205 protein-coding genes, 1 tRNA gene, 4 pseudogenes and 2 riboswitches are annotated in these 226,407 nt (G+C 71.7%); of the genes and pseudogenes, 83 read left to right on the top strand and 127 right to left on the bottom strand.

Features of this window, described 5'->3' with window-relative positions; all coding sequences use genetic code 11:
• Positions 1-260 precede the first annotated feature (260 nt).
• On the top strand, positions 261-1,349 hold the full coding sequence (locus tag IF28_RS0133650) for a LacI family DNA-binding transcriptional regulator (protein ID WP_030228644.1): 1,089 nt from the start codon (positions 261-263) through the stop codon (positions 1,347-1,349).
• A complete protein-coding gene (locus tag IF28_RS0133645) occupies positions 1,346-2,263 on the top strand; it encodes a carbohydrate kinase family protein (RefSeq protein WP_030228640.1) in 918 nt (305 codons plus the stop codon). The genes IF28_RS0133650 and IF28_RS0133645 overlap by 4 nt, the downstream gene beginning before the upstream one ends.
• Positions 2,264-2,327: 64 nt before the next feature.
• Here the strand turns inward: IF28_RS0133645 and uvrA are convergent, their stop codons facing one another.
• Entirely contained in the window at positions 2,328-5,366 is a 3,039-nt protein-coding gene (gene uvrA / locus IF28_RS0133640) for an excinuclease ABC subunit UvrA (protein WP_030228637.1), read from the bottom strand.
• A 223-nt stretch (positions 5,367-5,589) separates the two neighbouring features.
• Between uvrA and IF28_RS0133635 the strand changes: the two genes are divergently transcribed.
• Together IF28_RS0133635 and IF28_RS0133630 are read left to right on the top strand one after the other, a co-directional pair.
• A complete protein-coding gene (locus tag IF28_RS0133635) occupies positions 5,590-6,279 on the top strand; it encodes a maleylpyruvate isomerase family mycothiol-dependent enzyme (protein ID WP_030228634.1) in 690 nt (229 codons plus the stop codon).
• A 118-nt stretch (positions 6,280-6,397) separates the two neighbouring features.
• The gene (locus IF28_RS0133630) at positions 6,398-7,054 is read left to right on the top strand and encodes an MBL fold metallo-hydrolase (protein WP_030228630.1); all 657 of its coding nucleotides are present in this window, start codon (positions 6,398-6,400) and stop codon (positions 7,052-7,054) included.
• Positions 7,055-7,061: 7 nt separating this feature from the next.
• Here the strand turns inward: IF28_RS0133630 and aroQ are convergent, their stop codons facing one another.
• Entirely contained in the window at positions 7,062-7,535 is a 474-nt protein-coding gene (aroQ, locus tag IF28_RS0133625; RefSeq protein ID WP_030228627.1) for a type II 3-dehydroquinate dehydratase, read from the bottom strand.
• Positions 7,536-7,672: 137 nt separating this feature from the next.
• On the opposite strand from aroQ, the pseudogene IF28_RS40065 reads away from it, so the two are divergent.
• Positions 7,673-7,825 (top strand): annotated as a pseudogene (locus IF28_RS40065) (LD-carboxypeptidase); the annotation flags it as partial.
• Between the two features lie 88 nt (positions 7,826-7,913).
• On the opposite strand, the gene IF28_RS0133620 reads toward IF28_RS40065, so the two are convergent.
• From IF28_RS0133620 to IF28_RS0133595, 6 genes are all read right to left on the bottom strand, one after another.
• Complete coding sequence (locus IF28_RS0133620; RefSeq protein ID WP_030228624.1) at positions 7,914-9,020, bottom strand: calcium:proton antiporter; 1,107 nt, start codon at positions 9,018-9,020, stop codon at positions 7,914-7,916.
• Positions 9,021-9,302: 282 nt separating this feature from the next.
• Positions 9,303-10,292 carry a TerC family protein gene (locus IF28_RS0133615; RefSeq protein WP_030228621.1) on the bottom strand — a complete coding sequence of 330 codons (990 nt, stop codon included), beginning with the start codon at positions 10,290-10,292 and terminating at the stop codon, positions 9,303-9,305.
• 284 nt (positions 10,293-10,576) lie between these two features.
• Positions 10,577-12,583, bottom strand: a complete 2,007-nt coding sequence (locus IF28_RS0133610; protein ID WP_030228619.1) for a TerD family protein — start codon at positions 12,581-12,583, stop codon at positions 10,577-10,579.
• A gap of 47 nt (positions 12,584-12,630) precedes the next feature.
• Positions 12,631-13,209, bottom strand: coding sequence for a TerD family protein (locus IF28_RS0133605; RefSeq protein WP_030228615.1), 579 nt, complete (start codon positions 13,207-13,209; stop codon positions 12,631-12,633).
• 134 nt (positions 13,210-13,343) lie between these two features.
• Positions 13,344-15,491, bottom strand: coding sequence for an excinuclease ABC subunit UvrB (uvrB, locus tag IF28_RS0133600; protein WP_030228613.1), 2,148 nt, complete (start codon positions 15,489-15,491; stop codon positions 13,344-13,346).
• A 39-nt stretch (positions 15,492-15,530) separates the two neighbouring features.
• Positions 15,531-16,394, bottom strand: a complete 864-nt coding sequence (locus tag IF28_RS0133595; RefSeq protein WP_030228610.1) for an MHYT domain-containing protein — start codon at positions 16,392-16,394, stop codon at positions 15,531-15,533.
• Positions 16,395-16,676: 282 nt separating this feature from the next.
• On the opposite strand from IF28_RS0133595, the gene IF28_RS0133590 reads away from it, so the two are divergent.
• Together IF28_RS0133590 and IF28_RS0133585 are read left to right on the top strand one after the other, a co-directional pair.
• Positions 16,677-17,549: a glycerophosphodiester phosphodiesterase gene (locus IF28_RS0133590; RefSeq protein ID WP_030228608.1), complete on the top strand. Its 873-nt coding sequence runs from the start codon at positions 16,677-16,679 to the stop codon at positions 17,547-17,549.
• 58 nt (positions 17,550-17,607) lie between these two features.
• The gene (locus tag IF28_RS0133585) at positions 17,608-18,162 is read left to right on the top strand and encodes a methylated-DNA--[protein]-cysteine S-methyltransferase (RefSeq protein WP_030228606.1); all 555 of its coding nucleotides are present in this window, start codon (positions 17,608-17,610) and stop codon (positions 18,160-18,162) included.
• A 60-nt stretch (positions 18,163-18,222) separates the two neighbouring features.
• Here IF28_RS0133585 and IF28_RS0133580 read toward each other — a convergent pair whose 3' ends face one another.
• Positions 18,223-18,651 carry a VOC family protein gene (locus IF28_RS0133580; RefSeq protein ID WP_030228604.1) on the bottom strand — a complete coding sequence of 143 codons (429 nt, stop codon included), beginning with the start codon at positions 18,649-18,651 and terminating at the stop codon, positions 18,223-18,225.
• 100 nt (positions 18,652-18,751) lie between these two features.
• Here IF28_RS0133580 and IF28_RS0133575 point away from each other — a divergent pair, with 100 nt between their 5' ends.
• From IF28_RS0133575 to IF28_RS0133565, 3 genes are all read left to right on the top strand, one after another.
• Positions 18,752-19,663: a pseudouridine-5'-phosphate glycosidase gene (locus IF28_RS0133575; protein WP_030228601.1), complete on the top strand. Its 912-nt coding sequence runs from the start codon at positions 18,752-18,754 to the stop codon at positions 19,661-19,663.
• Positions 19,645-20,577, top strand: coding sequence for a carbohydrate kinase family protein (locus tag IF28_RS0133570; RefSeq protein WP_030228597.1), 933 nt, complete (start codon positions 19,645-19,647; stop codon positions 20,575-20,577). Before IF28_RS0133575 ends, IF28_RS0133570 begins: the two co-directional genes overlap by 19 nt.
• A 162-nt stretch (positions 20,578-20,739) precedes the next feature.
• Positions 20,740-21,867: a magnesium and cobalt transport protein CorA gene (locus tag IF28_RS0133565; protein ID WP_030228594.1), complete on the top strand. Its 1,128-nt coding sequence runs from the start codon at positions 20,740-20,742 to the stop codon at positions 21,865-21,867.
• 20 nt (positions 21,868-21,887) lie between these two features.
• Here IF28_RS0133565 and IF28_RS0133560 read toward each other — a convergent pair whose 3' ends face one another.
• A complete protein-coding gene (locus tag IF28_RS0133560; RefSeq protein WP_030228592.1) occupies positions 21,888-22,316 on the bottom strand; it encodes a CBS domain-containing protein in 429 nt (142 codons plus the stop codon).
• A gap of 123 nt (positions 22,317-22,439) precedes the next feature.
• Positions 22,440-23,072: a uridine kinase gene (locus tag IF28_RS0133555; protein WP_030228589.1), complete on the bottom strand. Its 633-nt coding sequence runs from the start codon at positions 23,070-23,072 to the stop codon at positions 22,440-22,442.
• 71 nt (positions 23,073-23,143) lie between these two features.
• Between IF28_RS0133555 and IF28_RS0133550 the strand changes: the two genes are divergently transcribed.
• Positions 23,144-23,623: a DUF1772 domain-containing protein gene (locus tag IF28_RS0133550; RefSeq protein ID WP_030228587.1), complete on the top strand. Its 480-nt coding sequence runs from the start codon at positions 23,144-23,146 to the stop codon at positions 23,621-23,623.
• 154 nt (positions 23,624-23,777) lie between these two features.
• Positions 23,778-25,280 (top strand): glutamate synthase subunit beta, encoded by a 1,503-nt coding sequence (locus IF28_RS0133545; RefSeq protein WP_030228584.1) that lies wholly within the window; start codon positions 23,778-23,780, stop codon positions 25,278-25,280.
• Positions 25,281-25,595: 315 nt separating this feature from the next.
• On the opposite strand, the gene IF28_RS0133540 is transcribed toward IF28_RS0133545, so the two are convergent.
• The 3 genes from IF28_RS0133540 to IF28_RS0133530 form a co-directional block, all read right to left on the bottom strand.
• Complete coding sequence (locus IF28_RS0133540) at positions 25,596-26,399, bottom strand: SAM-dependent methyltransferase (protein WP_078621614.1); 804 nt, start codon at positions 26,397-26,399, stop codon at positions 25,596-25,598.
• Between the two features lie 90 nt (positions 26,400-26,489).
• Complete coding sequence (locus tag IF28_RS0133535; RefSeq protein WP_030228571.1) at positions 26,490-26,774, bottom strand: DUF397 domain-containing protein; 285 nt, start codon at positions 26,772-26,774, stop codon at positions 26,490-26,492.
• Positions 26,775-27,635, bottom strand: a complete 861-nt coding sequence (locus tag IF28_RS0133530) for a helix-turn-helix domain-containing protein (protein ID WP_030228561.1) — start codon at positions 27,633-27,635, stop codon at positions 26,775-26,777.
• Between the two features lie 232 nt (positions 27,636-27,867).
• On the opposite strand from IF28_RS0133530, the gene IF28_RS36680 reads away from it, so the two are divergent.
• The 3 genes from IF28_RS36680 (at position 27,868) to IF28_RS0133515 (ending at position 31,570) form a co-directional block, all read left to right on the top strand.
• The gene (locus IF28_RS36680) at positions 27,868-28,530 is read left to right on the top strand and encodes an ATP-binding protein (protein ID WP_030228550.1); all 663 of its coding nucleotides are present in this window, start codon (positions 27,868-27,870) and stop codon (positions 28,528-28,530) included.
• The gene (locus tag IF28_RS0133520; RefSeq protein ID WP_030228537.1) at positions 28,527-28,979 is read left to right on the top strand and encodes a hypothetical protein; all 453 of its coding nucleotides are present in this window, start codon (positions 28,527-28,529) and stop codon (positions 28,977-28,979) included. Before IF28_RS36680 ends, IF28_RS0133520 begins: the two co-directional genes overlap by 4 nt.
• A gap of 707 nt (positions 28,980-29,686) precedes the next feature.
• Positions 29,687-31,570 (top strand): ABC transporter ATP-binding protein, encoded by a 1,884-nt coding sequence (locus tag IF28_RS0133515; RefSeq protein WP_106982200.1) that lies wholly within the window; start codon positions 29,687-29,689, stop codon positions 31,568-31,570.
• 13 nt (positions 31,571-31,583) lie between these two features.
• On the opposite strand, the gene IF28_RS39325 is transcribed toward IF28_RS0133515, so the two are convergent.
• The 4 genes and pseudogenes from IF28_RS39325 to IF28_RS0133495 form a co-directional block, all read right to left on the bottom strand.
• Complete coding sequence (locus IF28_RS39325; protein WP_158713737.1) at positions 31,584-31,769, bottom strand: hypothetical protein; 186 nt, start codon at positions 31,767-31,769, stop codon at positions 31,584-31,586.
• A gap of 144 nt (positions 31,770-31,913) precedes the next feature.
• A pseudogene (locus IF28_RS36675) lies at positions 31,914-33,325 on the bottom strand (amidohydrolase).
• Positions 33,326-33,395: 70 nt separating this feature from the next.
• On the bottom strand, positions 33,396-34,430 hold the full coding sequence (locus tag IF28_RS0133500) for a hypothetical protein (RefSeq protein WP_030228533.1): 1,035 nt from the start codon (positions 34,428-34,430) through the stop codon (positions 33,396-33,398).
• The gene (locus IF28_RS0133495; RefSeq protein WP_030228530.1) at positions 34,427-34,849 is read right to left on the bottom strand and encodes a hypothetical protein; all 423 of its coding nucleotides are present in this window, start codon (positions 34,847-34,849) and stop codon (positions 34,427-34,429) included. The genes IF28_RS0133500 and IF28_RS0133495 overlap by 4 nt, the downstream gene beginning before the upstream one ends.
• A 285-nt stretch (positions 34,850-35,134) precedes the next feature.
• Between IF28_RS0133495 and IF28_RS0133490 the strand changes: the two genes are divergently transcribed.
• Positions 35,135-35,548: a RidA family protein gene (locus IF28_RS0133490; RefSeq protein WP_030228527.1), complete on the top strand. Its 414-nt coding sequence runs from the start codon at positions 35,135-35,137 to the stop codon at positions 35,546-35,548.
• Positions 35,548-36,012, top strand: coding sequence for a GNAT family N-acetyltransferase (locus tag IF28_RS0133485; RefSeq protein WP_030228525.1), 465 nt, complete (start codon positions 35,548-35,550; stop codon positions 36,010-36,012). Before IF28_RS0133490 ends, IF28_RS0133485 begins: the two co-directional genes overlap by 1 nt.
• Positions 36,013-36,015: 3 nt before the next feature.
• Here IF28_RS0133485 and IF28_RS0133480 read toward each other — a convergent pair whose 3' ends face one another.
• Positions 36,016-37,149 (bottom strand): glutathione-independent formaldehyde dehydrogenase, encoded by a 1,134-nt coding sequence (locus tag IF28_RS0133480; protein ID WP_030228522.1) that lies wholly within the window; start codon positions 37,147-37,149, stop codon positions 36,016-36,018.
• Between the two features lie 145 nt (positions 37,150-37,294).
• On the opposite strand from IF28_RS0133480, the gene IF28_RS0133475 reads away from it, so the two are divergent.
• A complete protein-coding gene (locus tag IF28_RS0133475) occupies positions 37,295-37,486 on the top strand; it encodes a hypothetical protein (RefSeq protein ID WP_030228519.1) in 192 nt (63 codons plus the stop codon).
• Between the two features lie 44 nt (positions 37,487-37,530).
• On the opposite strand, the gene glpK is transcribed toward IF28_RS0133475, so the two are convergent.
• From glpK to IF28_RS0133455, 4 genes are all read right to left on the bottom strand, one after another.
• On the bottom strand, positions 37,531-39,048 hold the full coding sequence (gene glpK / locus IF28_RS0133470; protein ID WP_030228517.1) for a glycerol kinase GlpK: 1,518 nt from the start codon (positions 39,046-39,048) through the stop codon (positions 37,531-37,533).
• Between the two features lie 18 nt (positions 39,049-39,066).
• Positions 39,067-39,903 (bottom strand): MIP/aquaporin family protein, encoded by an 837-nt coding sequence (locus IF28_RS0133465; RefSeq protein WP_199809078.1) that lies wholly within the window; start codon positions 39,901-39,903, stop codon positions 39,067-39,069.
• A gap of 179 nt (positions 39,904-40,082) precedes the next feature.
• Positions 40,083-41,054, bottom strand: a complete 972-nt coding sequence (gene pip / locus IF28_RS0133460) for a prolyl aminopeptidase (protein ID WP_030228512.1) — start codon at positions 41,052-41,054, stop codon at positions 40,083-40,085.
• Between the two features lie 37 nt (positions 41,055-41,091).
• Positions 41,092-41,808: a uracil-DNA glycosylase gene (locus IF28_RS0133455; RefSeq protein WP_030228509.1), complete on the bottom strand. Its 717-nt coding sequence runs from the start codon at positions 41,806-41,808 to the stop codon at positions 41,092-41,094.
• A 116-nt stretch (positions 41,809-41,924) separates the two neighbouring features.
• Here IF28_RS0133455 and IF28_RS0133450 point away from each other — a divergent pair, with 116 nt between their 5' ends.
• Positions 41,925-42,512: an RNA-binding S4 domain-containing protein gene (locus IF28_RS0133450; protein ID WP_030228505.1), complete on the top strand. Its 588-nt coding sequence runs from the start codon at positions 41,925-41,927 to the stop codon at positions 42,510-42,512.
• 15 nt (positions 42,513-42,527) lie between these two features.
• Here the strand turns inward: IF28_RS0133450 and IF28_RS0133445 are convergent, their stop codons facing one another.
• Both IF28_RS0133445 and IF28_RS0133440 read right to left on the bottom strand, forming a co-directional pair.
• The gene (locus tag IF28_RS0133445) at positions 42,528-42,968 is read right to left on the bottom strand and encodes a DoxX family protein (protein ID WP_030228503.1); all 441 of its coding nucleotides are present in this window, start codon (positions 42,966-42,968) and stop codon (positions 42,528-42,530) included.
• A 61-nt stretch (positions 42,969-43,029) separates the two neighbouring features.
• On the bottom strand, positions 43,030-43,728 hold the full coding sequence (locus IF28_RS0133440; protein WP_106982197.1) for a class I SAM-dependent methyltransferase: 699 nt from the start codon (positions 43,726-43,728) through the stop codon (positions 43,030-43,032).
• A gap of 154 nt (positions 43,729-43,882) precedes the next feature.
• On the opposite strand from IF28_RS0133440, the gene IF28_RS0133435 reads away from it, so the two are divergent.
• The gene (locus tag IF28_RS0133435) at positions 43,883-44,146 is read left to right on the top strand and encodes a DUF6343 family protein (RefSeq protein ID WP_030228500.1); all 264 of its coding nucleotides are present in this window, start codon (positions 43,883-43,885) and stop codon (positions 44,144-44,146) included.
• Positions 44,147-44,155: 9 nt separating this feature from the next.
• On the opposite strand, the gene IF28_RS0133430 is transcribed toward IF28_RS0133435, so the two are convergent.
• The 4 genes from IF28_RS0133430 to rpsA all read right to left on the bottom strand — a co-directional run bounded on the left by IF28_RS0133430 (position 44,156) and on the right by rpsA (position 47,980).
• Entirely contained in the window at positions 44,156-44,536 is a 381-nt protein-coding gene (locus IF28_RS0133430; protein WP_030228498.1) for a tetratricopeptide repeat protein, read from the bottom strand.
• 50 nt (positions 44,537-44,586) lie between these two features.
• On the bottom strand, positions 44,587-45,201 hold the full coding sequence (coaE, locus tag IF28_RS0133425) for a dephospho-CoA kinase (RefSeq protein ID WP_030228496.1): 615 nt from the start codon (positions 45,199-45,201) through the stop codon (positions 44,587-44,589).
• Between the two features lie 20 nt (positions 45,202-45,221).
• Positions 45,222-46,160: a PAC2 family protein gene (locus IF28_RS0133420; RefSeq protein ID WP_030228494.1), complete on the bottom strand. Its 939-nt coding sequence runs from the start codon at positions 46,158-46,160 to the stop codon at positions 45,222-45,224.
• Between the two features lie 326 nt (positions 46,161-46,486).
• Positions 46,487-47,980 (bottom strand): 30S ribosomal protein S1, encoded by a 1,494-nt coding sequence (gene rpsA / locus IF28_RS0133415; protein ID WP_030228486.1) that lies wholly within the window; start codon positions 47,978-47,980, stop codon positions 46,487-46,489.
• A gap of 371 nt (positions 47,981-48,351) precedes the next feature.
• On the opposite strand from rpsA, the gene IF28_RS0133410 reads away from it, so the two are divergent.
• Together IF28_RS0133410 and IF28_RS0133405 are read left to right on the top strand one after the other, a co-directional pair.
• On the top strand, positions 48,352-49,164 hold the full coding sequence (locus IF28_RS0133410; protein WP_106982196.1) for a class I SAM-dependent methyltransferase: 813 nt from the start codon (positions 48,352-48,354) through the stop codon (positions 49,162-49,164).
• Positions 49,165-49,168: 4 nt separating this feature from the next.
• On the top strand, positions 49,169-51,907 hold the full coding sequence (locus IF28_RS0133405) for an ATP-dependent RNA helicase (protein WP_030228481.1): 2,739 nt from the start codon (positions 49,169-49,171) through the stop codon (positions 51,905-51,907).
• Positions 51,908-51,923: 16 nt separating this feature from the next.
• Here the strand turns inward: IF28_RS0133405 and IF28_RS0133400 are convergent, their stop codons facing one another.
• The gene (locus IF28_RS0133400; RefSeq protein ID WP_030228478.1) at positions 51,924-53,729 is read right to left on the bottom strand and encodes a lytic transglycosylase domain-containing protein; all 1,806 of its coding nucleotides are present in this window, start codon (positions 53,727-53,729) and stop codon (positions 51,924-51,926) included.
• A gap of 279 nt (positions 53,730-54,008) precedes the next feature.
• On the opposite strand from IF28_RS0133400, the gene IF28_RS0133395 reads away from it, so the two are divergent.
• On the top strand, positions 54,009-54,863 hold the full coding sequence (locus tag IF28_RS0133395; protein ID WP_030228474.1) for a DUF4184 family protein: 855 nt from the start codon (positions 54,009-54,011) through the stop codon (positions 54,861-54,863).
• Here IF28_RS0133395 and IF28_RS0133390 read toward each other — a convergent pair.
• The gene (locus tag IF28_RS0133390) at positions 54,787-55,137 is read right to left on the bottom strand and encodes a hypothetical protein (RefSeq protein WP_199809076.1); all 351 of its coding nucleotides are present in this window, start codon (positions 55,135-55,137) and stop codon (positions 54,787-54,789) included. The genes IF28_RS0133395 and IF28_RS0133390 overlap by 77 nt on opposite strands.
• Positions 55,138-55,283: 146 nt before the next feature.
• Positions 55,284-58,007: a DNA polymerase I gene (polA, locus tag IF28_RS0133385; protein ID WP_030228468.1), complete on the bottom strand. Its 2,724-nt coding sequence runs from the start codon at positions 58,005-58,007 to the stop codon at positions 55,284-55,286.
• A gap of 304 nt (positions 58,008-58,311) precedes the next feature.
• Here polA and IF28_RS0133380 point away from each other — a divergent pair, with 304 nt between their 5' ends.
• The 8 genes from IF28_RS0133380 (at position 58,312) to IF28_RS0133345 (ending at position 68,019) form a co-directional block, all read left to right on the top strand.
• Positions 58,312-60,591 carry an FdhF/YdeP family oxidoreductase gene (locus IF28_RS0133380; protein WP_030228465.1) on the top strand — a complete coding sequence of 760 codons (2,280 nt, stop codon included), beginning with the start codon at positions 58,312-58,314 and terminating at the stop codon, positions 60,589-60,591.
• Between the two features lie 51 nt (positions 60,592-60,642).
• Positions 60,643-61,125 carry a PaaI family thioesterase gene (locus tag IF28_RS0133375; protein WP_030228462.1) on the top strand — a complete coding sequence of 161 codons (483 nt, stop codon included), beginning with the start codon at positions 60,643-60,645 and terminating at the stop codon, positions 61,123-61,125.
• A 75-nt stretch (positions 61,126-61,200) separates the two neighbouring features.
• Positions 61,201-61,587, top strand: a complete 387-nt coding sequence (locus tag IF28_RS0133370; protein ID WP_030228459.1) for a hypothetical protein — start codon at positions 61,201-61,203, stop codon at positions 61,585-61,587.
• Between the two features lie 626 nt (positions 61,588-62,213).
• Positions 62,214-63,449 carry a branched-chain amino acid ABC transporter substrate-binding protein gene (locus IF28_RS0133365; RefSeq protein WP_030228457.1) on the top strand — a complete coding sequence of 412 codons (1,236 nt, stop codon included), beginning with the start codon at positions 62,214-62,216 and terminating at the stop codon, positions 63,447-63,449.
• Between the two features lie 112 nt (positions 63,450-63,561).
• Positions 63,562-64,494: a branched-chain amino acid ABC transporter permease gene (locus IF28_RS0133360; RefSeq protein WP_030228453.1), complete on the top strand. Its 933-nt coding sequence runs from the start codon at positions 63,562-63,564 to the stop codon at positions 64,492-64,494.
• A 5-nt stretch (positions 64,495-64,499) separates the two neighbouring features.
• On the top strand, positions 64,500-66,326 hold the full coding sequence (locus IF28_RS0133355; protein WP_030228449.1) for a branched-chain amino acid ABC transporter permease: 1,827 nt from the start codon (positions 64,500-64,502) through the stop codon (positions 66,324-66,326).
• 5 nt (positions 66,327-66,331) lie between these two features.
• A complete protein-coding gene (locus tag IF28_RS0133350; protein ID WP_030228446.1) occupies positions 66,332-67,306 on the top strand; it encodes an ABC transporter ATP-binding protein in 975 nt (324 codons plus the stop codon).
• Positions 67,303-68,019 (top strand): ABC transporter ATP-binding protein, encoded by a 717-nt coding sequence (locus IF28_RS0133345; RefSeq protein ID WP_030228444.1) that lies wholly within the window; start codon positions 67,303-67,305, stop codon positions 68,017-68,019. The genes IF28_RS0133350 and IF28_RS0133345 overlap by 4 nt, the downstream gene beginning before the upstream one ends.
• 68 nt (positions 68,020-68,087) lie before the next feature.
• Here the strand turns inward: IF28_RS0133345 and IF28_RS0133340 are convergent, their stop codons facing one another.
• A complete protein-coding gene (locus IF28_RS0133340; protein WP_030228441.1) occupies positions 68,088-68,744 on the bottom strand; it encodes an ANTAR domain-containing response regulator in 657 nt (218 codons plus the stop codon).
• 105 nt (positions 68,745-68,849) lie between these two features.
• On the opposite strand from IF28_RS0133340, the gene IF28_RS0133335 reads away from it, so the two are divergent.
• Positions 68,850-68,922, top strand: a tRNA-Leu gene (locus IF28_RS0133335).
• Between the two features lie 95 nt (positions 68,923-69,017).
• Here the strand turns inward: IF28_RS0133335 and pyk are convergent.
• Positions 69,018-70,460: a pyruvate kinase gene (pyk, locus tag IF28_RS0133330; RefSeq protein WP_030228438.1), complete on the bottom strand. Its 1,443-nt coding sequence runs from the start codon at positions 70,458-70,460 to the stop codon at positions 69,018-69,020.
• A 252-nt stretch (positions 70,461-70,712) separates the two neighbouring features.
• Here pyk and IF28_RS0133325 point away from each other — a divergent pair, with 252 nt between their 5' ends.
• On the top strand, positions 70,713-72,527 hold the full coding sequence (locus IF28_RS0133325) for a bifunctional metallophosphatase/5'-nucleotidase (protein ID WP_030228435.1): 1,815 nt from the start codon (positions 70,713-70,715) through the stop codon (positions 72,525-72,527).
• Between the two features lie 9 nt (positions 72,528-72,536).
• Here the strand turns inward: IF28_RS0133325 and IF28_RS0133320 are convergent, their stop codons facing one another.
• The 4 genes from IF28_RS0133320 to IF28_RS0133305 form a co-directional block, all read right to left on the bottom strand.
• Positions 72,537-73,919 (bottom strand): lysine N(6)-hydroxylase/L-ornithine N(5)-oxygenase family protein, encoded by a 1,383-nt coding sequence (locus IF28_RS0133320; protein WP_030228433.1) that lies wholly within the window; start codon positions 73,917-73,919, stop codon positions 72,537-72,539.
• A 116-nt stretch (positions 73,920-74,035) separates the two neighbouring features.
• Positions 74,036-76,621, bottom strand: a complete 2,586-nt coding sequence (gene pepN / locus IF28_RS0133315) for an aminopeptidase N (protein WP_030228432.1) — start codon at positions 76,619-76,621, stop codon at positions 74,036-74,038.
• A 49-nt stretch (positions 76,622-76,670) separates the two neighbouring features.
• On the bottom strand, positions 76,671-77,213 hold the full coding sequence (locus IF28_RS0133310) for a response regulator (RefSeq protein ID WP_030228431.1): 543 nt from the start codon (positions 77,211-77,213) through the stop codon (positions 76,671-76,673).
• Between the two features lie 111 nt (positions 77,214-77,324).
• Positions 77,325-77,690 (bottom strand): chorismate mutase, encoded by a 366-nt coding sequence (locus IF28_RS0133305; protein WP_030228430.1) that lies wholly within the window; start codon positions 77,688-77,690, stop codon positions 77,325-77,327.
• Between the two features lie 60 nt (positions 77,691-77,750).
• Between IF28_RS0133305 and IF28_RS0133300 the strand changes: the two genes are divergently transcribed.
• Positions 77,751-78,644, top strand: a complete 894-nt coding sequence (locus tag IF28_RS0133300) for a hypothetical protein (protein ID WP_030228429.1) — start codon at positions 77,751-77,753, stop codon at positions 78,642-78,644.
• 103 nt (positions 78,645-78,747) lie between these two features.
• On the opposite strand, the gene IF28_RS0133295 is transcribed toward IF28_RS0133300, so the two are convergent.
• Complete coding sequence (locus IF28_RS0133295) at positions 78,748-79,467, bottom strand: vWA domain-containing protein (RefSeq protein ID WP_030228427.1); 720 nt, start codon at positions 79,465-79,467, stop codon at positions 78,748-78,750.
• 144 nt (positions 79,468-79,611) lie between these two features.
• Between IF28_RS0133295 and IF28_RS0133290 the strand changes: the two genes are divergently transcribed.
• Both IF28_RS0133290 and IF28_RS0133285 read left to right on the top strand, forming a co-directional pair.
• Positions 79,612-80,538, top strand: a complete 927-nt coding sequence (locus IF28_RS0133290) for a rhomboid family intramembrane serine protease (RefSeq protein WP_030228425.1) — start codon at positions 79,612-79,614, stop codon at positions 80,536-80,538.
• On the top strand, positions 80,535-81,449 hold the full coding sequence (locus IF28_RS0133285) for a chitosanase (RefSeq protein ID WP_030228423.1): 915 nt from the start codon (positions 80,535-80,537) through the stop codon (positions 81,447-81,449). The genes IF28_RS0133290 and IF28_RS0133285 overlap by 4 nt, the downstream gene beginning before the upstream one ends.
• A gap of 104 nt (positions 81,450-81,553) precedes the next feature.
• On the opposite strand, the gene IF28_RS0133280 is transcribed toward IF28_RS0133285, so the two are convergent.
• The 3 genes from IF28_RS0133280 to IF28_RS0133270 form a co-directional block, all read right to left on the bottom strand.
• Positions 81,554-83,017, bottom strand: a complete 1,464-nt coding sequence (locus IF28_RS0133280; protein WP_030228421.1) for a glutamate synthase subunit beta — start codon at positions 83,015-83,017, stop codon at positions 81,554-81,556.
• On the bottom strand, positions 83,010-87,608 hold the full coding sequence (gltB, locus tag IF28_RS0133275; protein ID WP_078621602.1) for a glutamate synthase large subunit: 4,599 nt from the start codon (positions 87,606-87,608) through the stop codon (positions 83,010-83,012). The genes IF28_RS0133280 and gltB overlap by 8 nt, the downstream gene beginning before the upstream one ends.
• Positions 87,609-87,979: 371 nt before the next feature.
• Positions 87,980-88,711, bottom strand: a complete 732-nt coding sequence (locus IF28_RS0133270; RefSeq protein ID WP_030228415.1) for a VIT1/CCC1 transporter family protein — start codon at positions 88,709-88,711, stop codon at positions 87,980-87,982.
• 261 nt (positions 88,712-88,972) lie between these two features.
• On the opposite strand from IF28_RS0133270, the gene IF28_RS0133265 reads away from it, so the two are divergent.
• From IF28_RS0133265 to IF28_RS0133240, 6 genes and pseudogenes are all read left to right on the top strand, one after another.
• Positions 88,973-89,977, top strand: a complete 1,005-nt coding sequence (locus IF28_RS0133265; RefSeq protein ID WP_030228413.1) for an ADP-ribosylglycohydrolase family protein — start codon at positions 88,973-88,975, stop codon at positions 89,975-89,977.
• Positions 89,974-91,494, top strand: coding sequence for an ADP-ribosylglycohydrolase family protein (locus IF28_RS0133260; protein ID WP_234325400.1), 1,521 nt, complete (start codon positions 89,974-89,976; stop codon positions 91,492-91,494). The genes IF28_RS0133265 and IF28_RS0133260 overlap by 4 nt, the downstream gene beginning before the upstream one ends.
• Positions 91,495-91,501: 7 nt before the next feature.
• On the top strand, positions 91,502-92,683 hold the full coding sequence (locus tag IF28_RS0133255) for an ADP-ribosylglycohydrolase family protein (protein WP_030228410.1): 1,182 nt from the start codon (positions 91,502-91,504) through the stop codon (positions 92,681-92,683).
• Positions 92,671-94,086: pseudogene (locus IF28_RS38345) on the top strand (ADP-ribosylglycohydrolase family protein); the annotation flags it as partial. The gene IF28_RS0133255 and the pseudogene IF28_RS38345, both read left to right, overlap by 13 nt.
• Positions 94,087-94,126: 40 nt before the next feature.
• A complete protein-coding gene (locus IF28_RS0133245; RefSeq protein WP_234325401.1) occupies positions 94,127-95,293 on the top strand; it encodes a CaiB/BaiF CoA transferase family protein in 1,167 nt (388 codons plus the stop codon).
• Positions 95,290-96,120, top strand: coding sequence for an HpcH/HpaI aldolase/citrate lyase family protein (locus tag IF28_RS0133240; protein WP_030228403.1), 831 nt, complete (start codon positions 95,290-95,292; stop codon positions 96,118-96,120). Before IF28_RS0133245 ends, IF28_RS0133240 begins: the two co-directional genes overlap by 4 nt.
• 180 nt (positions 96,121-96,300) lie before the next feature.
• Here IF28_RS0133240 and lgt read toward each other — a convergent pair whose 3' ends face one another.
• The 11 genes from lgt to hisI form a co-directional block, all read right to left on the bottom strand.
• Positions 96,301-97,317, bottom strand: a complete 1,017-nt coding sequence (gene lgt / locus IF28_RS0133235; protein ID WP_030228400.1) for a prolipoprotein diacylglyceryl transferase — start codon at positions 97,315-97,317, stop codon at positions 96,301-96,303.
• 102 nt (positions 97,318-97,419) lie between these two features.
• The gene (locus IF28_RS0133230; RefSeq protein WP_030228397.1) at positions 97,420-98,202 is read right to left on the bottom strand and encodes a DsbA family protein; all 783 of its coding nucleotides are present in this window, start codon (positions 98,200-98,202) and stop codon (positions 97,420-97,422) included.
• Positions 98,203-98,314: 112 nt separating this feature from the next.
• Positions 98,315-99,130: a tryptophan synthase subunit alpha gene (gene trpA, locus IF28_RS0133225; protein ID WP_030228394.1), complete on the bottom strand. Its 816-nt coding sequence runs from the start codon at positions 99,128-99,130 to the stop codon at positions 98,315-98,317.
• A complete protein-coding gene (gene trpB, locus IF28_RS0133220) occupies positions 99,127-100,413 on the bottom strand; it encodes a tryptophan synthase subunit beta (RefSeq protein ID WP_030228392.1) in 1,287 nt (428 codons plus the stop codon). Before trpB ends, trpA begins: the two co-directional genes overlap by 4 nt.
• A gap of 132 nt (positions 100,414-100,545) precedes the next feature.
• Positions 100,546-100,626, bottom strand: a complete 81-nt coding sequence (locus IF28_RS40435) for a hypothetical protein (protein ID WP_394818111.1) — start codon at positions 100,624-100,626, stop codon at positions 100,546-100,548.
• An 83-nt stretch (positions 100,627-100,709) separates the two neighbouring features.
• Complete coding sequence (trpC, locus tag IF28_RS0133215) at positions 100,710-101,519, bottom strand: indole-3-glycerol phosphate synthase TrpC (protein WP_030228388.1); 810 nt, start codon at positions 101,517-101,519, stop codon at positions 100,710-100,712.
• A gap of 119 nt (positions 101,520-101,638) precedes the next feature.
• Positions 101,639-102,076: a DUF2752 domain-containing protein gene (locus IF28_RS0133210; protein WP_030228385.1), complete on the bottom strand. Its 438-nt coding sequence runs from the start codon at positions 102,074-102,076 to the stop codon at positions 101,639-101,641.
• A gap of 85 nt (positions 102,077-102,161) precedes the next feature.
• Positions 102,162-102,389 (bottom strand): HGxxPAAW family protein, encoded by a 228-nt coding sequence (locus IF28_RS0133205; protein ID WP_030228383.1) that lies wholly within the window; start codon positions 102,387-102,389, stop codon positions 102,162-102,164.
• Between the two features lie 138 nt (positions 102,390-102,527).
• Complete coding sequence (locus IF28_RS0133200) at positions 102,528-103,169, bottom strand: TIGR02234 family membrane protein (RefSeq protein ID WP_030228380.1); 642 nt, start codon at positions 103,167-103,169, stop codon at positions 102,528-102,530.
• A 52-nt stretch (positions 103,170-103,221) separates the two neighbouring features.
• The gene (locus tag IF28_RS0133195; protein WP_030228378.1) at positions 103,222-104,715 is read right to left on the bottom strand and encodes an anthranilate synthase component I; all 1,494 of its coding nucleotides are present in this window, start codon (positions 104,713-104,715) and stop codon (positions 103,222-103,224) included.
• Between the two features lie 11 nt (positions 104,716-104,726).
• Complete coding sequence (gene hisI, locus IF28_RS0133190; RefSeq protein ID WP_030228375.1) at positions 104,727-105,119, bottom strand: phosphoribosyl-AMP cyclohydrolase; 393 nt, start codon at positions 105,117-105,119, stop codon at positions 104,727-104,729.
• 163 nt (positions 105,120-105,282) lie between these two features.
• Here hisI and IF28_RS0133185 point away from each other — a divergent pair, with 163 nt between their 5' ends.
• Both IF28_RS0133185 and IF28_RS0133180 read left to right on the top strand, forming a co-directional pair.
• Positions 105,283-105,918 carry a TIGR03085 family metal-binding protein gene (locus IF28_RS0133185; protein WP_030228371.1) on the top strand — a complete coding sequence of 212 codons (636 nt, stop codon included), beginning with the start codon at positions 105,283-105,285 and terminating at the stop codon, positions 105,916-105,918.
• A gap of 23 nt (positions 105,919-105,941) precedes the next feature.
• A complete protein-coding gene (locus tag IF28_RS0133180; protein ID WP_030228369.1) occupies positions 105,942-106,340 on the top strand; it encodes a VOC family protein in 399 nt (132 codons plus the stop codon).
• A 10-nt stretch (positions 106,341-106,350) separates the two neighbouring features.
• Here IF28_RS0133180 and hisF read toward each other — a convergent pair whose 3' ends face one another.
• From hisF to hisD, 8 genes are read right to left on the bottom strand one after another with little or no spacing between them, the layout of a single operon-like run.
• A complete protein-coding gene (gene hisF, locus IF28_RS0133175) occupies positions 106,351-107,106 on the bottom strand; it encodes an imidazole glycerol phosphate synthase subunit HisF (RefSeq protein ID WP_030228367.1) in 756 nt (251 codons plus the stop codon).
• The gene (locus tag IF28_RS0133170) at positions 107,103-107,507 is read right to left on the bottom strand and encodes a Rid family hydrolase (protein ID WP_030228364.1); all 405 of its coding nucleotides are present in this window, start codon (positions 107,505-107,507) and stop codon (positions 107,103-107,105) included. Before IF28_RS0133170 ends, hisF begins: the two co-directional genes overlap by 4 nt.
• Positions 107,504-108,229: a bifunctional 1-(5-phosphoribosyl)-5-((5-phosphoribosylamino)methylideneamino)imidazole-4-carboxamide isomerase/phosphoribosylanthranilate isomerase PriA gene (gene priA, locus IF28_RS0133165; RefSeq protein WP_030228363.1), complete on the bottom strand. Its 726-nt coding sequence runs from the start codon at positions 108,227-108,229 to the stop codon at positions 107,504-107,506. Before priA ends, IF28_RS0133170 begins: the two co-directional genes overlap by 4 nt.
• Positions 108,230-108,233: 4 nt before the next feature.
• Positions 108,234-108,875 (bottom strand): imidazole glycerol phosphate synthase subunit HisH, encoded by a 642-nt coding sequence (gene hisH / locus IF28_RS0133160; RefSeq protein WP_030228361.1) that lies wholly within the window; start codon positions 108,873-108,875, stop codon positions 108,234-108,236.
• Between the two features lie 4 nt (positions 108,876-108,879).
• Positions 108,880-109,038: a hypothetical protein gene (locus tag IF28_RS39585; protein ID WP_030228360.1), complete on the bottom strand. Its 159-nt coding sequence runs from the start codon at positions 109,036-109,038 to the stop codon at positions 108,880-108,882.
• Positions 109,039-109,041: 3 nt separating this feature from the next.
• Complete coding sequence (hisB, locus tag IF28_RS0133150; protein WP_030228358.1) at positions 109,042-109,635, bottom strand: imidazoleglycerol-phosphate dehydratase HisB; 594 nt, start codon at positions 109,633-109,635, stop codon at positions 109,042-109,044.
• Entirely contained in the window at positions 109,632-110,741 is a 1,110-nt protein-coding gene (locus IF28_RS0133145) for a histidinol-phosphate transaminase (protein WP_030228357.1), read from the bottom strand. The genes hisB and IF28_RS0133145 overlap by 4 nt, the downstream gene beginning before the upstream one ends.
• The gene (gene hisD, locus IF28_RS0133140) at positions 110,738-112,090 is read right to left on the bottom strand and encodes a histidinol dehydrogenase (RefSeq protein ID WP_030228355.1); all 1,353 of its coding nucleotides are present in this window, start codon (positions 112,088-112,090) and stop codon (positions 110,738-110,740) included. Before hisD ends, IF28_RS0133145 begins: the two co-directional genes overlap by 4 nt.
• A 193-nt stretch (positions 112,091-112,283) precedes the next feature.
• On the opposite strand from hisD, the gene IF28_RS0133135 reads away from it, so the two are divergent.
• From IF28_RS0133135 to ybaK, 5 genes are all read left to right on the top strand, one after another.
• Positions 112,284-113,861 carry an oxidoreductase gene (locus tag IF28_RS0133135; RefSeq protein ID WP_030228351.1) on the top strand — a complete coding sequence of 526 codons (1,578 nt, stop codon included), beginning with the start codon at positions 112,284-112,286 and terminating at the stop codon, positions 113,859-113,861.
• A gap of 177 nt (positions 113,862-114,038) precedes the next feature.
• Positions 114,039-115,022, top strand: coding sequence for a hypothetical protein (locus IF28_RS0133130; RefSeq protein ID WP_406710570.1), 984 nt, complete (start codon positions 114,039-114,041; stop codon positions 115,020-115,022).
• 92 nt (positions 115,023-115,114) lie between these two features.
• Positions 115,115-115,855 carry an LON peptidase substrate-binding domain-containing protein gene (locus tag IF28_RS0133125; RefSeq protein ID WP_030228346.1) on the top strand — a complete coding sequence of 247 codons (741 nt, stop codon included), beginning with the start codon at positions 115,115-115,117 and terminating at the stop codon, positions 115,853-115,855.
• A 94-nt stretch (positions 115,856-115,949) separates the two neighbouring features.
• Entirely contained in the window at positions 115,950-116,360 is a 411-nt protein-coding gene (locus IF28_RS0133120; protein WP_030228343.1) for a hypothetical protein, read from the top strand.
• Positions 116,361-116,465: 105 nt separating this feature from the next.
• Entirely contained in the window at positions 116,466-117,017 is a 552-nt protein-coding gene (gene ybaK, locus IF28_RS0133115) for a Cys-tRNA(Pro) deacylase (RefSeq protein WP_030228340.1), read from the top strand.
• Between the two features lie 225 nt (positions 117,018-117,242).
• On the opposite strand, the gene IF28_RS0133110 is transcribed toward ybaK, so the two are convergent.
• From IF28_RS0133110 to IF28_RS0133095, 4 genes are all read right to left on the bottom strand, one after another.
• The gene (locus IF28_RS0133110; RefSeq protein WP_051713966.1) at positions 117,243-117,914 is read right to left on the bottom strand and encodes a hypothetical protein; all 672 of its coding nucleotides are present in this window, start codon (positions 117,912-117,914) and stop codon (positions 117,243-117,245) included.
• Between the two features lie 34 nt (positions 117,915-117,948).
• Positions 117,949-118,770, bottom strand: coding sequence for an ABC transporter permease (locus IF28_RS0133105; RefSeq protein WP_030228336.1), 822 nt, complete (start codon positions 118,768-118,770; stop codon positions 117,949-117,951).
• A gap of 80 nt (positions 118,771-118,850) precedes the next feature.
• Positions 118,851-119,825 (bottom strand): ABC transporter ATP-binding protein, encoded by a 975-nt coding sequence (locus tag IF28_RS0133100; RefSeq protein ID WP_030228332.1) that lies wholly within the window; start codon positions 119,823-119,825, stop codon positions 118,851-118,853.
• Between the two features lie 109 nt (positions 119,826-119,934).
• Positions 119,935-121,131: an NYN domain-containing protein gene (locus IF28_RS0133095; RefSeq protein ID WP_030228329.1), complete on the bottom strand. Its 1,197-nt coding sequence runs from the start codon at positions 121,129-121,131 to the stop codon at positions 119,935-119,937.
• Between the two features lie 220 nt (positions 121,132-121,351).
• Here IF28_RS0133095 and IF28_RS39580 point away from each other — a divergent pair, with 220 nt between their 5' ends.
• Positions 121,352-121,519, top strand: coding sequence for a hypothetical protein (locus IF28_RS39580; RefSeq protein ID WP_199809075.1), 168 nt, complete (start codon positions 121,352-121,354; stop codon positions 121,517-121,519).
• Positions 121,520-121,601: 82 nt separating this feature from the next.
• On the opposite strand, the gene dnaE is transcribed toward IF28_RS39580, so the two are convergent.
• Positions 121,602-125,141 carry a DNA polymerase III subunit alpha gene (dnaE, locus tag IF28_RS0133085; protein ID WP_030228326.1) on the bottom strand — a complete coding sequence of 1,180 codons (3,540 nt, stop codon included), beginning with the start codon at positions 125,139-125,141 and terminating at the stop codon, positions 121,602-121,604.
• Positions 125,142-125,347: 206 nt separating this feature from the next.
• Here dnaE and IF28_RS0133080 point away from each other — a divergent pair, with 206 nt between their 5' ends.
• From IF28_RS0133080 to IF28_RS0133070, 3 genes are all read left to right on the top strand, one after another.
• A complete protein-coding gene (locus tag IF28_RS0133080) occupies positions 125,348-126,688 on the top strand; it encodes a DUF2252 domain-containing protein (RefSeq protein ID WP_030228322.1) in 1,341 nt (446 codons plus the stop codon).
• A gap of 68 nt (positions 126,689-126,756) precedes the next feature.
• Positions 126,757-127,467: a hypothetical protein gene (locus IF28_RS0133075; RefSeq protein WP_030228319.1), complete on the top strand. Its 711-nt coding sequence runs from the start codon at positions 126,757-126,759 to the stop codon at positions 127,465-127,467.
• Between the two features lie 96 nt (positions 127,468-127,563).
• Positions 127,564-128,379 (top strand): DsbA family protein, encoded by an 816-nt coding sequence (locus IF28_RS0133070; protein ID WP_030228316.1) that lies wholly within the window; start codon positions 127,564-127,566, stop codon positions 128,377-128,379.
• A gap of 34 nt (positions 128,380-128,413) precedes the next feature.
• On the opposite strand, the gene IF28_RS0133065 is transcribed toward IF28_RS0133070, so the two are convergent.
• Positions 128,414-128,989, bottom strand: a complete 576-nt coding sequence (locus tag IF28_RS0133065) for a dienelactone hydrolase family protein (protein ID WP_030228315.1) — start codon at positions 128,987-128,989, stop codon at positions 128,414-128,416.
• A 107-nt stretch (positions 128,990-129,096) separates the two neighbouring features.
• Here IF28_RS0133065 and IF28_RS0133060 point away from each other — a divergent pair, with 107 nt between their 5' ends.
• Complete coding sequence (locus tag IF28_RS0133060; RefSeq protein WP_030228314.1) at positions 129,097-130,212, top strand: mechanosensitive ion channel family protein; 1,116 nt, start codon at positions 129,097-129,099, stop codon at positions 130,210-130,212.
• An 8-nt stretch (positions 130,213-130,220) separates the two neighbouring features.
• On the opposite strand, the gene IF28_RS0133055 is transcribed toward IF28_RS0133060, so the two are convergent.
• The 6 genes from IF28_RS0133055 to IF28_RS37195 form a co-directional block, all read right to left on the bottom strand.
• Positions 130,221-130,952, bottom strand: coding sequence for an SDR family NAD(P)-dependent oxidoreductase (locus IF28_RS0133055; RefSeq protein WP_030228313.1), 732 nt, complete (start codon positions 130,950-130,952; stop codon positions 130,221-130,223).
• A gap of 109 nt (positions 130,953-131,061) precedes the next feature.
• On the bottom strand, positions 131,062-132,648 hold the full coding sequence (locus tag IF28_RS0133050) for a Na+/H+ antiporter (protein ID WP_030228312.1): 1,587 nt from the start codon (positions 132,646-132,648) through the stop codon (positions 131,062-131,064).
• An 87-nt stretch (positions 132,649-132,735) separates the two neighbouring features.
• Complete coding sequence (locus IF28_RS0133045; RefSeq protein WP_030228310.1) at positions 132,736-133,203, bottom strand: GNAT family N-acetyltransferase; 468 nt, start codon at positions 133,201-133,203, stop codon at positions 132,736-132,738.
• A complete protein-coding gene (locus IF28_RS0133040) occupies positions 133,200-134,144 on the bottom strand; it encodes an RluA family pseudouridine synthase (RefSeq protein ID WP_030228308.1) in 945 nt (314 codons plus the stop codon). Before IF28_RS0133040 ends, IF28_RS0133045 begins: the two co-directional genes overlap by 4 nt.
• A 43-nt stretch (positions 134,145-134,187) precedes the next feature.
• Positions 134,188-134,784 (bottom strand): signal peptidase II, encoded by a 597-nt coding sequence (gene lspA / locus IF28_RS0133035; RefSeq protein WP_030228305.1) that lies wholly within the window; start codon positions 134,782-134,784, stop codon positions 134,188-134,190.
• Positions 134,785-134,851: 67 nt separating this feature from the next.
• Positions 134,852-135,811, bottom strand: coding sequence for a TraR/DksA family transcriptional regulator (locus IF28_RS37195; RefSeq protein WP_030228301.1), 960 nt, complete (start codon positions 135,809-135,811; stop codon positions 134,852-134,854).
• Between the two features lie 535 nt (positions 135,812-136,346).
• On the opposite strand from IF28_RS37195, the gene ileS reads away from it, so the two are divergent.
• Positions 136,347-139,490 carry an isoleucine--tRNA ligase gene (gene ileS / locus IF28_RS0133025; protein ID WP_030228297.1) on the top strand — a complete coding sequence of 1,048 codons (3,144 nt, stop codon included), beginning with the start codon at positions 136,347-136,349 and terminating at the stop codon, positions 139,488-139,490.
• A gap of 225 nt (positions 139,491-139,715) precedes the next feature.
• Here the strand turns inward: ileS and IF28_RS0133020 are convergent, their stop codons facing one another.
• From IF28_RS0133020 to rsmH, 16 genes are all read right to left on the bottom strand, one after another.
• A complete protein-coding gene (locus IF28_RS0133020; protein WP_030228293.1) occupies positions 139,716-140,948 on the bottom strand; it encodes a DivIVA domain-containing protein in 1,233 nt (410 codons plus the stop codon).
• Positions 140,949-141,000: 52 nt separating this feature from the next.
• Positions 141,001-141,291, bottom strand: a complete 291-nt coding sequence (locus tag IF28_RS0133015; RefSeq protein ID WP_030228292.1) for a YggT family protein — start codon at positions 141,289-141,291, stop codon at positions 141,001-141,003.
• Between the two features lie 47 nt (positions 141,292-141,338).
• The gene (locus IF28_RS0133010; RefSeq protein ID WP_030228291.1) at positions 141,339-141,980 is read right to left on the bottom strand and encodes a cell division protein SepF; all 642 of its coding nucleotides are present in this window, start codon (positions 141,978-141,980) and stop codon (positions 141,339-141,341) included.
• A 129-nt stretch (positions 141,981-142,109) separates the two neighbouring features.
• Positions 142,110-142,829: a YggS family pyridoxal phosphate-dependent enzyme gene (locus tag IF28_RS0133005; protein ID WP_030228290.1), complete on the bottom strand. Its 720-nt coding sequence runs from the start codon at positions 142,827-142,829 to the stop codon at positions 142,110-142,112.
• A gap of 6 nt (positions 142,830-142,835) precedes the next feature.
• On the bottom strand, positions 142,836-143,564 hold the full coding sequence (pgeF, locus tag IF28_RS0133000; protein ID WP_030228289.1) for a peptidoglycan editing factor PgeF: 729 nt from the start codon (positions 143,562-143,564) through the stop codon (positions 142,836-142,838).
• On the bottom strand, positions 143,561-144,754 hold the full coding sequence (ftsZ, locus tag IF28_RS0132995) for a cell division protein FtsZ (protein WP_030228288.1): 1,194 nt from the start codon (positions 144,752-144,754) through the stop codon (positions 143,561-143,563). The genes pgeF and ftsZ overlap by 4 nt, the downstream gene beginning before the upstream one ends.
• A gap of 287 nt (positions 144,755-145,041) precedes the next feature.
• Positions 145,042-145,839, bottom strand: a complete 798-nt coding sequence (locus IF28_RS0132990) for a cell division protein FtsQ/DivIB (protein ID WP_030228285.1) — start codon at positions 145,837-145,839, stop codon at positions 145,042-145,044.
• A 25-nt stretch (positions 145,840-145,864) separates the two neighbouring features.
• Complete coding sequence (gene murG / locus IF28_RS0132985) at positions 145,865-146,959, bottom strand: undecaprenyldiphospho-muramoylpentapeptide beta-N-acetylglucosaminyltransferase (protein ID WP_030228282.1); 1,095 nt, start codon at positions 146,957-146,959, stop codon at positions 145,865-145,867.
• A gap of 6 nt (positions 146,960-146,965) precedes the next feature.
• Entirely contained in the window at positions 146,966-148,318 is a 1,353-nt protein-coding gene (ftsW, locus tag IF28_RS0132980) for a putative lipid II flippase FtsW (RefSeq protein WP_030228279.1), read from the bottom strand.
• Between the two features lie 73 nt (positions 148,319-148,391).
• Complete coding sequence (gene murD, locus IF28_RS0132975) at positions 148,392-149,834, bottom strand: UDP-N-acetylmuramoyl-L-alanine--D-glutamate ligase (RefSeq protein ID WP_199809074.1); 1,443 nt, start codon at positions 149,832-149,834, stop codon at positions 148,392-148,394.
• Positions 149,816-150,889: a phospho-N-acetylmuramoyl-pentapeptide-transferase gene (gene mraY / locus IF28_RS0132970; RefSeq protein ID WP_030228272.1), complete on the bottom strand. Its 1,074-nt coding sequence runs from the start codon at positions 150,887-150,889 to the stop codon at positions 149,816-149,818. Before mraY ends, murD begins: the two co-directional genes overlap by 19 nt.
• Positions 150,886-152,301, bottom strand: a complete 1,416-nt coding sequence (locus tag IF28_RS0132965; protein ID WP_030228270.1) for a UDP-N-acetylmuramoyl-tripeptide--D-alanyl-D-alanine ligase — start codon at positions 152,299-152,301, stop codon at positions 150,886-150,888. Before IF28_RS0132965 ends, mraY begins: the two co-directional genes overlap by 4 nt.
• A gap of 4 nt (positions 152,302-152,305) precedes the next feature.
• Positions 152,306-153,826 (bottom strand): UDP-N-acetylmuramoyl-L-alanyl-D-glutamate--2,6-diaminopimelate ligase, encoded by a 1,521-nt coding sequence (locus tag IF28_RS0132960; RefSeq protein ID WP_030228266.1) that lies wholly within the window; start codon positions 153,824-153,826, stop codon positions 152,306-152,308.
• 170 nt (positions 153,827-153,996) lie between these two features.
• Entirely contained in the window at positions 153,997-155,976 is a 1,980-nt protein-coding gene (locus IF28_RS0132955; protein ID WP_030228263.1) for a peptidoglycan D,D-transpeptidase FtsI family protein, read from the bottom strand.
• Between the two features lie 5 nt (positions 155,977-155,981).
• A complete protein-coding gene (locus tag IF28_RS0132950; protein WP_030228260.1) occupies positions 155,982-156,470 on the bottom strand; it encodes a membrane protein in 489 nt (162 codons plus the stop codon).
• A gap of 89 nt (positions 156,471-156,559) precedes the next feature.
• Positions 156,560-157,516, bottom strand: a complete 957-nt coding sequence (gene rsmH / locus IF28_RS0132945; RefSeq protein WP_078621596.1) for a 16S rRNA (cytosine(1402)-N(4))-methyltransferase RsmH — start codon at positions 157,514-157,516, stop codon at positions 156,560-156,562.
• 413 nt (positions 157,517-157,929) lie between these two features.
• Between rsmH and IF28_RS0132940 the strand changes: the two genes are divergently transcribed.
• The 4 genes from IF28_RS0132940 (at position 157,930) to IF28_RS0132925 (ending at position 163,524) form a co-directional block, all read left to right on the top strand.
• Positions 157,930-158,478 (top strand): beta-class carbonic anhydrase, encoded by a 549-nt coding sequence (locus tag IF28_RS0132940; RefSeq protein ID WP_030228256.1) that lies wholly within the window; start codon positions 157,930-157,932, stop codon positions 158,476-158,478.
• Positions 158,479-158,747: 269 nt separating this feature from the next.
• The gene (locus IF28_RS0132935; RefSeq protein ID WP_030228253.1) at positions 158,748-159,779 is read left to right on the top strand and encodes an AAA family ATPase; all 1,032 of its coding nucleotides are present in this window, start codon (positions 158,748-158,750) and stop codon (positions 159,777-159,779) included.
• A complete protein-coding gene (locus IF28_RS0132930; protein WP_030228250.1) occupies positions 159,779-161,140 on the top strand; it encodes a DUF58 domain-containing protein in 1,362 nt (453 codons plus the stop codon). The genes IF28_RS0132935 and IF28_RS0132930 overlap by 1 nt, the downstream gene beginning before the upstream one ends.
• Positions 161,137-163,524 carry a transglutaminase TgpA family protein gene (locus IF28_RS0132925; RefSeq protein ID WP_030228247.1) on the top strand — a complete coding sequence of 796 codons (2,388 nt, stop codon included), beginning with the start codon at positions 161,137-161,139 and terminating at the stop codon, positions 163,522-163,524. Before IF28_RS0132930 ends, IF28_RS0132925 begins: the two co-directional genes overlap by 4 nt.
• Before the next feature lie 215 nt (positions 163,525-163,739).
• Here the strand turns inward: IF28_RS0132925 and IF28_RS0132920 are convergent, their stop codons facing one another.
• The 3 genes from IF28_RS0132920 to IF28_RS0132910 form a co-directional block, all read right to left on the bottom strand.
• On the bottom strand, positions 163,740-164,141 hold the full coding sequence (locus IF28_RS0132920; RefSeq protein ID WP_030228244.1) for a DUF3040 domain-containing protein: 402 nt from the start codon (positions 164,139-164,141) through the stop codon (positions 163,740-163,742).
• Between the two features lie 291 nt (positions 164,142-164,432).
• Complete coding sequence (locus IF28_RS0132915; RefSeq protein ID WP_030228241.1) at positions 164,433-165,203, bottom strand: methyltransferase; 771 nt, start codon at positions 165,201-165,203, stop codon at positions 164,433-164,435.
• 113 nt (positions 165,204-165,316) lie between these two features.
• A complete protein-coding gene (locus IF28_RS0132910) occupies positions 165,317-165,847 on the bottom strand; it encodes an SAV_6107 family HEPN domain-containing protein (RefSeq protein WP_030228239.1) in 531 nt (176 codons plus the stop codon).
• Between the two features lie 162 nt (positions 165,848-166,009).
• Between IF28_RS0132910 and IF28_RS0132905 the strand changes: the two genes are divergently transcribed.
• The 4 genes from IF28_RS0132905 to IF28_RS0132890 all read left to right on the top strand — a co-directional run bounded on the left by IF28_RS0132905 (position 166,010) and on the right by IF28_RS0132890 (position 171,391).
• On the top strand, positions 166,010-166,723 hold the full coding sequence (locus tag IF28_RS0132905; RefSeq protein ID WP_030228235.1) for an ATP-binding cassette domain-containing protein: 714 nt from the start codon (positions 166,010-166,012) through the stop codon (positions 166,721-166,723).
• A complete protein-coding gene (locus IF28_RS0132900) occupies positions 166,695-168,779 on the top strand; it encodes a YhgE/Pip family protein (RefSeq protein ID WP_030228232.1) in 2,085 nt (694 codons plus the stop codon). Before IF28_RS0132905 ends, IF28_RS0132900 begins: the two co-directional genes overlap by 29 nt.
• 35 nt (positions 168,780-168,814) lie before the next feature.
• Complete coding sequence (locus IF28_RS0132895) at positions 168,815-169,444, top strand: TetR/AcrR family transcriptional regulator (protein WP_030228231.1); 630 nt, start codon at positions 168,815-168,817, stop codon at positions 169,442-169,444.
• A gap of 432 nt (positions 169,445-169,876) precedes the next feature.
• Positions 169,877-171,391 carry a phytoene desaturase family protein gene (locus IF28_RS0132890; protein ID WP_199809073.1) on the top strand — a complete coding sequence of 505 codons (1,515 nt, stop codon included), beginning with the start codon at positions 169,877-169,879 and terminating at the stop codon, positions 171,389-171,391.
• Positions 171,392-171,397: 6 nt separating this feature from the next.
• Here the strand turns inward: IF28_RS0132890 and IF28_RS0132885 are convergent, their stop codons facing one another.
• From IF28_RS0132885 to IF28_RS0132860, 6 genes are all read right to left on the bottom strand, one after another.
• A complete protein-coding gene (locus IF28_RS0132885; protein ID WP_030228228.1) occupies positions 171,398-172,345 on the bottom strand; it encodes a hypothetical protein in 948 nt (315 codons plus the stop codon).
• Positions 172,346-172,401: 56 nt separating this feature from the next.
• On the bottom strand, positions 172,402-173,325 hold the full coding sequence (metF, locus tag IF28_RS0132880) for a methylenetetrahydrofolate reductase [NAD(P)H] (protein WP_030228225.1): 924 nt from the start codon (positions 173,323-173,325) through the stop codon (positions 172,402-172,404).
• Between the two features lie 105 nt (positions 173,326-173,430).
• Complete coding sequence (gene thiE / locus IF28_RS0132875) at positions 173,431-174,096, bottom strand: thiamine phosphate synthase (protein WP_030228223.1); 666 nt, start codon at positions 174,094-174,096, stop codon at positions 173,431-173,433.
• A 337-nt stretch (positions 174,097-174,433) separates the two neighbouring features.
• Positions 174,434-174,799, bottom strand: coding sequence for an Rv2175c family DNA-binding protein (locus IF28_RS0132870; protein ID WP_030228219.1), 366 nt, complete (start codon positions 174,797-174,799; stop codon positions 174,434-174,436).
• A gap of 77 nt (positions 174,800-174,876) precedes the next feature.
• Positions 174,877-176,118 (bottom strand): NAD(P)/FAD-dependent oxidoreductase, encoded by a 1,242-nt coding sequence (locus IF28_RS0132865; RefSeq protein ID WP_030228216.1) that lies wholly within the window; start codon positions 176,116-176,118, stop codon positions 174,877-174,879.
• 28 nt (positions 176,119-176,146) lie between these two features.
• Complete coding sequence (locus IF28_RS0132860) at positions 176,147-176,497, bottom strand: hypothetical protein (protein WP_030228213.1); 351 nt, start codon at positions 176,495-176,497, stop codon at positions 176,147-176,149.
• A gap of 52 nt (positions 176,498-176,549) precedes the next feature.
• Positions 176,550-176,661: riboswitch (TPP riboswitch) on the top strand.
• On the opposite strand from IF28_RS0132860, the gene thiO reads away from it, so the two are divergent.
• The 5 genes and pseudogenes from thiO to IF28_RS0132835 all read left to right on the top strand — a co-directional run bounded on the left by thiO (position 176,659) and on the right by IF28_RS0132835 (position 181,879).
• Positions 176,659-177,825, top strand: a complete 1,167-nt coding sequence (thiO, locus tag IF28_RS0132855) for a glycine oxidase ThiO (RefSeq protein ID WP_030228211.1) — start codon at positions 176,659-176,661, stop codon at positions 177,823-177,825. It overlaps the preceding riboswitch by 3 nt.
• A complete protein-coding gene (gene thiS / locus IF28_RS0132850; protein ID WP_030228209.1) occupies positions 177,822-178,022 on the top strand; it encodes a sulfur carrier protein ThiS in 201 nt (66 codons plus the stop codon). The genes thiO and thiS overlap by 4 nt, the downstream gene beginning before the upstream one ends.
• 2 nt (positions 178,023-178,024) lie before the next feature.
• A pseudogene (locus IF28_RS0132845) lies at positions 178,025-178,738 on the top strand (thiazole synthase); the annotation flags it as partial.
• 302 nt (positions 178,739-179,040) lie between these two features.
• Entirely contained in the window at positions 179,041-180,966 is a 1,926-nt protein-coding gene (gene pknB / locus IF28_RS0132840; protein WP_030228204.1) for a Stk1 family PASTA domain-containing Ser/Thr kinase, read from the top strand.
• Positions 180,967-181,000: 34 nt separating this feature from the next.
• Positions 181,001-181,879 carry a deoxyribonuclease IV gene (locus tag IF28_RS0132835; protein ID WP_030228201.1) on the top strand — a complete coding sequence of 293 codons (879 nt, stop codon included), beginning with the start codon at positions 181,001-181,003 and terminating at the stop codon, positions 181,877-181,879.
• Positions 181,880-181,892: 13 nt separating this feature from the next.
• On the opposite strand, the gene IF28_RS0132830 is transcribed toward IF28_RS0132835, so the two are convergent.
• Positions 181,893-182,540: a sulfite oxidase-like oxidoreductase gene (locus IF28_RS0132830; protein ID WP_030228199.1), complete on the bottom strand. Its 648-nt coding sequence runs from the start codon at positions 182,538-182,540 to the stop codon at positions 181,893-181,895.
• 184 nt (positions 182,541-182,724) lie between these two features.
• On the opposite strand from IF28_RS0132830, the gene bfr reads away from it, so the two are divergent.
• A complete protein-coding gene (gene bfr, locus IF28_RS0132825; protein ID WP_030228197.1) occupies positions 182,725-183,243 on the top strand; it encodes a bacterioferritin in 519 nt (172 codons plus the stop codon).
• Between the two features lie 5 nt (positions 183,244-183,248).
• Here the strand turns inward: bfr and IF28_RS0132820 are convergent, their stop codons facing one another.
• A complete protein-coding gene (locus tag IF28_RS0132820; protein WP_199809072.1) occupies positions 183,249-183,485 on the bottom strand; it encodes a (2Fe-2S)-binding protein in 237 nt (78 codons plus the stop codon).
• Between the two features lie 142 nt (positions 183,486-183,627).
• A complete protein-coding gene (locus tag IF28_RS0132815) occupies positions 183,628-184,983 on the bottom strand; it encodes a class II 3-deoxy-7-phosphoheptulonate synthase (protein ID WP_030228192.1) in 1,356 nt (451 codons plus the stop codon).
• Positions 184,984-185,033: 50 nt separating this feature from the next.
• Between IF28_RS0132815 and IF28_RS40430 the strand changes: the two genes are divergently transcribed.
• Complete coding sequence (locus IF28_RS40430; protein WP_106982195.1) at positions 185,034-185,141, top strand: trp operon leader peptide; 108 nt, start codon at positions 185,034-185,036, stop codon at positions 185,139-185,141.
• 105 nt (positions 185,142-185,246) lie between these two features.
• Positions 185,247-187,127, top strand: a complete 1,881-nt coding sequence (locus tag IF28_RS0132810) for an anthranilate synthase family protein (protein WP_030228190.1) — start codon at positions 185,247-185,249, stop codon at positions 187,125-187,127.
• Here the strand turns inward: IF28_RS0132810 and IF28_RS0132805 are convergent.
• From IF28_RS0132805 to IF28_RS0132785, 5 genes are all read right to left on the bottom strand, one after another.
• Positions 187,079-188,074, bottom strand: coding sequence for a 2-hydroxyacid dehydrogenase (locus tag IF28_RS0132805; RefSeq protein WP_030228186.1), 996 nt, complete (start codon positions 188,072-188,074; stop codon positions 187,079-187,081). The two genes, IF28_RS0132810 and IF28_RS0132805, sit on opposite strands and share 49 nt — an antisense overlap.
• A gap of 323 nt (positions 188,075-188,397) precedes the next feature.
• Complete coding sequence (locus IF28_RS0132800; protein WP_030228182.1) at positions 188,398-189,426, bottom strand: 6-phosphofructokinase; 1,029 nt, start codon at positions 189,424-189,426, stop codon at positions 188,398-188,400.
• Between the two features lie 124 nt (positions 189,427-189,550).
• Positions 189,551-190,240 (bottom strand): response regulator, encoded by a 690-nt coding sequence (locus IF28_RS0132795; RefSeq protein WP_030228178.1) that lies wholly within the window; start codon positions 190,238-190,240, stop codon positions 189,551-189,553.
• On the bottom strand, positions 190,237-191,475 hold the full coding sequence (gene macS, locus IF28_RS0132790) for a MacS family sensor histidine kinase (protein ID WP_030228175.1): 1,239 nt from the start codon (positions 191,473-191,475) through the stop codon (positions 190,237-190,239). Before macS ends, IF28_RS0132795 begins: the two co-directional genes overlap by 4 nt.
• 25 nt (positions 191,476-191,500) lie before the next feature.
• The gene (locus IF28_RS0132785) at positions 191,501-192,304 is read right to left on the bottom strand and encodes a lysophospholipid acyltransferase family protein (RefSeq protein WP_037894564.1); all 804 of its coding nucleotides are present in this window, start codon (positions 192,302-192,304) and stop codon (positions 191,501-191,503) included.
• Positions 192,305-192,493: 189 nt separating this feature from the next.
• On the opposite strand from IF28_RS0132785, the gene IF28_RS0132780 reads away from it, so the two are divergent.
• Together IF28_RS0132780 and IF28_RS0132775 are read left to right on the top strand one after the other, a co-directional pair.
• Entirely contained in the window at positions 192,494-193,291 is a 798-nt protein-coding gene (locus IF28_RS0132780) for an alpha/beta hydrolase (protein WP_030228170.1), read from the top strand.
• Positions 193,284-193,889: a hypothetical protein gene (locus IF28_RS0132775; protein WP_030228169.1), complete on the top strand. Its 606-nt coding sequence runs from the start codon at positions 193,284-193,286 to the stop codon at positions 193,887-193,889. The genes IF28_RS0132780 and IF28_RS0132775 overlap by 8 nt, the downstream gene beginning before the upstream one ends.
• 6 nt (positions 193,890-193,895) lie before the next feature.
• Here IF28_RS0132775 and IF28_RS0132770 read toward each other — a convergent pair whose 3' ends face one another.
• The 6 genes from IF28_RS0132770 to IF28_RS0132745 all read right to left on the bottom strand — a co-directional run bounded on the left by IF28_RS0132770 (position 193,896) and on the right by IF28_RS0132745 (position 199,305).
• The gene (locus IF28_RS0132770) at positions 193,896-194,651 is read right to left on the bottom strand and encodes an endonuclease/exonuclease/phosphatase family protein (RefSeq protein ID WP_030228168.1); all 756 of its coding nucleotides are present in this window, start codon (positions 194,649-194,651) and stop codon (positions 193,896-193,898) included.
• A gap of 102 nt (positions 194,652-194,753) precedes the next feature.
• Positions 194,754-195,707, bottom strand: a complete 954-nt coding sequence (locus IF28_RS0132765) for an ROK family glucokinase (RefSeq protein WP_030228167.1) — start codon at positions 195,705-195,707, stop codon at positions 194,754-194,756.
• A 126-nt stretch (positions 195,708-195,833) separates the two neighbouring features.
• Positions 195,834-196,376, bottom strand: coding sequence for a DUF5304 domain-containing protein (locus IF28_RS0132760; protein ID WP_030228166.1), 543 nt, complete (start codon positions 196,374-196,376; stop codon positions 195,834-195,836).
• 57 nt (positions 196,377-196,433) lie between these two features.
• Entirely contained in the window at positions 196,434-197,612 is a 1,179-nt protein-coding gene (locus tag IF28_RS0132755; RefSeq protein ID WP_030228163.1) for an ArsA family ATPase, read from the bottom strand.
• A gap of 357 nt (positions 197,613-197,969) precedes the next feature.
• Positions 197,970-198,413, bottom strand: coding sequence for an SRPBCC family protein (locus tag IF28_RS0132750; protein WP_030228160.1), 444 nt, complete (start codon positions 198,411-198,413; stop codon positions 197,970-197,972).
• Between the two features lie 94 nt (positions 198,414-198,507).
• Complete coding sequence (locus IF28_RS0132745) at positions 198,508-199,305, bottom strand: metallophosphoesterase family protein (protein WP_030228158.1); 798 nt, start codon at positions 199,303-199,305, stop codon at positions 198,508-198,510.
• Positions 199,306-199,604: 299 nt separating this feature from the next.
• On the opposite strand from IF28_RS0132745, the gene IF28_RS0132740 reads away from it, so the two are divergent.
• Positions 199,605-201,401 carry an AMP-dependent synthetase/ligase gene (locus IF28_RS0132740; RefSeq protein WP_030228156.1) on the top strand — a complete coding sequence of 599 codons (1,797 nt, stop codon included), beginning with the start codon at positions 199,605-199,607 and terminating at the stop codon, positions 201,399-201,401.
• Between the two features lie 128 nt (positions 201,402-201,529).
• On the opposite strand, the gene IF28_RS0132735 is transcribed toward IF28_RS0132740, so the two are convergent.
• On the bottom strand, positions 201,530-202,672 hold the full coding sequence (locus IF28_RS0132735; protein ID WP_030228154.1) for a glycosyltransferase family 4 protein: 1,143 nt from the start codon (positions 202,670-202,672) through the stop codon (positions 201,530-201,532).
• A gap of 123 nt (positions 202,673-202,795) precedes the next feature.
• Between IF28_RS0132735 and IF28_RS0132730 the strand changes: the two genes are divergently transcribed.
• Positions 202,796-204,025 carry a glycosyltransferase family 87 protein gene (locus IF28_RS0132730; RefSeq protein WP_030228152.1) on the top strand — a complete coding sequence of 410 codons (1,230 nt, stop codon included), beginning with the start codon at positions 202,796-202,798 and terminating at the stop codon, positions 204,023-204,025.
• A 317-nt stretch (positions 204,026-204,342) separates the two neighbouring features.
• Here the strand turns inward: IF28_RS0132730 and IF28_RS0132725 are convergent, their stop codons facing one another.
• The 5 genes from IF28_RS0132725 to IF28_RS0132705 form a co-directional block, all read right to left on the bottom strand.
• Complete coding sequence (locus tag IF28_RS0132725) at positions 204,343-205,533, bottom strand: hypothetical protein (protein WP_030228148.1); 1,191 nt, start codon at positions 205,531-205,533, stop codon at positions 204,343-204,345.
• Positions 205,534-205,565: 32 nt separating this feature from the next.
• Positions 205,566-206,576: a C40 family peptidase gene (locus IF28_RS0132720; RefSeq protein ID WP_030228145.1), complete on the bottom strand. Its 1,011-nt coding sequence runs from the start codon at positions 206,574-206,576 to the stop codon at positions 205,566-205,568.
• Positions 206,577-206,764: 188 nt separating this feature from the next.
• Positions 206,765-207,805 (bottom strand): C40 family peptidase, encoded by a 1,041-nt coding sequence (locus tag IF28_RS0132715; RefSeq protein WP_030228143.1) that lies wholly within the window; start codon positions 207,803-207,805, stop codon positions 206,765-206,767.
• A 257-nt stretch (positions 207,806-208,062) separates the two neighbouring features.
• Positions 208,063-209,406 carry an NYN domain-containing protein gene (locus IF28_RS0132710; protein WP_030228140.1) on the bottom strand — a complete coding sequence of 448 codons (1,344 nt, stop codon included), beginning with the start codon at positions 209,404-209,406 and terminating at the stop codon, positions 208,063-208,065.
• Positions 209,407-209,473: 67 nt separating this feature from the next.
• Entirely contained in the window at positions 209,474-209,713 is a 240-nt protein-coding gene (locus IF28_RS0132705) for a hypothetical protein (protein WP_030228137.1), read from the bottom strand.
• A gap of 156 nt (positions 209,714-209,869) precedes the next feature.
• On the opposite strand from IF28_RS0132705, the gene IF28_RS0132700 reads away from it, so the two are divergent.
• The 7 genes from IF28_RS0132700 to IF28_RS0132670 all read left to right on the top strand — a co-directional run bounded on the left by IF28_RS0132700 (position 209,870) and on the right by IF28_RS0132670 (position 216,172).
• On the top strand, positions 209,870-210,619 hold the full coding sequence (locus tag IF28_RS0132700) for a rhomboid family intramembrane serine protease (protein ID WP_030228135.1): 750 nt from the start codon (positions 209,870-209,872) through the stop codon (positions 210,617-210,619).
• The gene (locus IF28_RS0132695) at positions 210,616-210,897 is read left to right on the top strand and encodes an Lrp/AsnC family transcriptional regulator (RefSeq protein WP_030228131.1); all 282 of its coding nucleotides are present in this window, start codon (positions 210,616-210,618) and stop codon (positions 210,895-210,897) included. The genes IF28_RS0132700 and IF28_RS0132695 overlap by 4 nt, the downstream gene beginning before the upstream one ends.
• Before the next feature lie 204 nt (positions 210,898-211,101).
• Complete coding sequence (locus IF28_RS0132690) at positions 211,102-211,356, top strand: hypothetical protein (protein ID WP_030228127.1); 255 nt, start codon at positions 211,102-211,104, stop codon at positions 211,354-211,356.
• Entirely contained in the window at positions 211,316-212,782 is a 1,467-nt protein-coding gene (locus IF28_RS0132685) for a sensor histidine kinase (protein WP_030228124.1), read from the top strand. Before IF28_RS0132690 ends, IF28_RS0132685 begins: the two co-directional genes overlap by 41 nt.
• On the top strand, positions 212,779-213,441 hold the full coding sequence (locus tag IF28_RS0132680) for a response regulator transcription factor (protein WP_030228121.1): 663 nt from the start codon (positions 212,779-212,781) through the stop codon (positions 213,439-213,441). The genes IF28_RS0132685 and IF28_RS0132680 overlap by 4 nt, the downstream gene beginning before the upstream one ends.
• Before the next feature lie 78 nt (positions 213,442-213,519).
• Entirely contained in the window at positions 213,520-214,935 is a 1,416-nt protein-coding gene (locus tag IF28_RS0132675) for an SLC13 family permease (RefSeq protein ID WP_030228118.1), read from the top strand.
• A 13-nt stretch (positions 214,936-214,948) separates the two neighbouring features.
• Positions 214,949-216,172 carry a glycerate kinase gene (locus tag IF28_RS0132670; protein WP_030228115.1) on the top strand — a complete coding sequence of 408 codons (1,224 nt, stop codon included), beginning with the start codon at positions 214,949-214,951 and terminating at the stop codon, positions 216,170-216,172.
• A 29-nt stretch (positions 216,173-216,201) separates the two neighbouring features.
• Here IF28_RS0132670 and IF28_RS0132665 read toward each other — a convergent pair whose 3' ends face one another.
• The 6 genes from IF28_RS0132665 to IF28_RS0132640 all read right to left on the bottom strand — a co-directional run bounded on the left by IF28_RS0132665 (position 216,202) and on the right by IF28_RS0132640 (position 223,250).
• Positions 216,202-217,485, bottom strand: coding sequence for an aminotransferase class V-fold PLP-dependent enzyme (locus IF28_RS0132665; RefSeq protein ID WP_030228112.1), 1,284 nt, complete (start codon positions 217,483-217,485; stop codon positions 216,202-216,204).
• A 160-nt stretch (positions 217,486-217,645) separates the two neighbouring features.
• Positions 217,646-217,762: riboswitch (SAM riboswitch) on the bottom strand.
• A 76-nt stretch (positions 217,763-217,838) separates the two neighbouring features.
• The gene (gene trpD / locus IF28_RS0132660) at positions 217,839-218,903 is read right to left on the bottom strand and encodes an anthranilate phosphoribosyltransferase (protein WP_030228109.1); all 1,065 of its coding nucleotides are present in this window, start codon (positions 218,901-218,903) and stop codon (positions 217,839-217,841) included.
• Positions 218,904-219,056: 153 nt separating this feature from the next.
• Entirely contained in the window at positions 219,057-220,694 is a 1,638-nt protein-coding gene (locus IF28_RS0132655; RefSeq protein ID WP_030228107.1) for a cytochrome b, read from the bottom strand.
• Positions 220,691-221,749, bottom strand: a complete 1,059-nt coding sequence (locus tag IF28_RS0132650; RefSeq protein WP_030228104.1) for a ubiquinol-cytochrome c reductase iron-sulfur subunit — start codon at positions 221,747-221,749, stop codon at positions 220,691-220,693. The genes IF28_RS0132655 and IF28_RS0132650 overlap by 4 nt, the downstream gene beginning before the upstream one ends.
• Positions 221,746-222,558, bottom strand: a complete 813-nt coding sequence (locus IF28_RS0132645; RefSeq protein ID WP_030228103.1) for a c-type cytochrome — start codon at positions 222,556-222,558, stop codon at positions 221,746-221,748. Before IF28_RS0132645 ends, IF28_RS0132650 begins: the two co-directional genes overlap by 4 nt.
• An 80-nt stretch (positions 222,559-222,638) precedes the next feature.
• A complete protein-coding gene (locus tag IF28_RS0132640; protein WP_030228102.1) occupies positions 222,639-223,250 on the bottom strand; it encodes a cytochrome c oxidase subunit 3 in 612 nt (203 codons plus the stop codon).
• Between the two features lie 227 nt (positions 223,251-223,477).
• On the opposite strand from IF28_RS0132640, the gene IF28_RS0132635 reads away from it, so the two are divergent.
• Positions 223,478-223,879: a response regulator transcription factor gene (locus IF28_RS0132635; RefSeq protein WP_030228101.1), complete on the top strand. Its 402-nt coding sequence runs from the start codon at positions 223,478-223,480 to the stop codon at positions 223,877-223,879.
• A gap of 268 nt (positions 223,880-224,147) precedes the next feature.
• On the opposite strand, the gene IF28_RS0132630 is transcribed toward IF28_RS0132635, so the two are convergent.
• From IF28_RS0132630 to IF28_RS0132620, 3 genes are all read right to left on the bottom strand, one after another.
• Positions 224,148-225,425 (bottom strand): L,D-transpeptidase, encoded by a 1,278-nt coding sequence (locus IF28_RS0132630; protein WP_030228098.1) that lies wholly within the window; start codon positions 225,423-225,425, stop codon positions 224,148-224,150.
• 121 nt (positions 225,426-225,546) lie between these two features.
• Positions 225,547-225,945 carry a cytochrome c oxidase subunit 4 gene (locus tag IF28_RS0132625; protein WP_030228094.1) on the bottom strand — a complete coding sequence of 133 codons (399 nt, stop codon included), beginning with the start codon at positions 225,943-225,945 and terminating at the stop codon, positions 225,547-225,549.
• Positions 225,942-226,407, bottom strand: a 466-nt coding sequence (locus IF28_RS0132620) for a cbb3-type cytochrome c oxidase subunit I (protein ID WP_030228092.1), incomplete at its 5' end; no start/stop codon positions are given. The genes IF28_RS0132620 and IF28_RS0132625, both read right to left, overlap by 4 nt.

Raw genomic sequence — 226,407 nt, 5'->3', positions numbered from 1 at the left:
CCGCACCCCTCCGCCCCTCCGGCCCTCCGCGCCCTCCGCCCCCCGCGCCCTCCGCCCTCCGCCCTCCGCGGGCAGGCGTGCCGCAGGGCGGCACGGGTGGGCGCGACGGCACCCCGCCAGCGCCGGGCCGCGCGAAGACCCCCCGGCCCACCCCAGCAACACGTAAACGCTTGCGCAAGCGTTTACGCGCCCCCCGAAATGGGATACGGTCCCGACCCAGCACCCCACCCGCCTCAGCGCCCGGCATCAAAGGAGACCCCATGGCAACCATGGCCGACGTCGCCCGCAGCGCCGGCGTCTCCGTAGCCACCGTCTCCCACGTCCTCAACGACACCCGCCCGGTCCTCCCCCACACCCGCCAGGCCGTCCTCGACGCCATCGACGAACTCGGCTACACCCCGAACACCCTCGCCCGCTCCCTCGTGACCTCCCGCACCCGCTCGATCGGCCTCGCGGTCTCCGCGATCAGCAACCCGTACTTCACGGAGATCCTCCAGGGCGTCGAAGCCGAAGCACTGCGGCACGGCTACAGCCTCCTGATCGCCGACCCGCACGACGACCCGGCGCATGAGCGCAAGGTCGTCCAGCTGCTGCACGAGCGCCGCGTGGAGGGCATGATCATCGCCCCCTCCGCCGAGCCGGGCGAACTGCTCGCCTACCTGGGCCGCCACCGGGTCCCGGCCGTCTTCCTGGACCGCCTGGTCGACCTGCCCCCGGACGGCGACGCACCCCGCTTCGACCAGATCTGCGCCGAGAGCACGGAACCGACCGCCCGGCTGGTCACCCACCTCGCCGGCCTCGGCCACCGCCGTATCGCCCTGGTCGCGGGCCGCCCGGGCCTCAGCACGACCGCCGAACGGATCACCGGGTACCGTCACGGCCTCGCCGCGTCCGGACTGCCGTACGACGAGCGTCTCGTGGTGCACGGCCACTCGGAGTCGGCGGGCGCCGAACGGGCCACCACGGAGCTGCTCTCCCTCGGTTCCCGCCCCACCGCACTGGTCACCGCCAACAACGCCATGACGATCGGCGCCCTGCGCGCCCTGCGGGCGCACGGCCTCTCCGTGCCCGCGGACATCGCGCTGTGCTGCTTCGACGACTTCGCGTGGGCGGACCTGTTCACCCCCCGTCTCACGGCGATCGCGCAGCCCAGCAGGGACATCGGCGCCCGCGCCGTACGCGTCCTCCTCGACCGTCTCGCCGCACCGGACCGCCCCGCGCGGACCGAACGGCTCCCGTGTGCCTTCGTGCACCGCACATCCTGCGGCTGCCCCGACACACCGCGGCGGCCGGACGGCCCGGCACAGCCCGAGAAATCCGAGAAAGCCCGGAAAGGAACCCCCTCGTGATCGTCGTAGCCGGTGAGGCACTGATCGACCTGGTACCGCGCGGCGCGGGCGCGCTCGCGGCGCTGACGCCGGCGCTCGGCGGCGGCCCCTTCAACACGGCGGTGGCACTGGGCCGCCTCGGCTCCCCCACCGCGTTCTGCTCCCGGGTGTCCCGTGACGCCTTCGGGGAGGCGTTGCTGGGCCGGCTGCGGGAGAGCGGTGTGGACGTGTCGTCGGTGCAGCGCGGCGACGAGCCGACGACGCTGGCCGTCGCCACGGTCGGCACGGACGGTTCGGCGGCGTACTCCTTCTATGTGGAGGGGACGGCGGACCGGCTGTTCACCGCCCCCGACGTCCTGCCGGCCGGTACCCGCGCGGTGTCCTTCGGCACCTGCTCGCTGGTGCTGGAGCCGGGCGCGAGCGCGTACGAGGAGCTGATGCGTGCCGCCGGCGCGAGAGGTGTGTTCACGGCGCTGGACCCCAACATCCGGGCGGTCCTCATCCCCGACCCGGACGCCTACCGGGCCCGGTTCCGGAGCTGGCTGCCGTCGGTGTCGCTGCTGAAGCTGTCGGAGGAGGACGCCGAGTGGCTGGGCGGTTCCCCGCAGGAGTGGCTGGCGGCCGGACCGGCGGCGGTGGTGGTCACCCGGGGCGGGGAGGGGCTGACCGTGTACACCCGGGAGGGCGGCGCGTACACCGTGCCGGGTGAGCGGGTCGAGGTGGTGGACACGATCGGCGCCGGCGACACGGTGAACGCGGCACTGCTGCACGGCCTCGCCGCACGGGACGCGCTCAGTGACGCCGGCCTGGCCGCGCTGGGCGCCGATGGCTGGGCGGACCTGCTCGGCTTCGCGGCACGCGCGGCGGCGATCACCTGCTCACGCGCGGGCGCGGAACCGCCGTACGCCCACGAACTGGAGCCGAAGGCGGCCTGAAACGCGCCGTGCGGCGAAGGAACCCGCGTTCCTCCGCCGCACGGCGCGTGTCGGTGCGGGCCGGTCAGTCCTTGGCCGCCCGCGTCGTCTTCTTCGCGGCCGCCTTCGTGGCGGTCTTCTTGGCGGTCGCCTTCGTGGCGGTCTTCCTGGCGGCCGTACCGCCGACCGCCTTGGTCGCCGTCTTCCTGGCGCCGGCCCCTGCGGCGACCGTCTTCTTCGCCGCCTTGCGCGGGGCCGGCGCCTGCGCGGCGTCGCTGATCCGGTCCGCCCCCAGGATCTCCTGCAGGAACTTGCCGGTGTGGCTGGCCGGAACGGCGGCGATCTGCTCCGGTGTGCCTTCCGCGACGACCAGTCCGCCGCCGGAGCCGCCTTCGGGGCCCATGTCGACGACCCAGTCCGCGGTCTTGATCACGTCGAGGTTGTGCTCGATGACGATGACCGTGTTGCCCTTGTCGACCAGGCCGGACAGGACCGTCAGCAGCTTGCTGATGTCCTCGAAGTGCAGACCGGTGGTCGGCTCGTCCAGGACGTACACCGTGCGGCCGGTGGAGCGCTTCTGCAGCTCGCTGGCGAGCTTCACGCGCTGCGCCTCACCGCCGGACAGGGTGGTCGCGGACTGGCCGAGGCGGACATAGCCGAGACCGACGTCGTTGAGCGTCCGCAGATGGCGGGCGATGGCCGGGACGGCCTCGAAGAAGTGCATGGCCTCTTCGATCGGCATGTTCAGGACGTCGGCGATGGACTTGCCCTTGTAGTGGACCTCCAGGGTCTCCCGGTTGTACCGGGCGCCGTGGCAGACCTCGCACGGGACGTACACGTCCGGGAGGAAGTTCATCTCGATCTTGATGGTGCCGTCGCCCGCGCAGTTCTCGCAGCGGCCGCCCTTGACGTTGAAGGAGAAGCGGCCCGGCAGGTAGCCGCGGACCTTCGCCTCGGTGGTCTCGGCGAACAGCTTGCGGACATGGTCGAAGACGCCGGTGTACGTCGCCGGGTTGGAGCGCGGGGTGCGGCCGATGGGCGACTGGTCGACGTGGACGACCTTGTCGACGAGGTCGTCGCCGTCCACGCGCGTGTGCCGGCCGGGGACGCTGCGCGCGCCGTTCAGCTCGCGGGCGAGGTGGGTGTACAGGATGTCGTTGACCAGCGTGGACTTGCCGGAGCCGGAGACACCGGTGACGGCGGTGAAGACGCCCAGCGGGAAGGACACGTCGATGTCCTGGAGGTTGTTCTCGCGGGCGCCGTGCACCGTGAGCCGGCGCGACGGGTCCTGGGGGCGGCGGATGTCGGGCAGCGGGATGGCCTTCTTGCCGGACAGGTACTGGCCGGTCTGCGACTCGGCGTTGGCGAGCAGCTCCTTCAGGGAGCCGCTGTGCACGACCTTGCCGCCGTGCTCACCGGCGCCGGGGCCGATGTCGACGATCCAGTCGGCGACCTTGATGGTGTCCTCGTCGTGCTCCACGACGATGAGCGTGTTGCCCATGTCGCGCAGCCGGACCAGGGTCTCGATCAGCCGGTGGTTGTCACGCTGGTGCAGACCGATGGAGGGCTCGTCGAGGACGTAGAGCACGCCGACGAGTCCGGAGCCGATCTGGGTGGCCAGGCGGATGCGCTGGGCCTCGCCGCCGGAGAGCGTGCCGGCCGCGCGGTTGAGCGAGAGGTAGTCCAGGCCGACGTCGACCAGGAACCGCAGCCGCTCGTTGACCTCCTTGAGCACGCGCTCGGCGATCTTCTTGTCGCGGGCGGTGAGCTTCAGCTGGCCCAGGAAGTCCGCGCAGTCGCTGATGGACATGCCGGAGACCTCGGCGATGGACTTGCCCATGACCGTGACCGCGAGGACGACCGGCTTCAGCCGCGTGCCCTCGCAGGCGGGGCAGGGCACCTCGCGCATATAGCCCTCGAAGCGCTCCCGGCTGGCGTCGCTCTCGGCCTCGCTGTGCCGGCGCTTGACGAACGGGACGGCGCCCTCGAAGGCGGTGGTGTAGCGGCGCTCGCGGCCGTAGCGGTTGCGGTAGCGGACCTCGACCTGGGTCTTGTGGCCGTGCAGCAGGGCCTTCTTGGCGCGCTGCGGCAGTCCCGCGAACGGGATGTCGGTACGGAAGCCCAGCGCCTCCGCGAGGGCGCCGATGAGGCGGCCGAAGTAGTCCTTGGTGTGGCCGTGCGACCACGGGTGGATGGCGCCCTCGTCGAGGCTCTTGTCCGGGTCGGGGACGATCAGCTCGGGGTCGACCTCCATGCGCGTGCCGATGCCGGTGCACTCGGGGCAGGCGCCGAAGGGCGAGTTGAAGGAGAAGGAGCGGGGTTCCAGCTCCTCGAAGGACAGGTCGTCGTACGCGCAGTACAGGTGCTCGGAGTACATGCGCTCGCGCTCGGGGTCGTCCTCGGGGAGGTCGACGAAGTCGAGCACGACCATGCCGCCGGACAGACCGAGGGCGGTCTCGACGGAGTCGGTGAGACGGCGCTTGGCGCTGTCCTTGACCGTGAGGCGGTCGACGACCACCTCGATGGTGTGCTTCTCCTGCTTCTTCAGCGTGGGCGGGGTGGAGAGCTGGATCGTCTCGCCGTCCACCCGCGCGCGGGAGTAGCCCTTGGTCTGGAGGTCGGCGAACAGGTCGACGAACTCGCCCTTGCGCTCGCGCACCAGCGGGGAGAGCACCTGGAAGCGGCTGCCCTCCGGCAGCTCCAGGACCTTGTCGACGATGGCCTGTGGCGACTGGCGGGCGATCGGACGGCCGCACTCGGGGCAGTGCGGCTTCCCGATGCGGGCGAAGAGCAGCCGCAGATAGTCGTAGACCTCGGTGATGGTGCCGACCGTGGAGCGCGGGTTGCGGGAGGTCGACTTCTGGTCGATGGAGACCGCCGGGGAGAGGCCCTCGATGAAGTCGACGTCGGGCTTGTCCATCTGGCCGAGGAACTGCCGGGCGTACGAGGAGAGCGACTCCACGTAGCGCCGCTGCCCCTCGGCGAAGATCGTGTCGAAGGCCAGCGAGGACTTGCCCGACCCCGACAGGCCCGTGAAGACGATGAGCGAGTCGCGCGGGAGATCGAGCGAGACGTTCTTGAGGTTGTGCTCGCGCGCTCCACGGACGATGAGACGGTCGGCCACGCCGGTCCGCACCTTTCTTGAGAGAAGTGACAGGGGCGGGGCCCCCGTCCTTCTCAGACTAGGGGGAGCCACTGACAACGCCGGTTCGGATTCACGGGTTGTCAACAAACCCCGGCTCTCCAGCATGCCCGACGCCGCTCACGACCTTATAGCACGTGCATTCGATTTAAGGCCGGGCTTCACCACCTTCACCCGAAGGTGTGACGGGGCTAGGGTCGGCAGCATGATTGATCACGCTGATGACCTGGCGTCTGTACAAACAGCGACCGAGCGGCTGCTCACCGCGGCGGCCGCACTGGACAACGCGGCTGTGACCCAGTCGTCACGGCTCCCCGGCTGGACCCGCGGCCATGTGCTGGCCCACCTGGCCCGTAACGCCGACGCTCTGGTGAACGTCCTGGAGGGCCGCCCCATGTACGTCTCGGGCGAGGCCCGGGACGCCGACATCGAGCGGGACGCGCCCCGCACCCTCGAAGCGCACCTCGCCGACCTGCGGGAGAGCGCAGAGCGCTTCCGCGCGGCGGGCGCCGCCCCGGCGGACTGGTCGCGCACGCTGGAACTGCGCAACGGGGTCACGGACCGTGCCGCGCGGGTGCCGTTCCGGCGCTGGGCCGAGGTGGAGCTGCACCACGTGGACCTCGGGATCGGCTACGAGCTGGAGGACCTCCCGGCCGACTTCACGGAGCGGGAGATCGACTTCCTCGCGGAGCGGTTCGCCGGCCACCCCGGCGTACCGTCGACCGCCCTCTCCACCGGGAACGGCGGGATCCGGACGACCGGCGGCGAGGAGTCCGGCGGCCCCGTCGCCGTCGAGGGGACGGCCGCGGACCTGCTCGGCTGGCTCTCCGGCCGCCGTGACGGCGCCGCCCTCACCGTGAAGGGCGGTGCCCTCCCTTCGCTTCCCCCGCTGTAGCGCGGGCCGGGGCTGTCCGGCCGTACGCACCGGACCCGGCTCACCCGGGCGGCGAGGCGCCGCCGGATTCCTCCGGACCGCACCGCCGGGCAGGCCCTGGCGCTATAGGCTGGCGGTCATGACGTACAGCGGTCGGGTGACGGTCGGCGGCCCAGCCGACGTGCACGAACTCAAGGACCTGATGATCACCAAGGTCGCGGTCGGCCCCATGGAGAACAACGCGTATCTGCTGCGTTGCCGGGCCACCGACGAGCAGTTGCTGATCGACGCGGCCAACGACGCGGGGACCCTGCTGGGGACGATCGGTGACGACGGCATCGCGTCCGTCGTCACCACCCACCGGCACGGCGACCACTGGCAGGCGCTCGCCGAGGTCGTCGCCGCGACCGGCGCCCGTACCCACGCGGGCCGCGAGGACGCCGAGGGCATCCCGGTGCCGACCGACGTCCTGGTCGACGACGGCGACACCGTCCGCGTGGGTCAGGTGGAGCTCACCGCCCGCCACCTCGTCGGGCACACCCCCGGCTCGATCGCCCTCGTCTACGACGACCCCCACGGGCATCCGCATGTGTTCACCGGGGACTGTCTGTTCCCGGGCGGTGTGGGCAACACCTTCAAGGACCCGGAGGCGTTCGCCCGTCTCATCCAGGACGTCGAGACCAAGATCTTCGACGTCCTGCCGGACGAGACCTGGGTCTATCCCGGCCACGGCAACGACACCGCCCTGGGCGCGGAGCGCCCGCACCTGCCGGAGTGGCACGCGCGGGGCTGGTGACGGGCTCCTACGCCTCGGCCAGTCCCGGTCCGGCCAGCGCCGCGATCCGCTCCACCGCGAACACGTACCCCTGCACCCCGCACCCCGCGATCACCCCGTCGGCGCGCAGGGAGACGTAGGAGTGGTGCCGGAAGGACTCGCGCCGGTGGATGTTGGAGATGTGGACCTCCATCACGGGCAGCCCGTCACAGGTGTTGAGGGCGTCCAGGATGGCGACGGAGGTGTGCGAGTAGGCGCCGGGGTTGATGACGATCCCGCAGTGGTTCAGCCGCGCCTCGTGGATCCAGTCCACCAGCTGACCCTCGTGGTTGGACTGGCGCAGATCCACCGTGCCGCCCCGCGCGGCCGCCGCCTCGGCACACATCGCCTCCACGTCGGCGAGCGTGTCGGTGCCGTAGATCTCCGGCTGGCGCTGTCCGAGCAGGTTCAGGTTGGGGCCGTTGAGGATCATGATGGGGGCGTTGGCCAGATCGCGGGGCACGGTTCCTCCGGTCCGTCGGGGTGGAGCGGTCCTCACGGGAACCGCTGTTCGGACCCGGTCTATCACGGTGCGGCGAAGCCCCGCCGGGCCCTGGCCTCCCGGCAGGACGAGCGACAACACCCGCCTTCTCGCGAGATATGCATGTGCAGACCGCCGAATCCGTGCGAGCGGCTCTGTTCATCCCGGGCACTCACGAATTGCGGCCCGCGGACCGCTGGCGGGACATGAACCGTGACTGGGCGGACCCGGCGACGTTCGACGGGGAGCCGGAGACCCCGGCCGGGCACGGTCTCCGCCGCCGGGCAGCCCGAGGCGGTGTCTGCCCCGCGGCCGCGACGCTGCGGGCTGGGGCAGACACCCCCTGGGCCGCCTGCCCCGTCAGGGGTTGATCGCCAGTTCCAGATAGGCCGCGAGCAGGACCAGGTGCACGCCTCCCTGGAGGGGTGTGGCGCGCCCGGGGACCACGGTCAGCGCACCCACCACCATGGTGAGGGCGAGCAGCACCATATGGGTGTCGCCGAGGCCGAGGACGAGCGGTCCGGGGAGCCAGAGGGAGGCCAGCGCGACGGCGGGGATGGTGAGACCGATACTGGCCATCGCCGAGCCGAGCGCGAGGTTCATGCTGGTCTGCACCTGGTTGCGGCGCGCGGCGCGTCCCGCGGCGATGGTCTCCGGAAGGAGCACCAGCAGCGCGATGATCACACCGACGACGGAGTGGGGCAGCCCGGCCGCGTCCACTCCGGACTCGATCGTGGGCGAGACCCCTTTGGCCAGCCCCACCACTCCGATCAGGGCCAGACCCAGCAGGCCGAGGCTGATCATGGCGGTGCGGGTGGAGGGCGCCTCGGCGTGCTCCTCCTCGTCGGAGGGGCGTCCCTCGCTCTGTTTGACGATCGGGAGGAAGTAGTCGCGATGTCTGACGGTCTGGGTCGCCACGAACAGTGCGTAGAGGATCAGTGAGGATACCGCCGCGAAGGTGAGCTGGACCGTGGAGAACTCCGGGCCCGGCTTGCTCGTGGTGAACGTCGGCAGGACGAGGCTGAGGGTCGCCAGTGTCGCGACCGTGGCGAGAGCCGCGCCGGTGCCTTCCGAATTGAAGACCGCCGTTCCGTGGCGCAGTGAGCCCACCAGCAGACTCAGTCCGAGGATGCCGTTGACGGTGATCATCACGGCCGCGAAGACGGTGTCCCTGGCGAGCGTCGCGCTCTTGTCCCCGCCGTCGATCATCAGGGTGACGATCAGCGCCACCTCGATGACGGTGACGGCGACCGCGAGGACCAGGGAGCCGAAGGGCTCACCGACCCGGTGCGCGACCACCTCGGCGTGGTGCACGGCCGCCAGCACGGCCCCCGCGAGGATCAGGGTCACCATCACGACGACCCAGCCGGGCAGTTCGCGTCCCCAGGTCAGGATCAGCAGAACCACGGCGAACACCGGTACCAGGACCGTCCACTGCGCCGCGAGTGACCTGAGCCGAGCGGTCATGGAGCGATCGTCGCAGACGTGAACGGGCGGCGCACTTCACCGCTGCCCTCCTGCCACCGGCCGACCCCGGGGGGCGCGGGGGGTGGCACCGTCGTACGGCCGGCCCCTTTGCTCCGCGATCCTGATCGTCTCGGGGTCATCATGGTCACGCATGGCCTCCTCGTACGAGTCTCACTGGGTCGGCGCCGACGGGCGGCGCGGGGATGGACATGCCGGGCGGGAGCGGCGGCCGGCGATGTGCCGGCCGCCGCTCCCGGTTCCGCGTGCCCGGTGTCCGACGGGTCAGGCGTTTATGTCGTCCTGCGCGGTGCTCTTGGCCGCCTCCGCCTCCGCCTGCTTGCGGGAGGCCCGCAGGCTGGTGATCGTGGTGACGATCAGGACGGAGCAGATCACTCCCAGCGAGACCGGGATGCTGATCTCGGGAACGTGTACCCCGGACTCGTGCAGTGCGTGGAACACCAGCTTCACACCGATGAAGCCGAGGATGATCGACAGCCCGTAGGACAGGTGGACGAGCTTCCTCAGCAGGCCGCCGATGAGGAAGTACAGCTGCCTGAGGCCCATCAGCGCGAACGCGTTCGCCGTGAACACGATGTACGGGTCCTGCGTCAGGCCGAAGATCGCGGGGATCGAGTCGAGCGCGAACAGGACGTCCGTGGTGCCGATGGCGAGCATGACGACGAGCATCGGGGTCATGACCCGCTTGCCGTTCTGCTCGATCCACAGCTTGGTGCCGTGGTACCGGTCGGCCACACCGAAGCGGCGCTCGGCGGCCTTGAGCAGCTTGTTCTCCTCGAACTCCTCCTCGTCCCCGTCGGCCCGGGCCTCCTGGACGAGCTTCCAGGCGGTCCAGATGAGGAAGGCGCCGAAGAGGTAGAACACCCAGGAGAAGCTGGCGAGGATCGCGGCGCCGGCGGCGATGAATATCGCGCGCAGCACCAGGGCGATGAGCACGCCGATGAGAAGCACCCGTTGCTGGTACTGCGACGGCACCGCGAACTTCGCCATGATCAGCACGAAGACGAAGAGGTTGTCGACGCTCAGGGACTTCTCGGTGATGTAGCCGGCGAAGAACTCGCCTCCGGCCTGGCCGCCGCCCCAGATCACCAGGCCGAGCCCGAAGAGCCCGGCCAGGACGACCCAGACGATGGTCCAGATTCCGGCTTCCTTGATGGATACGTCATGCGGTTTGCGGCCGATGAAGAAGTCGGCTCCGATGAGGGCGCACAGGCCCACGATCGTCAGGACCCACAGGGTCATGGAAACATCCACTGCGCCTCCGGCAGATACGTCACACGGCAAATGTCAGCGTCGTCGCTACCGGAGGTCTCTTCCACCCGGGCCACCGGCGCATGACTGAGCCGGGACGGTCCTTCGGGCCGACGCCCCGGGATCTGGCCTGATCCGTATTGACGGGGTCGCCGCACAGACAGGGAGTACTCCCCTCCGTGCGGTCAACAGTACCCAATCACCAAGGATTGGTAAAGAGGCGAGTAAAGAAAGATACAAAATCCCAGGTCCAAGCGCTTTACGCGGGCTTGGTCAAGGGCGGGAGGTCACCTGTTCCACGCACGGCGGGCCGCCGCCACCTGAGTGAGCACCTGGTGGAGGACCTGACTGCCGGCCGGTACGAGCGGCGGCTCGTACGTCCAGGCGTGCCCCACCCAGGGATCGGCCAGATGGCTGTTCGGGACGGGAGTCAGTCGCAGCAGCGAACGCCACAGCGGGTCCAGGAGCGGGCCGTAGGCCGAGGACTCCTCACGGTCGGCGACCATCATCAGATGGACCCCGACAGAGGGGCCCTCGTCGGCCAGGTAGCGCAGCTGGTTCACCGCGCGGTCGTCGAAGCCGTGCGGGAAGTCGTTGACGATCAGGAGCTGCTGGGAGGTGTCGAAGCCGGGCGGCAGCGCGTCCGGGGCGCCGCCGCGCAGCGCCATCTGCACCAGGTCGACCCGCTGGGTCAGCCTGCTCAGCACATCCGTCACCCCGGCCGCGCCCTGGGCGGGTGGGGCGGCCAGCACACCGGTCCCCGTCAGCGGTGCCAGCGGCTGCGTCCCGGATCCGGCAGGATCGATGACGTGCACGGTGAACTCGCCCGCCGGGTAGACGGCGAGCAGCCGGGCCGCGTGCGCGACCGCCGTGTCCATGGCGAGGCGGCGCATGTCGTGGGAGTCGGTGAACGACCCGTCGATCGAGTCGGCCCGTCCGCTGTCGATCCACAGACCGCGCTCCAGCGGCAGCCGGAGCAGCATCGGGATACGGATCCGGTCGGCCTCGGGCAGCCGGAGGTCGCCCAGGCGCAGCGCCATGGGTATCTCCATCGGCACCCGGTAGGCGTGCCAGGCGGGGTTGTCCCAGCGGGCGAAGGCCGGGGGCAGCGCGGGCTCGACGACGTCGGCCTCGGCGACGAGCTGGGCGATGTCCCGGTCGAGGACCTCCCGCGCCTGGTCGACGAGGTGCGCGTGCCGGGCCCGGGCCGCCTCACGGACGGCGTCGCCCTGGCCGCCGATGCGGCTGCGCGGGTCGGACAGGGCCTGCTCCAGCTCCTTGTCCATCCGGGACTCGGCGAAGTCGACGGCGCTCCGGTAGGCGGCGGTGCTACGGGCCAGGTCCTCGAACATGCCCCAGACCTGGTTGTAGAGCCGCTCCTCCATGGACCAGCCGGTCGCGTCCCCCGCGACGGGCTGCGCCGGCTGCCCGGGCTGTGCCGGCGGCGCGGTGGGCGGGGGCGGCGGCGGGGCGGAGTTCCGCCGGCCGGGGTGGCTGTAGTTGATCGGTCCGCCGGTGGTGGCGGACGGCTCCGCGGCGCCGCCTCCGCCGTAGGACGGCTGCGGTCCGCTCTGTCCGGGTCCGCCGGACGGCTGCCCGCCGTACGCCGGTGGTACGGGTCCCGGTGCGCCCTGAGGAGCGGTGCCGCCCTGGTCGGGGCCGAGGGCGGGGGCGGCCGTCTGCCGGGAGCGGTCGCCGTCGGACGGGCGGGACGGGGGTGCCTGCACGGAGCGGGCCAGCCCCCGTGCCACGGCCTCGTTGATGCTGCCCGCGAGGGGCACGGCCTCGGGCAGTCCCTGGTCGGTGAGGAGTTCGGCCAGACCGCCCGTGTAGCCCTGGCCGACGGCGCGCACCTTCCAGGCGCCCTGCCGCCGGTAGAGCTCCAGGGCGACGACGGCCGACTCGGCCTCCAGGCCCGTGATGGTGTAGCTGGCGACCTCGTCGCCGTCGAGGCCGGTGACGGCGACGAAGGGGGCCGCCACGGCACCGAACCGGGCCGGCCCCGGACCGCCGCCCGCGGCGGGCAGGGCCAGCAGCACCCCGACGCGGTGGACCGCGTCGGTCATGGCGTCCAGGTCCACCGCGAGACGGTGGTCGGCGGCCGCCTGTCGCGACACCTCCAGACCGGGCTGGGTGGGTGCGCCCGGGTGGGCCACCCACTCCACGCCGTGGATCCGGCCGTTCTCGTCGCCGAGCGCGGCCACGGCCACGACCGGCGTGCCGGCCGAGACCCGGATCTCCAGACGCGACTGGGAGAGCGGGTGATTCTGTCCCCGCACCAGCTCGGCCGTCATCGCCTTCGTCCCCCCGTGTCGCGTGCGGTGCCTGTGTCTGTCGCCTGTCAGAGAACCGGCAGGATCGCCGGCATCAGGTCCTGGAAGGTGCGGCCGTTGGCCGGGTTGCCGAGGGCCGTCATCGTCCAGCCCCCGCCCGTGCGGTGCACCTTCGCCATGAGCTGGGCCGTGTAGGCGCCGCCTCCGGCGAGCGTGTAGCGGGCGAGCTCCTGGCCGTTGGTCTCGTCGACGAGGCGGCAGAACGCGTTCTGCACCTCCTGGAAGGTCTGGCCCGTGAAGGAGTTCACGGTGAAGACGATCTGGTCGATGTGGACCGGGACGCGCGACAGGTCGACGAGGATGGCCTCGTCGTCGCCGCCCTGGCCGACACCGCCGACGAGGTTGTCACCGGTGTGGCGTACCGAGCCGTCGTCGCTCACCAGGTGGCGGAAGAAGACGACGTCGACGGGCTGCTTGTCGGCGAACAGGACGGCCGAGGCGTCCAGGTCGATCTCACGGGTCCGCGAGCCGAACAGGCCGCGACGGGGGGCCGCCTGCCAGCCGAGACCCATGCGCACCGCGGTCAGGCTGCCGCCGTCGTTCTTCTGCAGACTGATGGCCTGACCCTTGGTCATGTTGACGGTCACGCGCTGATTCCCCTCTCGGACTTCCCCTGTTACCGCGCATTCGCGGTTGACCAGAACCCTACGCAGGGGCACTGACAGTGACGTACCCAGGTCCGCACTTTGTGTCGTTCTTGCAACACATCGCGACGCGGCCGTCAGCGAAGACCCGCCTCTTGCATCTGCCGCAGTTCCTTCTTCATCTCCGACACCTCGTCGCGCAGCCGTGCCGCGATCTCGAACTGCAGGTCCGCGGCGGCGGCCCGCATCCGCGCGGTGAGGTCCTCGATCTGCTCGGCCAGTTCCGCGGCGGGACGGTCGGTCGGCACCGTCTCGGTGGCCTTGCCCCTGCCCTTGGCGCTCTTCGCGCCCTTGGCCGCCTTGGTGCCGAGGGAGGGCACGGGCGCCTTGGTGCCGCCGCCGTCCTTCTTGGCCTGGCGGTAGCCGGAGCCGAGCAGCTGCTCGGTGTCGATGTCCTCGCGGGCGATCTGGGCGACGATGTCGTTGATCTTCTTGCGCAGGGGCTGCGGGTCGATGCCGTTCGCCTGGTTGTACGCGACCTGCTTCTCGCGGCGGCGGTTGGTCTCGTCGATGGCCTTCTCCATCGCCGGGGTGATCTTGTCCGCGTACATATGGACCTGGCCGGAGACATTGCGCGCCGCGCGGCCGATGGTCTGGATCAGGGAGGTGCCCGAACGCAGGAAGCCCTCCTTGTCGGCGTCGAGGATCGCCACCAGGGACACCTCGGGCAGGTCGAGGCCCTCACGCAGCAGGTTGATGCCGACGAGGACGTCGTACTCGCCGCTGCGCAGCTCCCGCAGCAGCTCGACCCGGCGCAGGGTGTCGACGTCGCTGTGCAGATAGCGAACCTGGATGCCGAGTTCCAGGAAGTAGTCGGTGAGGTCCTCGGCCATCTTCTTGGTGAGCGTGGTGACCAGGACGCGTTCGTCCTTCTCCACGCGGGTGCGGATCTCGTGCACCAGGTCGTCGATCTGGCCCTCGGTGGGCTTGACGACGACCTCGGGGTCGACGAGGCCGGTGGGGCGGATGATCTGCTCGACGGTGCCGTCCGCCCGGGAGAGCTCGTACTGGCCGGGGGTGGCCGACAGATAGACGGCCTGGCCGATGCGCTCCTGGAACTCCTCCCACTTCAGCGGGCGGTTGTCGAGGGCGGACGGGAGCCGGAAGCCGTGGTCGACGAGGGTGCGCTTGCGGGAGGCGTCCCCCTCGTACATGGCGCCGATCTGCGGGACGGTCACGTGCGACTCGTCGATGACGAGGAGGAAGTCGTCCGGGAAGTAGTCCAGCAGGGTGTTCGGCGGGGAGCCGGGTGAGCGGCCGTCGAAGTGCATCGAGTAGTTCTCCACGCCGGAGCAGGAGCCGATCTGGCGGAGCATCTCGATGTCGTAGGTGGTGCGCATGCGCAGGCGCTGGGCCTCCAGGAGCTTGCCCTGCTTCTCCAGCTCGGTCAGGCGCTCGACGAGCTCCTTCTCGATGTCGTTGACCGCGCGCTCCAGGCGCTCGGGGCCCGCGACGTAGTGGGTGGCCGGGAAGATGTACAGCTGCTCGTCGTCGCTGATGATCTCGCCGGTGAGCGGGTGGAGCGTGGACAGCGCCTCGATCTCGTCGCCGAACATCTCGATGCGGACGGCGAGCTCCTCGTAGACCGGGAAGATCTCGATGGTGTCGCCGCGGACGCGGAAGGTGCCGCGGGAGAAGGCCATGTCGTTGCGCGTGTACTGGATGTCCACGAAACGGCGCAACAGCTCGTCGCGGTCGAACTCGTCGCCGACGCGGAGGGGGACCATGCGGTCGACGTACTCCTGCGGTGTGCCCAGGCCGTAGATGCAGGAGACGGAGGCGACCACGACGACGTCGCGGCGGGTGAGCAGCGAGTTGGTCGCGGAGTGGCGCAGCCGCTCGACCTCCTCGTTGATCGAGGAGTCCTTCTCGATGTAGGTGTCGGACTGCGGGACGTACGCCTCGGGCTGGTAGTAGTCGTAGTACGAGACGAAGTACTCGACCGCGTTGTTCGGCAGCAGTTCGCGGAACTCGTTGGCCAGCTGGGCGGCCAGGGTCTTGTTCGGCGCCATGACCAGGGTGGGCCGCTGGAGCTTCTCGATCATCCACGCGGTGGTGGCGGACTTGCCGGTGCCGGTGGCGCCGAGCAGGACGACGTCCTTCTCACCTGCTTCGATGCGCCGGGCGAGGTCGGCGATGGCCGTCGGCTGGTCGCCGCTCGGCTGGTAGGGACTGACGACCTCGAAGGGCGCCACCGTGCGTTCGATCTGGGAAACGGGCCGCATGCATCAACCGTACGACCCCCCACTGACAACGGGCCCGGTTCAGCGGCGCTGCGGGGTGCGGGAGCGGCGTTCCACCGGCCCGCGGGCCCGCAGCCGGGAGCGGACGGGGGTGTGGTGGCCCGGGGAGTGCGCGGGGACGCCGGGCTTGCGCTCGGCGGGGACCGCGGGGGTGTCGCCGGCGACCATCAGCGGGTCGAAGATCACCACGATGCCGGCGAGGACGAGGAAGGCGAGCGGGCCGACCAGCATCGGGCCGAGGAGGGCGGCCGCGGGCTCCCCCGTGGCGGGCTCGGCCGAGCCGTGGACGTGCACCTCGAGTGCGGCCATGCCGGTGTAGTGCATCCCGGTGACCGCGAGCCCCATGACGAGACTGGCGCCCACGCTCCACAGGAAGCCGCGCACCTGTCCGGCCGCCCACAGGGCGGCGCTGGCGGCGGCCATGGCGATGGCCACGGAGGCGGCGACGGTGAGGACGTTGTACTCCAGGCGTCCGTCGAGGCTCATTCCGGCCATGCCGAGATAGTGCATCGAGGCGATGCCCAGGCCGGTGATGGTGCCGCCGGTGAACAGGGCCGTGCCGGAGGCGCCCTTGTAGCCCACTATGAAGATCCCGATGCCCACCATGACGATGGCGACGGCCAGACTCGCGAACGTCATCGTCCGGTCGTAGTGGATCGGCGTGCCCTCGATGGTGAAGCCCGTCATCGCGACGAAGTGCATCGTCCATATGCCGGAGCCGATCACCGCGGCGGCCAGGGCGAGCCAGCCGGGACGCCAGGTGCGGGACACTCTGAGCGCCCTGGTGGTGCAGCGCAGGCCCAGGGCCCCGCCGAGGCATGCCATGAGAAAGGCCACCAGCGGTGTGACCAGGCCGTAGCTGAATCCGTCGACCGTGCCCTGCATGCGCGGCTGCCCTTCCCGCCCTGTGTGTGTCCCGCAATGTCCCGGTGGAGTCCCCCTCCCGGCGCCGGTGAGGGCGGCCAGGGGTGAGGCAGAGGGTATGGCCCCACCGGAATGGTCGAACGACTATCCGGCAAAGAAACACGTCCTTGCCCCAGGTGTGTGGCACCAGTGTGCGGACATCGGGCGACAGCGTTCAATCCGTGGCCATCCTGTACCCGTCTCGCGTTGACCGTCTGCTGTCACAGTTGAGCTGTCCGTGACCGTTCGACGCGAGGAGTACGCATGCACGCACGCGCTGTCGCCGCCTCGACCACCGCGCTCCTGGGCGCGGTCGCTCTCCTGCTCCCGCTCTCCCCCGCGCGGGCCGCCGAGAGCTCCGCGCGACCCCTGGTGATAGCCCATCGGGGCGCGTCCGCGTACGCGCCCGAGAACACCCTGGCGGCCGTCGACAGGGCGGCCGCGCTCGGCGTCGACTGGGTGGAGAACGACGTGCAGCGCACCAGGGACGGAGAACTCGTCGTCCTGCACGACGACAGCCTCCGGCGCACCACCGACGTCGAGGAGGTCTTTCCGGACCGGGCGCCGTGGAAGGTGAGCGACTTCACGGCGGCGGAGATCGCCCGGCTGGACGCGGGCAGCTGGTTCGACGCGGCCTACGCGGGCGCGCGCGTGCCGACGCTGGAGCAGTTCGTGCACCGCGTGGAGGAGCACCGCCAGAAGCTGCTGCTGGAGATCAAGAACCCTCAGCTGTATCCCGGCATAGAGCGCCAGATCGTCAAGGTGCTGGGCAACGAGGGCTGGCTGGACCGCGGGCACGTGAGGGGCCGGCTGGTCGTGCAGAGCTTCAGCGCGGACAGCGTGCGGACGGTCCACGATCTGCGGCCCGCGGTGAAGACGGGCTTCCTCGGGACGCCGCCGGTGTCGGACCTGCCCGCCTACGCGGCCTTCACCGACCAGATCAACCCCTCGTACGCTTCCCTGTCCGCCGGCTATGTCACCGCCGTGCACGCGTTCAAGGGCCCGCACGGCAAGCCGCTGGAGGTGTGCGCCTGGACCGTGAACGACGCGGCCGCCGCCCGGCGGGTCGCCGGGTACGGGGTCGACGGGATCATCACCAACACGCCCGACGTGGTGCGGGACGCGGTACGCGGCTGAGGCGCCCGCCGCCCGCGTTCACGGCGCGATGTCAGTGGCGGGCCGTACGGTGGGCCGCATGGACAGCCATGGGCAGTACGAGCAGCGGGTGGTGTGGGCCGTGGTCGGCACCGGAATCGGCCCGCTGCTGCTGGCCGCGACCCGTGAGGGCCTGGTCAACGTCGTCTTCCACGCCACCGGCGAGGTGCGCGACAAAGCGCTGGAGCGGCTGGCGTCGCGGCTCGGCACCCGGCCGGTCGAGGATCCCGGCTCCCCGCTGCTGGCCGAGGCGATACGTCAGGTCGAGGCGTACTTCGCGGGGGCGCGGCGGGACTTCGAGCTGCCGCTGGACTGGTCGCTGATCTCCGGCTTCCACCGCGAGGTGCTGCGGGAGCTGGCCGCCGGGGTGCCGTTCGGCTCGGTCGTCGGGTACGGCACCCTGGCCGGGCGGGTCGGCCAGCCCGGGGCGGCGCAGGCCGTCGGCATGGCAATGGGCGCCAATCCGCTGCCGGTGGTCGTCCCGTGCCACCGGGTGGTGGAGAGCGACGGCGGCATCGGCGGTTTCGGCGGCGGCCTGGAAGCCAAGCGCCACCTGCTCGCCTTGGAGGGCGTCCTGCCCGAGCCGTTGTTCTGACGGCTCGGGCGCGGTGGTTCCGCCCGCGGCGCTCCCCGGCTGCCGTGGCGGGAACCTCGGTCAGTCGTAGTGCCGTGCTTCGAACACGTTGCCGTCCGGGTCGCGGAAGTAGAAGCTGCGCCGCGCCGGTCCGCGCGCTCCGAACGAGTCGCGCGAAACGTCCGACACCGGTACCGAGCTCTCCTCCAGCCGACTGCGCAGGGCGTCGAAGTCCGAGGCCGGCAGCGACAGGCAGACATGGTTGACGGGATGCCCCGAACTCTCCGCGGCCCCGGGCAGCATCCGCATCCGTTCCGCCTTGGCCCGCGGCATGAGATCGAGGATCGTCTCCTCGTTCACCCGTACCGAGGGGAACGGCGCCTCCCCCGCGGCGTAGTCGGTGAGTCTGACGGGCTCCAGGCCCACGGCCTTCTCGTAGAACTCCGCGGCGGCGATGGGGTCCTCCACCCACAGGACGATGTGGTCGAGGCGAGTCGTGTGGTCCGTCATGCCCCCAGCCTCCGTGACACCGGCGACGGCCCGCAAGGGGTTTGGCCCGGTGCGCGAGCCGCCAGGGATGAGGGGGAACCGGCAGACAGGAGGCAGACGCGTGGTGCTCATGGTGTCCGAAGAGGTACGGGAGGCGATCGCCGCGGGCCGCCCGGTGGTGGCTTTGGAGTCCACGATCATCGCCCACGGACTGCCCCGGCCACGGAATCTCCAGGTGGCGCTGGAGCTGGAGACGGCCGTACGGCAGGAGGGCGCGGTACCCGCGACGATCGCCGTGCTGGACGGGCGGCCCCGGGTCGGCCTGGACAAGGACCAGTTGGAGCGGGTCGCCAACGAGGACGGCATCCGCAAGCTGGGTCACCGTGATCTGCCGCTCGCGGTGGCCGCCGGGGCGAGCGGGGCGACCACGGTGTCGGCCACGGCCCTGCTGGCGGCGCGTGCGGGCGTCCGGGTGTTCGCCACCGGCGGGCTGGGTGGGGTGCACCGGGAGTGGACGGTGACCCAGGACGAGTCGGCCGACCTCGGTCTGCTGGCGCGGACGCGGATCACCGTGGTGTGCGCGGGGGTGAAGTCGATCCTGGACGTGCCCGCGACCCTGCAGCGGCTGGAGACGCTGGGGGTGGCGGTCGCCGGGTACGGCACGGACCGCTTCCCCGGCTTCTACCTGTCCGACTCGGGGCACCCCGTGGACTGGCGGCTGGACACCCCGGCGCAGGTCGCGGAGGTCATGCGGGCGCAGGACGCGGTCGGCGGGCCCGAGTCGGCGCTGATCGTGGCCCAACCGGTCCCAAAGGACGAGCAGCTCGACCCCGGTCTGCACGCGCGGGTGCTCGACGAGGCGCTGCGGGCGTGCGAGGCGGAGGGGGTCACGGGCCAGGCCGTCACACCGTTCCTGCTCGATCACCTGGTACGCCGCACCGACGGGGCGTCCCTCGCCGCGAACCTGGCGGCGGTCCGGGGCAATGTACGTCTGGCGGCGCGTATCGCGGCGTGCTGGGCCGCCGGGGCGTGACGGGCGCGGTGCGCGGCGGGGCGCTGCTGGTCGCCGGCGATGTCATCACGGACGTGGTCGCCCGGCACAGCGGACCGCTCGCCCCGGGCACGGACACGGTGGCGTCGATCCGGAGGGTGCCGGGCGGTGCGGGTGCCAATGTGGCCTGCTGGGCGGCGCGCCGGGGTGGTGGCGGGGTGCGGCTGCTCGGCCGGGTGGGTTCGGACGCGGCGGCCTGGCACGAGCGGGAGCTGGCCGCCTGCGGGGTCCGGCCGCTGCTGGTCGTGGACCGGCGGGCGCCGACGGGGACGGTGATCTGCCTGGTCGACGAGGGCGCGGCGGCGGAGCGGACGTTCCTGACCGACAGCGGGGCGTCGCTGCGGCTGGATCCCGGTGACTGGTCGGACGTGTTGCTGGAGGGCGTGGCGCGGCTGCATCTGTCGGGCTATCTGCTGTTCGCGGGGCCGAGCCGTGCGTTCGTCGCGGTGGCGCTGAAGGCGGCGCGGGCCTGCGGTGTGCCGGTGAGTCTGGATCCGGCGTCGGCGGGATTCCTCGGGCGGCTGGGCACCGACCGGTTCCTGTCGCTGGTCGAGGGCGTGGACGTCCTGCTGCCCAGCCGTGACGAGGCGTGTCTGCTCACGGGGGTGTCCGATGCCGCGGACGCCGCGGCGCGGCTGAGCCGGCATGTCCCGCTGGTGGTGGCCAAGCAGGGTGCCGGAGGCGCGCTGCTCGCCCGGTCCGGCGAGGTGTACGCCCGTGTCCCGGCCGTACCGGCGGTGCCCCGGGACACCACGGGTGCCGGGGACGCGTTCACGGGCGCGTTCCTGGCGGCCCTGCTCGCGGGCGCCGACCCCGAGGAGGCGGCGAAGGAGGGCTGCCGGGCGGGCGCGCAGGCGGTGGAACACATAGGGGGCCGCCCGCCCGCGTCCGCCTGACGTACGGCGTCACCAGGGTCGAACTCCCTTTGTCCACAGGCGGGAACAAAGCGGAATGCCCGCTGTCCACAGGCTCGCACACGACTCGTCCGGGACTGGCAGACTGGCGGGCCTGAGCGCGGAAGCAGGACGGCGCGGGGGAACCACGCAAGGAGAATCCGGATGTCCATGGCAGGCAATCTGCGGAAGGTCACGAGTCTCGGCACGGTCGGCGGGCTGCGCCGGGTGGCCCGGCTGGCGCGGCGGCGGCCCCGTGTGGATCTGAGTCATCCGGCCCGCTCCCCGCTGGGTTCCTCGGTGGTCAACTGCGTGATGTACCGGGACGGTCGGCGCACCGGCGGGAGCGGGGACCTGGTGGACGCGGTGCGTCAGGTGCGCAGGAGCGGGGAGGGTTTCGTCTGGCTGGGGCTGCACGAGCCGACCGCCCGGGAGTTCGCCGGTATCGCGGAGCTGTTCGACCTGCATCCGCTGGCGGTGGAGGACGCCGTCGAGGCCCACCAGCGCCCCAAGCTGGAGCGGTACGGAGACACGCTGTTCGCCGTGTTCAAGACGGTCTGCTACGTCGAGCACGAGGAGCTCACGGCGAACAGCAAGGTGGTGGACACCGGCGAGATCATGGTGTTCCTCGGCGAGGACTTCGTGGTCACGGTGCGGCACGGCCGGCACGGCTCGCTGGGACCCCTGCGGGAGGGGCTGGAGTCCGACCCGGGGCAGCTCGCCCAGGGTCCGTCCACGGTGCTGCACGCGATCGCGGACCATGTGGTCGACGACTATCTGACCGTCATCGACTCGGTCCAGGAGGACATGGACCAGGTCGAGACGGATGTGTTCGCGGAGCACGGCGAGCGGGTCGATCCGGGCCGTATCTACCAGCTCAAGCGGGAACTCCTGGAGCTGAAGCGGGCGGTGGTGCCGCTGGGCCGGCCGCTGGAGGAGCTCGCCACCCGGCCGATCCGGGTGGTGGCCCCCGAGATACAGGCGTACTTCCGTGACGTCTCCGACCATCTGCTGCGGGCGAAGGAGCAGATAGCGGCGTTCGACGAGTTGCTGAACTCCATCCTCCAGGCGCATCTGGCGCAGGTGACGGTCGCGCAGAACGAGGACATGCGCAAGATCACCGCGTGGGCGGCGATCGTGGCGGTGCCGACGATGATCTGCGGGGTGTACGGCATGAACTTCGACCACATGCCCGAGCTGCGCTGGCGGTACGGCTACGGCATGGTCATCGGGGTGATATCCGTGGCGTGTCTGGTGCTGTACCGGGCCTTCCGGCGCAGCCGCTGGCTGTGAGACCGCGCTGCCGGGACGGCTCAGCCGGCGCCGGTCGTGGCGTAGACGCTCTCGGCCCAGGTGGCGATCTGGTCGTCCGTCAGGTGCCGGGCGAGGTCGGCCTCGCTGATCATGCCGACGAGGCGTTTGCCGTCGATGACGGGCAGCCGGCGGATGCGGTGGGTCTGCATCTCGTGCAGGACGTCGGAGACGTCGGCGTCCGCCTCGATCCAGCGGGGGGTGCCCTGGGCCATGTCTCCGGCGGTGACCCGGGCGGGGTCGTGGCCCATGGCGACACAGCCGACGACGATGTCGCGGTCGGTGAGGATGCCGCACAGACGCTCGTTCTCGTCGCTGATGGGCAGGGCCCCGACGTTCAGGTCGCGCATCAACTGGGCGGCCCGGTCGAGGGTTTCGTGGACGGGGATCCACTGGGCGCCGCGGTGCATGATGTCTCCGGCGGTGGTCATGGGGTACCTCCCGGTGCCGGACGGCCGGCGCGGCGCGGGGGCGCGCCGCAGAGTCCCGGCGCCCTTCATTCTCGTCGTGCGGCGCGGGGACGGCACCCGGAGGTCGGTTCGCGGCGGGCGGGGTCAGCCCCGCCAGGCGGGATGGCGTGGATCGTCGGCCCTGATCAGCACGTCGGCCGTGCCGGCGGGGTCGGTCTCCCGCTCGTACCGCTCGAATGCGGGCAGGGTCCAGTGGCCGGCCTCGGCGGTACGGCGGCGCAGGGCGCCCGGGGAGAGGAGGACGTGGACGGTGAGGTCGAAGGGGAACCAGTGCCGCAGAAGGAGAGGACCGTGCAGCAACAGCACGCCGCCGGGAGGGAGATGGACGTAGGGGCTGCGGGTGGCGCGGTCGGTGACGGGGTCCCACAGGTCGGGCAGGACGCGTCCGCTGCCGCCGGGTTCGAGGGGGCCGAACACCTCACGCCAGAGGGCGCCGGTGTCGTACCAGCCGCTGTAGTAGGACTCCAGGTCCTGGTGGCCGTACTCGAGCCGGATGGAGGCGGGCCGCAGGAAGCCCTCGGTGCCGACGGCCAGGGAGGGGCGGCCCCGTGTCCGGAGCGCCTCGGCGATCCGCGCGGCGAGGTCTCCGGGACGGGCGGCCGGGGCGCCGTCGAGGGCGACCCGCGGCCAGGGACCGCCGTCGGCTGTCCTCAGCTCCAGCAGGCGCTCGGCGAGGAGGTCGCCGAGCCGGTCCCAGGTGATCGCTTCAAGTCGCACACGGCCATGATGCGCCAGTGTGGGGACGGTGGAGGCCGGGAAGGAACCCGGCCCGGAACGGGGGAGACGACATGATCGACGGACCCTACTTCTTACTGACGGCGCTGGGTGTGCTCGGGACCGGGCTGGTGGCCGGGGTCTTCTGCGCCTTCTCGACGTTCGTGATGAGAGGACTGGCGGACCTGCCGCCGGCGCAGGGGGTGGCCGCGATGCAGGCGGTCAACAGGGCGGCGGTGCGTCCGGCCTTCATGCTGCTGTTCCTCGGTACGGCCATGCTGTGCGTGGTGGTCACGGTGGTGACGTTCGTCCTGTGGCCGGAGGAGGGGACGGCCGAGCTGCTGGTGGGCGGTGTCCTGTATCTGGCCGGGTCGTTCGGACTGACCGTGGTCGCGAACATACCGCGCAACGAGGCGCTGGCCCGGCTCGATCCGGACGGACCGGAGGCGGCGGCGTACTGGCCGGAGTATGTGCGCGAGTGGACGCTGTGGAACCACGTCCGGGCGCTCGCCTCGGCCGGGGCGGCGCTGGCGTACCTCGTGGCCCTCGTCTGACGGAGCCGCCGGCCGGACCGGCGTACTCCCGTGCTCTCCGGCGGAAAGCGCTGTCCCGGTGCTCTGCGGGGGCGGGTGAGCGGACGTATCGTGGCGGGAGGAGTGCCGCCCGACGACGCACGGCCTGTCACCCGCGCACGCAAGGAACACGGCCATGGCCGATCCCAAGGGTTTCCTGACCACGCCCCGCGAGGAATGGCCGCGCCGGCCGGTCGGGGAACGGGTCCGCGACTGGGACGAGGTGTACGTCCCGGGTGCGCTGCTTCCCGTCGTCAGCCGGCAGGCGGACCGCTGCATGGACTGTGGTGTGCCGTTCTGCCACCAGGCCTGCCCGTTGGGCAATCTCATCCCGGAGTGGAACGACCTGGTCTCGCGGGAGGACTGGCGGGCGGCGGCGGAGCGGCTGCACGCGACCAACAACTTCCCGGAGTTCACGGGCCGGTTGTGTCCGGCGCCCTGCGAGGCGGGCTGTGTGCTCGCCATCAATCAGCCGGCGGTCACCATCAAGAACGTCGAGTGCGCCATCGCCGACCGGGCCTGGGAGGAGGGTTTCGCGCCGCCGGCGCCGCCGGAGCAGCTCTCCGGCCGGACCGTCGCCGTCATCGGCTCGGGCCCGACCGGGCTGGCCGCGGCCCAGCAGCTGACCCGGGCGGGTCACACGGTGGCGGTGTACGAGCGGGACGACCGGATCGGCGGGCTGATGCGGTACGGCATCCCCGAGTTCAAGATGGAGAAGCGGCATCTGGAGCGGCGGATCGAGCAGATGCGGGCCGAGGGGACGAAGTTCCGGACGTCCACGACGGTCGGGCGCGATGTGGACGCGGCGGAGCTGCGCTCGCGTTACGACGCGGTGGTGATCGCCACGGGGGCGACCGCGTGGCGGGAACTCGCCGTGCCGGGCCGTGAACTCGCGGGGATCCACCAGGCGATGGAGTATCTGCCGCTGGCGAACCGGGTGTGCGAGGGCGATCTGGAGTCGTCGCCGCTGTCGGCCGCGGGACGGGATGTCGTCATCGTCGGCGGCGGTGACACGGGGGCGGACTGTCTGGGTACGGCGGTACGGGAGGGGGCCGCGTCGGTGACGCAGCTCGACATCTACGGGCGGCCGGGGGACGAGCGGGACGAGGAGGCGGATCCCTGGCCCACGTATCCGAAGCTGTACCGGATGTCGGCCGCGCATGAGGAGGCGCGGGCACTGCGGATGGGGCCGGCGGCGGATGCGGGCGGGGACGGGGACGTGCGGGTGTTCGCCGCGTCGACGCTGCGGTTCAGTGGGGACGGGGAGGGGCGGGTGTGTGCGCTGCGGCTGGTCGAGGTGGATGCGGGGCGACGGGCCGTGGCGGGGACGGAGAGGACGTTGCCGGCGGATCTCGTTCTGCTGGCGCTGGGGTTCTCCGGGCCGGATCCGGGGGACGGGCTGGTCGCTCAGCTGGGGGTCGAGCTGGAGGGGCGTGGGACGGTCGCGCGGGACGGGGGGTTCGGGACGAATGTGCGGGGGGTGTTCGCGGCGGGGGATGCCGCTCGGGGGCAGTCGTTGATCGTGTGGGCGATCGCGGAGGGGCGGGCTGTGGCGGCGGCGGTCGATCGGTATCTGGCGGGTGGGGTCAGCCGGCTGCCGGTGCCGATTGAGCCGGACGATCGTCCGATGAGGGTGTGAGTGGGCGGGCGGGGCTTTGTGGGTGGACCGGTGGTGTACGGGGTGCCGTCGCGCCCACCCGTGCGGTGCTGCGGGGGGGGGCGGGCGCCCCGGTGTTGTCAACGCGTTGATGCTCGCCGGGGGTCGGTTGCGCAGCCCGGCGCTTACGGGGTGCCGTCGCGCCCACCCGTGCCGCCCCAGCTGCACGATTGCCCGCGGAGTGCGGAGGGCGGCGGGGTGGGGGGAGGGGTGGCGGCGGCCCGTTGGTTTGGCGGGCCGCCGCCTTTGGAGTGGTGCCGGAACATAGGACCCGGGGGTCCCACCACTCCAGGTGCGTTACGGCTTGCGGGCGACCGCGCCGTAGCCGGGGATCACGCCGTCGTCCTGGCCCGGGATCGGGTCACCCAGTTCCGGGTGCCACTCCTGGGGGACCTGGACGCCCGGCTCGACGAGCTCCAGGCCGTCGAAGAAACGGGTGAACTCCTCACGGGAGCGGAGCGCCAGGGTGACGCCCGCCGCCTTGAGCTTCTCCGTGGCCGCCTTCGACTCCTCCGGAGTGAAGTCCGACGTCGCGTGGGTGACGACCAGATGGCTGCCCGAGGGCAGCGCCTCCAGCAGCCGCCCGACCAGCTCGTGCGCCCCGTCCTCGTCGGAGACGAAGTGCAGCAGCGCGATGAGCGACAGCGCGACCGGCTCGTTGAAGTCGAGGATCTTCCGCGCGCCCTCCAGGACGACGTCCGGGTCACGCACATCGGCCTGGAGGTACTCGGTCACCCCCTCATCCGTACCGCGCAGCAGAGCCGCCGCGTGGGCCAGCACGATGGGGTCGTTGTCGCAGTACACGACACGGGCGTCGGGCGTGACGCCCTGCGCCACCTGGTGCAGGTTGGGCTCGGTCGGAATGCCCGTGCCGACGTCGAGGAACTGGCGTATCCCCTGCCCGGCCAGCCAGCGGGTGGCGCGCTGCATGAACGCGCGGTTCACCCGTGCCATGACCGGGACCCGGGGGTCGAGGGCCAGCATCTGCCGGCCCATGGCCTCGTCGACCGGGTAGTTGTCCTTGCCTCCGAGGTACCAGTCGTACATCCGCGCGGGGTGCGGCCTGCTCGTGTCGATCTCCACGGGGTGCTGCCCGGTCATGACGGACTCCATAAGTATCTGCAACTGTTAGTGATCAATTCAGTGCCACGTTCAGAACGGCGGAACAAAAAGGTAGAGCGGTCAAAGGCCTCAGGACAGCAGGAAATCCGCCTCTCCCGCCTTCGCTCCCTCGATGAAGGCCGTCATCTCGGCGGAGGTGTAGATCAGCGCCGGCCCGTCCGGGTCGGTGGACTGGCGTACGGCGATCCGGCCGTCGTCGAGCTTCATCGCCTCCAGGCAGTTCCCCCCGTTGCCGCCGCTCCACGGCTTGTGCCAGCCCTCGCTGCCCAGTTCCCCCGCGGGCATGCCGTTGTAGATCCTTCCGGTGCGCACCCGCGGGTGGGACAGGGACTTCAGGGGCTTCATGAGTTCCATTCACAGCTCCTTGCGGAGATCCCGGAGAATCTCCTTCGTGCGATGTGCCGTAGCGGCCTGCGCCGCCATGCGGTCCATGACCTCGAGGTGGGTAGCCACCTCGTTGCGCGCGTCCAGATAGACGGCGCCGGTCAGGTACTCGCTGTAGACCATGTCCGGCAGTTCGGGCATGGCAAATCGGAACAGCACGAACGGCCCGTACGTGCCGGGATGCGGACCGCCGGCGAACGGCGCGACCTGCAGCGTCACATTGGGCAGCCTCGTGGCCTCGAGCAACTTGTCGATCTGCGTACGCATCACCTCCGGGCCGCCGACCGGGCGGCGGAGCGCGGTCTCGTCCATCACGACCCACATCCGGGGCGCGTCCTCACGAGTGAGCAGGTCCTGCCGTTGCATGCGCAGGTCGACGTGGCGCTCTATGTCCTCGGGCTGGGTCTGCCCGACGGCACCGGAGCGCAGCACGCCGCGCGCGTAGTCCTCGGTCTGGAGCAGTCCGGGGACGAAGTGGGGTTCGTAGCTGCGGATGAGGGAGGCAGCGCCCTCCAGGCTGACGTACATCGAGAACCAGCCAGGCAGGATGTCGTGGAAGCGCTGCCACCAGCCGGGGCGGTTGGCGTCCTCCGCCAGTTGCACGAAGGCGTCGGCCTCCTCCTCGGAGACGCCGTACGCCTTCAGCAGGAGCTGGAGGTACGGGATCTTGAGCGAGACCTCGGCCATCTCCATGCGGCGGACGGTGGCGGGGGCGACGCGGAGGATGCGGGCCGCCTCCTCGCGCTTGAGCCCCGCCCGTTCCCGGAGATCCAGCAGGCGCCGGCCGAGGACCACCTGGCCGACCGTCGGCGCGGACCGGGGTTCGCTCACACTCCACCTCCCTCGAACAAAAGCTGACAGCCCGGCGGCGCCACTCGATGACCTGTCCGAAGATCCCTTACGCCCGAACTTGGATTCGAACGGATCTTCGGCGATCCCAACTGGCGCCGCGCGAGGTGCTGTTGCGAGCAGTGTGCCACGCCTGTCCAGAACGTCACACCGCACTCTGCATTTTTCATAGTGACACTTGCCAAGTGTTCACGGCGGGGCGATAGTGGCAAGCGTGATTCCGTCCGCGCCCTTAGGAACAGACGCCGCCGCAGGTTCCATCGGCCTCGGCGCCGCCTCGGTATCCGCCCCCTCGGGGGCCGCCGCCGAGCGCCGGTTCCGTTTCGAACTGGCCGCTCATCCGGGTTCCCCGGCTCAGGCGAGACGCCTGACCAGGGCACGGCTGACCGGCTGGTCGGTGTGCGAGGACACCTGCGACACCGCGGCCCTGGTCGTCTCCGAACTGGTCACCAACGCCATCGTGCACACGGCGAGCAGCCATATCGTCTGCGAGCTGCACGACGGTGGCGATCTGGTGCGCATCGCCGTGCGCGACGAGGGCTGCGCGCCGGGCCAGCCGCGGGCGAACACCCGGCAGCAGCCGGAGGAGGAGCACGGGAGGGGACTGCTTCTCGTCGACGCGCTGTGTCGGTCGTGGGGCGCCCATGAGCAGGGCCCCGGACTGCTGGTCTGGGCCGACCTCCCCCGTACCGCGGACACCGGCGACGGTCCGGTGCGGCCCACCGACGATCTGGGCTGGGGCACCCGCCCGACGCCGGGTCCGCCCGGTGCGCCGGACGACGACAGCGCCGACGAGCCGGAGCGGTCCCGCCGGCAGGTCCACGCGCCGGCGCTTCCCCCGCAGCAGCGCACGCCGCACCTTCGGGGCCGGGCGTGACGAGCGGGGCCGGCTCGCGGGTGCTGAGCCTGGACTCGCTGGTGCGGATGGGGCGCGGGCGGCAGGTCGCCGGTGCGCCCCGGCGGCTGCTCGTTCCCGACGGGATGACCGCGCCGATGGGGTGCGACGCGGTGGCGGTGCCCGCGCGTCTGGGGCCGCTGGTGCTGCCCCGGTTGCCTCGCGTGGGGTGCGTCTACGCCGATGAGGCGCACTGGTGGTGGCTGGTTCCGTCGGACTCCGACTACGCGCTGGAGTGGCCGGCGCCGGCGCAGTACGCCACCGGCGCGGTCCTTCCCGACCCGGTGGATGTCTCCGGCGCGCCGGGGCTTCCCGGTCTGATCCACCGGCCCGACGGCACGCTTCCGTATACGCCGCCGATACCGCTCTATCTCGCTCTGTGCCGTCTGACAGGGACCACGCCCACCTGGTCCCGGCCGGTCACCGCGTAACCCGTACGCCGAGGGGGGCCGGGCGGGGGGTGTTCGCGCTGCCCGGCGCTCGCGGGGTGCCGTCGCGCCCACCCGTGCCGCCCTGCGGCACGACTGCCCGCGGAAGCGGACAGGGCAGGGGTGGGATCACCGCCCTGCGACACGACCGCCCGCGGAAGCGGACAGGGCAGGGTGGGAGCACCGCCCAGCGACACAACCGCCCGCGGAAGCGAACGGGGCAGGGGTGGGAGCACCGCCCAGCGACACAACCGCCCGCGGAAGCGAACGGAGCGGGGGTGGGAGCACCGCCCTGCGACACGACCGCCCGCGGAAGCGAACGGGGCAGGGTGGGATCACCGCACCTGCGGCCCCGCGCTCCCCCCGCTCTCAGCGCGCGCCTTCCGGCCGCGCTCCCGCTCCTGCTCCCGGCGCCCGGGCGCCCCCGGGCCGGCCGGTTTCGCGGGGTGTGCGCCCGCACGCCTCCTCCGCCCCGTGCCGCGCCCTGCACGGAGGTCCCGTGTCCCGCGATAGTGGCCGTTCGTCCGGATACGGATGCGGCGGTCGGGAGGTCAGCGGTGGGAAGCACACAGGGATCCGGTGATACGAGATCACCGTCGGCCGGCGCCCGCGGAAGATTCCGCCGTAGCGGCAAGCGGCGCCCCGACCCCGGCTCCCCGCCCCTCTCCGAGTCCGAGCGCCTGCTCTTCGGCGGCCCCCTGCGCTACGACATGGGCTGGAACCGGCACAGCGAGGCCTTCCTGGAGCTGAACTTCCGGGCCATGATCACCCGTCTGCCCGCCCTGCTCGCCTCCACCCTCCGGCTCGCCCTGCGGGCCGACCGGCGGGCCGCGCGGACCGTGCTGGTCACCCAGGTGGCGCAGGGTCTCGCCCAGGCGGTGAGCCTGCTCGCCGTCAACAGCGTGCTGGGCCGGCTGCTCGGTGACGGCACGATGGAGGAGCGGCTGCGCGGCGCCGCGCCCGCCCTCGTCACGGTGGCCGCCGTCGCCCTGGCCTCGGCGCTGCTGCGGGCGGCGAGCGTCTACGCCGCCGGGCGTCTGGAGCCCAAGGTCGAGCGGGTGGCGACCGAGCTGTACCTGGAGCGCGCGGCGGCCGTGGAGCTGGCCGCGATCGAGGACCACGCCTTCCACAAGCTGCTGGACACCGCCCGGTACGGTGCCGCCTCGGCCCGCCGCATGATCGCGTACGGCTCCCGGGTGGTGAACGCGATGATCTCGCTGGTGGCGGCGGCCGGCGTGCTCACCGTGCTGCATCCGGTGCTGCTTCCGCTGCTCATGACGATGACGCTGCCCAGCGCCTGGAGCGCGCTGACGAACGCGCGCCGCCGTTACGCCTCCTTCCACACCTGGGTGCAGCACGCCCGCGCCGGTCATCTGATCGGCGATCTGCTCACCGAGCCGGGCGCGGCGCCGGAGATCCGGGTGCACGGTGTCGGCCCCTTCCTGCTGCGTCACTTCAGGGCCATGGCGGAGACCGCGGAGACGGAGCAGGCGCGACTGGCCCGGCTGGCGGCGCGTACGGGACTGGTCGCGGCGGTGTGGACGGGGCTGGCGACGGTGACGACGTATGCCACGCTCGGCGGTCTGCTGCTGGCCGGCGCGATGGCGCTGTCGGTCGCGGGTACGGCGGTCCTGGCGATCGGCACCGGCTCCGCGAGTCTGAACACCCTCGTCCTGGAGGTCAACCAGTTGCACGAGGAGGCCCTGTTCGTGGGCGATCTGGAGCGGCTGTACGTCGAGGCGGCCGAGCGCGCGATCCCGGTCGGGGGTCTCCCGCTGCCGGACGACCCCCGGGAGATCCGCTTCGAGAACGTCACCTTCCGCTACCCGGGTGACGCGACCCGTCCCGCCCTGGACGACGTCTCGCTCACCCTCCCGCTCGGCGGGATCGTGGCGCTGGTCGGCGAGAACGGGTCCGGCAAGACGACGCTGGTCAAGCTGCTCGCCGGGCTGTACAAGCCGGAGCGGGGGCGGATCCTGTGGGACGGGGTGGACGCGGCGGCCGCGGACCGGCGGCTGCTGGCCGAGCGGATCGCGATGGTGGCACAGGACTTCAAGAGGTGGCCGTTCACCGCGCGGGTGAACGTCGTGCTGGGGCGGCCGTCCGCGCCGGTGTCCGAGGAGCGGCTGGCGGAGTCGGTCGCCGAGGCGGGGGCGGAGCCGGTGATCGCGGATCTGCCGCGGGGCCTGGACACCCTGCTGGCCCGGCACTTCAGTGGCGGCCATGAGCTGTCCGGGGGCCAGTGGCAGCGGCTGGGGATCGCGCGGGCCGCGTACCGGCGCGGGCGCATCCTGGTCGTGGACGAGCCGACGGCGGCGCTGGACGCCCGGGCGGAGGTGGAGGTCTTCGACCGGATCCGGGCCCTGGCGGACAGCGGCCAGACGGTGGTGCTGATCACGCACCGGCTGGCGTCGGTGCGGCACGCGGATCTGGTGCACGTGCTCGACCAGGGCAAACTCGTGGAGTCCGGAGCACCGGACGAGCTGCTGGCGGCGGGCGGGCTCTACGCGGAGCTGTACGCGCTCCAGGCGGACCAGTTCTCCGCGCCGCTCGCGCCGCCGGCCGGGGAGGTGCCGGCCCCGAGGCCGGGCTGACCCGTGGGGCCCCTCACGCGGAGACGTCACCCCCGCCGCCGTCCCCGCGGACGATCACCAGGAATGTGTCGGTCGCGAGGTCCATGACAACTTCGGCGGGCAGGCCCTCCTGGCGGCGCGCGTGGGCGAACTCCTCCGCCGGCCAGGACCCACGCGGTCCGCCTGCGGGAAAGCGTTCGAGCACTGTTCGCCCGTTCACCCTGCCACCTCCATGCTGCGTCGTACTCCTAGAGTTAAACGCCAACCATGGGGTGAACACCTTGTCCGGTGACGGTACTGAGACGTAGTTGACACCCGTTCACCGCCAAGTGTGACCGTGCTCTCAGCCGATCGCACCAACCGGTCACTTTCGGTCCCGGCCTCCGTACCGACCGTGCGGTCGGAGGTCGTACTCCTGGATCCGCCGCCCGTGGCTCCGGTCGACCAGCGCGGGCAGTCGCTCACCCAGTTCCGCCACCACCCCGGGCACGTCGATGGTGAGCAGTTCCCGGTCCCGCATGAGGACCCGGCCGTCCACGATCGTGGTGCGGACGTCGGCGGCGCGGGCGCTGTGCACGAGGGTCGCGGCGAGGTCGTGGACCGGCTGGGTGTGCGGGCCGGTGAGGTCGACGAGGACGAGGTCGGCGCGGCGGCCCGGCGCGATACGGCCGACGCTGTCGCCGAGGCCGACCGCGCGGGCGCTCTGCAGGGTGGCGTGGTGCAGGGCCTGCCGGGAGGTCAGCCACCGGGGGTCGCCCTCGCTGGACTTCTGGATCAGGGAGGTCAGCGCCATCGCCTCCCACACGTCGAGGGAGTTGTTGGAGGCGGCACCGTCCGTGGCGAGTCCGACCGGGACGCCGATGTCGCGCAGGGCGCGTACGGGTGTGGTGTGCGGCCAGGCGAACCTGAGGTAGCCGCGCGGCGCGGTGGCCACCGCCGTACGGCCCTCGGCGCGTTCCAGCAGCGGCAGGTCGCCGTCGACGATGCCGGTGCCGTGGGCGATGAGCACGTCGGTGTCGAGGATGCCGGTGCGGTGCAGTACCTCGACGGGGGTGACGCCGTGCCGGGCGAGGCTCGCCTCGGTCTGGTCGCGGTTCTCGGCCGCGTGCAGATGCACCGGGATCCCGTGCTCGCGGGCCAGCCGGGCGGTGGCGGCGAGGTCGGGGTCGTCGACGGTGTAGGGGGCGTGCGGGGCGAGGGCGGTGGCGATGCGGCCCCCGGCGGTGCCCCGGCGGTGCCCCGGTGGCGCAGCGCGAACGCCAGCGACCGCTCCCGCCCCTCGGGCCCCTGCGAGGAGAAGTACGCCTCCCCGAGCAGCGCCCGCATCCCGCACTCGGCGACCACGGCGGCGACGGCGTCCATGGCGAAGTAGTGGTCGGCGAAGGTGGTGACGCCGCCCCGGATCATCTCGGCGCAGGCGAGCCGCGCGCCGAGTTCGACGTCGCGCCCGGTGAGGTTGGACTCGACCGGCCAGACGACGTCGTTGAACCACTCCTCGGTCGGCAGGTCCTCGGCGAGGCCGCGCAGGGCGACCATCGGGGAGTGTGTATGGCAGTTGATCAGTCCGGGCAGCGCGACCTGTCCCCGCGCGTCGATCCGCTCCCGGGCGGCCCGCCCCGCGACCGCGCCGGCGCCGGTCACCTCCGTCACGACCCCGTCGTGTACGACGACGGCGGCGTCCCGTGTGAACCCGATCCGTTCCCGGTCGTCATGGGTGAGGACGGCGCATCCGGTGATGACGAGGTCGGCCGGGCTCTCCGTGGCAGCGGGCGTCAGGCCGTCAACGTACGACGGAATCGTGGGCCGAGGGAGCCGAAGGCGACGCGGGGGCCACGGCCGGCCGCCGCTATCCCAGCGTGGCGGACACGATGGCCCGCCCCCATCCCCCACCGGGGCCCGGCCAGTCGAGGGGTGTGAAGAAGGAGGCGCCGAAGACGGCGATGGCCACGATGGACATGCAGCCGATGGCCGTCTCACTGGGGCTTCGCTCCGAGGCCCTGTTCATCAGATGGTTGGCCAGCAATGTCACCAGGAAGAGGGCCAGTACGCACGCAAGCGCACCGAGGAGGACGGTGACGGCGGTGAACGACGCCAGCTGCCAGGAACTCGCGTCGGTGGCGTAGGCCGCGCGAATGGCCGTGACGACGAGCATCGGAATCCAGGGCGGCAGCGCGGAGGCCACGGCCACCACGCCGATGCGTGGCCCGCGGGGCGGACCGGGCGCGTGCCATACGAAATACCTGCGCGGTTCGGGCAGGTCCCGCGTCTCGGCGGGCGTCCGCTCGGTCCACTCCCCCTGGACCACCCGTGGCGCGGTGTCCCCGTCGAAGTCCTCACCGAGTTGGCGCAGCTCGTCGCGCACCGCGCCGATTTCCGCCTCGGCGCGTTCGAGGAGATCGGAGAACGGCTCGCCGTCCCGCGACGGACCGGGACGCTCGGGGAGGGGGACGGTTTCCCGTTCCCCCTGTTCCGCCTCGTCCCGCCGCAGCGCGAGTTCCTCCTGCGCCCGGGCCAGCAGTGCCTCGGCCCGGCCGCGTTCGTCCTCGGCCTGCCGCATCGTCGACTGGGCGCGCAGGACGCGCAGTTCGGCGTCCTTGAGCTTCTCGGCGAACTCGGCCTGCGCCGCGGCACGCCCCTCCGCCCTGGCCCGCCGGACCTGCCCTTCCAACTCCCTGCAGTGCGCGGTCAGTTCGCCGACGGTGCGGGTCAGCACCTGGACCACGGCATCGGCCCGCCGGCGCGCCTCGTGGGCGGTCCGGCCGCGGGACTCGGCGATGTGGATATGGGTGACGTACTGGTCCGCACCGGACTGGTACACCTGGCCGCTGTCCGAGGCGCGTCCGATCGTCGTGGCGCGCTCGCCGTCGTCGGGTTCTCTCATCGTTCGGTGATGTGCTGGTCCCGGGCCGCCTGGTAGATCCGGGCGTCGCCCTCGGCCCGTGCCTCCATGCGTACGTCGCCCCGGATCTGCTGGCCGCCGTCCGCCCGCCGCTGCCACTCCTCCACCAGGCCGCGCAACTCGTCGGCGGCCTCCGGGTGTTCGCCCAGCAGGGCGGCGAACCGGCCGATCCACTGGCCCTCGAGCCGTCCGGCGGGGTCCTGGCCGTCCCCTTCACCCGCGTCGAGCGCCGCGCTGCGGGACGCTTCGAGCTCCCGCTCGACGTCCTCGGCGGCGCCCGGCCTGAACCGGCGCCAGACGGTCACCACTCCGTCCCGTGTCTGCTGCCACCCCTCGGCGACGAGCAGTCCGACCAGGGACGTACCGGCGGTGCCGGCCAGTGTGAGCAGAACGGGATCCATCGAAGCCCCCCAACTTCCCGACCCACCGGGAGGAGTGCGTTCTCCCGGCCGCGACGACGCTCCCACCGTAACCCAACCCTCGCCCCGTGCGACGCCGTTGGTCCACTGCCCCACCCGGTCGGCGAGCAGTTCCTCCACGGCGGTGACGGCGGCGGTGAGCGACCAGGGCGCGGCCCGCGGCCCGGAGGGCCGGCGGAGGCGAGGCGACCGAAATGGGGATGCGATGGTTCGCCGTGTCACACAGGATCGGGGGGTCGTCGTCCAGCCCAGCAGATCGGAGTCCTCGTGATCCGCCGCGTCACCGTCCCCACGCTCTTCCCGCCACCCCTCTACTCCCATGTCTCCGTGGTCGAGGCGGGCACCAGACTGGCCTTCCTCGCCGGTTCGGTGCCGCTGGACGCCGACGGGAAGCTGGTCGGCGAGGGGGATCCGGTGCGGCAGGCCCGGCGGGTGATCGCCAATCTGGAGGAGCAGCTGCGGGCGGTCGGCAGCGGTCTGGATCAGGTCGTCGCGACCGATGTGTACGTGGTGAGCGGTGAGACCGCTGTGCTGTCCGCCGTGTGGGACGTCGTCGAGGAGTCCGGGCTGAGCGCGGGCCCGCACTCGTCGACCCTGCTCGGTGTGGCGTGCCTCGGGTACACCGGGCAGCTGGTGGAGATCACGGCCACGGCGGTCGTACCGGACGGCGGGGACGCGTGATGAGCGGCGGTCGTACGAACGTGGGTGTGCGCCGGGCCCTGCCCTCCGACGCCGGGGCCGCCGCCGATGTCTGGCTGCGGTCGTTCGCCGCCGCGCTGCCGGGCGTGGTCCGGCCCCGGTCCGACGCCGAGGTCCGGGACCACTTCCGTCAGGTGCTCGTACCGCTGCGTGAGACCTGGGTGGCGGAGGCGCCCGATGCCGGTGTGGTGGGGGTGATGGTGCTGGAGGGCGAGGAACTGGATCAGCTGTACCTCGCCCCCGAGTGGCGCGGACGCGGGATCGGCGACCAGTTCGTCGCCCTGGCCAAGGAGCGCAGCCCCGGCGGGCTCGCGCTGTGGACCTTCCAGGTCAACACGCCCGCACACCGCTTCTACGAGCGGCACGGTTTCACGGCCGTACGGCGGACGGACGGCGCCGGGAACGAGGAGCGGGAGCCGGACGTCCGGTACGTGTGGCGGCCGTAGCGCCTACGGGTGGAGTACGACCTTGGTGTAGCCCTCGATCCGCTTGTCGAACTTGTCGTAGGCCGACGCCGCCTGGTCCAGGGGCAGTTCGTGGGAGACCACGAAGCTGGGCTCGGCCCTGCCCTCGATGATCATGTCGCGCAGCTGCCGGTTGTAGCGCTTCACGTTGCACTGGCCCGTGCCCACCCGCAGGCCCTTCTCGAAGAGCTTGCCGATCGCGACGAGCAGCATGCCCTGCTTGGACTGCTCGTCCGGGGCTCCGGGGTCGGAGGGGACGTAGAGACCGGGAACGCCGAGCGCTCCGGTGGCGCGGACCGTGTTGACCAGCGAGTTCAGGACCGTCGCGGGCTCCTCGCGGTCCGTGCCGCCCTTCGTCGCCTGGTAGCCGACGGCGTCGACGCCCTTGTCCGTGCCCACACCGTCGGTCATGTCCTTGATCTGCTCGACCGGGTCGCCCTCGGCGAAGTTGACGGGAACCGCGCCGATCTCCTCGGCCTTCTGCAGCCGCTCGGCGACCCGGTCCACGACGAACACCTTCTTGGCGCCGCGCAGCAGGGCCGAGTAGGCGGCCATGAGGCCGACCGGCCCCGCGCCGTACACGGCGACGCTTTCGCCGGGGCGGACCTGGGCGAGTTCACAGCCGTGGTAGCCGGTGGGGAAGATGTCGGCGAGCAGGACGAAGTCGGTCTCGTGCTCCTGTCCCTGCGGCAGCTTCAGGCAGTTGAAGTCGGCGTAGGGGACGCGCAGGTACTCGGCCTGGCCGCCCTTCCAGGGGCCCATGGCGACATAGCCGTACGCGCCGCCCGGGAAGCCGGGGTTGACGGTCAGGCAGTAACCGGTGAACCCCTCCGCGCAGTTGCGGCAGAATCCGCAGGCGACGTTGAAGGGCATGACCACACGGTCGCCCTTCTTCAGCGCGGTCACGCCCTGGCCGGTCTCCTCGATGATCCCCATGTTCTCGTGGCCGAAGACGATGCCGGGCTCGGCCGCGGTGCGCCCCTCGTACATATGCAGATCGGAGCCGCAGATCGCGGTGGAGGTGACCCGTACGATCACATCGTTCGGGTGCTTGATGGCGGGCTTCTCGACGTCTTCGACCGCGACACTGAACGGTCCCTTGTACACGACGGCCTTCATGGCGGCGACCTCCGCTCGACGGCACGGGTTCGGTGACTCATCTCTCATGGTTCCGCTGTCCACCCGCTCGGGCAAACCGGGTAATGTCCGGCCCCATCGGTCAAACAGGGCCGGACGGTGCACCGAGGGTGAGATGAGGCGGGACATGACAGCACAGAGACTGGGCACGCTGCTGGTTCCGGTGCCGGGCCTTTCCGGCACCGTGTACCCGCCGGGAACGACCGTGACGGTCCGTGGCCGGGGCGCGTCGGTCGACGCCTTCGTCAACGGCGACTGGCTCGCCCTGTCGTGGTGGGAGTTCTCCGACGGGCTGCGCGAGGACATCGCCGACCGCTGACGTACGCGGTCGGCGATGCCTCGGGATCGGGCTCGGGCCCGGGTTCAGGTGACCTTGACCCAGTCCAGGGTGCGTTCCACGGCGCGTTTCCAGTCCGTGTAGCCGGCCTGACGCTTCTCCTCGCTCCACTCGGGGTTCCAGCGTTTCGACTCCTGCCAGTGGGAGCGCAGCTCGTCGGTGTCGCGCCAGAAGCCGGTCGCGAGGCCGGCCGCGTAGGCGGCGCCCAGCGCGGTGGTCTCGGCGACCACGGGGCGGCTGACCGGGACGCCCAGCACATCGGCCTGGATCTGCATGCACAGGTCGTTCGCCGTCACACCGCCGTCGACCTTGAGCACGTCCAGGTGGACGCCGGAGTCCTGCTCCATCGCCTCGACCACGTCACGGCTCTGGTAGCAGATGGCCTCCAGGGTGGCCCGGGCGATGTGCGCGCCGGTGTTGTAGCGGGCGAGCCCGACCATGGCGCCCCGGGCGTCGGAGCGCCAGTAGGGGGCGAAGAGGCCGGAGAAGGCCGGGACGAAGAACATCCCGCCGTTGTCCTCGACCTGCCGGGCCAGCTGCTCGCTGTCGGGGGCACTCCCGATGATCTTCAGCTGGTCGCGCAGCCACTGCACGGCCGCGCCGGTGACCGCCATGGAGCCCTCCAGCGCGTACACCGCGGGGCTTCCCGCGAACTGGTACGCGACCGTCGTGAGCAGCCCGTGCTCCGAGCGTACGAGTTCCGTGCCGGTGTTGAGCACCAGGAAGTTGCCGGTGCCGTAGGTGTTCTTGGCCTCGCCGGGTGAGAAACAGACCTGGCCGACGGTCGCCGCGTGCTGGTCGCCGAGCACGCCGGTGATCGGGACGGCGGCGCTCAGCGGCCGGGAGGTGCGGGCGGTGCCGTACGCCTCCGGGTCGGACGAGGCGTGGATGGTGGGGAGCATCGCGCGGGGGATGCCGAAGATGCCGAGGAGCTCCTCGTCCCAGTCGAGGGTCTCGAGGTTCATCAGCATGGTGCGGCTGGCGTTGGTGACGTCGGTGGCGTGCACTCCGCCGTTGGGGCCGCCGGTGAGGTTCCACAGCACCCAGGCGTCGGTGTTGCCGAACAGGGCGTGCCCCGCTTCGGCGGCCTCGCGCAGTCCGTCCACGTTGTCCAGCAGCCACTTGATCTTGCCGCCGGAGAAGTAGGTGGCCGGCGGCAGGCCCGCCTTGCGGCGGATGACGTCGCCGTGGCCCTCGCGTTCGAGGGCGGCGGCGATGCTGTCGGTGCGGGTGTCCTGCCAGACGATGGCGTTGTGGTACGGGCGTCCGGTGCGCGGGTCCCAGACCACCGTCGTCTCGCGCTGGTTGGTGATACCGATGGCCTGGAGGTCCTCGGCCGTGAGTCCGCCGTCCCTCAGGGCGTTCTGGATCACGGTGTTGGTGCGCTCCCAGATCTCCACCGGGTCGTGCTCCACCCACCCCGACCTCGGGAGGATCTGCTGGTGTTCGAGCTGGTGCCGGGCCACCTCGTTCCCGGCGTGGTCGAAGATCATGAAGCGCGTGCTGGTGGTCCCCTGGTCCACGGCGCCGACGAATTCGGGCATCGCTGCCTCCTCCTGGTGTTACGAGGGCTCTTCCGTGGCCGGTCCTTCTTCGCTCGCTCCCATCCTGGCCTTGAGCACCGGGCTGATGAGCAGGTCGTAGACGACGGCCCCGAGGACACCGCCGATCAGCGGGCCGACGATGGGGATCCACCAGTAGCCGCTGAACCAGCCGAACGACCCGGGCAGGGCGATCGATCCCCAGCCTTCGAAGAAGGTGAACAGCCGGGGGCCGAAATCTCGCGCGGGGTTGATGGCGTATCCGGCGTTGGTGCCGAAGGTCAGACCGATGGCCACGACGACCAGGCCGATGATGTACGGATGGAGATTCGCCATCGGGGACGTGTTGCGGGTGTCGATGATCGCGCAGATCAGCAGGAGCAGGATTCCGGTGCCCACGATCTGGTCGAGCAGGGGTCCCCACCAGGAATCCCCGAAGTATTCGGCGGGGAACGTGGCGAAGATGGAATAGGTGCCCAGCGATTCGTCGCGCGGGATGCCCGCCTTGGCGTTCGACGCGTCGATGGCCCAGTGGTAGCAGGCGTAGACGAGCGCGGCCCCGACGAAGGCGCCCAGGACCTGGGCCAGCCAGTAGGGCAGGATCTTCCGCCAGGGGAAGTCCCCTCGTACGGCGAAGGCCAGGGTCACGGCGGGATTGAGGTGGGCGCCGCTGACACCGCCGGCCACATAGACGCCGAACACGACCGCGAGGCCCCAGCCCCACGAGATGATGAGCCAGTTGGCGGGCCCGAACTCCACCACCTGCCGGCCGGAACCCGGAAGTCCGACGACGGCCACGGCGACGGATCCGATACCCAGCAGAAGCAGGACGAAGGTGCCCAGGAATTCGGCGAGCATCTCACCGCCGACGCCTTCTTTGTAGCCGCGTCTTTTTTGCGTAATGCTTTGTGCCACCGGCCCTCCTCGGCTGAAATGGCGCGATCCGTCCCTCCCCTCACCGGAAGCGTATGTGGACCGTGCGGATCATTCCTGTCGAGGAACGGAATTCCCTCCCATGGAGCAAGGAGGTACGGCGTTCATCTCCCGTCGCGCGCGTACCGGTCCGTCGCCGCGATCAGCGCGTCGTCGCCGACGTCGCCCGCGTCGTGGCCGGCGTCGTCGACGACGGTCAACTCGCTGCCCGGCCAGGCGTGATGGAGGCGCCAGACGATGCCGAGGAGGTTGCCGAAGTCCAGGCTGCCCTGCACGAGGGTGCCGGGGATGCCTTCGAGGAGATGGGCGTCGCGCAGGACGACGCCGTCCCCGTTGTCCGCGCCGTCGCCGAGGAAGTGGTCGTTGCCCCAGTAGTGGGTGACGGTACGGGCGAAACCGAGCCGGAACTCCGGGTCCTGGAAGCGTGCGACCGAGTCCGGGGGCGCGGGGATGATCGCCGTCTCCCAGTCGGTCCAGGCCTTGGCGGCGCGTGCCCGGACCGCCGGGTCCGGTGACTCCAGCAGCCTGTTGTAGGCGGCCGCCAGGTTGCCGTCGCGCTCGTCGGCGGGTAGTCCGGCGAGGAAGAGCTCGTGGGCCTCCGGGAAGAGGGTGCCCAACCCCCTGGTGAGGAGGTCGACTTCACTGCCGGAGCCGGTCGCCACACCCGTCAGCACCAGTTCGGATACGACCCCGGGGTGGGTCTGCGCGTACCGCAGTCCGAGCGCCGATCCCCACGAGATGCCCCACACCAGCCAGCGATCGACACCGAGGTGGGTGCGCAGCAGTTCCAGGTCCGCCATGAGGTGGGCGGTCGTGTTGACGCTCATGTCGGTGGCGTGGCCGCTCGCGGGCGGTGTCGAGCGTCCGGCGCCGCGCTGGTCGAGCAGCACGATGCGGTAGGCGGCGGGGTCGAAGTAGCGCCGGAGGTTCGGCCCGGCGCTGGAGCCCGGCCCGCCGTGCAGCACCACCGCGGGTTTGCCGCGCGGGTTGCCGCTGGTCTCCCAGTACACGCGGTTGCCGTCCCCGACCTCGAGCATGCCGCGGTCGTACGGTTCGATCTCCGGATACCTGGCCATCGGGGCAGCCTACGGCCGTGGGCGGGGGCGGCTCATCTCATTTCCGGGCGGGCAGCCCCGCCGCCTCGGCCGCCATGCGCAGGACGTCGCGGAGCATGTCGGGGGTGAGGCGGCCGGTGAAGGTGTTGCGCTGGCTGACGTGGAAGCAGCCGACGAGGTGGAGGCCCGGGCCGTCGGCGGCGTCCAGGGTGACGCGGGCACCGTGCGCGAAGGCGGGGCGGGGCCGGGGGACGGTCCAGCCGGCCTCGGCGAACGCGGGCAGGGCGGCCTGCCAGCCGAAGGCCCCGAGAACGAGCGCGGCCCGCACCGTCGGCCGCAGCAGCCGCAGCTCGCGCACCAGCCAGGGCCGGCAGGTGTCCCGCTCCCCGGGAGTGGGCTTGTTGGCCGGCGGGGCGCAGTGCACGGGCGAGGTGACGCGCACGCCGTACAGTTCCAGACCGTCCCCGAGGTGGGTGGCGGTCGCCTGCGAGGCGAGGCCCACGTCGTACAGCGCCCGGTACAGCACGTCGCCGGAGCGGTCACCGGTGAACATCCGCCCGGTGCGGTTGCCCCCGTGGGCGGCGGGCGCCAGTCCCACGATCAGCAGCCGGGCGTCCGGCGGCCCGAACCCCGGCACCGGCCTGCCCCAGTACGTCCAGTCGGCGAACGCGGCCCGCTTGACCCGGGCGACCTCCTCCCGCCAGCCGACCAGCCGGGGACAGGCCCGGCACCCGGCGATGCGCTGATCGAGCCGCTCGAGTCCGCTGGGGTCCATGCTTCCACCGTAGGTCTCCGGGGCCCGGGGGTCAGGGGCACGGTGTCCGGGCGCGGGTGTCCACGCGCGGGAAAACCCGGCGCTGTCGGCCGGGCCGGGGCGCTAAGGTCGGAATCATGGCTTCTGAGAGTGCCGAGGACCCCGGGACCGCCGCCGCCGTGGCCGCCGCCGAAGCGGCTGGGCCGAGCAGCGGTGAGTCCGTGCGGATCGACAGCTGGATCTGGTCGGTGCGGCTGGTCAAGACGCGGTCGCTCGGCGCCGCCGCCTGCAAGGGCGGGCATGTCCGGGTGAACGGCGAGCGGGTGAAGCCCTCGCACTCCCTGCGCGTCGGTGACGAGGTACGGCTGCGGGCCGAGACGCGGGAGCGGATCGTCGTGGTCAAGCGGCTGATCCGCAAGCGGGTCGGTGCCCCGGTGGCCGTCCAGTGCTACATCGACAACTCCCCGCCGCCCCCGCCCCGCGATGCCGTCGCCCCGGCCGGTGTCCGGGACCGCGGCACGGGACGCCCGACGAAGCGTGACCGCCGGGAGATGGAGCGGCTGCGCGGCCCGGCGGGCCCCGGCGCCTTCGGCCCGCCCGCCGGCTTCGGCGGGCCGGGCGACCAGGACGCCCCGGCCGGTGGTACCGGCGGACGGGGCGGCCGCGGGGCGAGGCGCGGCCGTGACTCCCGCGGCGGGGCATCCGGCGGTGCGGCCCGGCCGTGACCGCCCGCGGAGCCTTCAGCCCTGACGGCGCAGGAGTCGCAGAAGGTCCGTGTTGTGGCCCCGGCGGGTCCAGGCGATGAGGGCGAGCGGAACGAGGAGGACGAGCGGGGTCGCCGCGTTCTCTCCCTCGAAGACCGTGACCTGGGTGATGAACGCGCCCACCATCAGGGCGGCCAGACCCGTCGCCGCCGCCGACTGCAGGATCGGCACCAGCAGGCCGATCGCCCCCGCGAGTTCCAGCACGCCGACGGCGTACATCCCCGTGCCGCCCCAGCCCATGGCGTCGAAGGTCTCGGCGGCCGAGGAGTGGGCGATCAGCTTGGGCACGGCGCTCGGGATCGCGAAGAACAGGGCGAGCAGCACCTGCAGTCCGCGCAGCGCGACCCGGGCGCGGCGGCCCCGGGAGGAGACGGCGGCGGACGCGGCGGTCACGGCGGGAGCGGTGGTCTCGGACATGGGGATCTCCTGTGGAAAGCGGTCCGTGATGCTGTCGCAGGGGTAGACCGCCCCGAGCCCGTCAACTCATCGCCGACCGCGAGGATTTCCGCACCGTCCTCACCCACGTCCTGTCGTCCGTCAGATACCGGTCCACCGTCAGGTCCGCTTCCGCCAGGGCCTCCTCGAACTGCTCCCTCGTCAGGGGGCGGGCACGGAAGGTCTGGGTCCAGGTCGCGTCCGGGAACAGGTACTCCGCGTGGACCGAGTCGACGCCGTCCCCGACCGGGTCCGCCGACACGATCCGTACGGTGAAGCCGGAGGGATCCACCCGCTCGCGCGGCAGATCGGTGTGGTAGTTCTCGCCCTCCCGCTGGATCAGCACGCACCCGCCCTCCGCCAGATGCCGCGCACAGGTGCGCAGCATGCCGCGCCGCACCTCGACGTCGCCCGCGTGCACCAGGAACGAGGCGAGCAGCACCACGTCGAACGTCTCGCCGACGTCCAGCCTCTCTATCGGGCCGCGTATCGTGCGCGCCTCGCGCACCCGCTCCAGCATCTCCGCGGACTCGTCCACCGCCGTGACGTCGAAGCCGCGCTCCAGCAGTGCGTGGGTCATCCGCCCGACGCCGCAGCCCAGCTCCAGGATCCGCGCGCCCGCCGGCACCGCGGCGGCGATGATGTCCGGCTCGTCCCCGACGGGCAGCCGCGAGTACAGCTCCACCGCGCAGCCGTCCGGGGTGATCGCCCCGGGGCCCGTCCCCTCGTACCCCTCACGCATTTTCAGTTCCATGCCCGTCCAACGGTTCGCGTCCGCACGCCCGTTCCCCTCTCGCACACGTTCACTCGACCGAGTGACACGGGGGCTGGTTCTGGGAACCCGGCAGGTGAGCGAACCGCGCGGACAGGCCTCGTGGACGGAAGTGGTGATCGTGATGCGTACGGGCAGTGAACCGACGACCGCGCGCAGTGCCCTGCGGATGCGGTTCTGGCTGAGCGTGTGGGGTGTGGTCTGGACGGTGGCCGGCACGGTGGCGTTCGCGCTCGCCGGGCACCCGGGCTGGGCGCTCGCCTGCGGACTGCTGTGGCTGGTCGTCACGGTCGACCTGGCCGTCGTCCTGCGCCACATCCGCCAGGGGCCGCACTACCAGCCGGGCCGCGACGTTCCGCCGTACGATCCGCCGCGGAGCCGCTCGTAGCACCGGGCGTCACGCGTCGAAGCGGGCCGCCTTCAGGTATTCCGGGTTCGGGTCCAGCGCGGCCGCGAGCCGGAAGTGGCGCTTGGCCGGGTGGGGGCGGCCCTGCCGCTGGTAGGTGCGGGCGAGCGCGAAGTGGGCGAAGGCGTTGTCCGGCTCGCGCTCCAGGACCAGGGAGAACTCCAGCTCGGCGGGACGCAGCTGGGCCGCCGCGAAGAACGCGCGCGCCCGCAGCAGCCGCGCGGCCGTGTTCTCGGGGTGGACGTCTATGACGCCGTCGAGCAGCTTCACCGCGCCCCTCGGGTCCTTGGAGGCGAGCAGGTGCTCGGCGGCACGGAAGTCGATGACATGCGTTTCCGGCGTACGTCCGGTCGAACCGCTGGTCTCGGGCACGGCGGAATCCTTCCCTCGCTGAACGGGTTCAACGCCCCGGCCGGCGCTCCCTATTCCGCGGAGGACCGCCGGGACGCCCGGTGCAGGAGTTCGGACCACACGTCCTCGACCCGTTGTTCCAGCTCGGCGAGGGGGACGTCGTTGTCGATGACGATGTCGGCGATCTCCCGGCGCCGCTCTCGGGTGGCCTGGGCGGCCATCCGCGCGCGGGCGTCCCCCTCGGACATGCCGCGCAGGCCGACGAGCCGGTCGAGCTGGGTCGCGGGGCTCGCGTCGACGACGATCACGAGGTCGTAGCGGGGGGCCAGGCCGTTCTCCGTGAGGAGGGGGACGTCGTGGACCACGACGGCGTCCTCGGCGGCGGCCTCCTCCAGCTCGCGGGAGCGGGCGCCGACCAGCGGGTGGACGATCGCGTTGAGGACGGCCAGTCGCTCCGGGTCGGCGAAGACGATGGAGCCCAGCCTGGGCCGGTCCAGGCGGCCGTCGGCGGTGAGGATCTCCGTGCCGAAGGCGTCCACGACGGCCGCGAGGCCGGGCGTGCCCGGTTCGACGACCTCGCGTGCGATCCGGTCCGCGTCGATCAGTACGGCCCCGCACGCGACAAGCAGCCGCGACACCTCGCTCTTGCCGGCACCGATCCCGCCGGTCAGGCCCACTTTCAGCATGGGGGACAGCCTAGGGGGTGTCAGCCGTCGCCCTCCCGCTCGGCCAGGAAGCGTTCGAACTCGCGGCCGATCTCGTCGGCCGACGGAATCTCCACCGGCTCGGCGAGCATGTTGCCCCGGGTCTCCGCGCCCGCCGCGGCGTCGTACTGGTGCTCCAGGCCCTGGATGAGGGCGGTGAGCTCGTCGTCGCCCTGCTGGATCTGGCGGTCGATCTCGTTCTGGGTGCGGTGGGCGTCGGTGCGCAGGGAGTGCGCGACGCCGGGCAGGACCAGTCCGGTCGCGGCCGTGATGGCCTCCAGGGCGGTCAGTGCCGCGTCCGGGTACGGGGAGCGGGCGATGTAGTGCGGCACGTGGGCGGCGACACCCAGGACGTCGTGCCCGGCCTGCATGAGCCGGTACTCGACGAGCGCCTCGGCGCTGCCCGGCACCTGTGCCTCGTCGAAGGCGCTGCCGGCCACCGGGACCAGATCGGCGCGGTTGCCGTGCGGGGTGATGCCGACGGGGCGGGTGTGCGGGACGCCCATGGGGATGCCGTGGAAGTTCACCGACAGGCGTACGCCGAGCCGCTCCACGATCTGCTGGACGGCGGCGGCGAAGCGCTCCCACTCCACGTCCGGTTCGGGCCCGGAGAGCAGCAGGAAGGGCGCTCCGGTGGCGTCCTGGACGAGACGCACCTCGATGGCGGGCACCTCGTAGTCGCTCCACCGGTCACGGGTGAAGGTCAGCAGCGGCCGCCGGGCGCGGTAGTCGACGAGCCGGTCGTGGTCGAAGCGGGCGACGACCTGGTGGGGCAGTGTGTCGAGCAGCTGGTCGACGATCTGGTCGCCGGTCTCCCCCGCGTCGATGTATCCGTCGAAGTGGTAGAGCATGACAAGTCCGGCCGACTCCTGGGCCAGCGCCATGTCGACGACGCCGAGCCCCTTCGGCTCCCATGCGTACAAACCCTGCGGATCAAGCACAGTGACCGCTCCTCCTCGTGTCCGTACACAACAACGTGGCACCCCCCACTGACATTCCCACCGAGACCGACTCCCGGAGGGAACACGAGCGCTGGACACTTCCCGCCGGGAAGCACAACGGCTCCCCACCACGGGCACGGGCGCACTTCTGATCCGGGGGCGGGCAACTCCCCAAGGGGCGCGGGGTTGTATCGATATGCGGCTCCGCCGCGCGGGCGCGAGAGGCCCCCACCGGCCGGCAGCCGGCCCACGACCCCGGTCGGGGCAGCACTGAGGGGCCGCACCTCACAAGGTACGGCCCCTCAGTCAACTGCTAGGAGCGAGCGTCAGCTCTGCCCACCCGCCAGCTTCTCGCGCAGAGCGGCAAGCGCCTCGTCCGAAGCGAGCGCCCCGGACTGGTCGCCACCCTCGGAGGAGTACGAACCGCCACCGGACGCGGCCGGAGCGGCGGCCTCGCCACCCTCGGCGGCAGCCTTCTCGTCCGCCTCGCGGGACTTGATGACCTGCGCCTGGTGCTGCTCGAACCGCTGCTGCGCCTCGGCGTACTGGGTCTCCCACGCCTCGCGCTGGGTCTCGTAGCCCTCGAGCCAGTCGTTGGTCTCGGGGTCGAAGCCCTCGGGGTAGATGTAGTTGCCCTGGTCGTCGTAGGACGCGGCCATGCCGTACAGGGTCGGGTCGAACTCGACCGCCGACGGGTCGGCACCGAAGGCCTCGTTGGCCTGCTTCAGCGAGAGGCTGATGCGGCGGCGCTCGAGGTCGATGTCGATGACCTTGACGAAGATCTCGTCGTTGACCTGGACGACCTGCTCCGGGATCTCCACGTGGCGCTCGGCCAGCTCGGAGATGTGGACCAGACCCTCGATGCCCTCGTCCACGCGGACGAACGCACCGAACGGAACCAGCTTCGTGACCTTGCCGGGCACGACCTGGCCGATCTGGTGGGTGCGGGCGAACTGCTGCCACGGGTCTTCCTGCGTCGCCTTCAGCGACAGGGAGACGCGCTCGCGGTCCATGTCGACGTCGAGGACCTCGACGGTGACTTCCTGGCCGACCTCGACAACCTCGGACGGGTGGTCGATGTGCTTCCAGGACAGCTCGGAGACGTGGACCAGACCGTCGACGCCACCCAGGTCCACGAAGGCACCGAAGTTGACGATCGAGGAGACGACGCCGGAACGGACCTGACCCTTCTGGAGGGTGGTGAGGAACGTCTGGCGCACCTCGGACTGGGTCTGCTCCAGCCAGGCGCGGCGGGACAGGACCACGTTGTTGCGGTTCTTGTCCAGCTCGATGATCTTCGCCTCGAGCTCCTTGCCCACGTAGGGCTGGAGGTCGCGGACACGGCGCATCTCGACCAGGGAGGCCGGGAGGAAGCCGCGGAGGCCGATGTCGAGGATGAGACCACCCTTGACGACCTCGATGACGGTACCGGTGACGATGCCGTCCTCTTCCTTGATCTTCTCGATGGTGCCCCAGGCGCGCTCGTACTGGGCGCGCTTCTTCGAGAGGATCAGGCGGCCTTCCTTGTCCTCCTTCTGGAGAACAAGGGCTTCGATCTCGTCACCGACGGCGACGACCTCGTTGGGGTCGACGTCGTGCTTGATCGAGAGCTCGCGGCTCGGGATGACACCTTCGGTCTTGTAACCGATGTCGAGCAGGACCTCGTCCCGGTCGACCTTCACGATGACGCCGTCGACGATGTCGCCGTCGTTGAAGTACTTGATCGTCTCGTCGATCGCGGCGAGGAAGGCTTCCTCGTTACCGATGTCGTTGACCGCAACCTGCGGGGTGGTGGCGGTGGTCTCGGTGCTGCTCGTCATGTGGGAAAGGGCTCCGGTACGGACAGTGAGTCGTAGGTACTGCTTGCGCCGGGAGCCCGTTTCGCTCTGTAGAAGCCGGACAGCCAAGGAAGCGCCCCACCTGGAAAAATCCGGTGATGCGCCTCGACAACCGAGGGGACATACAACAGATGCGAGCGCAGCCTGCTACGTCTGAGGTGCGCAGGCCCGCAGCGCAACTTGTAGCATACGGGGGCAGCCGGGCAGGGTCAATGCGCGAAGCCGCCCACCCGGGGCGGATCGCCGCATAACCGGCACAACTGCGGTCTCCCGAGGCCACGCAGGGGCGATGAAGACCCCTTTCGGCGACACACCGGGGACCGACTGGACGGAAGAGTACGACGAGGGAGCCGATCATCCAAGAGCCCGAAGCGCCCGAACCGGAGGCGACCCGGCGGCAGGCCGGTGTCACGGAGAGCTCCCGCGCCAACCGGGGCTGGTGGGACCGCAACGCGGACGAGTACCAGGTCGAGCACGGCACGTTCCTCGGCGACGACCGCTTCGTGTGGGGCCCCGAGGGCCTGGACGAGGTGAAGGCGGAGCTGCTCGGGCCGCCGGAGGAGCTGAAGGGGCGGGACGTCCTGGAACTGGGGGCGGGCGCGGCGCAGTGCTCGCGCTGGCTGGCCGGGCAGGGGGCGCGGCCGGTGGCCCTGGACATCTCGCACCGGCAGCTGCAGCACGCGCTGCGGATCGGCGGACCGTTCCCGCTCGTCTGCGCGGACGCGGGCGCGCTGCCGTTCGCCGACGCCTCGTTCGACCTGGCCTGCTCGGCGTACGGGGCGCTGCCGTTCGTCGCCGATCCGCGGCTGGTGCTGCGCGAGGTGCGGCGGGTGCTGCGGCCCGGCGGCCGGCTGGTCTTCTCGGTCACGCACCCGATCCGCTGGGCGTTCCCGGACGAGCCCGGCCCGGAGGGACTGAGCGTGGCCGCGTCGTACTTCGACCGCACGCCCTATGTGGAGCAGGACGACGCGGGCCACGCGGTGTACGTGGAGCACCACAGGACGCTCGGGGACCGGGTCCGGGACGTCGTCGCGTCGGGATTCCGGCTGGTGGACCTGGTGGAGCCGGAGTGGCCGGCCTGGAACACCTCCGAGTGGGGCGGCTGGTCGCCGCTGCGCGGGAACCTGATCCCGGGCACGGCGGTCTTCGTGTGCGTACGGGACTGAGTGCGTGATCCGTCACGACGCCCTGGACGCCCTTCCCGTACGTGAGGCCCTGCCGGGGCTGACCGGCGCGCTCGACGCGCACGGCACCGCCGTACTGGTGGCGCCGCCGGGTACCGGCAAGACGACTCTGGTGCCGCTCGCGCTGGCCGGGCTGCTCGGGGACGGACCCGCGCGGCGGGTGGTGGTCGCCGAGCCGCGGCGGATCGCGGCCCGCGCGGCGGCCCGGCGGATGGCGTGGCTGCTGGGCGAGCGGGTCGGCGAGTCGGTCGGTTTCACCGTGCGCGGGGAGCGGGCGGTGGGGCGGCGCACACGCGTGGAGGTCGTCACGACCGGTGTGCTGCTGCAGCGTCTGCAGCGCGACCAGGAGCTGTCCCGGGTGGACGTGGTGGTGCTCGACGAGTGCCACGAGCGGCATCTGGACGCGGACACGGCGGCGGCGTTCCTGTGGGACGTGCGCGAGGCGCTGCGTCCGGAGCTGCGGCTGGTGGCCGCGTCGGCGACGACGGACGCGGAGGGCTGGGCGCGGCTGCTGGGGGACGCGCCCGTGGTGGAGGCGCGCGGGGCCGCGTTCCCGGTGGACGTGGTGTGGGCGCCTCCCGCGCGTGCGGTACGGCCGCCGCACGGGACGCGGGTCGATCCGGCGCTGCTGACGCATGTGGCGTCGGTGGTGCGGCGGGCGCTGGCGGAGCGGGACGGGGACGTGCTGGCGTTCCTGCCGGGGGTCGGCGAGATCGCGCGGGTGGCCGGGCAGCTGGGGGGCCTCGGGGACGTCGATGTGCTGCAGGTGCACGGGCGGGCCCCCGCCGCCGTGCAGGACGCGGTGCTGGCGGCCGGGCAGCGGCGCCGGGTGGTGCTGGCGACCTCGGTCGCGGAGTCGTCGCTGACGGTTCCCGGGGTGCGGGTGGTCGTGGACTCGGGGCTGGCGCGTGAGCCGCGCGTGGACCACGCGCGGGGGCTGAGCGCGCTGACGACGGTACGGGCGTCCCGTGCGGCGGGGATCCAGCGGGCGGGGCGGGCCGGGCGTGAGGCGCCGGGTGCCGTGTACCGGTGCTGGGCGGAGGCGGAGGACGCGCGGCTGCCCCGGTTCCCGTCCCCCGAGATCAAGGTGGCCGATCTGACGGCGTTCGCGCTCCAGGCGGCCTGCTGGGGCGATCCGGACGCCTCCGGGCTGGCCCTGCTGGATCCGCCGCCGGGCGGGGCGATGACGGCGGCCCGCGCGGTTCTGACGGCGATCGGCGCGGTGGGGCCGGACGGGCGGGCCACGGAGCGGGGCGTCCGGCTGGCCCGTCTCGGCCTGCACCCGCGTCTGGGCCGCGCCCTGCTGGACGCGGCCCCGGCGGTGGGCCCCGGCCTCGCCGCCGAGGTGGTCGCCCTGCTCTCGGAGGAACCCCCGCGCGAGTACGGCGACGACCTCACCGCCGCCCTGCGCACCGCGCGACGCGGCGGCGACGCGTACGCCACACGGTGGCGCACGGAGGTCCGCCGCCTGCGCGGGCTGGTGCCGGGGGCGCCGGGCGGTCCCGCGGACGCCCCCACGCCCGGGCGGGCCCCCGAGCAGGCGGAGGGGGCCCGGACACCGGCGGACGGCGTCATCCGGACCGCCGCCGGTCCGGACACACCCGCGTCAGCCACCGGGGACGCGCCCGCACGGCCCCGTGGACACGCGGCGGACGACGCCACGCACACCCCGCAGGCGCCCGCCCCGGAGGGCTCCGGTGCCCCGCGGGAACCGGGTGGGAGCCCGGCGGGCTCCTGGGCAGCCGTGCGCGGGGAGGATGCGCGGGCCGGGCTGGTCGTCGCGTCGGCGTTTCCGGAGCGGGTGGGGCGGGCGGACGGGGGGTCGTATCTGATGGTGGGTGGGACCCGGGCCGAGGTGACGGGGGGCGGTGGGCTGCGGGGAGCCGAGTGGGTCGCCGTGGCCGTGGCCGATCGGCCCGTGGGACGCGGGCACGCGCGCGTGCGGCTGGCGGCCGTCGTCGACGAGGAGACCGCGCGGCTCGCGGCGGGGGCGCTGCTGGAGTCGCGTGAGGAGGTGGGCTGGGCCGACGGTGACGTCCTCGCGCGGCGCGTCGAACGGCTCGGGGCGGTGGAGCTGGCCGTGCGGCCGCACACCGGCGCCGACCCCGCCCTCGTACGGGGGGCGCTGCTGGACGGGCTGCGGCGGGACGGGTTCGGGCTGCTGCGGTGGCCGGCCGGGGCCGCGGTCCTGCGGCAGCGGCTGGCCTTTCTGCACGGCCGGCTCGGTGCGCCGTGGCCCGATGTCTCCGACGAGGCGCTCCACGCGCGCGTGGACGAGTGGCTGGAGCCGGAGCTGGGCCGGGCCCGGCGGCGGGCCGACCTCGCGCGGATCGACGCCGGACAGGCGCTCACGCGGCTGCTTCCGTGGGCCTCCGGGGAGGCCGCGCGGCTCGACGAACTCGCCCCCGAGCGGATCACCGTACCCAGTGGGTCCGGAATCCGGATCGACTACTCCGACCCGGAGCGGCCGGTGCTCGCCGTGAAGCTGCAGGAGATGTTCGGCCTCCAGGAGTCGCCCCGGGTGGCCGGGGTGCCGCTGCTGGTGCATCTGCTGTCCCCGGCCGGGCGGCCCGCCGCCGTGACCGCCGACCTCGCCTCGTTCTGGCGGGACGGCTACAAGGGCGTGCGGGCCGAACTGCGCGGGCGCTACCCCAGGCATCCGTGGCCGGAGGATCCGGCCACCGCCGAGCCGACGCGGCACACCAACGCGCGGCTCGGGCGGTGATCCGTTCCGCCCGAGGTCAGGCGGCGGGGCTCTCCGACGGGTCGGTGGACGGGTCTGCGGACGGGTCGGTGGACGGGTCGGTGGACGGGTCTGCGGACGGGTCGGTGGACGGGTCCGGGGTCTCCGGCTCGTCCGCCTTCTTCACGGTCAGCGCGACCGTCGTGGTCGCCCCGCCCGCGGTGGTGACGCGGAGCAGGAACGTGCCCTCGGTTTCGTCCGCGTACAGCTGAGGCAGCTTCAGCAGCCCGTTCGCGTCCGTCGTCAGACTCCAGGTGCGGACGGCGTTGCCGTCGGCGTCCTTGAAGTAGGGGCCCTTGTCGCTCGGCGTTCCGGCGAGGACCGAGTCGACGATCATCGCGGTGGCGGCGACCTTGTCGGCGGCTTCACCGCGGTACGTTGCCTTGAACTCGACCGCGTCCGCGAACGCGCCGCCCGGGGTGCAGGTGAGCGGCGTGTCGGCGGTGCGGACGAGGGAGTCGGCGGCGCGCTCGGTGACCGTCGCCTTGTAGGAGACGCCCTTGACCGTACGGCCGGCCACGGTGGCCTGGACGGTGACGGCGCCGGTCTGCTCGCCCGCCTGGAGCGCCGGGGCGACGGCCACGCCCGAGCTGTCGGTCATGACGGTGGCGACGCGTTCGCCGCCGGTGAAGGTGGTGTCGGTGTCGCCGGCGATCGTGAAACGGATCCGTACCTTGGCCACCGTCCTGCCCGCGTCCGTCTCCGCGCGGGCGCTCATCCGCTCGGTGAACGTGTCGCCCGCCATCGCGGTGAACTGCGCGACGCCCGCGTTCTCGAGGTGGTCCACCGTGTCCGTGGGGGTGGGCGGTGTGGTGGGCGGCTTGGTGGGCGGCGTGGTCGGGGTGCCGGGGGCGGTGGGCGGCTTGGGGCTCGGGCTGGAGCCGGGCGGCTTCGTGCCGGGAGTCGGCGTCGTGCTGTGCTCCGGCTGTGGCTTGGGTGCCGCGCTCGCGGACGGCGGCACCGTGACGCGGTCGCTGCGGTCCGTGGGCAGGGTGCCGGTGCCGTCCGGGATCTCGTGCGTTCCCCTGCGGTAGTACTCCAGCCACGACATGACGGTGTTGAGGTACTCCGTCGAGTTGTTGTAGCTGAGGATCGCCCTGTCGAGGTCGTCCTGGACCGACAGGTCCCAGCCGTTGCGGCACAGGTAGTGGCCGGCGGCGAGGGCGGCGTCGTAGATGTTGTTGGGGTCCTCGCGGCCGTCGCCGTTGCCGTCGCGGCCCGCCCACGCCCAGGTGGAGGGGATGAACTGCATGGGGCCGACGGCCTGGTCGTAGGTGCTGTTGCCGTCGTAGGCACCGTTGTCGGTGTCCTTGATGAGGGCGAAGCCGTTGCCGTCGAGCTGGGGGCCGAGGATGGGCGAGAGGGTGGTGCCGTCGGCGTCGACGCGTCCGCCGCGGGCCTGGCCGGACTCCACCTTGCCGATGGCGGCGAGCAGTTGCCAGGGCAGGTTGCAGCCCGGCTTCTTCTCCCGCAGCGTCGCCTCGGCCTGCTTGTAGGCGTCCAGGACGGTGGCGGGGATACCGGCCTCGGTCACCCCTGACGTGTCGATCCCGGTGCCCGCGGACGGGGAGGGGTTGGGGCTCTTGAGCGGCGGCAGGTCCGTGTAGTACGGCGAGTCGCCGGTCGCGCCGTCTCCGTCGGTGGCCCCGTCGGGCGTGGACGTGGCGTCCGAGGTGGTCTGCCCGCCGGCGCTGTCGGTCGTCGCGCCGGGGGCCTGGGAGGCGGCCAGCGCCGCCACCGCCGCCGCGGCCACGGCGGTGGTGGTCACTCCCTTGCGCAGCCTTCTGCCGAATTGCGCCGCCATAGAGTGAACCCCTCCCGTGGACGTCGTGGCGTCCGTCAGCCTGTGTTGTGTTCGCACTGGTGTGACGATCTTCCCGCCTCCGCCGGTTGCCCTTCCCCGGACATCCGGCACGACGGCCCTCGCGACCCTACGACAACTTCCTTTGGCCGGACACCTGTTCCTGACCGATATTCACCGGTTGGCCACGTTCTCGCGTGGCGGGGGAGGCCACCGGGGCGTCCCGCATACTGGGCTCGCCGATCGGGGGGGGCCGGTCAACCACTTTCAGGAGGAGTCGAGTTGCCGTTCACGCTCAGCCATGCGGCGGCGGTGCTGCCCGCCGTACGCACCGACGGGAGCGGTCGTGGGCCTCTGGTACCCGCCGTACTGGTCGCGGGCAGCTTCGCTCCCGACATGACCTATTACGCGGCGAGTGTCCAGTCGGGGGCGATGGAGTTCGGCGACGTCACCCACGCGTTCCGGGGGGTGTTCACGGTCGATGTGGTCATCGCCTGGGCGCTGGTGGGGCTGTGGCTGCTGGTGCGCGAACCGCTGGTGGCGTTGTTGCCGTCGGCCTGGCAGGGGCGGACGGCGGTGCTGCTGCGCTGCGGGACGCCGCGGGCGCGGGTACGGCCGTCGCTGGTGGCGCGCTGGTACGTCTCCGCCGTGCTGGGGGCGTTGACGCATGTCGTCTGGGACGCGTTCACACATCTCGACCGGTGGGGGATGCGGGTCTTTCCCGTGCTGGGCGAGGAGGTGGCGGGGTCCCCGCTGTACTGGTATCTGCAGTACGGCGGTTCGGCGGTGGCCGCGGTCGTGATCGCGCTGTTCGTGGCGCGGGCGCTGCGGCGGACACCGGACGGCGCCGGGTCCCCGGGCGTTCCCCCGCTGTCCGCCGGGGACCGGTGGTGGGCGCTCGCGCTGCTCGGCGGGTGCGCGGCGGTGGCCGCGGTGCAGCGGGCCGCGCTGTGGTGGGCCTACTGGGGGTCGGCCGCGAAGCCCTGGGAGCTGATCCCCACCGTGTGTTTCGGCGCGGGTGCGGGACTCGTGCTGGCGCTGCCGGTGTACGCGGTGGCCGTCAGGGTGTGGCGTCCGGCCACGGCGGTCCCTGCGGACGGCGGTACACGGCGGCCGAGCCGTACGGGCGCACGCTGAGCGTGTCGCTCGCCGCGACGAACACGGTCACGGTACGGACCGGGCGGGGCCGGGGCAGCAGGGTGAGCGCGAGGGTGAGGTAGGCGCGGGCCAGCTCGGCCCACAGCCGCCACGGCGGCGGCCCGCCCGGGACGCCTTTGGCGGCGCGGCCCGTTCGCCGGCCGCCGTCGGCGGCACGGCGGCCGAGTTCCGCCGTCGCGTTCCGCAACGCGGTGGCGACGCCGCCCGGGGTGCGGGCGGTACTCGCGGCGGCCTCGACGATGCGTATAGCCATGCTCTGCATGGTGACCGGCCCTTGCCGTGGCGGCGCTTTCGTGGGGGCCACGCGGGTGAAGGGTGGCGGACCCGGGGGCTGTGCCCCCGGACCCCCCTGTCGGCCCTTCGGGCCTCGTCCTCGAACGCCGGACGGGCTGCATACCGCTAGTGCGCCGCCGACTCCCAGTCCGGGCCCGCGCCCACGGAAACGCCCAGAGGGACGCGGAGTTCCACCGCGGACGCCATTTCGCGCCGGACCAGGTCCTCCACCGTGGCGCGCTCGCCGGGGGCGAGTTCCAGGACGATCTCGTCGTGGACCTGGAGGAGCATGCGGGAGCGCAGGTCCGCCTCGCGCAGGGCGCGGTCCACGTTCAGCATGGCGATCTTGACGATGTCCGCCGCCGTGCCCTGGATCGGCGCGTTCAGCGCCATGCGCTCCGCCGCCTCGCGGCGCTGCCGGTTGTCGCTGTTGAGGTCCGGGAGGTAGCGGCGGCGGCCGAAGAGCGTCGCCGTGTAGCCGGTCGCCCTCGCCTCGTCGACCACCCGGCGCAGATAGTCCCGTACGCCGCCGAAGCGCTCGAAGTACGCGTCCATCAGGGCACGCGCCTCGGCCGCCTCGATGTTCAGCTGCTGGGACAGGCCGAAGGCCGACAGTCCGTACGCCAGGCCGTACGACATCGCCTTGATCTTGCGGCGCATCTCCGCGTCCACCGCGGACTGCTCCACGGAGAACACCTGTGCGGCCGCCGTGGTGTGCAGGTCCTCGCCCGAGGTGAACGCCTCGATGAGGCCGGCGTCCTCGGAGAGGTGGGCCATCACCCGCAGTTCGATCTGGCTGTAGTCGGCGGTGAGGAGCGACTCGAAGCCCTCGCCGACCACGAAGCCACGGCGGATGGCGCGGCCCTCGTCCGTACGGACCGGGATGTTCTGCAGGTTGGGGTCGGTGGAGGACAGCCGGCCGGTCGCGGCGACCGTCTGGTTGAACGTGGTGTGGATACGGCCGTCCGCGGCGATCGTCTTGATCAGGCCCTCGACCGTGACGCGCAGCTTCGCCTGTTCACGGTGACGGAGCATGATCACCGGCAGTTCGCTGTCGGTCTGGGTGGCGAGCCAGGCCAGGGCGTCGGCGTCCGTGGTGTAGCCGGTCTTCGTCTTCTTCGTCTTCGGCAGGGACAGCTCGCCGAAGAGGACCTCCTGGAGCTGCTTGGGCGAGCCCAGGTTGAACTCGTGCCCCGCCGCCTCGTGCGCCTCCTTCACCGCCTGCTGCACGGCGCCGGCGAACATCTGCTCCATGGCCTGGAGGTGCTCCCGGCCGGCCGCGATGCCGTGCCGCTCCATACGGGCGAGCAGGGCGGACGTCGGCAGCTCCATGTCGCGGAGCAGGTCCGCCGCGCCCACGTCCGCGAGGCGGCCCTCGAAGGCCTCGCCCAGGTCGAGGACGGCGCGGGCCTGCACCATCAGCACCTCGGCCTCCGCGCTGTCGTCCGCGCCGAAGGCCAGCTGGCCGTCGGGCGCGGCGGCGGGCGCCAGCTCGCGGTGCAGATACTCCAGGGACAGCGCGTCCAGGTCGAAGGAGCGGCGGCCCGGCTTCACCAGGTAGGCGGCGAGCGCGGTGTCCATGGTGACGCCCTCGATGGTCCAGCCGTGCTCGGCGAAGACCCGCATCGCGCCCTTGGCGTTGTGGAACACCTTGGGCCGGTCCGCGTCGGCGAGCCAGTCCGCGAACGCCCGCTCGTCGGCCTCGTCCAGCTCGGACGGGTCGAACCAGGCGGCCGGTCCGGCGGACGTCGCCAGGGCGACCTCGGCGACGGAGCCGGTGCCGAGACCCCATGTGTCGACCGTGGCCACGCCGAGGGGGCCGGCGGCGTGCTCGGTGAGCCAGCCGGTCAGCTCGCCGGTCCCCAGCACCGCGCCGTCCAGCTCCACGCCCTCCGCGACGACCGGGGTGGACTCGGCCTCCTCCCCGCCCGGGTCGACGGCGAAGAGCCGCTCCCGCAGCGACGGGTTCCTGATCTCCAGGGTGTCCAGGACCATCGCCACGGCCTTGCGGTCGTAGGCGGCGCGCTCCAGCTCGGGGACGCCCCGGGGCAGCTCGACCCCGCGCTCCAGCTCGGTGAGCCGGCGGTTGAGCTTGACCGACTCCAGGTGGTCGCGCAGGTTCTGCCCGACCTTGCCCTTGACCTCCTCGACGCGCTCGACGAGCTCGGCGAAGGAGCCGAACTGGTTGATCCACTTCGCGGCGGTCTTCTCGCCGACGCCGGGGATGCCGGGCAGATTGTCCGACGGGTCGCCGCGCAGGGCGGCGAAGTCCGGGTACTGGGCCGGCGTCAGTCCGTACTTCTCGACGACCTTCTCCGGGGTGAACCGGGTCAGCTCGGAGACGCCCTTCGTCGGGTACAGCACCGTGGTGTGCTCGGAGACCAGCTGGAAGGAGTCGCGGTCGCCGGTGACGATCAGCACGTCGAAGCCCTCGGCCTCGGCCTGGGTGGCGAGGGTGGCGATGACGTCGTCGGCCTCGAAGCCCTCGACGGCGAAGCGCTCGGCGTGCATCGCGTCGAGGAGCTCGCCGATCAGCTCGACCTGGCCCTTGAACTCGTCCGGGGTCTTGGAGCGGTTCGCCTTGTACTCGGTGAACTCCTCCGAGCGCCATGTCTTGCGGGAGACGTCGAAGGCGACGGCGAAGTGGGTGGGGGCCTCGTCACGGAGTGTGTTGGCCAGCATCGACGCGAAGCCGTACACGGCGTTGGTCGGCTGGCCCGTCGCGGTGGTGAAGTTCTCCGCGGGCAGCGCGAAGAATGCGCGGTACGCGAGGGAGTGCCCGTCCATGAGCATCAGGCGGGGGCGGGGGTCGCCGGGGGTCTGGTCGGTCTTCTTCGCTGTCTCTGCCACGTGTCCGATCCTCCCATGCGGCACTGACAGCCGGGGGCGGGCGGTGGGGGCAGGGGGTGGAGTTGGTTCGCCCCCTCCGCCCCTTCGCGTCCCGTCCCCGGGGGGCTGTGCCCCCGGACCCCCTTCGGCCCCGACGCAGCACCTCGCCTTCACACGCCGGACCGGCTGGGAGTGCAGGTCCCGTCCCCGAATGCCGGACGGGCTGTGAGGGTGCGGGCCTCCTGCTTCAGGCTGCGGGCGGGCTGAGGGAGCATGACAGGATCGGAGGTCCCCCTCATACGTGTATGTGGAACAGGAGTGCGTGATGGCAGCGAAGCCGCCCAAGAGTGATCCGGTTCAGGACGCGCCGCAGGTTGCCGAGCCGAAGCACGTGGCCGCGGGGCTGCCGGCGGTCGGTCACACCCTGCGTATGGCGCAGCGGCAGATGGGCGTGAAACGGACCGCCCTGACACTGCTCAGCGTGAATCAGAAGGACGGCTTCGACTGCCCGGGGTGTGCCTGGCCGGAGCCGGAGCACCGGCATCGCGCGGAGTTCTGTGAGAACGGTGCGAAGGCCGTGGCCGAGGAGGCCACCCTGCGCCGGGTCACCCCGGAGTTCTTCGCGGCGCACTCCGTCGCGGACCTGGCCGGCCGCAGCGGTTACTGGCTGGGGCAGCAGGGCCGGCTGACACACCCCATGTACCTGCCCGAGGGCGGCGAGCACTACGAGCCGGTCACGTGGGAGCGGGCCTTCGACATCGTCGCCGAGGAGATCGCCGCGCTCGGCTCCCCGGACGAGGCCGTCTTCTACACCTCGGGGCGCACCAGCAACGAAGCCGCCTTCCTGTACCAGCTGTTCGCCCGGCGTCTGGGCACCAACAATCTGCCCGACTGCTCCAACATGTGCCACGAGTCCTCCGGCTCGGCCCTGTCGGAGACGATCGGCGTCGGCAAGGGCAGCGTGCTGCTGGAGGACCTGTACAAGGCCGATCTGATCATCGTCGCGGGGCAGAACCCCGGCACCAACCATCCGCGCATGCTGTCCGCGCTGGAGAAGGCCAAGGCGAACGGCGCGCGGATCATCAGTGTCAACCCGCTGCCCGAGGCGGGCCTGGAGCGCTTCAAGAACCCGCAGACCCCCAAGGGGCTCACCACGGGCGCCGCGCTGACCGATCTGTTCCTGCAGATCCGTCTCGGCGGCGACCAGGCCCTGTTCCGGCTGCTGAACAAGCTGATCCTCGAGACCCCCGGCGCGGTGGACGAGGAGTTCGTACGCGAGCACACCCACGGCTACGAGGAGTTCGCCGGGGCCGCGCGGGACGCCGACTGGGACGGGACGCTCACGGCGACCGGTCTCACGCGCGGGGACATCGAGGAGTGCCTGCGGATGGTCCTCGCCTCCGAACGCACCATCGTGTGCTGGGCGATGGGCCTGACCCAGCACAAGCACTCCGTGCCGATGATCCGGGAGATCGTCAACTTCCTTCTGCTGCGCGGCAACATCGGCCGTCCGGGCGCGGGCGTCTGCCCGGTGCGCGGCCACTCCAATGTGCAGGGCGACCGCACGATGGGCATCTTCGAGCGGCCCGCTCCGGCGTTCCTGGACGCCCTGGAGAAGGAGTTCGGCTTCGCTCCCCCGCGCGAGCACGGCTTCGACGTCGTACGGGCCATCCGGGCGCTGCGCGACGGCATGGCGAAGGTGTTCTTCGCCATGGGCGGCAACTTCGTGTCCGCCTCCCCCGACACCGAGGTCACCGAGGCCGCGATGCGCCGGGCCCGGCTGACGGTGCACGTGTCGACGAAGCTGAACCGTTCGCACGCCGTCACGGGCGCGCGTGCGCTGATCCTGCCGACGCTGGGCCGCACCGAGCGCGATCTGCAGGGCGGCGGGGAGCAGTTCGTGACGGTCGAGGACTCGATGGGCATGGTGCACGCCTCGCGCGGACGCCTGGAACCGGCGGGTCCGCGGCTGCTGTCGGAGCCGGCCATCGTGTGCCGGCTGGCCCGGCGGGTGCTCGGCGAGGACGACACGGTGCCGTGGGAGGAGTTCGAGAAGGACTACGCGACGATCCGGGACCGCATCGCCCGCGTGATCCCCGGTTTCGAGGACTTCAACGCGCGCGTGGCACGCCCCGAGGGCTTCGCGCTCCCCCACGCGCCGCGCGACGAGCGCCGCTTCCCCACGGCCACCGGCAAGGCCAACTTCACGGCGGCGCCGGTGGAGTACCCGGAGCTGCCGAAGGGGCGGCTGCTGCTGCAGACGCTGCGCTCGCACGACCAGTACAACACCACGATCTACGGCCTCGACGACCGCTACCGGGGCATCAGGAACGGCCGTCGGGTGGTGCTGGTGAACCCGGAGGACGCGAGGGAGCTGCGGCTGGCCGACGGCAGTTACGTCGATCTGGTCGGTGAGTGGAAGGACGGGGTGGAGCGCAGGGCACCCGGTTTCCGCGTCGTGCACTATCCGACGGCGCGGGGCTGTGCGGCGGCGTACTACCCGGAGACCAACGTCCTGGTGCCGCTGGACGCCACCGCGGACACCAGCAACACCCCGGCCAGCAAGTCGGTCGTGGTGCGTCTGGAACAATCGGCGGCCGACTGAGCGTTTGCTTAGCAGACCGCCGTACCGACGCACGACGAAGGAGCCGGGCCCATGGGCGAGCAGCAGCAGGTGAAGTTCCCGCAGGGGGTCATCGACGAGTACGCCGCACTCGGGGTGGACCTGCCGGCGCTCTTCTCGGCGGGTCATCTGGGCACGCGCATGGGCGTGCAGATCCTGGAGGCGTCGGCGGACCGGGTCGTCGGGACGATGCCGGTGGAGGGCAACACCCAGCCGTACGGGCTGCTGCACGGCGGCGCGTCCGCCGTGCTCGCGGAGACGCTGGGGTCGGTGGGGTCGATGCTGCACGGTGGCAGCTCCAAGATCGCCGTCGGTGTCGACCTCAACTGCACGCATCACCGCGGCGTCCGCTCCGGCCTGGTGACCGGCGTCGCCACCCCGGTCCACCGGGGCCGGTCCACGGCGACATACGAGATCGTCATCACCGACGAGGCGGACAAGCGGGTGTGCACCGCCCGTCTGACCTGCCTGCTCCGCGACCTCCGCCCCGGCGACGGGGAACAGGCCGCGGGCTGACGGCCGTCGGGGGTGCGGGGAGCGTCCGCCCGCACCCCCGTTGCCGTGGGGCGGCGGCCGCCCTACGGTGCGGGCATGGGACGAGCAGGGGCCGCGCGGGCGTGCCTCCCGGCGGTGCTCGTGGCGGGCCTCATGGTGACCGGCTGCGACGCCTCCGCTCCCGGAGGGCGGGCCGGCTCCACCCCGCCGTCACCACGCACCGCGTCCGACGAGGAGCTGTGCGTGAGGCTCGTCGGGTACTGGTCCCGCGAGGCCCTGGAAGGCGACGGCTACGGCGACTACCAGTCCATGGGACTGTCCAACGGTCAGTACGACATCCTGCGCGCGGCCGTGGCCGCCGCCCGCCCCGTCGAGAGGCGTCAAGGGATGCAGGCCGCACGGGAGTTGCTGGACCGTCAGGTACGCACGGGATGCGCCGGCCGGTATCGCGGCGGCGGACCGACGGGCGGACCGTGGCAATGAGCCCCATCCCACCGGCCCGTTGAGGAAAACCGCAGGCCAACACCCCTGGAACGGCAATCCGGAACGCCACATTCCATGTCCGGTCCGGCTGGAAACCCCTCCTTTACGTGGCTATTACACGGAATTCGCCCGCGGCCCCCATACCCCATCCGGAGCCCCCCGTCACCCCTTCCGCGACGGAATGAGAGAAAGCGCCACAAACGCCGGACCCCCTTTCCCGGGCGTAACTCTGCGTAATACGCGCGCAATAAAGCCACCCGCCCCGCCCCGTGCCCCACAGGGGGCGCGACCTCGCCCCGCAAGCCCCGCAAGTCGCCCTCAGCAACGATTTCAGGTAATCACCAAAACCCCTGATACACCTGAACACACTCCGCCCGGTCCTGCGGTTTCTCACCATCCGGACAGGGCAAAACGGCGAGAATTCAGCCGTTCCCCCCACTCAGTACCGCTCTGCAATACGTCGTGTCATAACAAGAGCGTCACAGCCTTGGCCAGACCCTCCTCGACATTCCCCACCCGCGCTTAGAGTCACGGCCAGTCACCGCGCCGCCCGATTCCCACTTCGGCCCAGCGCTCGACTCGGCCGTTTCCACCGGGAAGCGGCTGTCAGGGGAAAGGACTGGATCGTGCGTCAACGTTCGCTCATCGCCATCACCGCCGCGCTGGCGGCGGGAGCACTCACCCTCACCGCCTGCGGTTCTCGCGACGATGACGGCGGCGGCAGCTCGGACTCCGGCAACGGTGGCACCACCGTGGTCATCGGCGTCGACGCGCCGATGACCGGCGACCTCTCCGCGCTCGGCCTCGGCATCAAGAACTCCGTGGACCTCGCTGCGAAGACCGCCAACAAGGAGAAGTACGTCGACGGCGTCACCTTCAAGATCGAGGCGCTCGACGACCAGGGCCAGGCCTCCGTCGGCCAGCAGAACGCCACCAAGCTCGTCGCCAACAAGGACGTCCTCGGTGTCGTCGGCCCGCTGAACTCCTCCGTCGGCGAGTCCATGCAGAAGGTCTTCGACACGGCCAAGCTGGTCGAGGTCTCCCCCGCCAACACCAACCCCGCCCTCACCCAGGGCGTGGACTGGCAGAACTCGAAGACCCGGCCGTACAAGTCGTACTTCCGCACCGCGACCACGGACGCCATCCAGGGCCCGTTCGCCGCGCAGTACGTCTACAACGACGCCAAGAAGAAGAAGGTCTTCGTCATCGACGACAAGAAGACCTACGGCGCCGGTCTCGCCGCCACCTTCACCGAGGAGTTCAAGAAGCTCGGCGGCAAGGTCGTCGGCACCGAGCACATCAACCCCGACAGCAAGGACTTCAACGCCGTCGCCACCAAGGTCAAGCAGTCCGGCGCCGACGTCGTCTACTACGGCGGCGAGTACCCGCAGGCCGGCCCCCTGAGCAAGCAGATCAAGGAAGCCGGCGCCAAGATCCCGCTGGTCGGCGGTGACGGCATCTACAGCGCCGACTTCATCAAGCTGTCCGGCGCGGCCGGCACCGGCGACCTCGCCACCTCCGTCGGCGCGCCCGTCGAGGAGCTCCCCTCCGCCAAGGAATTCGTCGCCAACTACAAGGACGCCGGATACAAGGAGGCCTTCGAGGCCTACGGCGGCTACTCCTACGACTCCGCCTGGGCCATCATCGAGGCCGTCAAGAAGGTCGTCGAGGACAACGACGGCAAGCTCCCCGACGACGCCCGCTCCAAGGTCGTCGACGCCATGCAGAACGTCTCCTTCGACGGAGTGACCGGCAAGGTCTCCTTCGACGAGTTCGGTGACGCCACCAACAAGCAGCTCACCGTGTACACCGTCAAGGACGGCGACTGGGCCACCGTGAAGTCCGGCACCTTCACCGGCTGACCACCGTCCGCACCACTCCCACGAGCCGCGCGGGGCGCTGTTCCACTGGCGTCCCGCGCGGACTCGCATCCGGCCCCATCCGTCGAACGTTCCGAAGCTCGGAGGACATGCGGTGAACGAACTGCCGCAGCAGCTGGTCAACGGCCTGCTACTGGGATCCATGTACGGCCTCGTCGCCATCGGCTACACAATGGTCTATGGCATCGTCCAGCTCATCAACTTCGCCCACGGCGAGATCTTCATGGTCGGCGCCTTCGGCGCCCTGACCGTACATCTGTACATCTTGCCCGACGGCACCTCCATCTGGGTGGCACTTCCCCTGATGCTGCTCGGCGCCGTGATCGTCTCGGTCCTCGTCGCCATCGGAGCGGAACGGTTCGCCTACCGCCCCCTGCGCGGTGCTCCCCGCCTCGCCCCGCTCATCACCGCCATCGGCCTCTCCCTCGCCCTCCAGCAGGCCGTCTGGGCCTTCTACCCCGAGGCCAAGTCCAAGCTGCCCTTCCCGCAGATCGAGGGCGGCCCCTTCACCATCGGCGGCGCCACCATCCAGACCGGCGACATCTTCCTCCTCGTCGCCGCCCCCATCAGCATGGCCGTCCTCGCCTACTTCGTGATGCGCACCCGCACCGGACGCGGTATGCAGGCCACCGCGCAGGACCCGGACACCGCCAAGCTCATGGGTGTCAACACCGACCGCATCATCGTGATCGCGTTCGCCCTCGGCGCCGTCTTCGCCGCCATCGGAGGAGTCGCGAGCGGCCTCAAGTACGGCCAGATCGACTTCAAGATGGGCTTCATCCTCGGCCTCAAGGCCTTCACCGCGGCGGTCCTCGGCGGCATCGGCAACATCTACGGCGCCATGATCGGCGGCGTGGTCCTCGGCGTGGCCGAGACCCTGGCCACCGCCTACATCGCCGACATCCCCGGCCTGGACAAGTTCGGCAGCCAGTCCTGGGCCGACGTCTGGGCCTTCATCCTCCTCATCCTCGTGCTGCTGTTCAGGCCACAGGGCCTGCTCGGCGAACGCGTTGCGGACAGGGCGTGACACCGATGACCACACAGACCACCGCCGCGACCCCCGCGGCCGCCCCCACCGAGAACGCCTCCACCGGCCTCATCGGCATACCCCCGCACATCGGCAGGGCCCTCGCCACCGGCGGCAGCGCCCTCGCCGTCGTCTCCACGTTCCTCGCCTGGACCTGGACCGACGAATTCCCCGGCGACCTCACCTTCTACGGCTACCCCGGCGGACTCCAGGTCCTCGTCCTCGTCGGCGGCGCCCTCGCCACCCTGTTCGCCCTCGCCTCCTACGGCGTCAAGGGACTCGGCTGGCTCACCCCCGCCGGCGCCGACGCGGCCCTCAAGTACGCCGTCCTCGGCACCTTCGTCACCGCCTGGTACACGGTCCTCGCGATCAGCTTCAAGCTCGGCGGCCTCGTCAACCTGGAGCCCGGCGGCTACGTCGTCGCCGCGGCCACCCTGATCGCCCTCCTCGGCGCCCTCGCCCTCCCCTTCGAGCGGCCCGAACCCGACCCGATCGACCCCGACGACACCGGCTGGGAGCTCTTCAGGCACCAGGCCGGCCACCGCTGGGCCATCGTCCGGGCCGCGTTCGCCTCCGGCAGCCCGCGCCCGGTGCGCGCCCTGCCGTCGTACGCCGAGATCCTGATCATCGTCGCCGTCCTGGCACTCGCCCTCGTCGTCTTCACCTACGGCATCGGCACCGAGTACGACGAACTCTTCATCGGTTTCCTCATCACCGCCGGCTTCGCGTTCGCCGCGCTCAACCGCGCCGGACTGGTCGCCCACGCGTCCCAGATCACCGCGCGGCACACCAACATCACCGTCTGCGGCGCCTTCATCGCGGCGGCCTGCTTCCCCTTCACCCAGACCGACGACCAGTACGCCACCCTCGGCGTCTACATCCTCATCTTCGCCACGGTCGCCCTGGGTCTGAACATCGTCGTCGGCCTCGCCGGTCTGCTCGACCTCGGCTACGTCGCCTTCCTCGGCGTCGGCGCCTACGCCGCCGCGCTCGTCTCCGGCTCCCCGAGCTCGCCCTTCGGCGTCCACTTCCCCTTCTGGGCCGCCGTCATCGTCGGAGCCGTCGCCTCCCTCGTCTTCGGTGTCCTCATCGGCGCCCCGACCCTGCGGCTGCGCGGCGACTACCTCGCCATCGTCACCCTCGGCTTCGGTGAGATCTTCCGTATCGCCGCCAACAACACCGACGGCACCTCAGGACCCGACCTCACCAACGGCTCCAACGGCATCGCCTCGATCCCGGACCTGAACATCCTCGGCTTCGACCTCGGGGTCCAGCACGACATCGCCGGCTTCACCATCGGCCGGTTCGCCAACTACTTCTTCCTGATGCTGCTCATCACGGCGGTCGTCGTCCTCGTCTTCCGGCGCAGCGGCGACTCCCGCATCGGCCGGGCCTGGGTCGCCATCCGCGAGGACGAGACGGCGGCCGAGGCCATGGGCATCCACGGCTTCCGGGTCAAGCTCATCGCCTTCGCCGTCGGCGCCACCCTCGCCGGCCTCGCCGGAACCGTGCAGGCACACGTCACCTACACCGTGACGCCCGAGCAGTACCTGTTCGCCGGCACCACCCCGCCCAACTCCGCCTTCCTGCTCGCCGCGGTCGTCCTCGGCGGCATGGGCACCATCGCCGGACCCCTCATCGGGGCCGCGCTGCTCTTCCTGATCCCCAACAAGCTCCAGTTCCTCGGCGACTTCCAGCTCCTCGCCTTCGGACTCGCACTCGTCCTGCTGATGCGCTTCCGGCCCGAGGGCCTCATCCCCAACCGGCGCCGCCAACTGGAGTTCCACGAAGAGGCCGAAGCGCCCACAGTCCTGAGCAAGACAGGGGCCTGACCACCATGACCACCGACACCACCACCAAGGACACCGCACCGGGCGCACCCGCCCCCGGTACCACCGTCCTCGACGCACGCGGCGTCACCATGCGCTTCGGCGGCCTCACCGCCGTCCGCGACGTCGACCTCACCGTCAACAGCGGCGAGATCGTCGGCCTCATCGGCCCCAACGGCGCCGGCAAGACCACCTTCTTCAACTGTCTCACCGGTCTCTACATCCCCACCGAGGGCGAGGTCCGTTACAAGGACAAGGTGCTGCCGCCCAAGTCCTTCAAGGTCACCGCCGCCGGTATCGCCCGGACGTTCCAGAACATCCGGCTCTTCGCCAACATGACCGTCCTCGAGAACGTCCTCGTCGGCCGTCACACCCGCACCAAGGAAGGCTTCTGGTCCGCCATCCTGCGCGGCCCCGGTTTCCACAGGGCCGAGGCGGCCTCCCGCGCACGGGCCATGGAACTCCTGGAGTTCGTCGGTCTCGACGCCAAGGCCGACCACCTCGCGCGCAACCTCCCCTACGGTGAGCAGCGCAAGCTCGAGATCGCCCGCGCCCTCGCCAGCGAGCCGGGCCTGCTGCTCCTCGACGAGCCCACCGCGGGCATGAACCCCCAGGAGACCCGGGCGGCCGAGGAACTCATCTTCGCCATCCGCGACCAGGGCATCGCCGTCCTCGTGATCGAGCACGACATGCGGTTCATCTTCAACCTCTGCGACCGCGTCGCCGTCCTCGTCCAGGGCCAGAAGCTCGTCGAGGGCGACCCCGCCACGGTCCAGGGGGACGAACGCGTCATCGCCGCCTACATCGGCGAACCCATGGAGAACGACCCCGGCGCCGCCGAAGCCGCCGAGGTCGAGGCCGCGGAAGCCGCGGCCGAGGAGAAGGCCGAAGCAGCCGCAGCCGGGACAGGGGCCGGGGCGGACGCGGAGGCAGAGGCGGAAGCCACCACGGACGCCGCGCCCGGCAAGGAGAACGACCGATGACCGCACTCCTCGAAGTCGAGGACCTCAAAGTCGCCTACGGCAAGATCCAGGCCGTCAAGGGCATCTCCTTCAGCGTCGGGGCCGGCGAGGTCGTCACCCTGATCGGCACCAACGGCGCCGGCAAGACCACCACCCTGCGCACGCTCTCCGGGCTCCTCAAGCCCGTCGGCGGCCAGATCAAGTTCAACGGCAAGTCGCTCAAGAAGATCCCCGCCCACAAGATCGTCTCCCTCGGGCTCGCCCACTCCCCCGAGGGGCGGCACATCTTCCCCCGCATGACGATCGAGGACAACCTCCGCCTCGGCGCCTTCCTCCGCAGCGACAAGGCGGGCATCGAGAAGGACATCCAGCGCGCCTACGACCTCTTCCCCATCCTCGGGGAACGCCGCAAGCAGGCCGCCGGAACCCTCTCCGGCGGAGAGCAGCAGATGCTCGCCATGGGCAGGGCGCTGATGTCCCAGCCGCAGCTCCTCATGCTCGACGAACCCTCCATGGGCCTCTCGCCGATCATGATGCAGAAGATCATGGCGACCATCACCGAGCTGAAGTCCCAGGGCACCACCATCCTGCTCGTCGAGCAGAACGCCCAGGCCGCCCTCTCCCTGGCCGACCACGGTCACGTCATGGAAACCGGCAACATCGTCCTCTCCGGCACCGGACGGGACCTGCTCCACGACGAGTCCGTGCGCAAGGCCTACCTCGGCGAGGACTGAGCCGTACGGCACGAGGCCCGCGCCCCCTGCCGAGCGGGGGTGCGGGCCTCGTGCCGTACCGCGGGCTCTCAGCCCTTCGACGCCTTCTTCTCCTCCGCGTCGTCGATGACCGCCTGCGCCACCTGCTGCATCGACATGCGCCGGTCCATCGACGTCTTCTGGATCCACCGGAACGCCGCCGGCTCCGACAGCCCGTACTGCGTCTGCAGCACCGACTTCGCCCGGTCCACCAGCTTGCGCGTCTCCAGCCGCAGGCTCAGATCCGCGACCTCGCGCTCCAGTTCCTTCAGCTCGGTGAACCGCGACACCGCCATCTCGATGGCCGGCACCACGTCGCTCTTGCTGAACGGCTTCACCAGATACGCCATCGCGCCGGCGTCCCGCGCCCGCTCCACCAGATCCCGCTGCGAGAACGCCGTCAGCATCAGCACGGGTGCGATGCTCTCCTCCGCGATCTTCTCCGCCGCGGAGATACCGTCCAGCTTCGGCATCTTCACATCGAGGATGACCAGATCCGGCCGGTGCTCACGCGCCAGCTCCACCGCCTGCTCCCCGTCACCGGCCTCACCGACGACGGAGTACCCCTCCTCCTCCAGCATCTCTTTGAGATCGAGCCGGATCAGCGCCTCGTCCTCGGCGATCACGACACGGGTCGTCATCGGAGGCACGTGCGACTTGTCGTCATCGGGCACGTCTACTGGCTGGGGCGGCTCGGGGGCGCTCACGTGGGCTCCTTGATGCGGGGCAGACCGGTACTGCTGACAAGAGCGTACCCAGCTACGGTAAGGTGGGGGCACGGCGGGTGACCGTCTACCTTCGTTTTGCAGGGCGCCCCGGTAGCCCAGCGGTAGAGGCAATGGTCTCAAACACCATCCAGCGTCGGTTCGAATCCGACCCGGGGTACTTTTCCTTCATATCCAAGGTCACGATTTGCGGGCGGATGTTCACCTTTTCGGTGAACATCCGCTTTTTTCCGCGCGTCGTGCGCGCACTGTCCGTCAGGGCTGCCCGGGGCTGTCGTCCTCGCCGATGTGGTGGACCCGGACCAGGTTCGTGGAGCCGGAGACCCCGGGTGGGGAGCCGGCCGTGATGACGACCGTGTCGCCCTTCTCGCAGCGGGCGTACTTCAGGAGCAGGTCGTCCACCTGCTCGACCATCGCGTCCGTCGAGTCGACATGGGGACCGAGGAAGGTCTCCACGCCCCAGGTGAGACTGAGCTGGGAGCGGGTGGCCGGGTCCGGGGTGAAGGCGAGCAGCGGGATGGGGCTGCGATAGCGGGAGAGACGGCGGGCGGTGTCGCCGGACTGGGTGAAGGCGACCAGGAAGCGGGCACCGAGGAAGTCGCCCATCTCGGCCGCCGCGCGGGCGACCGCGCCGCCCTGGGTGCGGGGCTTGTTGCGTTCGGTGAGCGGCGGCAGGCCCTTGGCGAGGATGTCCTCCTCGGCGGCCTCCACGATGCGGGCCATGGTGCGGACCGTCTCGACGGCGTGTTTGCCGACGCTGGTCTCACCGGAGAGCATGACCGCGTCGGTGCCGTCGATGACGGCGTTGGCGACGTCGGAGGCCTCCGCACGGGTGGGCCGGGCGTTGTCGATCATCGAGTCGAGCATCTGGGTGGCGACGATGACCGGCTTGGCGTTGCGCTTGGCGAGCTTGACGGCGCGCTTCTGGACGATGGGCACCTGTTCGAGGGGCATCTCGACGCCGAGGTCGCCGCGGGCGACCATGATGCCGTCGAAGGCGGCGACGATGTCGTCGATGTTCTCGACGGCCTGGGGCTTCTCCACCTTGGCGATGACGGGGAGGCGGCGGCCCTCCTCGTCCATGATGCGGTGGACGTCCTTGATGTCGCGTCCGCTGCGGACGAAGGAGAGGGCGATGACGTCGAAGCCGGTGCGCAGTGCCCAGCGCAGATCGTCCTCGTCCTTCTTGGAGAGGGCGGGGACGGAGACGGCGACACCGGGGAGGTTGAGGCCCTTGTGGTCGGAGACCATGCCGCCTTCGACGACGGTGGTGCGGACGTGGGGGCCGTCGACGGCGGTGACCTCGAGGGTGACCTTTCCGTCGTCGACGAGGATGCGCTCACCGGTGGTGACGTCGGCGGCGAGGCCGGCGTACGTGGTGCCGCAGCGGGTGCGGTCGCCTTCGGCGCCCTCCTCGACGGTGATGGTGAAGGTGTCGCCGCGTTCAAGGAGTACGGGACCTTCGGTGAAGCGGCCGAGACGGATTTTCGGGCCTTGAAGGTCGGCGAGGAGGCCGACGCTGCGGCCGGTTTCGTCGGCCGCCTTCCGCACCCGTCGGTAGCGCTCCTCGTGCTCGGCGTGCTCGCCGTGACTGAGGTTGAAGCGGGCCACGTCCATTCCGGCGTCGACCAGCGCTTTGATCTGGTCGTACGAGTCGGTGGCAGGGCCCAGTGTGCAGACGATTTTCGCTCGGCGCATGGTTCGACCCTAGGGCTTACCGGCCGGTAGCGACTTGGTGGCGCGTGACGACTCAACGGCCAGTGCATGAAGGGTTGTTGACAAGTGTTGAAGTGTGCACCGGGGTGCTCCGATGAGCATGCGCGCGGCGCACGGTGACTGCCGGTCACCGGATCGCAACCTGTGGGGGCTGTTGCGTGTGGGCGTGTTCAGGTCAGAATCGTCGGGCGAATCTACGCGCGTTGTTCGTCGTTGTCCGAGGAGAGTCCTGACATGCCGTTGAACCGCCGGAAGTTTCTGAAGAGGTCCGCCGTGACGGGGGCGGGGGTGGCGCTGACCGGCACGGTGGCGGCCCCCACGGCCGAGGCGGCGGCGGACGCCGGGGCGGGTCACGGGAGGAAGCCGGTGAAGCGGTACGCGCTGACCGTGATGGGCACGACCGATCTGCACGGTCATGTCTTCAACTGGGACTACTTCAAGGACGCCGAGTACACGGACGCGGCCGGCAACGCGCAGGGTCTGGCCCGGGTGTCGACGCTGGTGGACCGGGTCCGTACGGAGAAGGGCCGGCGCAACACGCTGCTGCTGGACGCGGGCGACACCATCCAGGGCACCCCGCTGACGTACTACTTCGCGAAGGTGGACCCGATCACCGCCGAGGGCGGTCCGGTGCATCCGATGGCGCAGGCGATGAACGCCATCGGGTACGACGCGGTGGCGCTCGGCAACCACGAGTTCAACTACGGCATCGAGACCCTGCGGAAGTTCGAGGAGCAGTGCGACTTCCCCCTGCTGGGCGCGAACGCGCTGGACGCGAAGACGCTGAAGCCGGCCTTCCCGCCGTACTTCGTCAAGACGTTCCAGGTGAAGGGCGCTCCGCCGGTGAAGGTGGCGGTGCTGGGGCTGACGAACCCCGGGATCGCGATCTGGGACAAGGCGTATGTGCAGGGGAAGCTGACGTTCCCGGGGCTTGAGGAGCAGGCGGCGAAGTGGGTGCCGAAGCTGCGGTCGATGGGCGCCGACGTGGTGGTGGTGTCGGCGCACTCGGGCTCGTCGGGGACGTCGTCGTACGGTGACCAGCTGCCGTACGTGGAGAACGCGGCGGCGAACGTGGCGCGGCTGGTGCCGGGGATCGACGCGATCCTGGTCGGGCACGCGCACCAGGAGATCGCGGAGCTGCGGGTCGTCAACGAGGAGACGGGCCGGGAGGTCGTGCTGTCGGAGCCGCTGTGCTACGCCGAGCGGCTGACGCTGTTCGACTTCGAGCTGTCCTTCGAGCGCGGCCGCTGGCGGGTGGAGTCGGTCAGGGCGTCGCTCCGGGACGCGGCGTCGGTGGAGGACGACCCGAGGATCACCCGGTTGCTGCGTGACGAGCACGCCCAGGTGGTGGCGTACGTCAATCAGGTGGTCGGGTCGGCGACCGAGACGCTGACGACGGTGGACGCCCGCTACATGGACGCCCCGATCATCGATCTGATCGGCAAGGTGCAGGAGGACGTCGTCAAGGCGGCCCTCGCCGGTACGGAGTACGCGTCGCTGCCGGTGCTGTCGCAGGCGTCGCCCTTCTCGCGGACGTCCGAGATCCCGGCGGGCGAGGTGACGATCCGGGACCTGTCGGGCCTGTACGTGTACGACAACACGCTGGTGGCGAAGCTGATGACGGGCGCGCAGGTGCGGGCGTACCTGGAGTACTCGGCGGAGTACTTCGTACGGACCGCGGCCGGTGCGGCGGTGGACGTGGAGAAGCTGACGAACGCGGGCGGCCGTCCGGACTACAACTACGACTATGTGTCGGGGGTGCGGTACGACATCGACATCGCGCAGCCGGCCGGGTCGCGGATCAGGAACGTGACGTACGGGGGCGCTCCTCTGGACGACGCCCAGGAGTTCGTGTTCGCGGTGAACAACTACCGCGCGAACGGCGGCGGCGCGTTCCCGCACGTGGCGTCGGCGAAGGAGCTGTGGTCGGAGTCGACGGAGATCCGGACGCGGATCGCGGAGTGGGTGACGGCCAGGGGTGTGCTGGATCCGGTGGACTTCGCGTCGGTGGACTGGAGGCTGACGCGGGACGGTACGCCGGTGTTCTGACCGGGTGACTCAGGTCCCGTCCGCCAGTGGGGTGAGCCGTGCGGCTTGCCGGGCGGGCGGGACCTGTGGTGTGTCCGGGGGCAGTCCGAAGGTGGTGAAGGCGGTGCGGGCGGGCTCCGGGTAGACCGGCCGGCCCGTGAGGTGGTTGAGGATCGCGGCGCTGCGCCAGGCGGCGAGTCCGAGGTCGGGGGTGCCGACGCCGTGGGTGTGGAGTCCGGCGTTCTGGACGTAGACACCGCCGGTGACGGCGGGGCCGAGGTCAAGGCGGAAGTGGGCGTCGACGCGCGGCCGGCCGGCGCGGTCGCGGCGCAGATGGGGGTCGAGGGGCGCCAGGAGGTGGTCCAGGGGGCGCGGGCGGTGGCCGGTGGCGAGGACGACGGCGTCGGTGGTGAGGCGGCTGCGGGTGCCCTGCTGGGTGTGTTCGAGGTGGAGTTCGACGCGGTCGGGACCGAGGCGGGCGGCGGCGCGGATCCGGACGGCGGGGGTGAGGACGGTGTCGGGCCAGTCGCCGTGGAGGGTGCGCCGGTAGAGCTCGTCGTGGATGGCGTCGATGGTGCCGGCGTCGATCGCCTTGTGGAGCTGCCACTGGGCGGGGACGAGGCGGTCGCGGACGGTCTCGGGCAGGGCGTGGAAGTAGCGGGTGTGGTCGGGGGTGAACTGTTCGAGGCCGAGCCGGGAGTACTCCATGGGGGCGAACGCCCGGGTGCGGCCGGTCCAGTGGAGCCGTTCACGGCCGGTGGGGCGGTGGCGGAGCAGGTCGAGGAAGACCTCGGCACCCGACTGTCCGGTGCCGACGACGGTGATGTGGCCTGCGGCGAGCAGCCTGTCGCGGTGGGTGAGGTAGTCGTCGGCGTGGATCACGGGGGCGCCGGGGGTGTCGGTGAGGGGCCGCAGGGGCTCGGGCACCCAGGGTTCGGTGCCGACGCCGAGGACGAGGTGCCGGGCGTGCACCCGGCGGGTCCGCCCTTCCGGGCCCGGCCGGGTGAAGTCCACCTGGAACAGCGCGTGTTCGGGGTCCCAGCGGACGGTGTCGACGCGGTGGCCGAAGTGCAGGGCGGGGAGGCGGTCGGCGACCCAGCGGCAGTAGGCGTCGTACTCGGTGCGGCGGATGTGGAACCGCTCGGCGAAGTAGAAGGGGTAGAGGCGCTCGCGGGCTCTGAGGTGGTTGAGGAAGGTCCAGGGGCTGGTGGGGTCGGCGAGGGTGACGAGGTCGGCGAGGAAGGGGACCTGGACGGTGACGTCGTCGAGGAGCAGGCCGGGGTGCCAGGTGAAGCGGGGGTTCTGGTCGTAGAAGGCGGTGTCCAGTCCGGGGAGGGAATCGGCCAGCGCGGCGAGGGAGAGGTTGAAGGGGCCGATGCCGATGCCGACGAGGTCGTGGGGCGGGGTGTTCATGGGCTGTCCTCCGGAGCGCGGGAGGTTCAGCTTGGCGGGCGCGGCCGGCGCCGGCCGAGAAGTCCGGCGATCACCGCTCGAAGGGGTTACGTCCCCTTCGAGCGGTGTGTGCCGTGTTACGCCTGCTGGACGCGCAGGGCGCGGCGCAGATCGTCGAGCTGGTCGGCGAGTTTGCGGCGCAGGGCCGGGATGGGGTCGGCCTTGCGCAGGCACTTCTCGCCGAGCTTCAGCGTCTCGGCGTCGACGGCGTGGGCGGGGAACGCCCAGCGTCCGGCGGCTTCGGCGATGGCGGGGCCGCGGCGGGCGGCGACCGCCACGGCCGCCTTGTAGTAGCGGGACACGTAGGGGCGTACGAGGTCGGCCTGTTCGGGCTGCCAGAAGCCCTGGGCGGTGGCGGTGAACAGGTAGTTGGACAGGTCGTCGGAGCCGAACATGGCCTCCCAGGCGCGGGCCTTGGCGTCCTCGTCGGGGAGGGCGGCGCGGCAGCGGGCGGCGCCCTCCTGGCCGGTGGCGCTGGGGTCGCGTTCGAGTTCGGCGGCGATGACGCTCTCGTCGGTGGCGCCGAGTACGGCGAGCCGCGCGAGGACGCGCCAGCGCAGTTCGGGGTCGAGTTCGGGTCCGCCGGGGACGGTGCCGTCGGCGAGCCAGGCGGCGATGGTGTCGGGGTGGGCGGCGACCTCGATGAACTGGCGTACGGCGATGAGGCGCAGGCCGGGGTTGTCGCCGTCCTCGGTGCGGCGGATGAGGTCGCGGCACAGGGCGGTGAGGGTGGCGAGGGCGGCGGGCCGCTGTCCGGGGGTGAGGTAGCGGCCGGCGATGTGGACGGAGGCGAAGGCGAGGACGCCCTGGACGAGGGCGAGATCCCTCTCGTGCGGGAGGTGGGTGCGGGCGATGTCGAGGAAGTCGCCGGCGGGCAGGTCGCCGTCGCGGACGGCGTCCCTGAGGGCGTTCCACACCACGGCGCGGGTGAGGGCGTCGGGCAGGCCGGAGAGACGGCCGCGCAGGGTGTCCAGGGAGTCCGCGTCGAAGCGGATCTTGGCGTAGGTGAGGTCGCCGTCGTTGAGGACGACGAGGGCGGGGCGGGTGCCGCCGGGGCTGAAGGAGACGTTCTGGTCGGCGGGGAGGTCGGCCTCGATACGGTCGCGCAGGATGAGCCGGGCGGCGTCGTGGAGGTCGTGGTCGTAGACGCCGATGGCGACGCGGTGCGGCCGCTTGCTGCCGGCGGAGACCATGGTGCCGACGTGCGTCATACCGGGGAGGCTCTTGTCGGGGTCGGGTGCCAGCCAGATCCCGGGGTCCCCGTGGTGCGTGATGTCGAGGTGCCAGTAGACGTTGTCGCCGTGCCTCGGCTCCGGGACGAGGGTGTCGACGCCGGTGGTGCGCAGCCAGGCGTCGGCCCAGGCGTGGACGTCGCGTTCGGTGGCGGAGGCGAGGGAGTCGATGAAGTCGGCGAGGCCCGCGTTGCCGAAGCGGTGTCGCTGGAAGTGGGTGTTGATGCCGGCGAGGAAGTCCTTCTCGCCGAGCCAGACGACGAGCTGGCGCAGCGCGGAGGCGCCCTTGGCGTAGGAGATGCCGTCGAAGTTGAGCAGGGCGGAGGCGGTGTCCTCGACGTCCTTGGGGGCGACGGGATGGGTGGAGGGCCGCTGGTCGGCGTCGTAGCCCCAGGGCTTGCGGGTGACACCGAAGTCGGTCCAGGTGTCGGTGAAGCGTGTCGCCTCGGTGAGGGTCTGGTAGCCCATGTACTCGGCGAAGGACTCGTTGAGCCAGATGTCGTCCCACCAGCGGAGGGTGACGAGGTCGCCGAACCACATGTGGGCCATCTCGTGGGCGATGACCATGGCACGGGTCTGGCGCTCCGTGTCGGTGACGGCGGAGCGGTAGACGAACTCGTCACGGAAGGTGACCAGTCCGGGGTTCTCCATGGCGCCCGCGTTGAACTCGGGCACGAAGGCCTGGTCGTAGGAGTCGAAGGGGTACGGCTCCTCGAACTTCTCGTGGTACCGGTCGAAGCAGGCGCGGGTGATGTCGAGGAGTTCTTCGGTGTCCGTGTCGAGGTGGGGGGCGAGGGAGCGGCGGCAGTGGATGCCGAAGGGCAGTCCGCGGTGCTCGGTGCGTACGGAGTGCCAGGGTCCGGCGGCGACGGCGACGAGGTAGGTGGAGATCAGCGGGGTGGCGGCGGCCCGCCAGACGCCGTCTCCGGTGTGTTCGGTGATGCCGTTGGCGAGGACGGTCCAGTGCCGTGGGGCGGTGACGGTCAGCTCGAAGACGGCCTTGAGGTCGGGCTGGTCGAAGGCGGCGAAGACCCGCTGGACGTCGTCGAGGAACAGCTGGGTGTAGACGTAGGTCTCGCCGTCGGTGGGGTCGGTGAAGCGGTGCATGCCCTCCCCGGTGCGGGAGTAGCGCATGCTCGCGTCGACGCGCAGTTCGTGAGCGCCGGCGGTGAGGTTCTTCAGGGGCAGCCGGTTGCCGTCGAGGGAGTCGGTGTCCAGGGGCTGTCCGTCGAGGGTGACGGAGCGCAGCTCGGCGGGCTTGAGCTCGACGAAGGTGTCCGCGTCCGTACGGGCGCTGAACGTGATCAGGGTGCGGGAGTCGAACGTCTCGTCGCCGGTGGTCAGATCGAGTTCGATCGTGTAGCGGTGGACGTCGAGGAGTCGTGCTCGGTTCTGCGCTTCGTCGCGCGTCAGTACGGACATGCGGGCCATGCTGCCTGATCCGGTCGCCGGGGGGACAGGGGCGGATCGGGTACGCACCCTATGTCCGGTCTCGTTCGAGCTTCCCGGTGTGCGCCCCTGTGGGCTGCGAAGGCGACGTGTGCGCGTGCGGGTGGGGCAGGGCGGGCGGTACGGGGGTGCCGGGGCGTTCGTCGAGGCGGGCGCGCAGGGCGCGGATCTCCCGCTCCAGGGCGAGATGGCGCTGGTGTGCGTCGTAGAGATGACGGATCTTGGTGCGCAGCGCCCAGGGGTCGACCGGTGTGGTGACGAGGTCGGCTACGCCGAGGGCGTAGGCGGCGGCGCCCAGCTGGGGGTCGCGGACGAAGCCGGTGAGCAGGACGACGGGGATGAGCTGGGTCTGTTCCAGGCGGCGCATGTAGCGCACGACGTCGAGTCCGCCGGTGCCGGGGAGGTGGACGTCGAGGAGGAGCAGGCCGACGTTTCCGCGCAGGAGCTGCTTGAGCGCTTCGTCGCCGCTGGTGGCCCGGCCCAGCAGGTGGCCGAGCGGGGCCAGGGCGCTTTCCAGGGCGTAGAGGGTGTCTTCGTGGTCGTCGACGATGAGGATGCGGGCGTTCGGCGGCATGCGGCACGTCCCTCCTCGCAAGGGACCGGAAGGGTGTCCGGGTGCTGACGGATGGTGCTTGTCAGCCGACAAGGAGTGCACAGCGCAGCATGCCCCGCGCGGGCGGCCGTGTCACTCCCCGGGGGAGGAGGTTGTGCCGCGGTTCGCTGAGGGCGTGGCGCCGTCGGCGATGCGCTCGTGGTGGCGGATCACCTCGGCGATGATGAAGCCCAGGAACTTCTCGGCGAAGGCCGGGTCGAGTTTGGCGTTCTCGGCGAGGGCGCGCAGCCGGGTGATCTGGCGGGCCTCGCGGCCCGGGTCGGCGGGCGGCAGCCGGTGTTCGGCCTTGAGCCGGCCGACCTGCTGGGTGCACTTGAAACGTTCGGCCAGCATGTGGACGACGGCGGCGTCGATGTTGTCGATGCTGTCGCGCAGCCGGGCGAGCTCCTCGCGGACCGCGGGGTCGGCGTCACCGGTGGTGGTGTTGCTGGTGGTCATGGGGGTTCAGCCTACGGGCCCGTACAGTGGAACGGGGTTCAGGGCGTCCGGGGGTGAGACGTGGCGAACGGCGGACCGGTCGAGCACGGTTACCCGCATCTGGAGACGGTGCGGGCGGCCGTCACCGCGCTGTACCGGCGCCTGTCGTACGACACGGTCCGCGCGTTCTCGGTGAGTGTGGCGCCGGCCGATGTGGCGTTCTGCGACACGGACGATCTGTATCTGGGGGCGCAGCGGGTGGCGCGTGAGCTGGTGCGGCACTACCGGCTGCCGGACGCGCGGCTGATCGTGGGCTTCCGGGAGATGACGCACGCGGCGAACGTGGAACTGACGGCCGGGCCCGAGTACTTCGTCGAGCTGAACGACCGGTTCCGCACACACCGGCGGGACATCGGGGCGGCGCTGGCGCACGAGGTGGCGCATGTGTATCTGCACCGGCTGGACCTGTCGTTCCCGGGGACGCGGGAGAACGAGATCCTGACGGACACGACGGCGACGTATCTGGGGGCGGGGTGGCTGCTGCTGGACGCGTTCCGGGAGGACGGGGCGTCGTCGCAGAAGCTGGGGTATCTCACGCCGGAGGAGTTCGGGTACGTGCTGGCGAAGCGGTCGCTGGTGTTCGGGGAGGATCCTTCGGTGTGGTTCACCAGTGCGCAGGCCTATACGGCGTACACGAAGGGGCTGGCGGCGGCCCGCGGGGATCTCGAGCGGCCTCCGCTCCTTTCCGCCGGGTGGGTGGGGCGGCGACGGTACGCCCGGGACCGGCGGCATGCACAGGATCACCGTCCGGTGGCTGAGCCGGCGGGGCCCTACGACTTCGGTTCCGCGGAAGACGGTTCCCTGCGGGTTTCGTTCGCCTGTCCTACGTGCCATCAGCGGATCCGGGTGGAGGTTCGCGGGCGCGTGCGGGTGCGGTGCGGGTTGTGCCGCACCGTTTTGGAGTGTGATACGTAGCGTTGTCGGGTGCGGTGCGGGTGCGGGTGCGTGGGGGTTGGTCGCGTCCACGCGGCGGCGCCGCGGACCGGTGCGGCCCCGCGCCCCTTCGGGGCGCTGCCGCCTACCCCACGATTCCTTGTGCTCGTGCTGCCGTGAGCCACTGGGGGAACTCGCCCACCAGGCGGTCGTAGAGATCCGCGTCCGAGACCTCGGACGGGTTCTCGCCCGCGTGGAAGAAGCCCGCGTTGTCCACGACCCGCTTCGCGGGGACCGCCAGGTCGTCGAGTCTGCGCAGGTAGTCGAACTGCTTGCTGTCCGGGTCCCCGAAGCCGACGAACTGCCAGAAGAGGGGGAGGCGGGCCGCCTTGCAGAGGTACTTCTCCGCGGCGAGTCTGCTGACCGGGCCGCCGTCGGTCTGGAAGATCACCAGGGCCGGGGCCGTGGAGCCGCTGTCGAGGTAGTGGTCGATGACCGCGTCCATCGCCAGGTGGTAGCTGGTCCTGCCCATGTGGCCGAGGCCGGACACGATGCGTTCGATCCGGCCCCGGTGGCCGGCGAGGGCGATGTCGGTGACGGCGTCGACGTCGGTGGAGAAGAAGACGACCGGGACGGTGCCGTCGTCGTCGAGATGCGCGGACAGGCCCAGCACGCGGTCGGCGAGCGCCTGCACGCTGCCGTCGTCGTAGTACGGCCTCATCGAGCCGGAGTAGTCGACCACCAGGTAGACGGCGGCGCGCAGACCGTCCAGGCCGTGCTTGGTGAGTGAGACTCCGGCGGTCTTGTAGAGGCTGACCAGCGCGGGCGCGGTCTCCTCGATCTTGCGCAGGCTTATCGCGGCCACTCGACTCCCCCTGGGTCACCGGAACTGGCCCCGAGGGTACGGCACGGCACCCCGGCACTCGCCCGGCTCCCCCGTGTTCGATATTTTGTTCGCCGCCGTCCCCACCGGCTCATTTCCGTCCCGACCGTCCCGAGGAGCCGGCCCGTGGATTCCGAGTCCACCGTGACCACCTGCTACCGCCATCCCAAGGTGGAGTGCCATGTCCGCTGCACCCGCTGCGAGCGGTACATCTGCCCGGACTGCATGCGCGAGGCGGCCGTGGGCCACCAGTGCCCGGACTGTGTGAAGGAGGGCGCGCGGTCCGTCCGGCAGGCGCGCACCCTGGTGGGCGGCCGGGTGTCGCGGGTGCCGGTCGTGACGTACGTACTGATCGTCGTCAATGTGCTGGTGTATCTGGCGGAGGTGGCGAAGCCGGAGATCGTGGACCGGTTCGCGATGGTGGGCGCGGGACTGCTCGGGCCGGGCGGCGAGCACTATCTGTGGGTCGACCCGTACCCGGGGGGCTTCAGTCCGGAGGGGCTGGTGGGCGGGGAGTGGTACCGGCTGCTGACCGGCGCGTTCCTGCATCTGCCGCCCACCGAGGGCACGTTCGGGATCGCCCACATCGTGATGAACATGCTGGCGCTGTGGAATCTGGGCCGGCTGGTCGAGCCGATGCTGGGCCGGGTGCACTACCTCGCCCTGTATCTGCTGTCGGCGCTGGGCGGCTCGGTGCTGGTGCTGGTGATCGCGCCCGAGGACGCGGTGGTCGGCGCGTCCGGCGCGATCTTCGGGGTGGGGGCCGCGTACTACGTGATGGCCCGGCGGGTCGGGGCCGACATGAGCCAGGTCAACCGGTTCATGGCGGGGCTGCTGCTGTGGCTGGTGATCTCCGCGGTCGTCACGTCCTGGGAGGGGCACCTCGGCGGGCTGCTGGCGGGCGGCGCGGTGGCGCTGGCGTTCGCGTACGCGCCGCGGGACGGGCGGCGGACGCTGGTGCAGGTGGGCGCGTGTGTGTTGCTGGTGGTGGTGCTGGGGGTGGCCGCCGTGGTCAAGGTGTCCGAGCTGACGGGCGGGGGGATCCCCCGGTGAAGCGTGCCGGTGTGCTGCTGATCGCGGCCGTTCCCGTGATCGCGACGGGGTTCTACCTGGTCCTGCCGTCGGGCTCGGCCGACGCGCCGCCGGCGCCCACCGCGGCCGCTGCGCAGTCGGCGCGGGAGGACGCCAAGGACCGGGCGGAGGAGAAGCGGGAGGAGGAGCGGGCGGAGGACGACGCGGTCGTCGCCGATCTGCCGGCGGGTCTCGCCGCGCCCGCGAAGAAGGAGCTGGCGCAGCGGCTGGTGGCGAGCGCCGAGCACTCCACCACCGACTGGCGCACCACGTACGGCGCCATCGAGGACGAGGGCGACGGCTGCGGGTACACGGCGGGCATCATCGGCTTCTGCACCGGCACCCACGATCTGCTCATGCTGGTCGAGGCCTACACCGAGGAGCACCCGGACAACGGCCTGGCGTCCTATCTGCCCGCCCTGCGGGAGGTCGACGGCTCGGACTCCCACGAGGGGCTCGATCCCGGCTTCACGGCCGCCTGGGAGGCGGAGGGAGAGGTTCCGGCGTTCCGCGCGGCGCAGGAGGCGGAGCGCGACCGCCTCTACTTCGAGCCGGCCGTACGGCTCGCCAAGCTGGACGGTCTGGGGACGCTCGGCCAGTTCGTGTACTTCGACGCGATGGTCTTCCACGGCCCCGACACGGACGCGGACGGTTTCTACGCGCTGCGGGAGCACACGCTGAGGCAGGCGAAGACACCGGCGGCGGGCGGTTTCGAGGAGGAGTATCTGGACGCCTTCCTGGACATCCGCCGCGAGGCCATGCTGACCCGGTACCCGGACCGCGACACCGCCCGCGTCGACACGGCCCAGCGCCGGTTCCTGGAGGCCGGGAACCTGGGCCTGGACACCCCGCTGGTGTGGGAGATGTACGGGGACCACTACCGGCTGCCCTGAACATGCGGAGGCGCCTGCCCAGTCGTCCGGTCGGGGACTGGCGGGCAGGCGCCACCTGTGTGTTCCGTACGCCTTTGTACGGGACGTCTGGTGATCCCTCGGGATCAGACCGTCAGCGCGCGGTCCGTCGGGCGGATCGGGGCCGGCAGCTCGCTCGCTCCCGTCAGGAAGCGGTCGCAGCCGCGGGCGGCCGAACGGCCCTCGGCGATCGCCCACACGATGAGCGACTGGCCGCGGCCGGCGTCACCGGCGACGAACACGCCGGGCACATTGGTCTGGAAGTCGGCGTCGCGGGCGATGTTACCCCGTGCGTCGAGGTCCAGGCCGAACTGGTCGACCAGCCCGTTGTCCCGGTCGGTGCCGGTGAAGCCCATGGCGAGGGTGACGAGCTGGGCGGGGATCTTGCGCTCGGTGCCCGGCTTCGGCGTCAGCCTGCCGTCGACGAACTCGACCTCGCTCAAGTGCAGCCACTGCACGTTGCCGTCCTCGTCGCCCTCGAAGTGGGTGGTGGAGACGGAGTAGACCCGCTCACCGCCCTCCTCGTGGGCGGACGTGACCTTGTAGAGCATGGGGAAGGTCGGCCAGGGCTGGGCGACCGGGTTCCGCTCGTCGTTCGGGCGGGGCATGATCTCCAGCTGGGTGACGGAGGCCGCGCCCTGGCGGTGGGCGGTGCCCACGCAGTCGGCGCCGGTGTCACCGCCGCCGATCACCACGACGTGCTTGCCCTCGGCCGACAGCGGCGGGGCGACGTAGTCGCCCTCCTGCACCTTGTTGGCCAGCGGCAGGTACTCCATGGCCTGGTGGATGCCCTTGAGCTCGCGGCCCGGCACGGGCAGGTCGCGCGCGGTGGTGGCGCCGACGGCGAGGACCACGGCGTCGTACCGCTTGCGCAGCGCGGTGGCCGGCATGTCGCGGCCGATCTCCACACCGGTGCGGAACTTGGTGCCCTCCGCGCGCATCTGCTCGATACGGCGGTTGATGTGCCGCTTCTCCATCTTGAACTCGGGGATGCCGTAGCGCAGCAGGCCGCCGATGCGGTCGGCGCGCTCGTACACGGCGACCGTGTGGCCGGCCCGGGTCAGCTGCTGGGCGGCGGCCAGGCCGGCCGGGCCCGAGCCGACGACGGCGACGGTCTTGCCGGAGAGGCGCTCGGGGACCTGCGGGGCGACGTCACCGGTCTCCCACGCCTTGTCGATGATCGAGACCTCGACGTTCTTGATGGTGACCGGCGGCTGGTTGATGCCGAGCACGCACGCCGACTCGCACGGAGCGGGGCACAGGCGGCCGGTGAACTCCGGGAAGTTGTTGGTGGCGTGCAGCCGCTCGGAGGCGGCGCCCCAGTCCTCGCGGTAGGCGTAGTCGTTCCACTCGGGGATGAGGTTCCCGAGCGGACAGCCGTTGTGGCAGAAGGGGATGCCGCAGTCCATGCACCGGCTGGCCTGCTTGCTGATGATCGGCAGCAGGGAGCCCGGGACGTAGACCTCGTTCCAGTCCTTCCTGCGCTCCTCGACCGGACGGGACCTGGCGACCTCGCGGCCGTGGTTCAGAAAGCCCTTCGGATCAGCCATTGATCGCCGCCTCCATCATCTTCTCGGTGATCTCGGTCTCGGAGAGACCGGCTCGCTCGGCGGCGTCCTTGGCGGCGAGCACTGCCTTGTACGTGCTGGGGATGATCTTGCTGAAGCGCTCCACGGCGGTGTCCCACTCGGCGAGCAGCTTCTCGGCGACGGTGGAGCCCGTCTCCTCCCGGTGCCGGCGGACCACGTCGTGCAGCCACTGCCTGTCGGCGTCGTCCAGGGCCCCTACGGCGTCCAGGTTGCCGGCGTTGACGTTGTCCCGGTCGAGGTCGATGACGTAGGCGACGCCGCCGGACATGCCGGCCGCGAAGTTGCGCCCGGTCTCGCCGAGGACGACGGCGTGTCCGCCGGTCATGTACTCGCAGCCGTGGTCGCCCACGCCCTCGGAGACGACCAGCGCACCGGAGTTGCGGACGCAGAACCGCTCGCCGGTACGACCGCGCAGGAACAGTTCGCCGCCGGTAGCGCCGTACGCGATCGTGTTGCCGGCGATGGTCGAGTACTCGGCGAGGTGGTCGGCCGCGCGGTCCGGGCGGACCACGAGACGGCCGCCGGACAGGCCCTTGCCGACGTAGTCGTTGGCGTCGCCCTCCAGGCGCAGCGTGACCCCGCGCGGGACGAAGGCGCCGAAGGACTGGCCGGCGCTGCCGGTGAAGGTGATGTCGATGGTGTCGTCGGGCAGGCCCGCGCCGCCGAACTTCTTCGTCACCTCGTGGCCGAGCATGGTGCCGACCGTGCGGTTGATGTTGCGGATGGCGACCTGGGCGCGCACCGGCTGGGCGTCCTCGGCGCCGGCGGCGGAGAGCGCGTCGGCGGCGAGCTTGATCAGCTCGTTGTCGAGCGCCTTCTCCAGGCCGTGGTCCTGGGCGACGGTCCGGTGACGGGCGGCGCCCTCGGGCAGCTCGGGCACGTGGAAGAGCGGCGCGAGCTCCAGGCCCTGTGCCTTCCAGTGGTTCACCGCGCGGGTCACGTCGAGGACCTCGGCGTGACCGACGGCCTCCTCGATGGAGCGGAAGCCCAGCTCGGCGAGGAGTTCGCGGACCTCCTGGGCGATGAACCGGAAGAAGTTGACGACGTACTCGGCCTTGCCGGAGAAGCGGTCGCGCAGCACGGGGTTCTGGGTGGCGATGCCGACCGGGCAGGTGTCCAGGTGGCAGACGCGCATCATGACGCAGCCGGAGACGACGAGCGGGGCGGTGGCGAAGCCGAACTCCTCGGCGCCGAGCAGCGCGGCGATGACCACGTCACGGCCGGTCTTCAGCTGGCCGTCGGTCTGTACGACGATCCGGTCGCGCAGGCCGTTGAGCAGCAGGGTCTGCTGGGTCTCGGCGAGGCCGAGCTCCCAGGGGCCGCCCGCGTGCTTGAGCGAGGTCAGCGGGGAGGCGCCGGTGCCGCCGTCGTGGCCGGAGATGAGCACCACGTCCGCGTGGGCCTTGGAGACGCCCGCCGCGACCGTGCCGACGCCGACCTCGGAGACCAGCTTGACGTGAATGCGCGCCTTGGGGTTGGCGTTCTTCAGGTCGTGGATCAGCTGGGCGAGGTCCTCGATGGAGTAGATGTCGTGGTGCGGCGGCGGGGAGATGAGCCCCACACCGGGAGTGCTGTGACGGGTCTTGGCGACCCACGGGTAGACCTTGTGGCCGGGCAGCTGGCCGCCCTCGCCGGGCTTGGCGCCCTGGGCCATCTTGATCTGGATGTCGTCGGAGTTGACCAGGTACTCGGAGGTCACACCGAAGCGGCCGGAGGCGACCTGCTTGATGGAGGAGCGGCGGGCCGGGTCGTACAGGCGCTCCGGGTCCTCGCCGCCCTCACCGGTGTTGGACTTGCCGCCCAGCTGGTTCATGGCGATGGCGAGGGTCTCGTGCGCCTCGCGGGAGATGGAGCCGTACGACATGGCGCCGGTGGAGAACCGCTTGACGATCTCGGAGACCGGCTCGACCTCGTCGACCGGGATCGGGCCCCGGCCGGACGTGAAGCCGAAGAGTCCGCGGAGCGTCATCAGGCGCTCGGACTGCTCGTTCACCCGCTCGGTGTACTTCTTGAAGATGTCGTACTCGCCGGAGCGGGTGGAGTGCTGGAGGCGGAAGACCGTCTCCGGGTCGAACAGGTGCGGCTCGCCCTCGCGGCGCCACTGGTACTCGCCGCCGATCTCCAGCGCGCGGTGCGCCGGCGCGATGCCGGAGGCGGGGTACGCCTTGGCGTGGCGGGCGGCGACCTCCTGGGCGACGACGTCGATGCCGACGCCGCCGATCTTGGTGGCGGTGCCGTTGAAGTACTTCTCCACGAAGGCCTCGCCGAGGCCGACGGCCTCGAAGACCTGGGCGCCGCGGTAGGAGGCGACGGTGGAGATGCCCATCTTGGACATGACCTTGAGGACGCCCTTGCCGAGGGCGTGGATCAGGTTACGGATGGCCTTCTCGGCCTCGATGCCGGGCAGGAAGGTGCCCGCGCGGACGAGGTCCTCGACGGACTCCATCGCCAGGTACGGGTTGACGGCGGCGGCGCCGTAGCCGATGAGCAGGGCGACGTGGTGGACCTCGCGGACGTCGCCGGCCTCGACCAGCAGGCCCACCTGGGTGCGCTGCTTGGTGCGGATGAGGTGGTGGTGGACGGCCGCGGTGAGCAGCAGCGACGGGATCGGCGCGTGCTCGGCGTCGGAGTGCCGGTCCGACAGGACGATCAGGCGGGCGCCGTTCTCTATGGCGGCGTCGGCCTCGGCGCAGATGTCGTCGATGCGGGCGGCGAGCGCGTCGCCGCCGCCGGAGACCCGGTACAGGCCGGAGAGGGTCGCGGCCTTGAAGCCGGGCATGTCGCCGTCGGCGTTGATGTGGATGAGCTTGGCCAGCTCGTCGTTGTCGATCACCGGGAAGGGAAGGACGACGCTGCGGCAGGAGGCCGCGTTCGGCTCCAGCAGGTTGCCGGAGGGGCCCAGCGGGGAGCGCAGGGAGGTGACCAGTTCCTCGCGGATCGCGTCCAGCGGCGGGTTGGTGACCTGGGCGAACAGCTGGGTGAAGTAGTCGAAGAGCAGGCGGGGGCGCTCGCTCAGCGCGGCGATCGGGGAGTCGGTGCCCATGGAGCCGATCGGCTCGGCGCCGGCCTTGGCCATCGGCGCGATCAGGACGCGCAGTTCCTCCTCGGTGTAGCCGAAGGTCTGCTGGCGGCGGGTGACCGAGGCGTGGGTGTGCACGATGTGCTCACGCTCGGGCAGGTCGGGCAGCTCGATCTCGCCGGCCTCGAGCCACTCCGCGTACGGGTGCTCGGCGGCCAGGGCGGCCTTGATCTCGTCGTCCTCGATGATGCGGCGCTCGGCGGTGTCCACCAGGAACATGCGGCCGGGCTGCAGACGGCCCTTGCGGACGACCTTCGCCGGGTCGATGTCGAGGACGCCGACCTCGGAGCCGAGGACGACGAGGCCGTCGTCGGTGACCCAGTAGCGGCCGGGGCGCAGTCCGTTGCGGTCGAGTACGGCGCCGACCTGGGTGCCGTCGGTGAAGGTGACGCAGGCGGGGCCGTCCCAGGGCTCCATCATCGTGGAGTGGTACTGGTAGAACGCGCGCCGGGCCGGGTCCATGGAGTCGTGGTTCTCCCACGCCTCCGGGATCATCATCAGCACGGAGTGCGGCAGCGAGCGCCCGCCCAGGTGCAGCAGTTCGAGGACCTCGTCGAAGGAGGCGGAGTCCGAGGCGTCGGGGGTGCAGACCGGGAAGATGCGCTCGAGTTCCTTGCCGGTGCCGAACAAGTCCGAGACCAGCTGGGACTCACGGGCGCGCATCCAGTTGCGGTTGCCCTTGACGGTGTTGATCTCACCGTTGTGCGCGACGAAGCGGTACGGGTGGGCGAGCGGCCACGACGGGAAGGTGTTCGTGGAGAACCGGGAGTGCACCAGCGCGATCGCGGAGCCGAAGCGGCGGTCGGACAGGTCCGGGAAGAAGGGCTCGAGCTGGCCGGTGGTCAGCATGCCCTTGTAGACGATGGTCCGCGCGGACAGCGACGGGAAGTAGACGCCCACCTCGCGCTCGGCGCGCTTGCGCAGCACGAACGCCTTGCGGTCGAGGTCGATGCCCTTGCGCTCACCGGCGGTGACGAAGATCTGCCGGAAGAGCGGCATCGTCGAGCGGGCGGTGGCGCCGAGCAGCTCGGGCGCGACCGGCACCTCGCGCCAGCCGAGGACGGTCAGGTCCTCCGCGGCGGCGATCTCCTCGATACGGGCGACGGCGTCGTCGGTGCCGTCCTCCGGGAGGAAGGCGATACCGACGGCGTAACCGCCGGCCTCGGGGAGTGCGAATCCGGCCACCTCGCGGAAGAAGGTGTCGGGGACCTGGGAGAGGATTCCGGCGCCGTCGCCGGAGTCCGGCTCGGAGCCGGTGGCACCGCGGTGTTCGAGGTTGCGCAGGACCGTGAGGGCCTGCTCGACCAGGGTGTGGGACGCCTCGCCGGTGAGGGTGGCGACGAAGCCGACGCCGCAGGCGTCGTGCTCGTCGCGGGGGTCGTACATACCCTGCGCGGCAGGGCGAGCATCCATGAACGACCAGTTCAGGTGGGTGTTCGTGGAATGCTGGGACGGCTGGCGCGGCGTACGCATCGGCTCTCCCGTCGTCGTCATGTGGCATGTGCAAGGTGCCGAGGGACGACGTTGGCCCTCTGCGTGAGTGCAAAATTTGGTGCAGGTTACATGATGGAGCGATTCTCGGGAAGCGGGATATTCCGTTCCAGCATGCGGACACCACATGGGTCGCGGAGGGGTTCCGCGCCTGGCGGTGGAAGCTATGGAGACCGGATCGGACAGATCGATGTCCACCGGTCGATGGCGGGAAAGGACTCCTGCGTCCGGCCCGCGGGGCACGCCGTCGGCCTCTTTGCCCACAGCGCTTACGGCTCATGCCCAGCGGTCACGCCATCGAAACCAGCACGTAATGACTATTTATACGGCCTCGGGTATACGTGCCAGCCACATCATCCTACGGCCGTCCCGAACAGCGTGCCCAGGGCGTACGTCACACCGGCCGCCGCGCCGCCGAGCGCGAGCTGCCGCAGACCGCTGAACCACCAGCTGCGCGCCGTCACCTTGGCCACCACGGCACCGCACAGGAAGAGGCCGAGCAGCGCCAGCAGCACGGCGGGCCACAGGCTGCTCGCGCCGAGCAGATACGGCAGCACGGGGAGCAGGGCGCCCAGCGCGAAGGAGCCGAAGCTGGACACGGCGGCGACGGTGGGCGAGGGCAGGTCGCCGGGGTCGATGCCGAGCTCCTCACGGGCGTGGATCTCCAGCGCCTGCTCGGGGTCCTTCGACAGCTGCCGGGCGACCTCGCGGGCCAGTTCGGGCTCGACGCCGCGGGTCTGGTAGAGCGCGGCGAGTTCGGCCTCCTCGTCCTTGGGGTGCTTGCGCAGCTCGCGCCGTTCGACGTCGAGCTCGGCCTCGACCAGCTCGCGCTGGGAGGCGACGGAGGTGTACTCGCCGGCCGCCATGGAGAAGGCGCCGGCGGCCAGTCCGGCGAGGCCGGTGATCACGACGGTCTGCTGGCCGACCGAGCCGCCGGCGACACCGGTCATCAGGGCGAGGTTGGAGACCAGCCCGTCCATCGCGCCGAACACCGCGGGGCGCAGCCAGCCGCCGTTCACGTCCCGGTGCGTGTGGTTGTCGCGGTGTGCCTCGTGCAGTGCCGCCTCGGTCTCGATGATCGCCATTCCCGTGTCCCCCACAGCCTCTTCTTTGGACAGATTCTATTCTTCGACAACGCTCAATGTACGCCTCCTCATTCCTGCCCGCCAGCAAGGAAAGGCTGGGCTAAGCTGCGGTTTTGCGGGTTTCGCTCGTTTGTGTAGAAGGCCGCGCAGATGTCGACCGGGTGACACCGAAGCTCACGAGGCTGTGCGGGACACCGCACCGGGGACAGTTCCGCAAAGGGCTCCGCGCCTTTCGGGGCGCTCCTGAGAGGAGGGCCCCGTATGGCATCGACCGTCCCCATCCCCTCTGTCCCGGCCCCCGGGAACACCCTCGGGCTCCGCGAGCGGGCGCGCGGCGCACTGCTCGGGCTGGCCGTCGGGGACGCGCTGGGCGCCCCGGCCGAGAACATGAAACCGTCCGAGATCCGCGCGCGATGGGGGCGCATCACGGGATACGTGGCGGAGCGCCCGGCGGGCACGGACGACACCGAGTACGCGATCTTCTCGGGCCTGCTGCTGGCCCGGCACGGCTCCGCGCTCACCCCGGCGCATGTGGAGGCGGCCTGGCACGAGCAGATCGCCGACCGCGCGGAGGGCCCCTTCCGGGGGGCCGGGTTCAGCGAGCGGGGCACGCTGGAGAATCTGCGCCGGGGGCTGGCGGCCCCGATCTCCGCCCAGCACCGGCACGCCTGGAGCGACGGGCTGGCGATGCGGGCGGCGCCCCACGGGGTGTTCGCGGCCGGCCGGCCCGACGAGGCGGCCCGGCTCGCGGCGATCGACGGTTCGGTCAGCCACGAGGGCGAGGGCATCTACGGCGGCCAGGCGGTCGCGGCGGGTGTGGCGGCGGCGATGGCGGGCGCGCCGGTGGTCGCGGTGGTGGCCTCGGCGCTGGCGGTGGTCCCGGAGGACTCCTGGACCGCCCGCTCACTGCGCCGCGCCGTGACCGCCGCCCACCTGGGCGAACGCGCGGTGCGCGCGGCGGTGGTGATCGGCGGCTACCCGTGGACCGACCTGGCCCCCGAGGCGGTCGCCCTCGCCTTCGGCGCGTACGCGGCGGCCGACGGCGACTTCGAACCGGCGGTACTGACGGCCGTCAACATGGGCCGCGACGCCGACACCACGGCGGCGGTGGCGGGCGCGTTGGCGGGTGCGACCCGGGGCGCCTCGGCGATCCCGCCCGCCTGGTCGTCGGCGATCACCCCGGCCCGGGGCACCTGCCTCCCGACGATGGCGGGCCACCACGTCCTGGCTGTCGCGGACCTGCTGTCCGAGGAGACACGGCGATGACGACCCCCACGGAAACGGAACGCCCGGCGGCGGCCCCGGCGAAAACCACCCCCCGGCCCACACCCGAGCACACGAACCACCCACCCGCGCCGGCCGACGCGGAACCCGCCCCACTCACCCCACCCACACCCGCCGACGCGGAACCCACCCCACACACCCCACCCACGGTCGCCGACGCGGAACCCACCCCACACACCCCACCCACGGTCGCCGACGCGGAACCCACCCCACTCACCCCACCCACGGTCGCCGACGGCGGGACGGCCCCACAGGGGCCACCCGCACCCGACGACGAGAGCCGCACGGGTGGTGCGGGTGGGAACGAATCCCCGGCCGAAGGCGAAGCCGAGGCCGAACTTCCGCCCCGGCGGCAGCCGCACGCACATGGTCCCGCCAAGCAGCCGCAGGCAAGAATCACGGGCCTGCTCCTCGGCCTCGCCGCGGGCGACGCCGCCGGCTGGCCCGCCGCCCGCCACCGCGCGGCGCGAATGCCGGAGTGGACAAGACGCCTCACCCGCGAACTCGACACCTTCGCGGAGCAGAACGCCACGACCACCCTCCCCGTCCCCATCGCCCTCAACCAGCCCTCCGAACCCCTGCGGCTGGGCCCCTCCGACGACGCCGAATGGGCGGCCTTCGCCGCGGAGGCGGTCCTGCGCGCCGGAGACGACACCGCCTTCGGCGACCTGAGCCGGGAGCGCCGCACCCGCGCGGCGATCGACCTGACCTGGAACACCCTCGCCGGTGAGATCGCCGCCGCGGCGGACCGCGCCCCCGAGACGGAGTCCGCCGTACTCCCGCTGCGCGCCCGCATCTCCGTCCGGGCCGGCCTCGGCAACCTCGCCACCGGCCTGCGCCCTCCCGCCACCGGCCACGACAACCCGCACTACTTCGACGACGCCGCCTGCGTACGCGCCTGCGTCCTGGCCGTGGCCCACCCCGGCGACCCCCGGGCGGCAGCCGGCCTCGCGGAGTTCGACGCCCGCTACACCCAGGACGGCGACGGAGTGCACGGCGCCCGCGCCATGGCCGCCGCCGTCTCCCTCGCGCTGACCGGCGCGGATCCGCACACGTGTGTGGCGGCGGCCTGCGCCGAGCTGCCCGAGGACACGGAGATCGGCCGCAACGCCCGGCACGCCCTGAAACTCGCGGCGGACGCCGACAGCGCCTTCGCCCTCGTACCACCGCTGGAGCACCAGATCGTCGACCACGTCTACAGCTACGGCGTGGCCGCCGCCGAGACCGTCCCCGTCGCCCTCGCCCTCACCATCGCCGCCCACGGCCGCATCGCGGAGGCGGTCCCGGCGGCGGCCTGTCTGTCGCGGGTGGCGGACTCCGCCCCGGCGCTCGCCGGCGCCCTCACCGGCGCGCTGGGCGGCGGCGCGTCGGTCCCGAAGTCGTGGCGGGAGAGCTGCCGCACCCTCTCCGGCTGCGTACTCCCCCGGCTCACCGGCACGGATCTGGTGGAACTCGCCGGGCTCCTGGAAGCCGCACAACCGGCCCCCGTGAAGGGATGATTCGGGCATGAAGCGCGAACAGTCAGAAAACCCCGGCCGAGGGCTCCCCCTGGACGAGCGGATCACCGGCGCCCTCGTGGGAGCGGCCGTCGGTGACGCCCTCGGCGGGCCGGTCGAGGGGTACTCCCCCGAGCAGATCGTCGAGCGCCACGGCGGGCGGGTGCACGGTGTCGTCGGCCCGTGGAACGGCGCCGGCTGGCGCACCGCCCGCCCGATCGCGCCGTACCACAAGGGCGACGGCCACGTCACCGACGACACCCTCATGACGCACGCGCTGGTACGGGTGTACGCGACGGTCCGCGACCACCTGGACGCGTACGCCGTCGCCGGCCACCTGGTCCCGGACCTGATGACGAACCCGCGCTGGATCCCGGAACTCGAGGCGGAGGCACTGCCGCTGCAGCGGATCTTCCTCGCCGAGAAGTGGCTGGTGGCCCGACTGCACTACGGCCACGTCGACCCGCGCGAGGCCGGCACCGGCAACATCGTCAACTGCGGGGCCGCGATGTACATGGCCCCGGTCGGCCTGGTCAACGCCGCCCACCCGGCCGCCGCCTACGCAGAGGCGCTGGATGTCGCGGGCGCGCACCAGTCGTCGTACGGCAGGGAGGCGGCCGGTGTCCTCGCGGCGGCGGTGGCGGCGGCGTGCGCGCCGGGCGCGACGGCGGACTCGGTGGTCGCCGTGTGCCTGTCCCTGGCGAAGGACGGCACGCGGGAGGCGATCGAGAAGGTGTGCGAAGTCGCCGCGCGGTACACGGACTTCGAGTCGGCGCTGGGCCCGCTGCGGGAGGCGGTGACGCCGTACGACACGGTCGGCCCCGACTACCGCTCCCCCTCTCTGGGCGCACGCCGTCCGTCCCGGCTGCACGCCATCGAGGAACTCCCGGTGGCGCTGGGCATGCTGGTGGTGGCCGGCGGCGACTTCCGGCACGCGGTACTGGGCGCGGTGAACTACGGCCGCGACTGCGACTCCATCGCCACGATGGCCGGCGCGGTGGCGGGCGCGCTCGGCTCGCCGGTGCCCGAGGACTGGTCGAAGACGGTGGCGGAGGCCAGCCGCCTCGACCTGTGGGAGCCGGCGTCGGCGCTCACGGCCGTGACGCGCGAGATCTTCGCGCGGGACGTGGACCGCCGCCGCGCCCACGAGCGGGCGTTCGCGGAGCTGGGGGGTCCCGGATGCTCCGACTGACCTGGGTCCAGCCGGAGGACCTGATCGGCCACGAGCTCCGCCAGGCCACGCAGGACGGCCGCGAACCCTCCGCCGTCGCAGCCCGCTGGCAGGCAGCGGCCGGCCCCGAAGCCCCGCACCACGCGGGCGCGTCGGCCACCCCTGCCTCCCCGTACCTCCGCCTCCTGGCCACCGACCTCCTGGACGAACTGGCCGACCTCCCCAGCAGACTGTCCGACGAGGAACCGACAGACCTGACCCGCATCAAGTCCCTGTGCCCCGACTGGCCGCCCGCCCCCGCGAACCGCCCCACACCACCCACCCCCGCACACCACGAACACCCACCGCCCCACACCTCCCCCCTCCGCGAGCAGCCGCCGCACACCTCCGCACTCCACGAACAACCACCGCCCCACACCCCCGCACTCCGCGGGCAATCGTGCCGCTGGGGCGGCACGGGTGGGCGCGACGGCACCCCGCAGGCGCCGGGCCGCGCAGACACCCCCCGAGCAGCACACCCCACCGCCCTGGAAGCCGCCTGGCTCGGCAGAGCGGTCGGCTGCCTCCTGGGCAAACCAGTGGAGAAGCTCCCCCTGACAGGCATCCGCCAACTCGCCAAGGCCACCGGCAACTGGCCCCTGAAGACCTACTTCACCGCCCACGGCGTCCCCCAGGACCTCCTCACCCGCTACCCCTGGAACCGCCGCTCCGCGACGACCTCCCTCGCCGAGAACATCGACGGCATGCCCGAGGACGACGACCTCAACTACCCCCTCCTCAACCTTCTCGTCCTCCAACGCCACACCCGCGCCTTCACCCCCACCGACGTAGCCACCGTCTGGCTCGACGAACTCCCCGCCGGCCGCACCTTCACCGCCGAACGCATCGCCTACCGCAACCTCCTCAGCGGCCTGGAACCCCCGCTGACCGCCCGCCACCACAACCCCTTCCGCGAGTGGATCGGCGCCCTGATCCGCGCCGACGTACACGGCTGGACCAACGCCGGCGACCCGGCCGCCGCCGCGGAACAGGCCCACCGCGACGCGACCCTCACCCATACCGCCAACGGTGTCTACGCGGCGATGTTCACCGCGGCCGTCATCGCCACCGCCGCCACCGGCGACCACGACGTGCACGCCTGCCTGCGCACCGGACTCACCGTCGTCCCGCCCCGCTCCCGCCTCTCCCACGCCGTCCGCCAGGCCGTCGAACTCGCCCACCAGCACACCGACTTCGACACCGTGGTGGACGCCCTGCACGCCACCTACGCCGCCACCCACCACTGGGTGCACGCCGTCCCCAACACCGCCCTGATCGCCGCCGCCCTCACCCACGCCGACGGCGACTTCACCGGCTCCGTCCGCCGTGCGGTGTCCGGCGGCTGGGACACCGACTCCAACGGAGCGACGGCCGGCAGCATCGCCCGCCGCCCCCCGCTCCCCCGCCGACCCCCCGCTCACCGGCCTGCGCGTCCTGGACCTCGCCACCCTCTTCGCCGGCCCCCTCGCCGCGACCCTGCTCGGCGACTTCGGCGCGGAGGTCGTCAAGGTCGAGCATCCGAGGAAACCGGACCCCTCCCGCGGCCACGGCCCGTCGAAGGACGGCGTCGGCCTGTGGTGGAAGATGCTCGGCCGCAACAAGCGCACCATCACCCTCGACCTGTCCACACCCGGCGGCCGGAGCACCCTCCTGCGCCTCGCCGAGACCGCCGACGTGATCATCGAGAACTTCCGCCCCGGCACCCTGGAGAAGTGGGACCTGGGCTGGCCCGAGCTGTCCGGCGTCAACCCCCGGCTGATCCTCACCCGGGTCACCGGCTTCGGCCAGTTCGGCCCGTACGCGCACCGCCCCGGTTTCGGCACCCTCGCCGAGGCGATGAGCGGCTTCGCCGCGATCACCGGCGAACCGGACGCCCCGCCCACCCTCCCGCCGTTCGGCCTGGCGGATTCCATCGCCGGCCTGACCACGGCGTACGCGGTCATGACCGCGCTCGCCGGCCGGGACCGCACGGGAGAGGGCCAGGTCGTCGACATGGCGCTGATCGAGCCGATCCTGACCGTGCTGGGCCCCCAGCCGACCTGGTACGACCAGCTGGGCCACGTCCAGCCCCGTACCGGCAACCGCTCCCAGAACAACGCCCCGCGCGGCACCTATCTCACCGCCGACGGCACCTGGGTAGCCGTCTCCACCTCGGCCCAGTCGATCGCCGAGCGGGTGATGGTGCTGGTGGGCCGGCCCGATCTGATCGACGAGCCCTGGTTCGCCACCGGCGAGGACCGGGCCCGGCACGCGGACGTCCTGGACGAGGCCGTCGGCGGCTGGATCGCCCGGCACACCCGCGCGGACGTGCTGGCCGCCTTCGAGAAGGCGGAGGCGGCCGTCGCACCGATCCAGGACGTACGGGACGTGATGACGGACCCGCAGTACCAGGCCCTGAACACCATCACCACGGTCGACGATCCCGAGCTGGGCCCGCTGCGTATGCAGAACGTGCTCTTCCGGCTCTCCGCCACCCCGGGCGCGATCCGCTGGGCGGGCCGTCCGCACGGCGCGGACACCGAGGAGGTCCTCACCGAGCTGGGCCTCACCCCGGCCGACCTCGCCGGGCTGCGCGCGGAGGGCACCCTGTGACGGGCTTCCCGCTGACCTGGCTGTACGCCCCCGGCGACCGTCCTCCGGTGGTGGCGAAGGCGCTCACCTCGGGCGCCGACGTGGTGGTGATCGACCTGGAGGACGCGGTCGCCCCCGACCGCAAGGCCTACGCCCGCTCCGCCACGGCCGAGCTGCTGCGCGACCCCCAGCCGGTGCCGGTCCATGTCCGCGTCAACGCCGTGTCCGGTCCCTGGTCCCGCGCCGACCTCGCGGCGGTGGCACCGTCCCCCGGGCTGTCGGGACTGCGTCTGCCCAAGGTGTCGTCGCCGTCCGACGTCGTGCGCGTCGCCCGCCGGGCGGTGTCCGCGCACGGCGGAGCACTGCCCTTGTACGCCCTCCTGGAGACGGCCCTCGGCATCGAACGCGCCCATGCCGTCGCCACCGCGCACCCGTCCCTGCGCGGGATCGCCATCGGTGAGGCGGATCTACGGGCCGACCTGGGCGTACGTGACGACGCCGGCCTCGACTACTCCCGCTCCCGGGTGGTGGTCGCCGCGCGGGCGGCGGGACTGGCCCCGCCCACCCAGTCCGTGCACCCGGACATCCGGGACCTGGACGGTCTGGCGGCGTCCTGCGCCCGGGGCCGCGCCCTGGGCTTCCTGGGCCGCGCCGCGATCCACCCCCGCCAGCTGCCGGTCATCGAGCGCGCCTACCTCCCCACGGAGGAGGAGATCGAACAAGCGGAGACCATCCTCAAGGCGGCGGCGATGACATCGGGCGCCCAGGCCCTCCCCAACGGCACCTTCATCGACACGGCGGTAGTCCTGGCAGCCCAGAGAACCCTCTCCCTGACCACCAGACCCTGACATCCCCGCGCCCCCGCCCATCCCTGCGCCCCCGCCCATCCGCGGGCAATCGTGCCGCAGGGCGGCACGGGTGGGCGCGACGGCACCCCGCAAGCGCCGGGCCGCGCGACCACCGCCCGCCCCACACAAACCGAGGGCGCCCGGAAAACCCGGACGCCCTCGGCGCGGTACAGCAGACGATCAGCTCTTCTTCGCCGACCCGGCCCCGTCCTTGGCCGCCTCGTCCTCAGAGGACTCGGAGGTGTCGGAGGTGTCGGCGGACTCAGAAGCCTCGGAGGACTCAGAAGTGTCCTTCTTCTCGGAAGAGGAACCCTCCTCACCCTTCTCCACCCCGGCCTCACCGGCGTCACCCGAGCCCTCGGAATCCCCCTCACCACCGGAGGTAACCGGCTCGACCACATCCTCCCGCCCCGGCCGCTTCCGCGCCGAGACCACGATGTACAGCACCGCCAGCAGGAACACCAGAACAGCCGTCCAGTTGTTCAGCCGCAGCCCGAGAATGTGATGCGCCTCGTCGACCCGCATGTACTCGATCCAGAACCGCCCCACGCAGTACGCCGCGACATACAGCGCGAACGCCCGCCCATGCCCCAGCTTGAACCGCCGGTCGGCCCAGATCACCAGCAGCGCCACCCCGACGCACCACAGCGACTCGTACAGGAACGTCGGGTGATACGTCCCCGGCATCCGCCCGTCGGCGGACGACGTGATCTCCACGGCCCACGGCACATCGGTGGACCGCCCGTACAGCTCCTGGTTGAACCAGTTGCCCCAGCGGCCGATCGCCTGGGCGAGGGCGATACCCGGCGCGATGGCGTCGGCGTAGGCGGGCAGCGGGATGCCACGGCGCCGGCAGCCGATCCAGGCGCCCAGCGCACCGAGGGCGATCGCGCCCCAGATACCGAGGCCGCCCTCCCAGATCTTGAAGGCGTCCACCCAGTCACGGCCCTCGCTGAAGTACAGCTGGTAGTCCGTGATCACGTGGTAGAGCCTGCCGCCGAGCAGACCGAACGGCACGGCCCAGACAGCGATGTCGGCCACCGTGCCGGTCCGCCCGCCCCGGGCGATCCAGCGCTTGTTGCCGAGCCAGACGGCAACGAAGACACCGATGATGATGCAGAACGCGTAGCCGCGCAGCGGAACGGGGCCGAGGTACAGCACCCCGCTCGACGGGCTGGGAATGTAGGCAAGTTCCATGGCAGGGTCGACGCTACCGTGCCGGACCGGTCACACGGCAAGCCGCCCGGCTACGGCTCCATAACAGGACCGCGGGATCGCCGGACCACCGGTCCGGTGGCGTCACTGTCCCTGGTTGGCCTCCTCGACCATCTGCTTCAGCTTCGCGGGGGTCATCGAACGGTCCTGGTAGATGTTCTCCCCGTCGAGCAGCACGGTCGGCGTGCCGCTGAAGCCGCCCTTCTGGAAGGCCTCGTGCGACTTGGCGACCCAGCTGTTGTGCGTGCCGTCCTCGACGCAGGTGCGGAACGCGGGGGTGTCGAGTCCGTCGACCTTGCCGGCCAGTTCGATCAGCTTGCCGTCGTCGGCGAGGGTGTCGTCGCGCTCCGGCGGCTGGTTCTCGAACAGCACGTCGTGGTACGCGGCGAACTTCCCGGCGTCCTGGGCGCAGGCGGCGGCGTTGGCCGCGGTGCGGGAGCCGGTGCCACCCAGGCCGTTGTCGATCAGCGTGACCAGGTGGTATTCCACCTTCAGCTGACCGGCCTCGGTCAGCTCGTGGATGGTGGGGCTGTAGGTCTGCTCGAAGGCCTTGCAGGCCGGGCAGCGGAAGTCCTCCCACACCGTGAGGGTCGACTTGGCGCTCTCCTTGCCGACCGGGATGGCCAGACCGTCCTTGCCCAGCGCCCCCGAGGGCGCGACCACCGGCCCGGCCGCGTCGCTCTCGGTGTCGTCCCCACCTGAGTTGGCGGCGACGACACCGATCACCGCCGCGAGCCCCAGGACGCAGAGCACACTCGCGCCCACGATCAGGGACCGGCGCCGCTTCTCCGCCGACTTCTGCTTCTCACGCTCGACCGCCAGCCGCTCCCGGGCGGTGCGCTTTCCCTCACGGTTCTTCTCGCTCACACCCCGCAGAACGAACCGGGGAGGCGCTCAGCGCCTCCCCGGTCCCAGGACCACCCGTACGAGGGATCCGTATGACTGCCCGCCGACACCCCTCGTGGGGCGGAACCGCCGGTCAGACCTGCCCGCGTACGCCCTTGGCCAGGTCGGCGGCGAGCGCCCGGACGGCCGCGACGCCGGCCGCGTCGTCGGGGGCGTCCAGCATTCCCTTGACGAAGGCGGAGCCGACGATCACGCCGTCGGCGAAGCCGGCCACCTCGGCCGCCTGGGCGGGGGTGGAGACGCCGAGCCCGACGCAGACGGGGATGTCGGTGGTGGCGCGGGTGCGCCGCACCAGGTCCTCGGCCTGCGAGCTGACCGACGCGCGGGTTCCGGTGACGCCCATCAGGGAGGCGGCGTAGACGAAGCCGCTGCCGACGGCGGTGATCTCGGCGAGCCGCTCGTCCTTGCTGCTGGGAGCGACCACGAAGACCGTGGCGAGCCCGTGCTTCTCGGCGTGCTCCCTCCACAGTGCCGACTCCTGGACGGGCAGGTCGGGCAGGATGCACCCGGCGCCGCCCGCCTCGGCCAGTTCGGCCGTGAACCGCTCGACGCCGTAGCGGTCGATGGGGTTCCAGTAGGTCATGACGAGGATCGGCCGGCCGGTGGCGGCGTGCGCCTCGCGGACCGTGCGCAGCACGTCGGCGATCTTCACGCCGCCGCGCAGGGCGATGTCGTCGGCGGTCTGGATGACCGGGCCGTCGAGGACGGGGTCGCTGTGCGGCAGCCCCACCTCCACGACGTCGGCGCCGCCGTCCAGGGCGGCCTTGACCGCCTCGATGCCGCCGTCCACGGTCGGGAACCCGGCCGGGAGGTAGGCGATGAGGGCGGCACGGCCCTCGGACCTCGCCGCGGCCAGGGTGTCGTTCAGCAGCCGCACGTTCCCGCTCACTTGGCGTCCCCCTCGATCTCGGCGGTGGTGCCGGCCTCGTCGGCGGCGACCTCGGCATCGGTGTCGTACAGGCCGAAGTAGCGGGCGGCGGTGTCCATGTCCTTGTCGCCGCGCCCGGACAGGTTGACGACGATCAGCCCGTCCCTGCCCAGCTCCCTGCCGACCTCCAGGGCTCCGGCGAGGGCGTGGGCGCTCTCGATGGCCGGGATGATGCCCTCGGTGCGCGACAGCAGGCGCAGGGCCTGCATGGCGGCGTCGTCGGTGACCGCGCGGTACTCGCCGCGGCCGCTGTCCTTGAGGTAGGAGTGCTCCGGTCCGATGCCCGGGTAGTCCAGGCCGGCCGAGATCGAGTACGGCTCGGTGATCTGGCCCTCCTCGTCCTGGAGGACGTACGACCGGGAGCCGTGCAGGATGCCGGGCTCGCCCGCGCTGAGGGTGGCCGCGTGCTCGCCGGTCTCGATGCCGTGTCCGGCGGGCTCGCAGCCGATGAGGCGTACGTCCGGGTCCGGGATGAAGGCGTGGAAGAGGCCGATGGCGTTGGAGCCGCCGCCGACGCAGGCGACGGCGGCGTCGGGCAGGCGTCCGGCGCGCTCCAGGAGCTGGCGGCGGGTCTCGACGCCGATGACGCGGTGGAAGTCGCGCACCATGGCCGGGAAGGGGTGGGGGCCCGCGACGGTGCCGAAGAGGTAGTGCGTGCGGTCGACGTTGGCGACCCAGTCACGGAACGCCTCGTTGATGGCGTCCTTCAGGGTGCGGCTGCCGGACTTCACGGCGATGACCTCGGCGCCGAGCATGCGCATCCGGGCCACGTTGAGCGCCTGGCGCCGGGTGTCGATCTCGCCCATGTAGATGGTGCAGTCGAGGCCGAAGAGGGCGCAGGCGGTGGCGGTGGCCACACCGTGCTGGCCGGCGCCGGTCTCGGCGATGACGCGGGTCTTGCCCATGCGCTTGGTGAGCAGCGCCTGGCCGAGCACGTTGTTGATCTTGTGCGAGCCGGTGTGGTTCAGGTCCTCGCGCTTGAGGAAGATCCTCGCGCCACCCGCTTCCGCGGCGAAACGGGGGACTTCGGTGAGGGCCGACGGGCGGCCGGTGTAGTTGGCCAGGAGGTCGTCGAGTTCCCGGGCGAACTCGGGGTCGGACTTGGCCTTGTCGTACTCGACGGCGACCTCGTCCACGGCGGCGACGAGGGCCTCCGGGATGAACTTGCCGCCGAACGCCCCGAAGTAGCCCTCGGGGCTGGGGGTCCGGCCCTCCGGGTCGGGGATGAAATAGGTGCTGGGCATGTGTGTACCTCACGGTGAGTGTCTGGTGTCGACGAAGCGCCGTGGGGGCGGGGTGGTCGGTCGGCTACCGGGCCGTTGTGGCTGGTCGCGCTCACGCGACGGAGTCGCGTGTTCAGTACAGCCCCGCGCCCCCTAAGGGGCGCGCTGCCATCGCCGCCCGTTCACTTGCCCCGGTTCGTCGCCGATGACGTACCGGACCCTGCGGCCGTGCACCCTGCGGGCAGGGGCACGACAGCCGCGAGGACGGCAGCCACGGGCGAGACGGGAGAGATGCACGGGGTCAGCCTAGTGGCGGGTCAGCCGCGGCCGTGGCGGAGGGCGGGGTGCTCGCCCGCCGCCACCAGGTCGGAGACCGCCGTCTTCGGGTCCTTGCCGGTGACCAGGGACTCGCCCACGAGTACGGCGTCGGCGCCGGCGTTGGCGTAGGCGATGAGGTCGTGCGGGCCGCGGACGCCGGACTCGGCGACCTTGACCAGGGTGTCGGGGATCTCGGGGGCGACCCGCTCGAACGTGCCGCGGTCGACCTTCAGCGTCTTCAGGTTGCGCGCGTTGACGCCGATGACCTTGGCGCCCGCGTCGATCGCGCGCTCGACCTCGTCCTCGTCGTGCACCTCGACGAGCGGGGTGAGGCCGATGGAGTGGGCGCGCTCGATCAGCGACTCCAGGGCCGGCTGGTCGAGGGCCGCGACGATCAGCAGCGCGAGGTCGGCGCCGTACGCGCGGGCCTCCCAGAGCTGGTACGACGTGACGATGAAGTCTTTGCGCAGGACGGGGATGTCCACGCGCGCGCGGACGGCCTCGAGGTCGGCCAGCGAGCCGCCGAAGCGGCGCTGTTCGGTGAGGACGGAGATGACGGCGGCGCCGCCCGCCTCGTAGTCGGCGGCGAGTGCCGCCGGGTCGGCGATCGCGGCCAGCGCGCCCTTGGACGGGCTGGAGCGCTTGACCTCGCAGATCACCTTGACGCCGTCGCCGCGCAGGGCGGCCGCGCCGTCCTTGGCCGCGGGAGCCTTCGCCGCACGCTCCTTGAGCTCGTCGATGCTGACGCGCGCCTGCCGCTCCGCGAGGTCGGCACGGACTCCGTCGATGATCTCGTCGAGCACACTCACGCGAGCGGCCCCCTTCCTGACGGTCGGTCTTCACTGGTCACTGCGATGGTATCCGCAGCAGGGCGGATGCCTCGCATCCAGGTTGACGGGCGTCCCATTACGTGGACCCCGCTCGCCGATCAAGGATGCAGCCAGCCACCGAAGGGCAGGTTCCGGACAACCGTGAAGGCCAGGAGCAGGGCTCCCGCGGTCCACACGAGCGCGGGGGGCGGTTCGAACCGCATGGGTCTGCCGCGTACGGCGCGGACCACCCACGCGGTCCACAGCACGGCGCAGACGGCGTAGCCGAGGACGGCGGGCGCGTTCGCCTGGAGGGCGGTCAGGAGGTCGCCGTGGACGACGGCGTGCGCGCTGCGCAGTCCGCCGCAGCCCGGGCAGTACAGGCCCGTGAGGCGCAGCAGGGGGCAGACGGGGTAGTGGCCGGGCTCGCCCGGGTCCACGGCTCCGACGTACGCGAAGGCTCCGACGGCGGCGGCGAGCAGCCCGGCGGGGACGGCCAGTCGGGCGGCCGGTGTGCGGCGGGACACGCTGGGGCTGGGGGCGTTCACGCTCTGCATTGTGCCCCGGACGCGGCTCAGGGGCGGGTCCGGCACGGTGTCGTGCGGGGCCGCCCCTGTGCGGAGTGCGTGGTGCTTCGTGTGCTCAGCTCTCGGCGCCGGCCGGGACGGGGTGGCTGCTCTGCTGCTGGCCCATGCCCATCGAGCGCATGACGGCGCCGACGACGCCGCCGAGGACGACGATGCCCAGGCCGGCCCAGAAGCCGACGGGCTGGGCCATCACCATGAACGCGCCCGCGACGCAGAAACCGATGAAGGCGATGATGACACCGGTCCAGGCGGCCGGGGTGTGACCGTGGCTGCTGCCCGCCATTGCTTGCTCCTCGTTGCTGTGTACGTGTCTGAGCAGACGCTCGCCCCCATCATCCCGCACCCACCCCCGTTGGCCGACCGGGGGTACCACCCGAGGCCCCCCGTCCCCGCGGCTCCCGTCGCGGGCGGAGGGGCGGGGCTATGCGCCGGTCGGGTCCTCGCCCCGGTCCAGGGCCTTCCAGAGGTCTTCCGGGCGGTCCGGGTCGACCCGCGCGGGACGGCTGCGGGGACGCGGCGCGCCCGTGCGTTCGTAGCGGCCGGACATCGCGGGCCACTGCCGCCCGTAGCGCAGGGCCAGCAGGCCGGCCAGCAGCAGCAGCACACCGCCCGCCGCGGCCACGTACGGCCACGCCGTATGCCCGAGCGCCGCCACCGTCGCGGACGTGTCCCCCGACACCTGCGCCGCCTTCTCGTCGAGCGCCTCCTTGTCCGAGGCTCCGATCAGCGCCGCGGCGACGGTGCCCGCCCCCGACAGCGCGAGCAGCGCCGCGACGGCGAGGCGGCCGGCGCGGCGTACGGCGAACACCGCGACCAGTGCGGCCAGCCCCACGACGGCCAGCGCCGCGGGCACGCCCGTGACGTCGCTGCCCGTCGCGGTCAGGGGGAACGCGCCGCCGGCCACCGTGGCGGTGCCCTCGGACCACTGCTGCCGGGTGGCGAGCAGGGCCACGGCAGCGCCGAGGGCACCGCTCATCAGGGCCACGGCGAGGCTGACGCGGCCGCCGCGGGCGGAGCCGGCGGCCTCGGAACGGGGGGTAGGTACGGCAGTCACGTCCTCCACTATCGCCTGAACCCCGGGTGAACCGGTACCCGGGGTTCTTCCCGGACGCCCGTCAGACCGTTCCCAGCCGGTTCGCGGTGTGCACCGCGCGGAGCACCGCCGCCGCCTTGTTGCGGCACTCGGTGTCCTCCGCGACCGGGTCGGAGTCGGCGACGATCCCCGCCCCGGCCTGCACATACGCGGTGCCGTCCCGCAGCAGCGCCGTACGGATCGCGATCGCGGTGTCGGAGTCGCCGGCGAAGTCGAGATAGCCGACGCAGCCGCCGTACAGTCCGCGCCGGGACGGTTCGAGTTCGTCGATGATCCGCAGCGCGCGGGGCTTGGGCGCGCCGGAGAGCGTGCCGGCCGGGAAGCAGGCGGTGAGGACGTCGAACGCGGTGCGGTCGCCCGTGACCCTGCCGGTGACCGTCGAGACGATGTGCATGACGTGCGAGTACCGCTCGACGGACATGAAGTCGACGACCTCGACGGAGCCGGGTTCGCAGACCCGGCCGAGGTCGTTGCGCCCCAGGTCGACGAGCATGAGGTGCTCCGCGCGTTCCTTGGGGTCGGCGAGCAGTTCCTCGGCCAGCGCCTGGTCCTCCCGCGGGGTGGCGCCCCGGTGCCGGGTGCCGGCGATGGGGTGGACCATGGCCCGCCCGTCCTCGACCTTCACCAGGGCCTCGGGGGACGAGCCGACGACGTCGAAGCCGTCGAAGCGGAACAGGTACATGTACGGGGACGGGTTGGTGGCGCGCAGCACCCGGTACACGTCGAGGGCGCTCGCCGTGCACGGCGTCTCGAACCGCTGGGAGGGGACGACCTGGAAGGCCTCCCCCGCGCGGATGCGTTCCTTGACGTCCTCCACGGCCCGCCGGAAGTCGGGGCCGCCCCACAGGGCGGTGTGGTCGGGCAGTTCGGAGGGCGGCAGTACGGCGGGCGGCTGGGCCACCGCGCGGGTGAGGTCGGCCTCCATGGCGTCGAGCCGGGCGACGGCGTCGGCGTAGGCCTCGTCGACGCCGGTCTCCAGGTCGTTGTGGTTGATCGCGTTGGCGATCAGCCAGACGGCGCCCTCCCAGTGGTCCATGACGGCGAGGTCGCTGGTGAGCAGCATGGTCAGCTCGGGGAGCTTCAGGTCGTCGCGCCCGCCGGGGCCGAGCTTCTCCAGGCGGCGGACGATGTCGTAGCCGAGGTAGCCGACCATGCCGCCGGTGAAGGGCGGCAGGCCCAGGTCGTGGGCGAGGTCGCGGGGGGTGTGCAGGGTCTCGAGGGTCGCGCGCAGCGCGGCGAGGGGGTCGCCGTCCGCGGGGACGCCGACGGGCGGGGTGCCCTCCCAGTGGGCCTGTCCGGCGCGCTCGGTGAGGGTGGCTGCGCTGTGGACGCCGACGAAGGAGTAGCGGGACCAGGAGCGTCCGTTCTCGGCGGACTCCAGCAGGAACGTACCGGGGCGTTCGGCGGCGAGTTTGCGGTAGAGCGCGACCGGGGTGTCGCCGTCGGCGAGGAGCTTGCGGGTGACCGGGATGACCCGGCGGTCGGTGGCGAGCTTGCGGAACGTCTCGAGGTCCATGGCGGCAGACCCTACTGATCCGCGGCGGGGGCGTCCGCCACCGTCAGGACGTCGGCGTCGAAGCAGGTGCGGGCGCCGGTGTGGCAGGCGGCGCCGACCTGGTCGACCTTGACCAGCACGGTGTCGGCGTCGCAGTCCAGGGCGACCGACCTGACCCACTGGAAGTGGCCGGAGGTGTCCCCCTTGACCCAGTACTCCCGGCGGCTGCGCGACCAGTAGGTGCAGCGGCCGGTGGTGAGCGTGCGATGCAGTGCCTCGTCGTCCATCCAGCCCAGCATCAGCACCTCTCCGGTGTCGTACTGCTGGGCGATGGCGGGCAGGAGGCCGTCGGGGCTGCGCTTGAGGCGCGCGGCGATCTCCGGGTCGAGGCGGCTGGGCCGGGACGTACTGGTCATGCCGACCATTGTGCCGGGCGGGGGCGCCCGGTCCCGGCGGACGTCCACCGATTGGAACCAGCGCCGCGCCGGGACTGCTCCCGGACCGTTCGGGCACCGGCGGGGGCTCGTCGAGGTGCGGTGGCCGGGCGACGGGTGGGCGGACGTCCCGGCCCGCCGTAGGCTGGCTGGCATGTCGACCCATGCCAAGCGTGAACGGCTGCTGCTCGCCGATCTGCTGGAGACCGCGGGCCCGGAGGCCCCCACCCTGTGCGAGGGCTGGACCGCGCGGGATCTGGCCGCCCATGTGGTGGTGCGCGAGCGCCGCCCCGACGCGGCCGGCGGCATGCTGGTCAAGCAGCTGGCGGGGCGGCTCGAGCGGGTGATGGCGGAGTTCGCCGACAAGCCGTACGAGGAGCTGATCCAGCTGATCCGTACGGGTCCGCCGCGCTTCTCACCCTTTTCGCTCAAGCAGATCGACGAGATGTCGAACATCGTCGAGTTCTACGTCCACACGGAGGACGTGCGCCGCGCCCGGCCCGACTGGACGCCGCGGGAGCTCGACCCGGTCCTCCAGGACGCCCTGTGGTCGCGTCTGGAGCGTTCCGCGCGGCTGATGGGCCGCGGTCTGCCGACGGGCCTGGTGCTGCGCCGTCCGGACGGCCGGACGGTGGTGGCGCACCGCGGCACCCCGGTGGTCACGGTGACCGGGGAGGCGTCGGAGCTGGTGCTGTTCGCCTACGGCCGGCAGAGCGCCGCCAGGGTGGAGCTGGACGGCGACGAGAACGCGATCGCGAAGCTGCGCGAGACCAAACAGCTCGGCATCTGAATCGCATCCGAAAGGCGCACCTCGTGATCAAAGTGGCCATGACCAGTGTGTACGTCGACGACGTGGCGAGGGCGCATGCCTTCTACACCGATGTACTCGGCTTCGAGACCCGGACGCACATGGATCTGGGCGGGGGCACGCTGTTCGTCACGGTGGGTGCGAAGGAGGGCGCCCAGCGGGATCTGGAGCTGCTGCTGGAGCCGGGGCAGGGCCCCATCGCCGAGCCGTACCGCAGGGCGGTGCGGGAGGCGGGGCTGCCGGCCATCGTGTTCTCGGTGGACGACCTCCGCGCGGAGTTCGAACGGCTCCGCGGGGAGGGTGTGCACTTCGTCCAGGACCCCCGGGAGCAGGGTCCGATGCTGACCGCGCTGCTGGACGACACGGTCGGCAATCTGATCCAGCTGGCCCAGCCGACGGGCTGAGGCCCCCGCGTCAGCGCACGGGGTGGCCGGCGCCGCGCAGGGTCTCCTTGACCTGGCCGATGCGCAGGTCGCCGAAGTGGAAGACGGAGGCGGCCAGTACGGCGTCGGCGCCGGCGGCGACGGCGGGCGGGAAGTCGCCGAGCTTTCCGGCGCCGCCGGAGGCGATCACCGGGACGGTGACGTGCCCCCGCACGGCGGCGATCATCTCCAGGTCGTAGCCGTCCTTGGTGCCGTCGGCGTCCATGGAGTTGAGCAGGATCTCGCCGGCGCCGAGTTCGGCGGCGCGGTGTGCCCATTCGACGGCGTCGATGCCGGTGCCGCGGCGGCCGCCGTGCGTGGTGACCTCGAAGGATCCGGCGTCGGTGCGCCGGGCGTCGACGGACAGGACGAGGACCTGCCGGCCGAAGCGTTCGGCGATCTCGCGGATGAGGTCGGGGCGGGCGATGGCCGCCGTGTTGACGCCGACCTTGTCGGCGCCCGCGCGCAGCAGCCTGTCGACGTCGTCGGCGGTGCGGACGCCGCCGCCCACGGTGAGCGGGATGAACACCTGCTCGGCGGTGCGGCGGACCACGTCGTACGTCGTCTCGCGGTTGCCGGACGAGGCGGTGATGTCCAGGAACGTCAGTTCGTCGGCGCCCTCGGCGTCGTACACCTTGGCCATCTCGACGGGGTCGCCCGCGTCGCGCAGGTTCTGGAAGTTGACGCCCTTGACGACCCGGCCGCCGTCCACGTCCAGGCAGGGGATGACTCGGACCGCCAGGGTCATGAATCCACGGCTCCTCTGAATGCTTCGAGTTCCACTGAGACCAGTACGCGCGAGTCGACGAAGCCCTCGACCACCAGCAGCGTGGTGACGGGGCGTACGGCGTCGAACAGCTCCTTGTGGGCGCGTCCGGCCGCGTCGACGTCCCGCGCGTGGGCGAGATGGACGCGCGTGCGGATCACCGACTCGATGCCGAGCCCGAACTCGCCGATCGCCTCCAGCGCGCTGGTGAAGGCGACCTTGGCCTGTTCGTACGGGTCGCCCTCGCCGTACAGCACATCGCCCCGGAACGCGGTCGTGCCCGCCACCAGGACACGGTCCCCCGCCGCGACGGCACGTGCGAAGCCGAAGGTGTCCTCCCAGGGGTTCGAGCTCTGTACGCGCCGTACGGCATCGGATGTCATCGGGCCACAGCCTCCAGGGCCTCTTCCAGGGTGAACGCCTCGGCGTACAGGGCCTTGCCGACGATGGAGCCCTCGACGCCGAGCGGGACGAGTTCGGCGATGGCGCGCAGGTCGTCCAGGGAGGAGACGCCTCCGGAGGCGACGACGGGGCGGTCGGTGGCGGCGCAGACGTCCTTCAGGAGCTCCAGGTTGGGGCCCTGGAGGGTGCCGTCCTTGGCGATGTCGGTGACGACGTAGCGGGCGCAGCCCTCCTTGTTCAGGCGGTCCAGCGTCTCGTAGAGGTCTCCGCCGTCGCGGGTCCAGCCGCGGCCGCGCAGGGTGGTGCCGCGGACGTCGAGGCCGACGGCGATCCTGTCGCCGTGCTCGGCGATGACCTTGGCGACCCATTCGGGGGTCTCCAGGGCGGCGGTGCCGAGGTTGACGCGGGTGCAGCCGGTGGCGAGGGCGGCGGCGAGGGTGTCGTCGTCGCGGATGCCGCCGGACAGCTCCACCTTGATGTCCATGGCGCCGGCGACCTCGGCGATCAGGGCGCGGTTGTCGCCGGTGCCGAACGCGGCGTCGAGGTCGACCAGGTGCAGCCACTCGGCGCCCGAGCGCTGCCAGGCGAGGGCGGCCTCCAGGGGGGAGCCGTACGACGTTTCCGTCCCGGACTCGCCGTGCACGAGGCGGACGGCCTGCCCGTCGCGGACGTCGACGGCGGGGAGGAGTTCGAGCTTGGCCATGTCTCTACAGGGTTCCGATCCAGTTGGTGAGGAGCTGGGCTCCGGCGTCGCCGGACTTCTCGGGGTGGAACTGGGTGGCCCACAGGGCGCCGTTCTCCACGGCGGCCACGAAGGGCTTGCCGTGGGTGGACCAGGTGACCAGCGGGGCCCGCATCGCCGGGTTGGTGATCTCCAGGGTCCAGTCGTGGACGGCGTAGGAGTGCACGAAGTAGAAGCGGGCGTCGTCGTCGAGGCCGGCGAAGAGTTCGGAGCCGGCCGGGGCGTCCACGGTGTTCCAGCCCATGTGGGGCACGATGTCGGCCCGGAGCGGCTCGACCGAGCCGGGCCACTCGTCGAGGCCGTCGGTCTCCACGCCGTGCTCGATGCCGCGGGCGAAGAGGATCTGCATGCCGACGCAGATGCCCATCACGGGGCGGCCGCCGGAGAGCCGGCGGTCGACGATCCAGTCGCCGCGCGCCTCCTTGAGGCCCTTCATGCAGGCGGCGAAGGCGCCGACGCCGGGGACCAGCAGCCCGTCGGCGTTCATCGCCCGGTCGAAGTCACGCGTGATCTCGACGTCGGCTCCCGCGCGGGCGAGGGCGCGCTCGGCGGAGCGGACGTTGCCGAAGCCGTAGTCGAAGACCACGACCTTCCTGGGGGTGCTCAACCGGTCACACCTCCAGCCTCAGGACGCCCGCGCCGAGACACATCACGGCACCGATGGAGACCAGCACGATGAGGCTCGTGGGCATCTTCTGCTTGGCGAAGGAGATGATCCCGCCGACGAAGAACAGTCCGACGACGATCAGGACGGTGGACATACCGGTCATGGCTTACAGCGCGCCCTTCGTGGAGGGCAGGATGCCGGCCGCGCGCGGGTCGCGCTCGGACGCGTAGCGCAGGGCGCGTGCGAGGGCCTTGAACTGGCACTCCACGATGTGGTGCGCGTTGCGCCCGTAGGGCACGTGCACGTGGAGCGCGACCTGGGCCTGGGCGACGAAGGACTCCAGGATGTGCCGGGTCATCGTGGTGTCGTACTCGCCGATCATGGGCGCCATCTTCTCGGGCTCGGTGTGCACGAGGTAGGGGCGGCCGGAGAGGTCGACGGTGACCTGGGCGAGGGACTCGTCCAGCGGGACCGTGCAGTTGCCGAAGCGGTAGATGCCCACCTTGTCGCCGAGGGCCTGCTTGAAGGCGGCGCCGAGGGCGAGGGCGGTGTCCTCGATGGTGTGGTGCGAGTCGATGTGCAGATCGCCCTCGGTCTTCACCGTGAGGTCGAACAGGCCGTGCCGGCCGATCTGGTCGAGCATGTGGTCGTAGAAGCCGACCCCGGTGGAGATCTCCGTCCGTCCGGTGCCGTCGAGGTCGATCTCGACGAGGACGGACGTTTCCTTGGTGGTGCGTTCCACGCGTCCCACGCGGCTCATGTGCTCTGCTCCTTCTTGACTTCACGGACCGCGTCCAGGAACGCGTCGTTCTCGGCCGGGGTGCCCGCGGTGACCCGCAGCCATCCCGGTACGCCGTTGTCCCGGACCAGGACGCCCCGGTCGAGGATCTTCCGCCAGACGGTGTGCGCGTCCTCGAACCGTCCGAACTGGACGAAGTTGGCGTCGGACTCGGTCACCTCGTAGCCGAGGGCGCGCAGTTCGGCGACCAGCCGGTCACGCTCGGCCTTGAGCCGCTCGACGTAGCCGAGCAGCGTGTCGGTGTGCTCCAGGGCGGCCAGCGCGGTCGCCTGGGTGATCGCGGAGAGGTGGTACGGCAGCCGGACCAGCTGTACGGCGTCGACGACCGCGGGGTGCGCGGCGAGGTAGCCGAGGCGCAGGCCGGCCGCGCCGAACGCCTTCGACATCGTCCGGGAGACGACGAGGTGGGGGCGTCCGTCGAGCAGCCGGAGCAGCGAGTCGCCGTGGCTGAACTCGATGTACGCCTCGTCGACGACCACCATGGACGGCCCCGCCGCCTGTGCGGCCTCGTACAGGGCGAGGACCGTCTCCGGCGGGACGGCGTTGCCGGTGGGGTTGTTGGGGGTGGTGACGAAGACGACGTCGGGCCGGTGCTCGGCGACGGCCTTCTCGGCGGCGGCGAGGTCGATGGTGAAGTCCTCGTTGCGGGGCCCGGAGATCCAGCCGGTTCCGGTGCCGCGCGAGATGAGGCCGTGCATCGAGTACGACGGTTCGAAGCCGATGGCGGTACGGCCGGGGCCGCCGAAGGTCTGCAGCAGCTGCTGGATGACCTCGTTGGAGCCGTTGGCCGCCCACACGTTGTCGACGCCCACCGGGTGTCCGGACGTCCTGGTCAGGTACTCGGCCAGGGCGGTGCGCAGTTCGACCGCGTCCCGGTCGGGGTAGCGGTTGAGGTGCCGGGCGGCCTCGCGGACCCGCTCGGTGATCCGCTCGACCAGCGGCTCGGGCAGCGGGTAGGGGTTCTCGTTGGTGTTCAGCCGTACGGGGACGTCCAGCTGGGGCGCGCCGTAGGGGGACTTGCCGCGCAGCTCGTCCCGTACGGGGAGATCGTCGATTCCGAACGTCACTTGCTCTCCGGGACCTTCCACTCACTGTGCTCGTCTCGTTCGCCTCCGGCGAAACGGGCCTTGATCGCCGCGCCGTGCGCGGGCAGGTCCTCCGCCTCGGCCAGCGTGACCACGTGGTGCGCGACCTCGGCCAGCGCGTCGCGCGTGTAGTCGACGATGTGGATGCCGCGCAGGAAGGACTGGACGGACAGGCCCGAGGAGTGGCAGGCGCAGCCGCCGGTGGGCAGGACGTGGTTGGAGCCGGCCGCGTAGTCGCCGAGGGAGACCGGGGACCAGGGGCCGACGAAGACCGCGCCCGCGTTGCGCACCCGCTCGGCGATCGCGGGGGCGTCGGCGGTCTGGATCTCCAGGTGCTCGGCGCCGTAGGCGTCGACGACCCGCAGGCCCTCCTCGATGCCGTCGACCAGGACGATCGCGGACTGGCGGCCGGACAGGGCCGGCACGATCCGTTCGTCGGTGTGCTTGCTGGCCTCGACCTGGGGTGCCAGTTCCTTCTCGACCGCGTCCGCGAGGTCGGCGGAGTCGGTGACCAGGACGGCGGCGGCCAGCGGGTCGTGCTCGGCCTGGCTGATCAGGTCGGCGGCCACGTGCACCGGGTCGGCGGTGGAGTCCGCGAGGATCGCGATCTCGGTCGGGCCGGCCTCGGCGTCGATGCCGATCTTCCCGGTGAAGTAGCGCTTGGCGGCGGCGACCCAGATGTTGCCGGGGCCGGTGACCATGGGGGCGGGCGGGCAGGACTCGGTGCCGTACGCGAACATCGCGACGGCGGTGGCCCCGCCGGCCGCGTAGACCTCGTCGACGCCGAGCAGGGCGCAGGCGGCGAGGATCGTCGGGTGCGGCAGACCTCCGAAGTCGGCCTGGGCCGGGGACGCGAGCGCGAGGGACGGGACGCCCGCCTCCTGCGCCGGTACGACGTTCATGATCACGGAGGACGGGTAGACGGCCCGGCCGCCGGGCGCGTACAGGCCCACGCGGTCGACCGGGACCCACTTCTCGGTGACCGTGCCACCGGGCACGACCTGGGTGGTGTGGGTGGTGCGGCGCTGTGCGCGGTGCACGAGCCGGGCGCGCCGGATGGACTCCTCCAGGGCCGCGCGGACGGCCGGGTCCAGCTCCTCCAGCGCCCTCTCGAGGGCGGCGGCCGGGACGCGTACCCGCTCCAGCTTCACGCCGTCGAAGCGCTCGGCGAAGTCGATCAGCGCCGCGTCGCCCCGATGATGCACGTCCTCGCAGATGGGCCGCACCTTCTCCAGGGCGGCCGCGACGTCGAAGTCGGCACGGGGCAGCAGGTCGCGCAGGGCGGTTCCCTCGGGGAGGGCATCGCCGCGCAGATCGATACGAGAGATCACGTGCTCAATTCTCTCAGACCCGGACAGCGGACCGTCCGGCCGTTCCAATGGCTGATACGCCACGCCGTCGGTGACGGTCAGCGAACATTTCCGAGATCCTCTTCACTTTCCGTGTTCAACGGGTCACCGGACCGGGCATGAACGGTTGTACGAAGGGACGAACCGGCGAGTAGCCGAGGAGGAGGGGAGTTCCGTGACCGAGGGGGCGGGACCGGCCGGCGCGGAGCCGCCGGACGACCTGACCGCCGTGGAGGCCGGTATGTGGCAGGCCTTCCGCAACGGCAGTGTGTACGACCTGAGCAGCGGTGACACGGTCGTCGACGATCCGCACGGCGGACATCCGTGGGGCCCGGGGCGGACGGTCCGGGCGCGGGTGGTGTGCTGGCTGCTCCTCGACGGGCCGCCCGCGCTGGCCGGCCGGGTGTCGTCGCTGAAGCTGGTCGGGGCGCAGATCAGCGGCACGCTGGATCTGGCCGGGGGCACGGTGGTGCCGTACTGGGAGATGCGGTCCTGCCGTTTCGAGCGGGACGTGCTGCTGCCGGAGGCCCGCTTCACGACCGTGCGGATGGTGGACTGCTCGATACCGCGGCTGGAGGCGGCCCGGCTGCACACCGAGGGCGATCTGCATCTGCCGCGCTGCCGGTTCCTGGGCGGCGTACGGCTCACGGACGCGCGGATCGGTACGGATCTGCTGCTCAACCAGGCGATCGTGCACCGGGACCGCAGCGGCCGCTCGATGGCGGCCGACGGCATGACCGTCGGCCAGGACCTCCAGGCGGAGCTGCTGGAGTCGCACGGCGAGCTGAGCCTGCGGAGCGCGACGATAGGTGTCTCGCTGAGCCTGCGCGGCGCCCGGCTGGCCAACCCGGACACCCGGCTCGCGCTGAACGCGCCGCAGCTGACCGTGGAGCGCTCGCTGTATCTGACCCCGGCGGGGGTGGGAGCCCAGGCGCGCAGCGGGATGACACCGGCGCGGGGGACGCGGATCCAGCGGTTCGAGTGCGAGGGCGGGGTGCGTCTCGACGACGGACGGTTCGGGGACGCGGTCGACTTCGAGGGGGCCCGGTTCACGTTCACCGACGAGCAGGAGCTGTCGCTGCGCCGGGTGCAGACACCGGAGCTGCGCTTCCTCGGGGAGCGGCCGGCGCGCGGCCGGGTGGTGCTGTCGGGGGCGAGGGTGGTCAACCTGATGGACCGGGCGGACAGCTGGCCGGGCCCCGGCCGGCTGCACATGGGCGGGTTCGCCTACGAGAACCTGGTGCCGCGCGGCCCGTTTCCGCTGGCGCTGCGGCTGCGCTGGGTGGACGCGGCGAGCGCCGAGTACAACCCGGAGCCGTACGAGCGGCTGGCCGCCGTACTGCGGGCGGGCGGGGAGGACGAGGACGCCCGGGAGGTGCTGCTCGCCAAGCAGCGCCGCCACCGCGAGAGCCTGCCGGTCGCGGCCAAGCTGTGGGGTTACGCGCAGGACTGGACGGTCGCCTACGGGTACCGGCCGGGCCGGGCGGCGGTGTGGATGGCGGTGCTGTGGGCGGCCGGCTCGCTGGCCTTCGCGCGGGCCGATCACCCACCGCTGAAGAGCGGTGAGCATCCGGCCTGGAACCCGGCCCTGTTCGCCCTGGACCTGCTGCTGCCGGTGATCGACCTCGGCCAGGTGGGCTTCTGGCAGCTGCGCGGCGGCTGGCAGTGGCTGTCGGCCGCGTTCATCCTGCTGGGCTGGATCCTGGCGACCACGGTGGCGGCGGGGGCGACGCGGACTCTGCGGCGCACGTAGGGACCGTGTGATCCCCGCGGCCTCTGGGACGGGTAGGGCGTGCGGAGCGTGAGGGGCGCACAAGGTGACGAGTGCTCTGCTTTTTGCCGGTCCTTGACCGAAGCCCGTACAACCTTCCGCAACTTCCGTGCTTCCTCTGGCGCGCCTGTGACCTGCGGTCTTTCAATGGTCGGCACCATGGCTCTGATGGACGCGTTCACCCGGACCTCCCGGGGGCGGGGAAAGACGGCGGGCACCGCTCCCCCCGTCTCCGTCGTGCTGCCTCCCGACGACGAGGTGCTGCTCGACGCTCCCGACGACCTGCTGGGCCCGGCGCTGGTGGAGGCGGCCGGCGGTGACCCCGCGCCGGTCGCCGGACTGCTCGCCGCCACCCGGCGCGGCGGCTCCTGGGAGCAGCGGGACCGGTATGTGCGGCAGGTTGCCGCCTTCGCGCGTGCGCGGCCCGAGTGGCTGGACATCTGGCGCGCCCGTGACCCGCGCGACCCCGACGGGCTGCTGGTGGACGCCCAGCGGGCGGTGAACCGCGCCTGGGAATCGCCGGCCCGGGCCGAACTGCTGCGCGAGGTGAGCCCGCGGATCACGGCCGCCGCGCGGGCGGACCACGGCGACCCGGTGCCATGGCGGCTCGCCCTGGACCACGCCCGTGGCGCGCGCGCCGGGCACACGTACTTCGAGGAGCTGTGGGAGGCGGCGGTCCGCCGCGCCCCGCACCACTACGGCTGCCATGTGGCGGCCCTGCGCTATCTGGCGACCTCCTGGCACGGCTCGCACCGCGAGTGCTTCGACTTCGCCGATCTGGCCGCGCAGGACGCGCCGGAGGACTCGCTCACCCAGACGCTGCCGCTGCGGGCGGCGTTCGGCTATCTCACCGACCGCTGTGGTCCCGAGGTGCCGCGCGCCCGGCTGGACGCGGCAGCCGACCGCGCCGCCGTGCTGTCCGCCCGGCTGCCGGAGGGCCGGCCCTCACTGGCCGAGCCGCGCAATCTGCTGACGTACGTCCTGGTGCGGCTGGAACGCCGGCGGGACGCCCTGGAGCAGCTGCGGCTGACGGGACCGTACGCCACGTCCTTCCCCTGGGACCGGGACGCGGACGATCCCCTGGCCCGGTTCCTGGAGGTCCGGCAGGACGTGCGCGCGGCGGTCGCGTCGGGCTGTCCCTAGCGGGGTTGTGGGGCCCCGGCGGCGGCCTTCGACCGGCCGGGGAGTGAGTGGGGCGGTCGACTCCGCTTCGGCGACCATTAGGCTCTTGGTTCGTGACGACCGTCCGGCTCCCGCTCTTCCCCCTGAACACGGTGCTGTTCCCGGGGCTCGTGCTTCCGCTCAACGTCTTCGAGGAGCGCTATCGCGCCATGATGCGCGAGCTGCTGAAGACCCCGGAGGACGAGCCGCGCCGGTTCGCCGTCGTGGCGATCCGCGACGGGCACGAGGTGGCGCCGAGCGCGCGCGGCCTGCCCGACCCGACGGCCGTGCCCGAGCGGGGCGCGGCGGCGGGCTTCGGCACGGATCCGCTGCGCGCCTTCCACAAGGTGGCCTGCGTCGCCGACGCGGCGACGGTCCGGGAGCGGGCCGACGGCACGTTCGAGGTGCTGGCGACCGGTACGACCCGGATCAAGCTGTTGTCCGTGGACGCCTCCGGGCCGTATCTGACGGCCGAGGCGGAGCCGCTGGAAGAGGATCCGGGCGACGAGGCGGGGGCGCTGGCCGAGGGGGTGCTGCGGTCCTTCCGCCAGTACCAGAAGCGGCTGGCGGGCGCGCGGGAGCGGTCACTGACGACCGGGGCGGACCTGCCGGACGAGCCGGGGGTCGTGTCCTACCTGGTCGCCGCCGCGATGATGCTGGACACGCCGACGAAGCAGCGGCTGCTGCAGGCGCCGGACACCGCGTCCCGGCTCCGTGACGAACTGAAGCTGCTGCGCGCCGAGACGGCCGTCATCCGTCATCTGCCTTCACTGCCCGCGGTGGAGCTGACAAGGGGGCCGACCAGCCAGAATTGACGCGAAACCGATGGGGTGCGCGGTGATCATCTGCCTAAGATCACTACGGCCATGATCATGGCCATGATCACGCGAATGCAGGAGGAACAACCCCATGAACCTTCGTAGCATCCTGACCGTCACCGCGGCCGTCGCGGCGGGTTCCGCACTGATGATCGCTCCCGCGCAGGCGTCCACCGGGGACGCCGTCCCGGCCTCGGAGACGGGCATCCAGGCCCGCGTCGAGTGCACGAGTCTGAGCAACGGCCAGCTCTGTATCTCCCTGGGCGCGGCCCCCCAGGACATCGCGGTCTTCTACACGAAGTCGGGCGGCTCGACGATCTCGGCGCAGCTGGGGTTCCGCAACTCCGCCGGAACCACCACCTGGGGTCCGACCAAGAGCATCAGCGTGAACGAGCGGGCCAACAGCACGTGGACCATGAGCTACCCGTGCTCCCGTGACTACAAGGGCCTGATCAAGGTCTCCGGGCAGGGGACCTTCGAGACCCCCTGGGCGACCTGCTGACCCCGGGACGACCTCGGCGGTAGCATCCGCGGCCGCCTCCACCGGACACCGTTCCGGACGGAGGCGGCCGTCTCCCGTCGCGGCCCGTCTGGAAGGATGCGGCGGGTGGCGAAGAAGTCGAGGAAGCACCAGCAGGACGACGGCGCGCACGAGGCGCGTCCGCGCACGGGTGGCGGCGGCCGACGGGCGGGAACGCCCGCGACGGTGGCGCTCACCACGGCCGGGGTGCCGTTCACGGTGCACTCCTACGACCACGATCCCGCCCACCCGTCCTACGGCGAGGAGGCGGCCGAGGCGATGGGCGTCTCGCCGGACCGGGTCTTCAAGACACTGGTGGCGGACGTCGACGGGGTGCTGACGGTGGCGGTGGTCCCGGTGGCGGGGCAGCTGGACCTGAAGGCGCTCGCGGCGGCGGTGGGCGGCAAGCGGGCGTCGATGGCCGACCCGACCCTGGCAGAACGCACCACGGGCTATGTCAGGGGCGGCATCTCCCCCCTGGGCCAGCGCAGGAGACTCCGCACGGTCCTGGACGATTCAGCCACCGCCCACACCACGATCTGCGTCTCAGCGGGCCGCAGAGGCCTGGAGGTGGAACTCGCCCCCACGGCCCTGACCACCCTCACCACGGCAACCCTGGCCCCGATCGCCCGCCCCTGACCTACGGGCACCCCCGAGCATTCCGCGACCGGCCGCACCACAGGCCGGCACCCCACCCCGCCCCCTCCACGATCCGCGATCCGCGGGCAGTCGTGCCGCAGGGCGGCACGGGTGGGCGCGACGGCACCCCGCAGGCGCCGGGCCGCGCGAACGCCTCCCGCCCCGCACCAACACGCGGCTCCCGGTGAACGCACCCCGCACCGACACCGCGCACCCGGCGATAACCTACGCGCCCGGAATCTCGTACGGCCCCGCGGGGAACGGCTCAGGATCCCGGGGCCCGAACAACGCCGTCAGCCCGAGGTGCAACACCAACGCCCCGAACGGCCAGGCCAGCAACGCCCCCTTCGCCCCCAGCTTCAACGGCGCGTCGAACGTGACCCCTTTGCCCGCACTCCGCGCCTGCGCGACCACATCGGAGCCCGGCCCCAGCCACACCCCCAGCCGCCACGCCAGCACCGACCCCAGCAGCCCCCCGACCGCCAGCGCCACCACCAGCGGCACACCCCCACGCCGCCGCACCAGGAACACCACGACCGCGCTCACCGCCCCGAACGCCAGCGCCAGCAGCGAGAACGTCCCGTCCACGCCGATGCCCTGCTCGCCCTCGGAGTCCTTGAGGTAGACCACCCAGGTGCCGTCGAGCACCTCGCCCACCAGCGGCACGCGCGGCGCCAGCCACCACCACAGCACCCCGAGCAGCGCCCCGAGCGCCGCCACCGCCACCGCGGTCACGGCGGCCTCCCGCAACTCCGTCTTCATTCCGGGGCCGTCCTTCTCGTACCACCCGTCCTGCCGGGGGTATGCGGCGTGGCCGTTCCACCCGTACGGGGAGGAGGCGGCCGCCTGCTCGTGCGGAGGTGTCGGAGGCGTCGGTGGTGTCAAAGGAGCGCTCACCCCGCCATCGTGCCAGGCCCGGCTGTGCGGCGCGTCACCGGACGGCTGCCCTGCGGTACGCCCAGGTCGCGACGGCCAGCGAGAGCACGCCGACGACCCCGCACACGGCGAGGTCGGCGAGCACCCGCGTCCAGTCGGGGTGCGGTCCGAAGGTCCGCGCGAAGGCCTCGACGCCGTACGTCGACGGCAGCAGGTCCCGGGCGAGACGCACCACCTCCGGCATCCGCTCCGCGGGCAGGACGCCCAGCAGCAGCGCCGCCGACATGCCGAGCTGGCCCAGCAGTGTGGCGACCTCCGCGCGCGGCGCGAGCAGGCCGAGCGCCGCGCCGAGTCCGGCGAGCGCGGCCCCGGCGAGCGGGATCACGGCGGCGAGGACCCACAGGTTCGCCAGCGGCAGCCCGAACAGCACACAGCCGAAGACGGCGGTCACCACGGTCCCCGGCACGGTGAACGAGGCGTACGCGCCCGCCGCGCCGAGCACCACCGCCGCCGGCGGCACCGGCAGGGTGGCGTAGTGGTCGAGCCCGCCGCTGGCCCGCAGCTGTCCGAAGTACTGGGCGAGCAGGTTCAGCGCGACGAAGGCGACGACCAGGACCGCCGAGCCGGCGACCACGGCCTGCGCCTCGCCGCCGCCGTCGACGACCCCGCGCATCAGGATCATGATGCCGATCGACTGGAACGTGGCCACGAACAGCAGCGGGATCCGCGCGACCCGGGCCCGGGACAGCTGTGCCCGGTACACGGCGGCCATGGACGGCCACAGCCGCGCGCGGGGGCCGAGTCCGGCCGGCTGCGGCCCGGTCTCCTCCACGGCCAGGACGCCGCCCGGCACGACTTCGGCGGGTACGACACTCACGTCGTGCTGCTCCCCTTCGTTCGGAGGTTCGCCCGGAACCACTGCGGCCCTGTTCCGTACGGATGCGGCGGCCCGCGTGCTCACGCCTTCACCAGTCCCTGTCGTACGGCCCCGCCCAGGGCCAGGTAGACGTCCTCCAGGCTGGGCGTGGCGAGGGTGAAGTCGTCCAGGGCGGCGAAGGCGGCACCGCCGGTGACGGTGGCGACCACCGTACGGGCCTCCTCGGGCGCGAGCCGCAGGGTCCAGCGGCGGCCGGACTCGACGACGCGGTCGCGCAGCGCGGCGACCTCGGGTACGTGCAGGGGGGCCGCCTCGCGCCACACCAGGTCGACCCGGACCTCGCCGGCGACCTGTTCCTTGAGGCCGGCCGGGGTGTCGCAGGCGATGACGCGGCCGCGGTCGAGGACGGCGACCCGGTCGAGGACGGTCTCGGCCTCGATGACGTTGTGGGTGACCAGCAGCACGGTGGTGCCGTGTTCGGCGCGGCGCCGGTCGACGGCGGACCAGACGGCGCGCCGGGCCACCGGGTCCATGCCGGTGGTGGGTTCGTCCAGGACGAGCAGGGGCCGCTCCCCCACCAGGGCGGTGGCGAAGCAGGCGAGCCGGCGCTGGCCGCCGGAGAGCTTCTTCAGGGGGCGTCCGGCGATCGGGGTGAGGCCCAGTTCGTCCAGGACGTCGTCCCGTTCCGCACGTGCCCGCCGGATGTCGAGTCCGCGCAGCCGGCCGGTGGTCTCGGCGGCGAGGGACACGGTCAGTTCGTCGAGGGCGCTGGACTCCTGGCCGAGGTAGGCGAGGATGCGGGCGGCGCGCTCGGGGTGGCGCACGATGTCGTGGCCGAGGATCTCGACGCTGCCGCGGTCGGGCCGCATCAGTCCGGTGAGCTGGCGGACGAGGGTGGACTTGCCGGCGCCGTTCGGCCCGAGCAGTCCGAAGATCTCACCGCGCCGGATGTCGAGTCCCACGTCATCGGTGGCCCGGACCTCGGGCGTCGCGGGCACCCCGCGCCGGCCGCGCACCGCCGGATACGTCTTGGTCAGCCCGCGCACCGCGCACACGAGGGCACCTCCGTGCCGAAACCCCTGTGCCGCGCGCGTACTCACAAGCCCCGAGCCTACGGTGTCCCGCCCCCCGGCCCATCCCCGGGTCACCCCACGAACCAAAGCCTCACTCCCCCGCGGGAGCCCTCTCCGTACCCGTACGAAGATCCAGCTCACGCCAGAACCCCGCCCGAATGGCGTAGCGATCCCGCTCATCGATCTGATCGTCCTTGTGAGCGAGCAACCCGAACCGCGCCGCGTACCGCAGCAGCTCCCCGTCCACCCGGTGCGGAATCCGCGGGTACATCCCCGACAGCTTCTGGATCTGGCTCGGATCCCCGAGCCGCTCCACCCACCGCCGCGCGAACACCTGTCCCACCTCGAAGGGATCCCCGCCGACGGTGGTGATGTCCTCCTCCCGGTCCGCCCACCGCTGCTCCGCCGTGGTCAGCTGCGCGAGCGTCGGCATGGACGCCGCATCGGGCGGCTCCGCGGCCGGCCGGTCGACCCACCCCTTGTCGGACGACCACCGCAGCGTGGCGGAGGCCGGCTGCTGCGGCGGATGCGGCACCCGCAGGGCGGCCAGGTCCTTCGGCGTGGGCACCCCCTTGCCCGCCCGCTCCGAGGTCCCGTTGTGCCCGGCGGCGGTGGGATGCTCGGGCTCCTGAACCGTCCGCTCCGCCGCCGCCCCCATCCCGGCGTCGGGCAGCGGCGCGGAGAGGATCGCGGCGATCTCCGGCCGGGGCACCGGCGGCGGCGCGCACACTCCGCCGAACTCCTTGGCCCGTACGGCCTGGGTGATCCACGCCCGGTCCAGCACCCGCCGCTCGTCGGCCTCGGCGACCAGATCCTCGGACTGGTTGTAGTCGCCGTCGGCGGCCTGCACGGCCCATAGATGCACGGCGACGCCGTGCTCCTTCGCGGCCATCATGCCGGGCAGCAGATCACCGTCGCCGGTGACGAGCACGATGTCGGAACAGGCGCGGTTGCGGGCCAGTTCGGTCAGCTCGGCGTGCATGGCGGCGTCGACGCCCTTCTGCGCCCAGCGGCCGTCGCTGCGGGTCAGCGCGCCGAGCCGGACGGTGACCCGGGGCATCACGCGCAGCCTGCGGTGCTCGGGCTGCGGGACGCGGTCGGGGGCGCCGTCGAACCAGTAGATGCGCAGCAGCGGCTGCCGCGTGTCGGACTCGGCGCGCTCGCGCAGCCCTTGGATGAGAGCCGCGTGGTCGACGGTGATGCGGGACCGCGACGGCTCCCCGGCGAGGAGACTGGCGGCGGCCCCCAGCAGATACCCGGCGTCCACCAGGACGATGCAGCGGTCCACGCGATCCACCCTCTTTCCGGGAGGTTTGCTTCGGGCTTCCTTCGAGTCTGCCCGACCACACCGGGGTTAACGGCCGGAACTCGATCTTCGGCGTGGCGTTTCCACACTTCCTCCCCGATCACGCCGGTCACACACGGTAATTGTCCAACATGCGGCTGTGATCCGGGCGTGTGAATCTGGTCCCGGCCCTGGCCCCTAGTCCCCCTCAGGAGGCATCACCATGGCCAAGAACAAGAACCGTGAGCGCAAGCAGCCGCAGACCGAGCGCTCCCAGCGGTCGGCGCAGCAGTCGACGGTGGAGACGGCCGACGAGCACCGTCCCACCCAGGTCCTGCCCGGCGAGTCCGGCCAGGGCAAGGGCCGTCAGAAGCGCTTCGGCCACAACTGACCCGCAGCGGACCCCGGGCACACGACGAGGGGCGCACCCGTCACAGGGTGCGCCCCTCGAGCGCGTCGGCCGGGCGCGTGTCTCAGCCCGCCAGACAGGCCGGCCCGAGAAGGACCTTCAGATCGCCGAACAGGGCCGGGTCCGGCTTCACCCGGTGCCGGTCGAGGCGCAGCACGGTCGTCTTCGTCGGCCCCTGGAGCTTGATGCGGACCTCGCTGTCGCCCTTGTGGTGGGTGAGGATCTCGCCGAGCCGGCTGACCATGGGCGGGGTCACGCGGGTGGCCGGGATGGTGAGCACTACGGGCGCGTTGGTACCGGCGTTGGACAGGTCGGGGACCATCAGTTCCATCGCGACCAGCCGCGGCACGTCCTCCCGCTTGTCGAGCCGGCCCTTGACGAAGACCACGGCGTCCTCGACGAGTTGGGTGGAGACGAGCTGGTAGGTCGCCGGGAAGAACATGCACTCGATGGAGCCCGCGAGGTCCTCCACGGTGGCGATCGCCCAGGCGTTGCCCTGCTTGGTCATCTTGCGCTGGAGTCCGGAGATGATGCCGCCGATGGTGACGACCGCGCCGTCGCCGAAGTCGCCGCCGGTGAGCTGGGAGATGCCCGCGTCGGCCTTGTCGGACAGCACGTGCTCCAGGCCGAACAGCGGGTGGTCGGAGACGTAGAGCCCGAGCATCTCGCGCTCCTGGGCGAGCAGATACGTCTTGTCCCACTCCTCGGTGGTGAACTCCACGTCGAGTCCGAAGCCGGGCTCGTCGCTCGCCTCCTCGCCCATGCCGCCGAAGAGGTCGAACTGTCCCTCGGCCTCCTTGCGCTTGACCGCCACCACGTTGTCGATCATCGGCTCGTAGTGGGCGGTGAGGCCCTTGCGGGTGTGCCCCATCTCGTCGAAGGCGCCGGCCTTGATCAGCGACTCGGTGGTCCGCTTGTTGCAGGCGACGGCCTCGACCTTGTCGAGGTAGTCGGGGAAGGAGGCGTACTTTCCCTTGGCCTTGCGGCTCCTGATGATCGACTCGACCACGTTCGTACCGACGTTGCGCACGGCCTCCAGGCCGAAGAGGATCACGTCGTCGCCCTGGGCGGCGAAGTTGTGCACCGACTCATTGACATTGGGCGGGAGGACCTTGATGCCCATGCGGCGGCACTCGTTGAGGTAGATCGCCGACTTGTCCTTGTCGTCCTTCACCGAGGTGAGCAGGGCGGCCATGTACTCGGCGGGGTAGTTCGCCTTGAGGTAGGCGGTCCAGTAGGAGACGAGTCCGTACGCGGCGGAGTGCGCCTTGTTGAAGGCGTAGCCGGCGAAGGGCACCAGGACGTCCCAGAGGGCCTGGATGGCTTCGTCGCTGTAGCCGTTCCTGCGGGCGCCGGCCTGGAAGATGGTGAAGTTCTTCGCCAGTTCCTCGGGCTTCTTCTTGCCCATCACACGGCGGAGGATGTCGGCCTCGCCGAGCGAGTAGCCGGCGATGATCTGGGCGGCCTTCTGCACCTGCTCCTGATAGACGATCAGGCCGTAGGTGACCGCGAGGACCTCTTCGAGCGGTTTCTCGAGCTCCTTGTGGATCGGGGTGATCTCCTGGAGCTTGTTCTTGCGCAGCGCGTAGTTGGTGTGCGAGTCCATGCCCATCGGGCCGGGACGGTAGAGCGCGGAGACGGCGGAGATGTCCTCGAAGTTGTCCGGCTTCATCAGGCGCAGCAGGGAGCGCATGGGGCCGCCGTCGAACTGGAAGACGCCGAGGGTGTCGCCGCGCTGGAGGAGTTCGAAGGTCGTGGGGTCGTCGAGCGGCAGGCTCAGCAGGTCCAGGTCGACGCCCTTGTTGGCCTTCACCATCTTGACGGCGTCGTCCATGATGGTCAGGTTGCGCAGGCCGAGGAAGTCCATCTTCAGCAGGCCCAGCGACTCGCACTGCGGGTAGTCCCACTGGGTGATGGTCACGCCGTCGGTGTGCCGCACCCAGATGGGGGCGTGGTCGACGATGGGCTCGCTGGACATGATGACGCCGGCGGCGTGCACGCCCATCTGCCGCACCAGGCCCTCGACGCCCTTGGCGGTGTCGATGACCTTCTTCACGTCCGGCTCGTTCTCGTACATCCCGCGGATCTCGCCGGCCTCGCCGTAGCGGGGGTGCGAGGGGTCGGTGATGCCGTTGAGGTCGATGCCCTTGCCGAGGACGTCGGCGGGCATCGCCTTGGTGAGGCGGTCGCCCATCGCGTACGGGTAGCCCAGCACGCGCGCGGAGTCCTTGATGGCGTTCTTCGCCTTGATCTTGCCGTAGGTGCCGATCATGGCGACCTTGTCGGCGCCGTACTTCTCCGTCACGTAGCGGATCACTTCGACGCGCCTGCGCTCGTCGAAGTCGATGTCGACGTCGGGCATGGAGACGCGCTCGGGGTTGAGGAACCGCTCGAAGATCAGTCCGTGCGGGATGGGGTCGAGGTCGGTGATGCCCATGGCGTACGCGACGATCGAGCCGGCCGCGGAGCCGCGGCCGGGGCCGACCGCGATGCCGTTGTTCTTGGCCCACATGATGAAGTCGGCGACGACGAGGAAGTACCCCGGGAACCCCATCTGGATGATGACGTCCATCTCGTAGTCGGCCTGCTTCTGGCGGTCCTCGGGGACCTGGCCCGAGAAGCGGCGCTCCATGCCGCGGCGGACCTCCTCCTTGAACCAGCTGACCTCGGTGTAGCCCTCGGGGATGTCGAACTTGGGCATCAGGTCGCGCTTCTCGAACATGCCCGTCGTGTCGACCATCTCGGCGATCAGGCGGGTGTTGGCGCAGCCCTGCTGCCAGGCGTCCGAGGAGTCGATGGCGTACATCTCGTCGGTGGACTTGAGGTAGTAGCCGGTGCCGTCGAACTTGAAGCGGTCGGGGTCGGAGAGGTTCTTGCCGGTCTGGATGCACAGCAGCGCGTCGTGGGCGGTCGCCTCGTGCGCGTACGTGTAGTGGGAGTCGTTGGTGACCAGGGGCGGGATGCCGAGCTTCCGGCCGATCTCGAGGAGGCCGTCGCGGACCCGGTGCTCGATCTCGATGCCGTGGTCCATCAGCTCCAGGAAGTAGCGGTCCTTGCCGAAGATGTCCTGGTAGTCGGCGGCGGCCTTGAGGGCCTCGTCGAAGTGGCCGAGGCGCAGCCGGGTCTGGACCTCGCCGGAGGGACAGCCGGTGGAGGCGACGATGCCCTCGGACCACTGGCTGATGGTCTCCTTGTCCATCCGGGGCCACTTCTGCAGCCAGCCCTCGGCGTACGCGTCGGAGGAGAGCCGGAAGAGGTTGTGCAGACCGGTGCTGTTCACCGCCCACATCGTCTTGTGGGTGTAACCGCCGGAACCGGAGACGTCGTCCCGCTTCTGGTGCGGCTGGCCCCACTGGATCTTCCGCTTGTTGCGCCGGGACTCGGGCGCGACATAGGCCTCGATCCCGATGATCGGGGTGACTCCGGCCTTCTGGGCGGAGTGGAAGAAGTCGTACGCCCCGTGCAGGTTGCCGTGGTCGGACATGGCGATGTGCGACATGCCCATTTCATTGCAGGCGTCGAACATGTCCTTGAGCCGCGCGGCACCGTCCAGCAGCGAGTACTGGGTGTGGACGTGCAGGTGCGTGAACGGCGGCTTCGACACGGTGCGGCCTCCAAGGAGAACTCTCGGCGACGGGCGGGCGGACAGTCCGGGGGACAGCGTCGAAGTCTATGCCCCGGCACTGACACTCCCGGCGTCCGCGGACGTACCTTCGGGCGGGGGCACGGGCACTCCCGCGCACCGTCACACGTTAGGCAGGCGACGGATCAGCCGTCCCGCAGACTTTTGGCACCAGGAGGCACTCAGCGATGTCGGTACCGCAGCTCAACGACGAGCACCGCGGTGAGGAGATCCTCGCCGTCCTCGACACCGCCTTCGGCGAACTGCTGGCCGCCGACCCGGCCGCGTTCCGCGTGAAGTTCCGCAAGATGGCGGCGTCGGCGTTCGCCTTCTACCGCGGTACGGCGTGCCTCTTCTACCAGGACCTCACGGTGTCCGATCAGTTCGGCTCACAGCACGGCGGACCGTACCTGGACGACCGCACCTCGCGCGTGTGGATCCACGGCGATCTCCACGCGGAGAACTTCGGCACGTACATGGATTCGAACGGCCGGCTGGTCTTCAACGTCAACGACTTCGACGAGGCCTACGTCGGCCCCTTCACCTGGGACCTCAAGCGCTTCGCGGCCTCCCTGGCCCTGATCGGCTACGCGAAGGCGCTCAGCGACGAGCAGATCACCGAGCTGGTCACGATCTACACGGCCGCCTACCGGGAGCGGATCCACGCGCTGGCGACGGGTGCGAAGAGCGACGAGGTGCCGCCGTTCACGCTGGACACCGCGCAGGGGCCGCTGCTCGACGCGCTGCGCGACGCGCGTTCGCTGACCCGGTTCGGGCTGCTGGACTCGATGACGGTGATCCGTGACTTCGAGCGCCGGTTCGCCTCCGGCGGCGGCGCGGTCGAACTGGACGCCGCGACCCGTTACAAGGTGCTCGCGGCCTTCGACGGCTATCTGGAGACCCTGCCGGACGCCTCGCTGGCCCGCCCGGACTCCTACCGGGTGAAGGACGTCGTGGGCCGCCGGGGCGTCGGCATCGGCTCGGCGGGGCTGCCGTCGTACAACATCCTCCTGGAGGGTCACAGCGACGCCCTGGAGAACGATGTGGTGATCTACATCAAGCAGGCCCAGACCCCGGCCGTCTCCCGGCACATCACGGACCGGGCGATCCAGGAGTACTTCCGGCACGAGGGGCACCGCACGGTGATCTCCCAGCGCGCCCTCCAGGCGCACGCCGACCCGTGGCTGGGCTGGACCGAGCTGGACGGCGCGGGCCAGCTGGTCGCCGAGGTGTCGCCGTACGCCGTGGATCTGGACTGGGGCGACATCGACGACCCGGAGGAGATCGCCCTGGTCGTCGCCGACCTCGGCCGGGCGACGGCGACGATGCACGCGGCGGCGGACGACACGTCCGGCGAGTCCCTGGTGCCGTTCTCCACCGAGCGCGCCATCGACGCAGCGATCGCCGCGGACGAGGAATCCCTGGTCCCCCTCCTGGTCGAGTTCGCGCACGACTACGGGGCCCGCGCGCGCGGCGACCACCAGATCTTCCTGGACCTGTTCCGCAACGGCAGGATTCCGGGCCTGTAACCATCCGCACATCCACAGGAACCCTTTAGGGATCCCTTACCGGAGCACGTGACACACTCGTTCCCGCCATGGACATATCCGGAACCCAGCTCAGAGCCGTTCGCGCGGCGCTGTTCACGGCCGTCGTCGTGACGCTCAGCGCCGCGTCGCACGTGCTGCTGTCCGGGGTTCCGCTGCCGCTGAACACGGTGGCCGTGATCGCCGCCGCCGTCTTCGCACTGGCGTACGCCCTGGCGGGGCGGGAGCGTTCCTTCGGGCGGATCGCCGCCCTGCTGATCCCGCTGGAGCTGGCCGCCGACACCGTCTTCACCACCGGCCAGCACGTCTGTTACGGCCGGATGGGCGGCCCGGTCGCGGGCCCGCTGCGTTCCTTCGGCTTCGACGTGCTGTGCGGTGACGGGGCCGGGGTGGGCGCGCCGCTCGCCCGGGTCACCGGCTCCGCCGCGGGGAACGGCGACCGCCTGGCGGTGCTCCTCGCCCAGGCCGACCCGGCGGTCGCCTGGGCGCTGCTGGGCGCGCACATCGGGGTGGGGCTGTTCGCCGCCGCGTGGCTGCGCCGGGGCGAGCGGGCGCTGGCCCAGGTGCTGAGCGCGGTGGCGGCCACGGCTTCGACGGCGGTCCGGCCGCTGCTGCTGGCCTTCGCGGCGGTGACCGTGCGCCGCGCCCCCGAGGTCCGACGTCCGGCCCGGACCCCGGCCCGTACCGCCACGGCGCGGACCCTGGTCCTCGCGCACTCCCTGGGACGCCGCGGACCGCCGTGCTCCGTCACCTTCGCCTGAGGCGCTCCCCGCCCCGGCGAACACCCCGAGCACCAGCAGTCCCCCTTACGTCATCCCGCACACGACCCGTGTGCGCGTCCCCGTGGAGACATCACCATGAGCAAGCGGAACAGCCAGGCGGCGAAGTCGGCGGCCCGAGAGCGGCTGCGCGTGGAGCGCGAGCGCCAGGCGAAGAAGTCGAAGATCAAGCGGCAGCTCGTCGTCGCCGCGTCGGTCGTCGGTGTGCTGGCCGCGGCCGGCGGCATCGGCTACGCGGTCGTCCAGGCCAACAAGCCGGACTACTGGGAGGCGGCGAAGAACGACAAGCTCGTCAAGCCGGCCAACACCAGCGGTGAGAACGGCACGACCGTCGTCGTCGGCAATTCCGACGCGAAGAAGACCCTGGAACTGTACGAGGACCCGCGCTGCCCGGTCTGCGCCTCGTTCGAGCAGACGGTCGGCAAGACCATCGAGAAGGACGTCGAGGACGGCAAGTACAAGATCCGCTTCATAGGCGCCTCGTTCCTGGACCGCGGCCTGACCGGTGAGGGTTCCAAGAACGCCCTGAGCGCCCTGGGCGCCGCGCTGAACGTCGGCCCCGACGCGTTCGTCGCCTACAAGAGCGCGCTCTACTCGGCCGAGTACCACCCCGAGGAGTCGGACGACAAGTTCGCCGACGACGCGTACCTGATCAAGGTCGCCGACACGGTCGACGCCCTGAAGAACAACAAGGCCTTCCAGACGGCCGTGAAGAACGGCACCTACGACAAGTGGGCGCTGGAGATGTCCGACGTGTTCGACAACACCGAGGGCGTCCGGGGCACCCCGACGCTGATGATGGACGGCAAGAAGGTCACCGGCTCCGACGGAGAGAACGCGCCCATGACGGTGGAGGAGTTCAACACGGCCGTCGACGCGGCGCTGAAGGCCTGAACCCGGTCGTCCGACCGTGTGACGGTTCCCTGATTCAGTCGTCCAGCGAGTCGAGGAAGCCGAGCGCCACCCGCCAGGTGGCCTCGGCGGCCTCCTCGTCGTAGTCCGGCAGATCGGAGTCCGTGTAGAGGTGCCCGGCGCCCGCGTACCGGTACACCTCGACGTCCGCGCCGGCCCGGCCCATCCGCAGATACCAGGCGCTCAGCCAGTCGTCGGTCTCGAACGGGTCCGGCTCGGCGACGTGCAGCTGCACCGGCAGTTCGTCCACCGAGGCGTTCTCCGCGATGTCCGACGTACCGTGCAGAAGCAGCAGTCCGCGCGCCCTGCCGTCACCCAGCGCCAGCGTCTGCGCCACGGCGGCGCCCAGGGAGAAGCCCGCGTACACCAGCCCGCGCTCCGAGTAGGGCGCGGCGGCCAGCACGGCCCGCTTCAGCAGCTCCTCCTTGCCGATCCCGTCCTTGTACGCCCTGGCCTCCTCGACCTCGTCGAACGTACGGCCCTCGAAGAGGTCGGGTGTCCACACCTCGTGTCCGGCGGCACGCAGCCGGTCCGCGGCCCGGTGCACCGCGGGCCGCGGACCGAAGGTCGAGTGAAAGAGCATGATGTTCATGAGGCCCATGGTGCCAGCCGGTGTGACGGGGAAGGATCGCGGCACTACCCGCGATCGTGCGGAAGTCACATGTTCAGACCCGGCCCGGGGCGGTTACGTTCGGGGGCATGGATGACGTGCTCCGCCCATTGATCGTGGTCGGCGGCTCGGTCGTGCTCACCCTGCTGCTCGGCTGGGCCACCGACCTGCTGCTGCGCAAGGCCGACGAACGCCACCACGAGACCCCGCTGTGGGGCCTGCTGCGCCGCGGCCGGGTCCCCTACCAGCTGGTGCTGTTCGCGGCGTTGCTGAGAGGTTCGTACGACGAGGCACAGCTGCTGGAGGACCACGAGGCCGGCCTCGGGCGGGCCCTGACGCTGGTGCTGATCGGGTCGGCCGCCTGGCTGGCGATCAGGATCGCGGCCGCCGTGGTGGAGACCACGTACACGCGCTACGCCAGCAACCACCGCGAACGCGATCCCGCCCGGGTCCGCCGGGTGCGCACCCAGGTGACGCTGATCCGGCGGGTGGTCTCCGCGGTCGTCGGTGTGGTGGCGGTGGCCGCGATGCTGCTGACCTTCCCCGCGATGCGGGCGGCCGGGGCCTCGCTGCTGGCCTCGGCCGGAATCCTCGGCATCGTCGCCGGTGTGGCCGCCCAGTCCACGCTGGGCAATATGTTCGCCGGGCTGCAGATCGCCTTCGGCGACATGGTGCGCATCGGCGACACGGTGGTCGTGGACGGTGAGTGGGGCACGGTCGAGGAGATCACGCTGACCTTCCTGACCGTGCGCACCTGGGACGAGCGCCGGATCACCATGCCGGTGTCGTACTTCACGTCCCAGCCGTTCGAGAACTGGTCGCGCGGGACGCCGCAGATGACGGGCACCGTCTTCTGGCACCTCGACCACTCGGCCCCGCTGGACGCGATGCGCGAGAGGCTCCGGGACATCCTGCGGGAGTGCCCGGCCTGGGACGGCCGCGCGTTCAACCTGACCGTGACGGACAGCACCCCCAGCACCATGGAGGTGCGGGCGCTGGCGACGGCCAAGGACGCGGACGACATCTGGACGGTACGGGTCACGGTCCGCGAGCAGATGCTCCGCTGGCTGGCCGCCGAACACCCCTACGCCCTGCCCAAGGTCAACGCGTCCGACGCGGTGCCGCCGCCCGGCCGGCGGGAACACCGCGCGTCCGACGGCGTACCGGCGGCCCGCCGCGTGCACCCGCATCCGCGGGAGCGCTGACCGCCCGCTCAGTGTCCGCGTTCGGCGCCGCCGTTGACCTGGATGATCTGCGAGGTGATGTGTCCGGCGCCCGGGGAGGCGAGCCAGTGCAGGGTCGCGGCGACGTCCCCGGGCGTTCCGGCGCGCCCGTCCAGGGTCTGGCCGGTCATCCGGTGACGCGGGTCCTCGTCGGGGTCGTCGCCGGGGTCCTCGATGTAGCCGGGGGCGACCACGTTCACGGTGATGCCGTGCGGGCCCAGTTCCCGGGCGAGGGCATGGGCGTACGGGTGCAGCCCGGCCTTGGCGGCCGCGTACGCCGGCTCGCCGCGGCCCTGGTAGGCGGCGAGGGAGCTGAGGAAGAGCACACGCCCGCCGGGTTCGGCGAGCCGGTGCTTCAGGGCCTCGGTGAGCAGGGCGGCGGTGAGCAGGTTGAGCCGGAAGTTGACGGTCCAGGAGTGGGCGACGGCGTCGAGCGGGTCGTCGCCGCCCGCCGGGGGCTCCAGGGGCCCGTCGCCTTCGGCGCCGTGGATCAGTACGTCCACGGCGCCGAACTCCCCGCCCACGAAACCGGCGACTCCGCGCACGGCGCCGGGGTCGGCGAGGTCGGCGGCGTATGTCAGGGCGCCGGGCACCGCGGCCCGCTCCAGCACGTCACCCCGGCGTCCGAGCAGCAGCACCCGGTCCCCGCCGGCGGCGAACACACGCGCGGCGGCGAGCCCGATCCCGGTACCGCCTCCGCTGATGACGACATTCCGATGCATGACGTCACTTTACGAACCTGAGGCGGCCAACCCCGCCAAGCGCCCGCGGGAATCGCCCGCTTCCCGAGTGACCGGGACGTGCGGTGCGCGGGTGGGAGAACTCCAGGACTCAGCGCAGGCTGCGCACATCCAGATGCCGCAGCACCCGGTCGACGACCTCCGGATCCGCTCCCGCCTCGCTCCGCGCCGCGAGCACCTCGTGCCGGGCTGCGCTCAGCATCTCCCGCTGAATCTCCCGCACCCGCTTCAGCCGCCGCGCCCGCTGCCGGTGCGCCTCCCGCCGTTCGTCCGCCGCGATGTCGGGGCTGATCCGCACCCCGATGTCGAACGCGCTGCGCAGCATCTGCTCGGACAGATCCTCCGGCAGGTCCTCGACCTCCTCGATCTCCCGCAGCCGGCGTTTCGCCGCCTTGGCCGCCCTTACGGCCAGGTCGTGCTCGAGCTCCTTCTCACGCCCGGAGTCGGCGCGCACGCCCAGCTTCCCCACCAGCCAGGGAAGGGTCAGCCCCTGCACCAGCAGGGTCGCCATGATGACGCCGAACGCGATGAAGACGATCTCGCCCCGGCCGGGGAAGTCCGCTCCGGCGTCGGTCTCCAGCGGGATGGCGAGCGCCAGTGCGACCGAGGCCACCCCGCGCATCCCGGCCCACCACATCACCACGGTCTCGCGCCAGCTCACCGGAATCTCCTCGGCGGTGTCCCGCGCGGCGTGCAGCCGCTGCGTCAGCCAGGTCGCCGGCAGCAGCCACAGCAGCCGTACCAGGACGACCACGCCCACGATCGCGGCCGCCCAGGCCAGCAGTTCGCCCCAGTGGCCGGCCGCGGTGTTCACCGCGTTGTGCAGTTCGAGCCCGACCAGTCCGAACGCGACGCCGGTGACCAGGGTGTCGACGATGTCCCAGAAGGTGTGCCCGGCGAGCCGGGTCATGACGTCGTCGGCGTCGGTGGCGTACTCGACGAGGAACAGCGCCGTGGTGAGCACGGCGAGCACACCCGAGCCGTGCAGTTCCTCGGCCAGGACGTAGGAGGCGTACGGCACCAGCAGGCTGAGCCCGATCTGCAGGGTCGCGTCCCCGAGGAGGTCCATCAGCTTGTTGGCGCCCCAGCCCAGCGCGAGCCCGACCGCCACCGCCACCACGGCCGAGAGCACCAGGTCGAGCCCGGCGTCCCAGGCGGAGAAGCTGCCGCCGACGGCGGCGGCGATGGCCACGTTGTAGAGGACGATCGCCGTGACGTCGTTGAACAGTCCCTCGCCCTCGAGGATCGACACCAGCCGGCGCGGCAGTCCCAGCTTCCCGGCGACGGCGGTCGCCGCGACCGGGTCGGGCGGCGCGACCAGGGCGCCGAGGGCGAAGGCGGCGGCGAGCGGCAGCCCCGGCACGATCGCGTGGGCGACGGCGGCCACGCACAGCATGGTGACGAAGACCAGCGCCACCGCGAGCAGCAGGATCGGTCTGACGTTCGCCGCGAACTGCCGCCAGGAGGTCCGCCGTACGGCGGCGTGGAGCAGGGGCGGCAGCAGCAGCGGGAGGATCAGGTCGGGCGGGATGTCGACGTTGGGTACGAACTCCATCAGCGCCAGTACGGCCCCGAGGACCGTCATCAGCACCGGCGCGGGCAGCCCGAGCCGCTCCCCGACCGGGACACTCACCACGGCCCCGAGCAGCAGGGCGAACAGCAGGGTCAACTGATCCACGGTCAGGTCTCCGGGCGGATCGACGAACGGCGGGCTGATCTCCAGCGTGCCACGCCGACGCCCCTGCCCGGCCGTTCGCGCCCTCCGCTACAGAACGCGCCGCATCGCCCGGTGCGGCATCCCGGCGTCCGGGAACTCGGGCCCGTAGGCCTCGTAGCCCAGCCGCTCGTAGAAACCGAGGGCGTGGGTCTGGGCGTGCAGGTCCACGGCGGTGAGGCCCCGCGCGCGGGCCGCCTCCTCGATGGCGCGCACCAGCGCCGCGCCGACGCCGAGGCCGCGCGCCTCGCGGGTCACCGCGAGGCGGCCCAGCGAGCCGACGGCCGGGTCGCCGCCGTTCTTCGCCGCGGCGGCCTCGCCGTGCAGCAGCCGGCCGGTGCCGAGGGGGATGCCGTCCTCCCCCATCGCCAGCACATGGACGGCGCCGGCGTCGTGGGCGTCGTACTCGATGTCCTCGGGGACGCCCTGCTCGGCGACGAAGACGTCCTTGCGGACCGCGAAGCAGGCCTCACGGTCGGCGGGCTCCACGGCCACGCGGACGGTGTGGGCCCCGCTCACGCGTAGGTCTCCTCACGGACCTGGTCCAGCGCCTGCCGCAGGTCGTCGGGGTACTCGCAGGAGAACTCCACCCACTGGCCGTCGCCGGGGTGCTCGAAGCCGAGCCGTACGGCGTGCAGCCACTGGCGGGTCAGGCGCAGGCGCTTGGCGAGCGTCGGATCGGCGCCGTAGGTCAGGTCGCCGACGCAGGGGTGCCGGTGGGCGGCCATGTGGACGCGGATCTGGTGGGTGCGGCCGGTCTCCAGCTTGACGTCGAGGAGGGACGCGGCGCGGAACGCCTCGATGAGGTCGTAGTGCGTGACGGACGGCTTGCCCTCGGCGGTGACCGCCCACTTGTAGTCGTGCTGCGGGTGGCGGCCGATGGGGGCGTCGATGGTGCCGCTGGTCGGGTCCGGGTGGCCCTGGACGAGGGTGTGGTAGCGCTTGTCGACCGTGCGCTCCTTGAACTGGCGCTTCAGCGACGTGTACGCGCGCTCCGACTTGGCGACGACCATCAGCCCCGAGGTGCCGACGTCGAGGCGGTGCACGATGCCCTGGCGCTCGGCGGCGCCGGAGGTCGAGATGCGGTACCCGGCGGCGGCGAGACCGCCGATCACCGTCGGACCGGTCCAGCCGGGCGAGGGGTGGGCGGCGACGCCGACCGGCTTGACGATCACGACCACGTCGTCGTCGTCGTGCACGATCTCCATGCCCTCGACCGGCTCGGCGACGACCTGCACCGGCGCGGGTGCCTGCGGCATCTCCACCTCGAGCCAGGCGCCGCCGCTGACCCGCTCGGACTTGCCGACCACCGACCCGTCGACCGTGACCTTCCCCGCGGCGGCGAGTTCGGCCGCCTTGGTACGGGAGAAGCCGAACATGCGGGAGATGGCGGCGTCGACGCGCTCGCCCTCCAGGCCGTCGGGCACGGGCAGGGTACGGATCTCGGGAATCGTGCTCACCCGTCGAGTATGCCGGACGGGCCGGACGGCGCCGTACGCGCGTTCAGTCCTTGTGGACGGTGCCGTCCGGATCGAGGCCCCGGAACGACAGCAGCACGATCAGGATGCCGCCGCACACGATCGCCGAGTCCGCCAGGTTGAACACGGCGAAGTGCTTGGGCGCGATGAAGTCGACCACCGCGCCCTCGAAGACGCCCGGCGAGCGGAAGATCCGGTCGGTGAGGTTGCCGAGGGCGCCGCCGAGCAGCAGGCCCAGCGCGATCGCCCACGGCAGGCTGTAGAGCTTGCGGGCGAGGCGGATGATCACCACGATCACGGACGCGGCGATCACCGTGAAGATCACGGTGAAGGCCTCGCCGAAGCCGAAGGCCGCGCCCGCGTTGCGGATCGCCTCGAACCTCAGCCAGTCGCCGACGATCTCGATGGGCTCCTGGTGCTCCAGCTCGGCCACCACGATCATCTTGCTGATCAGATCGAGGGCGTACGCGAACACGGCGACGGCGAACAGCACGGCGATCCGCCGCTTGCCGCGGGGCCGCGCGGTCTCCGCCGCCGTCTCCCGGGCGCCGGCCGCTTCCTGTTCCTCCCGGTCCGCGTCCGGGGTGTCCGGCGTACCGATGATGCGCTCCGCCTCTGCCACGTGAGTCCCTCAACCCTAGGTACCTGACTGAAGGACGAGGGTACGGCACGTCCCGCGCGTGCGCCGATCAGTACCGGCGCTCCTGCTTCTGCTTGCACTCGACACACAGGGTGGCCCGGGGAAATGCCTGCATACGGGCCTTTCCGATGGGGTTGCCGCAGTTCTCGCAGAGGCCGTAGGTACCGGCGTCGAGGCGCTGCAGGGCGCGCTCGAACTGGCTGAGCATCTCGCGCGCGTTCGCGGCGAGCGAGAGTTCGTGCTCACGCGTGATGTTCTTGGTGCCGGTGTCGGCGTCGTCGTCGCCCGCTCCGTCGCCGGAGTCCCGCATCAGGCCGGCCAGTGACCGCTCGGAGGTGGCGATCTCCTCGCGCAGCCGCAGCACCTCGGAGGTCAGCTCGGCCCTCGCCTCCTCGACCTCGTCCGTGGTCCACGGATCCTCACCCGGACGTACCGCGAGGTCGCCGGGATCCACCACACCGATCCGGGCCTTGGGTACGGGGCTCTTCGCCGCCGTGGCCGTGCCAGGAGTCTTCTTCGCACTCACCGTCGTCGCTCCCGTCTGCGCCGCGGCATCCGCCGCGCCCGCGTCCTCGGCCGCGCTGTGCCCGGCCACATCCTGTACGCCCCCGTCCCGCCGCCCCGCCCCGGCCGCCTTGTCGGCGGCAGCCGCCCCGGCGGTGCCCTTCGTCGTTCCGCTCGCCCCTTCACCGGCAGCTTCCGCCACCGCCTTCTGCACGGACGCCTTCCGCGTGGACGCCCTCTTCGCGGCCGTCTTCTTCACGGCGTCCTTCCCCCGCGACGCCTCGCGCGCGGGCGCCCTCCTGGCGGGGGCCTCCCCGGCCTGTGCGCCCGTCGGCGGGGTCCGCCGGGCGGGGGACCTCTTCGGCGCCGGCTCGGCGGCGGCGGGTGCCGTGCGGGTCGCCGCGGCCTCCGGTGGCACGTCCGGGCTTCCGGCCCCGCCGGTGAGAGCGGGTCCGGGCCTGCCGGACGGTCCCGGCTGCTGTACGGCGGGCTTCTTCGCCACCATGGCCGCGACCCCTTCACATATTGTGATCTTGCACGCGAATCGTGCTGGGACGATAAATCGACTCGAGTCCCACGGCAACGGGGCGCACCGCCCGATTCCCCCTCCCCTCGGACGCCGCGCGGCGAGCATGCATGCGTTGTGCCCAGCTCCCCGCCGGGTATGCCGCCGATGGGCACGTCCCGCCATTCGGGGCAGAATCCGGTCGGCCGCCGCCCGCGCCGCGCCGTACACTGGGCGGAGCGAAAAGCGTGGATGGGGACGAGTAGCGGCGTACGCAGCCCAGAGCGACCCGGGGACGGTGTGAGCCCGGGGGCGAGCGCGATGTGAAGATCACCCCGGAGCCGCCGGAGGAAACCCCTGCACAGGGGCGTAGAACCGGTATCGCGACCCCAATGAGGGGGCTCACCGGAGCGTACGGCGCACCGGGGGGCCAAGGAGGGTGGTACCGCGGGAGCGCGCCGTCGGAGGCGCAGGATCGACACAGCTCTCGTCCCTCCGGACGGAAGGCAGCAAGTCCGCCGGAGGAAGCCCGCTGATGACAACGCCGACGTACCGCCAGGTACCCGCCCAGGTCGACCTGCCCGCCCTCGAGCACGCGGTGCTCGACTTCTGGCGCGAGCAGAAGATCTTCGCCAAGAGCCTGGAGCAGTCCGAGGGGCGCCCCGAATGGGTGTTCTACGAGGGCCCGCCCACGGCCAACGGCATGCCCGGCGCCCACCACATCGAGGCCCGCGTCTTCAAGGACGTCTTCCCCCGCTTCCGCACGATGCGCGGCTACCACGTGGCCCGCAAGGCCGGCTGGGACTGCCACGGCCTGCCCGTGGAGCTGGCCGTCGAGAAGGAGCTCGGCTTCTCCGGCAAGCAGGACATCGAGGCGTACGGCATCGCCGAGTTCAACGCGAAGTGCCGCGAGTCGGTGACCCGCCACACCGACGCCTTCGAAGAGCTCACGACGCGCATGGGCTACTGGGCCGACCTCCAGGACCCGTACCGCACGATGGACCCGGAGTACATCGAGTCCGTCTGGTGGTCGCTGAAGGAGATCTTCGCCAAGGGCCTGCTGGTCCAGGACCACCGCGTCGCCCCCTGGTGCCCCCGCTGCGGCACCGGCCTGTCGGACCACGAGCTGGCGCAGGGCTACGAGACGGTCGTCGACCCGTCCGTCTACGTCCGCTTCCCGCTGACCTCCGGCCCGCTGGCCGGTGAGGCCGCGCTCCTGGTGTGGACGACCACCCCGTGGACCCTGGTCTCCAACACGGCCGTCGCCGCGCACCCCGAGGTCGCTTACGTCGTCGCCACGAACGGTGCGGAGAAGCTGGTCGTCGCCGAGCCGCTGGTCGCCAAGGCCCTCGGCGAGGGCTGGGAGACCACCGGGCAGTCCTTCACCGGCGCCGAGATGGAGCGCTGGACGTACCGGCGGCCCTTCGAGCTGGTGGAGTTCCCGGAGCCGGCGCACTACGTCGTCAACGCCGAGTACGTCACCACCGAGGACGGTACGGGTCTGGTCCACCAGTCCCCCGCCTTCGGCGAGGACGACCTCAGGGTCTGCCGCGCCTACGGCCTGCCCGTCGTCAACCCCGTCCGCCCCGACGGCACCTTCGAGGAGGACGTCCCCCTGGTCGGCGGTGTCTTCTTCAAGAAGGCCGACGAGAAGCTCACCGCGGACCTCGACGAGCGCGGCCTGCTGTTCCGGCACATCCCGTACGAGCACAGCTACCCGCACTGCTGGCGCTGCCACACCGCGCTGCTCTACTACGCGCAGCCGTCCTGGTACATCCGCACCACGGCCGTCAAGGACGCGCTGCTGCGGGAGAACGAGAACACCAACTGGTTCCCGGACACGGTGAAGAACGGCCGCTACGGCGACTGGCTGAACAACAACATCGACTGGGCGCTGTCCCGCAACCGCTACTGGGGCACCCCGCTGCCCATCTGGCGCTGCGAGGACGACCACCTCACGGTCGTCGGCTCCCGCGCCGAGCTCACCGAGCTGACCGGCACCGACCAGTCGGGCCTCGACCCGCACCGCCCGTACATCGACGAGGTCACCTTCGCCTGCCGCCACGACGGCTGCGGGAAGACGGCCACGCGCGTGCCGGAGGTCATCGACGCCTGGTACGACTCGGGTTCGATGCCGTTCGCGCAGTGGGGCTACCCGTACAAGAACAAGGAGCTGTTCGAGGCCCGCTACCCGGCGCAGTTCATCTGCGAGGCCATCGACCAGACCCGCGGCTGGTTCTACACGCTGATGGCCATCGGCACGCTGGTCTTCGACAAGTCGTCGTACGAGAACGTCGTCTGCCTCGGTCACATCCTCGCCGAGGACGGCCGCAAGATGTCCAAGCACCTGGGCAACATCCTGCAGCCGATCCCGCTGATGGACCAGCACGGCGCGGACGCGGTCCGCTGGTTCATGGCGGCCGGCGGTTCCCCCTGGGCGGCCCGCAGGGTGGGCCACGGCACCATCCAGGAGGTCGTCCGCAAGACCCTGCTGACGTACTGGAACACGGTCGCCTTCCAGGCCCTGTACGCCCGTACGTCGAACTGGGCGCCGAGCGAAGCCGACCCGGCCCCGGCCGACCGCCCGGTCCTGGACCGCTGGCTGCTCTCCGAACTGCACGCCCTCACCGACCAGGTGACGCAGGCGCTGGACGGCTACGACACCCAGCGCGCCGGCAAGCTGCTGTCCGCGTTCGTCGACGACCTGTCCAACTGGTACGTCCGCCGCTCCCGGCGCCGCTTCTGGCAGGGCGACAAGGCCGCGCTGCGCACCCTGCACGAGGTCGTGGAGACGGTCACCAGGCTGATGGCCCCGCTGACCCCCTTCATCACCGAGCGGGTCTGGCAGGACCTGATCGTTCCGGTCACCCCGGGCGCCCCGGAGTCGGTGCACCTGTCCTCGTGGCCCCTGGCGGACCTGTCCGCGATCGACCCGGAGCTGTCCAGGCAGATGGTGCTGGTGCGCCGGCTCGTGGAGCTGGGCCGGGCCACGCGCGCGGAGTCGGGCGTGAAGACCCGCCAGCCGCTGAAGCGCGCGCTGATCGCGGCGGGCGGCTTCGGCACGCTCGACCCCGAGCTGCACGCGCAGATCACGGAGGAGCTGAACGTCGAGTCGCTGGCCTCGCTGTCCGAGGTGGGCGGTTCGCTGGTGGACACCACGGCGAAGGCCAACTTCCGTGCGCTGGGCAAGCGGTTCGGCAAGCGGGTCCAGGACGTGGCCAGGGCGGTCGCGAACGCGGACGCCGCGGCCCTGTCGCTGGCGCTGCGCGAGGGCACGGCCTCGGTGGAGGTCGACGGTGAGACGGTCGCCCTCGCTCCCGACGAGGTGATCATCACGGAAACCCCCCGCGAGGGCTGGTCGGTGGCGTCCGACGCCGGTGCGACGGTCGCGCTGGACCTGGAGATCACGGAGGAGCTGCGCCGGGCGGGCCTCGCGCGTGACGCGATCCGCCTCATCCAGGAGGCCCGCAAGAACAGCGGGCTCGATGTGGCGGACCGGATCGCGCTGCGGTGGACGGCCACGGACCCGGCGACGGTCGCCGCGCTGTCGGAGCACGCGGGACTGATCGCCGACGAGGTCCTGGCGACGGCCTTCACCGAGGGCGAGGCGGACGACACCTACGGCACCCCGTTCACGGACGAGGGCCTGTCCCTGACGTTCCGCCTGCGTAAGGCATAAGCGCCGACGAGAGGGCGCACACACCGACGGCCGGGGTCCACCAAGATTCTTGGTGGACCCCGGCCGTCGGCATTGCGTACGTCGGACACAACACCCGGACCCGAACAAACACCCCGGACCCGCCTCGACCAAGCAGAGCGAAAGGGCGGGGCCCCGGGTTCGTGAACCCGGGGCCCCGCCCTGAACGCTGCCGACTGCTACGCCGTACTCATGGCCACACGGCCGTCAGTTGTCGTCCTCGTCGATGAGGAACCCGCGCATCGGCGAGGGTGCCTGACCCATCGGCGACGGCCCCTGCGGACGCACGGGCGCCATCGGCTGGGTCATCGCCGGCTGCATCTGCTGCTGGCCGCCGTACGACGGGCCGGGCTGGCCGGGGCCGCCCATCCCCTGGTTGCCGCCGTAGGACGGCGCACCGGCGCCGGCCGGAGCCATCGAGGGCGCCGGGGACGGCGGCAGCGACGGCGCGGCGCTCGCGGGCTGACGCGGCGGGGCGAGCGAGTCGTCCGCCTGCGTCTCCAGCTGGCGCAGCTGCGACTCCAGGTAGGACTTCAGACGCGTGCGGTACTCGCGCTCGAAGCCGCGCAGGTCCTCGACCTTGCGCTCCAGCGTGGCGCGGGCGGACTCCAGGGAGCCCATCGCGACGCGGTGCTTCTCCTGCGCGTCCCGCTCCAGGGCGTCGGCCTTGGCACGGGCGTCCCGCTCCAGACCCTCGGCACGCGAACGCGCCTCGCCCACGATCTTGTTGGCCTCGGAACGGGCCTCCGCGATCGCCTGGTCGGCCGTCTGCTGGGCCAGCGACAGAACGCGCGCGGCGCTGTCGCCACCGGGGCCGCCCTGACCGGGACCGCCCATGGGGCCGCCCTGACCGGGTCCGCCCATGGGACCGCCCATGGGGCCACCCATCGGGCCGCCGGGGCCCATCTGCCCCTGCATCGGGCCGCCATGGCCCATCGGCCCGTGCCCCTGGCCCATGGGGCCGGGACCCTGCGGGCCGCCCTGTCCGCCGGGGCCGGCGGGCAGTTGAGGAGCACCGCTCGGCAGCTGGGGCGGGCCACCCATGGGGCCACCCATCTGCTGCTGCGGCGGGCCCGATATGCCGGCGGGCACAGGAGCGCCGGGACCTCGCATGCCCTGCTGAGGCATCCCCTGTCCGGGCATCCCCTGCTGCGGCATTCCCTGTCCGGGCATGCCCTGCTGAGGCATCCCCGGGGGCGGGCCCTGCTGTTGCTGCTGGTCCTGAGGCTCGGGGGGCTTGCGCATGTTCTGCTGGTTCTGGGCAGCGGCGCGCGTGGCCGCGGCCAGCTTGGCGCGCAGGTCCTCGTTCTCGCGGAGCAGGCGCGTCAGTTCGGCTTCGACCTCATCGAGGAAGGCATCGACCTCGTCCTCGTCATAGCCTTCTCGGAGGCGGACGGTCGTGAACTGCTTGTTCCGCACGTCCTCGGGGGTCAACGGCATCTCTTCACCTCAACGTAGTCATCGGCAGTCGGCAAGACCGTATCGTCCACAGTCACCCCACGAACTTGCCCACGAGCATGATCAGGATGTAGACGATGATCATCAGGACGAAGAACGACAGGTCGAGCGCCACGCCCCCGAGACGCAGCGGCGGGATGAACCGCCGCAGAAGCTTCAGCGGTGGATCGGTGACAGTGTAGGTGGCCTCCAGGACGACCACCATCGCCTTGCCGGGTTGCCATGAGCGGGCGAACTGGAACACGTAGTCCATGACCAAACGGAAGATGAGCACGATGAGGAACACCATCAGCGCGATGTAGATCACCTGCGCGAACACGCTCATGGCCTGCTTTTCCCTCTCCCCTGTACTGCTCTGTCCGGTCCTGCGTCTCAGCTCTGGTTGAAGAACCCGCCCTCTGCGATGCGGGCCTTGTCCTCCGCCGTGACATCGACGTTAGCAGGAGACAGCAGGAACACCTTCTGCGTCACCCGCTCGATACTGCCGTGAAGACCAAACACCAAACCCGCCGCAAAGTCGACAAGTCGCTTCGCGTCCGTGTCATCCATCTCGGTCAGATTCATGATCACCGGAGTGCCTTCACGGAAGTGTTCCCCGATGGTACGGGCCTCGTTGTAGGTCCGGGGGTGCAGTGTGGTGATCCGGTAAGGCTCTCGTTCCGACACGACCTTGGGCATGATCACCGGTGCGTTCTTCTCCAGGCTGGCACGTTCTTGTGTGATGGATGCCACGGGCGCGATCCGCGCCGGGCGTGGCGATTCCGCGGGGAGCGAAGCGGATCGGGCGATCGGCTCGCGCGGCGCGGGAGGATGGGCGACTCGTGCCTCTTCGCCTCTTTGGGACTGATGTGAGATATGTGCCTGATGCGACGGCTCGTGCCGCCGGTGGTCCCGCTCGGGCTCCGGGTCGAGTTCGGGTTCAAAGTCGTCGTCTGGGTCGAATCCGCGGCCGTCGTACCCATCGTCCTCCACGAGGCCGAGGTAGACCGCCATCTTGCGCATCGCGCCGGCCATGCTCCGAGTCCTCCGCTCTGTGGTGGATCCGCTGACGACCGCCAAGTGCCCGCGATCCACTAGGTCTTTATGTCCGCTGTTCGGCGGAACTGACCATATTTTCTGCTGTGGTCCGACTTCTTGGCGACGTTACCCGAGCCCGGGGCGGACTCCGAGTACCGCACTGCCGACGCGCACATGTGTCGCTCCGGCGGCAACGGCCTGTTCGAGGTCCGCACTCATTCCCGCGGAGACCATGTTCGCAGCCGGACGGGTCCGGCGCAGGTCGGTCGACAAATCCATCAACCGCCCGAACGCCGCCCGTTCATGCCCGGCGTACTCGCCGGTGAGCGGGGCGACGGTCATCAGCCCGCCGAGCCGCAGCCCTTCGGAGCCCGCGACCAGGTCCGCCAACTCCGCGACGTCACCGGGCGCGACGCCGCCGCGTTCGCCCCGGCCGCCCTCGCCGGCGTCGAGGGCCACCTGGATCAGACAGCCGATCTCGCGCCCGGCCCGCACGGCCTCCCTGGACAGGGCCGTCACCAGCCGGGGCCGGTCGACGGACTGCACGAAATCGGCATAACCCACCACGGAACGCACCTTGTTGGTCTGAAGTTGACCGACGAAGTGCCAGGTGAGGGGCAGATCCGCACATGCCGCCGCCTTGGGGGCGGCGTCCTGGTCCTTGTTCTCCGCCACATGGCGCACCCCGAGTCCGGACAGGATCCGCACATCGCTCGCCGGGTAGGTCTTGGTGACCACGATCAGGGTCACCTCGTCCCGGCCACGGCCGGCGGCCGCGCAGGCGGCGGCGATCCGGCCTTCCACTTTCGCCAGATTCGCGGCGATTTCGCTCTTACGGTCCGTCATGCCCCATCAGTCCAGCCACACATAGCCCGCGAGCCGCCCGGTGGCGCGGTCGCGGCGGTACGAGAAGTGATCAGCCGACTCCCGCGTGCACACGGGCGACCGCTCCCGGTCGCGCACCCCGAGCCGTTCGAGCTGCGCGTGCACGCCCGCGGCCACGTCGACCGCCGGAGTGCCCCAGCTCGTCTCGGCGTACGCCGCGGATTCGACGGCGGCCACCTCGGCGCGCATCGCCTCCGGCACCTCGTAGCACCGGCCGCAGACGGCGGGTCCGGTGCGGGCGACGATCCGCGCGGGGTCGGCGCCGAGTCCGGCCATGGCCCGTACGGCGGCGGGGACGATCCCGGCGATCATGCCGGGCCGGCCCGCGTGGGCCGCGGCCACGACTCCGGCGACGGGGTCGGCGAGCAGCACCGGCACACAGTCGGCGGTGAGCACCGCGAGGGCGAGTCCGCGCCGCGCGGTGACGATCGCGTCCACCTCGGGGACCGGACGGTCGCCCCAGGGTGCGTCGACCACGACCGCGTCGGCCCCGTGCACCTGGTTCATCCAGACCACCCGGTCCGGGTCCACGCCGAGGGACTTGGCCGCCAGTTCGCGGTTGGCGCGTACGGCGCCGGGGTCGTCGCCGACGGCACCGCCGAGGTTGAGCTCGGCATGAGGAGCGGCGCTCACCCCGCCCCACCGGTCGGTGAAGGCGAAGTGGGCGCCGCTCACGCTCTCGCGCGGTCCTATCACTTGAGGAAGTCCGGCACGTCCAGTTCCTCGGCCGCGCTGTCGTAGGTCCGCGACGGCGGTACCGGGGGCTGGGGGGCCGGGATGTCGTGCACCGGCTCCGGGATCACCGGCTCCGGGTCCTCCTTCGGCGTGACGCTGCCGAGGGAGCCGAAGGACGGGCGGCTCTCGGTCTGGCGGGCCGGGGCGGGCTCCTCGCGCTTGGCGGAGGAGGATCCGAGGACGTTGTCCCGCTTGGCGGGCGGCTGGCCGCCGTCGAAGCCGGCCGCGATCACGGTGACCCGGACCTCGTCGCCGAGGGCGTCGTCGATCACCGCACCGAAGATGATGTTGGCCTCCGGGTGGGCGGCCTCGCTGACCAGCTGGGCCGCCTCGTTGATCTCGAACAGGCCGAGGTCGGAGCCGCCGGAGATGGAGAGCAGGACGCCGCGGGCGCCGTCGATGGAGGCTTCGAGCAGCGGCGAGGAGATGGCCATCTCGGCGGCGGCCACCGCGCGGTCGTCGCCGCGGGCCGAGCCGATGCCCATGAGGGCGGAACCGGCTTCCGACATGACCGACTTGACGTCGGCGAAGTCGAGGTTGATGAGGCCGGGCGTGGTGATGAGGTCGGTGATGCCCTGGACACCGGAGAGCAGTACCTGGTCCGCCGACTTGAAGGCGTCGAGAACCGACACCTGGCGGTCCGAGATGGACAGCAGCCGGTCGTTCGGGATCACGATGAGGGTGTCGACCTCTTCGCGGAGTTCGGCGATGCCGTCCTCGGCCTGGTTCGCGCGGCGCCGCCCCTCGAAGGTGAACGGGCGGGTGACCACACCGATGGTGAGGGCGCCGAGCGAGCGGGCGATGTTGGCCACGACGGGCGCGCCGCCGGTGCCGGTGCCGCCGCCCTCACCGGCCGTCACGAAGACCATGTCGGCCCCCTTGAGGACCTCCTCGATCTCCTCGCGGTGGTCCTCCGCGGCCTTGCGGCCGACGGCCGGGTTGGCTCCGGCGCCGAGTCCGCGGGTGAGTTCACGGCCGACGTCGAGCTTGACGTCGGCGTCGCTCATCAACAGGGCTTGCGCGTCGGTGTTGATGGCGATGAACTCGACGCCCTTGAGACCGACCTCGATCATCCGGTTGATGGCATTGACACCACCGCCGCCGACACCGATGACTTTGATGACTGCGAGGTAGTTCTGCGGTGCTGCCACGTCGAAGGCCTCTCGCCTCGAGTTACGTGTCGCCCGACCGCTGAAGCACTGCTGCCTCGCGATCCGACGACTGATGCCGAATGGGACGGTCCGTAGCGCCGACCCGAACCCTAACGTTGAAGTTTAGGGTTACCAGTGTGTCTGTTCCCTGGAGTCTTCTGAACAGGACACTAAGTCGACAAGTGGCGCCCGTTCAACGAACACGCCGAACCTCCCGTTTTTCTTTTCACCCTATGTGATCAGCCGTAGCGCTGCCCAACCAGGGTGCTGGCCTGCGCTGATGTGCGTCAACTCCCGGCTGACGCGGGGGCCGTGGGAACGCTGACGTCGAAGTGCCGTGCGCCGGGCTCCGCTTTCATCAATGCGGTGAGAGTACGGCCCTTCTCCGCGCCTTTCTCACTGCTTCCCCAGTCGACCGTGCGTCCGTCGGCCAGTTCGAGCGAGATGTCGTCGTAGGAACGGACCTTGACGCCGCGGGTGACGTGCGCGACGGAGGCCGGAATCGCGCCGGCCACCCGCACCGCCTCCCGGGTCAGCCGGTCCTCTCCGAAGCGGCGCAGGCTCGCCGCCGCGGAACCCGTCCGGGAAACGGCCAATTCCAGCGCCGGGACGCCTTTCGGTGCCTTGGAGACCGTGGCGAACCGGACACCCTCGTCGTCGACTTCGACGAACTTCCCGCCCTTGTGGACGAGCAGGACGGCGGTACGCTCCGTCACCTTCAGCGTGATTCCGTGCGGCCAGGAACGGGATACGTCGACCGTGTCGATCCGGGGCAACCGGGAGGCGAGCCGCGCCTCGATGGCGTCGGTGTCGACGGAGACCAGCTGTTCCCCGAGGGGGACGTCGGCGGCCTCGCGCACCTGCGCGGGCGTCAGCTCGCGGGTCCCGGACACCGATACACGCTCCACACGGACCAGATCGGAGCCGTACAGCAGCCAGAAGGTGCCGCTGCCGAGGAAGGCCAGCACCACGGCCGATGCGATGATCCGACGAACCTGTCGTCGCCCGAACCGCCGCACGGGCGGCGGCGGGCCGGACCACTCCCGCTCGCGTTCACCACGCTCGGCGGTGGTCGATCCGGCCATGGTGCCTGCCTCCCGTCATACGCCTCTAGTGATGGGCACGGGCGGCGATCGCCTCGTACACCATGCCGACGAGCAGGTCGTCGGCGTCCCGGCGGCCGAATTCGGCGGCGGCGCGGGACATCTCGTACAGCCGGTGCGGATCGGCGAGCACGGGCAGCACGCTCTGCTGCACCCACTCGGGCGTCAGCTCCGCGTCGTCGACCAGCAGTCCGCCGCCGGCCTTGACCACCGGCTGGGCGTTGAGCCGCTGTTCGCCGTTGCCGATGGGCAGCGGGACATAGGCGGCCGGGAGCCCGACGGCGGAGAGTTCGGCGACGGTCATCGCGCCCGCGCGGCAGAGCATCATGTCGGCCGCGGCGTACGCGAGATCCATCCGGTCCAGGTAACTTACCGGGATATAGGGGGGCATCCCCGGCATCTGGTGGACCTGGGGCAGTTCGTTCTTCGGGCCGACCGCGTGCAGGATCTGGATCCCGGCCTGCTGCAGCCACGGAGCGACCTGCTGCACGACCTCGTTGAGCCGGCGGGCGCCCTGCGAACCGCCGGAGACCAGCAGCGTGGGCAGATTGGGGTCGAGGCCGAACGCGGCGCGCGCCTCGGGCCGTACGGCGGCCCGGTCCAGGGTGGAGATGGAGCGGCGCAGCGGGATGCCGATGTAGCGGGCGCCTCGCAGCTTGCTGTCGGGCGTGGAGACGGCGACCTGGGCCGCGTACCGGGAGCCGATCTTGTTGGCCAGTCCGGGCCGGGCGTTGGCCTCGTGGATGATGATCGGCACCCCGAGCCGCTTGGCCGCGAGATAGCCGGGCAGGGCGACATAGCCGCCGAAGCCGACCACGGCGTCCGCCTTGGTGCGCTCCAGGATCTGCTCGGCCGCCTTGATCGTGCCGCGCAGCCGGCCCGGAACGGTGATCAGTTCGGGGGTGGGCTTGCGTGGCAGCGGTACGGCGGGGATCAGCGCCAGTTCGTACCCGCGCTCGGGTACGAGCCGGGTCTCCAGGCCGCGTTCCGTGCCCAGGGCCGTGATGCCCACGGTCGGATCCTGCCTGCGCAGGGCGTCCGCGAGGGCGAGCGCGGGCTCGATGTGGCCCGCGGTTCCTCCGCCGGCGAGTACGACATGCACCGAAATTCACCGCTCTCCGGACGGACGCGCCACCGGGGCGCGCCGTCGCATCGTGTTCCATCTCCGGGGCCGCTGTGAACCCCCGTTCCGCTTTCTACCAAAGCGGGGTTGCCGCATGGCAAGCGCCATCCGTGCAGCGGGGTCCTCACGCGCGAAGGCGATCAGCAGCCCGATGGCGAACATGGTCGGCAGCAGGGCGGATCCTCCGTAGGAGAACAGCGGGAGCGGGACTCCGGCGATCGGCAGCAGACCGAGCACCGCACCGATGTTGATCACGGCCTGGGCCGTGATCCAGGTGGTCACGCCTCCCGCGGCATACCTGACGAAGGGGTCCTCCGTGCGTCCGGCCACGCGGATACCCGCATAGCCTAGAGCCGCGAACAGGGCGAGCACCGACAGCGTGCCCGCGAGGCCCAGTTCCTCACCGGTGACGGCGAAGATGAAGTCCGTGTGGGCTTCCGGCAGTTGGCCCCATTTCTCCACGCTCGCCCCGAGTCCGGAACCGAAGATCCCGCCGGAGGCGAGGGCGTAGATCCCGTGCACGGCCTGCCAGCAGTCGGCCGGTCCCGTCTGCGGCTCGGTGGCGCCCAGACAGGCGAGCCGGGCCATGCGGTTGGGGCTGGTGCGGATGAGGATCGCGCCGAGCAGCGCGGCGATGGACAGCACGCCGACGAACAGCCGCGTGGGCGCCCCCGCCAGCCACAGCAGGCCGAACAGGATCGCCGTGAGGATGATCGCCGTACCCATGTCGCCGCCGAGCATGATCAGGCCGAGCAGCATGAAGGCGGCCGGGACGAGCGGCACCAGCATGTGCTTCCACTGGGACAGCAGCCGCTTGTCCTGTTTGCGGGCGAGGAGGTCGGCGCCCCAGAGCACCAGGGCGAGTTTGCCGAACTCGCTGGGCTGGAGCTGGAAGGTGCTGCCGAGGGCGATCCAGTTCTGGTTGCCGTTGACCGCGACCCCTATCCCCGGCACCTGCACCAGGGCCATCAGGAAGACGGCGCCCGCGAGGATCGGGTAGGCCAGGGCGCGGTGCAGCTTCACCGGCATCCTGGAGGCCGTCAGCAGCAGTACGGTGCCGATCGTGGCGGCCAGCAGCTGTTTGCGGAAGAAGTAGGAGCCCGGCAGGGACATCTGCAGCGCCGTGATCTGGGAGGCCGAGTAGACCATCACGAGGCCCAGCACGGTGATCAGCGCACTGCCGCCGAGGATCAGGTAGTAGGCGGTCAGCGGCCGGTCCCAGGCCCTGCGCGCCCGGATGATCAGGGTGCGCAGCGGGTTCTCACCCGACGGGCCGGGTACGACGGGCCGGCGCACGGCCCGCTGCACGGGCGGGCGGCCGGTGCGGCTACCGCTCATCCGGGCCTCCGCTGTACGCCGTCGACGGTCCCACGCGTCCCTCCCAAGGTCGCCCGGCGCCAGGCGGCCGGGGTCAGGCGCCGAGCTCGCGCACCGCCTGTGCGAACGCGTCACCGCGCTTGTTGTAGTTGGTGAACATGTCCATCGAGGCGCAGGCCGGGGCCAGCAGTACCGTGTCGCCGGTCCGGGCGAGCCGCTGAGCCTCCTGGACGGCCTGGAGCATCGCCCCAGTGTCGGTCCGGTCGAGGTCGACGACGGGTACTTCCGGGGCGTGTCGCGCGAGGGCTTCGCGGATCAGGGCGCGGTCCCGGCCGATCAGCACGGCGCCGCGCAGCCGCTTCGCCGCGCCGGTGACCAGTTCGTCGAAGGTGGCGCCCTTGGCGAGCCCGCCGGCGATCCACACGACGGACTCGTAGGCCGCCAACGAGGCCTGTGCCGCGTGTGTGTTGGTGGCCTTGGAGTCGTCGATGTAGGCGACGCCGTCCACGTCGGCGACGTGCGCGATGCGGTGGTCGTCCGGGGTGAAGGCCCGCAGGCCGTCCCGTACGGCGCTCGCGGGCACGCCGTAGGCCCGCGCGAGGGCCGCCGCGGCAAGGGCGTTGGCGATGTTGTGCGGGGCGGGCGGATCGACGTCGGAGACCTCGGCGAGCTCCTGGGCGTTCTTCTGCCGGTTCTCCACGAAGGCCCGGTCGACCAGGATGCCCTCGACCACACCGAGTTGGGAGGGGCCGGGGGTGCCGAGGGTGAAGCCGACGGCGCGGCAGCCCTCCTCGACGTCGGCCTCGCGGACCAGGTCCTCGGTGGACGGTTTGGCGGTGGCGTCCGCGTTGTAGACGCAGGCGACGCGATTGCCCTCGTAGACACGGCCCTTGTCCCTGGCGTACGCCTCCATGGAGCCGTGCCAGTCGAGGTGGTCGGGGGCGAGGTTGAGGACGGCGGCCGAGTGGGCGCGCAGGGAGGGCGCCCAGTGGAGCTGGTAGCTGGACAGTTCCACGGCGAGCACGTCGTACTCCTCCTCGCCGAGTACGGCGTCCAGGAGGGAGACGCCGATGTTGCCGACGGCGGCGGTCCGCAGGCCGGCCGCCCCGAGGATGGAGGCGAGCATCCGGACGGTGGTGGTCTTGCCGTTGGTGCCGGTGACGGCGAGCCAGTCGGCCGCGCCGGGCCCCCTGAGCCGCCAGGCGAGTTCGACGTCGCCCCACACCGGCACCCCGGCCGCTTCCGCCGCCGTGAACAGCGGCTTGTCCGGCTTCCAGCCGGGGGCCGTGACGATGAGTTCGGTGCCTTCCGGCAGGGTCGCCCCGTCACCGAGGCGCACGGTGACACCGAGCGCCTCCAGTTCGGCGGCCTGCTCCCGCGCGCGGGCGTCGTCGCCGTCGTTGACGACGGTGACGCGCGCGCCGAGCCCGTGCAGCACCTTGGCCGCGGGGACGCCCGAGACGCCGAGTCCGGCGACGGTGACGTGCTTGCCCTGGAATTCGAAAGGCACCGAGGAGGTCACTTGTCCGCTGCCCATCCCGCGTAGAAGAGGCCGAGTCCGACGATCACACAGATGCCCTGGATGATCCAGAAGCGGACCACCACAAGGACTTCGGACCAGCCTTTGAGTTCGAAGTGATGCTGGAGTGGCGCCATCCGGAAGACCCGCTTCCCGGTGAGCCGGAACGAGCCGACCTGGATGACCACCGACATGGTGATGAGGACGAACAGACCGCCCAGGATGGCGATGAGCAGCTCGGTGCGGGAGCAGATCGCGAGACCCGCGAGCACGCCGCCGAGCGCCAGTGAACCGGTGTCGCCCATGAAGATCTTGGCCGGCGAGGTGTTCCACCACAGGAAGCCCAGACAGGAACCCATCAGTGCGGAGGCGACGACCGCGAGGTCCAGCGGATCGCGCACCTCGTAACAGGCGCCCGGGTTGGTCAGCGTGTCGCCGTTGGCGCAGGACTCCTGGAACTGCCAGACACCGATGAAGGTGTAGGCGCCGAAGACGAGGACGGAGGCGCCGGTGGCCAGACCGTCCAGACCGTCGGTCAGGTTCACGCCGTTCGACATGGCGAGGATCATGAACAGCGCCCAGACCACGAACAGCACCGGGCCGATGGTCCAGCCGAAGTCCGTGATGAACGACAGCTTCGTGGAGGCCGGGGTCTGCCCGCGGGAGTCCGCGAACTGCAGCGAGAGCACCGCGAAGGTGATGCCGACGATCAGCTGGCCGGCCATCTTCGCCTTGGCCCGCAGTCCCAGCGAACGCCGCTTGACGATCTTGATGTAGTCGTCCAGGAAACCGACCATGCCCATGCCGACCATGAGGCCGAGCACCAACAGCCCCGAGAAGGTCGGGGGTTTACCGGTGATCACCTTGGACAGGAAGTAGGCGGCGAGCGTCGCGAGGATGAAGGCGATACCGCCCATCGTCGGCGTACCGCGCTTACTGGCGTGCTCGCGCGGGCCGTCGTCCCGGATGTACTGCCCGTAGCCCTTGCGGGCGAGCAGCTTGATCAGCAGCGGGGTGCCGACCAGGGTCAGGAAGAGGCCAATGACTCCTGCGAACAGGATCTGATTCATCATCGGGTGACGACCTCACCCTCGGCACCGGTCTCGAGCAGCGCCTGCGCCACGCTCTCGAGCCCGACCGACCGGGACGCCTTCACGAGAACGACGTCTCCCGGGCGCAATTGGCTGCGCAACAGGTCGACCGCCGCCTGTGCGTCGGACACGTGCACCGACTCCTCACCCCACGAACCCTCGTTATATGCGCCCAGTTGCAGCCAGGCGGCTTCCCTGCCCCCGACCGCGACGAGCTTGCTGACGTTGAGCCGGACGGCAAGCCGCCCGACCGCGTCGTGCTCGGCGAGCGCCTCGTCCCCCAGCTCGGCCATCTTGCCGAGCACCGCCCACGTACGGCGTCCCTTGCCCATGGCCGCCAGCGCGCGCAGCGCTGCCTTCATGGACTCGGGGTTCGCGTTGTAGGCGTCGTTGACGACCGTCACGCCGTCCGGGCGCTCGGTGACCTCCATCCGCCAGCGGGAGAGGGAGCCCGCTTCGGAGAGCGCGGTGGCGATCTCGTCTGCGGACATGCCCAACTCGTGGGCGACGGCGGCCGCGGCGAGCGCGTTCGACACGTGATGCTCACCGTACAGGCGCATGGTCACATCGGATGCACCGGAGGGTGTGTGAAGCCTGAAGGAAGGCTGTCCGCTGTCCGTGAGTCGCACGTTCTCGGCGGAGACGTCCGCTTCGTCGGACTCTCCGAAAAGGATCACCTTCGCCTTCGTACGGGATGCCATGGCCCGTACGAGGGGGTCGTCCGCGTTGAGGATCGCGGCGCCGCCCTCCTCGGCCGGGGGCAGGGACTCGACCAACTCGCCCTTGGCCTGGGCGATCTGCTCGCGGCCGCCGAACTCGCCGATATGGGCGGAGCCGACGTTCAGGACCAGTCCCACCTTCGGCGGCGTCAGACCGGTGAGGTAGCGGATATGGCCGATTCCGCGCGCTCCCATCTCCAGGACGAGGAACTTCGTCTCCTCGGTGGCGGTGAGCGCGGTGAGCGGCAGCCCGATCTCGTTGTTGAGCGAACCGGGGGTGAAGACGGTCGGCGCCTTGCGCCGCAGGACCTGCGCGATGAGGTCCTTGGTGCTGGTCTTGCCGGCCGAACCGGTCAGCGCGACGAGGGTGGTGCCGAGCCGGGCGACGACGTGCCGTGCGAGGGCGCCGAGAGCCGCCTGGACGTCGTCCACGACGATCGCGGGGACCCCGACGGGCCGGGAGGCCAGCACGGCGGCCGCGCCCGCCCCGACGACCTGGGCCGCGTAGTCGTGGCCGTCCACCCGCTCGCCGACGAAGGCGGCGAACAGGCTGCCGGGACCCGCCTCCCGTGAGTCCAGGACGACCGGTCCGGTGACCTGGACGGACGGGTCCGGTATGTCGTGCGTCTGCCCGCCGACGACTTCTGCGATCTCGGCGAGGGAGAGGGCGATCACAAGTTCATCCCTGGGTTTTCTTGATGGCTTCCCGGAGCACCTGGCGGTCGTCGAAGGGACGCACCACCCCGGCGATGTCCTGTCCCTGCTCATGACCCTTGCCGGCGACCAGCACCGTGTCACCGGGCCGGGCCCGGGCGACGGCGGCGGCGATCGCGGCGGCCCGGTCCTCGAAGACCTGCACCTCGCCCCGCTCGTGGGCGGGCACGGAGGCGGCGCCGTGGAGCATGGTGGCGAGGATCGCGAGGGGGTCCTCGGAGCGGGGGTTGTCGGAGGTCAGTACGGCGGTGTCGGCGAGCCGCGCGGCGGCGGCGCCCATGGGCACCCGCTTGGTCTTGTCCCGGTCGCCGCCGCACCCCAGCACGACGTGCACCCGACCCTCGGTGACCTTGCGCAGGGCGCGCAGCACCGACTCCACGGCGTCGGTCTTGTGGGCGTAGTCGACCACCGCGAGATACGGCTGGCCGGCGTCCACGCGTTCCAGCCGGCCCGGCACGCCCGGTACGGCGGCGACGCCGTCGGCGGCGGCCTGCGGGTCCAGCCCGGCGGCGGCGAGGGCGACGATCGCGCTGAGGGTGTTGGCCACGTTGAACGGGCCCGGCAGCGGTGAACGGGCGGTGATCCGCTCGCCCTTGGGGCCGATGACGGTGAACGTCGAGTCCATCGGGCCGACCTCGACGTCCTCGGCGCGCCAGTCGGCGTCCGGGTGGCCCTCGGCGGAGAAGGTGACGACCGGGACGCCGGCCTCCTTGGCGAGCCTGCGGCCGTACTCGTCGTCCGCGTTGACGACGCCGAGCCTGCTGCGTTCCGGTGTGAACAGCTGCGCCTTGGCCTGGAAGTAGTCCTCCATGTCGGAGTGGAACTCCATGTGCTCCGGGCTGAGGTTGGTGAAGACGGCGATGTCGAAGACACAGCCGTCGACCCGGCCGAGGACCAGGGCGTGGCTGGAGACCTCCATGGCGACCGCGTCGGTGCCGCGCTCGCGCATGACGGCGAACAGCGCCTGCAGGTCGGTGGCCTCGGGTGTGGTGCGCTCGGACCTGATGCGCTCGTCGCCGATGCGCATCTCCACGGTGCCGATCAGTCCCGTGCTGCGGACGGTTTTCAGACCGCCCTCGACGAGATAGGCCGTGGTGGTCTTGCCGGAGGTGCCGGTGATGCCGATCTGCAGCAGATCGCGGCCCGGGTGGCCGTAGATGGTGGCCGCCAGCTCGCCCATGCTCGCGCGCGGGTCGTCGGCCACCAGCGCCGGCAGTCCGGCCGCGGCGACGCGTTCGGCGCCGGCCGGGTCGGTCAGTACGGCGACGGCGCCCAGGCCCGCGGCCTGGGTGACGAAGTCGGCGCCGTGCGCGCGGGCGCCCGGCAGGGCGGCGTACAGGTCGCCGGGGCGGACGGCGCGCGAGTCATGGGTGATCCCCGTGATGTCGGCGGCCCGCTCCGGTGCGGGGGCACCCAGCTGGCCGGCGAGTTCCGCGAGGGATGTGGCGGAGACCTGAACCGGACGGGGCGGTCCCGGATATGTCACGGGGTGGCCCTTCTGGGTGGTTTGGGACTGATCAGCGTGTGGCACGGCGGTGAGCGTACCCGGCTCACCGGTTGAGGGGCCAAGCGAGGCTCGGGACGGCTTCTGGTTCCCGGGATCGGGAGTGATCGTTGTCACGGGGTGGTTCCTGGTGGCTCGGTGCTCGGTACTGGTCAGGGTGCGAAGGTGACCGGGAGGTCGGCGGGGGCGGCGCCGGTCGGCGGCACCTGGAGGGTCTTCAGGGCGAACTCCATGACCTGCTTGTACACGGGTCCGCAGATCTGGCCGCCGAAGTAGCTGCCCTCGGTGGCGTTCTGGATGGCGCAGTAGACGGTGATCCTGGGCTTGTCGGCGGGGGCGAAGCCGGCGAAGGACGAGGTGTAGCCGTGGTACTTGCCGGTGGCCGGATCCACGCGGTTCGCCGTACCCGTCTTGCCCGCGACCCGGTAACCGGGGATGCGTGCCTTGGTGCCGGTGCCCTCCTCGTCGTCGACGACCGACTCCAGCATCCGGGCGAGCGTCTTCGCCGTCTTGTCGCTGACGACCCTGGTCCTCGCGGGTTCCGGGGCGGGGGTGAAGCTTCCGTCGGGGCCCTTGGCGCCGCGCACCAGGGTGGGCTCGACGCGGACGCCGCCGTTGGCGATGGTCGAGTAGATGGAGGCGGCCTGCATGGCGTTCACGGAGACGCCCTGGCCGAAAGGAATCGTGTACTGCTGCGAGGTGGACCAGGCGTCCGGGGCGGCGAGGATGCCCATGGTCTCGCCGGGGAAGCCGAGGCCGGTGTGGCTGCCGAGGCCGAACTTGCGCAGGTAGTCGTAGAGGACCTTGTTGGCCCGGGCCTGGGTGCTGCCGAGCTGGCCGGTGGCGAGGATCGTGCCGATGTTGCTGGACTTGGCGAGGACGCCGTTGAGCGTCAGGTACCAGGTCGGGTGGTCGATGTCGTCCTTGAACAGCCGGTCGCCGCGGTGCAGCCGGTTGGGCACGACGACGTGGGTGCCGGGCGTGGCGGCGTTCTCCTCGAGGACCGCCGCCATGGAGAGCACCTTGGCGGTGGAACCGGGTTCGAAGGCGTCCTGGACGGCCGCGTTGCCGAGCGCCTGCGGATCGGCCTCGGAAAGGTCGTTGGGGTCGAACCCGGGCGCGTTGGCCATCGCGAGGACCTCGCCGGTGCGGGTGTCCTGGACGATGACGTAGCCGCGGTCCGCCTTGGACTCCTCGACCTGCTTGCTGATGGCGTTCTGCGCGGCCCACTGGATGTCGCGGTCGATGGTGAGCTCGACGTCGTCGCCGGGCACGGCCGGGGTCTCGGTGGAGCCCGCGGTCGGCACGAGACGGCCGCCGGACTGGGCGTAGCGGATCTTGCCGTTCTCGCCGGCCAGCCGTTTGTCGAGCTGGAGCTCGATGCCGCCGCCGCCCTTGCCCTCGGCGTTGACCCAGCCCAGTATCCCGGCGGCGAGCTCGTTGTTGGGGTACACGCGCTTGCTGGTGGGCACGGAGAAGACGCCGGCCAGGGCGTTGGTGGTGGACTTGTCGGTCTCGGCCTTCTTGGCGAGCGCGGCCTTGAGGTCCTTGATCTGCTTCCAGGTCTGCGGGGTCTGGCGGCCGGCGAGCTTGACGTACCGCAGGGCCTTGTTCTCCGGCCGCAGCTTCTCGACCAGTTTGTCCTGGTCCTGGCCGAGGATCGGGGCGAGGAGGGCGGCGGCCTGCTCGGGGCCGTCGGTGATCTCCAGCTCGTCGGGGGCGAACAGGGTGGGGTCGGCGGTGATGTCGTAGGCGTCCTCGGTGGTCGCCAGGGCCAACCCGTGGCGGTCGGTGATGCCGCCGCGCTCGGCCTCCAGCACCTGGCCGACGTAGCGGTTCCGGTCGGCCTTGGCGGCGTAGGTGCTCGCGTCGACGGCCTGCACCTGGAAGAGGCGTACGACGAAGGCGAGCAGGACGAGGGTCAGGGTCACGCCGACCAGGCGGAGCCGGGGGCGGGGGCTGCCCAGCCGGATGACCTTCGGGGGCGCGGGGCGGGGGCCCGCGGGCCGGCGGGCCGGGCGGGCGCCGGGTCCGGGGCGCTGTCCCGGGGCTCGGCGCTGCTGTCCGGAGGCCGGGCGGGCGGGCCTGGCGGGGCCGGGCACCCGGCGGCGGGGCGGTTCCCTGTCGGACACTTCCGTCACCTGCCGGGGGTCGGGGTCGATGCGGAGGGCATGGGTGTGGCGGCGGGCGGGGCCGTCGCGGTGACCAGGGCCTCGGGGGCGAGGACCAGGGGCGCGCGGGCCGCGGAGGCGGGGGCCGGTACGCCCTTGACCTTGCCGTCGGGGGCGAGGAAGGCGGGGTCGCCGCCGGGCACCATGGCGAGTTCGCGGGCGCGGCGCTGGAGTGCGTCGGGGGCGGAGTACGCGTCGATGTCCCGCTGCAGGGCCTGTTCCTCGTCGGTGAGGTTCTTGGTCTCCCGCTGGAGGTCGTCGAGCTGGAAGGCGCCCTCGCTGAGCGCGGAGTTCAGCACCAGGAGGCCGATCAGTCCGCCGCCGAGGAGGACGACGACCAGGAGGACGAAGGGGGTGCGCGCGGCCTGGGCGCGCCCCGTGGGCAGGAGCCGGGTGAGCCGGGCCGCCCTCCCCTTCAGCTCGGGCCGCCCCTTCGGTTCGGGTTTCCTACTCACTCACGCTCCCCTGAGTTCGCTTTTCCCACCCGCACGCCCGGCCGTCCGTCACCCGCCTCGTACGCCGTCCGTGCCTCGCCTTCCGTGCCTCAGCCGACGTCCTCCCGGATCCGCTCGGCGCCGCGCAGCCGTGCGGGGGCCGCCCGCCGGTTCTCCGCGATCTCCTCCTCGGTGGGAAGTTCGGCACCGCGCGTGAGCAGCTTGAGCCGGGGCTGGTACTGCTCGGGGACGACCGGGAGTCCTGGCGGGGCGGTGTTGGCGGCGCCGGCCGCGAACACCTGCTTGACGAGGCGGTCCTCCAGGGAGTGGTACGACAGCACGGCGATCCGTCCGCCGACCTCGAGGGCCTTCACGGCGGCCGGGACCGCCCGCTCCAGCACCGACAGTTCGCCGTTGACCTCGATCCGCAGGGCCTGGAAGGTGCGCTTGGCCGGGTTGCCTCCGGTGCGCTTGGCGGCCTGCGGGAGCGCGTCCCGGATCAGCTCGACCAGGCGCGCGCTGTTGGTGAACGGCTCCTTCTCGCGCTCGCGCACGATCGCGGAGACGATGCGCTTGGCCTGCTTCTCCTCGCCGTAGGCGCGCAGGATGCGGACGAGTTCGCCGGGCGGGTAGGTGTTGAGGACCTCGGCGGCGCTCACTCCGGTCGTCTGGTCCATACGCATGTCGAGGGGGGCGTCCTGGGCGTAGGCGAAGCCGCGGCCGGCCTCGTCCAGTTGCATGGAGGACACCCCGAGGTCGAACAGGACGCCCCGCACGCGCGGGAGGCCGAGCCGGGCGAGGACGTCGGGGAGTTCGTCGTAGACGGCGTGGACGAGGGCGGCACGCTCACCGAAGGGCGCGAGCCGTTCGCCGGACAGGCGCAGGGCCTCCTTGTCGCGGTCCAGGGCGACGAGCCGTGCCTCGGGGAACCGCCGGAGCAGGGCCTCGCTGTGGCCGCCGAGACCGAGGGTGCAGTCGACCACCACCGCTCCCGGCCGCTCCAGGGCGGGTGCCAGCAGATCCAGGCACCGCTGGAGCATCACGGGAACGTGTCGGGTCTCGCTCAACTGGCCCTCTCAGGTCCGGCACGGCGCTTCACGCACCGCCGGGTTCCCGCCCTCCCCCCGGTGAAGGGGCGGCCGGCGCCTTCGGGTGCCGGCGGCGGGAGGAGAGCCGAGCCGTGCGTACGCGCCGCGCACGCGGGGTGATCCCCGGGCCGTCGCCGGGTATCCAGGGGACATCGGTGCGGGCGACGATCACGTCTCCCGCTTCGCGTCACTTTAGTCCACGGTGTCGCCCGGTCAATCAACCGGCCTGCGCGTCGCGACCCCTGCGTCGCGTCAAGGGCCACGACCGGCGAATCACCCGTGGGAGGGGGCTCACACCACTCCTATGGGTTACCTCACACCAAGGCTCATGGACGTTCTTTGTCGTCTTTCACAACGGGCTCGATCCCCATGTGACCAGTACCGTCATGGGTATGACGACATCCGCATCGGTTCCCACCGGCCCCCAGAACGCCACTGCCGGCAAAGGCACGGTCACCGACCGTCTGGTCGACGCCAACGAGCAGTACGCGGCCGCCTTCGCCGACCCCGGCATGGACGCCCGGCCGGTACTCAACGTCGCCGTCGTGGCCTGTATGGACGCCCGTCTCGACCTGCACGCCGCGCTCGGCCTCTCACTCGGCGACTGCCACACCGTCCGCAACGCGGGGGGCGTCGTGACCGACGACGTGATCCGCTCACTCACCATCAGCCAGCGGGCCCTGGGCACCCGCAGCGTGGTCCTCATCCACCACACGAACTGCGGCCTGGAGTCCATCACCGAGGAGTTCCGGCACGAACTGGAGATGGAGGTGGGCCAGCGCCCCAACTGGGCCGTGGAGGCCTTCCGGGACGTCGACCAGGACGTACGGCAGTCGATGCAGCGGGTGCGCACCTCACCCTTCCTGCTGCACACCGACGATGTGCGCGGGTTCGTCTTCGATGTGAAGACCGGCATGCTGCGTGAGATCGACCCGGCCTGACCGGGGCAGACCCGGGCGCCCTCCCCGGAGAATCCCGGACTCCGGATTTTGATGATCAACGTAAAACCTGACATACCGCTGTCAGTTATCCACAGGCGAGTGACACGAATCGGTAACGGCGGCAAGAATGCGGGAGTGGTGCCACGCGGAACTTTTCCCGCGTGGTGTCCGTGATTCGGGGTGGGCCGGTCCGCACAGCACGGCACCGGCCCAGGACATTTGGGGTCCCCCGCTCCACGAGAGCGCGGGGAAAGGCCGAGGAGGGCCGGGTGACGACCTATGACGATCGAGCGAGCCTCACTGATCTGACCGCCGTGGTGGAACGCGTGCGGGAGTCCGTGGAAGGCGTGATCGAGGGAAAGCCCGAGGTCGTACGGCTCTCGCTGACCGTACTGCTCGCCGAGGGACATCTGCTCATCGAGGATGTCCCGGGAGTCGGCAAGACGATGCTCGCCAAGGCGCTGGCACGGTCCATCGACTGCTCGGTGCAGCGGATCCAGTTCACGCCGGACCTGCTGCCCTCGGACATCACCGGTGTGTCCATCTGGGACCAGCAGCGCCGTGACTTCGAGTTCAAGCCGGGCGCCATCTTCGCGCAGGTGGTGATCGGCGACGAGATCAACCGCGCGTCGCCGAAGACCCAGTCCGCGCTGCTGGAGTCGATGGAGGAGCGGCAGGTCACCATCGACGGCAAGACCTACGAACTGCCCAGCCCGTTCATGGTCGTGGCGACGCAGAACCCGGTCGAGATGGAGGGCACGTACCCGCTGCCGGAGGCCCAGCGCGACCGTTTCATGGCCCGCGTCTCGGTCGGCTACCCGAGCGCGGACGCCGAACTGCGGATGCTGGACGTGCACGGCGGCGTCTCCCCGCTGGAGGACCTCCAGCCGGTGGCGCACGCGCACGAGATCCTCAAGCTCGTCGAGGCGGTCCGCGACGTGTACGTGGCCGAGCCGATCCGCCGGTACGTGGTGGACCTGGTCGCCGCCACGCGTACGCACCCCGATCTCAGACTCGGTGCCTCCCCGCGCGCGACGCTGCACCTGCTGCGCGCGGCGAAGGCGGCCGCCGCCCTCGGCGGCCGGGACTACGCGCTGCCGGACGACGTCCAGGAACTCGCCGTGGCCGTCCTCGCGCACCGGCTGCTGCCCACCGCGCAGGCCCAGCTCAACCGCCGTACGTCGGAGCAGGTGGTGCAGGAGATCCTCCAGCGCATCCCCGTGCCCGCGGACCGCTCCCAGGCGCCCGCGGGCGCCCCCCGGCCGGGCGGGGTCGGCCAGCAGCCGCCCCGGAGGCTGTGATGAGCACCGCCGGCGCCGTCCACGCGGACGGCGACACGGGCGACCAAAGCGGAGTCAGGACGGCCCTGGCGGGCCTCACCACCCGCGGGCGTTCGTTCCTCGCGGCCGGCGTGGCCGCGGCGGTCTGCGCGTACGTCCTCGGGCAGAGCGATCTGCTGCGGGTCGGGCTGCTGCTCGCGGTGCTGCCGCTGGTGTGCGCGGCGGTGCTCTACCGCACCCGCTACCGGGTCGCCGGCAGCCGCCGGCTCTCCCCCGGCCGGGTGCCGGCCGGTTCCGAGGCCCGGGTGCATCTGCGGATGGAGAACGTCTCGCGGCTGCCCACGGGCCTGCTGATGCTCCAGGACCGGGTGCCCTACGTGCTCGGGCCGCGCCCGCGGTTCGTCCTGGACCGGGTGGAGGCGGGCGGGCGCCGCGAGGTGTCCTACCGGGTCCGCTCCGACCTGCGCGGCCGCTATCCGCTGGGTCCGCTGCAGCTGCGCCTGTCCGACCCGTTCGGGATGTGCGAACTGACCAGGTCCTTCTCGACGCACGACACGCTGACGGTGATCCCGCGCGTGGTGCCGCTGCCGTCGGTACGGCTGAGCGGCGAGGCCAAGGGGTACGGCGACGGGCGGCAGCGCGCGCTGGCACTGGCCGGCGAGGACGACGTGATCCCGCGCGGCTACCGCTACGGCGACGATCTGCGCCGGGTGCACTGGCGCTCCACCGCCCGCTACGGCGAGCTGATGGTGCGCCGCGAGGAGCAGCCGCAGCGCGCGCGGTGCACGGTGCTGCTGGACACCCGGGGTGTCGCCTACGCGGGCGCCGGCCCGGACTCGGCGTTCGAGTGGGCGGTGTCGGGCGCGGCCTCCGTGCTGGTGCACATGCTGGAGCGGGGCTTCTCGGTGCGGCTGCTCACCGACACCGGGAACTCGGTGCCGGGCGAGGGGTCCGACGGGTTCGCGGGCGCCAGCCAGGAGTCGGCGGACGCGGCCGGACTGATGATGGACACCCTCGCCGTGGTGGACCACTCCGACGGGGAGGGCCTGTCCCGCGCCTACGACGTGGTGCGCGGCGGGAACGAGGGGCTGCTGGTCGCCTTCCTCGGCGACCTGGACGAGGAGCAGGCCGCGGTGCTCGCCCGGATGCGGCAGCGCAGCGGGGGCGCGCTCGCCTTCCTGCTGGACAGTGACACCTGGCTGGGAGAGCCGGCCGAGGTGCCCGGCACGCCGGACAGGCGTGAGGAGCGGCTGCGGATGCTGCGGGAGGCGGGCTGGACGGCCCTGGGGGTGCCGCGGGGCGCCCCGCTGGACGAGCTGTGGCGACAGGCGGACCGGGAGCGTTCGGGCCTGGCCGCGGCAAGCGGTGGGGAGGGTCCGTGATCAGCGGGCGGGCGAGGCTGGCCATCTGCGCGTGGGCGGCCACACTGACGGCGGCGTGCGCCCTGTTGCCGCTGGTCGAACCGTCGACCTGGTTCGTGCAGGCGGCGTTCCTGCTGGCGGTGCAGTCGGGTGTGGGCGCCTTGGCGCGGCGGGTGCCGCTGGCGCGTCCGCTGACGGTGGCGGCGCAGGCCCTGGTCACGCTGCTGACGCTGACCCTGGCGTTCGCGCGGGAGCAGGCCTTCGCCGGGCTGATACCCGGCCCGGACGCCCTGGGCCACTTCGCCGACCTGCTGCGACAGGGCGGCGACGACGTCAGCCGGTTCGCGATTCCGGCGCCGCTGTCCGACGGCATCCGGCTGATGCTGATCGGCGGCGTGCTGGTGATCGGGCTGCTGGTGGACACCCTCGCGGTGACCTTCCGCAGCGCGGCCCCGGCCGGACTTCCGCTGCTCGCCCTGTACTCGGTGGCGGCGGGACTGTCCGACAACGGCATGGACTGGCTGTGGTTCCTGCTGGCGGCGGCCGGCTATCTGACACTGCTGCTCGCCGAGGGCCGGGACCGGCTCTCGCAGTGGGGGCGGGTGTTCGGCGGGGCGCCGGGGCCGGGCGGGGACTCGCCCGGAGCCGTCGCGCCGGTGCGCACCGGACGGCGGATCGGCGCGGTCGCGCTGGGCATCGCCCTGGTGGTGCCGCTGGCGCTGCCCGCGATGAACGGAGGCCTGCTGGACCCCACCGGCAGGGGGGCCGGTTCGGGCGCCGGCGGGGGCGGCACCATCTCGGCGGTGAATCCGCTGGTGTCGCTGCGCAACTCGCTGAACGTGGACGAGGACCGCCAGGTCATGTCCCTGCGGTCCGAGCTGACGGACGTGTCGGACCTGTATCTGCGGATCGTGTCGCTGGACGACTTCGACGGCACCTCGTGGAAGCCGTCGAAGCGGTCCATCACGAAGGTGCCGGACGGTGTCTTCCCGACCCCGCCGGGTCTCGGCCCGGAGGTCGGGCGCACGGAGTTCATCACGACGATCTCGACCGCCGGCTCGTTCGGGCAGCAGTGGCTGCCGATGCCGTACCCGCCGAGCGGGGTCAGCATCCGGGGCGACTGGCGCTACGAACCCGTCGGGATGACGCTGGTCGGCGACCACGGGCAGAACACCCGCGGTCTGACGTACGAGGTGCGCAGCCTTCGTGTGCAGCCCACGGCGGAGCAGCTGGCCGCCGCGCCGGAGGCGCCGCCGGCGCTGCTGCGCGAGTACACCGAGCTGCCGGACTCGTTGCCGGAGGTGGTGTCGAGCACGGCGCGCGAGGTCACCGCGGGCGCGGACAACGCCTACGACCAGGCGGTCGCGCTCCAGGACTACTTCACGCTGAACGGCGGCTTCGAGTACGACACCGAGGTCGACGTCGGCAGCGACGCGCAGGCCATCGCCCGTTTCCTGCGGGACAAGCAGGGCTTCTGTGTGCACTACTCCTTCGCGATGGCGTCGATGGCGCGTTCGCTGGGGATACCGGCGCGGATCGCGGTGGGCTTCGCGCCCGGCACTCCGCAGGCGGACGGCACGGTCGTGGTGGGGCTGCGGGACGCGCACGCGTGGCCGGAGCTGTACTTCGAGGGGGTGGGCTGGACGCGCTTCGAGCCGACGCCGACCCGTGGTGCGACGCCGTCGTACACGGTGCCGGACTCGGTGGACAGCTCGCAGCCCGATCCGGCGCGGCCGTCGCAGGCGGCGCCCTCGGAGCCGTCGGCGGAGCCCTCGGCAAGCGAGAGCTGTACGGCGGAGCGCAGGAGGCTCGGGGCGTGCGAGAGCGAGTCGCCGCAGGCGGCGCTGGACACGGGCGGTGACGGGCCGAAGTGGTACGGACCGGTGGGCTGGACGCTGGCCGGTCTGGGGGTCCTGGTGCTGCTGCTGGCGCCGATGCTGTGGCGGGTGCGGACCCGGGCGGTGCGGCTGGGCGGACACGGCCGCTCGGAGGCGGAGGCGGCGCCGTTCATTCTGGGCGTCTGGGACGAGCTGACCGATACGGCGTGGGACCACGGGATCGCACCGGACGAGTCGCTGACGCCGCGTGGTGCCGCGGAGCGGATCGTACGGCTGGGGCGGCTGGGTACGGGGGCCGCGGCGTCGGTGCACCGGGTGGCCGGCGCGGTGGAGCAGGTGCTGTACGCGCCCCGGCCTCGGCCGGCTGTGGGGCTGGCGGAGGATGTGCGGGGCGTCGCGGCGGGACTGCGTGGCTCTGTGGGGCGGCGGGCTCGGGCGCGGGCGGTGTTCCTGCCGCGGTCGGGTGTGCGGGTGCTGTGGGCCCTGTCGGGGTGGTGGGTGCGCGTGCGGGAGCGTACGCCGGCGCTTCGGCCCGCCTGGCGGTGGCCTTCGCGGCAGCGGGGCTGAGGTCGGCGGTCGGGGCCGACCGAGTGGCGGTCCCGACCGGGATGGGTGTCGGGCGGGGGATGTTCGCGCGGTCCGGCGCCGGCGGGGTGCCGTCGCGCCCCCCTCCCCCATCGCCCCGCGGCACGGCTGCCCGCGGATCACGGGGCGTGCGGGAACGGCAAAGCTCGGGGGGCGACCACCAATGGTGGTCGCCCCCCGAGCTTCGGAGTGCGGTGCTAGTGGCCGCCCTGTTCGTCTCGGCGGCGTTGCCAGCGTTCTTCGATGCGGTCCATGACCGAGCGCCGTTGTCTGGTCTGGCGGGTCGACTGGGGCCGGCCGGGGGTGGTCGGGGGCTGCTCGCCCGGCTTGGGGGCCTTGCGCCAGCCGGTCACCGCGAGGACCGCGCAGCCCAGCATCACGAGGAATCCCACGACGCTGAGCCAGACGAGCTGGGCGACCATACCGGCCATGAGGAGCGCAATACCCACGAGGAAGCCCGCGACCGCCTGGTAGACCCGTCGCCGGGTGTACGTACGCAGCCCGCTTCCCTCGAGCGCCGTCGCGAACTTGGGATCTTCGGCGTACAGCGCTCGCTCCATTTGCTCGAGCATGCGCTGCTCGTGCTCCGAGAGCGGCACGGAGTCCTCCTCATCGTGCAGTCGCCGGGGCGACCCGGGGGGTCCCTTCAGGATAGGCAGGGAATCGCCCCCGTGAAACCCGCCCCTCTGCGCCAATTGGCCAACCGGTACCAGCCATCACGTGCCGGCCCGCCTGAGCCTTCTCATTCCCCGGCGGCCGGCCCGTCATGCCGGGCGGTCTCCCTCGATCATACGGCGCCCCGCCGCCATTCGGGGGGCCTGTGGCGCACTCCATGTACGCCAGGGGTCACCGAACGCGTCGCTGATCAGCGACGCGTCACGGACGGCCACTCAGACCCCCGGGGTCTCCCGCGTCTCACCGAGCACGTGAAGTTGGGTGGCCACGGAGTGGAAGGCGGCGAACTCGGCCGCCGCGGCCTCCAGCTTCAGAAGCGCCTCCAGGGCCCCCGGCTCGGTGTCGACGAGCACGCCGGGGACGAGGTCGGCGAAGACCCGCACCCCGTGCACGGCGCCGACCCGCAGACCCGCGCCCTCCACGAGCGCGGTGAGCTGGTCGGCGGTGAAGCGGTGCGGCACGGGGTCGGCGGCGCCCCATCGGCCGTTCGGGTCGTCGAGGGCCTGCCTGGCCTCCGTGAAGTGCCCGGCGAGGGCTCGGGCCAGCACGGCGCCGCCGAGGCCCGCGGCGAGCAGGCTGAGGACGCCGTCGGGGCGCAGGGCGGCCACCACGTTGCGTACGCCCTCGGCGGGGTCGTCGACGTACTCCAGGACGCCGTGGCAGAGCACGATGTCGTAGCCGCCGCGCTCGGCCACGTCGAAGAGGCCGAGCGCGTCGCCCTGGACACCGCGCACCCGGTCGGCGACGCCGGCCTCGGCGGCGCGGCGCTCCAGGGCGAACAGCGCGTTGGGGCTGGGGTCGACGACGGTGACCCGGTGGCCGAGGAGGGCGAGGGGTACGGCGAAGTTGCCGCTGCCGCCGCCGGTGTCGAGGACGTCCAGTGCCGGCCGTCCGGTCGCCTTGACCCGGCGTTCCAGGGCGTCCTGGAGGACCTCCCAGACCACGGCGGTACGGAGGGCGGCACGGGGCCGCATCGGGTCCGACACGGTGTTGTCTCCTCGGCGCGAGCGGGAATCAGGCGGTGTCCACCCTATGGCCTGCGGTCGGCCGGTTCGGGGGCGGTGGGGCTGTGCCCTGTGATTTCGCCCCCGCCGCACATCTACTCGGCCCCGCGCCCCTGCCCATGCCCCTGGGAAGGCAGGACGGGTTGCGCGAGCAGGGTGCGTTCCACCAGGCGCAGGAACATCGCCGCGTCTCTCATGAGGTCGTCCGCGTCACGGACCGTGGCCGCGCCCTGGATTCCCGCCTCCGCTCGGGCTCTGCGAGGGGCGCCCGAGGCGAACAGGGCGCTCCATTCGGTGAGTTCGGGGGCTATCTCGGGGAGGACTTCCCAGGCGCTGCGTATCTTGGCGCGGGCGCGCGGGGAGGATTCCGGGCGGCCTCGGGCCGCGAGGACCGCGGCCGCTGTGCGCAGGGCGGCGAGGTGGGCCGTCGCGTAGCGCTCGTTGGGTGTGCCGAGGACGGCGGCCTCTTCGAGTCCGGCACGGGCCTGGGCGAGCAGGTCGAGGGCGGCGGGCGGGGCCGTGGCGCGGCGCAGCACGGGGTGGATGTCGCTCGCCGGGCCGTTCAGTGAGGGGGCAGGGCCGGTGGCGCGGCGCCGGTGGGCGGCGGCTGCGGACGAGTGGGCCATGACGAACCTCCTGTCGTCTGGTGACAGCACCTCCAAGAGATGCCGTATGTGCACATCGTGAGGTATGGCACTGACAATCCGTTCTGACCTGGGCTTTTGCTTCGAGCGGGCGTTCGGGCTAGTTTTTGCACTGACCAGTCAGTTCAAAAACAGGGGGAAACCGTGGACGGTCCGCCCGGACTCACCGTCACCGCCCGCGACTTCGGCCTCAGGGGCCCGAGGGGCTGGGCGTTCCGCGGGGTGTCGGTCGACGCGGAGCCCGGCTCGCTGATCGCGGTGGAGGGGCCGTCCGGGTCGGGCCGTACCTGCCTGCTGCTCGCCCTCACCGGCCGGATGCGGCCCACGGAGGGCCGGGCCGAGGTCGGTGGGTTCGAGCTGCCGAGGCGCATGTCCGCCGTACGCCGCCGCAGCGCGCTCGCGCACGTCAGCGGCGTGACCGATCTCGACCCCGCTCTCACCGTCGGCGAGCATCTGCGCGAACAGGCTCTGCTGCAGCGCCGTTTCGGCGGCCCGCCGCGTCCGTGCGCCGGCACGGCGGCGGCCACCGTCGGGCTGGACCTCGCCTCCCTCCCCAAGGCGGAGCGGACCGCCGTACGGGATCTGGAGCGGCTGGAGGCGCTGCGGCTGTCACTCGCGCTGGCGCTGCTGGGGCAGCCCCGGCTGCTCGCCGTGGACGACACCGACCTGAAGCTCTCGCCGGCCGAACGGGACGACGTCCGCCGTCTGCTGGAGTCCGTCACCGAGGCCGGCACCACCGTGCTGGCGGTGTTCGGCGAGGCACCGCGCGGCGCGGTGGTCGTCCGCACCACAGCCGGCACGCACGACGACACGAAGGAGGCGGCGGCCGATGCGCTCGCCGGGACTGGCCGCTCTTGAGCTCCGGCGCTTCGGCCGGGGCAAGCTGCCGCGTGCGGCCCTGGTCGCCCTGCTGGTGCTGCCACTGCTGTACGGCGCCCTGTATCTGTGGTCGTTCTGGGACCCGTACGGCAGGCTGGACCGGATCCCGGTGGCGCTGGTGAACGACGACAAGGGGGCGAGCGCCGACGGGGAGCGGATCACCGCCGGGGACGCCATCGCCGAGGGGCTGCGCGACAGCGGCACCTTCGACTGGCGGGAGGTGAGCGCGGAGGAGGCCCGGCGGGGTGTCGAGGACGGCACGTACTACCTGTCGCTGACGGTGCCCGCCGACTTCAGCCGCCGTATCGCCTCCAGTTCGGGCGACTCCCCCGAGGCGGGCGCGCTCCGCGTGCGGACGAACGACGCCAACAACTACATCGTCGGGCAGATCTCCCGCACGGTCTTCGGCGAGGTGCGCCGGGCCGCGTCCGCGAAGACCTCGCGTTCCTTCCTGGACCGGATCTTCGTCTCGTTCTCGGATCTGCACGGCGAGACGGTGAAGGCGGCCGAGGGCGCCGACAAGCTGAACGGCGGCATCGGGAAGGCGGAGAAGGGCTCCCAGGATCTCGCCGACGGCCTGACGGACGCCCGCGAGGGGAGCGGCAAGCTGTCCAAGGGACTCAAAGGCCTCCACAAGGGCGCCGGCGACCTCCAGGACGGTTCGAGGAAGGTCGCGGACGGCACGCGTGCCCTCGCCGGCCGGGTGAACGCGGCCGCGGCACAGGCGGGTCCGTTCCTGGAGAAGAACGAGAAGGCCATCGGCGACACCGCGCGGTTCGTCGCCGACTCGGCCAAGACGCTTCGTGAGGACCTCACCGCCCTGGAGGAGGAGGCGCCGGCCGCCGCGAAGGACGCCCGCGCGGCGTCCGGCACGATGGACGGCGTCCACCGCGCGCGCTGCGAGGAGCCCGCGCTGCCCGACCCCGCCTGCCCGGACCTGGAGAAGGCCCGGGACGCGGCGGCCGGGGCGGCGGCCGTCGCCGAGGACGTCGGCGCCCTGGTCACCGGCCACCGCGACGACCTGAAGAAGCTCGACGGGCATCTCGGCACCCTGGAGAAGCAGGCACGGACACTCGCCGCCCGCGCCCCGCACCTCTCAGAGGACCTCGATGACGCCGTCACCAGGATCAACAAGCTGGACGCGGGGGCCGCGAAGGTCGCCGCCGGCGCGAAGAAGCTCACCAAGGGCCTCGGCACCGCCGAGACCGGCGCCACGGACCTGGACAAGGGCGTCGGCGAGCTGGAGACCGGCGCGGGCGATCTGAACGGCGGTCTCCTCAAACTCGTCGACGGCTCGGGCGAGCTCGCCGGCGGTCTGCACGAGGGCGCCGGAAGGATCCCCGACTACGACGAACGGGACCGCGACCGGCGCACCGGGGTGATGGCCGACCCGGTCCGGCTGGTCTCCCACGACCTGCACAAGGCACCCGACTACGGCACCGGATTCGCCCCGTACTTCATCCCGCTGTCGCTGTGGGTGGGCGCGATGGTGGCGTACATGCTGATCGCGCCGATGAACCGGCGCGCGCTCGCGGCCGGCGCCTCCGCCTGGCGGATCGCGCTGGCGGGCTGGCTGCCGGTGGTGGCGATCGGGGTGGCGCAGACGCTGGCGCTGATGTCGGTGCTGCACTGGGCGCTCGGGCTGCAGATGGCGCGGGCGGCCGGGACGGTCGGCTTCCTGTTCCTGGTGACCGCGTGCTTCGCGGCGATCGTGCAGTGGCTGAACGCGCGCTTCGGCGCGGCCGGCCGGATCCTCGTCCTCGCGCTGCTGATGCTCCAGCTGACCTCGGCGGGCGGCACGTACCCCGTGCAGACCAGTCCCGGCTTCTTCAACGCGCTGCACCCGTTCCTGCCGATGAGCCATGTCGTCGACGCGCTGCGGCGGCTGATCACGGGCGGGGGTCTGGGGCCGGTGTGGCAGGCGTGCGCCGTGCTGGCGGCCTTCACCGCGGGCGCCCTCGCCCTGACCGCGCTGTCGGCGCGCCGCCGCCAGGTGTGGACGATGGACCGGCTGCACCCGGAGCTGACCTTGTGAACGGGCGGGCCGGCGGCCCTGTGACAATCGGGGCCATGGAAAGCAGCAGCACCACGCCGGGCGGCAGTGCCCGCCGCGAGGCCACCCGGCAGAAGCTCTACGAGGCGGCCGTCACCCTCATCGCCGAACAGGGCTTCTCCGCCACCACCGTGGACGAGATCGCCGAGCGCGCGGGGGTCGCGAAGGGCACGGTCTACTACAACTTCGCGAGCAAGTCGGTCCTCTTCGAGGAGCTGCTGCGGCACGGGGTCGGCCTGCTGACCGCCTCGCTGCGGGAGGCGGCCGAGCGGACCGCGCGCGAGGGCGGCAGCCGGGTCGACGCCCTGGACGCGATGATCCGCGCGGGGCTCGTCTTCATCGACCGCTACCCGGCCTTCACCCAGCTGTACGTGGCCGAGCTGTGGCGCACCAACCGGGCGTGGCAGTCCACGCTGCTGGTGGTGCGGCAGCAGGCGGTGGCGGTGGTCGAGGACGTGCTGCGCGAGGGCGTGGCGAACGGCGAGTTCAGCGAGGAGATCGACGTCCCGCTGACGGCGGCGGCGCTGGTCGGCATGGTGCTGGTGGCGGCGCTGGACTGGCAGTCGTTCCAGCCGGAACGCTCCCTGGACGAGGTGCACGCGGCGCTGTCCCGGCTGCTGCAGGGCAGGGCCGGCGGCCACCGCTGACGCTCGACGGCGTACGAAAGGCGCCGGTTCGGTGGTGGCCGCGTCCCCCGCGGGCCACCGGCCGGACCGGCGCCTTCCGCATTCCCCCGTACGTCCCCCGTACCTCCCCCGCGGACCCCCGTCGCGGTCGCCCCCGGGTTCCCCCGTGCCTCGCTCCCGCCGACGGTGCCGGCGGAAGGAGCGGATCGCGGGCCCCTGCCGTTCCGGCGCCCCGTGTCGCCGGTTCCGGGAGCCGAGCCCCTCTCCGTGGGCTCCACTCTCTCGTTCCCGCAGGTCGGCCCCCATCCGCGCGCGTACTCAACTCGCCCACTAGGTACGGGTACTCACTGCTGCGCACGCGCGCCCACACCCCCGCGCCGCCGCCTGGGGCACGGGACGGGGGCTCCGGTACTCGGATACGGGTTGTCGGTGGCGGCGGATAAAGTCCCTGGCATGGCACGGATTGCGGTGATCGGCGCCGGGATGGGCGCGATGGCGGCCGCCGCCCGGCTGGCCGTCGCGGGCCACCGGGTGACGGTGTACGAGCGGACGGACACGTACGGCGGTGCGGTGCGCCGGCTGGAGCGGGACGGGTTCGCCTTCGACACCGGTCCGGGTCTGCTGCCGTTGCCGGCGGTCTACCGGGACCTGTTCGTGAAGACGGGCAGGGAGCCGCTGGAGGAGTGTGTCGAGCTGGTCCAGGTCGACCCGTCGTCGCACCACGTGTTCGCGGACGGCACCCGCGTGTCGCTGCCGAACGCCTCCCGCGCGGGTGTCGTCGCCGCCCTGGAGACGGCCCTCGGGGCGGAGCCGGCCAGGCGCTGGGGCGACTTCCTGGTCCGGGCCCGGGAGGCCTGGGACCGCACGCGCCGGCCGCTGCTGGAGGAGCCGCTGTGGCCCAACTGGCGGACGCTGGCCGAGCGTGAGCCGTATCCGGCGGTCCCCCACAGGAAGCTGCTGCGCACACGCAGGGCGGGCACGCTCGCCGAGGTCGGCGCGTGGGAGCTGCGCGATCCCCGGCTGACCGCCCTGCTGGAGAGCCACGCGCTCGCGTACGGCCTCGATCCGCGCCGGACCCCGGCGAGCGCGGCGGTGCTGCCGTACATGGAGCACGCCTTCGGGCTCTGGTACGTGCGCGGCGGCATGCGGGAGCTGGCGCGGGCGGTGTACGAGCGGTGTCTGGCCCGCAGGGTCGAGTTCGTCTTCGGTGCCGAGGTCGTACGGATCGTGGAGAAGGACGGCCGGGCGGCGGGCGTCGGCTTCCGCGACGGCGTGGTGGCCGGGGCGGACCATGTGGTGGCGGGCGTGGACCACCACCGGCTGGATTTCCTGGCCGAGCACCCGCTGTACGACGACGGGGATGTGCGGCCCGAGGTCGGCGGGGAATGGGCGCCTCCCGGACGGTTCGGCGTGCTGCTGGCGCTGCGCGGTCCGCGCGAGCCGGACGCGCCGCACCGCACGGTCGTGCACACCCCCGGCCGCGAGGCCGAGCTGGACTTCCTCACCGTCGGTACCGACACCCCGGCACCACCCACGGTGACCTTGCTGCGGCCGGACGACCCCGCCCTGCGCCCCGACGCGGAGCACGAGTCCGTGGTGGTGTCCGCCGTGGTGCCGTCGGACGCGCAGTGGGGTGAGGGCGACCTCGACGAGCGGTACGCGGACCTGGTCGTCCAGGCGGCCGAACGGGCCCTTCCCGGCCTGCGCGAGCGCGTCCTGTGGCGGGAGGTGTACACGCCCGACCACGCCGACGAGGAGACGGGCGCCGAGTTCGGGGGCGTCCCCGCCCCGTCCCTGGCGGGGGGCGGCATCGGGTTCCTGCGCCCGGCCAACGTCACCGCGCTGCCGGGGCTCTACCGCGTGGGGGGCTGGTCGCATCCCGGCGGCGGGCTTCCGCACGCCGGGATGTCGGGGGCGCTGGTCGCCGGACTGATCGTGGAGGGGCCGGAGTTCCGCGGGTCGCAGTGACCGCGCTCAGTAGCGGTACTGCTCGTCGTACCCGGTGCCGTTGCCGTGCGTCTGTCCGTCGCCCTGGTAGGGGTACTGCTGCTGCTCCGGCGGGAGTTCACCGCCGTACCCGTCGTCGGCGCCGCGCTGCTGCGGGACCCAGAGGCCGCCGGCCGGGGTCTCGCCGCCGCCGTAGCCCTGCTGGGCGTACGGGTCCTGGGTGTAGCCCTGCTGGGCGTACTGCTGCTGGTCGGTGTAGCCGGTGTCGTACGAGGTGTTCCCGTAGGCCGTGTTGTCGGTGTACGGGTCGGAGTAGGCCGCGTACTGCTGCTGGCCCGTGGTGTCGTAGCCCTGCTGCTGGCCGTAACCGGAGTAGTCGTAGGCGTAGTTCGGGTCGGCGCCCTGGGCGGTCGCCGCGTACTGGTCCTGGGAGGGCGCCGCGTAGCCGTGCTCGCCGCCGTAGACGCCGTAGGAGCCGGTGTCGTCGGGCATGGGCTGCGGCTCGTAGACGGCGGTGCTCTCGGCGTCCGCGGGCTGGTCGGGGCGTGCGGCGGGGGTGAACACGTCGTCGCGGTCGTAGTCGTCGTCCGCGCGGTAGGCGGCCCGCTCGCGGTGGTCGTCGTCGCCGTGGCCGCCGCCGGACGGCTCCAGGTCGGAGACCTCCAGGGTCGGCTCCTCGCGTCCGCGGTCGCCCCGGCGGCCCTTGGCGGCGGCGAGCATCGGCGCGTTGACCGCCCAGCCGGCCGCGAAGCCGCGGCGGAACGACAGCGTGACGTAGGTCTGGCCGACGGCGAAGGCCGCGGCGCCCAGTCCGATGACGACGACGGACGGGATCAGCACACCGAGCACGACACCGAGGAAGCCGCCGAAGGCGAGCAGCCGCCAGCGCAACCGTGCCTTGTACTGCAGCAGCACCTCACCGAGCAACCACAGCGCGACGATGCCGAACGCGATGTAGAGGACCGTCCAGCCCATGTACGCCCCTCTCCCAGTGGTCGCTACGCAGTGTGTCGTATATCCGTGCGACCGGTCTAGGCCCGCGGTGGGTGGTGCAGGCCCAGGTTCTCGTAGATTTCCAGGGTCGCCGTGGAGTTGTTGAGCGTGATGAAGTGCAGTCCGGGCACTCCCTCGGCCAGCAGCCGCGCGCAGAACTCGGTGGCGAACCCGATTCCGATCGAGCGTACCGCCGCCGGATCGTCCTTCGCTGCGAGGATCCGCTCTTTCAGGGCCTCGGGGAACGAGGCGTTACTCAGCTTTGGCAACCTCTCCAGCATCTTCACGCTGGTCACGGGCATGACCTCGGGAATCACCGGGGTCGCGCAGCCCGCCGCGTCGACTCGGTCACGCAGTCGCAGATAGGACTCGGGCTGGAAGAACATCTGGGTGATCGCGTAGTCGGCGCCGGCCCGGCACTTGTCGACGAAGCGGGCGACGTCGCTGTCCCAGTCGGCCGAGCGCGGGTGCATCTCGGGGAAGGCGGCGACGCCGACGCAGAAGTCGCCCGACTCCTTGATGAGCCGCACGAGTTCGGCCGCGTACGTCAGTCCCTGCGGGTGCGCCACCCAGTCGCCCATGGGGTCGCCGGGCGGGTCGCCGCGCACCGCGAGCATGTTGCGGATCCCGGCGTCGGCGTACTGGCCGATGATGTTGCGCAGCTCGGCGATGGAGTGGTCGACGGCGGTGAGGTGGGCGACCGGGGTGAGCGTGGTGTCGGAGACGATCTGCTCGGTCTCCTTGACCGTGCCGGCCCGCGTGGACCCGCCCGCCCCATAGGTCACGGAGACGAAGTCGGGCGCGACCGCCTCGACCCTGCGCAGCGCGCTCCACAGGTTCCGCTCACCCTTGGGGGTCTTCGGCGCCGAGAACTCGAAGGAGTACGTCGTCTTGCCTGCGGCGAGCATGTCACGCACGGTGCGTGCGCGATCAGTCCTGGTCGATGCGGTTCCGAGGGCCATACCGGCAGGTTAGCCAGGGGGCGGCGGTCCCCCAACCGGATGCGGGATATTTGTCTGAAATGCCGACTTGTTGTCCACCCCTTGGACAAACCTGAGACGCGGGGGTCACCCCTCGTCCGCGGGCGCCGCCTGCCGCAGCCTCTTGGCGAACTCGGCCGCCGCCGCGCCGGGGTCGTCCGCCTCGGTGACGGCCCGTACGACGACGACCCGGCGGGCGCCGGCGTCGAGCACCTCGTCGAGGTTGCCGAGGTCGATGCCGCCGATGGCGAACCAGGGGCGCGCGGCGTCGAGGGCGGCGGTGTACCGGACGAGGTCCAGGCCGGGGGCGTGGCGGCCGGGCTTGGTGGGGGTGGGCCAGCAGGGGCCGGTGCAGAAGTAGTCCACGCCGGGCTGGACGGCCGCGGCGGCGGCCTCGGACTCGGCGTGGGTGGAGCGGCCGATCAGGATGTCGTCGCCGAGGATCGCGCGGGCGGCGGGGACGGGCAGGTCGCCCTGGCCGAGGTGGAGGACGCCGGCGCGGGCGGCGTGGGCGACGTCCGCGCGGTCGTTGACCGCGAGCAGCTTGCCGTGCCGGGCGCAGGCGTCGGCGAACACGGCGAGGTGCTCCAGCTCCTCACCGGCCTCCATGCCCTTGTCCCGCAGCTGCACGATGTCGACCCCGCCCGCCAGTACGGCGTCCAGGAACTCGGGGAGATCGCCCTGCCGCTTGCGGGCGTCGGTGCACAGGTAGAGCAGGGCGCCGTCGAGCCGGGCGCGAGCGGTGGCGGTCATTCGAGGGTCCCCCGGGGATGTCGGCGGCGCACGGACCCGGCGGGCCCGGCGTGTCTCGGGCGGACACTCCCGGACGTCACGGCCCGGCGGAGGCACACCCCGACGGACCCTATGCCGCCGCACCGACGGCCGCGAGAGCCCCCTCACGGGACGGCGGCACGACGTGGGCCACTACGGGGCGCCGGGGAGCGTGCCCGCCCCGGCCGGCGGCGCGAGACCGGCCCACCGCCCGCTCCGGGTGCCGTGGCACGGCGTCCGGGGCGGAGGTGGGACACGGCGCGTACGCGCTCGCGTGGCCGGGGCTGGGCCGCCCCGGGCACGCGAGGTCGGGGGACGGTCAGACCGCGAGGGCCTGGGCTCGGCGCTTCACCTCCGTGCCGCGGTTCTCGCTGAGGGCCTGGGCCGGGGTGCCCGGCAGGCTGGGGTCGGGGGTGAACAGCCACTCGAGCATCTCTTCGACCGTGAAGCCGTCGTCCCGCAGGAGCGTCAGGGTCCCGGTCAGGCCCTTGACGACCTTGTCCTCGTCGATGAAGGCGGCGGGGACGTGCAGTGCGCGGTTCTCACCCCGGCGTACGGCGATGAGCTGGCCCTCCTTGACCAGCTGCCGGACACGCGTCACCTCGATATCGAGCATTTCGGCGATATCGGGCAGAGTGAGCCAGGCGGGGACGAGAGCATCGATCTTTGCGTCAATCTCGGTCACGGGACAAGCCTGCCATCTGCCACTGACAGTCGGAAGTCAGCCCCGCCCACCCACGCCGACACGGCGCCCCGGAACCCTCAGACGGTCGCCGCCTTCAGCGGCCGTCCCGGGTCCGCCACCAGCTCCGCGTCCATCGCCGTGCCCGCCTCGATCAGCCTGCGCCCCTGCGCCAGATCCCGGGGCCGCCCCACCGCGAGCAGGGCGACCAGGCGGGACTCCCGCAGCCAGCAGACGCTCCAGGCCGCCCCGGCGGGGTCCCCGCGCCACACGGTCCGGTCGGCGTCCGCGTGATGCCCGGCGTACTGCACGAACCGCCCGAACTGCTCGGACCAGAAGTACGGCACCGGGTCGTACACCGCGGGCTCCCGGCCGCTGAGGGCGCCGAGGATGTTCCCGGCGACCGTGCGCGGCCCCTGGAGGGCGTTGTCCCAGTGGTGGACCAGCAGCCGCTCGCCGTAGCGCCCGGACGGGAAGGACGCGCAGTCGCCGACCGCGTACACGTCCGGCAGGGAGGTCGCCAGATGACGGTCGGCGACGATCTCGCCGTGCGCGCCGAGCCCGATCCCGGAGCCCGCGAGCCAGGCGGTGGCGGGTCGGGCCCCGATGCCGACGACCACGGCGCCCGCGGGCAGCCGCGAGCCGTCGTCCAGGACCACGGCGCCGGGCTCGACGCGCTCCACGCGTGTGCGGGTGCGCAGCGCGACGCCTGCCTCGGCGTACCAGGCGGTCATCGGGGCGGCCACCTCGGCGGGCAGCGCCTCCACCAGCGGACGCTCCTGCGCCTCCACGACGGTGACCGCGCAGCCCGCCTCGCGGGCCGCCGTGGCGAACTCCGCGCCGATCCAGCCGGCCCCGACCACCACGACGTCGTGCTGCCGTGCGAGCACCGGCCGCAGCCGCGCGGCGTCGTCCAGGGTGCGCAGCAGATGCACACCGGGCACGCCCTCGGCGCCCGGCAGCCGGACCGGTTGTGCCCCGGTGGCGACCACCAGCACGTCGTACGGGACGGGCCCGGCCTCCGTGTCCAGTTCATGGTCACCGGCGCGCAGGCCGAGGGCCTCGCAGCCGAGCCGCAGTTCGATGCCGGCGTCCTCGAAGTCGACGTCGAAGGCGGAGTCCTCGGCCTTGCCGAGCAGCACCGCCTTGGACAACGGGGGCCTGTCGTAGGGCTGGTGGGGTTCCGCGCCGATCAGCGTCACGGTGCCGGTGAAGCCCTGTTCGCGCAGGGCGAGGGCGGTCTGCACGCCGGCCATGCCCGCGCCCGCCACGACCACCCGCCGCGGATCGGACGGTCCCGGTTGCTGCGTCTGCTCAGTCACCCGATCACCTTAGACAGCTGACGCGGCATCACCCGGCCGGGTGGTCGAGCTGTTCCACGACGCTCGTCCCGCTGCCCGGCTGGGACTCCCACTCCCAGCTCTCCTCCAGCCGCACCCGCCCGTCGGGCAGTTCGACGACCGTGGACACGCAGTGTCCCGAGGAGGTGGTGCCGTCCCGCTTGAGCTGCACGTACCGGAAGTCCAGCCGGTCTCCCGCGCGGGTGCCCACCAGATGCCCGCGGACGACGTCGCCGCCCGCGTACTCGGCCCAGATCTCGCCGCCCCGCTCGTGGTACGCGAAACGGGTGCGGGTGCCGACCTGGCCGGGGGCCTGGTCGGCCACGGGGGCGAGGACGAGTCCGTCGAGCGATGGTGCCACGCGGGAGGCTCCCTTACAGGGTCGGTGGGCCGAGGGATACGCTGGCCAACGTACAAGCACTCGCGGGAGCCCGGACGCACCGGGCTGAGAGGGAGGCTGGCGGCCTCCGACCGTACGAACCTGATCCGGGTCATGCCGGCGAAGGGAGGGGCTGGACGCCCATGTCGCCCACGCGTACCTCAGACGTCCTCGTCGTCGGGGGCGGAATCATCGGACTGGTCACGGCCTGGCGGGCCGCGCAGCGCGGTCTCTCCACGGTCGTGGTGGACCCCGATCCGGGCGGCGGGGCCGCCCGGGTGGCCGCCGGGATGCTGGCCGCCGTCACCGAACTGCACTACGGCGAGGAGACCCTGCTCGGTCTGAACCTCGCCTCCGCGCGGCGCTATCCCGCGTTCGCGGCCGAGCTGACCGACTTCACCGGCCACGACCTCGGCTACCGCGCGTGCGGCACGCTCGCCGTGGCACTGGACTCCGACGACCGCGCCCATCTGCGGGAACTGCACGCCCTCCAGGAGCGGTCGGGGCTTCGGTCGCAGTGGCTGTCCGGGCGGGAGTGCCGGCGCCTGGAGCCGATGCTCGCGCCGGGGGTGCGCGGCGGGCTGCGGGTGGACGACGACCACCAGATCGACCCCCGGCGGCTGGCGGCGGCACTGGTCACCGCCTGTGAGCGGGCCGGTGTGACCCTCCACCGCGCGTGGGCGGAACGGCTCGTGGTGGCCGGGGACCGTGCGACGGGCGTCGTCACGGCCGACGGCACCGAGCTGGCCGCCGGGCGGACGGTGCTCGCGGCGGGCAGCCTCAGCGGGCGGCTCGCGGGCGTACCGGCGGACGTGCTGCCTCCCGTGCGTCCCGTGAAGGGACAGGTCGTACGGCTGACGATGCCCGAACGGCACGGCCCCTTCCTGAACCGGACCGTACGGGCCGTGGTGCGCGGCAGCCATGTCTATCTGGTGCCGCGCGAGAACGGCGAGCTGGTGATCGGGGCGACCAGCGAGGAGCTGGGCTGGGACACCACCGTCACCGCGGGCGGCGTGTACGAGCTGCTGCGCGACGCCCACGAGCTGGTCCCCGGGATCACCGAACTGCCGCTCACCGAGACCCGCGCGGGACTGCGCCCCTGCTCCCCCGACAACGCGCCGCTGCTCGGCCCGACGGAGCTCGACGGGCTGCTGCTGGCCACCGGCCACCACCGCAACGGCGTCCTGCTGACGCCGGTCACCGGCGACGCCATGGCGGAGGCCCTGACCGGCGGGACGCTGCCGGACGTGGCCCGCCCGTTCACCCCGCGGCGCTTCGGCGCCGCCGTCCTCACGGAGCAGTCCGCATGAACGTCTCGGTCAACGGGGAGCGGCGGGAGTTCGCGCCCGGCACCGCTCTCGACCTCGTCGTGAGGTCGCTCACCTCGGCGCCCTCGGGGGTGGCCGCCGCCCTCAACGAAACCGTCGTCCCGCGTGCGCAGTGGCCGGCCACCTCCCTGCGTGAGGGTGACCGGGTGGAAGTCCTGACCGCCGTCCAGGGAGGCTGACCATGGCCGACGATCCGTTCCTCCTCGGCGACACGTCCTTCACGTCCCGTCTGATCATGGGCACCGGCGGGGCGCCGAGCCTCGACGTGCTGGAGCGGGCGCTGGTGGCGTCCGGGACGGAGCTGACCACCGTCGCGATGCGGCGGGTGGACCCGTCGGTGCACGGGTCCGTGCTGTCGGTACTGGAGCGGCTGGGCATCCGGGTGCTGCCGAACACGGCGGGGTGCTTCACCGCCGGGGAGGCGGTCCTCACCGCGCGGCTCGCGCGGGAGGCGCTCGGCACGGACCTCGTCAAGCTGGAGGTCATCGCCGACGAGCGGACGCTGCTGCCGGACCCGGTCGAGCTGCTGGACGCGGCTCAGACGCTGGTCGACGACGGGTTCACGGTGCTGCCGTACACCAACGACGATCCGGTGCTGGCGCGGAAGCTGGAGGACGTGGGGTGTGCGGCGGTCATGCCGCTGGGGTCGCCGATCGGGTCGGGGCTGGGGATCCGCAATCCGCACAACTTCGAGTTGATCGTGGAGCGGGCGGGGGTGCCGGTGATCCTGGACGCGGGGGCGGGGACGGCGTCCGACGTGGCGCTGGCGATGGAGCTGGGGTGTGCGGCGGTGATGCTGGCGTCCGCGGTGACCCGGGCGCAGGTGCCGGTGCTGATGGCCGGCGCGATGCGGTCGGCTGTGGAGGCGGGGCGGGGGGCTCGGCTGGCGGCGCGGGCAGGCGTGCCGCAGGGCGGCACGGGTGGGCGCGACGGCACCCCGTAAGCGCCGGGCCGCGCGACCTCCCCCCGCTCAGCCGTCACCCCGGGTGCCTGCCGGACGGGGGTGGGGGTGCGCTCGCCCCGCTGGAGGGGGTGCCGCTGCGCCCACCCGTGCCGCCCCAGCGGCACGACTGCCCGCAGCTACGCGGACTGCGGCCAGCCGCAGCTACGCGGGCTGCGGGGGTGGGGACGTCACAGGTCCGCTGCAACAGGGTTGGGCGGGGCGGGGGTGTCGGTGGGGGCTTGTAGATTTGGGGGGTGGACACGACCCTTCAGGACCCTCTGGTCGGGCAGCTGCTCGACGGCCGGTATCGCGTCGAGGCGCGGATCGCGGTCGGCGGGATGGCCACGGTCTACCGGGCCGTGGACACCCGCCTCGACCGCATCCTCGCCCTCAAGGTGATGCACCCCTCCCTCGCGGCGGACGGCTCGTTCGTCGAGCGGTTCATCCGCGAGGCGAAGTCGGTCGCCCGTCTGGCCCACCCGAACGTGGTGCAGGTCTTCGACCAGGGCACCGACGGGGCGTACGTCTACCTGGCGATGGAGTACATCGCCGGCTGCACCCTGCGTGACGTGCTGCGTGAGCGCGGCGCGCTGCAGCCGCGGGCGGCGCTGGACATCCTGGAGCCGGTGCTGGCCGCGCTCGGCGCCGCGCACCGGGCCGGGTTCGTGCACCGCGACATGAAGCCCGAGAACGTGCTGATAGGGGACGACGGCCGGGTCAAGGTCGCCGACTTCGGGCTGGTCCGCGCCGTGGACTCGGTGACGAACACCACGGGCACCGTGCTGGGCACGGTCTCGTACCTGGCCCCGGAGCAGATCGAGAACGGCATCGCGGACACCCGCGTGGACGTGTACGCGTGCGGCATCCTGCTGTACGAGATGCTGACCGGCGAGAAGCCGCACGACGGCGACTCCCCCGCGATCGTGCTGTACAAGCATCTGCACGACGACGTGCCGGCCCCGTCGGCCGCCGTACCCGGCATGGCGTACGAGCTGGACGAGCTGGTCGCGTCGGCGGCCGCGCGCAACCCCGAGCTCCGTCCGCACGACGCGGTGGCGCTGCTCGCGCAGGTCCGCGCGGGGCGTGGCCGGCTCACCGACGGGCAGCTCGACGCGGTGCCCCCGCAGGCGCTGACGGCGGAGCACGACAACGCCGAGGACCGTACGAGCGTCATCCCGCGCTCGCTGGGCATCCCCCGCCCGCTGCCCGTGAACGAGGACGAGGGCACGGACCCGGTGCGTCACACCAGCCGGTTCCGGTCCCCGCCGCCACTGCCGCCCCGGCGCCGGACCGCGCTGCGGCGCGGGCCGATGGCGATCGTCGTGGCCGTGCTCCTGGTCCTCGGGGTGGGCTCGGGGATCTGGTACATCAACTCGGGCCAGTTCACCAAGGTCCCGCCGCTGCTGGCGAAGACCGAGAAGGAGGCCCGGGACCGGCTGGCGACGGCCGGTCTCGGCGTCGGCGAGGTGACGGAGGCCTTCAGCGACAGCGTGGAGCGGGGCAGGGTGATCAGCACCGACCCGAAGGCGGGCGCCCGCATCCGCGGCAACGACTCGGTGTCGCTGACCGTCTCCAGGGGCCCGCAGACCGTGCGGGTGCCCGACCTCGACGGCTACCCGCTGGACAAGGCGCGTGACGTGCTGAAGGACGACGGTCTGGAGCCGGGCATGGTCACCCGCGAGTTCAGTGACTCGGTGGCCCGGGGCTCGGTGATCTCCACGGAGCCCGGCAAGGGCACCAAGGTCCGCGCGGCCTCGGCGGTGGCGCTGACCGTGAGCAAGGGCCGCCCGGTGGAGGTACCGGACGTGACCGGTGACGACCTGGAGGACGCGCGGGCCGAGCTGGAGGAGGCGGGACTCAAGGTGGAGGTCGCCGGCGAACGGGTGAACTCGGAGTTCGACGCCGGCCAGGTGGCCCGGCAGAACCCGGGCGAGGGCGGCCGGGCCGCCGAGGGCGACACCGTGACGCTGACCCTGTCCAAGGGCCCCGAGATGATCGAGGTGCCGGACGTGGTCGGCGACAGTGTGGACGAGGCCAAGCAGAAGCTGGAGGACGCCGGGTTCCAGGTGGACGAGGACCGCGGACTCCTCGGTCTGTTCGGCGACACGGTCAAGGGCCAGTCCGTGGACGGCGGGGACACCGCGCCCAAGGGGTCGACGATAACCATAGAGATCCGCTGACCAGGACCCCCGGCGCGCATGACACCCTTGACGGGTGAAGAGTCACCAGTCCGGCCCCGTCCGCAACCCGGTCGGCGGCCATGTCCCCGTGGCCGGCGGCCTGCACTCCGTCGGCCTGTCCTACGCCCGTGAGCTGAAGGCGGAGACCGTGCAGGTCTTCGTCGCCAACCCGCGCGGCTGGGCCACCCCGGCAGGCAACCCGAAGCAGGACGAGGCCTTCCGCGCCGCCTGCGCGGAGGGCTCGATCCCGGCCTACGTGCACGCCCCGTACCTGATCAACTTCGGGTCGCACACCGAGGCGACCGTCGAGCGGTCCGTGGAGTCGCTGCGGCACTCGCTGCGGCGCGGCCGGGAGATCGGCGCGCAGGGCGTGGTGGTGCACACGGGCAGCGCCACGGGCGGCAGGGAGCGGTCGGTGGCGCTGAAGCAGGTACGGGAGCACATGCTGCCGCTGCTGGACGAGCTGACCCATGACGACGACCCGTTCCTGCTGCTGGAGTCCACGGCCGGCCAGGGCTCCTCGCTGTGCTCACGGACCTGGGACTTCGGACCGTACTTCGAGGCGCTGGACGCCCATCCGAAGCTGGGCGTCTGCCTGGACACCTGCCATGTCTTCGCGGCCGGCCACGATCTGACCGGGCCGAGCGGCATGCACCAGACGCTGGACCTGCTGGTGGACACGGTCGGCGAGGGCCGGCTGAGGCTGATCCACGCCAACGACTCCCAGGATGTGGTCGGCGCACACAAGGACCGTCACGCCAACATCGGCGCGGGCCACATAGGCGAGGACCCGTTCCGGGCGCTGATGAGGCACCCGGCGACCGAGGGCGTACCGCTGGTCATCGAGACGCCCGGCGGCAAGGAGGGCCACGCCGCGGACGTGGAGCGGCTGAAGCGGCTGCGGGACGCCTGAGACCGTACGGCGGTCAGAGCTCGGGGCCGTCCCCGGGCTCCTCCTGGTAGGAGTAGCGCTGCTCCTGCCAGGGGTCGCCGAGGTTGTGGTAGCCGCGCTCCTCCCAGAAGCCCCGGCGGTCGGCGGTCATGTACTCCACACCGCGCACCCACTTGGGTCCCTTCCAGGCGTACAGATGGGGGACGATCAGGCGCAGCGGGAAGCCGTGCTCGGCGGTGAGCAGCTCGCCGTCCTTGTGGGTGGCGAAGAGGGCGCCCCCGGAAGTGAAGTCGGCGAGCCGCAGGTTGGAGCTGAAGCCGTACTCCGCCCAGACCATCACATGGGTGACGTCCGGGGCGGGCGGGGCGAGGTCCACGACCGTGCGCGCCGGGATGCCGCCCCACTCGGCGCCCACCATGCTGAACTTGGTGACACAGTGCAGATCGGCCTCGACCGTGGTGTACGGCAGGGCGGTGAACTCCTCGTGGTTCCAGCAGTGTTTCTCACCGTCGGCGGTGGCGCCGAAGACCCGGAACTCCCAGCGTTCGGGCCGGAACTTCGGGACCGGTCCGTAGTGGGTGACCGGCCAGCCCTTCTGCAGCCGCTGCCCCGGCGGGAGCTCGGACCGCGCCGCTCCTTCTGCTGTGCGCTCCCCCGCTTCGCGTTCCGCCGGCTGACCCATGTCTCCATCCTGACAGACCGGGGACCATGCCTCTGAACCGGGACCGGCAGATTCGGTCAAACAGGTACATAGCTTACTGAGCATGGACTTACTTACTAAGTCTAGACTTACTGGACGATCTTCTCCGCCGGTGGAATCATGCGGCCCAACCTGCCAGTTCCCCCGCGCGGAAGGAGCCCATGCGATGCAGGGCGACCCCGAGGTCATCGAATTCCTGAACGAGCAGCTGACCGCCGAGCTCACGGCGATCAACCAGTACTTCCTGCACTCGAAGCTGCAGGACCACAAGGGCTGGACGAAACTCGCCCAGTACACGCGCGCCGAGTCGTTCGACGAGATGCGCCACGCCGAGGTGCTCACCGACCGCATCCTGCTCCTCGACGGCCTGCCCAACTACCAGCGGCTGTTCCACGTCCGGGTCGGCCAGACGGTGACCGAGATGTTCCAGGCCGACCGGGAGGTCGAGCTCGAGGCGATCGACCGGCTGCGCCGGGGCGTGGAGGTCATGCGCACCAAGGGCGACATCACGTCGGCCAACATCTTCGAGGCCATCCTGGCCGACGAGGAACACCACATCGACTACCTGGACACCCAGCTGGAGCTGATCGAGAAGCTGGGCGAGTCGCTGTACCTGTCCACGGTCGTGGAACAGGTACAGCCGGACGCGTCGGGTCCGGGAACGGGCGGCTTCTCCACCCACTAGACCGTTCAGGCGGCTTCGGGAAGCTCCGCGGTGAGCGGCGGCTCGCCCTGGTCGATGAGCTGCCGGCGCGGACAGGAGCCGCGGCCGAGCAGTGCCTGGATGCGCCGTACGCAGCCACCGCAGTCGGTGCCCGCCTTGCAGGCGGAGGCGATCTGCCGGGGCGTGCACGCTCCGGCGTCCGCGTGGCTCCTCACCTGTTCCTCGGTCACACCGAAGCAACTGCAGACGAACACGCGGTTCACCTCCCGACGGAGTACTGGGTCGTGCCGTACCGACCCTTGATCGGTGAGGCTAACCTAACCTTACCTGTCGCCCGAAAGGCACAAAAGAGGGGTGGGGCGCGATCCCATGTGATACGCGCCCCACCCCGAAGCCGGCCGGTCGTTACTGGTCGCGGTACATCTCCGCGACGAGGAACGCCAGGTCCAGCGACTGGCTGCGGTTGAGCCGGGGGTCGCAGGCCGTCTCGTAGCGCTGGTGCAGATCGTCGACGAAGATCTCGTCGCCGCCGCCCACGCACTCGGTGACGTCGTCACCCGTGAGCTCCACATGGATGCCGCCCGGGTGGGTGCCGAGCTCCTTGTGGACCTCGAAGAAGCCCTTCACCTCGTCGAGCACGTCGTCGAAGCGGCGGGTCTTGTGACCGGAGGCCGCCTCGAACGTGTTGCCGTGCATCGGGTCGGTCACCCAGGCCACGGTGGCGCCGGACGCGGTGACTTTCTCGACCAGCTCGGGGAGCTTGTCGCGGATCTTGTCCGCGCCCATCCGGACGATGAAGGTCAGCCGGCCGGGCTCCCGCTCGGGGTCGAGGCGCTCGATGTACTGCAGCGCCTCCTCGGCCGTCGTCGTCGGGCCGAGCTTGATGCCGATCGGGTTGCGGATCTTCGAGGCGAACTCGATGTGCGCGTGGTCCATCTGCCGCGTGCGCTCGCCGATCCACACCATGTGCCCGGAGACGTCGTACAGCTGCCCCGTGCGGGAGTCGACGCGGGTGAGCGCGGACTCGTAGTCGAGCAGCAGCGCCTCGTGCGAGGAGAAGAACTCGACGGTCTTGAACTCCTCCGGGTCGGTGCCGCAGGCCCGCATGAAGTTCAGCGCGTTGTCGATCTCCCGGGCGAGCTGCTCGTAGCGCTGGCCGGACGGGGACGACTTCACGAAGTCCTGGTTCCAGGCGTGCACCTGGCGCAGGTCGGCGTAGCCGCCGGTGGTGAAGGCACGCACCAGATTCAGCGTGGACGCCGACGCGTGGTACATGCGCTTCAGCCGCTCGGGGTCCGGGATCCGGGCCTTCTCGGTGAAGTCGAAGCCGTTGACGGAGTCGCCGCGGTAGGTGGGCAGCGTCAGACCGTCGCGGGTCTCGGTCGGCTTGGAGCGCGGCTTGGAGTACTGGCCGGCGATCCGGCCCACCTTCACGACGGGCACGGAGGCGGCGTAGGTGAGGACGGCGCCCATCTGGAGGAGGGTCTTCAGCTTCGCCCGGATGTGCTCGGCGGACACCGCGTCGAAGGACTCGGCACAGTCACCGCCCTGGAGCAGAAACGCCTCGCCTCGCGCGACGGCCGCCATACGCGCACGCAGCTGGTCACATTCGCCGGCGAACACCAGCGGGGGATACGTCTCGAGCTCGGCGATCACATCGCGCAGAGCCTCGGCATCCGGGTACTCGGGCTGCTGCGCCGCAGGCAGGTTTCGCCAGGTCGCCTGAGCGGCGACGCTTTGAGAATCAGCGTTTACGGTCACACGCCCCACAGTACGCGGTCGAATCGGCCGTCCATTCCGGCGCTCAGCAAATGAGACGGGGACCGCACGCGTCACGTCCCGCATCGTGTAGCGTGCCTGCCATGTTCGCGCACTCGACCCAGAACTGGTGGTGGCCCGCTTCTCCGGCGGCCCACTGACTGCGCGTACGCAAGACTTCGCGAAGGCCGCCCGAGGGGCGGCCTTCGGTGTTTCCCGGGGCCGTTCCTCACGCTCATGACAGCGACGAGACGAGGACCCCCACCATGGATCTGGCACAGCTCCCGCACGACGATCGCCCCTTCGCCCTGCTGCGCCGCCGCACCCCGGGCCACGACCACGACATGGTCGAGCTGCTGATCGGCCCGGTCGGCACACGGGACCTCCTGGCCGAACTGCCCGACGAGTGTCTGGCCGTCGTCCCCTTCCGGCAGATCCGCGAGCGCGGCTTCGACGTCCGCGACGACGGCACCCCGCTGCTGGTGCTGACGCCCGAGGAGCGGTACGAGATCCCGCTCGCCGAGGCGCTCGACCGGCTCCCCTCCCATGACGTACGGGTGACGGGCGGCGGCTTCGACGTCGGCGACGAGGAGTACGCGCGGATCGTCGGGCGGGTCCTGGACGAGGAGATCGGGCGGGGCGAGGGCGCCAACTTCGTGATCCGGCGGACGTACGAGGGTGAGATCCCGGGGTTCGGACGGGCCGACGCGCTGGCGCTGTTCCGGCGGCTCCTCGAGGGCGAGCGGGGCGCGTACTGGACGTTCGTCGTCCACACGGGTGGGCGGACACTGGTCGGGGCGAGCCCCGAGGTGCATGTCAGAGCCTCCGGCGGGACGGTCGTGATGAACCCGATCAGCGGTACCTACCGCTACCCGGCCGAGGGGCCGAGCCCCGAGCATCTGCTGGGGTTCCTCGCCGACGGCAAGGAGATCGAGGAGCTGTCGATGGTCGTCGACGAGGAGCTCAAGATGATGTGCACCGTCGGCGACATGGGCGGCGTCGTCGTCGGCCCCCGGCTGAAGGAGATGGCGCACCTCGCCCACACGGAGTACGAGCTGCGCGGCCGTTCCTCCTTGGACGTGCGCGAGGTGCTGAAGGAGACGATGTTCGCGGCGACCGTCACCGGCTCCCCGGTGCAGAACGCCTGCCGGGTGATCGAGCGGCACGAGGTGGGCGGGCGCCGCTACTACGCGGGCGCGCTCGCCCTCCTCGGCCGCGACGAGGGCGGCGCCCAGACGCTGGACTCCCCCATCCTGATCCGCACCGCCGACATCGACGCGGCCGGGCGGCTGCGGGTGCCGGTCGGGGCGACCCTGGTGCGCGGCTCGGACCCGGCGGGCGAGGTCGCGGAGACCCACGCCAAGGCGGCCGGGGTGCTGGCCGCGCTGGGCGTACGGCCGGGGCGCCCGCGCGAGGAGTCCGCACGGCCGGGGCTGGCCGACGACCCGCGGGTGCGGGCGGCGCTGGACGGACGGCGGGCGTCGCTCGCGCCGTTCTGGCTGCGGATGCAGGAGCGGTCGGACGCGCTGACCGGTCACGCGCTGGTCGTCGACGGGGAGGACACGTTCACCGCGATGCTCGCCCATGTGCTGCGGGCGGCGGGGCTGGACGTGACGGTACGGCGGTACGACGAGCCAGGGCTGCGGGAGGCGGTGTTGGCGCACGAGGGGCCCCTGGTGCTGGGCCCCGGCCCCGGTGACCCGTCCGACACCACCGACCCGAAGATGCGGTTCCTGCGCGGTCTGACCGCCGACGTCCTGCGGGAGAACCGGCACGGTGTCCTCGGCGTCTGTCTCGGCCATGAGCTGATCGCGGCCGAGCTGGGCCTGGAGATCGTACGGAAGGAGGTCCCGTACCAGGGGGCGCAGACGGAGATCGACCTGTTCGGGCGGCCGGAGACGGTCGGCTTCTACAACAGCTTCGTGGCGCGCTGCGACGACGACACCGCGCGGGAGCTGGCCGCGCACGGCATCGAGGTCAGCCGTGTGGCGGGCGGCGAGGTGCACGCACTGCGGGGGCGCGGGTTCGGTGGGGTGCAGTTCCACCCCGAGTCGGTACTGACCCTGAACGGGGCGGCGATCGTCGGGGAGCTGGTGGGTCAGCTGCGGGGGACGAGCACGTTCTCCGAGCGGCGGCCGGCGGTGTAGTCGAGGACGTTGCCGACCGTGGTCGCCACGATCTGTCCCACGGCGTCCACGGTGTAGTACGCCTGGTGGGACGTGACCAGCACGTTCGGGAACGTGACGAGGCGGGCCAGGGTGTCGTCGTCGACGGCCTCCAGGGACCTGTCGAGGAAGAACAGTCCCGCCTCCGCCTCGTACACGTCCAGGCCGACGCCCGTGAAGCGGCCCTCGCGCAGTTCGGCGACGAGGGCCGCGGTGTCGATGAGGCCGCCACGGCTGGAGTTCACCAGGACGGCGTCGTCCCGCATGGTCTTCAGGGCGTCCGCGTCGATCAGGTGCTGGGTGGCGGGGAGCAGCGGGACGTGCAGGCTGATCAGGTCGGACTCGGCGAGAAGCTGCTCCTTGGGGACGTAGGTCATGCCGAGGTCCAGGCAGGCCGGGTTCTCGGAGACGTCCCAGCCGAGCAGGCGCATGCCGAAGCCGTGGGCGATCCGGGTGAACGCCTCGCCGATCTTTCCGGTGCCGAGGATGCCGGCGGTGCGGCCGTGCAGGTCGCGGCCCATCAGGCCGTCGAGCCGGAAGTCGAAGTCGCGGGTGCGGGTGGAGGCGCGGACGATCCGGCGGTTGACGGCCATGGCGAGGGTCCAGGCGAACTCGGCGACCGAGTGGGGGGAGTAGTACGAGACCCGGGCGATGGTGAGGCCGAGGCGTTCGGCCACGTCGAGGTCGATGTTGTTGAAGCCGGTGGAGCGCTGGGCGACCATGCGGGTGCCGCCTGCGGCGAGGGCCTCGAGCACGGCGGGGCCGAGGTCGCAGTTGACGCTGGTGGAGATGATCTCGTGGCCGGCGGCGATGGGGGCGGTGTCGGGGGTGAGGAAGACGTCCACGGCGTGGACGTCGTGGTGGCCCTCGAAGGCTCGCTCGATGAGGGGCTTCTCGTCGGTCTGGGCGCCGAAGGCGAGGATCTCCACGGGGTCCCTCCGGGGGTGGGGCGGGTGGTGGTGCCGTGGTGGTGAATATACGGGTGTGGGTGGGGGTGGGCTTGGGCCCAATGGGGCAGTGCGGGAGCGTTCTGGCCGGGCGGGGGGTGTTCGCGCGGCCCGGCGCTCGCGGGGTGCCGTCGCGCCCACCCGTGCCGCCCTGCGGCACGATTGCCCGCGGAGAGCGAGCACGCCGGCGACCGCGGAGAGCGAGCACGCCGGCGACCGCGGAGAGCGAGCACGCCGGCGACCGCGGGGGTGCGGCAAGCGCGGGGCGCGGAGGGTGGGCATGTGGGTGGCGGTGGGGGCGGGGGTCAGCCGAAGAAGACTCCTACCTCCTTGTAGAGGGTCGGGTTCACCGTTTTCAGGTGGGCCGTGGCGGCGGCCATCGGGACGCGGACTATGTCCGTGCCGTTCAGGGCGACCATCTTGCCGAAGTCGCCGTCGCGTACGCAGTCGATGGCGTGGAGGCCGAAGCGGGTGGCGAGCCAGCGGTCGAACGCGCTGGGTGTGCCGCCCCGCTGGACGTGCCCCAGGACCGTGGTGCGGGCCTCGTTGCCGGTCCGTTTCTCGATCTGCTTGGCCAGCCACTCCCCGACCCCCGAGAGCCGGACGTGTCCGAAGGAGTCCAGGGACTGGTCCTTGAGCACCATGTCGCCGTCCCTCGGCACGGCCCCCTCGGCGACGACCACGATCGGCGCGTACGACGCCCGGAACCGCGAGGTCACCCACGCGCACACCTGGTCGACGTCGAAGGGCTGCTCGGGGATGAGGATGACGTTCGCGCCGCCGGCGAGCCCCGAGTGGAGGGCGATCCAGCCGGCGTGACGGCCCATCACCTCCACCACGAGGACCCGCATATGTGACTCGGCGGTGGTGTGCAGCCGGTCGATGGCCTCGGTGGCGATACCGACGGCGGTGTCGAAGCCGAAGGTGTAGTCCGTGGCGGACAGGTCGTTGTCGATGGTCTTGGGCACGCCCACGCACGGGATGCCGTACTCGTCGGTGAGGCGGGTGGCGACGCCGAGGGTGTCCTCGCCGCCGATGGTGATGAGGGCGTCCACGCCCAGCGCGGCGAGGTTGTCCTTGATCCGGCGGACGCCGTTCTCCTCGTTCAGCGGATTGGTCCGGGAGGAGCCGAGGACGGTGCCGCCGCGGGGCAGGATGCCGCGCACCGCGGGGATGTCGAGGGGGATCGTGCGCCCGTCGAGGGGGCCGCGCCAGCCGTCCCGGAACCCGGTGAAGTCGTACCCGTACTCCTGGACGCCCTTGCGGACGATGGCCCGGATGACGGCGTTGAGCCCGGGGCAGTCGCCGCCTCCGGTCAGTACTCCGACCCGCATGGAAGTGTCCCTTCGCCATGGTTGCCGAAATGCCGTTCGTTCCCACCTGGCACGGTAAGGGTGATCCGGGTCACATCGACATGGCCGGGACGGTCAATTCCTCGACGGAGAGGGGTCGTTGGGCCTATTCGTCGTCGAGGCCGCGCTCGATGGCGTAGCGGACGAGCTCGACGCGGTTGTGCAGCTGCAGCTTGCCGAGGGTGTTCTGTACGTGGTTCTGCACGGTGCGGTGCGAGATGACGAGGCGTTCGGCGATCTGCTTGTAGCTGAGACCCTTGGCGACCAGGCGCAGCACCTCGGTCTCGCGGTCGGTCAGCCGGGGCGCGCCCGGTTCGCCGGAGCCGGGGGCGGCACCGGCCGGTTCGGAGGCGAGACGGCGGTACTCGCCGAGGACCAGTCCGGCGAGGCCGGGGGTGAACACCGGGTCGCCGGCCGCCGTACGGCGTACCGCGTCCCGCAGGTCCTCGGTGGAGGCGGACTTCAGCAGGTAGCCGGTGGCGCCGGACTTGACGGCCTCCAGGACGTCGGCGTGCTCCCCGCTCGCCGACAGCACCAGCACCCGTACGGCGGGGCCGGCGGCGACGACCTCCTTGCAGACCTGGACGCCGGGCTTGCCGGGCAGATTGAGGTCGAGGACGAGGACGTCGGGTGCGACGGCCTTGGCGCGGCGCACCGCCTGCTCGCCGTCGCCGGCGGTGGCGACGACCTCGAAGCCGGACTCGGACAGGTCGCGGGCGACGGCGTCGCGCCACATGGGGTGGTCGTCGACGACCATGACCCTGATGTTCTCGCGCTCCTCCGTGGTGTCCGTCATCGCCGTTCCGCCTTCCCCCGCCGCGTGTCCGTTTCCAGCTGATCCTTGGGCAGTTTCAGTTCGACCTCCGTGCCCTGCCCCGGTACGGAGATCAGTTCGGCGCTGCCGCCGAGGTCGCGCAGCCGGCCCCGGATGGAGAGGGCCACGCCGAGCCGGCCCTCGCCCTCGGCCTGGGCGAGCCGGCCGTCGGGGATGCCGGGTCCGTCGTCGCGGACGGTGACGATCACCTCGTCCGGTTCGTCCTCGACGAGGATCCAGGCGCGGGCTCGCTCCCCCGCGTGCGCGCGGACGTTGTCCAGGGCGGCTCCCACGGCGGCGGCGACCTCCCGCGCGGCGGGCGCCGGCAGCCGGACCGGCGCTCCGGGCTCCGCGAGGCTGACCAGGGCCCCGGCGTAGGGGGCGAGGAGGACCCGCAGGTCGACCGGCTCGTCGCCGGTGGTGTCGTCCTCGTCGACGGCCCGTACGACGGCTCCCTGGGCGGTGTCCTCGGAGGCGCGGGTGACGGGGACGAGACCGCCGGAGACCAGGGTGCGCAGGGCGACCTCCTGCTCGCCGGCCATCCGGCCCAGCTCCGCCGCCTCACCGCCGATCACCGCGCCGCGCCGCTGCACCATCGCCAGGACCTGGAGCACGCTGTCGTGGATGTCCCGCGCGAGCCGCTCGCGTTCCCTGGTCGCCGCCTCGATCTCCAGGGCGCGGGCGAGGGTGCGCTCGGAGGCGCGGGCGACCTCGACGACGTAGCCGATGGCGATGGAGGCGACCCAGACGAGGATCACGTTGTGCACGGTGTCGCGGGCGGGGCCGCCGCGTTCGATCAGGTTGGCGACGGCGACGAGGGTGGAGGCGAGGGCCGCCCAGCGCCAGCCGCCCTTGATGGCGAAGGCGAGCACCGATCCGGCGGTCCAGATCGACGGCAGGGTCGGGCCGCCCGCCTCGACGCGTGCGGGCGCGTCGGCGATCGGGGTGAGCAGGATGCCGGTGAGCGCGATGGTCAGGTCGGCGGTGAGGAAGCGTTTGGTGCAGGCGGCGGCGCTCGCCGTCCTGGGCAGGGTGGCCAGGGTCCACACCGCGAGGACGATGTAGTAGCCGACGGCGATCCAGGGGCGGGGGAACGTCTCGTAGGCGGTGGCGAACAGGCCGATCGCGTAGAGGAGGGTGAGGATCCGGTAGCCGGTGAGCGCACGCCACAGCGGCTGCTCGACCGACATGCGCATGACTCGTTCGCGCCTGGTCATGTCCCCCACTCCCCCGAGCCCACGTCTACGGGCCGGACGGTCTCCCGTCCTGCTCCCGGCCGGTCTGCTCCATCGCGGCCTTCAGTTTGTCGGCCTGTTCCTTCTCCGCGCGGGCGAGTGCGGCCTTCGCCGCCTTCTCCGCTTCCTTCTCGGCCTTGGCCGCCTCCGTGAGCTGACGCTTCATGGCGGTGGCGTACATGTCGACGTACTCCTGGCCGGACAGCTTCATGATTTCGTACATGACCTCGTCGGTCACCGCGCGCAGGACGAAACGGTCGTGCTCCATGCCCTGGTAGCGGGTGAAGTCCAGCGGCCTGCCGATCCGGATGCCGGGCCGCATCAGCTTCGGCATGACCTGTCCGGGCGGCTGGATCTTCTCCGTGTCGATCATCGCGACCGGGATCACGGGCGCCCCGGTGGCCAGCGCCACACGCGCGAGACCGCCGGGCTTGCCCCGGTAGAGGCGGCCGTCGGGCGAGCGGGTGCCCTCCGGGTAGATGCCGAACAGCTCGCCGCGCTCCAGCACCTCTATCCCGCTCTTGATCGCGGCCTCACCGGCGCCGCGCGCGCCGGACCGGTCCACCGGGAGCTGACCCGCGCCCTTGAAGAAGGCGGCCGTCAGCCGGCCCTTCATCCCCGGTGTGGTGAAGTACTCGGCCTTGGCGATGAAGGTGACCTTGCGGTGCAGCACGGCAGGCAGGAAGAAGGAGTCGGAGAACGACAGGTGGTTGCTGGCCAGGATGGCCGGTCCGTCGGCGGGGATGTTCTCCAGGCCCTCCACCCAGGGCCTGAACGCGAGCTTCAGCGGCCCTCCGATGGCGACCTTCATCGTGCCGTACAACAACCGAGTGCCTCCCGTGCGTGTTGGTCAGACCATATCCCGGAGCGCCGTCAAAGGGTCCGACGGCCCTGGTCGGTGTCAGTGCGGTCGCGTACGGTGAAGGTCCTGCAACCCTTGTGCGGCGCGTGCCGCGATCACCCTGACGTGCCAGACCTTCCTACGAACAGGAGGCCGAAGGTGCCGCTCCTGCCCGGAGCCGAGCCGTTCCGCCACGAGGGCGGGGAGACCGCCGTCCTCCTCTGCCACGGCTTCACCGGTTCGCCTCAGTCGCTGCGCCCGTGGGCGAAGCATCTCGCCGCCCGCGGTCTGACCGTCTCACTGCCGCTGCTGCCCGGGCACGGCACCCGCTGGCAGGACCTCGGGGTCACCGGCTGGCAGGACTGGTACGCGGAGGTGGACCGCGAGCTGCGGCTGCTGCTGGAGCGCCGTGAGCGGGTCTTCGTCGCCGGTCTGTCGATGGGCGGCGCGCTGGCGCTGCGGCTGGCGGCACGGCACGGTGACGCGCTCCGGGGCGTCGTACTCGTCAACCCCGCCAACAGGATGCACGGGGTGGCCGCGCACGCCCTCCCCGTACTGCGCCATCTCGTCCCGGCGACGAAGGGCATCGCGAGCGACATCGCGAAGCCGCAGAGCAGGGAGCTCGGCTACGACCGGGTGCCGCTGCACGCGGCGCACTCGCTGCGGAACTTCTTCCGGCTGGTCGACGGCGAGCTGCCCCAGGTCACCCAGCCGTTGCTGCTGCTGCACAGCCCGCAGGACCATGTGGTGCCGCCCGCGGACTCGGCGCGGATCCTCGGCCGGGTGTCGTCGACGGACATCACGGAGATCCTGCTGGAACAGAGCTACCACGTGGCGACGTTGGACTATGACGCGGAGCGGATCTTCGAGGAGAGCACCGCGTTCATCGGCCGGCTGACGCCCGGCGCCGTCAGGGAGCCGGGTCTCGGCAAGGAAGGGACGACCGCAGGTGGCTGAGCACGACTCGGACCGCGAGGACCGCGAGGGCCGTGAAGGCCGTGAAGGCCGTGAGCCGGAGGAGAAGGGGGTCCCCTTCGACGAGTCCGCCGCGTGGGAGGCGATCGTCGCCGGGTACGGCGACGAGCCGCCGGACCCGCCGGGCGCCAAGCCGTTCAAGTCCGTCGAGGATCTGGCCCTGCTGGAGCCGGAGACCAACGACGGCGAGGCGGGGACGACGACGACACGGAAGGCCGAGGAGAAGCCGGCCAAGCCGCTGGGCGGCTCCGTCTCCTTCGCGCCCGGGGTCGGCGGACCGCGCGACTACAGCGTGCCGGAGCCCTCGGACGATGATCTCGACGAGACCGACGAGGGCCACTTCGTCCCGCCGGAGCCTCCCCCGCTGCCGGACGTCGACGTCACGTCGAGGTTCGCCTGGCTGGGGGTGCTGGGCGGCCCGCTGCTGCTTCTGCTGGCGGTACTGCTCGGCTGGGAGATGTCCTGGTGGCTGACCACCCTGTGCATCGGCGGCTTCCTGGGCGGCTTCGTCACGCTGGTGATGCGGATGCGCACGGACGACGAGGACGAGGACGACCCGGGGCGCGGCGCGGTGGTCTGACGCCGGTCAGACGGCGGGCACCCGGAGGGCGGCCAGCACCGGAAGGTGATCCGTGGCCGCCGCGAGGTCGCTCTCCCTCACGCCGGGCTGCCCGACCGGCACGCCGCACCCCAGGACCTCGACGCCCTTGCCGACGAACAGGGCGTCGATCCGCCGGTGCGGCTCGTCGCGGGTCCAGGTGTGCTCACCGCCCCAGGGAGCGGCGTCCCAGCAGTCGGTGAGCGACTCGGTGAGCCGCCGGAAGGTACGCCCGTCCGGCCGCTCGTTCAGATCACCGCCCACGACGGCGTGCTCGGCACCCATCCCGGCGAGCCGGTCCAGCAGCATCCCGCCCTGCGCGTACCGCTCGCTCTTCTCCAGCGAGAGGTGACAGCTCAGCACCGCGATGCGCGCACCCCCGAACCGTACGACGGCGGTGGCGAACCCACGGCGGTGCTGCCCCGGTGTGAGCGGCAGCAGCACATCCTCGGTCCGCTCGACGGTGGCCCGCAGCGAGCACAGGATCGCGGGCCCGGCGGCGGTGGCACCCCCGGACAGGACGACGAGTCCCGTTTCCGAGGCGAGCCGGGCCAGCTTCTTGCGCCAGCGGAAGAACCGCGGTGCCTCCTGGAGCAGGACCAGATCGGGAGCGCAGGCGATGATCACCCGAGCGAGCGCGCCGGTGTCGTCGCGCATCGAACGGATGTTGTAGCTGAGCACCCGGATGACGGCCGAACCGTCGGACTCGGTCCGGGAGTCGGGCAGCAGCGGAGTCGTCGCCATGCGGATCAACATACAGCGGCGGGCACTTGAGGGCGGTCACGGCCGCGCCCGCCGTCCCCGGAGGGGATCAGGCGGGCGCGGCCGTGCGTGGAGGCAGGGGTGTCACATCACCGGGTCGGGCTCCCGGGCCAGGTCCGCCGCGCCGACCAGGCCCGCCTTGTTGCCCAGTTGGGCGGCGAGGACTTCGGCGACGGGGCGCCAGTTGCTGCCCACCAGCCAGCGCTTGTAGGACTTGCGGATCGGGCCGAGGACCAGTTCGCCCTCGTCGGAGAGGCCGCCGCCGATGATGAACGCGGAGGGGTCGAAGAGGGAGGCCAGGTCGGCGAGGCCGGCGCCGACCCAGCGGGCCAGCTCGCGGTAGGAGTCGACGGCGACCCGGTCGCCCTGGCGGGCGGCCATGGAGATGTGCTTGCCCTCGATACCGTCGGGCGTGCCGTCGCCGAGGGAGAGCAGCGTCTCCGCGTTCTCCGGGGTGGCGTTGGCGCGCTGCTTGGCGTAGCGGACGAGGGCGCGGCCGGAGGCGTACTGCTCCCAGCAGCCCTGCGAGCCGCAGCCGCACAGCAGGCCGTCGGGCACCATGCGGATGTGGCCGAACTCGGCGGCCACGCCGAAGTGGCCGCGGCGCAGCTTGTTGCCGATGATGATGCCGCCGCCGAGGCCGGTGCCGAGCGTGATGCAGATGACGTTGCGGTGGCCGGCGCCCGCGCCGAACTTGTACTCGCCCCAGGCCGCCGCGTTGGCGTCGTTCTCCACGACGACCGGGAGTCCCGTGCGGGCCTCGACCTTCTCCTTGAGCGGCTCGTTGCGCCAGTGGATGTTGGGGGCGAAGTAGACCTCGGAGCGCTGGCGGTTGACGTATCCGGCCGCACCGATGCCCACGCCGACGATGTCGTGCCCGGCGCGCGCTCCCTCCACCGCGGAGGCGATGGCGTCCACGATGCCCTCGGGCGTACCCGGTGTCGGCACCTTGTGGGTCGAGAGGATGTTGCCTTCCTCGTCGACCACGCCGGCCGCGATCTTCGTGCCGCCGATGTCGACGCCGATGGTGAGTCCCATGAATCCCTCAGTTTCGGTCGAGCCCCGCTACCGCCAACGGTACCCGAGGCGCTGCCCGCGAGGGCCGTGCGTCCGTACGGTGAACGGTCCGGCGGGACCATGGGAACCCCGCCGGGGAACGCGGTGTCAGTCCAGGTCGATGCGCTCGCCGGGGCCCGTTCCGGGGTCGTCGCCCCGGTCCCGGCGCTCTTCGGGGTCGCGGGGGCCGGACTCGCGGGCCGTCCAGCGGCGCTCCTGGTCCTGTACGGCGGAGCGGTAGGCGGCGAGCAGTTCGCTGCCGGCGGCGGCGAGGTGGTCGAAGACGTCCGGGTTGCGTTCGATGACGGGTTCGACGGCGGCCTTCGCCTGCTGGACGACCTGCCGGACCACCTGCTGCGCGGCCGGCCCGGCGACCGCGCCGAGCAGCGGGGACTGCAGGCCGGAGAGCTTGTCGGCGATCGTGTCGACGAGCTTCTTCAGCTCCTCGGCGGCGGAGCCGGGGGGCGGTCCGTACTCGGCGCGGCGGCGGGCCTTCTCCGCCTCCAGGTCCTCGGCGGCGGCGGTCGCCCAGGCGTCGGCGTGGGTCTCGGCCGCGGCCTCGGCTTCCGTGGGGGCCGCCCGTACGTCCTCCGCCGGCTTCTCGACGATCTCGTCCCCTGCGTCGTCGGACGGGGGGAGCTGTTCGCTCATGACGGGCTCCTGACTGCGGGTGGCACTGTCGACGGTACCCGAACGGCCGGTGCCGGTTCAGCGGGTGCGCGGCCACAGTGCCGGATCCGGACGGAACCGGATACGGAGTTCGCCGTCGCGCAGGGCCGCGCCCGCGACGGTGCAGCGGCGCAGGGCGGAGGGCAGCGGGACGGTGCGGCGGAACGGTCCCGCGGTCACGACGATCTCGTCGCCGCGCCGGACCAGGTCGAGCTCGTCGCGGCGGGCGCCGGGGAGGGGGACGTGCCAGACCAGGACGCCGTCGTCGTCGGCGAGGTGGTCGGTGACCGGCCAGGTGACGGTGCCGGACCCGGTCGGGGCGGGGGGTACGGCGAGGGCGGCGAGGTCGTCGGCGCCCCGGGGGTCGCGGCCGAGGTGGGCCACCGGGTGGACGTCGTACGACTGACGCCACTCGTCCAGGGTCTTGCGCTGCTGGGCGACGGGGCCGGCGAGCCAGCTGTCCGGGTCGCTCTCCGGGAGGACGCGGTTCGCGATCAGCGCGTCCGTGCGCAGGCCTCGCAGGGCGAGGCCGAGGGTGGCGGTGCGTACGGCGTCGGCGCCGGCCGGGCCCGGTTCGGCGACCAGGCGTACGACGGTGCCGCGGTCGGCGAGTACGGCCTCGACGGCGGCGAGTTGGAGGTCGAGGCGGGCTGCCGTCTCGTACAGCCACTCGGCGGGCATGGGGACGCCGGCGAGGCGGCCGAGCATGGGGCGCAGGGCGCGGGCGGCCTGGCGCTCGGGCGGGAGGAGGCGGCGGAGGTAGCGGCGGAGCTCTTCGGGGAGGGCGAGGAGGGTGAGGGCGCGGGGGGTGGGCGGGAGGTCGACGACGAGGAGGTCGTACGAGTCGTCGAGTGCGGCGTCGCGCAGGGCGCGGAGGATGGCGAGTTCCTCGGCGCCGGGGAGGGGGGTGAATTCCTCGGGGTCAAGGCGGGGGGTGCCGAGGAGGTCGAGGGCGGGGGCGGCGCGGGTCTGGAGGGCGGTGAGGTCTTCCCGGGCGGTGGTGTCGGGGTCGATGCGGCGGGTGGTGAGGTGGGGGGTGGTCTCGGCGCCCAGTGCGGAGTGGAGGGGGTCGGTGGGGTCGGCGGGGTCGGTGGGGTCGGTGGGGTCGGTGCCGAGGAGCAGGGTGCGGGTGCCCTCGCGGGCCGCGGCCAGCGCGGTGGCGGCGGCGGTCGTGGTGCGGCCGCTGCCGCCGGGGCCCGTGATCAGGAGGGTGCGCATGGGGGTGAACGGTAGTGGAGGCGGGCGGGGGGTGTTGCGCGGCCCGGCGTTCGCGGGGTGCCGCCGCGCCCACCCGTGCCGCCCCAGCGGCACGATTGCCCGCAGTTACGCGGCGCGGGCGCCCGCAGGGGCGGGGCGAGCGGTGGGCCGCGTGACGGTGGTGCGGATGACCGCAGGGGCGGGGCGGCGCGGATGCCCGCAGCTACGCGGCGCGGGTGCCCGCAGGGGCGGGGCGGCGCGGGTGCCCGCAGTTACGGCGCGCGGGTGCCCGCAGTTACGCGGCGCGTGGTGGGCCGCGTGACGGCGGCGCGGGCGCCCGCAGGGGCCGCGGGGGTGAGCGTCGCCCCGGCGGCGCGGTTACTTCGTGGGGGATTCCACTCGCTTTTTCAGGCCTGCCAGGGCTCGGTCGATGATGACCTTTTCCGCCTTGCGTTTGATCATGCCGAGCATGGGGATCTTGACGTCGACCGTGAGGCGGTACGTGACCTCTGTGGTGCCCGGGGTGGTGGGGGTGAGGGTGTACGAGCCGTCGAGGGAGCGGAGCATCTGGGACTTCACCAGGGTCCAGGAGACCTCGTGCGCGCCGGTCCAGGTGTAGGCGAGGGTCTGGTCGTCCTTGATCGCGCCGGCGTCCATGACGAGGCGCACCTGCTCGGCGCGGCCCTCGGCGTCGGTCGCGAGGACCTCCGCCTCCTTCACCTCACCCGTCCAGTCCGGGTAGCGGGCGAAGTCGGCGATCACCCCCATCACGTCGGCCGCCGCCGCCTCGATCGTGATGCTCGAGCTGGTGTATTCCGCCATCGCCGTGGCTCCTCCAGATGCGGGCCGGTAGTCGTCGTGCGGGGGAAGGCTATCGCGCGCCCCACCGGCGCAACTCACCCGACCTGGGGCATCGTCACCATTCCAGCCGCCAGGGCCGCCCGCGGCTCGCGAAGTGGCCCACGTTGACGCACTCGGTGGCGCCGATCCGCATCCGCCGTGCCAGCGGCTGGTGGACGTGTCCGAACAGGGAGTAGCGGGGCCGGGTGCGGCGGATGGCGTCCAGCAGGGCACGGCTGCCGCGTTCGAAGCGGCGCGCGACGGTGTCGTAGACCAGCTCGGGCACCTCCGGCGGGATGTGCGTGCACAGCACGTCGACCTCGCCCACGGCCTCGATCTTCGCCGCGTACTCCTCGTCACCGATCTCGTACGGCGTCCGCATCGGCGTACGCAGCCCGCCGCCGACGAAGCCGAAGGTCCAGCCGCCGATCTCCACCCGCTGTCCGTCCAGCACGGTGATGCCGGAGCCCGCGTACTCGGGCCACAGGGGCGGCATGTCGACATTGCCGTAGGTCGCGTACGTCGGGGTGGGGAACGCGGCGAACAGCTCGGCGTACTGCTTGCGCACCGCCTTCTCGATGGCCGCGGCCTTGTCCATGCCGATGCCCTCCCACAGCCCGCGCTGGAACTCGCGCGCCTCCTCGAAGCGCCGGGCGGTGCGCAGCTCCACGATGCGGTCGGCGTTCTCCCGGCCGAAGAGGTCGGGGAAGATGCCCCGGGAGTGGTCGGCGTAGTCCAGGAAGAGCACCAGGTCACCCAGGCAGATCAGGGCGTCGGCGCCCTCGCCGGCCCGGGCGAGGTCACGGGCGTTGCCGTGCACGTCGCTGACCACATGGACGCTTCTCCGCCGGTTTCCGCCTGGTGTGGATGCCATGGCGATCAAGGGTAAGCGTGTGCGGCATGCGTGAACAATGGCGTGCCTACCTGCGGTTACTGGCCCGGCGGTTCAGGGGTGGACTACTGTGCGCAATGAAACACCAACCCGTGTGACGCAGCGAACATCTCGCGGGGACCCCCTGTCGTAGAAGCCATACCGGCGGGTAACGTCCGGGCAGTCCAGTCGTGCTCAGGATTTCAACATGTGAATCCGCGAGCACCCGCCCGAGCCTTGGACCGCACCGTCGTCGCATCGCACAACGTCGTGGCGCCGGCGCCCTAAGAGGAGCAGCAGTCTTGCGCGAGTTCAGCCTTCCGGCCCTGTACGAGGTCCCCGCGGACGGCAATCTGACCGACATCGTCCGCAGAAACGCCGCGCAGCACCCCGATGTCGCCGTCATCGCCCGCAAGGTGGGCGGGACCTGGCAGGACGTGACGGCGACCACCTTCCTGGCGGAGGTGCGGGCGGCCGCCAAAGGCATGATCGCCGCCGGTGTGCAGCCCGGCGACCGGGTCGGCCTGATGTCCCGCACCCGCTACGAGTGGACGCTGCTGGACTTCGCCATCTGGAGCGCCGGCGCGGTGACCGTGCCGGTCTACGAGACCAGTTCGCCGGAGCAGGTGGCGTGGATCCTCAGCGACTCCGGCGCCACCGCCTGCTTCGTGGAGCTCGACGCCCACGCGGCGGCCGTGGAGTCCGTACGCGACCGGCTGCCCGCGCTGAAGAACCTGTGGCAGATCGAGGCCGGCGCGATCGGGGAGCTGGACCGGCTCGGCCAGGACGTCACGGACCGGACGGTCGAGGAGCGCAGCTCCTTCGCGAAGGCGGACGACCCGGCGACCATCGTCTACACCTCCGGTACGACCGGCCGGCCCAAGGGCTGTGTGCTCACCCACCGCAGCTTCTTCGCCGAGTGCGGCAACATCGTGGAGCGGCTGCGGCCGCTGTTCCGCACGGGCGAGTGCTCGGTGCTGCTGTTCCTGCCGCTCGCGCACGTCTTCGGGCGGCTGGTGCAGATCGCGCCCATGATGGCGCCGATCAAGCTGGGCTGTCTGCCCGACATCAAGAACCTCACCGACGAGCTGGCCGCGTTCCGCCCCACGCTGATCCTCGGTGTGCCGCGCGTGTTCGAGAAGGTCTACAACTCGGCACGGGCCAAGGCGCAGGCCGACGGCAAGGGCAAGATCTTCGACAAGGCGGCGGACACGGCGATCGCCTACAGCCGGGCGCTGGACACACCGTCCGGGCCGTCGGTCGGTCTGAAGGTCAAGCACAAGGTGTTCGACAAGCTGGTCTACGGCAAGCTGCGCGCGGTGCTGGGCGGGCGCGGCGAGTACGCCATCTCGGGCGGTGCCCCGCTGGGCGAGCGCCTGGGCCACTTCTTCCGCGGGATCGGCTTCAGCGTGCTGGAGGGCTACGGCCTCACCGAGTCGTGCGCGGCGACCGCGTTCAACCCGTGGGACCGGCAGAAGATCGGCACGGTCGGCCAGCCGCTGCCCGGGTCGGTCGTGCGGATAGCGGATGACGGCGAGGTGCTGCTGCACGGCGAGCACCTGTTCAAGGAGTACTGGAACAACCCGGCCGCGACCGCCGAGGCGCTGGCCGACGGCTGGTTCCACACCGGGGACATCGGCACCCTGGACGAGGACGGTTATCTGCGGATCACCGGCCGCAAGAAGGAGATACTGGTGACGGCGGGCGGCAAGAACGTCGCCCCGGCGGTCATCGAGGACCGGATCCGGGCGCACGCGCTGGTCGCGGAGTGCATGGTCGTGGGCGACGGGCGGCCGTTCGTGGGCGCGCTGGTCACCATCGACGAGGAGTTCCTGGGGCGTTGGGCCGCGGAGCACGGGAAGCCGGCGGGGTCGACGGCGGCTTCGCTGAGCGAGGATCCCGAATTGAACGCGGCGATTCAGACGGCCGTCGATGACGGGAACTCGGCGGTTTCCAAGGCGGAGTCCGTGCGGAAGTTCCGGATTCTGCCGGCTCAGTTCACCGAGGAGTCCGGGCATTTGACTCCGTCGCTGAAGCTGAAGCGGAATGTCGTGGTCAAGGACTACGCTCATGAGATCGAGGCGATCTACGCCAAGTAGTCGGTGGTGGGGCGCGGTTCGGGGTGCGACTATGGCGCCGTGGGCGGGTGCGATGTGGCTGGTCGCGCAGTTCCCCGCGCCCCTGAGGGAGTCGATCTCGCCGGAGGAGTCCCGCCGCCTTCGGCCCTTCAGAGAAGGTTCTTGAGGTGTTCGGCCAGTAGGTCCCAGCGCCATTTCTGTTCCACCCATTCCCTGCCCCGTTCGCCCATTCGCCGGCGGAGTTCCCTGTCGGCGAGGAGGGTTGTGATGCGGTCCGCCGTCTGGGCGGGGGAATCGCCGGGGACGACCCAGCCCGTCTCGCCGTCGAGGACCGCGTCGGGGGCGCCGCCGGAGTCGCCGGCGACGACAGGAAGGCCGGTCGCCGAGGCCTCCAGGTAGACGATGCCGAGTCCTTCGACGTCCAGGCCCCCGCGCCTGGTGCGGCAGGGCATGGCGAAGACGTCGCCGGCGCCGTAGTGGGCGGGCAGCTCGGACCAGGGGACGGAGCCGGTGAAGCGTACGGAGTCGGCGACGCCGGTGACGGCGGCGAGCTTGCGCAGGTCCTGCTCGTAGGGGCCGCCGCCGACGATCAGCAGGACGGCGTCCGGTTCGGCGGCCAGGATCGCGGGCATCGCCCGGATCAGCGTGTCCTGCCCCTTGCGCGGCACCAGCCGGGAGACGCAGACGACCACCGGGCGGTCGGTCAGCCCGAGGCGGGCGCGTACGGCGTCGCCGCCCGAGCCGGGGTGGAAGGTCTTCTCGTCGACGCCGGGTGGCAGTTGCACCATCCGGGAGGCCGCCTCGGGGGTGAGCGCGGTGGCGATCCGGGAGCGCGTGTACTCGCCCAGGTAGGTGATCGTGTCCGTGGACTCGCCGATACGGCGCAGGAGTTGGCGTGCGGCGGGCAACTGGGCCCAGCCGGCCTCGTGGCCGTGCGTGGTGGCGACGATCCGCCGGGCGCCCGCGCGGCGCAGTGCCGGCGCCATCAGGCCGAGCGGCGCCGCCGCCCCGAACCACACCGACGTGCACCCGTGCTCGCGCAGCAGTCCCACGGCCCGCCGGGTGGCGGCAGGAGTGGGCAGCAGCATCGTCGTACGGTCGCGTACCACGGTGAAGGGCTGCTCGGCGTCGAAGGCCGCGGTCGCCTCGGCACCCTCCCGGGAGCGCTTCCAGGTGGACGCGTAGACGACCACCTGCTCGGGGTCGAGCCGTAGCGCCATGTTGTGCAGGAACGCCTGGATGCCGCCGGGGCGGGGCGGGAAGTCGTTGGTCACGATCAAGGTCTTGTGCATCGTCGCCGACCCTACCGAACGGGGGGTACGGCGTCCGCCACGGCGGCGTTCCGTGGCACGTGCACAGGAGTCCGGGACATCATGGCTGCGCACGGACCCCCACACCGGACGGGCAGGGAGCACATGAGGACGACGGCCGTACGGGGCTCCCTCGCCGGGCTGCTGCTTCTGTGGGGACTGACGCGGGCCGCGCTGCTGCTGTGCGTTTTGAAGGTGATCGCCTTCCCCGGGCCGGACGTCACCACCGACGTGTCGGTGATCTACCGGGGCTGGTACGACGTCCTGCGCACCGGGACGTTTCCGCTGGAGGACGTCACCTGGCAGTATCCGCCCGCCGCGGCGCTGGCGGTCCTCTCCCCCGGGCTGCTGCCCTTCCTGGAGTACGCCACCGCGTTCTTCGTGCTGGCGCTCGTCGCCGACCTGGTCACGCTGGGGCTGCTGCTGCACGGGGGGCGCGGTGCCGGGCGGTCGGCGCGCGGGGCGTGGGTGTGGGTGGTGGGGGTGCCGCTGCTCGGGCCGACGGTGTACGCGCGCTACGACGTGATGGTGACCGCGGTCGCCGTGGCGGCGCTGCTGGCGGCCGTCCGCCATCCACGGCTGGCGGGGGTGCTCGTGGGGTTCGGGGCCGTGGTGAAGGTCTGGCCGGCGCTGTTGCTGGTCGGGGTACGGCGCTGGGGGGCGTGGGTGTGGGCGGTGGGGACCGCCGTGGGGGTGGCCGGGGTGTTCGCCGTGCTGATGCCGGGGGCGTTCGCGTTTCTCGGGTTTCAGCGGGATCGGGGGACGGAGGTGGAGTCGCTGGGGGCGCTGGTCTTTCATGTGGCCCGGCACCATGGGTGGGAGGGGCAGGTGCTGCTGAACTACGGCTCGGTGGAGTTTCTGGGGCCGTATGTGGGGTGGGTGAGTACGGGGGCGCTGCTGCTGAGCGGGGGTGCGTTGGGGTGGCTGGTGTGGTGGCGGGTGCGGGCCGGCCGGCTTTCCGCGTGCGGGGTCGCTGACGCGGCGTTCGTGGCGGTGCTGTTGTTCACGGCGACGAGTCGGGTGATCAGTCCGCAGTACATGGTGTGGCTGGTGGGGCTCGCGGGGGTGTGCCTCTGTTTTCGCGGGAGTCGGATGGGGGTGCCGGTTGTGCTGGTGCTGGGGGCTTCGCTGGTGACGGTGCTGGAGTTTCCGGTGTGGTTCGGGCATGTGGTGGCGAGCGATGCGCTCGGTGTCGCGCTGCTGGTGTCCCGTAATGGGTTGCTGGTGGCCGCGGCTGTTGTGGCGGGGCGGGTGCTGTGGTCTGCGACGGTGCCGGGGCGGGGCTCTTCTGTGCGGGCGGTCGCGCGTGCGGCGGAGTCGCCGGTGTCGTCCTGACGCCGGCGTCGGTGTGGGCCGGGGGGTGCTCGCGCGGCCCGGCGCTCACGGGGTGCCGTCGCGCCCACCCGTGCGGTGTCGAGGGCCGGGGGCCCTGAGGATTGGCGGGGCGATTGCGCGGCGCCGCACGTCGGTGTGGGCCGGGGGGACTTCGCGCGGCCCGGCGCTCACGGGGTGCCGTCGCGCCCACCCGTGCCGCCCCAGCGGCACGACTGCCCGCGGCTGGCGGGGCACGCGGGCGCGCGGAGGGCGGGGCACGCGAAGGGATGCGGCTGGCGGGGCGCGCGGAGGGCGGGGACCGCGGAGGGTGGGTGGGGTTAGGGGAGGGTGGTTTTCATGTACTGGTGCCATTTGGCTGTGAAGGCTTCTCGGGTGGTGTTCAGGACGCTGTGCATTGCTGATTCCACCGCGCCTTCGCGGTCCTCGTGGGCGCCGACTGCCCGGTAGAAGTCGATCAGGTGCTGTTCGCTCCAGTGGGTCGCGATGAGGCGGCAGGCCAGCCAGCCGCTCTCGTACGCGCGGGCCAGCCGGTCCGCGTCGCCCGTGAAGCCGAAGTCCTCGTCCTCGGGGAGTCCGGCCGGAACCTCGCCGCTGGTCACCGCGTGGGCGAGTTCCGGCGCGGTCTCGGCGGGGGTGCGGGCGCTGCCGCGGTAGCCGACCCAGTCGGCGAAGCCCTCGGACAGCCACAGCGGGGTCGCGGCGGAGGTGTGGGCGCGGGTGGCGACATGGGTCGTCTCATGGGTGAGGACGATCTGCCGGCCCGAGTCGCCCAGCAGTCCGAAGGCGTCCGGGTTGACGATGACCCGGTCCGCCGGTGCCGGGCCGTCCTCGCCGGTGGTGCCCGTGGTGACCGCCGCGATGCCCCGGTAGGAGGAGGCGGGCGAGCCCAGCAGGCCCGCCATGCCCTCCAGGGTCTCCGGGACGAGCACGACCACGCGCCCGGCCCACCGAGGCCCCCACGCGTCGGACACGGCGGGTACGGCGCGGTCGGCCAGCCCGGCGTACTCCCGCAGCTTGTCGTCGGGCTGCCCGACGCCCAGGACCAGGCTCCGCTCACCGCGTACGGCGCGGGCGGCGCCCTGGTCCCACAACTGCTGGCCGGATTTCTGCGCGGGCCGGTCGGAGTCGACGTACCAGCGGCCGTCCCCGTCCCGGCTCAGGCTCAGCGAGCGGGCGGTGGTGACCGGGGACCCGTCGTAGCCCTCGACGCGGTAGCGCAGGTCGGCGGAGGCGGTGGCGGTGTCGCCGGTGCGGTCCAGGGCGGTGACCCGGTACGACCAGTCCGCGAGCGGCACGGCGCGCAGGTTGTCGAACCCGGCCCGGGTGCCGGTACGGGCGTACGCGGCCGGGTCACGGTCGAGAACGGCCTCCGCGCGCCGGTCGAGGACGGCCTGGACCTCCGCGCGGGCGGCGTCGACGGCCGGCCCCGCCCCGCACCCCACGAGGGCGACGAGGAGCAGACACAGCGCCATCACCGACGCACCCGGCACCCGCCTTCGACCAGCCACCTTTCGAGGGTACGGGTGCCGGGCCGGTGCGGTCAGACCCTGGTGACCGACGAGACCGGCATCATCCCGACCGGGTCGTAGCGCACCGGGGCGCCGGGATAGGGCGCGTGGATCACCTGGCCGTTGCCCATGTACATGCCGACATGGCTGGCGTCGGAGCGGTAGACGACCAGGTCACCGGGGCGCGCCTCGGACAGCGGGACCTGCCGGCCGGCGTACCGCTGGGCCTGCGAGGTGCGCGGCAGCGCGACCCCGGCCTGTGCGTACGACCACTGGGTCAGTCCGGAGCAGTCGAATCCGGTGGGGCCGTTGGCGCCCCATACGTAGGGCTTGCCGAGCGCGGAGCGGGCGGCGGCGACGGCGGCCGCCGCGCGGCCCGACGCGGGGACCGCGGGGCCGAGCAGGTCCGCGCGCGCGGAGCGGGAGGCGCGGTCCCAGGCGGCGCGTTCACCGGCCGGGAGGGAGCCGAGCAGCCGGCGGGCCTCGGTGAGCTTGCGCTCGACGGCCCGCTTGTGCGCGGCGACGTCCTCGCGGCTCTTCTCCAGCGCGCCGAGCTTCCCGGCCGCCTCCGCGCGGTCCTGGGCGAGGGAGCGCAGGGCGGCGCGCAGCCTCCTGAGCTCACCGGCCTGATGGACGGTGATCCGGTCCAGGACGGCGGCCCTCTCCAGGTAGTCCTCGGGATCGTCGGAGAGCAGCAGGGTGAGCGCCGTGTCGAGGCCGCCGGAGCGGTACTGGGCGCCGGCGAGTGAGCCCAGCGACTCCCGCATGGTGTTGACGCGCTGCTGCTGCCGGGCGATGCCGTCCTGGGCGGCGGCGATCTGCCGGCGCAGTGCGTCGGCCCGCTCGTCGGCCTCGTTGTACGCCTCGGTCGCCTTCTCGGCCTCCCGGTACAGGCGGTCCACGTCGGCCCGGGTGACGTCGTGCGGTGCGGCCGCGGCCGGTACGGTGCCGAGGGCGGTGGCCGCCGCCGACAGCAGACCGAGGGCGACGACGGCGCCCCGGTCGGATCCGGACGAGGGTGCGTTACGGCGATGGGACCCCACGGGAAGCCGCGCTCCTTCCGCTGGCGGACAGGGAAACGCGGCAGACAGTAGCCGTCACGACGACGCCCGGAGCGTTGGCCGTGTCCGGTGCACACAGTGACGCCCCGCCTGTGACCTGCGTCAGAGGCGGGGCGTGGGGAAGATCGGCGCGGCTGCGAATCCCCCGTTCGGGGGCACGCGGACAGGTGTCAGACGCGGACGCCGAACATGAAGGGGCCGCCGATGGTGTTCATCGACTCGTAGCGGACGACGGTGCCGGTGCGGGGGGCGTGGATGATCTGGCCGTTGCCCGCGTAGAGGCCCACGTGGTGCAGGTCGTTGAAGAAGAACACCAGGTCGCCGACCTTGAGCTGGCTCACGGAGTAGATCCGGGTGCCCGCGCCGGTCTGCGCCTCGGAGGTGCGCGGGATGCCGACACCGGCCTGCGCGTACGCCCAGGAGGTGAGGCCGGAGCAGTCGTAGGAGGACGGGCCGGTGGCACCGTAGACGTACGGGGTGCCGAGCTTGCTCTGGGCGGCGGCGAAGGCGGCGGCGGCGCGGCCGGAGCCGGCCGGGACGTTCACCGAGAGGGCGTCGCGCTCGCTGGTGCGGGTGGCGCGGCTCTGCTCGTCGGCGAGCTGCTGCTTCTCCGCCGCGGTGAGCGTGTTGAGCAGCTTCTGCGCGGAGGACAGCTTGCCCTGGACTTCCTTCTTCTTCTTGCCCAGTTCGGTGCGGGTGGCGGAGAGGTCGTTGAGCTTCTCGGACGCCTCGGAGCGCTGCTGGGCGAGCTCGCGCTGCTTCGCCTGGATCTCCTTGAGCGCGTCGACCTGCTGGGTGCTCAGCTGGTCGAGCGTGGACGCCTTGTCGAGGTAGTCGTCCGGGTCGGCGGAGAGGAAGAGCTGGAGGGAGGGGTCGATGCCGCCGCTGCGGTACTGGGCGCTGGCCATCGAACCGAGGCCGTCGCGCAGCTCGTTGAGCTCCTGCTGGCCCTTGGCGACGTTGTCCTGGATCGTGGAGATCTCCTTCTGGAGCTTCTCCTGCTTCTCCTTGGCGCCGTTGTACTTCTCGGTGGCCTGCTCCGCCTGCTCGTAGAGCTTGTCGACCTTGGCCTTGACCTCGTCCTTGCTCGGCTTCTCGCTCGGCGCCGCGTTGGCGGCCTGCGAGCTCATGACGACAGCGGCGGCGGCAGCGGTGGTGAGCACAGTCACGCGTGCGCGGCTCGGCTGTTTGGGACGACGGTGGGACGCCACGGAGACGAGCTCCTTCTCGAGAGTGATCGCGCGAGCGAGGGTTCGAAGCCTGACCATAGTGATTCTCTTGTGATCAGTTCAAATCCCCGGGCACAAAATCTCCGTCACAGGGCGTTTATTCGGTCCCAACTCACCTGCAGTGACGTCCGATTGACGCTACGTTGCGTGACGGTTCCGTCAATTCGGGCATAGATCCCGTACGTTGCACGGGGGACGGATGCGCAGGATGCGTGAGGTAAGCCCTGTGAGGAAGAGGGTTACGCGAGCCGCTTGAGGAGCATCGCGGAGGCGACCGGGCGCGCGCCGGCGCGGGCCACTCCGTCGGCGACCTCGCGGTCGGTGGAGGCGACGATGACGGGCCGGCCCGGCGGCTCTGCGCGCACCAGCTGGCGGATCAGCTCGTCGGCGGTGACGCCCGGCTTGGAGAACAGCACCCGCACGCCGCGCGGCGGCGCGAGCAGCACCGGGGCGGCCAGTTCGGCGCCGTCGAAGACGCAGGTCACCTCGGCGCCGGTCTGGGCGGCGAGCTGGGCGAGCTGGCCCAGCAGCCGCAGCCGCTGCTTCTCGAGGGGCATCTGGGGGTAGCCGGTCTTGGTGACGTTGTAGCCGTCGACGACCAGATGGGCCTGGGGCAGCGCCAGCAGCTGGTCGAGGACGGCCGGGTCGTGCTCGGACAGCGCGCGGTTGGCGATGTCCTTCGGGGTCATCCGGCCGGGTTCGACGGCGTCCACGGTCTCGGCGGGCCGGACCGACACAGGGGGCAGCGCCAGCTCCCTGCGGAGCCCCTGGGCGGCGTCCAGCACGGTGTCGAGGAGCAGCCGGACCCGCATGTCCTCGACACTGCGGCCCTCGCGGGCGGCCCGGCGGGCGGCCTCGAGGGCGGCCTCGGCCTCCCCGAGGCGGGCCTTGAGGCGCCGGCTCTCGCTCTCGGCGGCCGACACCTGGGCATGGCCCTCGGCGCGTACGGTCTCCATCTCGCCGCGCAGCTTGCGCACGGCGGCCTCGCCGCGCTTGACGTCGCTGAGGGCGGAGCGCAGCTTGCGGTGCAGCGACTCGCTCTCCTTCTTCGCCGCGTCCAGCTCGGCGCGCAGCCGCTCGGTCTCGGACCTGGTGTGCTCGCGGGCGCGGGCGGCCTCGGTACGCAGCCGCTCCAGCTCGGCCCGGGTCTCCTCGTCGGCGCGCTCGGCGTCGGCGCGCTGGGCCTCCTCGCCGGCGGCGGTGACGAGTTTGACCCAGCCGGGCGGGCGGAGCACATAGGCCGCGGCCGCCACGTCGAGCGGGTCCGCGGCCGGGGGCGGGGAGCCGGAGTCGAGGGCGCCGGTCAGTTCCGGCTGGGCTTCTCTGAGCTTCTCGCCGATGCGCTGCCGGAACAGCGGTTCGGTCTCCAGCGCGGCGGCCATGGCGTTGCCGGCGAACTTGGCGCGCCGGTTCGGGGCGAAGCGCGCGTACTGCCGCAGCTGGGCGGGCAGCTCGGCGACCGTGAGGCCGCCGAACCCGTCGGCGACGATCTGTACGACCCTGCGGCGCACGCCGTCGGGCAGCGGACGGTCGAGCACCTCGGCGGCGCCGTCCTGCGGCCCCCCGCCCGTGGTCTCCACCATCCGTCACACCCCAATGCCTGTGTGCGGCCCCGTGCGCGGGGTCGCCGTCAGCGGGGCCCGCTCCCAGTCAGGAGCCGGCACCCGGCCTGTCCACGAGTTCCACCTGGTCCACCGCGTTGCACCAGCGGCACCTCACCGTCTCAATGGTCTCATCGAGCACCTGGCGCTCCTCGACCTTGGGCTCTCCGGCCAGATCGAGGTGGACGTACTCGACGACCTTCGAGGAGCGGGTCACGTCGAAGCGGGTGAGGTTGCCGCAGAGGGTGCAGCGCCACCGCGTCGAGGCGGTCGGCAGAGGAACCGTCATCGTGGCTGTTCGCCTTCCTTCCAGTGTCCGTGACACACCGGATCCCCGGTGCGTGTGGCTCGTAACCCTACGGCCTGGGGGGTCTTCGCCGCCCGCCCGTCCGGGGCGGCGAGGCGGTCTGTGCGGTTGCGTCCGGTTACGTCATGCTCTGTGTTCATGATCCGCAAGTGGAGCGGGGCGGCCGCCGGGGCGATCCGGGGGACGTCCGCGCCGGTCACCCACACCCTCATCGTGCTGTGCTGCCTGGTCTTCCTCATCGGACCGGCGTCGGGCCTCAACCCGGCGGACGGCGGCGGGGAGGAGCTGCTGGCCGCGCAAAGGGCCTATTTCAGGCGCTGGGGCGTCATTCCCGCAGACCTGTTCGAAGGATCCCCCGGGATCACTCCCGCGGCCCTCCTCACCCCCGCCACGGCGCTGTTCGTGCACGGCAGCTGGGTGCATCTGCTCGGCAACATGCTGTTCCTCCAGGTCTTCGGAGCGATGGCCGAGGCGCGGATGGGCCAGGTGCGGTTCACCCTCTGTTACGCCGGCTGCGGCTATCTCGCGCTGCTGGGGTACGCCGCCGCCAACGCCGGGTCCGAGCGGTCGCTGGTCGGTGCCTCGGGGGCGATCTCGGCGGTGCTCGGCGCGTTCCTGTTCCTGTTCCCGCGGGCGCGGGTCACCAGTCTGCTGCCGTTCCTGTTCTTCCTGCCGGTGCGGCTGCCGGCGTGGGTGGTGCTGCCGTTCTGGGCCGCGCTGCAGTGGGTGGCGGCTTCCGGGCAGGTCGGTGAGGGGCCGGGGGTGGCGTATCTGGCGCATCTGATCGGGTTCGGGCTGGGGCTCGGCTACGCGTGGGTGCGGTTCGGGCGGGCGACTACAGTGAAGGGCACCCCTGCTCCGGCCCCCGAGGGAGAGAACCAGCCGTGATCACCGCGATCGTCCTCGTCAAGACCAGTGTGGACCGGATTCCCGAGATCGCGGAGGAGATCGCCGCGCTGGAGAGCGTGAGCGAGGTGTTCTCCGTGACCGGGACGTATGACCTGATCGCGATGGTGCGGGTGCGGGAGCACGAGGATCTGGCGGAGGTCATTCCGGGGCGGATCAGCAAGATCGCGGGGGTGGAGGGGACGGATACGCATGTGGCGTTCCGGACGTACTCCCAGCATGATCTGGAGGCCGCGTTCGCCATCGGGCTGGACAGTTAGAGGGCGGGGCGCCGGCTTTTCCCGCCCCCGCCGCCCCCTCCCGTCCCCCGGGGGCGCTGCCCCCGGACCCCGGTCCTCGAACGCCGGAAGGGCTGGATGGGGCTGAGGGGGTGGGTGGTGCGGGCGGGCTTGATATGGCGCGCATGAAGAGTTCTTCATCTCGGGCTCATGCCGGCCGTGCTCTCGGGTGGGGATTCTCGGGGCATGGTTTTTAGTCGTCGGATGGCGGCCCTGGGGGCCGTCGTGCTGATTCCGCTAGGTGTGGCCGCTACCAGTTTCGCGCTCGCCGACAGTCCTGAGCCGCCCAAGGTGCCGCCCCAGGTGGAGCTGGACAGCGGTTCCCCCACTCCTTCGCGGCCCGAGGCCACGCCCAGTGACGAGGTGGTCTCGCGTCCGCCCGTGAACGACAGCCCTGCGGATGACGACGATGACGACGACAGAGGCGACGACGACGGCTGACGGCGGCCGGCGGCGGATCTCCGCCCGAGTCCGCATCCTGCTGTGGCTGCTGTTCGTGATGGCGGTGGCGCTCGCCTCGGTCGCCACGACCACCCGCTCCTTCCTGCTGCGGGACGTCGACCACCGGATCAGCGGGCTGCTCGCCCAGGAGGCCGGAGAGTTCGCCAACTTCGAGGAGCGGGGCTTCGATCCGGAGACCGGCCGTCCCTTCACCGACCCGGACCGGCTGCTGCGGGTCTTCCTGGAACGGCAGTACGCCGACCCGGACGAGGAGCTGGTCGGTCTGGTCGCCCGCAGCGGCAAAGGCCCGGCGAAGCTCACCCAGCCCCGCGATCTGCCCGTCGCCCTGCCCCTGCACCGGGACCGGGAGGCTCAGCGCCGTATCTTCGCGTCGACGGACGCCTCCGGGGTGCTGCACCGGCCGGAGGGCGAGATCCGCTGGGCCAAAGTGTCCGTCACCCGGCACGGCGGCGGGGACCCGGCGGCGGCGTTCGTCGTCGCCTTCCACCCCGAGCGTGAGGTGGCGCGCGTGGACGAGGTGTTCCGGGTGCTGCTCGCCATCTCCGGGGTGGCCCTGCTGCTGACCACCGGTATCGGCTGGGCGGTCGCCGGGCGGATCCTGCAGCCCGTGCGGCTGGTGCGCACCGCCGCCGCGCAGCTCACCGAGCAGGACCTCACCCGCCGTATCCCGGTGCGCGGCCACGACGACATCGCGGCCCTCGCCGAGACGTTCAACGCGATGCTGGACCGGCTGGAGCGGGCGTTCGCCGTGCAGCGCCAGTTCGTCGACGACGCCGGCCACGAACTGCGCACCCCCATCACCATCGTGCGCGGCCATCTGGAGCTGATGGGCGACGACCCGGCCGAACGCGAGGAGACCGTCCGGCTGGTCACCGACGAACTCGACCGGATGAGCCGCATCGTGGAGGACCTGCTGCTGCTCGCCAAGGCGGAACGCCCCGACTTCGTCACCCCCGAGCCGGTGCAGCTCGCCGAACTCACCGCGGACGTCTACGTCAAGGCCCGCACCCTCGGCGAACGCGACTGGCAGCTCACCGGCACAGCCGACCGGGAGGCCGAACTGGACCCGCAGCGGATCACGCAGGCGATGGTGCAGCTGGCGCAGAACGCGGTGCAGCACACCACCACCGGCCAGACCATCCGCATCGGCTCCCGCGCCGAGGGCCCGCTCATCGAGCTGTACGTCGCCGACTCCGGGCCAGGTGTCCGGCCGCAGGACCGGGAGCTGGTCTTCGAACGCTTCCGGCGCGGCGCCTCCCGGCGCGGAACACGCGGCTCGGGCGCCGGACTCGGCCTGTCCATCGTCAAGGCGATCGCCGAAGGTCACGGCGGCCGGGTCCGCCTGGACGACACCGAGGGCGGCGGCGCCACCTTCGTACTCACCCTGGAAGAGGCACGCCCGTGAACCGCATTCTGATCGTCGAGGACGAGGAACGCATCGCCTCCTTCGTGGAGAAGGGCCTGCGCGCCAACGGCTTCACCACCACCGCGGTACCCGACGGGGAGGCCGGCTACGAGTACGCGCTGACCGGCGGCTTCGACCTCATCGTCCTGGACATCGGCCTGCCCGGCCGGGACGGCTTCACCGTCCTGCGCGAACTGCGCGAGTCCCGGGTGACGACCCCGGTGATCGTGCTGACCGCGCGGGACTCGGTACGGGACACCGTGGCCGGTCTGGAGGGCGGCGCCGACGACTGGATGACCAAGCCGTTCCGCTTCGAGGAGCTGCTCGCCCGGGTACGGCTGCGGCTGCGCACGGCGGCCCGGGCGCCGGAGGTGACGGTGCTCAGGTGCGGTTCGCTCGGCCTCGATCTGCGCACCCGCCGCGCCCGGTCGGGGGAGCGCACCGTCGATCTGACGGCCCGCGAGTTCGTCCTCCTCGAGCTGTTCCTGCGGCACCCCGGGCAGGTGCTCTCCCGCGAGCAGATCCTGTCCCACGTCTGGGGCTACGACTTCGACCCGGGCTCCAACATCGTGGACGTCTACGTACGGGCGTTGCGCAAGAAGCTCGGCGCGGAGAAGGTGGAGACGGTCCGCGGGATGGGCTACCGGCTCCCCGCCTGAGGACCGTCCCCGGCCGGGTGAAGTTTCCTTCATCTGCGGCTCATCGACGGCTCACCGCCCCGGTGAACCCTCGTTGACGTGACACTGAATCCCCGCTTGACCACGGCCCTGTGCCTGGCGCTGTCGCTGTGCGCGCTGCTCGCGGTCCCCGGCACCTTCCCCGGCCTCGGCGGGGACGCGCGGCTCACCCTCGCCGTGTTCGCGCTGGCGACCTGCGCGTGGGTCGGTACGCCGGTCGACGACACGTACGTCGCGCTGGGCGCCGGACTCGCGCTGACGGTGACCGGGGTGATCAGCAGCGACACCCTCTTCGGCACCCTCGGCGACTCGACGGTGTGGCTGCTGATCTGCGCGTTCATATTGGCCGCCGCGGTGACCCGGACCGGGCTCGCCGGGCGGGCGGCCGCCTTCCTGGTCGGCGGGGCCCGTACGGTGCGGCAGTTGACGCATCTGACGACGGCCGCGCTGGTCGTCACCGCCTTCGCGGTGCCGGCCACCTCGGGGCGGGCGGCGCTCGCCCTGCCTGTGTTCCTCGCCCTCGCCAAGGCGCTCGCCGACCGGAAACGACTGGTCGTGATGCTGGCGCTGCTGTTCCCGACCGTGATCCTTCTGTCCGCGGTGGCGACCCTGATCGGCGCGGGAGCGCATCTGATCACCGTGTCGGTGCTGTGGGAGGCCGCCGGGGAGCGCGTCGGGTTCACCCAGTGGCTGCTGCTGGGACTGCCGCTGGCCGTGGCCTCCTCCCATCTGGCCGCCGAAGCCGTCCTGTTGACGACCACCCGGCGCACGGACCGCAGGGGTCCGGTGCACATCACCGCCGAGGAGATCCAGCGGCACAGCGACCGCCCGGTCACCGGGCCCTGGACCCAGGCCGAGAAGCGCTGCGCGCTGCTGCTGGCCACGGTGGTCGCCCTGTGGTGCAGCGAGCCGCTGCACAGGGTGTCGCCGGCCATGGTCGCGCTGATCGGCGCGGTGGTCGCCGCCTCGCCGGCGCTGGGCACCGTACGGCTGAAGGACGCGCTGAAGACCGTGCCGTGGTCGCTGCTGCTGTTCATGGCGGCGACGATGGCGATGGGCGTGGCGCTCGCCGAGTCGGGCGCGGCGAAGTGGCTGGTGGGCGGGTTGCCGGCGACCGTCACGCCGGTGATGTTCCTGGCGGTCGTGATCGCCGTCAGCACCGCCGCCCATCTGGTGCTGCAGTCCCGTTCCGCCCGGTCGTCCGTGCTGGTCCCGCTGGTGGTCGCGGCGGCCGTCGGCGCCGGGGTGAACCCGGTCGCCGCCGCGCTCGCCTCCACCGCCGCCGCGGGCTTCTGCCACACGCTCCCGGCCTCCGCGAAGCCGGTCACCCTCTTCGCGGACATCCCCGATACCCCCACCTACACCCCGCGCGACCTGCTGCGGCTGTCCGCCGTGCTGGCCCCGCTCACCGCAGCCCTGGTGCTGCTGTTCGCCGTCGCGGTGTGGCCGCTGCTCGGCGTCCCCGTGACCCGCTAAGGAGTCTCCCCTCATGCTGAACCGTGTCGTCGTAGCCCCCAGCGGCTTCAAGGAGTCGCTGTCCGCCCAGGCCGTTGCCGACTCCATCGCGGCGGGCGTCCGCCGGGTGCTGCCGGACGCCGAGATCGACCTCGTCCCGCTGGTGGACGGCGGTGAGGGCACGGCGGCGGCGCTGGCCTCGGCCACCGGCGGCCGGCTGGTCGCGCTGGCCGCCACGGGTCCGGTCGGCGAACCGGTGGGCACCCACTTCGCGCTGCTCGGCTCCCGGGACACGGCGGTGGTGGAGATGGCGGCGGTGGCCGGCCTCTCCCTCGTCCCCCACAGCCGCCGCGACCCCGGCGCCACCACCACGTACGGTGTCGGCGAGCTGATCCGCGCTGCGCTCGACCAGGGAGTACGGCGGGTGCTGGTGGGGTGCGGCGACTCGGGCACGTCCGACGGAGGGGCGGGGGCGCTGCAGGCGCTGGGGGCGCGGTTGCTGGACGCGGACGGCTTCGAACTGCTGCCGGGCGGACGGGAACTGACGCGCCTTGCGCGCGTCGATCCGACGGGGCTCGATCCGCGGCTCGGTGCGGTGGAGCTTCTGGTCGCCTGCAATCCCTACAACGTGCTGTGCGGGGAGCGGGGCGTGGCGCGGGTGTTCGGTCCGCAGAAGGGCGCTACGCCGGCGCAGGTGGAGGAGTTGTCGGACGGGCTGGAGAACTGGGCGCGGGTGCTGACGCGGGATCTGGCCGTCGGGGATGTGGATCTGCGGCTCGGTCGGGGGACGGGGGCGTCGGGCGGGCTCGGAGCGGGGCTCGCCGCCGTGGGCGGCGCGCTGCTGCCCCGCTTCCCCGTGCTGCTGGACCATCTCGACCTGGACGCCCGGCTGGCGCGGGCGGACCTGGTGGTGACGGCGGAGGGGGCGCTGGACCACCAGACGCCCCGGGGAAAGGTGCCGGCGGAGGTGGCCCGGCGGGCGAAGCTGTCGGGGCGGCCGGTGCTGGCGTTGGCGGGGACGTTGGGGGAGGGGGCGGGGGCGGTGCCGGGGGTCGACGCGTGCCAGGGGATCCTGCCCGGGCCGATGGGGTTGCCCGAGGCGTTGGTCCGCGGCGCGGAACTGTTGACCGACGCGACGGAGCGGGCGCTGCGGATGATCGTGCTGGGCGCTCGGCTGCCGGGTACCGAGGGGGCGCTGCCCCCGGACCCCCGTTCCTCACACGCCGGAGCGGCCAGAACCAGCCCATCCGGTGTGTGAGGAGCGGGGTCCGGGACGGAACCCCAAGGTCAGACCAGTTCCCGTACCGCCCGCACGAAGCGCTCCACGTGCTCGTCCGGCGTACCCGCCCCGAAGCTGACGCGGATCGCCCCCAGCGAGTCCGCGGAGCCGCACTCGCCCTCCGCCCCCGTCAGCACCCGCACCAGCGGATGCGCGCAGAACAACCCGTCCCGCACCCCGATTCCGTACGAGCCGGAGAGCGCCGCGGCGAAGGACGGGCTCTTCCACCCCTCGACCACGAACGACAGCACACCCACCCGCGCCGCGTCGTCCCCGAACAGCGACAGGAACCGCACCTCGGGCACATCCGCCAGTCCCTCCCGCACCACGCGGATCAGCCGCTCCTCGCGGGCCCGCAACGCGTCGAACCCCGCCGAGCCGAGCGCCTTGCAGGCGGACGCGATGGCGTGGGCGCCGATGACGTTGGGCGAGCCGGCCTCGTGCCGGGCCACGCCCTCGTGCCACTCGACGTCCACTCCCCCGTCCTGCCGCCGGGCGACCCTACGGCTGGCGCCGCCGCCCGCGAGGTACGGCTCGGCCTCATCCAGCCAGTCCGTGCGGCCCGCCAGCACACCGGACCCGAAGGGCGCGTACAGCTTGTGCCCCGAGAAGGCGACCCAGTCGACGTCCAGCTCCCGGACGCTCACCGGGTGGTGCGGAGCGAGCTGCGCGGCGTCCAGCACGATCCGCGCACCGTGCGCGTGCGCGACGGCCGCGAGTTCCCGTACGGGCCACAGCTCGCCGGTGACGTTGGAGGCGCCGGTGACGCAGACGAGGGCGGGGCCGTGCGGGTCGCGGCCGGCGAGGGCGCGCTCCAGGGTGTCGACGGCCGCGCGGTGGCTGCGCGGGGCGTCGAGGAAGGTGACGCGGGCGTTCCTCCAGGGCAGCAGGGAGGCGTGGTGCTCGGTCTCGAACACGAACACCTCGCAGCCGTCGGGGAGGGCGGTGGCGAGCAGGTTGAGGGAGTCGGTGGTGGACCGGGTGAACAGCACCTGGTCGCCGGTACGGCAGTCGAGGAACTCGGCGACGGTCCGGCGGGCGTTCTCGAACAGGTCGGTGGAGAGCTGGGAGAGGTATCCGGCGCCCCGGTGGACACTGCCGTAGTACGGCGCGTACGCGGCCACGTCGTCCCACACCCGCTGGAGGGCGGGGGCGCTGGCGGCGTAGTCGAGCGCGGCGTAGGTGACCTCGCCACCGGAGGCGAGGGGGACGGTGACGTCCAGTCCGAGGACGGGCAGCGGGGCACGGACGGACGGGGCGGCGGCGGTAGCGGTGGCGGTGGAGACGGACATGGCGGAACTCCCGTGGGGGCAGGCGGAATTCCCGTACGAGCACGCGGCGCTCAAGCACGGAAGAAAGGGAAAGGGTGCGCGGAGGCGGGGCTCGGCGGCCCTATCGCATTCGCTTGCTCACGGGAGGCTCCTCGACGACCAGGACCCCTGGTGCGTGAGGGGTCCGCGCTTGCCGTGAGCCTTGCTGCCCACGGCCTGGTCTTCACCCGGGGCACCCCGCCACGGACGGAGGGTTGCCGGACAGCCGGCCGGGGCCTGATGGCTGTCACTCATGACCTGGACAGGAACGTACGCGAAATGATCGATGCCCCGCAACCCGTGTCCGGATCGCGGGACATGACAGCGTGGAACGGTTACGCGTTGCTGACCGTCACCCAGCGTTCCAGCACCCGCTTCGCCGCGCCGGAGTCGATCGCCTCGGCCGCCTGCGCCATACCGGCCCGGATCTGGTCCGTCAGGGTGCCGGGGCCCGGCTTCAGGGCGACCAGGGCCGCCGCCGAGTTCAGCAGGACCGCGTCCCGTACCGGGCCGGGCTCGCCGTCGAGGAGGCGGCGCGCCACCTCGGCGTTGTAGGAGGCGTCGGCGCCGCGCAGGGCCTCCACCGGGACCAGTTCGAGGCCGGCGTCGCGCGGGTCGAAGGCCTCCTCGGTGACCTTGCCGTCCCGGACCACCCACACCCGGGAGGTGGCGGTGGTGGTCAGCTCGTCGAGTCCGTCGTCGCCGCGGAACACCAGCGAGGAGTGACCGCGCCCGGCGAACACGCCCGCCATGATGGGCGCCATCCGGGGGTCGGCGACCCCGACCGCCTGCGCCTTGACCTGCGCCGGATTGGCCAGCGGGCCGAGGAAGTTGAACACCGTGCGGATGCCCAACTGGCCGCGCGCGGCGGCGACATGGCGCAGCGCCGGGTGGAACTTCACGGCGAAGCAGAAGGTGATCCCGGCCTCCTCCGCGACCTCGGCGACCCGGCGCGGGGTCAGCTGCAGATTGACGCCGAGCTTCTCCAGGACGTCGGAGGCGCCGGAGGCGGAGGACGCGGCCCGGTTGCCGTGCTTGACGACCTTGGCGCCGGTGCCGGCCACGACGATGGAGGACATCGTGGAGATGTTGACCGTCTTGGCGCCGTCACCGCCGGTGCCGACGATGTCGACCGTCTCGCCCGGCACCTGGATCACGTTGGCGTGGTCGTACAGCGCCCGGACGCAGCCGGTGATCTCCTCGACGGTCTCGCCCTTGGCGCGCAGCGACACCGCGAAGCCGGCGATCTGCGCGTCGGTCGCCTCGCCGCGCATGATCAGGTCCATGGCCCAGGCGGTGTCGTCGGCGGACAGGTCATGGCCGTCCAGCAGACCGTTCAGCAGGGCGGGCCAGGACCGGCCCGCCGCGGTGTCGCCTCCAGCGGGGGTCACAGCGCTCATGGCCGCTCCTGATGGTCGTAGAAGAGTCCGGGAAGCCGGGAAGGGTCCCGGGCTCCACCCTATCCAGGACCGGGGACGCCGAAGGGCCCCCGTCCGAAGAACGGACGGGGGCCCTTCGCCGTCGTGTGGCGACTGGGTTGGTGCCGCGGATGATCAGTGGTGGCCGTGGCCGCTCGTGATCTCCTTGTACTCCTCGACGGTCGGCTTCGGGATCTGGCCGTCGTCGCCGTAGTAGCCCTTGCTCAGCTTGGCGCGCAGCTTCTCCGTGGCCGACACCTTGCGGCGGACGCCGTTCTCGTCGACCGCCGGACCGATCTCGGCCGGCTGGTACTGCTCGTGCGCGGTGAGCGTGTGCAGCTGCTCCTGGCTGAGCGGCTCGTGGACCTCGATGAACTCACCGTGCGGCAGGCGCTTGATGATGCCCGACTCGCGGCCGTGCAGCACCTTGTCCTTGTCCCGGCGCTGCAGGCCGAGGCAGATCCGCTTGGTGACGATGAACGCCAGGACCGGAGCGACGAAGAACGCGATCCGGACGAACCAGGTGATGGCGTTGATCGACAGGTGGAAGTGCGTGGCCCACAGGTCGTTGCCACCGCCGACGAGGAGCACGAAGTACAGCGTGATCCAGGCGACGCCGAACGCGGTACGGGTCGGGACGTTGCGCGGGCGGTCCAGGATGTGGTGCTCGCGCTTGTCGCCGGTGACCCAGGACTCGATGAACGGGTACACCGCGATCGCGACCAGGACCAGCGGGAAGATCAGCAGCGGGATGAACACACCCAGGACGAGCGTGTGACCCCAGAAGTTGATCTCCCAGCCCGGCATGACACGGATCAGGCCTTCGGAGAAGCCCATGTACCAGTCGGGCTGGGCGCCGGTGGAGACCATGTCCGGGCGGTAGGGGCCGATGGCCCAGATCGGGTTGATCGTGGCGATGGCCGCGACGGCCGCGAGCACACCGAAGACCAGGAAGAAGAAGCCTCCGGCCTTGGCCATGTACACCGGCAGCAGCGGCATGCCGACCACGTTCTTGTTGGTCTTGCCGGGGCCCGCGAACTGCGTGTGCTTGTGGTAGAAGACCAGGATCAGGTGCGCCACCACGAGGCCGAGCATGATGCCCGGCAGCAGCAGGACGTGGATCGAGAAGAACCGGGCCACGAAGTCGTCGCCGGGGAACTCGCCGCCGAACAGGAAGAACGAGATGTACGTGCCGACGATCGGCACGGACAGGATCGCGCCCTCCATGAAGCGGATACCGGTGCCGGAGAGCAGGTCGTCCGGGAGCGAGTAGCCGGTGAAACCGGTGAACATGCCCAGGACGAACAGCAGGAAGCCGAACAGCCAGTTGATCTCACGCGGCTTGCGGAACGCGCCGGTGAAGAACACCCGCATCATGTGGATGAACATGCCGGCCAGGAAGACCAGCGCGGCCCAGTGGTGGATCTGCCGGATCAGCAGACCGCCACGGACGTCGAAGCTGATGTCCAGCGTCGACTTGTAGGCCTCGCTCATCAGCTGTCCCTGCATCGGGACGTAGCTGCCGTGGTACTCCACCTCGTTCATCGACGGGTGGAAGAACAGCGTCAGATACACACCCGTGAGGATGATGATCAGGAAGCTGTAGAGGCAGATCTCACCCAGCATGAACGACGGGTGGTCGGGGAAGATCTTCCGCATGTTGGCCTTGGCCAGGGAGTAGATCCCCAGCCGGCCGTCGGCCCAGTCGGCGACGCGTTCGCCGGCCGGTGCCTTCCCGCGTGAGCGGGACTCGGGGGTCGTCGTAGTACTCATCCGCGCTCCCAGAAGGCAGGACCGACGGGCTCGTCGAAGTCGCCGAGCGCTTCGAGGTAGCCCTCGTCGTTCACGCCGATGCGCAGCTGCGGCAGGGCGTGACCGGCGGGACCGAAGATCACCCGGGCTCCGTCGGAGAGGTCGAAGGTGGACTGGTGGCAGGGGCAGAGCGCGTGGTGCGTCTGCTGCTCGTACAGGGAGATCGGGCAACCGACGTGGGTGCAGATCTTCGAGTACGCGACGATGCCCTCGTGCGACCACTCGAGCTGGCGCTTGTCCTTGATGTCGTCCGGCTTGATCCGGACCAGCATCAGGGCGGCCTTGGCGATCTGGGTCTGGAATTCGTGGTCGTGCTCCTCCAGGCCCTCGGGCTTGGCGAAGGTCAGCGAGCCCACGATGATGTCGGACGGCCGCATCGGCTCGTTCGTGTTCATGTTGACCAGCAGCTTGCCCTTGGACCACAGGGTGTGGCGCAGCTTGGTCCCGGGCAGCGGCCCGAGGTCGCGCAGCAGCACCACGCCGGAGAGCGGGAACAGGGCGAGCGCGCCGAACATCGTGTTGCGGATCAGCTTGCGGCGGCCGAGCGCGGACTCCTTGGCACCCTGCCGGAAGTCGTCCATGACCTGCGCCTTGGTCTCCGGGGAGGCCTCGACCGGGTGGCGCTCGTCGGTGAGTTCCTGGTCGGACATCAGCGTGCGGGCCCAGTGGACCGCGCCGGCGCCGATGGCGAACAGGGCGACACCGAGGGTCATGCCGAGCGCGAAGTTCAGCGCGCCGATGTGACCGAGCGGGAAGATGTAGACGGACTTGTCGACCGGGATCGTCACGTACGAGGCGATGAAGCCGACGGTGGCCAGCATCGACAGCGTGAACAGCAGGGCGACCGTGCGCTCGGACCGCTTGGCGGCCCGCTCGTCGATGTCCTGGATCCGGTGCTCGTGGGGCGGCAGCCCCGGGTCGGCGAACGGGTTCCGCTCGTCCGCGAGCTTCACCGTGCCGTGGGGGGTGTCCTGCGCGTCGGGCAGGTTCTCTTCGGGGATGTCGTGGCTACTCATGACTTCTTGGCCTTTGCGGTCCGAGCGGCGACCCAGACGGCGGCCGCGATCAGCGCGCCGAGTCCGAAGACCCACGCGAACAGACCCTCGGAGACCGGGCCGAGTCCACCGAGCGTCAGTCCGCCGGGGCTCTCCGTCTCCTCACCGTTGACCGCGTTCAGGTACGCGATGATGTCCTTCTTGTTCTGCTCCGACAGCGTGGTGTCGGGGAACGAGGGCATGTTCTGCGGGCCGGTGAGCATGGCCTCGTAGATGTGCTTGGGGGCGACGCCGTCCAGGCTCGGGGCGTACTTGCCGTGCGTGAGCGCACCGCCCTTGCCGGTGAAGTTGTGGCACTGCGCGCAGTTGTTGCGGAACAGTTCGCCGCCCTTGGCGATGTCGGCGCCCTCGGGGCCGTACTGCGCCTCGGTGGGAACGGCCGGGCCTGCGCCCAGGGAGGCGATGTACGCCGCCAGCTGGTCGATCTCGGCCTGGTTGTAGATGGCCTTCTTGCGCGGGACCTGAGCGCCCTGCGAGGTGGCGGCCGGCATACGGCCGGTGCTCACCTGGAAGTCCACGGCCGCGGCGCCCACGCCCACCACGCTCGGACCGTCGGAGGTGCCCTGACCGCCGGTGCCGTGGCAGCTGGCGCAGCCGACCGTGTAGAGCTTCTTGCCCTCCTCGATCGTGAGGGTCTGGGCGGACTCGTCGGCCTGCGCCTTGTCCGCGGGTGCGAACACGGCGTACAGCCCCCCGGTGCATGCCAGCGCCAGGAGTAGGACGACGAGCGCCGCCAGCGGATGGCGTCGTCGTGCGGAGAGCTTTTTCACGGATTACCCCGGTGTCAGGATCTTCTGCGTCGATGCTTCTGGTTGGTGCGCTCCTGCGGAGCGCGCGGGTACGGGCCCGCCTACTTGATCATGTAGATCGTGGCGAAGAGTCCGATCCAGACGACATCGACGAAGTGCCAGTAATAGGACACGACGATCGCCGCGGTCGCCTGCTCGTGAGTGAACCTCTTGGCCGCGTAGGTCCGGCCCAGGACCAGCAGGAAGGCGATCAGGCCGCCTGTCACGTGCAGGCCGTGGAAACCGGTGGTCAGGTAGAAGACCGAGCCGTATGCGTCGGAGGAGAGGGACAGGCCCTCGTGCTTGACCAGCTCGGTGTACTCGAAGACCTGACCGCCGACGAAGACCGCGCCCATGATGAAGGTGACGATGAACCACATCCGGAGCTTCTTCACGTCACCGCGCTCGGCCGCGAACACTCCGAGCTGGCAGGTGAGGGAGGAGAGCACCAGGATCGTGGTGTTCGTCGCCGAGAACGGGAAGTTCAGGGCGTCGGCCTTCTCCGACCAGAAGTCGGGTCCGGTCACCGATCGCAGGGTGAAGTACATCGCGAAGAGGGCCGCGAAGAACATCAGCTCGGAACTCAGCCAGATGATGGTTCCGACGCTGGTGAGGTTCGGTCGGTTGACCGACGGGTGCGCGTGCCCGGTATCTACTGTCGTTGCTGTCGCCACGCCGACATTATGTCGGTCGCTTATCCCGCCCTCACTCCCGGGGGTGCCGTTCGGTGTGTTCGGCCCTCCTGGACTGCCCGGATGGCCCATGCGCGGCGCGTTGCGGACGGGTCTCGAAGGCGTGTCCGAACCAGTGTTGACAAGCGGTCGGAGGGGGTAGCATCCGCGCCATCGGTACCCGAAGTTCCCGACAGAGCCGTGCCCTCTCTCTTACGCGTGGAGGAACAATGCAGGCGACCGCCACGGTGCTGGTCTACAGCGACGACGCCAACACCCGGGAGCAGGTGCGGCTCGCCACGGGGCGACGGCCGGCGCCGGACGTGCCCGTCGTGGAGTTCGTGGAGTGTGCGACCCCGGCGGCGGTGCTGGCGGAGTTGGACCGGGGGGGTATCGACGTGTGTGTGCTGGACGGTGAGGCCGTGCCGATGGGGGGCATGGGGGTGTGCCGGCAGATCAAGGACGAGGTGTTCAACTGTCCGCCGGTGCTTTTGCTGATCGGCAGGCCGCAGGATGCGTGGCTGGCCACGTGGAGCCGGGCCGAGGCCGCGGTCACCTTGCCGGTGGAGCCGGTGGAGTTCGCCTCGGCGTTGGCCTCGCTGCTGCGGCGTAAGGCTCTCGCGGGGGCGTAGGGCTCTTCGCCGGGGGCGTAGGGCTCTTCGCGGGGGCCCGGGAGCTCGGTTCCGGCCGTGGTTCGGCGACCGCGGGCCCGGTGGGGGTTGTTCGCGCAGTTCCCCGCGCCCCTGAGGGTGCTGCCGACCGCGGTGTCTTCGAGCGGGGCGTGTGGCCGGGCCCCGGGGGTGTTGCCGTCCGCGCGGGCCGGTGGGGTTGTTCGCGCAGTTCCCCGCGCCCCTGGGGGTGTTGCCGTCGGCCGTACTGGCCCGCAGCACCCCCCGGGGGTCAAGCCGCCGTTGGCCGTAGACGTGGGCCTTCCTGGGGGGTCGGGGTCTTCTGGGTGGTCAGGGCGCTGCCTGCCTGCCATTGTTGCCAGTCGAGGTTCCAGTCGCCGTAGCCGTTGCCGAAGGGTTCCATCGTCTCGCCGGCCGAGTTCTCGACCTTGACGATGTCGCCCTCGCGGACGGTGTCGAAGAACCACTCCGCGTTGTCGGTGCTCATGCCGACGCAGCCGTGGCTGACGTTGTCGTAGCCCTGGGAGTCGACGGACCAGGGGGCGGCGTGCACGTACTCCCCGCTCCAGGTCACCCTCGTGGCGAAGCGGACGTCGAGGTCGTACGACTCGGAGGAGCCCTCGGCGATGCCGACGGTGGTACTGCGCATACGTACGAAGGGCTCCTTGCCGAGGACGACCTTGACGCCGTTGCGGGTCTCGAAGCCGGTCTTGCCGGTGGTGACCGGGATCTCCTTGATCTCCTCGTCGTTCTTGAAGACGGTCAGCTGGTGCGTGGCCGCGTCGGTGACGGCTATCACCCGGTCGCCGGTACGGATGGTCAGCGGCTCGGTCCTGCCGCCCCGCAGCCGGTCGTTGACCTTGAGGCCCTCCAGGATGCTGCGCACGCTGATGGTGGCGTGGGCGGGCCAGTAGTCCCGGGGGCGGTAGTGCAGCTTCTTGTCGTCCACCCAGTGCCAGGTGCCGGCCACGGCGGGCGTGGACTCGACCTTCAGCGAACGCTCCACCACGGCACGCTCGGCGCGGTCCTTGACGGGCTCGCTGAGTTCCGCCGTGAGGGGCTGGCCGACGCCGTACGTGCCCGCCCTGGGGCCGAAGGTGACGGCCAGCCGCTTGGCGGTGCCCGGCTTGCCGGTGGTGAAGGTGAGGACCTTGCGGCCGGACCCCCCGTCCTCGTCCTCGGTGCTCACCCGGACCGTGTACTGGGCGTCGGCGGCCAGCGGGGAGGTGCTGTGCCAGCGGCTGCCGTCGGCGGCCAGTTCGCCCGTCACGTGGCGCCCGGAGGCGTCCACGGCGGTGACGTCCGTGATACGGCCGTCGGAGTCCTCGGCCACCACTTCCAGGGGCTTGTCGGGGTCGGCCTTCTTGCCGGCCTCGATGGATCCGCTGAAGGAGATCCGGTCCGCCGCGTCGTAGGGCTCGGCGGACAGCGGGCTGCCGTCCGAGGAGCAGCCGGCGACGCCCGCGCCGAGGGCGATCACCAGCAGGGCGCGGCCCACGACGCGGCTTCGCCCGGCACCCGCGCCACGAGGAGGCTCTGTGTGTCTCATGTCCTCACGCTAGGAACCCGTCAGGGCGTCGGCTCACTGGACGGCCCGAACGGGTGAGGTCACGACGAAGGGCCCGGACACCACCGATGGGGGGTGTCCGGGCCCTTCGTCGTCGTGCTGGTTACTGGGTGCGGTTCTCACCGCGGTAGTACTCGAAGACCCAGCCCCACAGGCCGATCAGGAGCATCGGCAGCGAGAAGTAGAGCAGCCACCAGCCGATCGCGATGCCCATGAAGGCCAGGGCGCCGCCCACGGCCAGGGCGAGCGGCTGCCAGCTGTGCGGGCTGAAGAACCCGACCTCGCCGGCCTCGTCGGCGACGTCCGCCTCCTTGTCGTCCTGCGCGCCCGCGTCGACCCGCCGGGCCGTGAAGCCCAGGTAGAAGCCGATCATGATGCTCAGGCCGAAGGCCAGGAAGAGAGCGGTGGTGCCGGCCGGCTCCTTCGACCACACGCCATAGACACACGCCATGACGAGGAGGAAGACGCTCAGCCACATGAACATCTTGCCCTGGATCTTCACTTGCCGGCCTCCTTGCCACCCGAGAGGGCCTTCTCGCCGTGACCGGCGTTCTGGAGCTCGTCGAGCGCGGCGATCTCCGGGTGATGCAGGTCGAACGCCGGGGATTCACTGCGGATCCGCGGCAGGGTGAGGAAGTTGTGCCGCGGCGGCGGGCAGGAGGTCGCCCACTCGAGGGAGCGGCCGTAGCCCCACGGGTCGTCCACCTCGATCTTCTTGCCGTACTTCGCCGTCTTCCAGATGTTGTAGAGGAACGGCAGGATCGACAGACCGAGCAGGAACGAGGCGATCGTGGAGACGGTGTTCAGCGCGGTGAAGCCGTCGGCGGCGAGGTAGTCCGCGTACCGGCGCGGCATGCCCTCGGCACCCAGCCAGTGCTGGACGAGGAAGGTGCCGTGGAAGCCGGTGAACAGCGTCCAGAAGGTGATCTTGCCGAGGCGTTCGTCGAGCATCTTGCCGGTGAAC

It is taken from the genome of Streptomyces sp. NRRL WC-3626, from assembly GCF_000718785.1.
GTDB lineage: Bacteria > Actinomycetota > Actinomycetes > Streptomycetales > Streptomycetaceae > Streptomyces > Streptomyces edwardsiae.
Note: the sequence above shows the minus strand (reverse complement) of the source record. Positions and strands in the feature narration are given on the sequence as shown.

Excerpts from the sequence above, each read along its gene's own strand:
- IF28_RS0132760 (WP_030228166.1), bottom strand. The coding sequence starts at position 196,376 with ATGAGCGAACAGCTCCCCCCGTCCGACGACGCAGGGGACGAGATCGTC.
- IF28_RS0133120 (WP_030228343.1), top strand. The coding sequence starts at position 115,950 with ATGAACCTTCGTAGCATCCTGACCGTCACCGCGGCCGTCGCGGCGGGT.
- IF28_RS0133260 (WP_234325400.1), top strand. The coding sequence starts at position 89,974 with ATGACGACCCCCACGGAAACGGAACGCCCGGCGGCGGCCCCGGCGAAA.
- IF28_RS0133380 (WP_030228465.1), top strand. The coding sequence starts at position 58,312 with ATGGCAGCGAAGCCGCCCAAGAGTGATCCGGTTCAGGACGCGCCGCAG.
- IF28_RS0133170 (WP_030228364.1), bottom strand. The coding sequence starts at position 107,507 with ATGACATCCGATGCCGTACGGCGCGTACAGAGCTCGAACCCCTGGGAG.
- IF28_RS0133320 (WP_030228433.1), bottom strand. The coding sequence starts at position 73,919 with ATGAACACCCCGCCCCACGACCTCGTCGGCATCGGCATCGGCCCCTTC.
- pip (WP_030228512.1), bottom strand. The coding sequence starts at position 41,054 with ATGGCCAGGTATCCGGAGATCGAACCGTACGACCGCGGCATGCTCGAG.
- IF28_RS0133485 (WP_030228525.1), top strand. The coding sequence starts at position 35,548 with ATGAGCGGCGGTCGTACGAACGTGGGTGTGCGCCGGGCCCTGCCCTCC.
- IF28_RS0133005 (WP_030228290.1), bottom strand. The coding sequence starts at position 142,829 with ATGACGGACCGTAAGAGCGAAATCGCCGCGAATCTGGCGAAAGTGGAA.
- IF28_RS0132705 (WP_030228137.1), bottom strand. The coding sequence starts at position 209,713 with ATGACGGTTCCTCTGCCGACCGCCTCGACGCGGTGGCGCTGCACCCTC.
- IF28_RS0132710 (WP_030228140.1), bottom strand. The coding sequence starts at position 209,406 with ATGGTGGAGACCACGGGCGGGGGGCCGCAGGACGGCGCCGCCGAGGTG.
- IF28_RS0132670 (WP_030228115.1), top strand. The coding sequence starts at position 214,949 with ATGCTGAACCGTGTCGTCGTAGCCCCCAGCGGCTTCAAGGAGTCGCTG.
- IF28_RS0133465 (WP_199809078.1), bottom strand. The coding sequence starts at position 39,903 with ATGCTCGCCGAATTCCTGGGCACCTTCGTCCTGCTTCTGCTGGGTATC.
- IF28_RS0132730 (WP_030228152.1), top strand. The coding sequence starts at position 202,796 with ATGAGGACGACGGCCGTACGGGGCTCCCTCGCCGGGCTGCTGCTTCTG.
- gltB (WP_078621602.1), bottom strand. The coding sequence starts at position 87,608 with ATGCGTACGCCGCGCCAGCCGTCCCAGCATTCCACGAACACCCACCTG.
- IF28_RS0132650 (WP_030228104.1), bottom strand. The coding sequence starts at position 221,749 with ATGAGTAGCCACGACATCCCCGAAGAGAACCTGCCCGACGCGCAGGAC.
- IF28_RS0133440 (WP_106982197.1), bottom strand. The coding sequence starts at position 43,728 with ATGCGTGAGGGGTACGAGGGGACGGGCCCCGGGGCGATCACCCCGGAC.
- IF28_RS0133450 (WP_030228505.1), top strand. The coding sequence starts at position 41,925 with ATGGCTTCTGAGAGTGCCGAGGACCCCGGGACCGCCGCCGCCGTGGCC.
- IF28_RS0133020 (WP_030228293.1), bottom strand. The coding sequence starts at position 140,948 with ATGCCGTTGACCCCCGAGGACGTGCGGAACAAGCAGTTCACGACCGTC.
- hisB (WP_030228358.1), bottom strand. The coding sequence starts at position 109,635 with ATGAGCCGCGTGGGACGCGTGGAACGCACCACCAAGGAAACGTCCGTC.
- IF28_RS0132655 (WP_030228107.1), bottom strand. The coding sequence starts at position 220,694 with ATGAGTACTACGACGACCCCCGAGTCCCGCTCACGCGGGAAGGCACCG.
- IF28_RS0133500 (WP_030228533.1), bottom strand. The coding sequence starts at position 34,430 with ATGAGAGAACCCGACGACGGCGAGCGCGCCACGACGATCGGACGCGCC.
- IF28_RS0132700 (WP_030228135.1), top strand. The coding sequence starts at position 209,870 with ATGATCCGCAAGTGGAGCGGGGCGGCCGCCGGGGCGATCCGGGGGACG.
- IF28_RS0133610 (WP_030228619.1), bottom strand. The coding sequence starts at position 12,583 with ATGACGGCCGAGCTGGTGCGGGGACAGAATCACCCGCTCTCCCAGTCG.
- IF28_RS0132895 (WP_030228231.1), top strand. The coding sequence starts at position 168,815 with ATGGAAAGCAGCAGCACCACGCCGGGCGGCAGTGCCCGCCGCGAGGCC.
- IF28_RS0133400 (WP_030228478.1), bottom strand. The coding sequence starts at position 53,729 with ATGGCGGCGCAATTCGGCAGAAGGCTGCGCAAGGGAGTGACCACCACC.
- IF28_RS0133630 (WP_030228630.1), top strand. The coding sequence starts at position 6,398 with ATGACGTACAGCGGTCGGGTGACGGTCGGCGGCCCAGCCGACGTGCAC.
- IF28_RS0133590 (WP_030228608.1), top strand. The coding sequence starts at position 16,677 with ATGCACGCACGCGCTGTCGCCGCCTCGACCACCGCGCTCCTGGGCGCG.
- IF28_RS0132795 (WP_030228178.1), bottom strand. The coding sequence starts at position 190,240 with ATGACGGACACCACGGAGGAGCGCGAGAACATCAGGGTCATGGTCGTC.
- IF28_RS0133205 (WP_030228383.1), bottom strand. The coding sequence starts at position 102,389 with ATGGCGGGCAGCAGCCACGGTCACACCCCGGCCGCCTGGACCGGTGTC.
- IF28_RS0133455 (WP_030228509.1), bottom strand. The coding sequence starts at position 41,808 with ATGGACCCCAGCGGACTCGAGCGGCTCGATCAGCGCATCGCCGGGTGC.
- IF28_RS0133265 (WP_030228413.1), top strand. The coding sequence starts at position 88,973 with ATGGCATCGACCGTCCCCATCCCCTCTGTCCCGGCCCCCGGGAACACC.
- IF28_RS0133390 (WP_199809076.1), bottom strand. The coding sequence starts at position 55,137 with ATGGCTATACGCATCGTCGAGGCCGCCGCGAGTACCGCCCGCACCCCG.
- rpsA (WP_030228486.1), bottom strand. The coding sequence starts at position 47,980 with ATGACGAGCAGCACCGAGACCACCGCCACCACCCCGCAGGTTGCGGTC.
- IF28_RS0133280 (WP_030228421.1), bottom strand. The coding sequence starts at position 83,017 with ATGGCTGATCCGAAGGGCTTTCTGAACCACGGCCGCGAGGTCGCCAGG.
- IF28_RS39580 (WP_199809075.1), top strand. The coding sequence starts at position 121,352 with ATGGCCAAGAACAAGAACCGTGAGCGCAAGCAGCCGCAGACCGAGCGC.
- metF (WP_030228225.1), bottom strand. The coding sequence starts at position 173,325 with ATGGCCCTCGGAACCGCATCGACCAGGACTGATCGCGCACGCACCGTG.
- IF28_RS0133060 (WP_030228314.1), top strand. The coding sequence starts at position 129,097 with ATGGATGACGTGCTCCGCCCATTGATCGTGGTCGGCGGCTCGGTCGTG.
- IF28_RS0132770 (WP_030228168.1), bottom strand. The coding sequence starts at position 194,651 with ATGGCGACGACTCCGCTGCTGCCCGACTCCCGGACCGAGTCCGACGGT.
- IF28_RS0132630 (WP_030228098.1), bottom strand. The coding sequence starts at position 225,425 with ATGAGACACACAGAGCCTCCTCGTGGCGCGGGTGCCGGGCGAAGCCGC.
- IF28_RS0133210 (WP_030228385.1), bottom strand. The coding sequence starts at position 102,076 with ATGCAGAGCGTGAACGCCCCCAGCCCCAGCGTGTCCCGCCGCACACCG.
- IF28_RS0132765 (WP_030228167.1), bottom strand. The coding sequence starts at position 195,707 with ATGGGACTCACCATCGGCGTCGACATCGGCGGCACGAAGATCGCGGCC.
- IF28_RS0133255 (WP_030228410.1), top strand. The coding sequence starts at position 91,502 with ATGAAGCGCGAACAGTCAGAAAACCCCGGCCGAGGGCTCCCCCTGGAC.
- bfr (WP_030228197.1), top strand. The coding sequence starts at position 182,725 with ATGCAGGGCGACCCCGAGGTCATCGAATTCCTGAACGAGCAGCTGACC.
- IF28_RS0132665 (WP_030228112.1), bottom strand. The coding sequence starts at position 217,485 with ATGTCCGTCTCCACCGCCACCGCTACCGCCGCCGCCCCGTCCGTCCGT.
- IF28_RS0133515 (WP_106982200.1), top strand. The coding sequence starts at position 29,687 with ATGGGCTGGAACCGGCACAGCGAGGCCTTCCTGGAGCTGAACTTCCGG.
- IF28_RS0133310 (WP_030228431.1), bottom strand. The coding sequence starts at position 77,213 with ATGCCGCCGAACGCCCGCATCCTCATCGTCGACGACCACGAAGACACC.
- hisF (WP_030228367.1), bottom strand. The coding sequence starts at position 107,106 with ATGACCCTGGCGGTCCGAGTCATCCCCTGCCTGGACGTGGACGGCGGC.
- IF28_RS0133560 (WP_030228592.1), bottom strand. The coding sequence starts at position 22,316 with ATGACCACCGCCGGAGACATCATGCACCGCGGCGCCCAGTGGATCCCC.
- trpB (WP_030228392.1), bottom strand. The coding sequence starts at position 100,413 with ATGCCCAGCACCTATTTCATCCCCGACCCGGAGGGCCGGACCCCCAGC.
- IF28_RS0133185 (WP_030228371.1), top strand. The coding sequence starts at position 105,283 with ATGTCGACCCATGCCAAGCGTGAACGGCTGCTGCTCGCCGATCTGCTG.
- IF28_RS0133635 (WP_030228634.1), top strand. The coding sequence starts at position 5,590 with ATGATTGATCACGCTGATGACCTGGCGTCTGTACAAACAGCGACCGAG.
- IF28_RS0133075 (WP_030228319.1), top strand. The coding sequence starts at position 126,757 with ATGGACATATCCGGAACCCAGCTCAGAGCCGTTCGCGCGGCGCTGTTC.
- IF28_RS0133305 (WP_030228430.1), bottom strand. The coding sequence starts at position 77,690 with ATGACCACCAGCAACACCACCACCGGTGACGCCGACCCCGCGGTCCGC.
- pyk (WP_030228438.1), bottom strand. The coding sequence starts at position 70,460 with ATGCGCCGAGCGAAAATCGTCTGCACACTGGGCCCTGCCACCGACTCG.
- IF28_RS0132745 (WP_030228158.1), bottom strand. The coding sequence starts at position 199,305 with ATGGCATCCACACCAGGCGGAAACCGGCGGAGAAGCGTCCATGTGGTC.
- IF28_RS0132930 (WP_030228250.1), top strand. The coding sequence starts at position 159,779 with ATGAGCACCGCCGGCGCCGTCCACGCGGACGGCGACACGGGCGACCAA.
- IF28_RS40430 (WP_106982195.1), top strand. The coding sequence starts at position 185,034 with ATGAGACGGGGACCGCACGCGTCACGTCCCGCATCGTGTAGCGTGCCT.
- IF28_RS0133585 (WP_030228606.1), top strand. The coding sequence starts at position 17,608 with ATGGACAGCCATGGGCAGTACGAGCAGCGGGTGGTGTGGGCCGTGGTC.
- IF28_RS0133350 (WP_030228446.1), top strand. The coding sequence starts at position 66,332 with ATGACCACCGACACCACCACCAAGGACACCGCACCGGGCGCACCCGCC.
- IF28_RS0133495 (WP_030228530.1), bottom strand. The coding sequence starts at position 34,849 with ATGGATCCCGTTCTGCTCACACTGGCCGGCACCGCCGGTACGTCCCTG.
- IF28_RS0133055 (WP_030228313.1), bottom strand. The coding sequence starts at position 130,952 with ATGCATCGGAATGTCGTCATCAGCGGAGGCGGTACCGGGATCGGGCTC.
- thiO (WP_030228211.1), top strand. The coding sequence starts at position 176,659 with ATGTCGCCCACGCGTACCTCAGACGTCCTCGTCGTCGGGGGCGGAATC.
- IF28_RS0132735 (WP_030228154.1), bottom strand. The coding sequence starts at position 202,672 with ATGCACAAGACCTTGATCGTGACCAACGACTTCCCGCCCCGCCCCGGC.
- IF28_RS0133130 (WP_406710570.1), top strand. The coding sequence starts at position 114,039 with ATGGCTCTGATGGACGCGTTCACCCGGACCTCCCGGGGGCGGGGAAAG.
- IF28_RS0133650 (WP_030228644.1), top strand. The coding sequence starts at position 261 with ATGGCAACCATGGCCGACGTCGCCCGCAGCGCCGGCGTCTCCGTAGCC.
- mraY (WP_030228272.1), bottom strand. The coding sequence starts at position 150,889 with ATGATGAATCAGATCCTGTTCGCAGGAGTCATTGGCCTCTTCCTGACC.
- IF28_RS0132900 (WP_030228232.1), top strand. The coding sequence starts at position 166,695 with ATGCGCTCGCCGGGACTGGCCGCTCTTGAGCTCCGGCGCTTCGGCCGG.
- IF28_RS0133435 (WP_030228500.1), top strand. The coding sequence starts at position 43,883 with ATGCGTACGGGCAGTGAACCGACGACCGCGCGCAGTGCCCTGCGGATG.
- coaE (WP_030228496.1), bottom strand. The coding sequence starts at position 45,201 with ATGCTGAAAGTGGGCCTGACCGGCGGGATCGGTGCCGGCAAGAGCGAG.
- IF28_RS0133195 (WP_030228378.1), bottom strand. The coding sequence starts at position 104,715 with ATGGACCTCGAGACGTTCCGCAAGCTCGCCACCGACCGCCGGGTCATC.
- IF28_RS0132810 (WP_030228190.1), top strand. The coding sequence starts at position 185,247 with ATGGATCTGGCACAGCTCCCGCACGACGATCGCCCCTTCGCCCTGCTG.
- IF28_RS0133595 (WP_030228610.1), bottom strand. The coding sequence starts at position 16,394 with ATGCAGGGCACGGTCGACGGATTCAGCTACGGCCTGGTCACACCGCTG.
- IF28_RS0133480 (WP_030228522.1), bottom strand. The coding sequence starts at position 37,149 with ATGAAGGCCGTCGTGTACAAGGGACCGTTCAGTGTCGCGGTCGAAGAC.
- thiE (WP_030228223.1), bottom strand. The coding sequence starts at position 174,096 with ATGACCGCCACCGCTCGCGCCCGGCTCGACGGCGCCCTGCTCTACCTG.
- hisI (WP_030228375.1), bottom strand. The coding sequence starts at position 105,119 with ATGGTCGGCATGACCAGTACGTCCCGGCCCAGCCGCCTCGACCCGGAG.
- ftsW (WP_030228279.1), bottom strand. The coding sequence starts at position 148,318 with ATGAGCGGTAGCCGCACCGGCCGCCCGCCCGTGCAGCGGGCCGTGCGC.
- thiS (WP_030228209.1), top strand. The coding sequence starts at position 177,822 with ATGAACGTCTCGGTCAACGGGGAGCGGCGGGAGTTCGCGCCCGGCACC.
- macS (WP_030228175.1), bottom strand. The coding sequence starts at position 191,475 with ATGACCAGGCGCGAACGAGTCATGCGCATGTCGGTCGAGCAGCCGCTG.
- IF28_RS37195 (WP_030228301.1), bottom strand. The coding sequence starts at position 135,811 with ATGGTGGCGAAGAAGCCCGCCGTACAGCAGCCGGGACCGTCCGGCAGG.
- IF28_RS0133535 (WP_030228571.1), bottom strand. The coding sequence starts at position 26,774 with ATGGAACTCATGAAGCCCCTGAAGTCCCTGTCCCACCCGCGGGTGCGC.
- IF28_RS0133345 (WP_030228444.1), top strand. The coding sequence starts at position 67,303 with ATGACCGCACTCCTCGAAGTCGAGGACCTCAAAGTCGCCTACGGCAAG.
- IF28_RS0133545 (WP_030228584.1), top strand. The coding sequence starts at position 23,778 with ATGGCCGATCCCAAGGGTTTCCTGACCACGCCCCGCGAGGAATGGCCG.
- IF28_RS0133620 (WP_030228624.1), bottom strand. The coding sequence starts at position 9,020 with ATGACCGCTCGGCTCAGGTCACTCGCGGCGCAGTGGACGGTCCTGGTA.
- IF28_RS0133270 (WP_030228415.1), bottom strand. The coding sequence starts at position 88,711 with ATGGCGATCATCGAGACCGAGGCGGCACTGCACGAGGCACACCGCGAC.
- IF28_RS0132685 (WP_030228124.1), top strand. The coding sequence starts at position 211,316 with ATGACGACGATGACGACGACAGAGGCGACGACGACGGCTGACGGCGGC.
- priA (WP_030228363.1), bottom strand. The coding sequence starts at position 108,229 with ATGGCCAAGCTCGAACTCCTCCCCGCCGTCGACGTCCGCGACGGGCAG.
- IF28_RS0133550 (WP_030228587.1), top strand. The coding sequence starts at position 23,144 with ATGATCGACGGACCCTACTTCTTACTGACGGCGCTGGGTGTGCTCGGG.
- murD (WP_199809074.1), bottom strand. The coding sequence starts at position 149,834 with ATGGGCAGCGGACAAGTGACCTCCTCGGTGCCTTTCGAATTCCAGGGC.
- IF28_RS0132885 (WP_030228228.1), bottom strand. The coding sequence starts at position 172,345 with ATGGGCTGGACGGTCCTCTACATCGCGTTCGGCATCGTCGCGCTGTGG.
- IF28_RS0133445 (WP_030228503.1), bottom strand. The coding sequence starts at position 42,968 with ATGTCCGAGACCACCGCTCCCGCCGTGACCGCCGCGTCCGCCGCCGTC.
- IF28_RS0132635 (WP_030228101.1), top strand. The coding sequence starts at position 223,478 with ATGCAGGCGACCGCCACGGTGCTGGTCTACAGCGACGACGCCAACACC.
- IF28_RS0132750 (WP_030228160.1), bottom strand. The coding sequence starts at position 198,413 with ATGGCGGAATACACCAGCTCGAGCATCACGATCGAGGCGGCGGCGGCC.
- glpK (WP_030228517.1), bottom strand. The coding sequence starts at position 39,048 with ATGCCCGAATTCGTCGGCGCCGTGGACCAGGGGACCACCAGCACGCGC.
- IF28_RS0132990 (WP_030228285.1), bottom strand. The coding sequence starts at position 145,839 with ATGGCCGGATCGACCACCGCCGAGCGTGGTGAACGCGAGCGGGAGTGG.
- IF28_RS0133355 (WP_030228449.1), top strand. The coding sequence starts at position 64,500 with ATGACCACACAGACCACCGCCGCGACCCCCGCGGCCGCCCCCACCGAG.
- ileS (WP_030228297.1), top strand. The coding sequence starts at position 136,347 with ATGACAACGCCGACGTACCGCCAGGTACCCGCCCAGGTCGACCTGCCC.
- IF28_RS0132690 (WP_030228127.1), top strand. The coding sequence starts at position 211,102 with ATGGTTTTTAGTCGTCGGATGGCGGCCCTGGGGGCCGTCGTGCTGATT.
- IF28_RS0132830 (WP_030228199.1), bottom strand. The coding sequence starts at position 182,540 with ATGGGTCAGCCGGCGGAACGCGAAGCGGGGGAGCGCACAGCAGAAGGA.
- IF28_RS0133540 (WP_078621614.1), bottom strand. The coding sequence starts at position 26,399 with ATGACCGGGCAGCACCCCGTGGAGATCGACACGAGCAGGCCGCACCCC.
- uvrB (WP_030228613.1), bottom strand. The coding sequence starts at position 15,491 with ATGCGGCCCGTTTCCCAGATCGAACGCACGGTGGCGCCCTTCGAGGTC.
- IF28_RS0132890 (WP_199809073.1), top strand. The coding sequence starts at position 169,877 with ATGGCACGGATTGCGGTGATCGGCGCCGGGATGGGCGCGATGGCGGCC.
- lgt (WP_030228400.1), bottom strand. The coding sequence starts at position 97,317 with ATGGAACTTGCCTACATTCCCAGCCCGTCGAGCGGGGTGCTGTACCTC.
- IF28_RS0133370 (WP_030228459.1), top strand. The coding sequence starts at position 61,201 with ATGGGACGAGCAGGGGCCGCGCGGGCGTGCCTCCCGGCGGTGCTCGTG.
- IF28_RS0133325 (WP_030228435.1), top strand. The coding sequence starts at position 70,713 with ATGCCGTTGAACCGCCGGAAGTTTCTGAAGAGGTCCGCCGTGACGGGG.
- IF28_RS0132755 (WP_030228163.1), bottom strand. The coding sequence starts at position 197,612 with ATGCGCACCCTCCTGATCACGGGCCCCGGCGGCAGCGGCCGCACCACG.
- IF28_RS0132785 (WP_037894564.1), bottom strand. The coding sequence starts at position 192,304 with ATGAAGGTCGCCATCGGAGGGCCGCTGAAGCTCGCGTTCAGGCCCTGG.
- IF28_RS0132910 (WP_030228239.1), bottom strand. The coding sequence starts at position 165,847 with ATGGCCCACTCGTCCGCAGCCGCCGCCCACCGGCGCCGCGCCACCGGC.
- IF28_RS0133010 (WP_030228291.1), bottom strand. The coding sequence starts at position 141,980 with ATGGCCGGCGCGATGCGCAAGATGGCGGTCTACCTCGGCCTCGTGGAG.
- IF28_RS0132800 (WP_030228182.1), bottom strand. The coding sequence starts at position 189,426 with ATGCGGGTCGGAGTACTGACCGGAGGCGGCGACTGCCCCGGGCTCAAC.
- trpD (WP_030228109.1), bottom strand. The coding sequence starts at position 218,903 with ATGAGCGCTGTGACCCCCGCTGGAGGCGACACCGCGGCGGGCCGGTCC.
- IF28_RS0133015 (WP_030228292.1), bottom strand. The coding sequence starts at position 141,291 with ATGAGCGTGTTCGCGCAGGTGATCTACATCGCGCTGATGGTGTTCCTC.
- IF28_RS0133070 (WP_030228316.1), top strand. The coding sequence starts at position 127,564 with ATGAGCAAGCGGAACAGCCAGGCGGCGAAGTCGGCGGCCCGAGAGCGG.
- IF28_RS0133080 (WP_030228322.1), top strand. The coding sequence starts at position 125,348 with ATGTCGGTACCGCAGCTCAACGACGAGCACCGCGGTGAGGAGATCCTC.
- IF28_RS0133580 (WP_030228604.1), bottom strand. The coding sequence starts at position 18,651 with ATGACGGACCACACGACTCGCCTCGACCACATCGTCCTGTGGGTGGAG.
- IF28_RS0133065 (WP_030228315.1), bottom strand. The coding sequence starts at position 128,989 with ATGAACATCATGCTCTTTCACTCGACCTTCGGTCCGCGGCCCGCGGTG.
- IF28_RS0133375 (WP_030228462.1), top strand. The coding sequence starts at position 60,643 with ATGGGCGAGCAGCAGCAGGTGAAGTTCCCGCAGGGGGTCATCGACGAG.
- IF28_RS0133565 (WP_030228594.1), top strand. The coding sequence starts at position 20,740 with ATGTCCATGGCAGGCAATCTGCGGAAGGTCACGAGTCTCGGCACGGTC.
- IF28_RS39585 (WP_030228360.1), bottom strand. The coding sequence starts at position 109,038 with ATGACCGGTATGTCCACCGTCCTGATCGTCGTCGGACTGTTCTTCGTC.
- IF28_RS0133475 (WP_030228519.1), top strand. The coding sequence starts at position 37,295 with ATGACAGCACAGAGACTGGGCACGCTGCTGGTTCCGGTGCCGGGCCTT.
- pepN (WP_030228432.1), bottom strand. The coding sequence starts at position 76,621 with ATGGCCCGCATGTCCGTACTGACGCGCGACGAAGCGCAGAACCGAGCA.
- IF28_RS0132940 (WP_030228256.1), top strand. The coding sequence starts at position 157,930 with ATGACGACATCCGCATCGGTTCCCACCGGCCCCCAGAACGCCACTGCC.